This is a genomic window from Flagellimonas aquimarina, assembly GCF_003149745.1.
GTDB lineage: Bacteria > Bacteroidota > Bacteroidia > Flavobacteriales > Flavobacteriaceae > Flagellimonas > Flagellimonas aquimarina.
This window is the reverse complement of record NZ_QGEG01000002.1, coordinates 922,744-1,153,429: the sequence shown is the minus strand read 5'-3', so window position 1 is coordinate 1,153,429 and position 230,686 is coordinate 922,744. Positions and strand designations below refer to the sequence as shown.

211 protein-coding genes (1 of these 211 cut by a window edge) are annotated in these 230,686 nt (G+C 37.4%); 106 read left to right on the top strand and 105 right to left on the bottom strand.

Annotation, left to right across the window (positions count from 1 at the left end; all coding sequences use genetic code 11):
* Positions 1 to 1,172, bottom strand: partial view of a WD40/YVTN/BNR-like repeat-containing protein gene (locus DKG77_RS12065; protein WP_109663295.1) — the beginning only. The gene continues 1,864 nt to the left of window position 1, outside the view; the window shows 1,172 of its 3,036 coding nt (coding positions 1-1,172); it begins with the start codon at positions 1,170 to 1,172; its stop codon lies off the left edge, out of view.
* Between the two features lie 59 nt (positions 1,173 to 1,231).
* Complete coding sequence (locus tag DKG77_RS12060) at positions 1,232 to 1,996, bottom strand: LolA-like protein (RefSeq protein WP_109663293.1); 765 nt, start codon at positions 1,994 to 1,996, stop codon at positions 1,232 to 1,234.
* Positions 1,997 to 2,110: 114 nt separating this feature from the next.
* Between DKG77_RS12060 and DKG77_RS12055 the strand changes: the two genes are divergently transcribed.
* Positions 2,111 to 3,010 carry a DUF72 domain-containing protein gene (locus tag DKG77_RS12055; protein ID WP_109663291.1) on the top strand — a complete coding sequence of 300 codons (900 nt, stop codon included), beginning with the start codon at positions 2,111 to 2,113 and terminating at the stop codon, positions 3,008 to 3,010.
* Here the strand turns inward: DKG77_RS12055 and DKG77_RS12050 are convergent.
* On the bottom strand, positions 3,007 to 3,858 hold the full coding sequence (locus DKG77_RS12050; protein WP_109663289.1) for a phosphatidylserine decarboxylase: 852 nt from the start codon (positions 3,856 to 3,858) through the stop codon (positions 3,007 to 3,009). The genes DKG77_RS12055 and DKG77_RS12050 overlap by 4 nt on opposite strands.
* 197 nt (positions 3,859 to 4,055) lie before the next feature.
* Here DKG77_RS12050 and DKG77_RS12045 point away from each other — a divergent pair, with 197 nt between their 5' ends.
* Complete coding sequence (locus DKG77_RS12045) at positions 4,056 to 4,463, top strand: acyl-CoA thioesterase (RefSeq protein WP_109663287.1); 408 nt, start codon at positions 4,056 to 4,058, stop codon at positions 4,461 to 4,463.
* Here DKG77_RS12045 and DKG77_RS12040 read toward each other — a convergent pair.
* Positions 4,460 to 5,743 carry a dipeptidase gene (locus tag DKG77_RS12040; protein ID WP_109663285.1) on the bottom strand — a complete coding sequence of 428 codons (1,284 nt, stop codon included), beginning with the start codon at positions 5,741 to 5,743 and terminating at the stop codon, positions 4,460 to 4,462. The genes DKG77_RS12045 and DKG77_RS12040 overlap by 4 nt on opposite strands.
* A 128-nt stretch (positions 5,744 to 5,871) precedes the next feature.
* Between DKG77_RS12040 and DKG77_RS12035 the strand changes: the two genes are divergently transcribed.
* Positions 5,872 to 6,675, top strand: coding sequence for a hypothetical protein (locus tag DKG77_RS12035; protein ID WP_109663283.1), 804 nt, complete (start codon positions 5,872 to 5,874; stop codon positions 6,673 to 6,675).
* Positions 6,676 to 6,692: 17 nt separating this feature from the next.
* Positions 6,693 to 7,061, top strand: coding sequence for a hypothetical protein (locus tag DKG77_RS12030; RefSeq protein WP_133248456.1), 369 nt, complete (start codon positions 6,693 to 6,695; stop codon positions 7,059 to 7,061).
* A gap of 466 nt (positions 7,062 to 7,527) precedes the next feature.
* On the opposite strand, the gene DKG77_RS12025 is transcribed toward DKG77_RS12030, so the two are convergent.
* Complete coding sequence (locus DKG77_RS12025; RefSeq protein WP_109663280.1) at positions 7,528 to 8,391, bottom strand: sigma-70 family RNA polymerase sigma factor; 864 nt, start codon at positions 8,389 to 8,391, stop codon at positions 7,528 to 7,530.
* 219 nt (positions 8,392 to 8,610) lie between these two features.
* On the opposite strand from DKG77_RS12025, the gene DKG77_RS12020 reads away from it, so the two are divergent.
* Positions 8,611 to 10,146 carry a DEAD/DEAH box helicase gene (locus tag DKG77_RS12020; protein WP_417935475.1) on the top strand — a complete coding sequence of 512 codons (1,536 nt, stop codon included), beginning with the start codon at positions 8,611 to 8,613 and terminating at the stop codon, positions 10,144 to 10,146.
* A 5-nt stretch (positions 10,147 to 10,151) separates the two neighbouring features.
* Positions 10,152 to 11,387, top strand: coding sequence for a glycosyltransferase (locus DKG77_RS12015; protein WP_109663278.1), 1,236 nt, complete (start codon positions 10,152 to 10,154; stop codon positions 11,385 to 11,387).
* Between the two features lie 50 nt (positions 11,388 to 11,437).
* Here the strand turns inward: DKG77_RS12015 and DKG77_RS12010 are convergent, their stop codons facing one another.
* The 6 genes from DKG77_RS12010 to DKG77_RS17225 form a co-directional block, all read right to left on the bottom strand.
* A complete protein-coding gene (locus DKG77_RS12010; RefSeq protein ID WP_109663276.1) occupies positions 11,438 to 12,232 on the bottom strand; it encodes an MBL fold metallo-hydrolase in 795 nt (264 codons plus the stop codon).
* Between the two features lie 162 nt (positions 12,233 to 12,394).
* Positions 12,395 to 12,631, bottom strand: a complete 237-nt coding sequence (locus DKG77_RS12005; RefSeq protein ID WP_109663275.1) for a hypothetical protein — start codon at positions 12,629 to 12,631, stop codon at positions 12,395 to 12,397.
* A gap of 38 nt (positions 12,632 to 12,669) precedes the next feature.
* The gene (locus tag DKG77_RS12000) at positions 12,670 to 13,041 is read right to left on the bottom strand and encodes a nuclear transport factor 2 family protein (RefSeq protein WP_109663273.1); all 372 of its coding nucleotides are present in this window, start codon (positions 13,039 to 13,041) and stop codon (positions 12,670 to 12,672) included.
* Positions 13,042 to 13,171: 130 nt separating this feature from the next.
* Complete coding sequence (locus tag DKG77_RS11995; RefSeq protein ID WP_243414921.1) at positions 13,172 to 14,077, bottom strand: glycoside hydrolase family 16 protein; 906 nt, start codon at positions 14,075 to 14,077, stop codon at positions 13,172 to 13,174.
* A 92-nt stretch (positions 14,078 to 14,169) separates the two neighbouring features.
* Entirely contained in the window at positions 14,170 to 14,592 is a 423-nt protein-coding gene (locus tag DKG77_RS11990; RefSeq protein WP_109663270.1) for a VOC family protein, read from the bottom strand.
* A gap of 116 nt (positions 14,593 to 14,708) precedes the next feature.
* On the bottom strand, positions 14,709 to 15,647 hold the full coding sequence (locus DKG77_RS17225) for a LuxR C-terminal-related transcriptional regulator (RefSeq protein WP_109663269.1): 939 nt from the start codon (positions 15,645 to 15,647) through the stop codon (positions 14,709 to 14,711).
* Positions 15,648 to 15,917: 270 nt separating this feature from the next.
* Between DKG77_RS17225 and DKG77_RS11980 the strand changes: the two genes are divergently transcribed.
* Positions 15,918 to 18,935, top strand: a complete 3,018-nt coding sequence (locus DKG77_RS11980) for a carboxypeptidase-like regulatory domain-containing protein (protein ID WP_109663267.1) — start codon at positions 15,918 to 15,920, stop codon at positions 18,933 to 18,935.
* 41 nt (positions 18,936 to 18,976) lie between these two features.
* Here DKG77_RS11980 and DKG77_RS11975 read toward each other — a convergent pair whose 3' ends face one another.
* Both DKG77_RS11975 and DKG77_RS11970 read right to left on the bottom strand, forming a co-directional pair.
* On the bottom strand, positions 18,977 to 19,537 hold the full coding sequence (locus tag DKG77_RS11975; RefSeq protein WP_109663266.1) for a RidA family protein: 561 nt from the start codon (positions 19,535 to 19,537) through the stop codon (positions 18,977 to 18,979).
* 91 nt (positions 19,538 to 19,628) lie between these two features.
* Positions 19,629 to 20,309 (bottom strand): aspartate/glutamate racemase family protein, encoded by a 681-nt coding sequence (locus DKG77_RS11970; protein ID WP_109663264.1) that lies wholly within the window; start codon positions 20,307 to 20,309, stop codon positions 19,629 to 19,631.
* A 221-nt stretch (positions 20,310 to 20,530) separates the two neighbouring features.
* Here DKG77_RS11970 and DKG77_RS11965 point away from each other — a divergent pair, with 221 nt between their 5' ends.
* Complete coding sequence (locus tag DKG77_RS11965; RefSeq protein ID WP_109663262.1) at positions 20,531 to 21,673, top strand: acyltransferase family protein; 1,143 nt, start codon at positions 20,531 to 20,533, stop codon at positions 21,671 to 21,673.
* A 69-nt stretch (positions 21,674 to 21,742) separates the two neighbouring features.
* Here the strand turns inward: DKG77_RS11965 and DKG77_RS11960 are convergent, their stop codons facing one another.
* Positions 21,743 to 22,849 carry a hypothetical protein gene (locus DKG77_RS11960; RefSeq protein WP_109663261.1) on the bottom strand — a complete coding sequence of 369 codons (1,107 nt, stop codon included), beginning with the start codon at positions 22,847 to 22,849 and terminating at the stop codon, positions 21,743 to 21,745.
* 151 nt (positions 22,850 to 23,000) lie between these two features.
* On the opposite strand from DKG77_RS11960, the gene DKG77_RS11955 reads away from it, so the two are divergent.
* Positions 23,001 to 23,846, top strand: coding sequence for a 1,4-dihydroxy-2-naphthoyl-CoA synthase (locus DKG77_RS11955; protein ID WP_109663259.1), 846 nt, complete (start codon positions 23,001 to 23,003; stop codon positions 23,844 to 23,846).
* 276 nt (positions 23,847 to 24,122) lie between these two features.
* Here the strand turns inward: DKG77_RS11955 and DKG77_RS11950 are convergent, their stop codons facing one another.
* Entirely contained in the window at positions 24,123 to 25,457 is a 1,335-nt protein-coding gene (locus DKG77_RS11950; protein WP_109663257.1) for a serine hydrolase domain-containing protein, read from the bottom strand.
* Between the two features lie 50 nt (positions 25,458 to 25,507).
* On the opposite strand from DKG77_RS11950, the gene DKG77_RS11945 reads away from it, so the two are divergent.
* The 4 genes from DKG77_RS11945 to DKG77_RS11930 are packed head-to-tail and all read left to right on the top strand — an operon-like array spanning position 25,508 to position 28,989.
* On the top strand, positions 25,508 to 26,380 hold the full coding sequence (locus DKG77_RS11945) for a pirin family protein (RefSeq protein WP_109663256.1): 873 nt from the start codon (positions 25,508 to 25,510) through the stop codon (positions 26,378 to 26,380).
* Positions 26,381 to 26,426: 46 nt separating this feature from the next.
* Complete coding sequence (locus DKG77_RS11940) at positions 26,427 to 26,849, top strand: 3D domain-containing protein (protein ID WP_243414920.1); 423 nt, start codon at positions 26,427 to 26,429, stop codon at positions 26,847 to 26,849.
* Between the two features lie 9 nt (positions 26,850 to 26,858).
* Positions 26,859 to 27,518 (top strand): peptidoglycan recognition protein family protein, encoded by a 660-nt coding sequence (locus DKG77_RS11935; protein ID WP_109663786.1) that lies wholly within the window; start codon positions 26,859 to 26,861, stop codon positions 27,516 to 27,518.
* A 4-nt stretch (positions 27,519 to 27,522) separates the two neighbouring features.
* A complete protein-coding gene (locus tag DKG77_RS11930; protein ID WP_109663253.1) occupies positions 27,523 to 28,989 on the top strand; it encodes a M14 family zinc carboxypeptidase in 1,467 nt (488 codons plus the stop codon).
* Here the strand turns inward: DKG77_RS11930 and DKG77_RS17000 are convergent.
* Positions 28,986 to 29,153: a hypothetical protein gene (locus DKG77_RS17000; RefSeq protein WP_165819389.1), complete on the bottom strand. Its 168-nt coding sequence runs from the start codon at positions 29,151 to 29,153 to the stop codon at positions 28,986 to 28,988. The two genes, DKG77_RS11930 and DKG77_RS17000, sit on opposite strands and share 4 nt — an antisense overlap.
* 148 nt (positions 29,154 to 29,301) lie before the next feature.
* On the opposite strand from DKG77_RS17000, the gene DKG77_RS11925 reads away from it, so the two are divergent.
* Positions 29,302 to 29,904, top strand: coding sequence for a 3-keto-disaccharide hydrolase (locus DKG77_RS11925; protein ID WP_109663784.1), 603 nt, complete (start codon positions 29,302 to 29,304; stop codon positions 29,902 to 29,904).
* 35 nt (positions 29,905 to 29,939) lie between these two features.
* Here DKG77_RS11925 and DKG77_RS11920 read toward each other — a convergent pair whose 3' ends face one another.
* Complete coding sequence (locus DKG77_RS11920; protein ID WP_109663251.1) at positions 29,940 to 31,028, bottom strand: vWA domain-containing protein; 1,089 nt, start codon at positions 31,026 to 31,028, stop codon at positions 29,940 to 29,942.
* A 182-nt stretch (positions 31,029 to 31,210) separates the two neighbouring features.
* Here DKG77_RS11920 and DKG77_RS11915 point away from each other — a divergent pair, with 182 nt between their 5' ends.
* The 12 genes from DKG77_RS11915 (at position 31,211) to DKG77_RS11860 (ending at position 42,182) form a co-directional block, all read left to right on the top strand.
* Positions 31,211 to 31,672, top strand: a complete 462-nt coding sequence (locus tag DKG77_RS11915; RefSeq protein ID WP_109663782.1) for a (2Fe-2S)-binding protein — start codon at positions 31,211 to 31,213, stop codon at positions 31,670 to 31,672.
* A gap of 36 nt (positions 31,673 to 31,708) precedes the next feature.
* A complete protein-coding gene (locus tag DKG77_RS11910; RefSeq protein WP_243414919.1) occupies positions 31,709 to 33,937 on the top strand; it encodes a xanthine dehydrogenase family protein molybdopterin-binding subunit in 2,229 nt (742 codons plus the stop codon).
* A gap of 5 nt (positions 33,938 to 33,942) precedes the next feature.
* Positions 33,943 to 34,197, top strand: coding sequence for a MoaD/ThiS family protein (locus tag DKG77_RS11905; RefSeq protein WP_109663249.1), 255 nt, complete (start codon positions 33,943 to 33,945; stop codon positions 34,195 to 34,197).
* A 44-nt stretch (positions 34,198 to 34,241) separates the two neighbouring features.
* A complete protein-coding gene (gene moaA / locus DKG77_RS11900) occupies positions 34,242 to 35,228 on the top strand; it encodes a GTP 3',8-cyclase MoaA (RefSeq protein WP_109663247.1) in 987 nt (328 codons plus the stop codon).
* Positions 35,229 to 35,251: 23 nt separating this feature from the next.
* Complete coding sequence (locus tag DKG77_RS11895; protein ID WP_109663245.1) at positions 35,252 to 35,872, top strand: NTP transferase domain-containing protein; 621 nt, start codon at positions 35,252 to 35,254, stop codon at positions 35,870 to 35,872.
* The gene (locus DKG77_RS11890; protein WP_243414918.1) at positions 35,829 to 36,929 is read left to right on the top strand and encodes a HesA/MoeB/ThiF family protein; all 1,101 of its coding nucleotides are present in this window, start codon (positions 35,829 to 35,831) and stop codon (positions 36,927 to 36,929) included. Before DKG77_RS11895 ends, DKG77_RS11890 begins: the two co-directional genes overlap by 44 nt.
* Positions 36,920 to 37,702: a sulfite exporter TauE/SafE family protein gene (locus DKG77_RS11885; RefSeq protein WP_109663242.1), complete on the top strand. Its 783-nt coding sequence runs from the start codon at positions 36,920 to 36,922 to the stop codon at positions 37,700 to 37,702. The genes DKG77_RS11890 and DKG77_RS11885 overlap by 10 nt, the downstream gene beginning before the upstream one ends.
* On the top strand, positions 37,699 to 38,898 hold the full coding sequence (locus DKG77_RS11880; RefSeq protein WP_109663240.1) for a molybdopterin molybdotransferase MoeA: 1,200 nt from the start codon (positions 37,699 to 37,701) through the stop codon (positions 38,896 to 38,898). Before DKG77_RS11885 ends, DKG77_RS11880 begins: the two co-directional genes overlap by 4 nt.
* Position 38,899: 1 nt before the next feature.
* Positions 38,900 to 39,910: an XdhC family protein gene (locus DKG77_RS11875; RefSeq protein ID WP_109663238.1), complete on the top strand. Its 1,011-nt coding sequence runs from the start codon at positions 38,900 to 38,902 to the stop codon at positions 39,908 to 39,910.
* 3 nt (positions 39,911 to 39,913) lie between these two features.
* A complete protein-coding gene (locus DKG77_RS11870; protein WP_109663236.1) occupies positions 39,914 to 40,513 on the top strand; it encodes a nucleotidyltransferase family protein in 600 nt (199 codons plus the stop codon).
* 64 nt (positions 40,514 to 40,577) lie between these two features.
* On the top strand, positions 40,578 to 41,594 hold the full coding sequence (locus tag DKG77_RS11865; protein ID WP_243414917.1) for an amidohydrolase family protein: 1,017 nt from the start codon (positions 40,578 to 40,580) through the stop codon (positions 41,592 to 41,594).
* Between the two features lie 75 nt (positions 41,595 to 41,669).
* A complete protein-coding gene (locus DKG77_RS11860) occupies positions 41,670 to 42,182 on the top strand; it encodes a hypothetical protein (RefSeq protein WP_109663233.1) in 513 nt (170 codons plus the stop codon).
* Here the strand turns inward: DKG77_RS11860 and DKG77_RS11855 are convergent.
* The 3 genes from DKG77_RS11855 to DKG77_RS11850 are packed head-to-tail and all read right to left on the bottom strand — an operon-like array spanning position 42,177 to position 44,155.
* Entirely contained in the window at positions 42,177 to 43,277 is a 1,101-nt protein-coding gene (locus DKG77_RS11855; protein ID WP_109663231.1) for a helix-turn-helix domain-containing protein, read from the bottom strand. The two genes, DKG77_RS11860 and DKG77_RS11855, sit on opposite strands and share 6 nt — an antisense overlap.
* Before the next feature lie 50 nt (positions 43,278 to 43,327).
* Positions 43,328 to 43,459, bottom strand: coding sequence for a hypothetical protein (locus DKG77_RS17220; RefSeq protein WP_279305972.1), 132 nt, complete (start codon positions 43,457 to 43,459; stop codon positions 43,328 to 43,330).
* Positions 43,460 to 43,510: 51 nt separating this feature from the next.
* Positions 43,511 to 44,155: a GntR family transcriptional regulator gene (locus tag DKG77_RS11850; protein WP_109663230.1), complete on the bottom strand. Its 645-nt coding sequence runs from the start codon at positions 44,153 to 44,155 to the stop codon at positions 43,511 to 43,513.
* Positions 44,156 to 44,404: 249 nt separating this feature from the next.
* Between DKG77_RS11850 and treF the strand changes: the two genes are divergently transcribed.
* From treF to DKG77_RS11825, 5 genes are all read left to right on the top strand, one after another.
* Complete coding sequence (gene treF / locus DKG77_RS11845; protein WP_109663228.1) at positions 44,405 to 45,991, top strand: alpha,alpha-trehalase TreF; 1,587 nt, start codon at positions 44,405 to 44,407, stop codon at positions 45,989 to 45,991.
* A gap of 72 nt (positions 45,992 to 46,063) precedes the next feature.
* Complete coding sequence (locus DKG77_RS11840) at positions 46,064 to 47,143, top strand: DUF2652 domain-containing protein (RefSeq protein ID WP_109663226.1); 1,080 nt, start codon at positions 46,064 to 46,066, stop codon at positions 47,141 to 47,143.
* 112 nt (positions 47,144 to 47,255) lie between these two features.
* Positions 47,256 to 47,669: a DUF3052 domain-containing protein gene (locus tag DKG77_RS11835; protein ID WP_109663778.1), complete on the top strand. Its 414-nt coding sequence runs from the start codon at positions 47,256 to 47,258 to the stop codon at positions 47,667 to 47,669.
* Positions 47,670 to 47,774: 105 nt separating this feature from the next.
* Complete coding sequence (locus DKG77_RS11830) at positions 47,775 to 51,026, top strand: WD40/YVTN/BNR-like repeat-containing protein (RefSeq protein WP_109663776.1); 3,252 nt, start codon at positions 47,775 to 47,777, stop codon at positions 51,024 to 51,026.
* 14 nt (positions 51,027 to 51,040) lie between these two features.
* Entirely contained in the window at positions 51,041 to 51,694 is a 654-nt protein-coding gene (locus DKG77_RS11825; protein WP_109663225.1) for a class I SAM-dependent methyltransferase, read from the top strand.
* Between the two features lie 9 nt (positions 51,695 to 51,703).
* Here the strand turns inward: DKG77_RS11825 and DKG77_RS11820 are convergent, their stop codons facing one another.
* Together DKG77_RS11820 and DKG77_RS11815 are read right to left on the bottom strand one after the other, a co-directional pair.
* The gene (locus tag DKG77_RS11820) at positions 51,704 to 52,327 is read right to left on the bottom strand and encodes a hypothetical protein (RefSeq protein WP_109663223.1); all 624 of its coding nucleotides are present in this window, start codon (positions 52,325 to 52,327) and stop codon (positions 51,704 to 51,706) included.
* Positions 52,328 to 52,357: 30 nt separating this feature from the next.
* On the bottom strand, positions 52,358 to 52,837 hold the full coding sequence (locus tag DKG77_RS11815; RefSeq protein WP_133248455.1) for a hypothetical protein: 480 nt from the start codon (positions 52,835 to 52,837) through the stop codon (positions 52,358 to 52,360).
* Between the two features lie 155 nt (positions 52,838 to 52,992).
* On the opposite strand from DKG77_RS11815, the gene DKG77_RS11810 reads away from it, so the two are divergent.
* The 5 genes from DKG77_RS11810 (at position 52,993) to DKG77_RS11790 (ending at position 59,014) form a co-directional block, all read left to right on the top strand.
* Positions 52,993 to 54,291 carry an alpha/beta hydrolase family protein gene (locus tag DKG77_RS11810; RefSeq protein WP_109663220.1) on the top strand — a complete coding sequence of 433 codons (1,299 nt, stop codon included), beginning with the start codon at positions 52,993 to 52,995 and terminating at the stop codon, positions 54,289 to 54,291.
* Positions 54,292 to 54,307: 16 nt separating this feature from the next.
* Positions 54,308 to 55,501 (top strand): Gfo/Idh/MocA family protein, encoded by a 1,194-nt coding sequence (locus tag DKG77_RS11805; RefSeq protein WP_109663218.1) that lies wholly within the window; start codon positions 54,308 to 54,310, stop codon positions 55,499 to 55,501.
* A 123-nt stretch (positions 55,502 to 55,624) separates the two neighbouring features.
* On the top strand, positions 55,625 to 56,419 hold the full coding sequence (locus DKG77_RS11800) for a hypothetical protein (protein ID WP_109663217.1): 795 nt from the start codon (positions 55,625 to 55,627) through the stop codon (positions 56,417 to 56,419).
* 192 nt (positions 56,420 to 56,611) lie between these two features.
* Positions 56,612 to 57,982 (top strand): aldehyde dehydrogenase, encoded by a 1,371-nt coding sequence (locus tag DKG77_RS11795; RefSeq protein ID WP_109663215.1) that lies wholly within the window; start codon positions 56,612 to 56,614, stop codon positions 57,980 to 57,982.
* 225 nt (positions 57,983 to 58,207) lie between these two features.
* Positions 58,208 to 59,014 carry a universal stress protein gene (locus DKG77_RS11790; RefSeq protein ID WP_109663213.1) on the top strand — a complete coding sequence of 269 codons (807 nt, stop codon included), beginning with the start codon at positions 58,208 to 58,210 and terminating at the stop codon, positions 59,012 to 59,014.
* 17 nt (positions 59,015 to 59,031) lie between these two features.
* Here DKG77_RS11790 and DKG77_RS11785 read toward each other — a convergent pair whose 3' ends face one another.
* Positions 59,032 to 59,907, bottom strand: a complete 876-nt coding sequence (locus DKG77_RS11785; RefSeq protein WP_109663211.1) for an AraC family transcriptional regulator — start codon at positions 59,905 to 59,907, stop codon at positions 59,032 to 59,034.
* A 153-nt stretch (positions 59,908 to 60,060) separates the two neighbouring features.
* On the opposite strand from DKG77_RS11785, the gene DKG77_RS11780 reads away from it, so the two are divergent.
* Together DKG77_RS11780 and DKG77_RS11775 are read left to right on the top strand one after the other, a co-directional pair.
* Positions 60,061 to 60,453, top strand: a complete 393-nt coding sequence (locus tag DKG77_RS11780; RefSeq protein ID WP_109663209.1) for a DUF983 domain-containing protein — start codon at positions 60,061 to 60,063, stop codon at positions 60,451 to 60,453.
* 1,131 nt (positions 60,454 to 61,584) lie between these two features.
* Positions 61,585 to 62,499 carry a leucine-rich repeat domain-containing protein gene (locus tag DKG77_RS11775; RefSeq protein WP_165819388.1) on the top strand — a complete coding sequence of 305 codons (915 nt, stop codon included), beginning with the start codon at positions 61,585 to 61,587 and terminating at the stop codon, positions 62,497 to 62,499.
* 30 nt (positions 62,500 to 62,529) lie between these two features.
* Here DKG77_RS11775 and DKG77_RS11770 read toward each other — a convergent pair whose 3' ends face one another.
* The 8 genes from DKG77_RS11770 to DKG77_RS11735 all read right to left on the bottom strand — a co-directional run bounded on the left by DKG77_RS11770 (position 62,530) and on the right by DKG77_RS11735 (position 73,674).
* Positions 62,530 to 65,364, bottom strand: coding sequence for a S8 family serine peptidase (locus DKG77_RS11770; protein WP_109663205.1), 2,835 nt, complete (start codon positions 65,362 to 65,364; stop codon positions 62,530 to 62,532).
* A 32-nt stretch (positions 65,365 to 65,396) separates the two neighbouring features.
* Positions 65,397 to 66,182, bottom strand: a complete 786-nt coding sequence (locus DKG77_RS11765; protein WP_109663203.1) for a hypothetical protein — start codon at positions 66,180 to 66,182, stop codon at positions 65,397 to 65,399.
* 7 nt (positions 66,183 to 66,189) lie between these two features.
* A complete protein-coding gene (locus tag DKG77_RS11760; RefSeq protein ID WP_109663201.1) occupies positions 66,190 to 66,792 on the bottom strand; it encodes a hypothetical protein in 603 nt (200 codons plus the stop codon).
* Positions 66,793 to 67,303: 511 nt separating this feature from the next.
* On the bottom strand, positions 67,304 to 68,815 hold the full coding sequence (locus DKG77_RS11755) for a PQQ-dependent sugar dehydrogenase (protein ID WP_109663200.1): 1,512 nt from the start codon (positions 68,813 to 68,815) through the stop codon (positions 67,304 to 67,306).
* Between the two features lie 144 nt (positions 68,816 to 68,959).
* Positions 68,960 to 70,648, bottom strand: a complete 1,689-nt coding sequence (locus tag DKG77_RS11750; RefSeq protein WP_109663198.1) for an alpha/beta hydrolase-fold protein — start codon at positions 70,646 to 70,648, stop codon at positions 68,960 to 68,962.
* The gene (locus tag DKG77_RS11745; RefSeq protein ID WP_207785453.1) at positions 70,645 to 71,502 is read right to left on the bottom strand and encodes a PD40 domain-containing protein; all 858 of its coding nucleotides are present in this window, start codon (positions 71,500 to 71,502) and stop codon (positions 70,645 to 70,647) included. Before DKG77_RS11745 ends, DKG77_RS11750 begins: the two co-directional genes overlap by 4 nt.
* A gap of 23 nt (positions 71,503 to 71,525) precedes the next feature.
* Positions 71,526 to 72,719 (bottom strand): serine hydrolase domain-containing protein, encoded by a 1,194-nt coding sequence (locus tag DKG77_RS11740; RefSeq protein ID WP_109663196.1) that lies wholly within the window; start codon positions 72,717 to 72,719, stop codon positions 71,526 to 71,528.
* A 55-nt stretch (positions 72,720 to 72,774) separates the two neighbouring features.
* The gene (locus DKG77_RS11735) at positions 72,775 to 73,674 is read right to left on the bottom strand and encodes a TolB family protein (RefSeq protein ID WP_165819387.1); all 900 of its coding nucleotides are present in this window, start codon (positions 73,672 to 73,674) and stop codon (positions 72,775 to 72,777) included.
* Positions 73,675 to 73,930: 256 nt separating this feature from the next.
* On the opposite strand from DKG77_RS11735, the gene DKG77_RS11730 reads away from it, so the two are divergent.
* Positions 73,931 to 75,616, top strand: a complete 1,686-nt coding sequence (locus DKG77_RS11730; RefSeq protein WP_133248454.1) for a histidine kinase — start codon at positions 73,931 to 73,933, stop codon at positions 75,614 to 75,616.
* Between the two features lie 4 nt (positions 75,617 to 75,620).
* Positions 75,621 to 76,319 carry a LytR/AlgR family response regulator transcription factor gene (locus DKG77_RS11725; protein ID WP_109663191.1) on the top strand — a complete coding sequence of 233 codons (699 nt, stop codon included), beginning with the start codon at positions 75,621 to 75,623 and terminating at the stop codon, positions 76,317 to 76,319.
* 139 nt (positions 76,320 to 76,458) lie between these two features.
* Here DKG77_RS11725 and DKG77_RS11720 read toward each other — a convergent pair whose 3' ends face one another.
* From DKG77_RS11720 to DKG77_RS11685, 7 genes are all read right to left on the bottom strand, one after another.
* Positions 76,459 to 77,406, bottom strand: coding sequence for a hypothetical protein (locus tag DKG77_RS11720; RefSeq protein ID WP_109663189.1), 948 nt, complete (start codon positions 77,404 to 77,406; stop codon positions 76,459 to 76,461).
* 239 nt (positions 77,407 to 77,645) lie between these two features.
* Positions 77,646 to 79,298, bottom strand: coding sequence for a tetratricopeptide repeat protein (locus tag DKG77_RS11710; RefSeq protein ID WP_109663185.1), 1,653 nt, complete (start codon positions 79,296 to 79,298; stop codon positions 77,646 to 77,648).
* Between the two features lie 134 nt (positions 79,299 to 79,432).
* A complete protein-coding gene (locus DKG77_RS11705) occupies positions 79,433 to 80,191 on the bottom strand; it encodes a LytR/AlgR family response regulator transcription factor (RefSeq protein WP_109663183.1) in 759 nt (252 codons plus the stop codon).
* Positions 80,188 to 81,264 (bottom strand): sensor histidine kinase, encoded by a 1,077-nt coding sequence (locus DKG77_RS11700; RefSeq protein WP_109663181.1) that lies wholly within the window; start codon positions 81,262 to 81,264, stop codon positions 80,188 to 80,190. Before DKG77_RS11700 ends, DKG77_RS11705 begins: the two co-directional genes overlap by 4 nt.
* A gap of 407 nt (positions 81,265 to 81,671) precedes the next feature.
* Positions 81,672 to 82,718: a helix-turn-helix domain-containing protein gene (locus DKG77_RS11695; RefSeq protein ID WP_109663180.1), complete on the bottom strand. Its 1,047-nt coding sequence runs from the start codon at positions 82,716 to 82,718 to the stop codon at positions 81,672 to 81,674.
* 99 nt (positions 82,719 to 82,817) lie between these two features.
* Positions 82,818 to 83,921, bottom strand: coding sequence for a type 1 glutamine amidotransferase domain-containing protein (locus DKG77_RS11690; protein WP_109663178.1), 1,104 nt, complete (start codon positions 83,919 to 83,921; stop codon positions 82,818 to 82,820).
* A gap of 167 nt (positions 83,922 to 84,088) precedes the next feature.
* Entirely contained in the window at positions 84,089 to 84,763 is a 675-nt protein-coding gene (locus DKG77_RS11685; RefSeq protein ID WP_109663176.1) for an NAD(P)H-dependent oxidoreductase, read from the bottom strand.
* 218 nt (positions 84,764 to 84,981) lie between these two features.
* Between DKG77_RS11685 and DKG77_RS11680 the strand changes: the two genes are divergently transcribed.
* Positions 84,982 to 85,350: a winged helix-turn-helix transcriptional regulator gene (locus tag DKG77_RS11680; protein ID WP_109663174.1), complete on the top strand. Its 369-nt coding sequence runs from the start codon at positions 84,982 to 84,984 to the stop codon at positions 85,348 to 85,350.
* Positions 85,351 to 85,446: 96 nt separating this feature from the next.
* On the opposite strand, the gene DKG77_RS11675 is transcribed toward DKG77_RS11680, so the two are convergent.
* The 6 genes from DKG77_RS11675 to DKG77_RS11650 form a co-directional block, all read right to left on the bottom strand.
* Positions 85,447 to 85,824, bottom strand: coding sequence for a DUF302 domain-containing protein (locus DKG77_RS11675; protein ID WP_109663173.1), 378 nt, complete (start codon positions 85,822 to 85,824; stop codon positions 85,447 to 85,449).
* A gap of 40 nt (positions 85,825 to 85,864) precedes the next feature.
* Positions 85,865 to 86,746, bottom strand: a complete 882-nt coding sequence (locus DKG77_RS11670; RefSeq protein WP_109663171.1) for a helix-turn-helix domain-containing protein — start codon at positions 86,744 to 86,746, stop codon at positions 85,865 to 85,867.
* 14 nt (positions 86,747 to 86,760) lie between these two features.
* Positions 86,761 to 87,177 carry a nuclear transport factor 2 family protein gene (locus tag DKG77_RS11665; protein WP_207785452.1) on the bottom strand — a complete coding sequence of 139 codons (417 nt, stop codon included), beginning with the start codon at positions 87,175 to 87,177 and terminating at the stop codon, positions 86,761 to 86,763.
* A 75-nt stretch (positions 87,178 to 87,252) separates the two neighbouring features.
* On the bottom strand, positions 87,253 to 87,720 hold the full coding sequence (locus DKG77_RS11660) for a YHS domain-containing (seleno)protein (RefSeq protein ID WP_109663771.1): 468 nt from the start codon (positions 87,718 to 87,720) through the stop codon (positions 87,253 to 87,255).
* Between the two features lie 18 nt (positions 87,721 to 87,738).
* Positions 87,739 to 88,284 (bottom strand): carboxymuconolactone decarboxylase family protein, encoded by a 546-nt coding sequence (locus DKG77_RS11655; RefSeq protein WP_109663169.1) that lies wholly within the window; start codon positions 88,282 to 88,284, stop codon positions 87,739 to 87,741.
* A 209-nt stretch (positions 88,285 to 88,493) separates the two neighbouring features.
* Positions 88,494 to 89,228 carry an isochorismatase family protein gene (locus tag DKG77_RS11650; RefSeq protein WP_109663168.1) on the bottom strand — a complete coding sequence of 245 codons (735 nt, stop codon included), beginning with the start codon at positions 89,226 to 89,228 and terminating at the stop codon, positions 88,494 to 88,496.
* 313 nt (positions 89,229 to 89,541) lie between these two features.
* Between DKG77_RS11650 and DKG77_RS11645 the strand changes: the two genes are divergently transcribed.
* Positions 89,542 to 90,750: a serine hydrolase domain-containing protein gene (locus tag DKG77_RS11645; RefSeq protein ID WP_109663166.1), complete on the top strand. Its 1,209-nt coding sequence runs from the start codon at positions 89,542 to 89,544 to the stop codon at positions 90,748 to 90,750.
* 90 nt (positions 90,751 to 90,840) lie between these two features.
* On the opposite strand, the gene DKG77_RS11640 is transcribed toward DKG77_RS11645, so the two are convergent.
* The 16 genes from DKG77_RS11640 to DKG77_RS11565 all read right to left on the bottom strand — a co-directional run bounded on the left by DKG77_RS11640 (position 90,841) and on the right by DKG77_RS11565 (position 107,776).
* Entirely contained in the window at positions 90,841 to 91,938 is a 1,098-nt protein-coding gene (locus tag DKG77_RS11640; protein ID WP_109663165.1) for a nickel-binding protein, read from the bottom strand.
* Between the two features lie 76 nt (positions 91,939 to 92,014).
* On the bottom strand, positions 92,015 to 92,374 hold the full coding sequence (locus DKG77_RS11635; protein ID WP_243414916.1) for a DUF4242 domain-containing protein: 360 nt from the start codon (positions 92,372 to 92,374) through the stop codon (positions 92,015 to 92,017).
* A 280-nt stretch (positions 92,375 to 92,654) separates the two neighbouring features.
* Positions 92,655 to 93,056 carry a hypothetical protein gene (locus tag DKG77_RS11630; RefSeq protein WP_109663163.1) on the bottom strand — a complete coding sequence of 134 codons (402 nt, stop codon included), beginning with the start codon at positions 93,054 to 93,056 and terminating at the stop codon, positions 92,655 to 92,657.
* Between the two features lie 214 nt (positions 93,057 to 93,270).
* A complete protein-coding gene (locus DKG77_RS11625) occupies positions 93,271 to 94,137 on the bottom strand; it encodes an NmrA family NAD(P)-binding protein (RefSeq protein ID WP_109663162.1) in 867 nt (288 codons plus the stop codon).
* A gap of 48 nt (positions 94,138 to 94,185) precedes the next feature.
* Positions 94,186 to 94,692 carry an anthrone oxygenase family protein gene (locus DKG77_RS11620; protein ID WP_109663160.1) on the bottom strand — a complete coding sequence of 169 codons (507 nt, stop codon included), beginning with the start codon at positions 94,690 to 94,692 and terminating at the stop codon, positions 94,186 to 94,188.
* Between the two features lie 4 nt (positions 94,693 to 94,696).
* Positions 94,697 to 95,098 (bottom strand): DUF5367 domain-containing protein, encoded by a 402-nt coding sequence (locus DKG77_RS11615; protein ID WP_109663159.1) that lies wholly within the window; start codon positions 95,096 to 95,098, stop codon positions 94,697 to 94,699.
* 91 nt (positions 95,099 to 95,189) lie between these two features.
* The gene (locus tag DKG77_RS11610; protein WP_243414915.1) at positions 95,190 to 96,002 is read right to left on the bottom strand and encodes a helix-turn-helix transcriptional regulator; all 813 of its coding nucleotides are present in this window, start codon (positions 96,000 to 96,002) and stop codon (positions 95,190 to 95,192) included.
* A gap of 105 nt (positions 96,003 to 96,107) precedes the next feature.
* A complete protein-coding gene (locus tag DKG77_RS11605; RefSeq protein WP_313789954.1) occupies positions 96,108 to 97,241 on the bottom strand; it encodes an MBL fold metallo-hydrolase in 1,134 nt (377 codons plus the stop codon).
* Between the two features lie 153 nt (positions 97,242 to 97,394).
* Positions 97,395 to 97,904, bottom strand: a complete 510-nt coding sequence (locus DKG77_RS11600; RefSeq protein WP_109663153.1) for a porin family protein — start codon at positions 97,902 to 97,904, stop codon at positions 97,395 to 97,397.
* A 143-nt stretch (positions 97,905 to 98,047) separates the two neighbouring features.
* Entirely contained in the window at positions 98,048 to 99,271 is a 1,224-nt protein-coding gene (locus DKG77_RS11595; RefSeq protein ID WP_109663152.1) for an amidohydrolase family protein, read from the bottom strand.
* Complete coding sequence (locus tag DKG77_RS11590) at positions 99,268 to 99,759, bottom strand: PH domain-containing protein (protein WP_109663150.1); 492 nt, start codon at positions 99,757 to 99,759, stop codon at positions 99,268 to 99,270. Before DKG77_RS11590 ends, DKG77_RS11595 begins: the two co-directional genes overlap by 4 nt.
* Complete coding sequence (locus DKG77_RS11585; RefSeq protein ID WP_165819386.1) at positions 99,692 to 102,808, bottom strand: WD40/YVTN/BNR-like repeat-containing protein; 3,117 nt, start codon at positions 102,806 to 102,808, stop codon at positions 99,692 to 99,694. The genes DKG77_RS11590 and DKG77_RS11585 overlap by 68 nt, the downstream gene beginning before the upstream one ends.
* A 678-nt stretch (positions 102,809 to 103,486) precedes the next feature.
* On the bottom strand, positions 103,487 to 103,864 hold the full coding sequence (locus DKG77_RS11580) for a hypothetical protein (protein WP_109663146.1): 378 nt from the start codon (positions 103,862 to 103,864) through the stop codon (positions 103,487 to 103,489).
* A 271-nt stretch (positions 103,865 to 104,135) separates the two neighbouring features.
* Positions 104,136 to 105,278, bottom strand: a complete 1,143-nt coding sequence (locus DKG77_RS11575; RefSeq protein WP_109663145.1) for a serine hydrolase domain-containing protein — start codon at positions 105,276 to 105,278, stop codon at positions 104,136 to 104,138.
* Positions 105,279 to 105,368: 90 nt separating this feature from the next.
* A complete protein-coding gene (locus DKG77_RS11570) occupies positions 105,369 to 106,208 on the bottom strand; it encodes a LytTR family DNA-binding domain-containing protein (protein WP_109663143.1) in 840 nt (279 codons plus the stop codon).
* Between the two features lie 53 nt (positions 106,209 to 106,261).
* Positions 106,262 to 107,776, bottom strand: a complete 1,515-nt coding sequence (locus DKG77_RS11565; RefSeq protein ID WP_109663142.1) for a M20/M25/M40 family metallo-hydrolase — start codon at positions 107,774 to 107,776, stop codon at positions 106,262 to 106,264.
* A 174-nt stretch (positions 107,777 to 107,950) separates the two neighbouring features.
* Between DKG77_RS11565 and DKG77_RS11560 the strand changes: the two genes are divergently transcribed.
* The 5 genes from DKG77_RS11560 to DKG77_RS11540 all read left to right on the top strand — a co-directional run bounded on the left by DKG77_RS11560 (position 107,951) and on the right by DKG77_RS11540 (position 111,717).
* Positions 107,951 to 108,517 carry a Crp/Fnr family transcriptional regulator gene (locus DKG77_RS11560; protein ID WP_109663140.1) on the top strand — a complete coding sequence of 189 codons (567 nt, stop codon included), beginning with the start codon at positions 107,951 to 107,953 and terminating at the stop codon, positions 108,515 to 108,517.
* Positions 108,518 to 108,593: 76 nt separating this feature from the next.
* On the top strand, positions 108,594 to 109,373 hold the full coding sequence (locus tag DKG77_RS11555) for a sterol desaturase family protein (protein ID WP_243414914.1): 780 nt from the start codon (positions 108,594 to 108,596) through the stop codon (positions 109,371 to 109,373).
* Between the two features lie 123 nt (positions 109,374 to 109,496).
* Positions 109,497 to 110,471 carry a CE1 family esterase gene (locus tag DKG77_RS11550; RefSeq protein WP_109663138.1) on the top strand — a complete coding sequence of 325 codons (975 nt, stop codon included), beginning with the start codon at positions 109,497 to 109,499 and terminating at the stop codon, positions 110,469 to 110,471.
* Positions 110,472 to 110,514: 43 nt separating this feature from the next.
* On the top strand, positions 110,515 to 111,072 hold the full coding sequence (locus tag DKG77_RS11545; RefSeq protein ID WP_109663137.1) for a hypothetical protein: 558 nt from the start codon (positions 110,515 to 110,517) through the stop codon (positions 111,070 to 111,072).
* 6 nt (positions 111,073 to 111,078) lie between these two features.
* Positions 111,079 to 111,717 (top strand): class I SAM-dependent methyltransferase, encoded by a 639-nt coding sequence (locus tag DKG77_RS11540; protein WP_109663135.1) that lies wholly within the window; start codon positions 111,079 to 111,081, stop codon positions 111,715 to 111,717.
* Between the two features lie 41 nt (positions 111,718 to 111,758).
* On the opposite strand, the gene DKG77_RS11535 is transcribed toward DKG77_RS11540, so the two are convergent.
* On the bottom strand, positions 111,759 to 112,658 hold the full coding sequence (locus tag DKG77_RS11535; protein ID WP_109663133.1) for a helix-turn-helix domain-containing protein: 900 nt from the start codon (positions 112,656 to 112,658) through the stop codon (positions 111,759 to 111,761).
* 129 nt (positions 112,659 to 112,787) lie between these two features.
* Here DKG77_RS11535 and DKG77_RS11530 point away from each other — a divergent pair, with 129 nt between their 5' ends.
* Positions 112,788 to 115,031, top strand: coding sequence for a DUF5916 domain-containing protein (locus DKG77_RS11530; protein ID WP_133248453.1), 2,244 nt, complete (start codon positions 112,788 to 112,790; stop codon positions 115,029 to 115,031).
* A gap of 12 nt (positions 115,032 to 115,043) precedes the next feature.
* Here the strand turns inward: DKG77_RS11530 and DKG77_RS11525 are convergent, their stop codons facing one another.
* Together DKG77_RS11525 and DKG77_RS11520 are read right to left on the bottom strand one after the other, a co-directional pair.
* Positions 115,044 to 115,718: an ion channel gene (locus DKG77_RS11525; protein ID WP_165819385.1), complete on the bottom strand. Its 675-nt coding sequence runs from the start codon at positions 115,716 to 115,718 to the stop codon at positions 115,044 to 115,046.
* 38 nt (positions 115,719 to 115,756) lie between these two features.
* On the bottom strand, positions 115,757 to 116,947 hold the full coding sequence (locus tag DKG77_RS11520; protein ID WP_109663128.1) for a PQQ-dependent sugar dehydrogenase: 1,191 nt from the start codon (positions 116,945 to 116,947) through the stop codon (positions 115,757 to 115,759).
* A 226-nt stretch (positions 116,948 to 117,173) separates the two neighbouring features.
* On the opposite strand from DKG77_RS11520, the gene DKG77_RS11515 reads away from it, so the two are divergent.
* Both DKG77_RS11515 and DKG77_RS11510 read left to right on the top strand, forming a co-directional pair.
* Positions 117,174 to 117,683 carry a hypothetical protein gene (locus tag DKG77_RS11515; protein ID WP_109663127.1) on the top strand — a complete coding sequence of 170 codons (510 nt, stop codon included), beginning with the start codon at positions 117,174 to 117,176 and terminating at the stop codon, positions 117,681 to 117,683.
* Positions 117,684 to 117,767: 84 nt separating this feature from the next.
* The gene (locus DKG77_RS11510; protein WP_109663125.1) at positions 117,768 to 118,502 is read left to right on the top strand and encodes a LytR/AlgR family response regulator transcription factor; all 735 of its coding nucleotides are present in this window, start codon (positions 117,768 to 117,770) and stop codon (positions 118,500 to 118,502) included.
* Between the two features lie 5 nt (positions 118,503 to 118,507).
* Here the strand turns inward: DKG77_RS11510 and DKG77_RS11505 are convergent, their stop codons facing one another.
* Positions 118,508 to 119,065 (bottom strand): DUF4251 domain-containing protein, encoded by a 558-nt coding sequence (locus tag DKG77_RS11505; RefSeq protein WP_109663123.1) that lies wholly within the window; start codon positions 119,063 to 119,065, stop codon positions 118,508 to 118,510.
* A 94-nt stretch (positions 119,066 to 119,159) separates the two neighbouring features.
* On the opposite strand from DKG77_RS11505, the gene DKG77_RS11500 reads away from it, so the two are divergent.
* Entirely contained in the window at positions 119,160 to 121,385 is a 2,226-nt protein-coding gene (locus tag DKG77_RS11500) for a carbohydrate binding family 9 domain-containing protein (RefSeq protein WP_207785451.1), read from the top strand.
* 197 nt (positions 121,386 to 121,582) lie between these two features.
* Here DKG77_RS11500 and DKG77_RS11495 read toward each other — a convergent pair whose 3' ends face one another.
* Both DKG77_RS11495 and DKG77_RS11490 read right to left on the bottom strand, forming a co-directional pair.
* A complete protein-coding gene (locus DKG77_RS11495; RefSeq protein WP_109663122.1) occupies positions 121,583 to 122,041 on the bottom strand; it encodes a cold-shock protein in 459 nt (152 codons plus the stop codon).
* Between the two features lie 87 nt (positions 122,042 to 122,128).
* Entirely contained in the window at positions 122,129 to 123,325 is a 1,197-nt protein-coding gene (locus DKG77_RS11490; RefSeq protein ID WP_243414913.1) for an MFS transporter, read from the bottom strand.
* Between the two features lie 82 nt (positions 123,326 to 123,407).
* Here DKG77_RS11490 and DKG77_RS11485 point away from each other — a divergent pair, with 82 nt between their 5' ends.
* Positions 123,408 to 123,983, top strand: coding sequence for a Crp/Fnr family transcriptional regulator (locus DKG77_RS11485; RefSeq protein WP_109663120.1), 576 nt, complete (start codon positions 123,408 to 123,410; stop codon positions 123,981 to 123,983).
* Here the strand turns inward: DKG77_RS11485 and DKG77_RS11480 are convergent.
* The 6 genes from DKG77_RS11480 to DKG77_RS11455 form a co-directional block, all read right to left on the bottom strand.
* Complete coding sequence (locus DKG77_RS11480) at positions 123,980 to 124,741, bottom strand: LytR/AlgR family response regulator transcription factor (protein WP_109663118.1); 762 nt, start codon at positions 124,739 to 124,741, stop codon at positions 123,980 to 123,982. The two genes, DKG77_RS11485 and DKG77_RS11480, sit on opposite strands and share 4 nt — an antisense overlap.
* Positions 124,738 to 125,757, bottom strand: coding sequence for a histidine kinase (locus DKG77_RS11475; protein WP_109663116.1), 1,020 nt, complete (start codon positions 125,755 to 125,757; stop codon positions 124,738 to 124,740). The genes DKG77_RS11480 and DKG77_RS11475 overlap by 4 nt, the downstream gene beginning before the upstream one ends.
* Complete coding sequence (locus DKG77_RS11470) at positions 125,754 to 126,752, bottom strand: sensor histidine kinase (RefSeq protein ID WP_165819384.1); 999 nt, start codon at positions 126,750 to 126,752, stop codon at positions 125,754 to 125,756. Before DKG77_RS11470 ends, DKG77_RS11475 begins: the two co-directional genes overlap by 4 nt.
* Positions 126,753 to 126,857: 105 nt before the next feature.
* Positions 126,858 to 128,306, bottom strand: a complete 1,449-nt coding sequence (locus tag DKG77_RS11465; RefSeq protein WP_133248452.1) for a hypothetical protein — start codon at positions 128,304 to 128,306, stop codon at positions 126,858 to 126,860.
* Between the two features lie 135 nt (positions 128,307 to 128,441).
* Positions 128,442 to 129,359, bottom strand: a complete 918-nt coding sequence (locus tag DKG77_RS11460; protein WP_109663110.1) for an EamA family transporter — start codon at positions 129,357 to 129,359, stop codon at positions 128,442 to 128,444.
* Between the two features lie 122 nt (positions 129,360 to 129,481).
* Positions 129,482 to 129,811 carry a hypothetical protein gene (locus tag DKG77_RS11455; protein WP_109663108.1) on the bottom strand — a complete coding sequence of 110 codons (330 nt, stop codon included), beginning with the start codon at positions 129,809 to 129,811 and terminating at the stop codon, positions 129,482 to 129,484.
* A 298-nt stretch (positions 129,812 to 130,109) separates the two neighbouring features.
* On the opposite strand from DKG77_RS11455, the gene DKG77_RS11450 reads away from it, so the two are divergent.
* Positions 130,110 to 130,625, top strand: a complete 516-nt coding sequence (locus DKG77_RS11450) for a YceI family protein (protein WP_109663106.1) — start codon at positions 130,110 to 130,112, stop codon at positions 130,623 to 130,625.
* Between the two features lie 39 nt (positions 130,626 to 130,664).
* On the opposite strand, the gene DKG77_RS11445 is transcribed toward DKG77_RS11450, so the two are convergent.
* The 11 genes from DKG77_RS11445 to DKG77_RS11395 form a co-directional block, all read right to left on the bottom strand.
* Positions 130,665 to 131,090, bottom strand: coding sequence for a hypothetical protein (locus DKG77_RS11445; RefSeq protein WP_109663105.1), 426 nt, complete (start codon positions 131,088 to 131,090; stop codon positions 130,665 to 130,667).
* Complete coding sequence (locus tag DKG77_RS11440) at positions 131,087 to 131,338, bottom strand: phosphopantetheine-binding protein (protein WP_109663103.1); 252 nt, start codon at positions 131,336 to 131,338, stop codon at positions 131,087 to 131,089. The genes DKG77_RS11445 and DKG77_RS11440 overlap by 4 nt, the downstream gene beginning before the upstream one ends.
* 8 nt (positions 131,339 to 131,346) lie before the next feature.
* Complete coding sequence (locus DKG77_RS11435; protein ID WP_109663101.1) at positions 131,347 to 132,630, bottom strand: beta-ketoacyl-[acyl-carrier-protein] synthase family protein; 1,284 nt, start codon at positions 132,628 to 132,630, stop codon at positions 131,347 to 131,349.
* The gene (locus DKG77_RS11430; protein WP_313789952.1) at positions 132,620 to 133,081 is read right to left on the bottom strand and encodes a 3-hydroxyacyl-ACP dehydratase FabZ family protein; all 462 of its coding nucleotides are present in this window, start codon (positions 133,079 to 133,081) and stop codon (positions 132,620 to 132,622) included. The genes DKG77_RS11435 and DKG77_RS11430 overlap by 11 nt, the downstream gene beginning before the upstream one ends.
* Positions 133,082 to 133,849, bottom strand: coding sequence for an SDR family oxidoreductase (locus DKG77_RS11425; protein ID WP_313789951.1), 768 nt, complete (start codon positions 133,847 to 133,849; stop codon positions 133,082 to 133,084).
* A gap of 21 nt (positions 133,850 to 133,870) precedes the next feature.
* Complete coding sequence (locus DKG77_RS11420; protein WP_109663098.1) at positions 133,871 to 134,926, bottom strand: type III polyketide synthase; 1,056 nt, start codon at positions 134,924 to 134,926, stop codon at positions 133,871 to 133,873.
* A complete protein-coding gene (locus DKG77_RS11415) occupies positions 134,926 to 135,639 on the bottom strand; it encodes a methyltransferase domain-containing protein (RefSeq protein ID WP_243414912.1) in 714 nt (237 codons plus the stop codon). The genes DKG77_RS11420 and DKG77_RS11415 overlap by 1 nt, the downstream gene beginning before the upstream one ends.
* Positions 135,639 to 136,766, bottom strand: coding sequence for an NAD(P)/FAD-dependent oxidoreductase (locus tag DKG77_RS11410; RefSeq protein WP_109663762.1), 1,128 nt, complete (start codon positions 136,764 to 136,766; stop codon positions 135,639 to 135,641). The genes DKG77_RS11415 and DKG77_RS11410 overlap by 1 nt, the downstream gene beginning before the upstream one ends.
* 78 nt (positions 136,767 to 136,844) lie before the next feature.
* Complete coding sequence (locus tag DKG77_RS11405) at positions 136,845 to 137,537, bottom strand: YiaD family glycine zipper/OmpA-like lipoprotein (RefSeq protein WP_109663095.1); 693 nt, start codon at positions 137,535 to 137,537, stop codon at positions 136,845 to 136,847.
* Positions 137,538 to 137,541: 4 nt separating this feature from the next.
* Positions 137,542 to 138,027: a lipocalin family protein gene (locus DKG77_RS11400; protein ID WP_109663093.1), complete on the bottom strand. Its 486-nt coding sequence runs from the start codon at positions 138,025 to 138,027 to the stop codon at positions 137,542 to 137,544.
* An 86-nt stretch (positions 138,028 to 138,113) separates the two neighbouring features.
* On the bottom strand, positions 138,114 to 140,090 hold the full coding sequence (locus DKG77_RS11395) for an alpha-ketoacid dehydrogenase subunit alpha/beta (RefSeq protein ID WP_109663091.1): 1,977 nt from the start codon (positions 140,088 to 140,090) through the stop codon (positions 138,114 to 138,116).
* A 114-nt stretch (positions 140,091 to 140,204) separates the two neighbouring features.
* Here DKG77_RS11395 and DKG77_RS11390 point away from each other — a divergent pair, with 114 nt between their 5' ends.
* The 6 genes from DKG77_RS11390 to DKG77_RS11365 all read left to right on the top strand — a co-directional run bounded on the left by DKG77_RS11390 (position 140,205) and on the right by DKG77_RS11365 (position 144,802).
* Positions 140,205 to 141,155, top strand: coding sequence for an isopenicillin N synthase family dioxygenase (locus DKG77_RS11390; RefSeq protein ID WP_109663090.1), 951 nt, complete (start codon positions 140,205 to 140,207; stop codon positions 141,153 to 141,155).
* A gap of 9 nt (positions 141,156 to 141,164) precedes the next feature.
* On the top strand, positions 141,165 to 141,608 hold the full coding sequence (locus tag DKG77_RS11385) for a hypothetical protein (protein WP_109663088.1): 444 nt from the start codon (positions 141,165 to 141,167) through the stop codon (positions 141,606 to 141,608).
* Positions 141,609 to 141,619: 11 nt separating this feature from the next.
* The gene (locus tag DKG77_RS11380) at positions 141,620 to 141,949 is read left to right on the top strand and encodes a translation initiation factor (protein WP_109663086.1); all 330 of its coding nucleotides are present in this window, start codon (positions 141,620 to 141,622) and stop codon (positions 141,947 to 141,949) included.
* A 144-nt stretch (positions 141,950 to 142,093) separates the two neighbouring features.
* On the top strand, positions 142,094 to 143,026 hold the full coding sequence (locus DKG77_RS11375) for a DUF1835 domain-containing protein (RefSeq protein ID WP_109663084.1): 933 nt from the start codon (positions 142,094 to 142,096) through the stop codon (positions 143,024 to 143,026).
* 1 nt (position 143,027) lies between these two features.
* Positions 143,028 to 143,897, top strand: a complete 870-nt coding sequence (locus DKG77_RS11370) for a nucleoside phosphorylase (RefSeq protein WP_109663083.1) — start codon at positions 143,028 to 143,030, stop codon at positions 143,895 to 143,897.
* 50 nt (positions 143,898 to 143,947) lie between these two features.
* Entirely contained in the window at positions 143,948 to 144,802 is an 855-nt protein-coding gene (locus DKG77_RS11365; protein WP_109663081.1) for a substrate-binding domain-containing protein, read from the top strand.
* Here the strand turns inward: DKG77_RS11365 and DKG77_RS11360 are convergent.
* Together DKG77_RS11360 and DKG77_RS11355 are read right to left on the bottom strand one after the other, a co-directional pair.
* Positions 144,799 to 145,203, bottom strand: coding sequence for a response regulator (locus DKG77_RS11360; protein WP_165819383.1), 405 nt, complete (start codon positions 145,201 to 145,203; stop codon positions 144,799 to 144,801). The genes DKG77_RS11365 and DKG77_RS11360 overlap by 4 nt on opposite strands.
* Before the next feature lie 86 nt (positions 145,204 to 145,289).
* On the bottom strand, positions 145,290 to 145,955 hold the full coding sequence (locus DKG77_RS11355) for a uracil-DNA glycosylase (protein WP_109663078.1): 666 nt from the start codon (positions 145,953 to 145,955) through the stop codon (positions 145,290 to 145,292).
* Between the two features lie 72 nt (positions 145,956 to 146,027).
* On the opposite strand from DKG77_RS11355, the gene DKG77_RS11350 reads away from it, so the two are divergent.
* Genes DKG77_RS11350 through DKG77_RS11340 form a run of 3 tightly spaced genes read left to right on the top strand, consistent with a single transcriptional unit; the run spans position 146,028 to position 150,381 of the window.
* On the top strand, positions 146,028 to 147,533 hold the full coding sequence (locus DKG77_RS11350; RefSeq protein ID WP_109663077.1) for a YfcC family protein: 1,506 nt from the start codon (positions 146,028 to 146,030) through the stop codon (positions 147,531 to 147,533).
* A 22-nt stretch (positions 147,534 to 147,555) separates the two neighbouring features.
* On the top strand, positions 147,556 to 148,158 hold the full coding sequence (locus DKG77_RS11345) for a short chain dehydrogenase (protein WP_109663075.1): 603 nt from the start codon (positions 147,556 to 147,558) through the stop codon (positions 148,156 to 148,158).
* A gap of 51 nt (positions 148,159 to 148,209) precedes the next feature.
* Positions 148,210 to 150,381, top strand: coding sequence for an endonuclease MutS2 (locus tag DKG77_RS11340; RefSeq protein WP_109663074.1), 2,172 nt, complete (start codon positions 148,210 to 148,212; stop codon positions 150,379 to 150,381).
* Between the two features lie 57 nt (positions 150,382 to 150,438).
* On the opposite strand, the gene DKG77_RS11335 is transcribed toward DKG77_RS11340, so the two are convergent.
* Positions 150,439 to 152,517 (bottom strand): thiol-activated cytolysin family protein, encoded by a 2,079-nt coding sequence (locus tag DKG77_RS11335; RefSeq protein WP_109663072.1) that lies wholly within the window; start codon positions 152,515 to 152,517, stop codon positions 150,439 to 150,441.
* A gap of 308 nt (positions 152,518 to 152,825) precedes the next feature.
* On the opposite strand from DKG77_RS11335, the gene DKG77_RS11330 reads away from it, so the two are divergent.
* The 7 genes from DKG77_RS11330 to DKG77_RS11300 all read left to right on the top strand — a co-directional run bounded on the left by DKG77_RS11330 (position 152,826) and on the right by DKG77_RS11300 (position 160,463).
* Positions 152,826 to 154,709, top strand: coding sequence for a tetratricopeptide repeat protein (locus DKG77_RS11330; protein ID WP_109663071.1), 1,884 nt, complete (start codon positions 152,826 to 152,828; stop codon positions 154,707 to 154,709).
* 68 nt (positions 154,710 to 154,777) lie between these two features.
* A complete protein-coding gene (locus tag DKG77_RS11325) occupies positions 154,778 to 156,280 on the top strand; it encodes a S10 family peptidase (RefSeq protein ID WP_109663069.1) in 1,503 nt (500 codons plus the stop codon).
* A 289-nt stretch (positions 156,281 to 156,569) separates the two neighbouring features.
* Positions 156,570 to 156,866 (top strand): antibiotic biosynthesis monooxygenase family protein, encoded by a 297-nt coding sequence (locus tag DKG77_RS11320; protein WP_109663067.1) that lies wholly within the window; start codon positions 156,570 to 156,572, stop codon positions 156,864 to 156,866.
* Between the two features lie 125 nt (positions 156,867 to 156,991).
* On the top strand, positions 156,992 to 158,242 hold the full coding sequence (locus DKG77_RS11315; protein WP_109663065.1) for an amidohydrolase family protein: 1,251 nt from the start codon (positions 156,992 to 156,994) through the stop codon (positions 158,240 to 158,242).
* A 61-nt stretch (positions 158,243 to 158,303) separates the two neighbouring features.
* Positions 158,304 to 158,714 (top strand): thiol-disulfide oxidoreductase DCC family protein, encoded by a 411-nt coding sequence (locus tag DKG77_RS11310; protein ID WP_109663064.1) that lies wholly within the window; start codon positions 158,304 to 158,306, stop codon positions 158,712 to 158,714.
* Positions 158,715 to 158,719: 5 nt separating this feature from the next.
* Positions 158,720 to 159,967: a mechanosensitive ion channel family protein gene (locus DKG77_RS11305; protein WP_207785450.1), complete on the top strand. Its 1,248-nt coding sequence runs from the start codon at positions 158,720 to 158,722 to the stop codon at positions 159,965 to 159,967.
* 70 nt (positions 159,968 to 160,037) lie between these two features.
* Positions 160,038 to 160,463, top strand: coding sequence for a hypothetical protein (locus DKG77_RS11300; RefSeq protein WP_133248451.1), 426 nt, complete (start codon positions 160,038 to 160,040; stop codon positions 160,461 to 160,463).
* On the opposite strand, the gene DKG77_RS11295 is transcribed toward DKG77_RS11300, so the two are convergent.
* Positions 160,444 to 162,288 carry a type II CAAX endopeptidase family protein gene (locus tag DKG77_RS11295; RefSeq protein WP_109663057.1) on the bottom strand — a complete coding sequence of 615 codons (1,845 nt, stop codon included), beginning with the start codon at positions 162,286 to 162,288 and terminating at the stop codon, positions 160,444 to 160,446. The two genes, DKG77_RS11300 and DKG77_RS11295, sit on opposite strands and share 20 nt — an antisense overlap.
* 148 nt (positions 162,289 to 162,436) lie before the next feature.
* Here DKG77_RS11295 and DKG77_RS11290 point away from each other — a divergent pair, with 148 nt between their 5' ends.
* Positions 162,437 to 164,551, top strand: coding sequence for a DUF4139 domain-containing protein (locus tag DKG77_RS11290; protein WP_109663055.1), 2,115 nt, complete (start codon positions 162,437 to 162,439; stop codon positions 164,549 to 164,551).
* Between the two features lie 46 nt (positions 164,552 to 164,597).
* Here the strand turns inward: DKG77_RS11290 and DKG77_RS11285 are convergent, their stop codons facing one another.
* Genes DKG77_RS11285 through aroC form a run of 5 tightly spaced genes read right to left on the bottom strand, consistent with a single transcriptional unit; the run spans position 164,598 to position 170,078 of the window.
* Positions 164,598 to 165,770 carry a flavohemoglobin expression-modulating QEGLA motif protein gene (locus DKG77_RS11285; RefSeq protein ID WP_109663054.1) on the bottom strand — a complete coding sequence of 391 codons (1,173 nt, stop codon included), beginning with the start codon at positions 165,768 to 165,770 and terminating at the stop codon, positions 164,598 to 164,600.
* On the bottom strand, positions 165,767 to 166,591 hold the full coding sequence (locus tag DKG77_RS11280; RefSeq protein ID WP_109663052.1) for an N-formylglutamate amidohydrolase: 825 nt from the start codon (positions 166,589 to 166,591) through the stop codon (positions 165,767 to 165,769). Before DKG77_RS11280 ends, DKG77_RS11285 begins: the two co-directional genes overlap by 4 nt.
* Positions 166,584 to 167,615 (bottom strand): glutathione synthase, encoded by a 1,032-nt coding sequence (gene gshB / locus DKG77_RS11275; RefSeq protein ID WP_109663760.1) that lies wholly within the window; start codon positions 167,613 to 167,615, stop codon positions 166,584 to 166,586. The genes DKG77_RS11280 and gshB overlap by 8 nt, the downstream gene beginning before the upstream one ends.
* 16 nt (positions 167,616 to 167,631) lie before the next feature.
* On the bottom strand, positions 167,632 to 168,957 hold the full coding sequence (locus DKG77_RS11270; RefSeq protein WP_109663050.1) for a dicarboxylate/amino acid:cation symporter: 1,326 nt from the start codon (positions 168,955 to 168,957) through the stop codon (positions 167,632 to 167,634).
* Positions 168,958 to 169,013: 56 nt separating this feature from the next.
* Entirely contained in the window at positions 169,014 to 170,078 is a 1,065-nt protein-coding gene (aroC, locus tag DKG77_RS11265) for a chorismate synthase (RefSeq protein ID WP_109663048.1), read from the bottom strand.
* 192 nt (positions 170,079 to 170,270) lie between these two features.
* Between aroC and DKG77_RS11260 the strand changes: the two genes are divergently transcribed.
* The gene (locus tag DKG77_RS11260; RefSeq protein WP_109663046.1) at positions 170,271 to 171,149 is read left to right on the top strand and encodes a UDP-2,3-diacylglucosamine diphosphatase; all 879 of its coding nucleotides are present in this window, start codon (positions 170,271 to 170,273) and stop codon (positions 171,147 to 171,149) included.
* Here the strand turns inward: DKG77_RS11260 and DKG77_RS11255 are convergent.
* Complete coding sequence (locus DKG77_RS11255) at positions 171,146 to 174,058, bottom strand: FAD-binding and (Fe-S)-binding domain-containing protein (RefSeq protein WP_109663758.1); 2,913 nt, start codon at positions 174,056 to 174,058, stop codon at positions 171,146 to 171,148. The genes DKG77_RS11260 and DKG77_RS11255 overlap by 4 nt on opposite strands.
* An 88-nt stretch (positions 174,059 to 174,146) precedes the next feature.
* Between DKG77_RS11255 and DKG77_RS11250 the strand changes: the two genes are divergently transcribed.
* Positions 174,147 to 174,641: a hypothetical protein gene (locus tag DKG77_RS11250; RefSeq protein WP_109663044.1), complete on the top strand. Its 495-nt coding sequence runs from the start codon at positions 174,147 to 174,149 to the stop codon at positions 174,639 to 174,641.
* Positions 174,642 to 174,740: 99 nt separating this feature from the next.
* Positions 174,741 to 175,850: a TlpA disulfide reductase family protein gene (locus DKG77_RS11245; protein ID WP_109663042.1), complete on the top strand. Its 1,110-nt coding sequence runs from the start codon at positions 174,741 to 174,743 to the stop codon at positions 175,848 to 175,850.
* Positions 175,851 to 175,917: 67 nt separating this feature from the next.
* Here the strand turns inward: DKG77_RS11245 and DKG77_RS11240 are convergent, their stop codons facing one another.
* Positions 175,918 to 176,568, bottom strand: a complete 651-nt coding sequence (locus tag DKG77_RS11240; protein ID WP_109663041.1) for a rhomboid family intramembrane serine protease — start codon at positions 176,566 to 176,568, stop codon at positions 175,918 to 175,920.
* Between the two features lie 51 nt (positions 176,569 to 176,619).
* Between DKG77_RS11240 and DKG77_RS11235 the strand changes: the two genes are divergently transcribed.
* The 4 genes from DKG77_RS11235 (at position 176,620) to DKG77_RS11220 (ending at position 180,062) form a co-directional block, all read left to right on the top strand.
* Positions 176,620 to 177,546 carry a lysophospholipid acyltransferase family protein gene (locus DKG77_RS11235; protein ID WP_109663039.1) on the top strand — a complete coding sequence of 309 codons (927 nt, stop codon included), beginning with the start codon at positions 176,620 to 176,622 and terminating at the stop codon, positions 177,544 to 177,546.
* Entirely contained in the window at positions 177,524 to 178,390 is an 867-nt protein-coding gene (locus DKG77_RS11230; RefSeq protein WP_165819382.1) for an alpha/beta fold hydrolase, read from the top strand. The genes DKG77_RS11235 and DKG77_RS11230 overlap by 23 nt, the downstream gene beginning before the upstream one ends.
* Positions 178,391 to 178,466: 76 nt before the next feature.
* Complete coding sequence (locus tag DKG77_RS11225; RefSeq protein ID WP_109663036.1) at positions 178,467 to 179,459, top strand: sterol desaturase family protein; 993 nt, start codon at positions 178,467 to 178,469, stop codon at positions 179,457 to 179,459.
* A 69-nt stretch (positions 179,460 to 179,528) separates the two neighbouring features.
* On the top strand, positions 179,529 to 180,062 hold the full coding sequence (locus DKG77_RS11220) for a Cif family virulence factor (protein ID WP_109663034.1): 534 nt from the start codon (positions 179,529 to 179,531) through the stop codon (positions 180,060 to 180,062).
* Here the strand turns inward: DKG77_RS11220 and glmM are convergent.
* Entirely contained in the window at positions 180,059 to 181,450 is a 1,392-nt protein-coding gene (glmM, locus tag DKG77_RS11215) for a phosphoglucosamine mutase (protein WP_109663756.1), read from the bottom strand. The two genes, DKG77_RS11220 and glmM, sit on opposite strands and share 4 nt — an antisense overlap.
* 91 nt (positions 181,451 to 181,541) lie before the next feature.
* Here glmM and DKG77_RS11210 point away from each other — a divergent pair, with 91 nt between their 5' ends.
* From DKG77_RS11210 to DKG77_RS11195, 4 genes are read left to right on the top strand one after another with little or no spacing between them, the layout of a single operon-like run.
* Positions 181,542 to 182,135, top strand: coding sequence for an acyl carrier protein phosphodiesterase (locus DKG77_RS11210; RefSeq protein WP_109663032.1), 594 nt, complete (start codon positions 181,542 to 181,544; stop codon positions 182,133 to 182,135).
* Positions 182,123 to 183,805, top strand: a complete 1,683-nt coding sequence (gene ggt / locus DKG77_RS11205) for a gamma-glutamyltransferase (RefSeq protein WP_109663030.1) — start codon at positions 182,123 to 182,125, stop codon at positions 183,803 to 183,805. The genes DKG77_RS11210 and ggt overlap by 13 nt, the downstream gene beginning before the upstream one ends.
* A 12-nt stretch (positions 183,806 to 183,817) precedes the next feature.
* Complete coding sequence (locus DKG77_RS11200; protein ID WP_109663028.1) at positions 183,818 to 184,732, top strand: ATP-grasp domain-containing protein; 915 nt, start codon at positions 183,818 to 183,820, stop codon at positions 184,730 to 184,732.
* A complete protein-coding gene (locus DKG77_RS11195; protein WP_109663026.1) occupies positions 184,732 to 185,421 on the top strand; it encodes a hypothetical protein in 690 nt (229 codons plus the stop codon). Before DKG77_RS11200 ends, DKG77_RS11195 begins: the two co-directional genes overlap by 1 nt.
* Positions 185,422 to 185,427: 6 nt before the next feature.
* Here DKG77_RS11195 and DKG77_RS11190 read toward each other — a convergent pair whose 3' ends face one another.
* Both DKG77_RS11190 and DKG77_RS11185 read right to left on the bottom strand, forming a co-directional pair.
* Positions 185,428 to 186,501, bottom strand: coding sequence for a transporter substrate-binding domain-containing protein (locus tag DKG77_RS11190; RefSeq protein ID WP_109663024.1), 1,074 nt, complete (start codon positions 186,499 to 186,501; stop codon positions 185,428 to 185,430).
* Positions 186,502 to 186,561: 60 nt separating this feature from the next.
* Positions 186,562 to 187,323 (bottom strand): XRE family transcriptional regulator, encoded by a 762-nt coding sequence (locus tag DKG77_RS11185; protein WP_109663022.1) that lies wholly within the window; start codon positions 187,321 to 187,323, stop codon positions 186,562 to 186,564.
* 99 nt (positions 187,324 to 187,422) lie between these two features.
* Between DKG77_RS11185 and DKG77_RS11180 the strand changes: the two genes are divergently transcribed.
* The 6 genes from DKG77_RS11180 to DKG77_RS11155 all read left to right on the top strand — a co-directional run bounded on the left by DKG77_RS11180 (position 187,423) and on the right by DKG77_RS11155 (position 194,249).
* On the top strand, positions 187,423 to 188,685 hold the full coding sequence (locus tag DKG77_RS11180) for a putative DNA modification/repair radical SAM protein (RefSeq protein ID WP_109663021.1): 1,263 nt from the start codon (positions 187,423 to 187,425) through the stop codon (positions 188,683 to 188,685).
* A 158-nt stretch (positions 188,686 to 188,843) separates the two neighbouring features.
* A complete protein-coding gene (locus DKG77_RS11175; RefSeq protein ID WP_109663019.1) occupies positions 188,844 to 189,620 on the top strand; it encodes a TIGR03915 family putative DNA repair protein in 777 nt (258 codons plus the stop codon).
* Positions 189,621 to 189,623: 3 nt separating this feature from the next.
* Complete coding sequence (locus tag DKG77_RS11170; RefSeq protein WP_109663017.1) at positions 189,624 to 190,394, top strand: DNA alkylation repair protein; 771 nt, start codon at positions 189,624 to 189,626, stop codon at positions 190,392 to 190,394.
* Positions 190,395 to 190,542: 148 nt separating this feature from the next.
* Positions 190,543 to 191,841 carry a metal-dependent hydrolase family protein gene (locus tag DKG77_RS11165; protein ID WP_109663015.1) on the top strand — a complete coding sequence of 433 codons (1,299 nt, stop codon included), beginning with the start codon at positions 190,543 to 190,545 and terminating at the stop codon, positions 191,839 to 191,841.
* A gap of 232 nt (positions 191,842 to 192,073) precedes the next feature.
* Complete coding sequence (locus DKG77_RS11160) at positions 192,074 to 193,636, top strand: amidohydrolase family protein (protein WP_109663013.1); 1,563 nt, start codon at positions 192,074 to 192,076, stop codon at positions 193,634 to 193,636.
* Between the two features lie 160 nt (positions 193,637 to 193,796).
* Positions 193,797 to 194,249 (top strand): nuclear transport factor 2 family protein, encoded by a 453-nt coding sequence (locus DKG77_RS11155; protein ID WP_109663011.1) that lies wholly within the window; start codon positions 193,797 to 193,799, stop codon positions 194,247 to 194,249.
* Positions 194,250 to 194,346: 97 nt separating this feature from the next.
* Here the strand turns inward: DKG77_RS11155 and DKG77_RS11150 are convergent, their stop codons facing one another.
* Positions 194,347 to 194,871 carry a hypothetical protein gene (locus DKG77_RS11150; RefSeq protein WP_109663009.1) on the bottom strand — a complete coding sequence of 175 codons (525 nt, stop codon included), beginning with the start codon at positions 194,869 to 194,871 and terminating at the stop codon, positions 194,347 to 194,349.
* A 140-nt stretch (positions 194,872 to 195,011) separates the two neighbouring features.
* On the opposite strand from DKG77_RS11150, the gene uvrA reads away from it, so the two are divergent.
* The 5 genes from uvrA (at position 195,012) to DKG77_RS11125 (ending at position 204,491) form a co-directional block, all read left to right on the top strand.
* Positions 195,012 to 197,873: an excinuclease ABC subunit UvrA gene (gene uvrA, locus DKG77_RS11145; RefSeq protein WP_109663007.1), complete on the top strand. Its 2,862-nt coding sequence runs from the start codon at positions 195,012 to 195,014 to the stop codon at positions 197,871 to 197,873.
* Positions 197,874 to 197,891: 18 nt separating this feature from the next.
* Positions 197,892 to 198,578, top strand: a complete 687-nt coding sequence (locus DKG77_RS11140; protein WP_109663005.1) for an LOG family protein — start codon at positions 197,892 to 197,894, stop codon at positions 198,576 to 198,578.
* A gap of 10 nt (positions 198,579 to 198,588) precedes the next feature.
* Positions 198,589 to 201,426 carry a gluzincin family metallopeptidase gene (locus DKG77_RS11135; RefSeq protein ID WP_243414911.1) on the top strand — a complete coding sequence of 946 codons (2,838 nt, stop codon included), beginning with the start codon at positions 198,589 to 198,591 and terminating at the stop codon, positions 201,424 to 201,426.
* 154 nt (positions 201,427 to 201,580) lie between these two features.
* Entirely contained in the window at positions 201,581 to 203,992 is a 2,412-nt protein-coding gene (locus tag DKG77_RS11130) for an alpha-ketoacid dehydrogenase subunit alpha/beta (protein WP_109663003.1), read from the top strand.
* 121 nt (positions 203,993 to 204,113) lie between these two features.
* Positions 204,114 to 204,491, top strand: a complete 378-nt coding sequence (locus tag DKG77_RS11125) for a DoxX family protein (RefSeq protein ID WP_109663001.1) — start codon at positions 204,114 to 204,116, stop codon at positions 204,489 to 204,491.
* A gap of 2 nt (positions 204,492 to 204,493) precedes the next feature.
* Here DKG77_RS11125 and holA read toward each other — a convergent pair whose 3' ends face one another.
* Positions 204,494 to 205,495: a DNA polymerase III subunit delta gene (holA, locus tag DKG77_RS11120; protein WP_109662999.1), complete on the bottom strand. Its 1,002-nt coding sequence runs from the start codon at positions 205,493 to 205,495 to the stop codon at positions 204,494 to 204,496.
* Positions 205,496 to 205,521: 26 nt separating this feature from the next.
* On the opposite strand from holA, the gene DKG77_RS11115 reads away from it, so the two are divergent.
* The 3 genes from DKG77_RS11115 to DKG77_RS11105 all read left to right on the top strand — a co-directional run bounded on the left by DKG77_RS11115 (position 205,522) and on the right by DKG77_RS11105 (position 207,949).
* Positions 205,522 to 205,968: a type I restriction enzyme HsdR N-terminal domain-containing protein gene (locus tag DKG77_RS11115; protein ID WP_109662997.1), complete on the top strand. Its 447-nt coding sequence runs from the start codon at positions 205,522 to 205,524 to the stop codon at positions 205,966 to 205,968.
* Between the two features lie 12 nt (positions 205,969 to 205,980).
* Positions 205,981 to 206,982 (top strand): glycosyltransferase family 2 protein, encoded by a 1,002-nt coding sequence (locus DKG77_RS11110; RefSeq protein ID WP_109662995.1) that lies wholly within the window; start codon positions 205,981 to 205,983, stop codon positions 206,980 to 206,982.
* A gap of 94 nt (positions 206,983 to 207,076) precedes the next feature.
* A complete protein-coding gene (locus tag DKG77_RS11105) occupies positions 207,077 to 207,949 on the top strand; it encodes an OmpA family protein (RefSeq protein ID WP_109662993.1) in 873 nt (290 codons plus the stop codon).
* Between the two features lie 60 nt (positions 207,950 to 208,009).
* Here DKG77_RS11105 and DKG77_RS11100 read toward each other — a convergent pair whose 3' ends face one another.
* Entirely contained in the window at positions 208,010 to 208,630 is a 621-nt protein-coding gene (locus DKG77_RS11100) for an L-threonylcarbamoyladenylate synthase (protein ID WP_109662991.1), read from the bottom strand.
* A gap of 269 nt (positions 208,631 to 208,899) precedes the next feature.
* On the opposite strand from DKG77_RS11100, the gene DKG77_RS11095 reads away from it, so the two are divergent.
* Entirely contained in the window at positions 208,900 to 210,078 is a 1,179-nt protein-coding gene (locus DKG77_RS11095) for a hypothetical protein (RefSeq protein WP_109662989.1), read from the top strand.
* A 169-nt stretch (positions 210,079 to 210,247) separates the two neighbouring features.
* On the opposite strand, the gene DKG77_RS11090 is transcribed toward DKG77_RS11095, so the two are convergent.
* Positions 210,248 to 212,578 (bottom strand): ATP-dependent helicase, encoded by a 2,331-nt coding sequence (locus tag DKG77_RS11090; protein WP_109662988.1) that lies wholly within the window; start codon positions 212,576 to 212,578, stop codon positions 210,248 to 210,250.
* A 134-nt stretch (positions 212,579 to 212,712) separates the two neighbouring features.
* Between DKG77_RS11090 and DKG77_RS11085 the strand changes: the two genes are divergently transcribed.
* From DKG77_RS11085 to DKG77_RS11065, 5 genes are all read left to right on the top strand, one after another.
* The gene (locus DKG77_RS11085; protein WP_109662986.1) at positions 212,713 to 213,252 is read left to right on the top strand and encodes a DsrE family protein; all 540 of its coding nucleotides are present in this window, start codon (positions 212,713 to 212,715) and stop codon (positions 213,250 to 213,252) included.
* An 11-nt stretch (positions 213,253 to 213,263) separates the two neighbouring features.
* The gene (locus tag DKG77_RS11080) at positions 213,264 to 214,538 is read left to right on the top strand and encodes an amidohydrolase (RefSeq protein WP_109662984.1); all 1,275 of its coding nucleotides are present in this window, start codon (positions 213,264 to 213,266) and stop codon (positions 214,536 to 214,538) included.
* Position 214,539: 1 nt separating this feature from the next.
* A complete protein-coding gene (locus tag DKG77_RS11075; protein ID WP_109662982.1) occupies positions 214,540 to 216,114 on the top strand; it encodes an FMN-binding glutamate synthase family protein in 1,575 nt (524 codons plus the stop codon).
* A gap of 40 nt (positions 216,115 to 216,154) precedes the next feature.
* On the top strand, positions 216,155 to 216,928 hold the full coding sequence (locus DKG77_RS11070; RefSeq protein ID WP_109662980.1) for a coiled-coil domain-containing protein: 774 nt from the start codon (positions 216,155 to 216,157) through the stop codon (positions 216,926 to 216,928).
* A 108-nt stretch (positions 216,929 to 217,036) separates the two neighbouring features.
* Positions 217,037 to 217,555 (top strand): DUF7935 family protein, encoded by a 519-nt coding sequence (locus DKG77_RS11065; RefSeq protein WP_109662978.1) that lies wholly within the window; start codon positions 217,037 to 217,039, stop codon positions 217,553 to 217,555.
* Positions 217,556 to 217,558: 3 nt separating this feature from the next.
* On the opposite strand, the gene DKG77_RS11060 is transcribed toward DKG77_RS11065, so the two are convergent.
* Both DKG77_RS11060 and DKG77_RS11055 read right to left on the bottom strand, forming a co-directional pair.
* Positions 217,559 to 218,473, bottom strand: coding sequence for a patatin-like phospholipase family protein (locus tag DKG77_RS11060; RefSeq protein WP_109662976.1), 915 nt, complete (start codon positions 218,471 to 218,473; stop codon positions 217,559 to 217,561).
* Entirely contained in the window at positions 218,470 to 220,560 is a 2,091-nt protein-coding gene (locus DKG77_RS11055; RefSeq protein ID WP_243414910.1) for a M1 family metallopeptidase, read from the bottom strand. Before DKG77_RS11055 ends, DKG77_RS11060 begins: the two co-directional genes overlap by 4 nt.
* Before the next feature lie 43 nt (positions 220,561 to 220,603).
* On the opposite strand from DKG77_RS11055, the gene recG reads away from it, so the two are divergent.
* The gene (gene recG, locus DKG77_RS11050; RefSeq protein ID WP_109662972.1) at positions 220,604 to 222,709 is read left to right on the top strand and encodes an ATP-dependent DNA helicase RecG; all 2,106 of its coding nucleotides are present in this window, start codon (positions 220,604 to 220,606) and stop codon (positions 222,707 to 222,709) included.
* Positions 222,710 to 222,759: 50 nt separating this feature from the next.
* Here the strand turns inward: recG and DKG77_RS11045 are convergent, their stop codons facing one another.
* A complete protein-coding gene (locus DKG77_RS11045; RefSeq protein ID WP_109662970.1) occupies positions 222,760 to 223,872 on the bottom strand; it encodes a DUF2911 domain-containing protein in 1,113 nt (370 codons plus the stop codon).
* A 406-nt stretch (positions 223,873 to 224,278) separates the two neighbouring features.
* Here DKG77_RS11045 and leuC point away from each other — a divergent pair, with 406 nt between their 5' ends.
* From leuC to leuB, 4 genes are read left to right on the top strand one after another with little or no spacing between them, the layout of a single operon-like run.
* Entirely contained in the window at positions 224,279 to 225,688 is a 1,410-nt protein-coding gene (leuC, locus tag DKG77_RS11040) for a 3-isopropylmalate dehydratase large subunit (protein WP_109663752.1), read from the top strand.
* A gap of 16 nt (positions 225,689 to 225,704) precedes the next feature.
* Positions 225,705 to 226,301, top strand: coding sequence for a 3-isopropylmalate dehydratase small subunit (leuD, locus tag DKG77_RS11035; protein ID WP_109662968.1), 597 nt, complete (start codon positions 225,705 to 225,707; stop codon positions 226,299 to 226,301).
* A 37-nt stretch (positions 226,302 to 226,338) separates the two neighbouring features.
* On the top strand, positions 226,339 to 227,856 hold the full coding sequence (locus DKG77_RS11030; RefSeq protein WP_109662966.1) for an alpha-isopropylmalate synthase regulatory domain-containing protein: 1,518 nt from the start codon (positions 226,339 to 226,341) through the stop codon (positions 227,854 to 227,856).
* Between the two features lie 24 nt (positions 227,857 to 227,880).
* Positions 227,881 to 228,936, top strand: a complete 1,056-nt coding sequence (gene leuB / locus DKG77_RS11025) for a 3-isopropylmalate dehydrogenase (RefSeq protein WP_109662964.1) — start codon at positions 227,881 to 227,883, stop codon at positions 228,934 to 228,936.
* 78 nt (positions 228,937 to 229,014) lie between these two features.
* Here leuB and DKG77_RS11020 read toward each other — a convergent pair whose 3' ends face one another.
* Positions 229,015 to 230,604, bottom strand: coding sequence for an NADP-dependent glyceraldehyde-3-phosphate dehydrogenase (locus DKG77_RS11020; protein WP_109662962.1), 1,590 nt, complete (start codon positions 230,602 to 230,604; stop codon positions 229,015 to 229,017).
* Positions 230,605 to 230,686 lie beyond the last annotated feature (82 nt).

The following is a 230,686-nucleotide window of genomic DNA, read 5'->3' as shown; positions in this document are numbered from 1 at the left end:
GGAAGGTTTTGGACAATTTCCATGGTTGTGCCACCATCCCAAGTCCTATATACTCCACCATCTGTGCCAACATACATTACATCTGAGTTGTTGATGTTAAACGCTATGTCATGAATGTCTGAATGCATATTGCCCAAATTCTTAAAGGTTTTGCCTCCGTCTCTTGAAATAGACCCTGTTAGCCCACCTTTAACAACTACATCTTCGTTTTTGGGGTCAACAACTATTCTTGAAAAATAGAATGGACGAACCGTTATACCAAAATCATTGTTAAGTTGCTCCCAGCTTTTCCCGGCATCATCACTTCTATATAAACCTTTGCGTGCATCTTCTTCGGCCTCAATAGCAGTATAAAGTACATTAGGGTTAGAAGGGGCAACGGCTATGGCCAACCTTCCCAGATTGCCGGAAGGAAATCCATTATGAATTTTATCCCATGTTTTACCTCCGTCTATAGATTTGTATAGAGCACTATTGTCACCTCCTGATTCAAAGGACCATCCCGTTCTGCGAAATTCCCACATAGAAGCATACAGTATGTTTGGATCGGTGGGATCCATAGTTAAATCTGCGCATCCGGTTTTTGTGTCCAAGTATAAAAGTTTTTCCCAGCTTGAACCACCATCATTGGATTTGTAAACACCTCTTTCATCACTGTCCCCCCAAAGGGCTCCCAATACTCCAACATAAATCTCCTGAGAATTATTTGGGTTTACGATTACACTGGCTATACGTTCTGAATTCTCGAACCCTATCTTATTCCAATTTGAGCCGCCATCTGTTGATTTGAACAAACCGCAACCAATAGACACACTATTACGCGTCCATGTTTCTCCCGTACCAACGTAAATTACATTGTCTGGATTGTTAGGATCAAGTTCTACAGCACCAATTGATTGGCAGTGCTCATCAAAGAGAGAATTAAAAGTAGCTCCTGCATCACTTGATTTCCAAACACCACCTCCGGCTGTTCCTGCATAGATGATTCTGCTATTGGTAGGATGCACCTCCATGTCGTTTATTCTACCGCTCATCAATGCTGGACCTATATGACGGGCCTTCATGTCTCCAAAGAGTTCTTTTCCTTTAATGGATTCTATCGTTTGTTGCCCAAACCCAAAAGTAGGAGCAAAAACTGCTATTAATAATAGATTAAATACTAGTTTTTTCATTTGATTTCAATTCAAAAAGACCCATTATTTGGGTCTTTAAAGATTATGGAATGAAAGGGTTATTTTTTTTCTTCGGTCATCTCCTCAGGAAAAGAAAAAGTATTTTCTTCAACTTCTGGGTTCAACTCAAAACTCTCCATGTTCATTGAAAAAACCACAGCTCCATCAATATATTGCGAGGTTGAATGAGGGAAGTATAATCCGTCAATTTCTTGATAATCACTCATAACGGACCTAGCCGTTTTACCTTTTCCTTGTCCAGATGTAATCTTCGTTTCAACCGCAATAGGTACAAAGTTCTCTGTATCGAAATAGTAGAAAGAAATGTCATCTTCTTGTGTTCCATCTACCATAATAGGTTCTTTTACCAACTTGATCTTGAAAGTTTCTGCTCCATCAACAGTTTCTTTCCCCAACAATTCTACAGTATATCCTTTGGCTTTATAATCTATAAAAGGATCTGGGAAATCATTAGTGTTCAATTTGAAGTTCTCAGTTTGTTCAGCATCACTTTTTTCTGCTTTCATTGTCATGAAATTAGTGCTCCACAACACCTCTCCGTCATATACCTGTTGTTTAAATTCCTTTCCTTGAATATTGGCTGAAAAAAGCTGACGGCCATCCTTGAGCTGAATAGCTCCAATAGGAAACTCAAAACCTTGCTGGATTCCTACTCCAGATGTTTTAACACCCTCTAGGTTTGTCCAATTTTCAAGTCCTCCCGTGTTTTCAAAGTAATTTGCTATAATTTCATCCGCTGTTTGCGCCTGCACAGATAAAGCCATTGCAAAAAATAGTAAGATTGTAGTTTTAAATGTTTTCATTTTAGTGATTTTATGTGAGTTTAGCTATCAGTATTAAAAGTAAGTAATATGTTACATATTTTATATTTAAAATCTATCATTTACTTTTGATGAGAACATGAATTTATTAAGGATATGAAGTTTGGAAAGGTTGAACAACCAGAATTGATTGATTTCACCATCCCTAAGGATCATCCGGAGACATCCGTGCTCCTTTCCAAAAATAAAAAAGACCAACAGACCAACTTTTATGTTGGTTGTGCAAAATGGAACAGACAGGACCTCAAGAATTTTTACCCAAGAGGAACAAAGGATGAATTGGTGTACTATTCTTCACAGTTCAATTGTATTGAGCTAAATGCTACTTTTTATAGAATTTTTCCTGCAGAGCAATACCAGAAATGGTACGATAAGACTCCGGATGGTTTTAAGTTCTTTCCAAAAATGACCAATGAGGTGAGTCATTTAAGAAGACTTAATGACAAAGTTTATGAAATAGCGGACCGCTATTTAGAAGTAACCTCATTGCTAAAAGATAAATTGGGAACTATTTTTTTACAAATGCACAATAATTTTGGCCCTAAAAATTGGGATAGGGTAGTGCAGTTTGTTGAATATTGGCCAAAAGAATTTCCTCTTGCCATTGAGTTTAGGCATACTGATTGGTTTAATGACGAGAAAGTTGCTCAGGAACTTTACTATCTGCTGCAAGAAAACAATATTGCAAATGTGCTCGTGGATACTGCGGGTAGAAGGGACTTAATGCATATGCGATTGACAAATAACGAGGCATTCATTAGATATGTAGGGGCAAATCATGCCTCTGATTACCCAAGACTTGATGATTGGATAACTAGACTATCCAAATGGGAGACTTTAGGATTGAGCAACATTCACTTTTTTGTTCACCAGAACTTGGAATTAGAATCCCCATTGTTATCTGCCTATTTTATTGAAAAGCTCAATAAAAAGTTTGGAAGTAATCTCACAATTCCAAATACATTAGTTCAAAACAAGCCCAATACTTTATTTTAATAAGGTATACCTACCTCTACAAAGGTGTTTTTTGTATGGTTTTTTGGTGAAACTGGCGCTGCCATGCAACAAGTAGACCCCAAATAGAACAATGATAATTCTTGGAGTCTTTTGACTTTATTTCCGACATTAATATTTTCCGAAAGCTCTATGGTTCCAACTGCTGGGCCTCCAATGATGGATATGTACCATGTTCTGCCGTTATCATCTATAACATCAATGTTATAACGCTCATTTCTAAAAGCTGGTAATGAAGGATTCTCTTTATATATCCAAGGTCTGAGTACCACGAGATCACCGGGTACATGTTGTATTCTTGATATGGTCCCGTTTATTGGTGAGTGTATTCGGTGATAATTTTTATTGTGTAAAAAAACATTGGTAAATGTATAGTCTTTTGGTATTTGTCCCTCTTTCAATCCAAAGACTGTGGCAACAGAACGGGTATCTGATTTTATTTGAACCAGATTTAAATCATGCACGGTATCTGCATCGCATAACAAACCCTCGCATGGCCAGACATATGGACTTTCGTTTTTTGGCAATGACTTGAACTCTCGAATAAAAAAATCTTGAAAACTTTCAAAATTCGTTTTTCCATATGGAGGTTTAAACTTTTCTAAATAGTTCTTGTCCGAGTAGTTTAATCTAATGTACGGTCTAATGATTTTTTTTGAAACAGGCTTATCGTAAAAAGAGCTGTACCAAGCCGAAACTTTACGTTGAAAATTGCCTGGAAGATTTCCCCAGATATCAATGGAGAGAAATTTATAAAAATGGGCTCGCCATGTAGGTACTTTTAAAATGGTAAAGCTGGGGTCCGAATAGTAATCCGAAGTAGCATTCATTTGTGTGAGTTAGTTTTGATTGACACATGAATTTATTTTTATTTCAGTTTTCAAGGGGGCTAATTAAGAAAAGTTTATTTAAAGATTAACAAACTTTATAAAAATTGAATCTTTTTGTTAAAATTAAATCGAAGACTTATTGCAGCGGTCAAAAGCCTATTTTTATTATAGATGAACAACTTTAACAATAGGGAAAGATGAGATTTCACACGAGAAAATGGGTTAAGCCCGAAGATTTAAATGCTAACGAAACCTTATTTGGGGGAAAGCTTCTTGCCTGGATTGATGAAGAAGCGGCACTATACAGTATTGTTCAACTAGAAAGCAAAAAAGTAGTCACCAAATATATGTCCGAAATCAATTTCATGAGTACCGCGAAAAAAGGCGACATTGTTGAAATAGGGATAGAGGTGATTAAGTTTGGTGTTACTTCAATATCCCTTAATTGTGAGGTGAGGAACAAAATGACACATGAAAGCATCGTTACTGTAGATAATATTATCATGGTAAACTTAGATGACCACGGTAATCCTACACCCCATGGAAAAACCAAGGTGGAATATGTAAAGGATAGGTTGGCAAAAAAGGAAAATAGGGAGTCCTAGTTTAGAGAAGCAGCTATTGATTGCACTTCATCCAATACTCGGAGCAAGTTACCCCCCCATAGTTTTGCTATTTCTTCTTCAGAGTAACCGCGATTTACCAGCTCCAAGGTAACATTGAATGTCTCAGACGCATCTGACCAACCTTCGATTCCTCCGCCGCCATCAAAATCTGAACTAATTCCAACGTGTTCAATTCCAATAAGCTCGACCATATAATCAATATGATCAACAAAGTCAGATACATTCACTGCTGGCGGAGCGTTGTTGTCCTTTGCAGCAATATCATTGGCGATTTTGAGCACTTTGGGATAGTTTTCAATAAATTCTGCCTGTTGCGAATCTGTCAACGATGAGAATTGTGAACGTTCGTACCAATTTATTTCAAGGGAATCGGCTACGTTCTTATGAATTTCTTTCATGAAAGCTGCTCGCGTTTCGTGCTTTTCGGTATTTAAATATGAGCTGAATGCCACGGTTTGCACAACACCGCCATTTTCTTTTAATAAAAGAAGTTGTTCATCATCCAAATTTCTGCTGTGATCGCATAGTGCTCTTGCAGAAGAATGGGACGCTATAATAGGCGCTTTGGACAAGGCAATCATTTGCTTCATAGATTCTTTGGACGGATGTGATATATCTATCATCATTCCTAATCTATTCATCTCTTTTATAGCACTTTTACCTAAATCACTTAAACCATTATATGACCATATACTGTCTTTTTCACCAGTGTTTGAATCACAAAATTGGCTATGTCCATTGTGGGATAGTGAAATGTAGCGTGCTCCACGTTTTTTGTATTCTTCAAACTTGGTTAAATCCTCCCCAATAGGGTAAGCATTTTCCACGCCGATCATAGCAGCTTTTTTACCGGAAGCACTAATGCGCCTTACATCATCAGAAGTAAGTGCTAATTCTATTCTTTCTGGAGCATAGACCTCACATAGCCTATGAATTGCTTCAAACTTAGAATCGGCATTTTCCGATGCTTTGACATATCCTTCCGTATTTAAAGAATCCTGACCAGTATAGACAATCAACCAAGCTACATCCAAACCGCCAGCTTCCATTTTTGGTAAATTCACCTGAGTATCCAGGTTTTGAGTGTAGTTGATGCTGTCTGTAAAGTTCTTTATATTGATATCGTCATGGGTATCAATAGTAATTACTTTTTCATGAATTTTTTTTGCTTTTTCCTCCAAAGTTTCGGTGTTTTTAGGATTCTTTTCAGCGCACGAAAATAGTATTGCAATTGCGCCCAATAGGTAAGAATATCTCATGTCTGTTTTTTTACACCTACAAATAAAGCAATTTGACAACAAAATGCACAGGGTATAGAACAATAAGTTGTAATCCCACATCAAAATCAACATTTTTAAGTTAGTTAATACCACTAATCAGAGAAATTTTGGGGACACGAGAATTACTTACATATTTAGAAAAATTGGAAATAGGATTAAGCAACTTTTCTTACGAGGAACTTGGAGTAGTAGAGGCGGGGAGGTTGAAAAAATCCTTCAATAGTTTTAAAACGGGCTTGGAAGATAAAGTTTTTGGCGTTTCAGAAATGAACCAACTGGAAGTAATCTATGAGCAAATTGGAATTAAGGGAGCTGAGAAACCACTTCCGGAACCTGCTAACAATAATCCTTCAAATACCGAATTACTTTTTTCTTTGATTGAATTATTGGAGACGACCAATTTAACCAATAAGCAAGAGAGCATTGTAAAAGCACTTAAAACAGTTAGCAAGCATTTGCACAATACAAATAGAGAGAACCCCGGGCACATGGAACATATAGGCAGTACAATCCCAAACACCAAAGTAGTACAAGAAAATTTGGAATCGGTCTTTTCAACTCAAAAAGTCAATCTAAAACCTGTCTTAACAGAGTGTATGGGCCAAATGGAACTATTAGAAGAACTGATCAGACTTTATAAACAAAACATATTGGAGTTTATAGGTGGTTTAAAAGTCCACTTACAGACCAAGAATTTTAGGGGGGTGGATTTTGCATGTCAAAAAATACAACCATGTCTTAGAATGATGAAAACGGTAAGCTTGCTAGAAATTACCAATCAAATGAGCACTGTCTGTAAAACGGATAACGATATAAAGTACCTTAACTTTCTGTACAATCAATTCTTGGTTGAGTACCCAAAGGTTGAAGAGTTGGTTGATTTTGAAATTGATGTGCTGAGAAATATGTAAAAACCAAACCCAACATAATGAAAGATAGTAACCTACCTGAACATTTTCAAAGTATCTTTCATCAGTTGTTTGAACACGCTACTGATTTAGACTGTAAACTTCTTCTCTTGGATCAAATTCTGGAGATAGGGGATATTAAGGAGATTCCTCTACTGGAAGAACTCGAAAACAGTGAAAACCTTGCTCTTAGTAATAAGGCTTTTAAAATCCGAACCTCGCTTTTAAACAAGTTGGGGCGTCCACCATCAAAAAAGAAAACACGATTGCCCATGAACCTGTGTTTTTTGTATGATGAATTTGATATTAAACCAGCAAAACTTAAGGGACTTGATATGGATTTTGAAGTTTCTCTTGAAATTTTTGAAACAGAGCAAGAAAACCAATAAATATGTATGGCCAGAATAGCAAACAGAAGAAAAGTGTTATTTTTCCTATAAAGTATATTTTTTGTTATTTCACAACTCCTACTTAGAATTTCACCACAATTTATTGCACTATCATAATCTTTCCAATAGGTTTACGTTATAACAACAACCCAAAGATTAAATCACCTAATACTATGTTGTACGATACCTACGGAGAAGAATACTTGGCGTTCCTGCAAGAACTTAACGAAATTTTAAGCATAAACGAACTAGCAGAGTTAGATTATTTATAGTAACAGCTCCCAAACTTTATCTTATGAAAAATCAAAACCAAGAAAACACAGCTTACTTGAATTTTATTCAAGATTTAAACGAAATGCTTACTGATTTTAATATTAGTCAGTTGAGCCGTCCTTGATAGTTTAAAGTGTATATCATGAGAAAGGGGATGTTAATTATAACATCCCCTTTTTTATTGTAAAAAATCCTAACCGAGATAGGACTTTAAAATTTTACTTTTAGATGTATGTCTAAGTTTTCTAATCGCTTTTTCACGTATTTGCCTAACACGCTCACGAGTAAGATCAAAAGTGCTTCCAATTTCCTCTAAAGTCATGGACTGTTGGTCTCCAATGCCATAATACAATCTAACTACATCAGCTTCACGTGGAGAAAGTGTCTCCAGCGCTCTGTTAATCTCAGTATTTAGTGATTGATGCATCAAATCTTTATCGGGATTTGGAGATTCACCAGAATTCAAAACATCATATAGACTTGATGTTTCACCCTCTTTTAATGGAGCATCCATTGAAACATGTCTGCCGGAGTTCTTGAGTGACTGCTTTACTTCAGTAACCGTCATATCAAGTTCCTTTGCAATCTCTTCGGGAGATGGAGGTCTTTCATGAGCCTGTTCCAAGTAAGAAAATGTTTTTTTGATTTTGTTGATAGAACCAATTTTGTTCAACGGAAGACGAACAACTCTGGATTGTTCTGCCAAAGCCTGAAGAATGGACTGCCTGATCCACCAAACCGCATAAGAAATGAACTTAAAACCTCTGGTCTCATCAAAACGCTTAGCGGCTTTCACCAATCCCACATTGCCTTCATTAATTAGGTCTGGCAGTTTTAGTCCTTGATTTTGGTATTGTTTGGCCACAGAAACCACAAACCTTAAGTTTGCATTGGTCAATTTTTCCAGAGCTACCTGATCGCCATCTCTAATGCGTTGAGCCAGTTCTACTTCCTCTTGGGCAGTGATCAAATCAATTTTGCTAATATCTTGAAGGTATTTATCTAAAGATTTTGATTCTCGATTGGTAACCTGCTTTATGATTTTTAGCTGCCTCATAGGTGTATATTAGTTTCTAAGTGATATTAGCTTACATGATACATCATAAAAGGCTATTTTCCAAATGACAATTGTTATTGTTATCAAAATGTTATGAGCATCACCAAAAGAACATCAAAAATCACTATCAAAACAATTGTTGATAGTATCTTGATAGAAATGCTGAAGTAAAGCTTAGCCGTGGTCTAAAAAACTCCTAATTTTGTAAGGTTTGATATTTTGGAACATTTAATCCATTTTCCATTGGAGGTAGAAAAAGCAGTAAGCAGAAAAACATTATACGATTATCAGCAAGAAGATCTTAAAAAGATTTTCAAGCACATCAATGATCTGCCGGACGGCACCAATATTTTGTATCAATTACCTACGGGAGGGGGAAAGACGGTAGTTTTTTCTGAAATAACCCGAAAGTACATTCAGGATACTGGCAAGAAGGTGATGGTGCTAACGCATAGAATAGAACTGAGCAGGCAAACATCTAAAATGTTACACGGTTTTGGTGTGGCCAACAAAATCATTAATAGTGAGGTAAAAGAACTTAACGATCAGGATGAGTACATGTGTTTTGTGGCCATGGTCGAAACCTTGAACAACAGGCTTCAAGAAGAGAAGGTCACCATAAATAACATTGGTCTTGTAATTATTGACGAGGCACACTACAATTCATTCAGAAAACTTTTCAAATACTTTGAAGGTTCTACAATATTGGGAGTTACGGCCACTCCGTTAAGCTCCAATATTAAGCTCCCCATGAAGGATCACTACAAACATTTGATCATAGGGGAATCCATTAAATCCTTAATTGAAAAACGATTTTTGGCCAAAGCCAACCTGTACAATTATGATGTTAGTCTAAAAACTTTAAAACTTGGCATAAATGGTGACTATACCGTAAAGTCTTCAGATGAGTTTTATGGTAACCACAGTATGTTGGGCAAATTGGTTTCGGCATATGAAGAAATAGCCAAAGGCACAAAGACGCTTATCTTCAACAATGGTATAAATACGTCGCTATATGTGTATGAAACATTTAAGAAGGCAGGGTACGACATCAAACATTTAGACAATAAGAACACGGCCTCTGAGCGTAAAGAGATATTGGACTGGTTTGCCAATACTCCGGGTGCAATTCTAACATCTGTGAGTATTTTAACCACGGGTTTTGATGAACCTTCCGTACAATCCATTATTCTGAACAGAGCTACACGTTCGCTCACCTTGTATTTTCAAATGATTGGGAGAGGATCAAGAATTCTACCAAACAAAGATGAGTTTTCCGTAATAGATATGGGGAACAATCTTGCCAGGTTTGGTCCATGGGATTCTCCTTTGGATTGGCAGGAAATCTTTCATTTCCCAGATTTCTATTTGGAAAACATTAAAAATGACGAGGAAATAGAGCGGGAGTTTGTTTATGAAATGCCAGACGACCTAAAAGCAAAATTTAGTAAGTCTGAAAATATCACTTTTGATATTAAGGAAGAATACAAAAAAGTATTTGCCAAGGGCGGTAAATCGAAACTGGTACTAGAGATGAGTATTGAACAGCATGCTCAGATTTGTTTAGAAAATAGTGAGGATGTCTTTGACGCCCGTATATTGGCCAAGGAGCTAAAAGAGGAGATTGCCTACAGAGTGCGTCAATATTCCTATTGTATCATGAATAATACCAAGAATTACAAAGAATGGTTAGAAGAGGATTATGAGCGTAAACTGCGATCCAGTATCTCTAAAAAGTTTGCGGCACTAATGTAGCCTTAATGAAAAAAGCACTCTTTATTGGTTATGTATGGCCAGAACCAACCACTACGGCTGCTGGCCATCGTATACAACAATTGCTTCAGGCATTTAATGACTTCGGATATCACATAACCTTTGGCTCCGCGGCAGCAAAATCTGAGTACAGTTTGGATTTAGAAGCACTGGATATAGATACTGTGAGCATACAATTGAATCATGCTAGTTTTGATGATTTTGTTAAGCGGTTGAAGCCAGATATTGTTGTTTTTGACAGGTTTATGACCGAAGAACAGTACGGTTGGCGTGTTGCGGAACATGTACCAGGAGCACTTCGAGTTTTAAATACAGAGGATTTGCATTCGTTACGAAAAACAAGAGAGGAATGCCATAAAAGAAATGAAGCTTTCACCCCAAAAATTTGGAAGGAGCATCAAATGACATTCAGAGAGATCATAAGCATTTACCGCTCAGATGTTTCTCTTATCATTTCTTCTTATGAAATGGAATTACTGCAGAACGAATTGGATATTCCAAAAAGCATTCTCATTCATCTCCCTTTTATGCTCAAAAAACTTTCCAAAGAAGCTATTGGAGAATGGCCTACGTTTGAAGAACGGAAAGATTTTGTTTGTGTAGGTAACGGCAAGCATACACCCAATGTAGATTCCATTATCGTATTGAAAAAGACCGTTTGGCCTTTAATTAGAAAAGCACTGCCAGATGCCAAACTATATGTACATGGAGCATATCTACCACAACATGTATTGGAAATGAATAGCCCAAATACCGGATTTCATGTTATAGGATGGATTGAGAAATTGGAGAGTGTACTCCAAAATGCCAGAGTAAGTTTGGCTCCCTTGCAATTTGGAGCAGGAATAAAGGGGAAGTTGATTTCCGCAATGCAAAATGGAACACCAAGTATTACCACGAACGTTGGTGCAGAAGGCATGCATGGAGATTTACCCTGGAATGGAGCTGTATGTAATGATTGGGCTGCTTTTGCAAAAGCCGCTGTGGAACACCACCAAGACAAAGAAAACTGGAACAAAGCGCAGGCCAATGGAATTGAGCTTATCCACACGTTTTATGGTAAGGACGTGCTGAAAGAAAGGCTGCAAAAACAGCTAAAACTTATACAGCTGCATTTAGAAACACACCGCAGCAATAATTTTATTGGGCAACTAGTGAAACACCAATCACTGGCAAGTTCAAAGTATATGGCCAAATGGATTGAAGAAAAAAATAAGAGGTAAGGAGGTTGCTTTGATTTAGTAGTCAATCCATTAAATAAAAATGGTGTTTTCTATTCCAACTCAACCACTCTCACATTTTTGTTAACCAAGCTTTTAAACCGTTTCAATTCGTTACGATTGTTAATCTCATAGTGCATGGGCACTGCAATGTTGGGGTTGACTTCATTTATTATTTTAGCGGCCTCTTCTTCATTCATTGTTAAATTGTCACCCCCAATGGGAACTAAGGCAACGTTAATGTTTTTCAATGCTTTCATTTCAGGCACATAATCTGTATCTCCCGCATGATAAATTCTTAGATCATTCTTTAATGTTAGAACATACCCTACATTTTTTTTTGATTTAGGATGCGCTTTGATCCATAGGAAAACTGATTTAGTGTTGTATGCCGCAATTGTTTCAATATCTAATTTTCTGAAGTTCAATTTTTGCAAAGGGACAACAACACTCTTATCGTTATTGATATCCTTTAGCTTTTTTGAAACCCCTTTGGGGCAAACAATTTTTGTTTCTTTTTTTAATAGTTTCTTGATATCGGTTACAGAAAAGTGATCAGGATGAGAATGGGTTATTAATATAAAATCTGCTTTATCCGCCTTGTCTACTTCAACGGGATCAATATATATTACATAATCATCACTCTTTACTTGAAAACTTGATGGAAAAAAGTGGGATTTATTAATTTTAATTGTCCCCCAGCTTGTTAACGTAATATTTTTTCCAATAACTACTTTCTGAGGTATTGGATTGCGTTTTTCACTTACACTTACTTTCACCATAGTACAACTTTGAATAGAGAGGATTGTTAATGCATAAAGTATGAAAGCAGAAAATCTTGTTTTCATTTTTAGCCTTTCCTTTGTTTTAATCGACAAATTAATGGCTCAAAACAATGACGACCAATGATATTGATCATCTTCATAAAGCTTGAAAAAGATAATTAATGCCCTGAAAATGGAACCTTAATTTGTATGGTCAATAGGATGTTCCATGTGTGCATCCTTTTATCAAAAACTTTTAAGTTGATCTTGAATATGAAGAAGTTTAATTCTTTTTTTGACGTACTCTTTATCTAAATAATCCAATCTTCTTTGAATTTCTTTTCTAAAACCTTCAGAATCTTTAGAATTATATTTTTCTATGGTCTCAGGTGTAAACAATCGTAATTTGGTCTTACATGTGTCACATATAATATAACCATAAAGGTCAGCACCATTTTTACCGCAATTGAAACATTTTTTCATAAGGTCAATTTTAGTTCTTGTGTTTCTGAATTTATATTTCAGGTGTAGACCGAAGGTATGTCCCAGACCTCTTTGATCTTACCATCAACAATACGCCACACTACCACTACGTTTATTTCCAAAGGTTGATTTTCAATATCCATTGTATTTATACTATGAACAACTACTAGCTCATCTCCGATGGGAGTCGCAGAAACAGGATTTACTTTAAAGGTACTACTTGTGCGCTTTGCAATTTTTTCAAAAAACATCCTAAAACCATTAAACCCTATGTAGTCCCCCTGTATATCAGGTAGTTTAGGATTAAAATAATGAAAGACCGCATCTTCTGCCAAAACTACGCTGATTGAATCGATGTTTGCTGGGTTAAATCTTTTTAAAATGGTAATGTTTGGATGTTCTTTATGCATGACACTAGCTCATTAGTTTAAAACTTCTTGCTAATTTTAATAGAAGTTTGCTAAAAAACTATGATACTGGTCAATTCACACAATATGCTTTATTACAAGTTTTCAGAATGGTCATATTGAAGCTTTTAGGTTAATTCCTGGATTGAAAAACACGTATAAAATCTATTTCCATGGTACTTTCAGAAAATTTTGGGTCAATATCGGGCTCAATGGCAATGTTCATCAAAATGTATTGTTCAGTGTCGTATGGCCATGTTTCCGAATTTTTTATTTGTGGTGCATATGTATAATGTACAACGTCATCTACACTAAAAACTAATTTTTCCCTTGACCAATTTAGTATGTATGTATGGAATTGGTCTGATGCACTCAACAGCTTTTGCCCCCCAAGATTACCAACATTGTAGCCATAGCTAGATGTATTGTGGACAGCGCTTTGCACATAATCTTGATTTTTTCCCCAATGCTCCAAAATGTCGATCTCACCACAATGAGGCCATTTAGTTGTTCCAAAACCTTGGTTGTCCCAATATGCACCATCCTCATCAATATTTTTGCTAAGCATCCAAATGGCTGGCCATGTGCCTGTGCCCTTGGGTAATTTTGCCCTTACCTCAACCCGACCGTAAGTAAATGCAAATTTTGAATTTAATCGTACGGAGGTATATTCTTTGGTCTCACCTTGGTCGGTAAGCCTTTCTTTTTTGGCAACCAAGTTCAAATAGCCATCATTAACATAAGAATTGGTTGTCCTGTCTGTATAATGCTGAATTAATCCGCCGTACCAACTTCCACCTGGAGGAAGCTTCGTTTGATGAAACCATTTTGTTGTATCAATAATGCCAGAGCCATAGAACTCATCTGACCATACCAAAGAATATTGCCCTAAAGAGTCCTTATTCTCAAATCTGTCTAGAGTTTGCTTTTTTACTGTGTTGTTCGCCTCTAAAACATTTATGGTTTTAGCATTCTCTTTATGCTGTTGCTTACAACTTAGTATTAGTATAGCAGGTAATAGAAAAATGTATTTTTTCATAATTATTTGGTTACACATTAATTTATGGCATTAAGATATTGTGGCAATGCCTAGTAAAGGAAAGTCATTTGATTTTAATGATTTGTGTAGCTTCAATTATCGTAAAGGTTTTTTTCCTCCGTTACCTCACTAAGATATTGTACAAACTCGTATTGATTGCCATCCGCATCTGCAAAATAATCTCTAACCCTAAATTGCTCCACTTGTTTTGGATAATCTCGTTTGTATCCTTTTTTCAACAGATTTTCGGCTATCTCATCAACATTCTGCACAACAAAACCCAAGTGATTTATGCCTATGCTGTCATAATCTTTGGTGACCATTAGATCATTTTGTTGGGCTTGATTAATGGCAATGTACGTATGGTCATCACCTAAATGTACCCATTCTCTCATATCATTGCCTCCACCTCTTATTTTGAAATGAGGGAATGCAGTTTGGAAGAACCTTATTGCTTCCTGAAGATCGTTTACTGTAATATTTGCATGTTCCAAGTATATATTCTGTGTTTTCATAATACCTTAGTTTTTAGTTTGGAACAAATATCAGAATAGGAAACTAGGTATAAAACGGACTTAAGTACTGAAAACATACTGTACTATAGTACAGGTTCAAATGGAGATTGAATAGGTTATACACCAAGAAGACCCCGTTTCAAACTAATATCTACGGCTTCGGTGCGATTGTCCGCATTAAGTTTAGATAGTATTGCCGTAACATGAAATTTAACCGTGCGTTCCGCAATGAATAGTTGCTTGCCTATCTGATCGTTAGTAAGTCCTTTCTTTATAAGGGTCAGCACTTCTAATTCTCGCTTTGTTAGGGGTAACTCTGGATAGTGAAATTCTTTTGTCTTTACTTTTGTTTTTTCCTGCTTCTTTACCTCGTTATGCAAAAGAGATAATTGCTTTTCAAGACCTTTGGCTTTATTTAGTGCTTCAATAACTTTGTCTTTATTACCATTTGGGTCCTCAAGACATGAAATTATAGCTTCCATTTCTGGTTGGAAGACCCGCTCTAACACACTACCAATGGTATTATCTGTCTCGGTGTTCTTGTCACTGTATGAATGCTGTAACCTAGTTCGCTGAATTGCAGTTCCCACCAATTCACTTATAGTGTTAAGGATAGTAAGCTCTTTCTCATTTAACTGCCGGGTCTCCTTGCTCAAAAGGTTCATGAGCCCTACTTTTTGTCCGTGCAGTATTATAGGAATTACTGCATGAAACTTGAGGTCTTTTGTGCCAGTGCTAATATCTTTTAATCGCGAACATGTAATCTCACTGATATTCATGGCCTGGTCAATATCATCTGATAAGTATTGTTTTATACAATAGCACCAGCCGGATAATCGTTCGGGATGGTTGCTTAAGGCCGGAGGCAGATTATGGGAAGCAGCCAGGTAAACCGACTTGTTATCCGGTTCTGTAAGCCAGAACCATCCTGTTTCCAAATCTAGGATTTCCACAGTCATCTCCAAAGATTTTCGAAGCGCAGAATGAAGAGAAAATTCCTTGTTAAGGTGACTTGCTATCTCATATAAATGCAAAAAATAATCCTTATCGTTCATTACGGACAACTAATTTATAGAAAAAGGAGGTTGCTGCTTTCACCAATTATTGTGCGGTTCCATATTAACATGCATAAATGTAACATATTAAATGTTTGTCAATGCAGAACACAATAAACAGTTTATTTACTTATTGATAAGTAAAAATGCCTATTCATGTATTTACTTCAGTATCTATTATTTATCTAACTTAGTGAAAACAAATTCTTATGTGCAAATTGGCATATTTACACTGTGGAGTTTAGCGTTGATAATTTGTAATTTCTTGCTATGAAAATTTCAATTACCCCTTTAGTCCTTTTGTTGTTAATGTTTAGTGCCCAGTTGACAGGACAGATTACCGTAAAAGGCACCATAACTGAATATGACACTGGAAAACCTGTAGATTTCGCTAACATTGGAGTAGTAGATAGAGCCAAGGGGACTGTTTCAGATTTTGATGGAACGTTTAAGTTTTATCTAGACAAAAGTGAAATCAATGAAAAAGACACGCTTCAAATTTCTAGGATAGGTTATAAGACCCTAAAATTTTCCACCCAAAATTTTATGGGACTGCTAAAAACTCAACCGACCATTGCTCTTGAACCTGTGCCTTATCAGCTTGAAGGGGTAACCGTTAAAAGCAGTGATGCGGATAAAAGGCGTGTGGGATATCAAAGTGGCTCTAAACGTCTCTTTGGCTTTTGGAATGATAGTCTTGCCCTTGGTGGGGAACATGGTTCCAAAATATTAATGCGGCGTGGACCTTTAAAACTTGAAGATGTTTCCTTTAACATTATTGCCAATATTTCGGACAGTTTGCTTGTACGAGTTAACGTATATGAATTTGAAAATGGCCTTCCTGGCAAAAACATTTCCAACGGTAACATTTTATATACCATAAGACAGCGTCAAGGAACCATTTCCATAGACCTTTCGCCTTACAACATTGTGGTGGATTCCCATTTTGTAATAAGCTTGGAGCTTTTAAAAATTTACGGGGGTAGAGTGGGTATTGGTATTTCTGCGATTAATGATGGGTCTAGATCATATACAAGACTATTGAGCCAAGATCGGTGGAAACGCATGCGGAAAGGGTTTACGATTGCTTTTAACCTAAATACATCTGCAATAGAGAAGGAGGAGGAAATTGTTGAAGCTAAAGCTAAGTTTAGGGATAAACCCAGCAAAGTAATGCTGCTTTGGGACACTTCCTTATCAATGAAGGATAGGAGTTTGGATAAAGAATTCCGTTTTCTGGATAACTACTTTAAAAACTTGGGTGATGTGCAAGTAGTTTTTCAGCCTATTGGTCATCAATTTGGAAAAAGAACGTCTCATAATATTGGCAATGGTAATTGGGAAACATTAAAAAAGACAATTGAATCTGTTGTTTATGATGGAGCCATCGACCACAGGCTTTGGCAAAAATTGGAAACTTCGCAGCAGACCTTGTTTTTTACCGATGGCAAAAACTTTCCTATGGATGCAACCAAAGACTGGTATGGAACACTTTTTACCGTAAATGGCAATAATACAGCCAATCACACCCTACTTAAAGACATTGCAGAAGATCATGGGGGTAATTACATCAATCTGGAAAAACTGGACAATATGGCACTGGCGGTTCAATTTACGGAGCGCTATATGCTGGATAATTTGGATTACACTGCCCGAACTGCACAGAAACTTTCCGAAGTTACAGGCAATGTAGGTGACCTTGATCAGCAACTACAAAATGTACTGGTAAAGGTAAGGGGCACAGAAAGACAGACCAGAACAGATTCCAGAGGTAATTTTACAATAAAAGCGCTTAATGGGGAGGTTTTAGATTTTTCTTATCCAGGAAGAGAGGCTACTTCTACAGTGGTTAATACATCAGCCAGAATGCTCAAGATTATTATGCCTATAGGCATTACGGCCTTGGATGAAGTGGTATTGGAAGAAAATGTAAGGTTAAAGGAGCTTCATAAACCGTTGAATAAGAATATTTCCACTCGCTTTGGTACCTTGGACATGGAGCGAATCGGTTTCGGAGTCAAGCAGCTCTCAGGAGAGCATATTAGTAAAAGCGCCCAAACTATTATGGATGCCTTGCAGGGAAAATTTCCTGGAGTTGAAATAGTAAGAAAGTATCCAGAGAATATTGATTTGGTGGCGCTTAGAGAGGGTAAGTTATATGGTTGGTACGCTGCTTGGGATGTAGATGGTAATATATATGCACCTCAAGACCCGCCATATCACATTAATCTTCATGATATTAAAGATATTACTATTATGCCAGCGGCTTGGTCTGCTGCCAAATATGGAAGATTGGCACCAGGAGGGATCATTATAGTACGCACCATAAGCAACACATTTGATGATATAGAAGTCACCGAAAATTCTAAAAACAAATTACAAAATACATACTCGAACGATGCTATTGAACTTGCCAATGGTTTAGCAAGTAAACCACTCTATGCGCAACGAATAGCAAATTCACCCAATGTGGATAAAGCATACTTACAATATTTAAGTGATAGAAAAAACTATGGACATACGCCCAGTTTTTATTTTGAAACGAGTAAAATCTTTAAGGATCATTGGAATGATTCAAGAAAAGCAAATAGCATAAAATCAAATCTGTTGGAGCAATTTCCCGAACAGGTAGATGCGCTCAAAATTCTTGCTTACGCTCATGAGGAAGCAGAACAAAAGCAAGAAGCTCTTTCAATCTACAAGCAAATTAACAAGGTCAAGAAGACTCCACAGGCAAAACGGGATTTGGCAAAAATGCTGGTTGAAACAGGGGAGTATAAAGAGGCATGGAACATGTACAAAGGATATATTGGCATACAGAACAATCTTGAAAGTAAGGGCTTGGACCAAATAGTCAAAGAAGAGATGTTGGATGTATTACAGGGACATAGCGAGGAAATTGGGATAGATAAATCCAAATTCACGTTTAAAGAACAAAGTAATTTTAGTTTATTGGTTGAATGGAACGACCCCAACACTCAATTTGAACTTCAATTTGTTAGTCCTCAAGGGCATTATTATAACTGGAACAACGCTACGGAAATCACGAATGAAAAACGTATACAGGGAGCACTATCTGAAAGTTTTGACATTGATGACATGCAGCAAGGACAATGGTTGGTAAACATGACCTATTTAGGCAATCAGGTTAATTTGCCAACATACTTAAAGTTTACACTCAGGAACAATAAAACAAATGAGGAAGATGTAAAAATGATTACGTTACGACAACGAAACATAAAATACAAGGTCATGAATCTGTCCAATAGTGGAATGCTTCCATATTGATTGGGGCTAAATTTTCATCAAAAAAAGTTTTAAATTAAGCTTCAATCTTTTATTTCAACAATAGTTTCAACCTCGCATGCAAGGTTCCATGGTAAAGAACCCATTCCAACAGCGGATCTGGCATGTCTGCCTCTTTCACCGAAGACTTCAATCAATACATCGGAATAGCCATTGATTACCTGCGGATGGTTTTCAAACGCAGCATTGCAGTTTACCATGCCCAATACTTTTACAATGCTCACTACTTTGTTCAAATCACCAATCTCTTCTTTCAGTACAGATAAATGGTTAATAGCGGTTAACCTGGCCGCTTGGTATCCTTGTTCAACTGTTAAATCTGTTCCTACTTTTCCCACGGTACGTTCTCCGTCATGCGATATAGGGCCGTTTCCAGATAAATAAACAAGGTTGTCTACTCTTTTGGCCAATTTTATTTTTAATCCTGGTGGTAATTTAGGAGGGTGTAATTCAATTCCCAACTCCGTGATTCTCTGTTCTACATCATAATCATACAGCTGGACAGTGGCTTTTTCTTCTTTATGATGATCTTTACAACTGCTTATTGTCGTTATTAAAAAAATGCAAAAAAATAGTTTCTTCATCTAGGTGGTTGTTTTTAAATGAGGTGGACATTTCAACTTTTACGGTAATACACAATATAAAGATTGTTCGCTGCTGACTTCTTTTTGCAATTTATGATACCGCAAATTCAACAATTGCTTGTGAATGAATTTTGGTTGTATTAAAAACTGGCACCATAAAATCTTCCTGATTAATTAATAAAGGGATTTCTGTACATCCTAAAATTATACCTTCAGCTCCTTTTTTGATCATGGTATTAGCAATAGAAAGAAAGATGTCCTTAGATTCTTTTTTTACTATCCCCTTGCCTAATTCTTCTTTTACAATGTGTTGAATTAAATCTCTTGTTTGCTGTAATTCAGGCACCAAGACTGTTATTCCTTTTTCTTCAAGTTTCTCTCTGTAAAAATTTTGCTCCATTGTAAAAATAGTTCCTAATAATCCAACTTTGGTCAATCCTTGTTGTGATATTGAATTTGCGGTCTCTTTTACGATATGAATAATTGGCGAGTTGATTTCTTTCTGAATTTTATCTGCAAACAGATGAGCCGTATTTGCACAAAGTACAATTGCATCCACACCGATCTTTTCTAATTTCTTACTTGCATTCAGCAATAGTTCATAAGAACCTTCCCAACTTCTTTCTTGAATTTCCCCAAAGTTCAATGAATAGATAATGCATTCGGCAAAGTTCAATCCTCCCAATTTTTCATTTACACCTTTATTTATATATCTATAATAATCTTCAGTTGAAGTCCAACTTATTCCTCCTACTAGTCCAATTTTCTTCATTTGTTATGTTTTGGATACACCCAACGTTTAAGATATGCTATCCATTTAATGGCATATCAACAGATAACGAAATTCGATGAATTTTAATTTAAAATCAAGGGCTTGTGGTCTAATGCATTGATAGTTTTCAACAACATGCAATCAGCTTTTTTCCATTTCAGGCAACTATTTATTTGCAAATGATGTCTTTACAATAGAACCTATTGCCAACACCTCCGATAATGAAGGAAAGACTCCATTATATTGATTGGTTAAGAGTACTGGCCTTTGTGACACTTATTCTGTTTCATTGCGCCGTGCCATTTGTTGAACACTACACCTGGGAAATCAACAATGATGAAACATCCCCATGGATAACCAGATTAATTTGGTGGCTGCATCAATGGCGGTTGCCTTTGTTGTTTTTTATTGCTGGGGTAGGTGTACGTTTTTCACTAAAAAGACGCACAATCCTCGCTTTTTTGGGAGAACGGTTTGTACGTCTTTTCATTCCGTTGGCATTTGCAATTTTCTTTGTTACGCCAATACAGGTTTATTTTGAATGGTTACAGAAGGGAAGAATCAGTGTGGGCTATTCAGAATTCTATCCTTCTGTATATGAAATAGTACCTTATCCAGATGGCTCTTTCACTTGGAGCCATATGTGGTTTGTAGCCTACTTGTTTGTTTTCACCATTCTTTTACTTCCTGTTTTTTCTTTAGCAAAGGTGAAATGGTTGAATCGTTTTAATACTTTCTTCAATGTCCTGTTTTCTAGACCGATCGCCCATTTATTTTTAGCCATTCCATTCGTTTTTTACTTCTATTTGTTATACATAGATTGGCCAGAACAGGGCAGTTTAATCAACGATTGGTATGTGTTTGTTTCATCTATCACCTTTTACTTCTTGGGGTTTGTATTAAGTAGTATTTCTTCTTTTTGGGAAACCTGCAAAAAATATAGAAGGCTATTCTTGTGGATTGCCCTCCTGTTGGCCGTTTCTTTAATTTGGAAATATTATTGGAACTGGGAGCTCTACAAGCCTACGAAACAAGGGTGTAATTTATACGTGTATGGGCTCCTCAATGGTTTTCATATATGGGTCATTATCCTATCAGCCATAGGCTACACCATGAAGTATCTCAACTTCTCAAACACATATTTGAGTTATTTGAATACGGCTGTTTATCCATTTTATATTATACATCAAGCGATCATTGTGGCGTCTGGCTATTTTGTGTTGCAATGGAATATAGGTATTGGGTTAAAATTATTGGTGCTGGTTGTAGTATGCGTTTCTTCCATTTGGTTTCTTTATCATTTTCTTATAAGAAAAACAATTGTCACACATGTTTTGTTTGGCATGAAATGGAAGAGAACATAAAATCAGCTCAGGTCATTTGCGTTAACACACGAAAAGTAGTGAAGAGGTATAAAACATAAGGTTAAACCTCTATTTCAAATGCTTATTTGTTATTTCAAAGTCAAAGGAGGCTTTGCCAAATGTGGCTTTCCAAAAATTAAAGAGTGCTCCCCATGAAGTATCTGGATCTCCTTTGGTTGCAAAGTTTTCAAGATTGGAATTCAAGGCATCTATTTTGCTTTGAGGGATATCATCTCTAGAGATTACCACTACCAGTGAGTTAAACTCAGTCTGCGCATTTTCTGGATTAGGAATACGAGAACCGTTTTCGTTAATAATATCTTCTGGTGTTAAAACTGTTAGGGCATCTGCTGTAAAAACTCCAAATTCTGATGTTGAACCAGGGTTTTCAGCTATTGTTACAGCTTCAAGTTCATCAGTATCTATAAGTCCCATGGCGTAAAGCTCCAAATTTGAGTAAGGCACTGAATTTCCACCATTTGCTACGGTACCAAAACCAACTTCACCATCAACCAAGCCCCGATATGTGTTACTGCCCAAATCTTCAATTTCATCAAAACCGCCCAGTTGTCCACCAACACTAGAGTAACCCCAATGCCCGCCAGCAGTAGTAGGTATAAGACCATGATTGCTCCAATAATGCTGTATCTCATGCAAAAAAGGTCCGTTTCTTATATACTCCGTCCTCGGCATATGGATAACCGTTTTAAGTTTTCCTGCAGAACCAAAAGCGGCAGTATTGTCCCAAACACTTCTTCCAAGGCCTTGTATGTCATTTTTGGCTGGAGTTGATAATCCAAAGTAAAGACCATCTGGTTGGGAGTCTTCTACATTGAGAATGATGATAAAATCAAAGTCATCATCAAAATATTCATATGCTTTGTTGGAAACCATTCGCATATCTCCTTCGCCTGAAAGGAATTTATTGTATTCACTATCAGAAAGTACAAGATTGGTGAACATACGCTCTTTATCTATTGTAAATCCTGTTTCTAGCACCAGTGTTTCTGGAGTATCTGTGTTTCCAGAGTCATCTGGTATCTGCTCATCAAGGTCGGACATATCCATGTCCTGAGCTGAATCATCTATGACATCTTCTTCTTTACTACAAGAAAGAATTAAGATGGAAAGAAATAGAAATATGAATAGATTAATATATTGTTTGAGGCTGTGCATAGTGTTCCCATTTTATAGAGGAACGCACATCAATTGAACATATTTTAAATTAAAAGGGGATCTCGATAAACTGCGTTCCTGGATTTCATGGTACATTAAACCTTTTTTGGAGTTTATCCAATCTATTTATCTTTGACCAAAGACTTTTTGAATGACAGAGACACCCAATTGGCAAACCGCTATAGAATTTGAGGATATTACGTATAAAAAATGTAATGGCGTTGCCCGTATAGCCTTTAATAGACCCAATGTACGTAATGCATTTAGACCGCATACCACAAGTGAATTGATCAAGGCATTTTATGACGCTCAGGAAGATACATCAATTGGCGTAGTTTTACTTTCGGCTGAAGGACCGTCTACCAAAGATGGAATTTGGTCATTTTGCAGTGGGGGCGACCAAAAGGCTAGGGGACATCAGGGCTATGTTGGTCAAGATGGTCAACATAGATTGAATATTTTAGAAGTACAACGCATGATTCGCTTTATGCCCAAAGTGGTCATAGCCGTAGTACCCGGTTGGGCCGTAGGCGGAGGACACAGCCTACATGTGGTTTGCGATATGACCCTTGCTAGTAAAGAACATGCTATTTTTAAACAAACCGATGCTGATGTTACAAGTTTTGATGGCGGATATGGCTCCGCGTATTTGGCAAAAATGGTTGGGCAAAAAAAGGCCAGAGAGATTTTCTTTTTAGGAAGAAACTATTCCGCTCAAGAAGCATATGAAATGGGAATGGTGAATGCTGTAATTCCGCATGAAGAATTAGAAAGAACTGCCTATAAATGGGCTCAGGAAGTATTGGAGAAATCCCCAACCTCTATTAAAATGCTGAAATTTGCCATGAACCTTACTGATGACGGTATGGTAGGGCAGCAGGTATTTGCCGGAGAAGCTACACGTTTGGCCTATATGACGGAGGAAGCCAAAGAAGGTAGAAATGCATTTTTAGAAAAACGGAAACCTGATTTTGGTGATAACAAATGGTTGCCTTAAACCATTTTCTCCTAACCAAACCGAATTTGACATTAAAAGTTTCTTCAAACCATTTCATAAGGGCGTAAAATAAAAAAGACCCTTTGGGTCAAACTAAAAAGAGCCTTGCCGTTATGGTCAAGACTCTTTTACGAGAACACTATATGAAAATGAAAAAATTTATTTTTTGTTATTATTACGTTGTAAATGTAGCACCAGTGTTCCCGTAAATGAAATTATTGTTGTGAAGGGGCGTTTTGTTGTGGTTTACGCTAAATTTTAATATAAAATATCGATTTACTGCACAGATTTAACGACCTCTGACAAGAATGTATTTACATCAAAAAGAGGATCTTGCGCCAATCCTGTGCGTACAATGACCAAATCTTTGGACGGAATTACAAACACATATTGCCCTTCATGTCCATTGCATGAAAACAAATCTTTAGGAGCATCAGGATACCTGCCATTTACATTCAGCCAGAAATGTGCGCCGTATGTGCCATCAGAATGAGGTGTCGGCTCTGTAATGTAATCTACCCAAGCGGTATTAAAAAGTTGTTCTCCATTCCATAAACCCTTATCTAAATATAATTGTCCAAAACGTGCCCAGTCACGAGTATTTGCCCAAGCATAAGCAGACCCAATGTAGTTCCCTGCGATATCAGCTTCCAACGTCATGGAATACATTCCTATCTTATCAATAAAGGCTGAATATGGGAAATCCAGATATTCTTGGTGAGACCTGAATTGTTGCCTTAGGATTCCAGAGAGCAGATTTGAAGTGCCAGAAGAATAATTCCAGATTTCTGTTGGTTTTGCAATGGCTTTTTTCTTCTTCTGTGCCTTGGTCATATCACTATCTAAAAATAGCATTTTAGTAACATCAGAGATTTTGGTGTAATCTTCCTCCCATTCAAGCCCGCTCTGCATGCGCAACAAATGGTTTAGGGTGATGTTTCTTCTTTCATCTTCTTTCCATTCTGCAATTGGGGCAGGCCAATCCATTCCCAATTTTCCTTGGTGCTCCAAAACCCCATAACAGGTGGCCAATACACTTTTGGCCATGGACCAGCCTAAAATTGGTGTGTCTTTAGTAAATCCATCAATATATTTTTCTGTCACTAAATGCCCTTTGTATAAAACCAACAGTGTTCTTGTTTTTTGCACATCAGCATTAGAAAAGGCGGTTGTCACAGCCTTGTTCAATTGTACCATATCTATTTCAGGAAAAATAGTGTCTTTTGGATTGAGTTGGCCATAAGGATAAGGAATGGTGTCCGATAGTCTATTTCGGTTTGGTTTTAGAGTAAACTCGCTAGAATCATAATCGTCATTTATGAGCACGGCGCCCAATCCTTCCCTGTAAACGGATTGACGTTCCATAAACCCATAAACAGACGAAGACGCCGACTTAGTTTTATTGTCCACCTCTGTTTCAGCCAATTTGATGAGTGGAACGTTATTGTCATATTGCGTGATTGATTCCGCAGACCTTTGAGCTACAAAAACACTGGAGGCCATATTTTTAGCTGCGTAACCAGAGATGATATTAAGTTTTGTATAGTTTAAGTATACGAGTACGCCAATAATGATTAGCAGTAGGACTAAAGCGCGTTTAAACAGTTTCATAGATTAAGATTTGTTGTAACTTTCAAGGACTAAATATAAACATTTACATCATGTCCAATCTAGGAATGATCATAGAAGAACGAAGCCGGGATATTGGTGATTTTCTCGTGGGTAGGTTGATTCCATTCAGAAAGAAAAGAATGATAGGTCCCTTTATTTTTATAGACCATATGGGACCAACAACACTTGGTCCCTCAAAATATATGGATGTTGATCAACATCCTCATATTGGACTGTCCACCTTGACTTTTATGCTTGAGGGCGAAATAATGCATGAAGACAGTATTGGGACTAAACAACGGATAAGTCCAGGTTCTGTGAATTGGATGACGGCTGGCAAGGGTGTTTCGCATTCAGAAAGGACACCGGAGGACATGCGTAATGGTAAAGTATTTACTGCCCATGGCTATCAAATTTGGGTTGCACTTCCAAAAGAATTGGAAGATATGGAGCCCGAATTCCACCATATTGAAGGAGAAAATTTACCAAATTGGAAAGACGGAGATACGAAGTTTACCTTAGTCGCGGGAGAAGGTTATGGGAGAAAATCCCCAGTTCCTTCTTATTCTCCATTTTTTATGGTCGAAGTGAAAAATCAATCAACTTATCAACTCAATGTTCAAGGAAATTTAAAAGGAGAAATAGGTATTTGTATAGTAGAAGGGGCAATAGTTGCCTGTGAACAGGAAATAGAAAAAGGGAACATACTCGTATCCAAAGTTGAAGATGTTTGTAAAATCACCCTTAAACCCAACTCTCATTTACTATTGTTTGGAGGAGAGCCCTTTGCAGAGGAACGTCATATCTATTGGAACTTTGTTTCGTCAAGCAAGGAGAAAATTGATGAAGCAAAAAAAAATTGGGAGAACAAGACGTTTCCAATGATGCAACATGATAGTTCTTATGTACCTCTTCCAGGATAACGCTGATAGATTTTATATATTTAATTGTTGCCTTTAATTGAATTTGTTGAAGAAATTGTTCATTTGTTTGTTAATGCTGACCGCATGTAAGGAGAAATCCGAATCCGTTGAGAAAAGTAATTGGGATTGGATAGCTACGGAAGTTACCGCATCGGCTTATAATTCCGTTGCATGGCAAACCAAAAGTGTCAATCCTAATATTGCAGCTTGGGGCGATACCTTAAAACCTGGAATGAAATGTATTGCCGTATCCAGGGATTTGTTGCGCCAAGGGTTAAGATACAACACCATGGTAATGATAGATACCTTTCCAGATACTTTTTATGTAAAAGATAAGATGAACAAGAGATGGAAAAACAGAATCGATATTTACATGGGGAAGGACATTAAAAAAGCAAGGGAATGGGGAAAACGAAAACTTGACATTTGTTATGCAGTACCTATTGACACTATTAACCCATCTAAATAAATGACCTGTATGAGAAAGATTGAATCAATAATACTGATAACAATTGTGCTTTCTTCATGCAGTATACAAAAGACAATTATAGATAAACCTATAGTTTTTGATGAAGAACGAACCTCACTTACAAAAGAATATTTATCACAACGCTATAACATGGAGCAGGAAACTGCGGATATTGTTCCTAAAATGATTGTATTGCATTGGACGGCCATTCCCACCCTTAGAAAGTCGTTTGAGGCATTTGAAAATTCAACATTGCCAAATTGGAGGCCAGATATTGAAAGTGTGAGCGGGTTAAATGTCTCTTCCCATTTTCTGGTTGATCAAGACGGCACTATTTACCGGTTAATGCCAGAAACCACAATGGCCAGACATGTAATTGGGTTAAACCATTGTGCCATTGGTATTGAAAATGTAGGTGGAACAAAAGAAACGCCATTGACCCGAAAACAAGTAAAGGCCAATATTTTTTTGGTAGAATATCTGTCAACAAAATACGATATTGAATATATTATTGGACATCAGGAGTATACCCAGTTTGAAGGACATCCGCTCTGGCTCGAAGTAGATGATGGATATAGAACCGAAAAGACCGACCCAGGAATGGATTTCATGAAAAAAGTGCGAAAGGCAACAAAAAGATTTAATTTTAAACCCGTTCCATCAAAATAAGAACATGCAAAAAATAATAATAGTATTCCTTATCGGGTGTTTCAGCCTAATTACCTATTCCCAAGAAGCGATAACTTCTGAACTCTATGAAACGTATGAAGAGTTTAAGGAACCTTCTTTGGATAAAAGAAGAATAAAGCATCAACAGTTGCAACCCTTGATCAGAAGGTTTGATGCTAATTCCAAATTTGAAGTACAGAAAGTTGGAAAATCAATTGAAGGACGCGATTTAAGCTTGATAAGCATTGGCTCTGGAGCAACCAACATTTTCTTATGGTCGCAGATGCACGGAGATGAACCAACGGCTACCCAAGCGATTTTTGACATTCTCAACTTTTTGGATGCACCCAGTTTTAAATCAGAAAAAGATGAAATTCTTTCAAAATTGAAGCTTCATTTTTTACCTATGTTGAATCCAGATGGAGCTGAAGCATATCAGAGGAGGAATGCCTTGGGAATTGATATCAATAGAGATGCGCTAAGATTACAATCTCCGGAGGGGCGAACGTTAAAAAGACTTCGCGATAGCTTGGATGCCAAATTTGGATTTAACCTTCATGACCAAAGCACCTATTACAATGCGGAATTGACCAGTAAACCGGCCACAATTTCCTATTTGGCAACTGCATTTAACTATGAAAAGGACATAAATGAAGTACGATCAAATGCGATGAAGGTAATTGTCTATATGAACAACATCATTCAAAAATATGCTCCAGGACAGGTTGGGCGCTATAATGATAGTTTTGAACCTCGTGCTTTTGGCGACAATATTGCCAAATGGGGGACAAGCCTTATTTTAATAGAATCCGGAGGGTATGCAAATGATCTGGAAAAGCAAGAAATAAGAAAGCTGAACTATGTTTCCATCCTTTCTGCACTTTATACAATAGCAAAAAACAGTTATCAAGATATTGCTATTGAAGAATACGAGAAAATTCCACACAACGATCGCAAACTGTTCGATCTAAAGATAGAAAATGTCACCTATGAACTTTTGGGAAAGGACTATTTATTGGACTTAGGCATACAACGCCAAGAAGTTGATGATGAAAAACATGAATCTTTCTATTACAAAAGTATCATTGTAGATCAAGGTGATTTATCTACCTATTATGGGTATGAGACATTTGATGCCACCGGATATAAAATAGTTCCAGCAAAACTTTATCCAAGAGCAATAAACACGAATACCAGAGCTATGTGGAACGCTGAAAACAGTCCTTTTAAATCTGGTTATGGATACTTTAAATCAGACTTTTTACCACCCATACCTTATACAGAGTTACCGGGTCATTTTGTTTCAGAATCCTATAAAATGCAGGATTTTAACCTTCAACCCGGTGTAAACCCAACGTTCTTTTTGGAAAAAGAAGGTAAATTGACCCACGGGGTCATTAATGGGTTTCTTATAGATTTATTAAAACCTATAGAAAAACAAAATTTCGGAAACGGTCTTATCTACCGTTAATATCCATATTGAATGCTCATTTGGGGGCCATACTTAAGCAATACCACCAGCATGGTCAGGAGTGCTCCAACAATCGAAGCAAATAATGATAGTACCAAACCTTTAAGTCCGTTTGAAAGAGGACCAAGGGCACTGTTCTGAATAATTTCTTTTACTACATCCATAGCTTATTTTTTTGAGTTAAACTTTTGAATAGTTTATTGGGATGTAATTAGTTGTTGTCTATATGTTTAAAACAACTATTGGTCTAAAAACCCTACCAAAAAATCAAGGAATATGTACCTTAATCGTCTAAACAAGTCCATTCTGAACATGAAAAACACTCTTTCTGCTCTTTTAATCATTTTACTATTTCAAGCAAATAATGCGCAAGAAACGACCATCAATTTATTTAATGGCGAGAACCTTGAAGGTTGGATAAACCATGGTACCGAAAAATGGTATGTTGAAAATGGAGAGCTTGTCTGTGAGAGTGGTCCCGATAAAGCATACGGATACCTAAGCACCAAAGATTTTTATAAAAATTTTGAACTTACAGTTGAATTTAAACAGGAAAACAATGGTAATAGCGGAATTTTTATAAGGTCAACTTTTGAAGGCACAAAGGTATCTGGCTGGCAAGTTGAAGTTGCCCCGCCCGAACATAGTTCTGGAGGTATATATGAGTCTTATGGTCGTGGCTGGTTGATAAAACCCGAACCGGAAAAGGATAAAGCATTAAAAATGGGGGAGTGGAACACTATGAAGATTCTTGCTGATGGAACTCATATTACAACTTGGCTCAACGGTCTTGAAATGGTAAAACTGACCGATGAAAAAATAGGCGATGGAAAAGGAGCTATTGCACTTCAAATTCATGATGGTGGTGGAATTAAAGTGAGATGGCGAAATATTACCCTAAAGCATATCAAGTAATTCAACAGGTGCTTACCTAAAAGGAGGGATGCCTCTTACTCGCACCCTCCTGTAAACCCATTGGCACTGAACCTGGTCTGTACGGCTCCTTGAAGCCCTCCATTGCTTAGTTGGATCACTAGGTTATTGTTCCCGCTGCCATCACGTTTAGGGGTGCAATATTCAAATAAGTAAAAACTATTCGCTTGTTCAGAAACCCGTTGAGAAATCTGGGTAAACGTGGTTTCCAACTCTTCCTTATTCCCAGCAAAAACACTTGCCGTTTTTCCTATTTCCGTCAATACTTGGGTGTCAATTTCAGCACCAAGACCAATTGTAAAGAAAGAAATATTTCTATTTGCTTCATTCACGGATCGTAACGCAGCTTCCTCTGTAAAACGAGAAGCCTGATCTGTACCGTCAGTAAACAAAACTATTGAAGCAGCTCCTATTACAGATGACGCATTGTTTTCTTTGATAAGGTTTTCGGCAATATCCGTAGATTTAATGACAGCACCGTACAAGTCTGTTGAGGGGTCTTTACTTATATCCTGAGTAATTCCGTCAATGGAGGCAATAAGTTCTGCTGAAGAAGATGTCAACGGATTAAGAAGGTGCAATTCATTTTCTCCATCAAACCAATAAATTGCTATTTTAAAAGAATCCGTTTCCGGGGACGGAATCACATTGGTGATAAAACTTGTTGAAGCTGTCTTTAACTCTTCCAAGCTGCCTTCTAAAACACTATTGCTCAAATCTAAAATCAATAAAGTATTGTTACTGAAAACCTGTGAGTTTGAAGAAATTCTGGCTTGTGACTCAGAAGATGAAATTGTATTAAAACAATCATCGTTTCTACCTTGTTCATATATGGTGAACTGATTTGCGGTTAGACCAGAGATAGGATTGCCCAGAAGGTCAGAAACTTTGAAGAGTATAGAAACTTTGCCGGGTAGAGTCGTAAATTGATCCTGAATAGACAACAACAGTTCGTTATCTTCAAAACCAAGACAATTATCTGGGTCTTTACCTTGGCCCAATTCACCTTGATTTAGGTCAAAACTGGCATCATCATCTGCATTTCCGCAGGAAGAAAGAACTAGGGTAAATATTGCGATAAGAAAGTAGTGCAGCTTATTTTTCATTTTATAATAGTTGAGGTTCTGATTGCAAAACGCTCATTTTGTTTGAAAATTACTTTGTAAACCGCCAATAGATTTAAAGAAAAGTTAAAAAAAGTCTTGCATTGTTAAAAAAAAACCAATCAAATCAAATTTTGGTAACTTCAACAAGAAATCAAATTGAAATTCAATCAATTCAAGAAACTATGCCAACGTATCAAATTAAAGTCAATGGAGAATCCAAAACAGTAGATGTTTCTGAGGACACTCCAGTTTTATGGGTGCTAAGAGATCATTTAGATTTGGTCGGCACCAAGTATGGATGTGGAATTGGGCAATGTGGAGCTTGTACCGTTCATGTGGACGGAACAGCTATGAGAAGTTGCTCCATGACCTTGGCCCAACTAGACGGGAAATCCATTACCACAATAGAAGGATTATCTGAAGATGGAACGCACCCAGTGCAGGAAGCTTGGAAAGAGGTTGATGTTCCGCAATGCGGGTATTGCCAGGCGGGGCAAATCATGACAGCCTCAGCATTTTTGGAAAACAACCCAAAACCCACAGAAGAGGATGTTAAAAATGCGATGCATGGCAATATATGCAGGTGTGCTTCCTATTCTAGAATTCGTAAAGCTGTGATGATAGCAGCAGAAAACATGGATTAATCCAACGCCAACTTTTTACATCAAAAAACAACAACAATGTCAACAAATACAACATTAACATTCAGCAGAAGGGCTTTTATGCGAACTTCGTCACTAGCAGGTGGCGGTATGCTGATTGGTTTTAACTTATTCCAGGCGTGCAAGCCAAAAGCCGCACCACCAATAGATCTTTCCCAACTAAACTACAATGATTTCAACGCTTTCATCAAAATTGCGGATAATGGGGCAGTTACCATTTTTTCTCCCAACCCTGAGATTGGTCAGGGTGTAAAAACCTCCATGCCAATGATCATTGCAGAGGAGCTTGATGTAGCATGGAAAGATGTTTATGTTGAACAAGGTATTCTAGATACTGAAAACTATACAAGACAAGTGGCAGGTGGAAGTCAGTCCATTCGTCATGGATGGGATGCCCTTAGACAAACGGGAGCAACGGCAAAACAAATGTTGGTCAATGCTGCAGCGGCTCGTTGGGGAGTGGATGCATCAGAATGTGCTGTTAGTGAAGGTGTCATCACCAGCGCCGCAGGAGAAACTCTAGGTTATGGAGATGTAGTAAAGGACGCTTCAATGTTGGAAGTTCCAGAAGATGTGGCATTAAAAGAACCAAAAGACTATAAAATTATTGGTAAGGACGCCCCCAATGTGGATATTCATAAAATTGCCACTGGAAAACCATTGTTTGGATTGGACTATAAAGTTGATGGAATGGTCTATGCCGCCGTGGTACGCCCACCGGCTTTTGGCCATAAGTTAGTTTCGTATGATGATTCTGCAGCAAAAGCAATGCCTGGAGTTTTGGATGTTATAAAAATTGGTGAAAAAGTGAGAGGGCTTCTTGAAGAAGACCCTAGTTTTTCCAGTAAAATATCTTCAAGTGATAAGGTGGTAGTGGTTGCTGAATCTACGTGGCAGGCAATGAAAGCAAAAGAAGCCATAAAAGCAGAGTGGGAGGAGGACACTTCATTGGAAAGTACCGAGGAGCATGATAAAATACTCACAGATTTATTGGACGGTAGCACCTTTAAAACAGAACGTTCAGATGGTAATATAAAGAGAGCTTTTGCTGAAGCCGATGAAATTTTGGAACGTACATACGAGTCTCCTTTTTTACCTCACAATTGTATGGAACCAATGAATTTCTTTGCTAATGTTACTGAAGAAAAAGTACACTTGGCAGGACCAATTCAGACTCCTGCCTGGAAAGCCGGGCTGGTAGCCAAAATGCTTGGAAGAGAAGAAAGCGATATATATTTAGAAATGACCCGAATGGGTGGTGGTTTTGGTAGAAGGTTATATGGCGATTTTGTGATAGAAGCTGCAGAGATTTCCAGTACCATCAAAAAGCCTGTAAAAGTGGTCTATTCTAGAGAAGACGATATGGAAGATGGCATATATAGAATGGCCATTAAATATAGAATCAAAGCAGGGGTAAAAGATGGAAAAATTACAGCTTACCATTTAAAGGAAGCGGCCATAAACGACAATATGTATGGGTTGATTCCTAATTTCTTTCCAGCTGGTGCCATAGAGAATTACCAAGTGGACACCGCGAATTACAGAAGTAATATCACCACAGGGGCTTGGAGAGCACCTTACACCAATTTCTTGGCCTATGCAGAGCAGAGTTTCTTTGATGAATTGGCGGAGTTAATGGAAGCTGACAAAATTCAATTGCGATTGGACTTACTTGACAAAGTAAAACCAGAAGAAGATGAGAGAATTCAGTATTCTCCAGAGCGTATGAAAGAAGTCATTAAAGTTGCCGTAGAGAAATCTGGATGGGGAGCTAAACCAAAAAACATATATCAAGGATTTGTGAACTATTACTGTCACAATACACATGTAGCAGAAGTCGCAGATGTTGAAATTGAAAATGGGGAGCCCGTTGTAAAGAAAATTACATGTGTTGTAGATTGTGGAATCGTTGTTAACCCATTGGGAGCCCTGAACCAGATTGAAGGCGGAGTAATAGATGGCGTTGGGCATTCCATGTATGGTGAATTGCAATTTGAGAACGGCAGACCCACAGCAAGTAATTTTGATAAGTATCGAATGATCAGAATGAGGGAGGCACCTCTAGTTGAGACACACTTTATAAAGAATGAGTATTCACCTACCGGACTGGGCGAACCAACTCTCCCTCCAGCAGGTGGGGCTGTTGCAAACGCGTTTAAAGCAGCCACTGGAAATAGACTCTATAAACAACCATTTACCAAAACACCAGAACTTTTAAAAGTACCGAGTAAGGAAATTATAGGTTGATTTTTATGACGATATTATTATTTGGGATTACCAAAGATATTGTGGGGAGTTCCACATTATCTGTCCCCACATCGAGTGTTACAGGTAGAAAAATTCCAAAAACAGTAAAAGAATTAAAACAGTTTCTAGGAGAAACATATCCAGAACTAAATAAACTATCCTCGTTGGCTGTTGCAGTGAACAATGCATATGCAGAGGATAGCGAAACGATTAATTCTTATGATGAAATTGCGCTAATTCCTCCTGTAAGTGGAGGTTAATAGGGGCAGAAATGGTATCTTTCGATAGCTATGGAGGATAAATTATGTTGATAGACAATCACAATAGAAAAATCAATTACCTAAGACTTGCAGTAACAGATAGATGTAACTTGCGTTGCAATTATTGTATGCCTTCAGAAGGTATTGATTTTGTGAAAAACGACAAACTACTATCCATAAAAGAACTCATTCAAGTGAGTAGGATTTTAGTAGATCAGGGAATAGATAAAATCAGAATTACGGGGGGAGAGCCTTTTGTAAGGAAAGATTTAATGGTTTTGCTAAGGGAGTTGACCAAGATGAATGGTTTGGATGATATTTCCGTGACCACAAATGCCACATTAATTGGTCCATATATTGATGAATTAAAACAACTTGGCATTAAGAACATCAATGTTAGTTTGGATTCTATAAACAGGGATACATTTGAGCGCATTACCAGAAGAAATCAATTTGATACAGTACACAATAATTTAATCCGATTGATTACTGAAGGTTTTAACGTCCGCATTAACTTTATTGTCTTAGATGGCCAAAACGAGCAAGACATTCTCCCCATTCTTGAAGTGATGAAACATTATAATGTTTCAGTTAGGTTTCTGGAAGAAATGCCTTTTAATGGAGGTTCCAAAAATTTCGCTTCGATCAAATGGAATTACAAGGCAATTCTAGAGCACATAAACAAAGAATATCCAGATTTTGAAAAGTTGGAATCTCCAGATACATCCACTTCTATCAATTACAAAATAAAAGGACACAAAGGAACATTTGGTATTATTCCATCTTTCAGTAGAACTTTTTGTGGTAGTTGTAATAGACTTAGAGTCACGGCTACAGGAGATGTGATTACATGCTTGTATGGAAAGCCAAAGACAAATCTAAGGGATATTGTCCGCTCAAATTCAGCAGAAGAAAATATAAAGAGTGCCATTTTAACAGCAATTGGAAGCAGGGCAAAAACAGGTTTTGACGCACAAAAGGAACATTCCACAACTGTTTTTGACAACTCCATGACATCCATTGGGGGGTAACCATTATAGTACTAATTTTCAGTATGAAAGAAAGTGAGAGAAATGAAGCCACCAAGTTATATGGCTTGGTGTTGGCAGGAGGGAAAAGTACCCGAATGGGTTCTGATAAAGGATTGATAAAATATCATTCAATACCCCAACAAGAGTACCTTTATAATCTCTTGGAGCATACTTGTGACAAAGTTTTCCTTAGCGTACGTGAAGAGCAACAATCTGTTGTGGACGATATCTTCAACAGTATTGTGGATCAAAATGAATATCGAGGCCCATTCAACGGAATATTAAGTGCCCATAAAGCGTATCCAGATGCAACTTGGCTAGTACTTGCTTGTGACCTTCCTTTGATTGATTTGGAAGCATTAAAACATCTATCGGATAATAGGAACCCCAATAAATTGGCAACGTCGTACGCTACAAAAAAAACCAACTTACCAGAACCTCTGATTACAATTTGGGAACCTGAAGGATTAAAAAAGGCAATACTCCATTTACAGACCTCTGAAAGCAGTTGCCCTAGAAAATTTTTGATTAATTCAGATGTTGAACTGGTTAATCCCGAGCATGATGAAGTGTTATACAATGCCAATTCTATTTCGGATTATGAATACATCAAATCTAAGCTGGAAACGACAGATGAATTCTAGGTATATCAGACAAACCAGTCTAAGGGATTTTGGGGAGAATGGCCAAGCAAAGCTTTTTAAAGCCAAAGTTTTAGTGGTTGGTCTTGGAGGCTTGGGATTGCCTGTTCTTCAATACCTTAATGCCATGGGTGTTGGAACATTAGGTTTAATGGACCAAGATGTTGTTGAAATGCATAATCTGCAAAGACAAGTCCTGTACACAGAAAAAGACTTGGGAAAGTTGAAATTGGAAGTAGTTCATAATAAACTTACCGCACAAAATTCTCAGACAACCTTTAAAACACACGATACTTTCCTTACCAAGGAAAATGCATTAAAAGTCATTGAGAAATATGATTTGGTAGTTGACGCTACGGATAACTTCCCAACTCGTTATCTTATCAATGATGCCTGTGTTATATTAAACAAGCCTTTTGTCTATGGCGCACTGCATGGCTTTGAAGGCCATATAAGCGTTTTTAACTATAACAACGGGCCTACATATCGTTGTTTGTATCCAGAAATGCCAAATGCAGAAGAGATTCCCAATTGTAATGAAAATGGTGTTCTTGGGGTTATTCCTGGAATTATGGGAACATTGCAAGCTTTGGAAGCGGTAAAAGTTTTAACAGGAGTAGGGGAAGTGCTCTCAGGCAAATTAATGGTGTACAATGGATTGAATCAGTTTGTTAGTAAAATCAGTTTTAAAACCATTCCTGAAAACAAGAAAATAACACGACTTCAAGATTTTTACGAACCTGTAGAATGCGATGTAATTCCTTCCATCGGAGTAAATGCTTTTCAGACATTGAGGCAATCTAAAGAAAAATATACTTTGATTGACGTTAGGACAACAGAGGAATTTGACCAAAGCCATTTGAATGAAGCCATTAATGTACCATTGGATAATCTTGACAATTTTGAGCGTCAAATTAGCACGGACAAAGAGGTTTACATTATCTGTCAATCCGGAAAAAGAAGCGAACTGGCATTAAAACATCTTCAAACAGCCTACCCAAATTTGACTTTTTATCATATTTTAGGAGGTATGAATAAAATGATGACCGTATGTCCCTAGCCTCTGGCGATTTTATTTTACTCCTTTTTTCTTTTTTCATAGTCGCAACCCTATACTCTGCGGTTGGTTTTGGTGGTGGTTCAAGTTACTTGGCTATTTTAACATTGGTCTTAACCAGCTTTTTTGCCATAAGGAGTACGGCTCTTTTATGCAATCTAACAGTGGTTCTTGGAAGTTGTTTTTTATTTTACAAAAATGGACACTTACATTTTAGAAAATTTCTTCCTTTTATAGTCACAAGCATTCCCCTTGCATTTCTTGGAGCATCATTTAGATTACAAGAACATGTTTTCTTTATTCTTTTGGGGAGTTCCTTGATTATTTCTGCTGTGGCACTTGTCTATCAAACCTTAAGGCTTAAGCCAAAAGTCAGTATTAAAAAGTACCCGGGTTACGTTTCTTATATTCTCGGTGGTGGTATAGGACTGCTATCTGGCCTTGTTGGCATTGGTGGCGGTATTTTCTTGGCCCCTGTACTTAATCATATGAAATGGGACAAACCCATTGAAATAGCTGCCTTGGCAAGCTTCTTCATTCTAGTTAATTCTGTTTCTGGTATTGGAGGGCTGTTTTTGAGCAATTCATTTGAAGTATTTTGGCCTGGAATTCTTGGGCTTTTGTTTGCAGTACTATTAGGAGGCCAGATAGGAGTTAGACTCAGTATAGGAAAACTATCCTCTAAACGCATTAAATTGCTTACCGCATTTCTTGTTTTATTTGTTGGAATACGCGTATTACTTAAAAATGGATTGGAATTAACCATATTTTCATGATTTCATTTAAAACTGCACTACACAAGGTTCTGGACAATATCCAAGATTATGGAAACGAATATGTTGACCTAATGCAATCCAATAACAGGATTCTTGCTGAAACCATTTTGGCTGATAGAGATTTTCCTCCCTTTGACAGAGCTACTAAAGACGGAATAGCTATTTGTTTTAATGGCATTTTATCTCCGGATCAGACTTTTAAAGCTACAGGGATTGCACAAGCGGGAAGCCCACAAGAAGTTTTGGAAAAAAACACCGAATGTATAGAGGTAATGACTGGCGCCATGGTTCCTGAGCATGCAGATACGGTGGTGATGTATGAACATATCAACGCGGAGCATGGTACTTTTTCATTGCTCAAACCAGTTACTAAAGGTCAAAACATTCACTATAAAGGAAGTGATGTTGCCATAAGTGATGTGCTGCTTAAACCGGGTATTCAAATAACAGCTGCAGAAATAGGCGTTTTAGCATCTGTTGGGAAATCTGAAGTTCTGGTAAAAAAACTTCCTAAAATAGCGGTTATCGCTACTGGCAACGAATTGGTTGGAGTAGAAGAAAAACCGCTTCCGTATCAGATTAGGAAATCAAATTCATTTACACTTAAAGGATTGCTGATCAAGGAAAGCATTTCTGCAGACCTGTATCATCTTGCCGATAACCCAGATGTTTTAAAGAAAAAATTGGAAGTCCTTATCACCGACTATGATGTTTTGCTTTTAAGCGGTGGTGTATCCAAAGGTAAATTTGATTTTTTGCCTGAAACCTTTAATACTCTGGGAGTAGAAAAAATATTCCATAAAGTGCTACAACGCCCTGGCAAACCATTCTGGTTCGGAAAACTCAAATCTAAGAGCACCACCATATTTTCGTTTCCTGGGAATCCAGTATCAACGTTTGTCAACTACCATGTTTACTTTAAACCTTGGCTTAACAAAACTTTAGGAATAGCTACTACGGAATTTGCAGTATTTTTAAATGAGCCAATACACAACAAAACAGAATTGACTCTTTTTATTGGGGTTATTATCAGTAAGATAAATGGTGAAATGTTTGCAAAAATGCTTAAAACCACAGGCTCTGGTGACCTTATAGGTCTTTCTAAAGTTGATGGTTTTATTCAACTAAGCCCTAAAGAAGAATTAGATGAAGGCAAGAAATTGGTACCGTTCATACCCACAAGAAGGATAATATAGCATGACACACGAGTTAAAGACGATAATTCAACAATACGAAGAAAGAAAGCAATTAGGCGAAACTGCAGTATTGGCCACCGTTGTTGCTTTGGATGGGTCCTCTTATCGTAGACCGGGAGTTCGCATGCTGATTTTTGAAAATGGGGATATGGTAGGTGCTGTAAGCGGGGGGTGTGTTGAGAAAGAAGTGTTGCGACAGGCACAATCCGTTTTCTCTGGCAAAGTCCCAAAAGTAATGGTGTATGATGGAAGGTATAGATTGGGATGCGAGGGAGTTTTATATATTCTTCTAGAAGTCTTTAAACCAAGTGAACATTTCCTAACGCAGTTTTGGAACACCATCAATGAGAGAAAACCATTTTATATAAATTCATATTTTAAAAAAGAACATAGTGAAAACGAAACGTATCATACTGTGTTCAATTTTGATGACGCTTCCTTTTTCGTGAATTCGATGATGGAAAATGTAACTAGTGAACTTCAAAACTTCAAGCAGGAAATGAATCCGTGCTTCCAACTCATAATCATTGGTGCCGAGCACGATGCTGTTCAATTGTGCAAATACGCTTCTTTAACTGGTTGGGAGGTAACCGTTGTGGCAAATCCCAAAGAAGAAAAGACAGAAAGCGATTTCCCTGGAATAAAAAAACTCATGGCCTCAGAGCCCGAGGCCTTCCAAATGGAGATGGACAAACAGACAGCCGTGGTTATAATGACGCACAGTTTTGTGAAAGATTTACAGTTCTTAATGGCGCTCAAGGATGAAAAAGGGGCATATATGGGACTTCTGGGACCATTGAGAAGACGTGAGAAGCTCTTTAACGACCTCTTGGAAAGATGTCCCGATATTTCGGAAGAGTATCTGGAGCAAATTCATGGGCCAGCTGGAATTGACATCGGAGCAGAAACACCTCAAGAAATTGCCATTTCCGTAATATCAGAAGTCTTGGCAGTTGTTAATGAAAAAGAACCATCTCTTTTAAAAGATAAAGTCGGAAAGATTCATATTTAAGTAATGTCTGACGGGATTTCAACTCTAATATTGGCCGCAGGGGCATCCAAACGGATGGGGAATAAGGTTAAGCAACTATTGCCATGGGGGAATTCCACCCTTATAGAAAACACAGTGGCTACTGCAAAACAGGTCTCCGATTCGGTCTTTATTGTTTTAGGCGCTAATAGAGAAAAGATAAGAGAGTCCACATCTTTAGATGCAGAAATCATCCATAATCCGAATTGGAAAGCTGGCATGGGCAGTTCAATCTCCATAGGGGCTGAATACATTTTGAAACATGCAGAAGGTAAAAATGGACTTTTGATCATGTTAGCCGATCAACCATTAATTGATGCATCCTATTTAAATCAGTTAAAAAAAGAATTTGATCAGGATGATTTTAAAGTCGTAGCAACTTCCTATGAAAACAGACTTGGAGTTCCTGCAATTTTTCATCAATCCATTATCCCAGAATTAACGCATTTGAATGGAGATTATGGAGCAAGGCATATCATTAAAAAGTATCAAGCGACCATTAAGAGCGTACTTCCCAACGGAAAAGAGCTGGATATTGATACTCCGGAAACATACTCACAACTAATTGATAATATGAATTTTTAATATGAAAACCTCTACTATTACTTTAAGCTTATTACTGTGCTTATTTTTTTCAAACGCTCAAGAAATGGGCTTTGAAGAGTATAATCCAAAACCCACCTTGGTCGTTCCAGAAAATCCGGTCAACAAAGCCAAATTTCCATTTATAGATGTCCATAGTCATCAATTTAGAATGGCAACCCAAGATTTATCTGGTTTAATAAAGGACATGGACAAAATGAACATGGGAGTTATGGTGAATCTAAGTGGAGGTTCTGGAGAGGGGCTGCGTGCAATGCTCAAAAATGTTAATGATAACTATCCCAATAGGTTTGTGGTTTTTGCAAATGTTGATTTTAGTGGGGTTGGTAATTCAAATTGGGGAGAACTGGCAGCTGCGCAATTGGAGCTAGACGTGAAAAGTGGCGCCAAAGGATTGAAAATTTATAAAAGCTTGGGATTACGAAATAAGGACATAAATGGAAATAGAATAGCAATAGACGACCCTAGATTAGATGCCATATGGGAAAAGTGTGGAGAACTGGGAATTCCTGTATTAATACATGCTGCGGATCCAAAATCATTCTGGGACCCTATGGATAAGGATAATGAAAGATGGTTAGAATTAAAGACCAGGCCAAGAAGAAAGCGCTCTGCAACCAATCCAGCCCCTTGGCAGCAAATTATTGATGAACAACATCGCATGTTCAAAAAACATCCCAACACAAAATTCATCAACGCCCACATGGGATGGTACGCCAACAATTTAGATAGGCTAGGGGAGTTAATGGATGAGATACCAAATATGTCTGTAGGCATTGGCGCCATTATAGCCGAGTTGGGAAGACAACCAAGAAGGGCAAAAGAATTCTTTATAAAATATCAAGATCGCATTCTTTTTGGTAAAGACAGTTGGAAACCACAGGAGTTCCCTACCTACTTTAGAGTTCTGGAAACTGCTGATGAGTACTTTCCATACTATAAAAAGTACCATGCCTTTTGGGCCATGTATGGATTGGATTTGCCCGACATTGTCTTACAGAAGGTATACTACCAAAATGCCATGAGGTTAATACCAGGCTTAGATGCTGCACTATTTAAATAAGTATCAATATAATGTTTTGATAGTTATTTTTGTGAAGTAGAATTTGATTTATGCATAACATTGATAAAAAATGTCATGGCTAATTCAAAATTTTTCAAAAGTAAATTCACTTTAATAATTTGTGCTTTACTAATAACATCCTGCACCAGTAGTGATGATGGAGGTGATGATGAAAATGAGACCACTGTCGCCACCGTTACAGGTTTTTATACTGGTTCTATTGGAATTACTATTAATGGAGACAACATTACCGTTCCAATGTCTTTGATCGTGAACATGGCCTCTACAAATAAGTTTGAGGGAGATTTTTTTGAGACCGGTAGCTTTACGCCCTGTTGCAGTAGTAACGCTCAAGATGGTACATTCAACTTTGATTACAACCCCCAAACTATGTCGTTGACCAATTTTATAATATGGGTAGATTTTAATATTGACCCGGAAAATCCTTGCACAGGCACTTATACAGGTTCCGGCACTTTGGATACAAGTGGAAATGCGAACAGGATGGTTGTTCAAATGAATGTTGATGATTGCAATGTTTCAAATACACCTGCTGTGTTTACACTTACAAAAGTCAGCGAACTATAAGCCTGTACTGTTCTTTTGTTGAAATTCACTTGGGGTAATTCCTTCTATCTCTTTAAAAACCCTGAAGAAAGTAGTTTCTGATTGAAACCCCACCATTGTAGATAGTCCAGTTAAGTTATAGTTTTCAAACTCTTTGCTCAACAAGAGTGTTTTAAATTCAGAAACTCTAATTGAGTTTAGATATTTTCTAAAACTGGTTTCCTGTTCTTTAAAGTAATGACTTAACCTGCTTTTGTCCACTCGTAATTCTTTTGCAAGGTTCGAAATGGTCAAATTTGGATCAGTATACAGTTTTCCTTCAATCAAATGTTCTCTTAGCTTAATTGTCAATTCATTCATTCCAGCAGGATCAATATCGGTTTTTTGATATAATCTACTTGGCACAAAAAGGGATTTGAACTTGAAGAATTCAGTAATTGAAAACAGCAACAAATAAGTGTTGATCAGCAAGCCTATAGGCATAAAAACATATCTATTTAAAGTAAAAAAGTTTGCGGCAAAAAATGGGGAATTTGTCAAATAGGGTAAGATGTTATACAAATTGATGGCGAAATAATAGCTTAACAGAACATGCATAAAATACCCATACCTTCTCTTAACCCTTGGAGACAAAGGTTTTACCTTATTTTTTTTGAACTCTATTATTCCAAAAACAAGATAAAACAATGAAATTGCCACTAAAACGTAGCCAAGAGAAATAACTGTCCAATAGTAATTCTGGGTATAAAAGGAGCTATATCCGAACTTAATGGTCAAATACGCAATATGGATTATAAAAGGAAAAGTCAAATGTGCCAAAACATGTTTCTTCAACCTCTTTTTTGGAGTTTGCGCAGTAGAAACATAAAGATAAATGAGAGGTCCAAAAAAGAGATTTTTACCCGCACCCAGTAATAAGCTAAGAAAGAAGCTTTCCTTAACTATGTTCCAATAAAGATTGTTGATGAATATAGCCCCAATGAAAAAACAAAGCGCTCCTAAGATAACAAGCCTTAATTGTCTCTTATAAAAGTAAAATACGGAAATTAACAGAAGTTGGATATTGATGCATAGCATCACTCCATTATAAATAAGATCAGGATAAGCTTGGTTCAATGGTTAACAGGGTTTACTCAAAAGTAAACAATGCTATTAAAGGATAAAAGTCAATCCTTTTCCAAATCTTCATTTTGGGAGTCATACTCTTGAGAAATTCCACAAGAAATCTGTTTTTTAACCAACGATTTGGATTTCTTGCGCCTTACCAAAACTTCAATTTCTTTGTTTAAAAACTGCATAGGAGGCATTTAATAGATAACTAACGGAATTCTTCTTACTTTATTTTGAGCCTAACTGGCCGCTATATTAGTGCTCATTTGCCTTTCAATATATTCCAAAACAACCATCCAGTTCATTTTAAGTATTAAAGCTGCCGTAGGAAGGTTATCCTCTTCAATCGCCCGGACAATGGCTTCGTTTTGGTTGTCTACATTTTCATAAAAAGAGGCATCCTGTCCAAAACCCTGTTCATAAAAAAGAAGTCTTGCTTTAAGGTCCTCCAAAATTTGTAAGAGAACGGTATTGGTACATTTATGTACCAAAAGGTGATGGAATTGAAATCTTACTTTTAATCTGGTCATAAAAGTATGTGATTGTTGCAGTTTCAATTGTTGCAACCGCAATGACCTAACATCCTCCTCAGAAAAAATAGAGTTCTCAAGTGCCATTACCTCAAGCTGGGCAATGGTATCATAGAGATTCTTAGCCTCCTTTTTGGTTAGCGTGGACACTACAAATCCTCTATTGGGAACAGCTTTTATTATTCTTGCTTGTTCCAATTGACTTAATGCTTCTCGTATGGGTGTCACACTAACCCCAATTTTACGAGAAAGAGCGGCTAGATTAATGGTTTTGCCAACTTTTAATTCACCCTTCTGTATTTGTTCAAGTAAATGTGCTTTTACCGTATTACGCAAAATCTGGTGCGGTTGCATACCGCTAAGATACAAATCGTATACGATTTAACGCTTTAATGGTCATATTTTGCCTCTAACAACAATTATAATATTTCATTTTCCTCTTGAACTCGCATTGTAGAAATATGTATATACCTCTTAACAAACTAAGTACACCCAAAAAGGGACTGTCATGAGTTTTGAAACAGCACAATAATTACTAAAAGAGATATTTAAAGAGTTGAATTAAATCCTTAATTTTCTGCTTTGAAAATTGTAACTGTTCATATGAAACTTCACTACACCTATTTTTTTGCTATTTTCCTTTTAATTGCTTCTTGTAAAAAAGATGAGAAGATACAAGTTGTAAATTTTTATGAAACTCAATTATTTAAGGATGTACAACTGGCAGCCGTTTTCAAGGATTCAAAGACCTTTGTTGATTTAGTGCCAAAACGAAACATTTCGATTCTTGAAGCTGAATATCTTTCTCAAAAAGAATTGGATGGTTTCGACCTTAAAGAATTTGTAGGCGAAAATTTTGAGGATCGATCAATGAAGGCCTTGGAGTTTGAAACGGATACCACCAAAACAATGTATGAGCATATAACACATATGTGGGATATGTTGACCAGGGGGCCAGACAGTGTTGTCCCATTCTCCTCAAGGATCTCGCTTCCAAAAAAGTATATCGTACCAGGGGGTAGGTTTCAAGAAATATACTATTGGGACAGCTATTTTACGATGGAAGGCCTTTTGGCAGACGACCGGGATGACCTAGCGAAAAACATGGTGGATAACTTTGCCTTTTTGGTAAATTCAGTTGGTTTTATTCCAAATGGCACCAGGGACTATTACAAATCAAGGTCGCAACCTCCTTTCTTTTCCCTTATGGTGGATGCTATTGCCAGAAAAGATGAAAATCTTCTTCTATACTATGTGCCAGAACTGGCCAAAGAATATGAATTTTGGATGCAAGGCAGTGAGACCGTTGTTCCGGCCCGACCACAACAGCATGTGGTGGATATAGGTGAGCCTGCATACCTAAATAGATATTGGGATAAGGAGTTTACCCCAAGACCTGAAGCTTATAAGGAAGATTTGCATTTGGCAAGTGAACTGGAATCTGATTCTTTGCAGCAATTACTCTATAACAATCTAAGATCTGCAGCTGCTTCTGGATGGGATTTTAGTTCTAGATGGTATGGTGAAAAAAATGAATTCAGTACTACTGAGACAACCTCTATTTTACCAATAGACCTAAATTGCCTGTTGTATTTTATGGAGCGAATTCTTTACAAGGCCAGTACGATGAAAGGAGACGAAAATGCAAGGACTCAGTTTTACAGAAGATCTCAATCAAGAAGGTACTCGATCAGACAATATTTTTGGAATAATGAAACTGGATTTTTTCATGATTACAATTTCAAGAAAGAATCCATAACACCAGAACTTACATTGGCCGGTGTTTACCCTTTATATTTCAGTATTGCCACAAAAGACCAGGCGAGGCAAGTCAAAGATGTCATTATGTCCTCATTTTTAAAAGAAGGAGGTTTGGTAACCACATTAGACCATTCAGGACAGCAATGGGATGCCCCCAATGGATGGGCTCCTTTGCAATGGATTGCAGTTAAAGGGCTTTTAAATTATGGGTATGAAGAAGAGGCAGTGGAAATTATGACCCGTTGGTTGGCTTTGAATGAGAAAGTGTACAAGGATACTGGAAAAATGATGGAGAAATACAACGTAGAAGATTTAACGTTACTATCAGGTGGGGGAGAATATGAGACCCAAGATGGGTTTGGGTGGACCAATGGTGTTGCACTTGGTTTTAAAAAGATGCTCGAAGAAATGGAAGCACAAACCCCATAACTTATATTACGTTTTTTCGTAAGTTTTTCAATTGTTTTCGAACCAATTGAACACTAATCATCAATCAAAAAAATGTCAAAATCCTTATTGTTCATCCCGGATATATCTGGGTATACCAAATTTATTCAGACTACAGAGGTAGAGCATAGCCAACATGTAATATCTGAACTTCTTGAGGTGCTTCTTAACGCAAACACACAAGATTTAAAATTGGCAGAGATTGAAGGAGATGCACTCTTCTTTTATAAAGAAAATGACATTCCATCGCAAGAGAATCTCTTAGCACAGATTGAATCAATGTTCACCGCTTTTTACAGTCATCTTAAGATGCTTGAAAAAAATAGGATTTGTCCCTGTAATGCTTGCGCTACAGCACCAAATCTCCAATTAAAGATTGTTGCGCACAGTGGTAATCTTCAACATATTGAGGTTCAAGGAAACAGAAAACCCTTTGGAGAACAAGTAATAGAAGCGCATAGATTGCTAAAGAATTCTGTGGATAGCGATAATTATGCGCTAATAAGCAGGACCTTGGCCCTAGATGTTATGCTATCCCCTTATTATTCAAGCAAAATTTTTAGGTTTAGACAGGGCTCAGATGTTTATGACGATAAAGAAATCGATTATATCTATTCAATAATAGATCCAAGTGAGCTTAAACTAAGGGCTTTTGATAAGCCCAATAATGTCCATTTCGATAGACCACCTCAACTAAAAATAAAGAAAGTATTCCCTGTAGCTGCCGAGGAACTTTTGGAATACGTGACAAACTACGCATACCGACACAATTGGACCGAAGGAATAGACAGATTGGAATATAAAGAAAATGAAGTTACAAGAGCTGGTTCTGAACATATCTGTGTTGTTAATGGAAAGCATTTAAATTTCACGACGGCTACAAAAGAGGTAAAGCCGGGGAGTTTAATTTATGGTGAGTTTACCACAAGTCCGCCACCAGTAGATGAGTTTTATCAGTTCTATATTTTTACTCCTATCTCCGAAAACAGCTGCGAATTGGAAATGGAATTATTTTGGACTGCCAAGTCACCAATTAAAAAACTAATAATGGCTCTTTTTGGCAAAAAAATATTTAGGAAGAATATTGAAAAAGCTTTGGGAGGATTGTTGAATTTTGTTGAAAGCAACGAATAGTCTAAGGTTATTTTATATATTATGGACTATGCTACCAAGTCTAATGTTGAGCTGTTTTTAATACATAGGCTGGATGGCCTATTTATTTTGGAAAGACCAAATTAACAATTGTATGGCAACGGGATATTCGGGAACACCGCTTTCAAAAAAGTTGGGCATTAAAGAGGGCTTTTCAATTCTTCTTGTAAATCAACCATCCCATTACTTTGAGCTATTTACAGACTTTCCTGACGATGTAACTATTCTTAAAGCCGCAAAATTTGAATCTGCAGACTTTGCTCACCTTTTCTGCACTTCTTTGAAAGAATTGACTACCCTTGCTAACAATTGTAAAAACAGTTTAAAAAAGAACGCTTCCTTATGGATTAGTTGGCCCAAAGGTTCATCTAAAATAGAAACAGATTTAAAACGAGAACCCATCCGTGAGTACCTTTTGTCCATAGGTCTTGTAGATGTAAAAGTCGCAGCTATTGATGAGGACTGGAGCGGGTTAAAATTTGTTTATCGATTAAAGGATAGAAAATAGTTCATATCTTTTTTGAACAGCATCAATTATTTTCACATTTCTTTTAGAAATAAGCCTGTTGCTTTTGGTTATCTTTCCGTGCTTATTCAACCAAAAAATCTACACATGAAACTCAGCTCAAAGATTTATTTCAAACTCCTTTTATTCGTTTTTTTTTCATTTCAATTAACAGCACAAACGCCTGATTCTACCACTTTTGATGGATTGGAATTTAGAAGCCTTGGTCCTGCTTTAACATCAGGGCGTATAGCGGATATTGCAATACATCCAAAGAATGAGAGTGTATGGTATGTAGCCGTGGGTTCTGGCGGAGTATGGAAGACTACCAATGCAGGAACTACATGGAAACCAATTTTTGATAGTCAATCCAGCTACTCCATTGGCTGTGTTACCATAGACCCCAATAACCCAAGTACAATTTGGGTAGGTTCCGGAGAAAATGTGGGAGGAAGGCATGTAGGATTTGGAGATGGTATTTATGTGAGCCATGATGAAGGAAAATCTTGGAAAAATATGGGGCTAAAAACCTCAGAGCACTTATCTAAAATCATAGTTCATCCAGAAAATTCAAATGTTATCTGGGTTGCATCGCAAGGTCCTCTTTGGAGCAAAGGAGGGGAACGTGGTTTTTACAAATCTATTGATGGAGGTAAAACATGGAAAAGAACACTTGGAAATAGTGAATGGACAGGGGTTACGGATATTGTGATGGATCATACAAATCCAGATATATTATATGCTGCAACCTGGGATAGACATAGAACCGTTGCTGCTTACATGGGCGGCGGACCCGGTTCAGGAATTCACAAAAGTACTGATGGAGGAGATACTTGGACAGAACTGACCAATGGAATACCAAAATCGAACTTGGGTAAAATAGGATTGGCAATTTCTCCCTTTGATCATGAAACCATATTCGCGGCAATTGAATTAGATCGTAAAAAAGGAGGATTGTTCATAACAAACAATCAAGGAGCTTCATGGACAAAACAATCAGACGCTGTTTCTGGAGGTACAGGACCACATTATTATCAAGAGCTATATGCATCCCCACATCAAAAAGGCAAGCTGTATTTAATGAGTAATTATGTTCAAGTCTCTAACGACAACGGGAAGCATTTTGAACAAATGAACGAGGACAAAAAGCATGTGGATAGTCATGCTATGGCATTTAAAAAATCTAACCCCAATTATGTGCTTTTTGGTACAGATGGTGGATTGTATGAATCTCATGATTTAACAAAAACATGGAGGTTTTTTGGAAACCTTCCCCTTACACAATATTATAAGGTTGCAGTAGATGACTCTGCTCCCTTTTATAACATTTATGGTGGTACACAAGATAATGGGTCTCATGGCGGCCCTTCTAGAACAAGAAGTAAAGCTGGGATTTTAAATTCGGATTGGTGGATTACCTTAGGAGCAGATGGTCATCAATCTGCTACAGAACCAGGAAACCCGGATATAACATATGGCGAATTTCAACAGGGATGGTTATGGAGAATAGATCAGACAACAGGGGAGACCGTTTTTATTCAGCCACAGCCTAAAGCGGGAGAGCCACATGAACGCTTTAATTGGGATGCACCAATTTTGGTGAGCCCACATAATCCACAGCGCTTGTATTTTGCATCTTATCGTGTCTGGAAATCTGAAAATAGGGGGGATGATTGGACTTCAATTTCCCAAGATTTAACTAGAAACGAAGAGCGCCTGACCTTGCCAATTTTAGGAAGACAACAAAGTTGGGACAATCCTTGGGATGTGGGTGCAATGTCCAATTACAACACCATTACATCGTTGGCTGAGTCGCCTTTACAGGAAGGTCTTATATATGCTGGAACCGATGATGGAATTCTTCAGATAACGGAAAATGGCGGAGATACATGGAAAAAGGTGATGTTAGGAAATATAAAAGGAGTCCCTAATAGAGCGTTTGTGAATGATGTGCGTGCGGATTTATATGATGCAAACACGGTTTATTTGGTACTTGACAACCATAAAGCTGGAGATTACAAGCCATATCTTTTAAAAAGTACTGATAGAGGTAATAGCTGGACATTTATTAATGGGAACCTACCTAAAAAGCTGATTACCTGGAGAATTGTTCAGGATCATAAAAAAAGAGGCCTTTTATTTGCTGCCACAGAATATGGCATCTATTTTACAAGCAATGGTGGGAGTAGTTGGTTACAACTTGAAGGAGGTCTACCGACTATATCCTTTAGAGATGTTACTATTCAAAGAAGAGAAGACGACCTAGTTGGTGCTTCTTTTGGTAGAGGTTTTTACGTTTTGGATGATATTTCGGCCTTACGTGATTTTGACTCATCTAAAATGGCGGAGACCACTCTTTTTAAGGTAAAGCCCGCATATTGGTATATTGAGAAAGATGAAGTTTATGGTCAAGGAAATTCCGAATATGCTGCAAAGAACCCTGGCTATGGAGCAACATTCACATATTTCTTGCCTAAGAAAATGAAATCGCTAAAAGATGTAAGAACGGAGAGGGAAAAAGAACTTAATAAGCAAAAAAGTAATGTTTCTTTTCCTGGTTGGGAGGCTTTGGACAAGGAAAAAAACCAAGAAAAGTCTGCAATTTTATTGCTTGTAAAAGACAGTAATGGCAAAGTTGTCAATACTGTAAATGGTACAAACAAGAAAGGATTTAATCGCGTTTCTTGGAACCTTACTTACGCTGATAGAACAGGGATTAAATTAAAGAATCCAAAGAGCGATGATGATGATTTCTTTGGATCTCCATTTTTAGCTACACCGGGAACTTATTCTGTTGAACTATATCAACGCATTGATGGAGAATTAAAGCAGCTTTCCAGTGCGCAATCTTTTGAAGTTAAACCTTTATCCAAAGGAGCGCTGCCTGCCAAGCCAACCACAGAAATAGATGCTTTTAGAGCCATGTACCAAAACTTCCAGCAGGATTTGACAGCAACAAGTTCCGTATTAGAGAAAGCTATTGCAGATGTAAATGCTATGAAGCGTGCCTTTGATGAAGCTACAACCCCAACCACGACTTTAGCGTCTAAAATACATAGTGCTAAATCGCTGTTACAATCACTTAGTAAGCAGATGAATGGTAGTCCTGCAAAAAATGAAGTAGGGGAGAAGAACCCTCCATCTCCAAATGACGGAAGCTTTATTGGTTTGGTAGCATTAAGAAATACCTACGGACCAACTGGGAACCATAAAATCGCTTTGAAAAGAGCTGATGATCAATTGAAATCAATTAAAAAGGAGTTGAGCGTTCTCGTTAAAAACACACTCCCTTCGCTTGAAACAGAATTGAAAGCGGCAGGAGCACCTTGGATTGAAGGTCAGGGGCTCATAGAGGATTAAACTTTAGGTTACAAATGAAAACAAACATTCATTTCGTTTTATTTATATGCCTTTTTTTTACCCTTGGGCTACACTCCCAATATGTAGAACATGACTGGCTAGAACGAGATGAGTGGATGAAAACCGCTACTCTATTAAAAATGGCGGGTGTTAGCGAAGGAGATAAAGTAGCTGACATTGGATGTCATGAAGGGTATTTATCAATTCATTTGGCCAAAAAGGTTTTAGATCGAGGAAAGGTGTATGCCGTTGATGTGCGACAAGATCGGTTAGAAACTTTACAGAGGAATGCCAAGAAAAGGAACCTAACCAATATTACGACGGTTTTAGGAGACTATGATGACCCAAAATTACCTTCGAATCAACTGAATGTAGTTTTTATCATGGATACGTATCATGAAATGGATTCCCATGAGAAAATCCTTCAACATGTAAAGAGTTCTTTAAAGCCTGGTGGAAAGTTGATGCTTTTAGAGAAACTGAAGAAAAGAGTGAGAAACAAATCAAGAGAGGAACAGGTTAGCGCCCATTCATTGGGTGCTAACTATGTTCGTAAAGAATTGCAACAAGCTGGTTTCACAATTATTTCTGAAATAAAAGACCACGGCAAATGGGAAAGGGAGGATGACAAACAAATGTGGGTGCTGTTGGCTCAAAAACCAGAATAGCACTTTTAGCTATTCTCTATTTAGCTCCTCCTGCAAAGTTTCGTAAGATTTAATCCAACTATAAAGTTTACCGCCCAAACTGATTATTGGGCTGGAAATGGTGTCCATCTCCTCAGGAGATTTGGCCAAAAAACTACCAACCTGTTTTTTAACCTCTTGGTTTTCACTGAGCACAACATTCCTAAAAAGATAATTTTCAGCGGTTAGCTTTGTGACTATGCTATCACAACTGCTACAATCGGTAGTGGTATAAATGGTTATCTGTTTCTTTGGTTTTATTTTGGGTGGCGGAACATCCAAAATTTCAAACTCCTTTTTAACCGCTCTTTTAGATAAGCTGTCATTTACAATCAGTTTTTTCGTATAGACCGGTTTTTTGTCCCTAAAAAGAACAATGGTCTTTAAATGCACTTTGGAGGTAGCGGGAACTCTAATAAGTCTTGGTTTTGCGGCACTTTGTCTAAAATTCTTGCCGCTAACTTCAAAAAGGACATCATAATCTTTGAACGTCCTGTTCTCAGCAAAAAAAGTAATCCTATTGTTCGATTCTTTTTCAACAACCTTAACAGGGTTTACTTGCCCATATAGTTGAGGGAAATGAAGGCAAAAGAGAATAAATAAAAGTCTAAACATAAAAATGTATTAGGTTAGGTCGCCAATTAACTAAAATACTCTCAATACATACACAAAGCTTTGAACACCGGGAAGATCTTCACCCACTTCATTAACCAATTGATCTCCTGAAATTCTGAGAACTGTCAAAGCGTCATCTCCATCAAAAGTAACTTGTGTCTCATCTGAAAACCAAGTGCCTGTGGCAGATGTAGTTCCTGTACAATCAGCGTTAAATTGATTGCTTGTAATCGTGGTAATGGCAATATTGGATTGTTCATATGTCCAAACAAGATCACCATCGATCAACAAAGTCCCAGAAAGGCAATCTAGTTCATCCATTAGGTTTGTAGACGCTGTTCCATCCATATTTAAATCCTGTCCTACACTAACATTTACTTCTACTAAATCCCAAAGACCAAGTACATCGAAGTTTGGAGGGACAATCCCTTCAACTCCATCATCAGTATTGCAAGAAACCATTAATAATAGGGATGTAAAAAGGAGTGCGGTTTTTTTAATTCTTTTCATAATATCAATTCTTTTTCGAAACATTTTTTTGTAAAGTAAAAACAATTTAGTGAATATTCTGTGGAATAGGCTTACAATACCTATGCATGAGACGCTTCTAGTCTTGTTTTGCCCATAATTCATTACATTTAAGTGAACATAAAATAACCCTTAAAATGGCCAAACACTTTTATTTTTCTTTTTTCGCACTTCTTTTTTTAACTGCCCTCCACAATTCATACGCACAGCATGAATTTCTTATTGGAGATGCTTTGCCAGATGCACCTGAACTTACGGCACGCGGAACCTATGGAGTAGGAGTCCAAACAATAAATTTGGTGAACAAAAACCAACTTGATGTTTTAAGCATTAAGGATGGAAAAGGAAAAATGTATGACCGACCAATAACAATCGAGGTGTGGTATCCGGCTCTTGTTCCAGATGGTGTTGAAGAAATTGAAACATATACGCAAGTGTTAGGTAGAAATGGGACGGAGGACCGTCCGGTAATTCCTTTTACATTTAATGGAAGGGCCTTAAGGGATGCCGTTGCCATAAAGGATAATGGAAAGTACCCCCTTGTTATTTTGTCTCATGGTTACGTGGGATCACGGTTTTTATTCACCTATTTAGGAGAAAACTTAGCTTCAAAAGGCTATGTGGTCGTTTCCATTGACCATACAGATTCTACCTATAAAGATGCTGCCAATTTCACTAGTACATTGGCAAATAGGTCATTGGACCAACTATTTGTCCTTAATGAACTAGATAGACTTTCAGCTGCTGGAAGTGGCAGTTTTTTAACAGGCCTAGTAGATACTGATAATACCGGGCTTATTGGATACTCAATGGGAGGATACGGCGGCCTCAATACATGCGGGGCGGGATATAGTTCCGGTGCCTTAGGTTTTTTTAAAACAATGACAGGAGGCAGCGATGCATTAAATAAAAGAGGGATGGATAGCGAAGCTTATAAAAACTCCATCGATCCAAGAATCAAGGCGTTTGTTGCTTTGGCACCTTGGGGCATGGCAAATGGTATTTGGGATGCAAATGGATTGGCAGGCTTAAAGACCCCTACGCTTTTTGTAGCAGGTAGTGAAGATGACATATCAGGGTATGAAAAAGGCATTAAAGCTATTTATGAAGGCGCTGTAAACAGCGACCGCTATTTATTGACTTATATAAATGCTAGACACAATGTAGCGCCAAACCCTCCAGCATCTGCAACCATGAAGCCTGGGCTGCATATAGATGAATATTTGAGGTACGCGGATTCCGTTTGGGACATGAGGCGAATCAATAATGTTAACCAGCACTTTATCACGGCATTTTTAGGCATTCATTTAAAAGATGCGGATTATCAGGAATATTTGAATGTTGAGCCCGATGCAAATACGGGAAATTGGAAAGGTTTTAAGCCAAGAACTTCTATTGGTATGGAATTGCTCCATTCAACTCCTGCTATAGACTAATTTCTAATCAAAAAGAATGAAGAGAAGAGACTTTATTATAGGAACTGGCGCAGCTGCGTTAACGGCTGCATCTTACGGAAATATTCTTGGGTCCAATGATAAAATAGGACTTGCAGTAGTAGGAGCGGGGAGACGTGGCAGATGGGTACTCGGAGAAATGTTGAAGACCAATCAGATAAGGCCAATCGTATTCTGTGATGTATGGGATGAGCAAGTAAAAAGAACAGTCGATTATTTGCAGTTAGGTAACATTCCAATGACCTATGATTTGGAAGAGGTGCTCACCAATGATAATGTTGATGCGGTGTTATTGGCCACACCTGACCACTTGCATAAAAATTACGCCATTAGAATTTTGGCCGCAGGAAAACACCTTCTCCTGGAAAAACCTGTAACCTTGCACTATAACGAAGGCCCCATGCTAAAAGAAGCGGTTGCAAATAGTGGGGTGGTGTGTCAAACTGGGACCCAACAGCGCAGTGGACAAATGTATCAAAGAGTAAAAGAAGAATTCTTTGGAGGTTCTAAGAAATTAGGTGATATGGTCTTTGTTAGAGCTGTATGGAGCAATTTTGGCTGGCAAAGGCGACAACTGCAACAACAACCTATGCCAGAGAACTTTAAATGGGATACCTTTCTTGGACCCTCCCCAAAAATGGACTATTACTGGCCAAGATACGATGGTTGGCGCCATTACAAAGAATATGGTACAGGAATCCTCTCCGATCTTTTGACCCACTGGGGTGATGTGGCACAATGGATGATGGACGATACGGACCCCATAAATGCCGTTACAACTGGTGGCATCTATCACCTAAAGGATGATAGGACCAATCCAGATACCGTAAATACGATCATTAAATATAAAGGAGGGTGGAACTTTACTTTTGAATGTAGTGTGATGCCCGTTAAAAACCAGCATGATTCTGTTCTTTTTCATGGTACGGAAGGGCAGTTAGAACTTTTTAGGGCCGGATACATCTATACACCACACAAAGGTGAAGCAGTTGTTTTTAAAAATGATGAAAACCTAACCAATGCCCATGTTAAAAACTTTTTTGATGCCATTAAAACTGGAGCGGGGCTTACCGCACCTATTGATGTTGGCCTAGATGCCGTTAAACCATCTCATTTAGCTGCTGCATCATATTGGTCCGGAAAAAGAATGCAGTTCAATGCAAACCAGACGGGCATTATTGAGGTTATGTAAGGTTATAAACAAGTGCAATCTGGATTATTTGCTTCAGCAGTAGTTCATCGATAAATTAGGTGATGGCACACTAAAAATACTGGTCTTTTCGTTAGTGCAGCATAACCCCATAACTTTAGTATCATGAATGGACTAACTAGAATAATCCATACATTATTACTTGCTTCTTTCGCTTTTCTGTTCTTACAGAGTTGTAGCGAAGATGGCATAACATCAGAAAACGATGTAGAATTAACGCAAACCGAATTACAAAATATTTTGGAAACCGATGAAGCTGCTGGTGCCGTAGATAGCGTTTTGGCAGAACTTTTTGCCAATAGCGCAGTTGCAGGAAAATCTTCAAATAAAGCCAACGATTGTTATTCGGCGGAGTATTCACAAACAGGTTTTGTTGTTACGTTTAACAATTGTGTTCTCAATGGTACAGAAAACATCAATGGCAGTCTAACGGTTACATATCAAGTAGGTAACGAAACTGCTGCATTTACAGCAACCTATGCCGATTTTTACATTGGAGACATCAAAGTCAACGGAACCAGAAATTACGTTTTGACAAGTAGTCTTGAACAGAACACTATTTCATTTACAGTGACCAGTGAAATGTCAATTGAAATGGAAGATGAAAGTATTATTTCTGAAAGTGGAACCAAAACCTTCAGTTTTACTTTTGGTGAAACTTTGGAAACCAGTGTATTCAGTTTGTCCGGAAATTGGCAGGTGCAAGCAAATGGAAACACATATATCGTAGAAACCGTAAACGATTTAACCGGCAATCTTACTTGTGCAAACCTAACAGGTGGGAGCATGCTTGTAGCTAAAAACGGTCTGATCATCACCGTAGACTTTGGTGATGGCACTTGCGATAACCTTGCTACCATAACCATGCCCAACGGAAATACCCAGGAAGTTACATTGTAGTTTAAAACAATGATCATTATACAAAAAGCACCGATGAATCGGTGCTTTTTTTTGTTGCTTAGGGTTTGTTCTTTCATAAAAGAAAAAGGAATTAGTAATATTATTTTATCTACTGTAACTTTAGGTTCCCGAATTTTATCCGAATTCTCTTCCATAATTGAGAAACCGAGATAAGGCTAACAATGATTACATATGATTGAAGATTTAGTACAGAGTCAACAAGCCTTTTTTGAATCACAACGAACAAAGAGTGTTACTTATCGCAGACAATTTCTAAAACAGTTACAAAAGGAATTGGTCCTTAAAGAAGATGCTATTTGCCAAGCCTTGTATACAGATTTCAAAAAACCAAAATTTGAAGCACTTGCAACGGAAACACAACTGGTACTTTCAGAATTAAAGCACATCTTAAACCATATTGAATTTTGGAGCAAACCCGTTAAGGTCAGTTCTACATGGACGAATTTCCCGTCTTCAGATTGGATACATTCAGAGCCGTATGGCAATGTATTGATCATAGCCCCATGGAATTACCCATTCTTATTGACCATCTCACCATTGATAGGTGCTTTAGCTGCGGGCAACACGGTAGTACTAAAGCCCTCAGAGTTAACTCCTGCAACTTCCAAGGTCATTTCAGAAATCATACAGAAAGTGTTTCCAAAAGAATATGTCTGCGTTGTTGAAGGTGGAATACCTGTATCACAAAAGCTTTTGTCCAAAAAATGGGATTATATTTTCTTTACCGGCAGCACGCGAGTGGGGAAGATTGTTTACAAAAGCGCAGCTGAACACCTTACTCCGGTTACTTTGGAATTAAGCGGAAAAAACCCTTGTATTGTGGATGCGACCGCATCTATTAAGTTAGCTGCAAAACGTATTGTTTGGGGCAAGTTTTTAAACGCGGGACAGACGTGTATCGCTCCTGACTACATTTTGGTTGAAAAAAGTGTGAAAAATGAGTTGGTTGAAGCACTGAAGAAAAATATCCGAAAATTTTATGGAGACCAGATTGAAAAATCAAAGGATTTTGCACGAATAACCACTGATAGCCATTACAACAGATTAACAGAATTGCTTAATGGAGCAAATATTCTTTTTGGAGGTACTTGCTCTAATATGGAACGTTTTATTGAACCAACATTGGTGGATGAGCCGGATTTTGATGGCGATTTAATGAAAGATGAAATTTTTGGACCCATACTACCAATCATTTCATATGATTCGGAAGAAGATATAAAGAAGTATATTACTCAACATGAAAATCCATTGGCACTGTATGTGTTTTCAACCAGTAAAAAGTTCCAGAAAAGAATAATAGGCAATTATGGATTTGGTGGTGGGGTAATTAATGATACTGTAATGCAAATAACCAATAAAAGATTACCATTTGGTGGGGTAGGGCAGTCAGGAATTGGAGGGTATCACGGTAAACACTCCTTTGATTTGTTCTCACACAAAAAAGCCATTATAAGAAAGCCAAATTGGATAGATATCCCAATTCGCTATGCACCTTATAACATTCCCATAAAATGGGTAAAGAGAATAAAGCACCTTTTCTAAGCGAATAGATTTCCATAAGATGCTTATTTTTCAATACCTTCCAAATCCAAAGCTTTTGGTAAACTCAATCTATTGATTGGGCCTTTGCCTCTTAACCAAGGTTCACTGAAAAGGCTAAGGTGTTAAATGTTATACTATTCCTAATCAAAAGTTAAACTGTTATATTGTGATAGTAATAGTATTATCTTTAAAATATTCCTACAAATATCATAAAACAACAGAATCATGAGTACTAAAAAAGACAGTGGCAAATACAAACTTTTGGTGTTAATAGATTTATCACAAGCCTCTGAAATTGCCTTGATCAATGCTATACAATTAGCCAAAGTAATTGACGGAAGGGTAGAGGTTCTATACGTAAAAGCTCCAGCAGATGTTGTCAAACATGAAAATGCATTGTCTGCAATGCGGACCATACATCAGGATAGTAGGTCCACTAAAGCGCAGTTACAAGAGTTTATTGAAGGAATAAGCGCTAAAGAAGAGTATCCCATAACTTCGAGAATTGCATACGGTAATATAAAAAGTTCAATTAAAGAGCATCTATCTGATTCACAGCCAGATATAGTAGTTTTAGGAAAGCGAAAGTCTAAGTTGACCAATTTCCTTGGGAAGGGTATTACTGAATTTGTACTGAGTGAGTGCAATGTTAATGTACTAATTGTTGGTGAGGACCATAAATTACATTCTTTTAAAGATCTTTCTTTAGGTATTTATGGCAATAAAGTTGAAGAAAGCAACCTTGGGGTCATTAACGACTTAAACAAACAAACCACAAAACCCTTAAAACTTTTTAGTGTTCGAGGTCCTCAAGATGAAGCTATTGAGGAGGAATCCAGCACAAAGGAAACCGTTTCTTATGTGTTTTCTGAAGGAGCAAATGCCTTGGACGGCCTGGCTTCTTATGTACTTAAAACCAATACACAGTTGTTTTGTATCACCAAAAAGCAAACGAAGGGATTATCGTTTCAGCCAGATTCTGCAAGACAAATTGCCAAAAAGCTGGATATTCCCGTGTTGATCATGCAATAGGATTTTTAGAAAGGAGATCATTGATAGCTCTTTTTAAACTCTAGGGGTGTTTTACCCGTTTTTAACTTAAAAACCCTAGAAAAATAGGCATAATCCTCGTAGCCAAGGGTTTCTGCAACTTGGATCAAAGAATTACCCGAGTGCACAATTAGACGTTTGGACTCTAACAAAACCCTTTCCGTGATTAATTCCGTTGTAGTTTTGTTTAGGGTTGACTTGGTAATCCTATTCAAATGTTTTGGGGTAATATGCAATTTATCTGCGTAAAACTTTGCCGATTTTTCCGTTTTATAAAATTGCTCAATAAGATTTTCCAAAATTTCCAAGGTTTGCAAATAAGTAGATGAAAGAACCTTTTTTATAGGCTCATAATTTGCATAGTGTCGCGTCAGGTCAATATAGGTAAGGTTTACAAGACTACTGAGCTTTTGTTTTTTATATGTAAAACTTTGTTGGTACTCCGTATTGATTTCTTTAAACCGAGCCGCAACATTAGAAATTGCTTCGGGTACTAATGTAAGATCGGGCGGGTTTTTAAGTGAGTAGTAGAACGGAAATTGAGTCAGTTTTCTGTTCAGAAAGTAAAGCTCATAAAAGTCTGGGGTATGAAAGAAAATATAACCCTCTGGAGTACTGTTGAAGTTCCAGGAATGTGTCTGACCCGGTTTTAAAAAAAATACGCTCCCGGGCTGAATAGGATACGCGTTAAAATCAATTTCATGAACGCCGGAACCCTTACAGAATAATACACAGAGAAAAAAATCGTGCTTGTGGGGCTTATGAATGATTTGTGCATTTTTTTTTAAATGTAACTGTAAATCATTGCTGTAAAAGTCTGATAGTGATTCTTCTTTTTCAAACTGCTCAATATGTAGAATTGGAATATGCTGCATAGAATGTAATGTCCTAAAAGTACAAAAAAAAGAGTTAATTGTGTTAGTATAGAATATAGATGTATCATTACATTTGCGTAGCAAATATAGATGGATATAGGGTTGTTTTTCAAAGTATACCACATTCAGCCGTAGTGCAATAAAGAGTGAATTATGAAATTTTTAAAGGGAACTAAATTGTACAGCATTCTCACCGGAACATGTCCGGTTTGTCAAAATGAAATCATGTATACTGAGCAGAACCCGTACAAGCTTTCCAGTACTTTAAAAATGCAAGAGCGCTGTGGTCATTGCAATACAAAGTATAAGATAGAACCTTCTTTTTTTTATGGAGCTATGTATGTAAGCTATCCTGTTGGTTTGGCCTTTGCAAGTTTTGCATTTGTGATGTCTTATCTGGTTTTTAATTTAAGTTTGATTATGACATATGGGCTAATTGTTGTGATCATGTTTATGGCATTGCCATTGATTCTTAGGATTTCTAGAAATATATGGATCAATTTCTTTATGACGTTTGAAAAATTAAAGTCAGAACCAAAAGCATAGCTTTTATTTTGCTGAGGAGGAGAACAGTTGGATAAATGAACTGGGAGTAAAGAATAAAGTGGAATGGGAACTTGTATATATTCTATTTTACATAATATAAATTATAGTACAGATTGGTTTATATGTGTTTCTGATTCAACACCTTAGCTGTAAGCTATAATTCTATTATGTAAAATATCCCTTGTATTTATAGCTTTTAAGCGAATTACCAACAGGGTCATCAGCCTGTTTAATTTACGTAGCTTCAATATTTATACAAAGAAAAAACTTTTTAGATAATTTCAAATTCTTAGAGAATCCCAGCGAGAATCCTTTCGGCTGTATCTATAATTAGTCGTTATGTAAAATTGCCGCACAGCCAATCGCTCGATTGCTTTTTAAAAATAAACGCTTTATGGCGTTCATTTCTAAACACAATTTGCCATCGCTTGGCCAGCGCCAAAAAAAGCAAAACTTTTAGATTCTTTTGAAATATGCGATTTATGAAAAACTGCCTACCAACAAATTTTTCAGGAGATTCTCAGCGGCTTGTCGCAACAGCTAAAAATTACTCTGCGAGATAATTTCTTAGCCCTTGCTAACCTCTCGTCTTGTTTGAAGTTTTTCACATTATGTAAAATAAACTACTACTAAGGAAGTTCTATAAGGTATTAGAATTATGTTCACAAGAATTAAAACCTCAAGTTTACTAATTCCTAATACTGGCTAATCAGCTGAATTGCTCTTTCTTCCCAATGCATTATCAAACTTTTTGATTGTCAAAACCACGTAATATTCTAGTGTTATTTAAAGTGTGAAACTATTAATGGGAAAAACAAGCCCATACCTTTCGATATGGGCTCTTAAGTCCATATTTTGTAATACGAACAGTAGTACGCAAGATTGATATACGACTTCATTGATAGTATGAAATCATCAGTCTTAATGGTTAAATTGCTATTAATGTTATCACTATCATTTTTCATTAATAATTAACCTTCTCTCCTGTCATAATAGATTTTCAAAGCCGCCTGCTAAACTTTTAATTTAGTGCGTAACTTTATGAAAATTCTTATTATTTTAGAGTAAATGTACTCGAGAGGTTCCGAAGATGGTTATTTTACCATTTTTATATCCTTCTCCTCCATAAAGATGTTGAAAGATAATAATAATATGCGTAAAACTACGATAAAGCCTAAAATTGTATTGAACGAAAAGGACTTAAAAAAAATACCAGAAAAGGCATTAAATGAAAAGAACTTACTTAAACTTAAGTTAATAAATAATGAAATAAAAAATATACCTAAGGAAATTGAAAACCTTAAAAGACTTGAAACATTTGATATTTCAAATAATTCAATAATACATACATATACAAAGTTATTTGAACTTCAAAAATTAAAAATTTTAAATCTTAATAATAACCGTATTAAGGGCATACCTAGGCAAATTGGGAAGCTAAAAGAGTTGAAAAAATTACAACTATCGAACAACCTGTTAAAACAATTGCCAAAAGAAATTGAGAAGCTTGAAAACCTAATAGAATTAAATATATCATATAATAAGTTTGAAACCTTTCCTGAAGAAATTTTTAAATTAAAACAGCTAAAAGTTATATGGATGGGAGGTAATTTTTTTGAAATATTACCAATCGAAAAATTACTTACCGAATTACCTCTTTTAAAGAATGTTTACACATACAGTAATATAAAATACCATAACACTAAAGGTTTAATTGACGATAACTATGTTAGATTATCTAAAATAAAAGGGAATAACTATTCTATTTTCAAGAAAAAACCAGAGGAAATAATAATTAATGAGGTTAATAATACTTTAAAAAGGATTACTAGTTATATAATGAAAGGGCAGTTAAAAAAATTCTTTCAGTCTGTTGCAAATTATGAATCACTTTTTCAACACAATGAACTAAAAAGTATCTACAATTTGCAAGCTCAATGGAATATAGTTGAAAATCAAACTTATGCCAATATCATAAATAAGGAGAACGAAACAATTGAAAAGAATAAAATTATCAATGGATTATTGAGTATAGTTTTGAAATAATAATGCTAGTTAATTTTTGGACCAAAAACTCTAATCGCACAAGCTTAACCGATATTCAAGATCTTTAGTTATTTTAAGCAGCTCTCTTTGATAAAACCCTTCTTCCAATATCCCTGACATTTTATCCTTGTAAAGGCTATTATACTTAAATGCAATAAATCTGGCATCTTTTATATAATCCGTGTAGCAAACTTGAGTTAATTCGTGAAATTTCTTGATTGCTTTAAAAGTTTCAGCCTTGAAAATCAAACTTTCGACTTCTGTAACTAGTTCTTTACAATTTTTATCTTTATTTCCTGTAGTACTCTCTGTAATATTTTCTACATTAATAGTGCTATGACTATTTTCTATGTTATATTTTTCAATAAAAGTCTTGATTTGTTCAAACTCCAATTCAGATTTTACCAAAATTTCATTACCGTCATCTATAAATTCAGCAGATTTGCATACAAAGTAATCTGGACTTAAAAATTCAATTTTATTGATTATAGGTCTTTGTTTATGATTAAATCTATCAACTCGTTCAGGTACTTGCTTAAAGACGTGAGATAAAATGTCAATTACATTCACGTATTCATATCCTCGACTCGCTTTCCCTTCTAAAGCTTCTATTATCACTTCAGTGAATAGACTGTTCTTCGATCCAGGTAAAATCACGGATTGTTCGTCATCATCGCAGGAAGTAATAAACACTTTTCCTTCTCCACTATTTAGTTTTTTTAGTAGTTCTATGTTTGAATTAACTAAACCATTATCAGGGCTCTTTAATTTTAATAGTGGTTGTCCAGGTTGAAGCATTCCTGCAGCATGGCAACAATCAAGCATTACCAATAGTTTCTGTGCGGAAATATTATCAACGGCTTCGGAAAACTCAGTACCACTTACCATTGTTTCTGCCCTGTTATTTTTATCAAAACCATTAGTTAACATGTAATAATTTTCTTTTATGGTATTATCTATTTCATCGGCGTAAATTCCTCCATGGCCAGAATAATATATAATTACCGTTGCATCTTGTATCTGTGAGGTCTTCTCTGCTAATTTCTCTAATGCTTCGAGCACTTTAATTCTATTGGCCCCTGATCCTGTTAATAATTGGATATTCTCTTCATTATATGCGGCTTTGGTAGGATTGCTAAGTATTTTTGCCAAAGCTTGGGCATCTTTAATGGTCACAGGCAAATCAGCTCCAACACCTATAAGTAATGCAAACGCGTTATCTAAATTCATTTTGGACGTATTAAATTCACTTTTTGACATCAAATATTGTTTCAAGGCATCGGAAGTGTAATCGGATTTTAAAACAATTTTAACTATTTCTTGTTTGTCAGATTCACTCCAGAATACATTATCATTTTTTTCATCCTCGTCATTAATATCCAAATATTCATGCAATTCTGGAATCGTATGTAGCAATTGTAATATTTCGGTAGAAAACATTTCATTCTTTGTAATTTCTTCATCAGACAGCTCATCATTTTTTAATCGAAGCATAATACCCAATAAATCCAAAATCCCATTTAAAGAGGTCTTAGCCTTTTTTGCTTTTTTGAGCTTATCAAAATCTGGAAAGACTCCTAAAGCTTTGTTAGCTTTTAAAATTCCTTTTCCATAATACCTCGCCCACTCATCATAAGTGGTCTTATCAGCAGATTCAAAAAGTGCATGCTTAACAGCCTCAACCTTTTTCCATTTTTCGTTTGGTGATTTGATGCTTGATTCTATTTCATCTTTGTAATAACTTAACCAAAGTGCAGCCGCAGCAGCCACCTGAGGTGTAGCCGTAGAGGTTCCTCCTCCATCGAAACGATAATAAATTTCCTTTTCGGCTTCATTCATGGTTGGCCATGGAGTGTTTGGTGTGTAGGCCGCTATTGCGCTTTTCATGGCTCTTTTCGGGCCAAAATTTCCTTGCATGGTTTCGCCACCTTCAGATTTCTTTGATAACTGGGCATCGAAAACATATGGCTTGTGGTTAGAGGTTGCACCGGTTGCAGCAATAACCCTTTCCCATCGTGCAGGGTACAAAACCTTTTTAGGTAGAAGCCTTTTTCCCCCTTTATTCCAACTATTACCGGCAGCTGTAACTAAGGTTATACCTGCATTGTAAGCTTTATTTACTGCTTTAGCCCATTCTTTAGTTGGTGCCCCAGCCATTGACATGCTAATTACGTCACATTCTCTCTGTATTGCATATTCAATTGCCTTTACAAAATTTTGAGACCTAATCAACGCTACAGTATCCGAAATTCGAATAGGAATAATTTCTGCGAAAGGAATTCCACCGAAATAACCTTTATATTGATGTCCGTTTGAACTAAAAGTTATTGTTTTACCAGCCAAGATACTCATGGTTGCTGTTCCATGTCCATCCTGTTCTGCGAAAGTGTCATTAGTTGTGTCTATCGCGCTTTTACCGATTTCGCCTTTAACAAAACTAATTCCTTCATCCAAATGTTCTGGAAGTGCATCATGACCAGGTTGATAACCAGTGTCTATATGTGCAATTTTAATGTATTTTTCCTTTTGGATTTTTTGTTTCACCTTTTCATGGGCAATAGCTAATTCTGAATACTGATCATGTAAATGCCAGACAAACTTATCTGTTATTTCAGGTGGTAATGGCCAAGTGTCCAAATATTGAGGTTTATCAGATTTCAAAATTGGTTTTTCTTGGAACTCCGTTTCAAAAAGTTCCTCATCAATCTCTGGCTCGACATAATAATCTAACTTGTTTTGATTCCTATAGTTATGGGCTTCATCCCAGGCATTTAAACCATCTTTCTGTAATTCTTCGCTAGGAGAAAATGGGTCGCTTTTTGTGTGAAGCTTAGGTTTATCAATAATTAGATTAAACTTTTTCATATCTTTTAAAAATTAAAATATATGTTAGTAAATTATGATTTTGGTTCTAAGTCACTTTCCTTTAAAGCCACAATATCCTCAAAGCTAAAATTCTTATTATTCAATAAGTCATCACCAGTTGAAATTTCGATTAAATTCTTATAATTAGGAGTTTTAAAGTATCTTATTTCTTTTATTCTTACCCCTTCTTGAAGTAAAACTAAAGCCACATACTTTATGAATTTAATATCAACAGTTCTATCAGCAGCTATTCTGTTTGTAGCAGATCCATTCCAATCTCTCCGTACTGGATCTTTATCAAGGAATGGTGTCCTATTCAGCGCTATTCTTACTCTATCCGAATCAATTTTTTTACGATAAAAACGAATTCTAATTTTATGATAATCAACATATGTGGTATCCTGCTTTAGTACATTATGAATTCTTGCATTAGCTTTAAAAGCTTCATTAAGTGTCAACGAATCAACATTTTCACCTAAACTTTCTGGTGTCCAATATAAAATTTCGAAATCTTTGACTCGTTTCCTAAAATTTTCTAATTTGATTAAATTTATTTTTTGAATGCTATCAATTTCATATTCAAGGCTTTCTTTTTCCAATTCTTTATTTTTAACTTCGTTTTCAGCAATTTCTTTTTCTTCATTAGCTTTAATTAATGCTTTATCTGCTTCATCAAACTTTTTGTATGCATAAAACAACAACGCAAATGCAATTAACATGGGAATAAAGGTTAATAGATAAGTGACTTTCCTTGCCTTTTTCCTATTCTCACTAACGCTATTAAGTAAATCTTCAAATTGTTCTTTGCTCTCTTCCATTACTTATTTATTGTAAATACTTTTGGAATATGAACCACTCTGGATCATTTCTAAAAAAATGTGTTTTTGGTCCCATGAAAGCTAAAAGTTTATTGCAAATTTTAGCGTCAGTTTTTTCCTTGTTGAAATTATTATAGCTGGGAATTGATACCAAAGCAATTGGTATACCTGCTATCGATAAAAAAATGGCGAATTGGTCAGGACGAGTAAAATAATAAACCCCTAAACCTATAAATATTAAAACAATACTCAGTCCAATTAAACAATCTCCTTTTTTCTTATAAGAACTGGCTTCTTTTTCTGAAGAATTACGTAGACTTTCTATTTGAGTTTTTTCAACTTTATCAATATGCTTTGTATTGTCTTTTTCTGGATTGGCAATTCTTGAGACTAAATTAATTAGATTTCTAGCGTTTGCGTTATAACTTGTTTTATAGTCTCTAGAATCGACCTCGTCTTTAGTCTTTTCTAACTTGTGATAATAAGCAGAAATAAATTGAATATCTATTCTATATTCTTCAATCAAATCCATTACTAGCAATGCGTCAATAGCCTCACGAAATTCTCCTCTATTAATTTTCTTATTAATTTCTTCAAGTTTAGTGTTCATAACCTTTAAAAATCAATTTTTTTAGCTTCTTAGCATTTTGAATTTAAGTGTTTCAAATAAAAAATTTTACGAAAGTTAGTTGTTAGTAATAGTCAATTATATACCCAATAAAGGGTATTTTTTAGGGGCGAAAACAAAAAGGAAGTAAGTCAATAATTTGGAGTATTTAAATATAAAAAATAACTTTAAAAATTCATTATAGGAAAACCTTAGAAATTCTGAGGTTTTTATATCATTTCGCACACTTTTTCTTACAAAACTGCGTGTTTTAAGAAAAAAAGTGTTCCATTACCTTTTTAAAAGAAAGTTTTTAGAAAGAAAAAAATCAAAGAAGAGAGTAACAACTTTCGCTTTTAATCAAAGCTCAAGTTACATAACGCGGTACATTATGGAACAAATTGTTTCATTTCCATAATAAGCCATTATGTAAAATTGCTTTGGAAGTCATTTCTGGGTTAAATAACCTTACTGTACTCTTTAATTTGCCTCTTACACTAGAATAAATGAGGCACTATTGCTCAGGCACAAGGCGTATAAGTCTACCGGGGCCCTCTGCCAAAATATAAAGATAACCGTCAACACCCATTTGTGCATCACGTACCCTGCCTATACCATCTAATAGCGTTTCATGGCCAACGACTTCATTGCCATTCATCTTTAAACGATGGAGGTATTCGAATTTAAGCGAGCTGACGAACAAGTCATTTTTCCAATTTCCATAAAAATCCCCTGACACAAATGTCATTCCACAGGGAGCAATAGAAGGAGTCCAGTAGTACACGGGCTGTTCCATGCCATCCAATGCTGTAAGGTCTGTAAATGTGGTTCCATCATAATTGATACCGTATGAAATCACGGGCCAACCATTGTTGTTGCCTGCTTCCAAAATATTAATTTCATCACCTCCTTGAGGCCCATGCTCGCCTTCCCAAAGCGCTCCAGTTTCTGGATGCAGGGTCATTCCTTGAGGATTGCGTGTTCCATAAGTGAAAATTGAATTGACCGCTCCCGATGTATTATAAAAAGGGTTGTCGGTTGGAATCTGGCCATCGTCATGGATGCGGTGTATTTTTCCGTGAGCATTGTCCAATTCTTGAGGGTAGGCATCTCTATTTCCGCGATCACCAACGGAAACATATAAATAGCCATTGCTATCAAATACCAGTCTTGAGCCATAATGGTAATCACTATTGAGATATGGAAGTGCCGTAAAAATGTTCTCCGCATCAACCAGATTATTTCCTTCAAGCCTAGCTCTTACCACTGCGGTAGTTCGTTCTGAAGAATTATTGGGGTTTACACGGGAATAAGATAGATAAACAAATGCATTGCTTTCAAAATTTGGATGTATCAGCACATCCAACAATCCGCCCTGCCCTTGCGAAGCAACCTCTGGGACGCCAGTAATTGCTATCAATTGCTTATCGTTCCGTACCAAAAATAGCTCTCCTCCACGCTCGGTTACCAAAATTTCACCATTGGGCAGTTGTTCTATCCCCCAAGGAATGCCCGGAATTTCATCTGTTATGGTTTCCAATCGGAAGGTAAGATCATCGGATGAGATCAAGCCTGACAAATCGGGATTCTCCTCCTCCAACATCGCTTTGGTTTTTCCATCAATCTCGGTAAGTATATAGTTGGTCAAATCTTCGATTTGTTGTGCACTTAAAGCCGATTCGTATGCTGGCATACCATTGCCTGCATACCCATCCGTTATGGATTCTATGATATCTTCCAGAGAATTGCCGTAGGTCCATTCGCGTTCAACAAACGAGCCCAGGTCTTGTCCATGGCAACCTCCACATTGATTTCTATATGTGAGGGCAACATCTGGCAAATCAACGATTTCATTGTCTGGATCAATTTCTTCTTCGGGCGACACGGGTTCCAGCGAATTGTTACAGCTCAACAGAATGGACAAAAGAAACAACAATACCAATTTCGGTGTTGTCTCTAACCATTGATAAGCGTTCTTTAATTGTAAAGCTATTTTGAAAAACAGATTTGAGGTGTGTGGGGCCATAATTATCCATTTTAGCACTTAGTGTATCAACGTTACATATATATGTAACGTTGACAATTAAAATAAAGTATTGGGTTGGGAAGTCAAAATGATACTGATTATCAGTAGATTACTACCAAGCACCTATGAAACTTTATCCGAGTTTTATGGTTTGGGTCTAAGATCCTCTATTACCTTCGCATCTACCCAAAAGATATCTACATTTTCGTAATCGGATGAACCCACATTTCTATTGAAGAAAAGATACTTTCCATCGGGGGTTACAAACGCTGTTGACTCCCAAGCTTCTGTATTTATATTACTTCCTAAATTAATGGCCTCGCCCCATGAACCATCTTTCTGTTGAAAACTGATATAGAGGTCAGAATCACCATAACCGCTCTCTCTTTCGCCATCCCATATAATATAGGACTCATCAGGTGCAATGAATGGATGGGCATTATATTTACCAGTGTTAATCTCTTTGCTAAATGGTTTTGGCACTTCACGCTTGCCGTTAATTAAGCGAGAATAACGAATAACACCATCTCCATCTTCAGAACCTACTTCATCAAAAACAAAAGTGCCTTTGGATGAAGACGTAAGACGCATAATGCGAATGTCTTCGAAATAAGAACCAAGGCTTTTCACTTTAGACCAACCTGTCTCGGTACGTACCATATATTTCTTTCCCAAATGCATGGTCCTACCATCTGGTGCAAACACTGGTCTGCCTATTCTGGGCATTACATACGACTCGCTCCACCGATTTTCTATATTTTTAAAAACAACCAATGCGTGCTTTTCATAGCTACCGCCATTCCTATTAAAGTAAAACTCTTTTAAATCTGGCGAAAAAAACCCACTCAGTTCTCGGTGTTCTGTATTAACAATTCCGGGTGCAAAAGGTATAGCGGTGAAACCAGGTGGTTTTTGCCCTAAATAAAGACCTCCCAATACGGGTTTATTCAGTTGTGCCAGCCAGCTAATACTGCGAACTGCGGTCATAGGGAATGCAGTTCCATGATTTCCGTCAATCACTTCTTTTAGTACGGTTAAACCGTCATCTCTTCTATCATTTAATAGTTTAATAAATTCATCGATAGGCTCCATCTCTTCTTCCAATGAACCATATGAAATAAAAACATTAGCATTAAGGCTCGAGTTTCTATTAGACGCTTCATAAGGTCCGAATTTCGTATTGAGTTCGGATAGATATTCAACTTCATTTTTAATGGATGGACTGCCAAGAATGTAATTGTTAAAGGTATCCGGTTGAGACAATAATATGTAAGCACCAAATTCACCACCCATTGAATAACCAAAATAGGTGCGACTGTTTGGGTCAGTGCGATACGTATTGTCAACATAGGTAATAACATCATTTCGAATGAAAGCTAGGTGATTGCTAGCCTGTCCAAATTGATATTTTGCTTGAATTTCAGGTTTATTTGATTTACGAAAACTGTAATCTCGGAACCGACTAACATGTTCTCCTACTTCTTTTTTTAGGTCTCCATTTATGTCTTTCTGCCATGAAATTCCAACTAGAATAACGTCTTCCAACATGTATTCTGTGGAACCAGATAACATCTCAACATGCCACATTGCATCTGTATAGTAGATTACTGGGTATCGGGTGTCCTTATTTTCTGAATATCCTTCCGGCAACTTAATATAAAGCTCGTATTGTTTATTGCCATTAGTATCCATTATTGGGACAACCTGAATCTTTGGCAATTCAAAATTAGAGGTTTTCGCTGCCTTTGCATCATCTTTAATATGATTCTCCTGGGCAAAGAGCGTATGGAACGCAACTGTGGCTAGTACTAGAAATAACTTAAATTTTCTCATTTTTCTGTTTTAGGTCTGAGTGTTTCAATAATCTTTGCATCCACCCACATTCTATCATAGGGTGGGCTGCAACGGGGGCAATACGAAAGATATTTTCCATCTGGCGTTACATATCCTCCGCCGTCCTCACCATCTGTATTTATCTTATCCCCGAAGTTAATGGCTGCTCCCCATGAACCATCTAACTGTCGAAAACTGATATACATATCACTATCGCCATATCCACCTTCGCGCTCACTATCCCAGATAATGTAGGATTCATCCGGAGCAATGAAAGGGTGAGCCGTCCATTTACCAGTATTTATCCTTGCATCAAAAGGTTTTGGTGCTTCACGCTTGCCATTTATGAGTCGTGAATATCTAAGAATACCACTTCCATCTCTAGTGGCTTCATCATAAACCAAAGTTCCTTTGGAAGAAGCTGTCAAACGCATAATGGGAATCGTGTCAAAAGGAGCTCCAAGACTTTTTATGGCCGACCAACCGGAGTCGGTTCGTTCAATATATTTGTCTTTCGAATACAGAACATCTCCGCCAGTATCATAAAACTCGTATTTCTTCCAGGCTCTGTTTTCCTTACGAAAGCTTATTACAATAGGGCGAAGGGGTGTCTCCAAAGTAGAGATTAAGTAAAACTCTTTCATGTTTGGAGCATTCACACCTCCTAGCTCCCACCCTTTTTGTGACATATTATTTAATTCAAGGAGTTCAGCTTCCATACCTGGTGGATTTAACCCAAAATAAGTGTCTTCTGTAGACAATGGATTGCTTTCACTTATATTTTGATTTTTGGAGCCACAGGCACTTAAAAATAGCACCCCTATAAACATCAAAATAAAATACGTTTTTCTCATCTCTTAGATCTTGATAATAATTGTTATTTCTTTATAAATGCAGGTAATATGGACTCTGCAATGATTTGAAGGGTACGGTTATCATTGTTATGAGCAGTAACCACAATCATTAAATCGAGTTCTTCAATCAAGATGATATACTGGCCTCCACCGCCCTGGGCAGATCTGCTGAAATAGGTTTTATCGCCGTATTTCAAATCTGCAGACCACCAGTAATACCCATACCCTTGCTTAGAAACATCTTTGCCACCACCATAGACATCATCATCACCGGTTAAGAGAATCCTGCTGGTTGCTTTGGCGAGAAAAGCTTCCGGAACTAGTTGTTCACCATTCCATTTGCCCTTGTTCATAGCCAAAGTGCCCCATTTGACCATATCCCGTGATGTCATGTTTGTTCGCCAACCTGCTTCTGGTAAGCCACTAGGCTGTGTACGCCAGACGTAATTCGTGATGCCCATTTTATCCAGAAGTTCATTTCTAATAAAATCCTTTGCCGATCCGGGTACGACAGCTTCAAGAACCTGCATTACCAAACCAGGACCAGTGCCGTATAAAAAATGTTGAGACGCTGGGGTTATAGGCGCACTATGCTCCAAAATAGCTTGGACTTGCTGCTGACCTTTTATCTTGCTGGGGTCTTTTCTAAACTCTTCCCATTGTTCCTCTGGTATACGGATACCAGTGCTCATGGTCAACGCCTTATGTAAAGTAATCAGCTCTACCCCTTCGACAAATTTTGAAGGATCCAACTCTTTTAGAAAGCTAACTAATGGTTTGTCTAAATCGTTCATGGTCAGATATCCCATCTGGATTGCACGACCAAGTGCCATAGAGGTATAGGTTTTGGTAGCTGATGCCTGGAAGTGGGGCAAATCGATTCTCCCTCTTAAATAATAGGATTCAAACAAGAGCTTGCCCTTATGCACAATAAGAAAACTGTCGAATTTACCATCATTGTTATCAGTAATCTCTTGAGCCAGCTTGAGAACCACCGCTTTATTACCACCATCGATGCCTAATTCACCTACGGGGATACCGTCTTTTCTATCAGTTGGCGCTGCATCGATAAAAGCTTCTTTGAGATAAGGAATATCTCGGAAAGAGAGTTCGGCCTCGGTAGCTGTAGCCTCCGGTGCGCGATGACCATTTTGTTGTGCAAAGACAGTGTTAAACGACAGAAAGATTATGAGCATTAGAAATTGGGTAGTTCTCATTTTCTATTTTATTTAATGGTTATAACGTTTGAAATTTCCAGGCGTTCAGATAACTTCATTTTGTGAGGTGTCCATTAGCTATTTTTAGCCATGCAGGACTTGTAGCATTAGCTATAATTTTTTTTACTGAAGAACCATCCTTGTCCATAATGTAAATACCTTTTTCTCCATCTCTAAGTGATGAAAAAATTAGTTGAGAACCATCAGGGGACCATGATGGATACCAATCATCAAAATCATTATTTGTTAATCGTTTTTGATTAGAACCATCTATATTCATTACATAAATTTCATGATTTCCATCTCTGTAAGACATAAAAGCGATTTGCTTGCCATCTGGTGAAACTTCAGGATGTTGCTCTTCTGCTTCATTATGTGTCAACCGAATTAGATTATTACCATCAATATCTGCTATGCTTATCCAGCTTTTTTTATTTTCCGAGTGAAAGACTATTCTACCATCTGGTGTAAAATAAGGGCCACCACCTTTTAGTGATTTTATTTGAGACAATTCACTACCATCAGAATTCATAATCCAAAGTTCTTTTTGCCAATTATTATCTGAATCTTTATATGCTCTTGAAAAAACAATTTTTTTACCATCAGGTGACCATGCTGGAGAATTATCCCATTTGTTTTTTGCATGAGTTAATCGTTTTCTATCCGTACCATCACTATTCATTGTATGAATAGACCAAGTCTTCTTTTCATCATATTTGTGATAAAAAGCAAAGTGTTTTCCGTCAGGAGACCAAGCCAAGTAACCACCATTTTCATTTGTACTTTTAATACTTGATTTACCTTCTATATCCCTTAAATAAATTTCTACATGGCCAGTTTCTTTTGAATTATAAGCAATAGCATATGATGCTGATTTGGGTATTTCACTATTCTGGCAATAAGTAATAAAGACAGATAGGAAGGTTAAAATGAGTAAGATTTTTACGTGTTTCATGTACTTAAATTTCATGTTTACTTTCTTATAGCCAATATGATTGCTTTTCTGTTTAAATCATTTCTTGTTACTACTACATAAAGAAATAGCTCATTTGTCTGCACCAATTGTTTTTCATGGCATTTGTTATACAAAAGATGTATTTTTCTCTCATGAATTCAATCTAAATTTTGCCAACTGCTCTATACCCTAATGAACTGCTCTAAGGGGCGGATTGTAATGATTATCTTGCACCTTTAACCGCATCAAGACAAGCTTGAGACATCTACTATACTTTCTTTTCATATGTCCCGTGTTATTGGTAACCTCTTGTTCTCAAAACAAAGAGCCCTTTTTTACTCGATATAGGACGGTATTTCAAATAGGAGATCAACCCGAATGGGCAGCCAAAGACTTGAATGCTAGACACTGGGAAAATCGCATAGCATTAGTACCAGATGGTCAGATTTTCTGGTCAAGAACGAAAATCGATATTCTAAAAGCTCCAGAAACATTAAAACCTTATGGTCTTCGATTGGAAGTCTATGGTGAGTATGAAGTATTTTGGGATGGCGTCTTAATAGGTAAAAATGGGAACCCTGGTCAGGAAGCAGATTTACCCCCGGAGGGTAAATTGTGGACTACCTTTACAATACCTGCCCATTTGACCCATGCTGGCGAGCATGTAATGGCGTTGCGCTTGAGCAATTATTATTATCCTGACCATATTGGCAATTACGGTCTCAAGATTGATTATTACGATGATCTATTAACCGACCGACTCATTCAAAACTCATACATGCACATTTTTGCTGGAGCCTTTCTTATTACCGCTATCTATTTTCTTTTTCTATTCTTAGGGAATAAAAAAGAATACCCTGCGCTTATTTTTAGCATCAGTTGTTTGCTCTTTTTTGGTTTAACAATGACCCACTTTGTGAAAACGACTGTGCCGATTCATTATAGCTTGCACGTTATTCGCTTAGAAGTTATTACGAGCCTAATGTTCGGTATTTCATTTTTAATTCCACTCTATTTTTCCATGCAGTTCCCCTACCCCAAATGGAAACTCTTCTTAGGTGTTTACACGGCTATTCTTTTGTTTATATTCTCTATTGAGCACCACTTATTTGATTACACCATATTAAATATGACGCTAAGCTTATTGCTGTTTTCCCTATGCATAGCAGTTTTTGGGATTTACAAAAAAGCAAAAGGTGCTCTTCTGGTGTTGCTCACCTTACTCCTTTGTATATTCATTCGCCATTATGTTTCATTAAACATTAGTCTTTTCACAGGTTTTAGTCTAATTCTGCTTAACATGTTGTACTTGCTTTCCCTACGAATCAAAGAACAACGATTGGCCTATGAAAATTCTTTGGTCCAATCCACACGACTACGTTTAGAATTGCTTAAAAAAAATATCCAGCCCCATTTTCTAATGAACACGCTTACTTCGTTAATAGATTGGATAGAGGAATCCCCTAAGAAGGGCGTTCTGTTCATAGAAGCCCTAGCCAAAGAATTTGATCTTTTGAATCAGATAGAAAATAAAACATTGATTCCAATAACTCAGGAAATTGAACTTTGCCGTACACATTTGGAGATTATGGAGTACCGCAAAGAAGTGAACTATTCCTGGGAAGAAGAGGGTATCCATACCAACGAAAAAATACCCCCAGGAATTCTTCATACTTTATTGGAAAACGGAATTACGCACAGTTTGCCGCTAAAAGATAACAGTATTACATTTAAGTTGATTTTTGAGTTGAACGATCAGTACAAATCCTATACATTTTTAACGTTTGCCGGTGCAGTGCAATCAGAACCAAGAAATAGGGCGAACGGTACTGGGTTTAAATATATTAAGGCGCGACTAACAGAAAGTTATCAATCAAAATGGGATTTTACCTCAGAACCTACTGGTCACGGTTGGAAAAATACCATAAAATTATATTCTTAAGGAGATGAACATTTTAATTGTTGAAGATGAATTGAGGATTGCCAAAAGAATAGAACGCATGACCCGTGATATTTTTGGAAATTCATTACAATCACTAAAGCATACAAATACACTCCATGAAGCACTACTATTTATTGAAAACAATACGTTGGATCTTGTTCTTTTGGATTTGAATCTTAACGGGGATAATGGATTTGATCTTTTGACAAAAGCAGTGTCTGAATCATTTCATACTGTTGTCGTCTCTGCTTATAAGGATCAGGCTGTTACCGCCTTTGAATATGGCGTTTTAGATTTTGTGCCCAAACCTTTTAACCAAGATAGATTGGCACAAGCCTTTAAGAGGGCAACTGCAAAAGAAAAAGCAGAAAACAGTAAAATCAAATTTTTAGCTGTAAAAAAAAAGGGCAGAATGCAACTTGTACCTATTGAAGATGTCCTTTATATAAAAGGAGCTGGAGCCTATACAGAACTTTTCTTAATGGATGGAAGAAAAGAACTGCATGATAAATCCCTAGAAAAACTGGAACAGCTCTTGTCCTATTCTTTTGAACGTATACATAAATCATATTTGGCAAAGATGTCCGAGGTAAACCAAATTATAGTAGAATCCGGAAGTAAGTACATGGTCGAATTAAAAAATGGAACACGTATCCCAATTGGAAGAACAAAATACAAAGACCTAAAGGTGAGGTGGCTTTAATTCAAGGAATGGAAGAAAATATAGATCAACTTTTCAGGTGCTACAATTTTTTAGAATGAGATTCCTAAAAAATTTAGATGAGTTGGTGTGGTGGAAAGAAGCTTTGCTTTCAAATATATTCTTGCATTTTTACAGATATTTAAAAAGCTTTTGTGGATTTAATCTTTTGTGTTAGATAGCCAAGTTGTGTATGTGTTGGTTCAGAATCAAAGATGATTTCAGCAAATATATTTTCTTGCATGTCTGCAATTTTTACGGTTTTACTTTGTATTCTTTTAATATCTTCTTCAAGAGGTAAAAAGAACTCCGCTTTTTTTAGAATTATTTCAAAGTTTCTAACCTGACCATTCTGCTCTTTTGCCATTCTTATAGCATAATGAAGTTTGGTGGCAACACCAAAAGGAGGATTTGGACGAAAATGATTTTTATATCTCCCATAGATTTTTTGTGCCTGCTCTTCTGACATGGAAATTTTAAAGGTTCCAAGGTCAAGGCCTCCACGCGGATGACCATTAGTACCAAGAGAACGTTCTAAATGAGGTGCATTGATAAGGTTACCATTGGTCCCGTATGCAATCTTTTTAATGTGTGGGTAGAACATCTTAATATATAACTCTTTCATTTCAACATTGTAACCGGTAATTAGGTCATATTGGTAGAATACCATGTTCTCCGTGTCCACGGCGTTAACGGATTGGTTGTAACTATCCAAATATTTTTCTGCGATTTCCTTACGCAATGCGTTAACGGTAAATACGTTAGTCCTATTCTTCTGTATTCTTTTATCATTTAAAAATCGATGTGCGAAATACTCAAAATAACTATGGTGCCGGTTTTTGAGCAGTTCTACACAAACACTACAGCCATAATCGCTTCGTCCCCCTGGCAATGTAAAAGTGGATTTGTTCTGCTGTGCGGTCAGCAAGTCATTTTCTTCATAGTATTTCTTACACAATTTTGCTGTGGCCCAATGCAGATTAAGATCGTTTAAATTATTCCTATTGTCCAAATGAGAGATATCAAAACTTTGACCAAGGACTACAGTGGTGTTAAAAAAAACTATGAAGGCAATAGGAAATAATTTCATACAAAAGATTATAAATGGTTTAAAACTGGAAATAAAACTAAACTATAAAATTTTGGTTAACAGATGTTTACGGGAATCCATAATTTCAATTATTATAGTCAATATTGGCGAAATGGTGCGTTGGCGACTAAAAGGCGAATATCACTGTATTTGAAATAATTGTAGATATAGTCCTTTTAGGTCCATATCTACAATCATGTCACAGCCGTTTTACGACCAGGATACTCAATGTTCGCAAACTATAATTTGTCTATCTCTAATAACATCTCTTTTGCAGCTTTGCTAATTTTTCCATTAGTATCTAAAGAAATAGCCTTTTCGAGTACTTCTTTTGCTTTATGAGTATCTTTTAGTACGGTGTACGCCTCCCCTAGGTTTTTATAAGTACTTGCCGAATTTGGGAATAGTTGTGTAATCATGGAAAATACCTGAATGGAAGCCTGAACTTCTGGCGTACGACCACTTTGCAATAATAAGTTTCCTTTTTTGTTTAATTCTGTTTCAAAATCACAAAAAGCATATCGTGGATCTTGTATCATTTTAGGAAGTTCTTCTCCTAATTTTTGTGTTTGTCCAGTTACATATAACTTTGTTATATAGTCCATGGGCTTTGGTTCAAAACCTTCTGCATTAAAGGCTAATGCCGCTTCCAACACAGGATCTTGATTCCTTTTATATTCATCAAAAGTCATGGTTACAGGAATACTAGGTGCTGTCCAAGCTGCATTTTCCAATGCCGGCATATCCTGCCACCATAAATACGATACGTACGCTGTAACTTTGCTATTGGTCAATATTACAGGTCGTGAATCTCCATAAAAATTGACATTTTCTGAAGTCGGTTCACCCACCAAAATAGCCTCTGTATATCGAGTGATTTCATTGGTTAAATTTTGACAGGCCGAAAATGTATCACGACCAATAATGAAATAGAAGCTACCCTTTTTATTAATTTTTGGCCTTGCCATTATGCCTTTTATTAAGGGAAGATTGTTGTAATTATTACCCCCACCGTTAAGACGGACATCATAGACTAACTTTTCTATATTGTTCGTATCAATAAATTGAAACAGTCGGTCATAAAACTGCTCAAGTGTTTCGTTATCATCGTTAAATACTGAACTTTGTCTAACATAGAGTGTTTTTAGGCCTTCTAAATATTCAAAATAATACAGTTTATCCTCAAGATGTTTTAAATACAAAGGGGTCGTCTCCGTATTTCGTACCGTGAGCCACGTCTCTGTTGGTAATGTAAAATTGAAGGCTTTTGGTTTATCTTCTATATTAATAGTTTTAAAAACATGCTTAAAGACCCTTCCTTCTTTTTCTAAAGTAAGTGTGACGGTTTCTGAAAGTTCTGGGATAACACCTTGTGCATGTAATACTTCTGGCGATAGTAAAAATCGTAGACCATAGGCTTTAAAGTATTGCTCGTTTTCTACAGGAACTACAGGATAGATTAATTCTAACGCTTTGTCAATTGGCTTATCCCCTATCTTCAAGACTTTTGCCCCTAAGACCTCTTTATGGTTTTTTTGAACTCCTTCAATATAGATACCATCTTTAAAATGGTATAGATTGATGGGCAATATTCCACTTTGGGCCGTAGAGCCAAAAGGGATTTGTGTATGGCCGTATTTAAATTGGGATACAATACGTGCTAACCCCACACGGATTTCGTGTTCTTTTAAATTGGGAATGTCATTATAAAGTGCTTCCACCTGGGTGTCAAAATCTTGCTTTGTTGTTTTTACAAAAAGAAACGAATAGTCTTTATGTATGGTGTTTTGAAGAAACCGTAAATCTTCTTGCCATTGAGCCACACTAAGGGTTTTTTGTGCTGATAATTGAAAGGAAAATAATAGAGTGAGAAGGATAAGTGTATTTTTCATGATGTTATTTTTTAATCTGAATTTATTTCAGGGTTTGATTATTTATTACATCACAAATATGGCTTTAATCCCCTCTCAATAGTAGTACTTTGTGTTGAAACGTAGGTATTGTTGTTTGAAACATCACAGACTTCTTATTGGTTCATCCAGTCTTTAAAATCGCTGGTTTTTTGTCTACTTACAACAAATTCTTGGTCACGAGGGCTTGACAGCGATAACTTTACACGATGATTAAAATAGGGTTCAATTTTCTGAATTGCCATTTTAGAAATAATCTGCCCCCTATTAATTCTATAGAATTTAGTGTCGTCTAAGGAATCAAACAATTGGTCCATCGTCTCATCTATAATATAGCGTTTGTTATTATGGGTGATACCAAAAGTGATACTATCCTGCGAATACATATACAAAAGCTCTGATACCCTTATTTGTACAAAGCCGCTCCCCTCTTTTACCAATATTCCAGATCGTTTTTGTGGAGTTTGAATATTGCTTAAAAGTTCTTTTAAAATATTGGGTTCTATGGGGTTTGATGGACTTTTAGATTTTGAGAATTTGTTTAATGCAGCGTCTAAGTCGTTTTGTTTGATAGGCTTTAGTAAATAGTCAATACTATTTACCTTAAATGCTTGAATGGCGTATTGGTCAAAAGCCGTAGTGAAAATAATGGGTGCGGTTACTTCTATTTTCTGAAAAATCTCGAAACTTAAGCCGTCTGCTAGTTGAATATCCATGAACACTAGATCCGGAGCCATATTTTTTCCAAACCATGAAACTGTATCTTCAACGGAATCGACAATAGTTAGTAATTCAAAATCAAAAACACTTTTGTTCAATAAGTTTTGTAACTGACTTGCAGCACGAGGTTCATCTTCAACGATTAGTATTTTCATGACTTTTCTTTTGATGATTTTAATAATGGAAGAGAAACTGTAAAATACTCCCCGTCATTATTGATAATAGGTGTTTTGCTAGATATAAGTTGATACCGTTTTTCAATATTCTTTAATCCGATCTTTGTGGATGGTGTTTGGGTTGATTTTGCTTGAATTTTGTTGCTCACTACTAAAGTATCCGCTTTAATAGCTACACTGATAAGTAAAGGCTTGGCTTTAGAAACGATGTTGTGTTTTATAGCATTTTCCAGTAAAAGCTGTAAACTCATGGGTACTATCATCAATAAGAGTTTATCTTCCGGAATATTCCAATTCAGCTTTAAGTTGTCTCCAAATCTTTCGGATTGAATATGAATATAGGCTTTAGCAAATTTCAACTCTTTTTCTAAGGAAATTAAATTTGAATTACCAGACTCAATAATAAAACGATATACACCAGATAAACTATCTACAAAATCTTTAGCATCTTCCTTAGTGTCTTGGTCAATAATATCTCGCAAGGTATTTAGACTGTTGAACAAAAAATGGGGTTGTGCTTGGTTTCTCAAAGTATCTAGCTGTGCTTGTACCATTACCTGTTTTGTTTGCTCCTCTTCCCGTATCGATTTTTTTAATCGTACGTACGAATAAATGACCTCATAAATTGCCATAACCATAATAGTGATTATAGTAACTGGAATAAGTTCTTTTAGGCGTGTTATGTGACGTGAATTATAATCAGAAAATTGATTAACAAAAGTGCTAGACAACCAACCTGCAAAGAAATCTACGATTAATATGGTACAAATAATAGCTAGAATAAGGATGCTTATGCGCTTTTTGTCATCTTTAAAATCGGGGTATTTCTTTCTAAGGAAAATTAAGATACTACGTATAATGCCCCAATCGCAAATGGTAAAAAATAGAGCCGCACCCCATCCAATTAATTTTAAATCTAAAGTGTTACGTTCACTGGGATTATTAAAAAGAAAGTTCGTAATAAAACTTAAGACCAGAATGCCAATGATGGAATACCATAAATCATCAAAACCTAAATATTTTATACGTTTCTTTTTGTTGAATAGCGGCATAAATGTTAGTTTATTAAAGGTATACCATGTTTAGTTTGGCAGAATGTAAAATACGGTCCATAATGCAAATGGTAATCCAAAAATGTTGACAGCAATAACCTGATTCTTATTTGAGGGCTTCCCTTTCTTGGGTAGCATGAATGTGAATAACGGAATTATTTGGATGGCATGCAAACCAAAAAAATGAGCTGTTGTTAGCAGTTCAAATATCTTAGGATTGATAAAAAAATGAAATCATAATACTTTGAAGTGTCGTAATATGTTTCTGAATTGTTATACCATTCTGTACACATTCCCACTTTGCTCCGGTAAAACCTATTACATTTTTTTTGAAGAAACTTTTAGGAGAAAAATTCAAAGACGACCTAATTTTATAAAGCTAGCTCCATCGTTCCAATCTATGGACATTAAAGCGTTTTCCTATAGGCAGAGGGTGTGGTGCCTTCAAATTTCTTGAAAGCACTATTAAAAGAGGATAAACTGCTAAAACCCATATCAAAAGCAATAGAAGAAATGGTATATTTTTCACTCTCCCCTTTTGAAAGCAATGCTTTTGCATCTTGAATTCGATAATAATTGATATAATCATTAAAGTTACGTCGCCCATACTGATTGATAACCGAAGAAATGGATTGCGTGCTCTTCCCTAAACGCTTATTAAGCTTTGATAATGATACATCCGGTTCCAGATACAATTTCTCACCAACAATAAGCGCATTGATTTCATCAAATAAGACATGGTCGTTATTCGCTTTGAACATGCTACCATCCAATTCCGTTGCTTTTAGCTGAAAAGCTTTATAGCTTAAAAAGTAAATGGTCAAAGAATATACAATGGGCCCAATGACATAGGGTATGGTATCATCTAGAATATTTAAAACATATGTTGCCCATATTACTACAAAACCAGCTATTAGAAGCGGCAGCCAGTCCAAAATTGCTTTTTGGGATTTTGTCTGTGATGTCTTTGGATACCGCTGTTTTACCTTTTTCATGGTCAACCATGATAACGTAATGTAGAAAGCCAAATGCAGGTAAATAAAAATAAGTCCACTTGCAAAAATAATGATGACCACCTTGCTGTTTTCATACCACTCTTTAGTAACAAAAAGACTGCCAATAAAAATCAGCACAAACGGAATTAACTCATAATAATAGGATTTTGGTAGATTAAAATTGGGCCGTGTCATTCCTAAAACATACCATCTTAATAATGGGCCAATCAACAACAAGAGCGCCAAGCCCATAAAAACAAATATGGGCTCTAGACCATCACCAAAATTCAACATCACGGATTTACCAATTCGGAAAGCCATGAAAACCAGGAGCAATCCCAAAAAGAGGTTGGTTATTGTTTTTTTCTTTTTAAAAACACAGAGATAGGCAGCAAACAATACCCCGTGCAGAAGTCCTGCACTACTCACAATAATAAGTAGAATCTCTAAAAAATCCACCTGCTAGTTTTGTTTAAAAATAGAATATTCGACAGACTTATACTTTATAATTTCTTTGTTGAACAATGGCTTTCTTCATTAACAAATGATAATCTGGCATTATGATTGGTGTTCTTTTGCTGCACTTTTTGCTTTGGATGTTAACCCTACAATGGCAAAAAACCTGCCGAGGTCTCCTTGCATTGCCGCCATAATACTATGCTTGGCTATAAGTATCCTATCAATCGGCTTATGCTCTACTCTATACATATGGTCTATTTGATCTTTGGCTTTTTGATAACCATGCTTTTCATAGACATCAAGCACGTTTACTGCGTTTTCTTCAGCTGTTATTTCTCTATATTTTGGTGTATGGCCCATTTGTGCAACCATGGTCTCCGCCATTTTCCATGTTGACCATGGGTTTTGACCAGTGACTAAATTTTTGTCATGACTTATTTGTTCTAAATACATTGCACCCTCATTAAAAAGAGCACCTTGCGCCAGTAGTTTATCTTCTAAGAGAAATGGGAATACCGTTTTAGCTTCGGGTATAAGCAATAACTCTTCCTTATTGGTAAAACCACTTACTTCTTTATTTTCAATCAATGAACGGCCATTGTCCAGCACAACATTCACCAATGCAGCGGGTCCATGACATACAGCTCCGATGACTTTGTCTGTTTGATAAAGGTCTCGGACTATTGACTGAATATATTTGTTTTCGGGAAAATCGAACATGGCACCTTTTCCACCTGCAAAGAAAACTGCCTCATAATCTTCTGCAACTATTTTTTCCATAGGTATGGTGTTCGTTGTCTTCTTCTGGGCAATGGAGTCATTCAAAAAAGCATAGTCATAAATCCCCATGTCTTCATCATCAATAATAACAGCAGGTTCACCTCCAAGTGGGCTTGCAACATCAACTTCAAAACCATTGGCTTGGAATACATAATAAGCACGTGCCAATTCGGTCAACTCATAACCAGTTGCTTTACCACTTGCTCCCATAGTATCGGCACTTGTAACCACTGCCAGGATTTTTCCGCGAATAGGTTGAATATTTTCTGATAAATAAGAAATGTCAGATACTTTTGATGCAGATACATCTGCATTCGTGGAAGGCAATAAATTCATAAACCACCAACCAAAAGACACGACTACAATGATAAGACCGGTAAGAACGAATAGGGTCCATTTAAGGATAGGATATTTTTTAAACATAACTATGATTTTACATTATGAAAGCAAATCACGAGCTTATGCTTGAAAAAGACTGTCGAAATGATAATTTCGTCATAGCGAAAATTATTCCGAAACAAATAAAGCGACGAAGTATATTAAAAGTAACGGCAGCTGCAGCAGTTAGTATATTTTCTTAAGGGGCCTTATTATTTCCAACTAACAATATCTTCAAAATCCCTTCTTGATTTTGCACGTGCAGGATCTTCTTTTCTGTACCCAAATGCAACCATAAAAGACAAACCATATTTGTCTGTGTCCACATTAAACTTTTCTTTTAGGAGTGCTTCCGCCTTTTCTTGGTGGAACCCTTCAATGGGACAACTATCAATACCGGTTAATGCCGCAGCGGTCATCATATTTCCGAGGGCAATATATGTTTGTTTTGAAGCCCAATCGAACAATTTCTTATCAGTATCCAAACTAAAGTCACGTTCTTGAAACTCTCGGTAAAACTTGGAATACATTTCAATAACATCTTCTGGAAATTGTTTGACATTTTTCATCATATCCATTATGTAATCCGAGTCAAATTTGGTCATTGGAGCCTTCATACTCAAGCCTAGTACAAAATGACTTGCAGTGTCTAATTTTAGAGGTGCTCCCCAAGCCACCGGCTTTAAAAGTTCTCGCAACTCTTTATCTTGAACTACAACAAAATGCCAAGGCTCAAAACCAAAAGAACTTGGTGACAAATGAGCAGTTTTAAGTATGAAGTCAATATCCGCATCAGGAATAGTTTTTGAGACATCAAACTCTTTAGTGGCATGCCTGTATTCAAATGCATTTAAAATATCCTCTTTGGAAATATTAGGTGTATTCATAGTCTTAGTTCTTTCAAATTGTCTACTCTATCGATACTATCAAAAGTATAGTGACAAAAGTATATACAGTTTTACTAACATGCAATAACGGTCAAAAAGTATAGTTTTGAAATTTTAATATGAACAACTGAAATACAATACTTTAAATCACTATAAAAAGTATAGTTGTATAATTAAGTATAGTGGTTTAATTTTGATATTAACTATTGCATGGTATTATGGAGATTGAACACAAAAAACGTTTAATAGAATATAATGACAAATTGTTTTCTTGCACAACCAGTATTGCCATGGAGCTTATTGGTGGTAAATGGAAAAGTGTGATTCTAATTTATTTAATAGACGGTAAGAAACGCTATAGTGAGCTTAAAAAACTTATTTCTACAATAACGGAGCGTACATTGAGCTTGCAACTTAAACAACTTGAGAAAGATGGTTTACTAACCAGAAAAGTATACACAAAAAAACCTCCATTGAGGGTAGAATATTCCTTAACGACTTTTGGGGAAACCCTTACTCCTGTTCTCTTATCAATTGCAAAATGGGGGACCATCGTAGCAGAGAAAAAAGGAAAAATCATTGAATAGGGCCTGATAACCATCTGCTGGTTACCTTGTAATACAACTTTTTAGGGTGAAATTTTTTAGAAGATTTCAATTGCCGTTAACTTTTTGTTGTCTGAACTAAAACTTTAAAATAGTATCAATGCATTCCATTAATTCTTCACCAATCTGATTTCCCAGATTATAATCCAATAAATTTTTCGCGGGATTTTGATAGCTAACACTAGTAACATTATCCTCTAAATACTTAACAACAATTTTGAGAGGAATATCATTAATCGCTAAATGATTTTCTAACATAATTTGCGAGATGTACTTAGGTTGAAAAAACAGCAACTGTTTTAGCGGACTAATCTCAATATTATGTTTTGAAACAATTTGTTTGGTATCAATCACATGGAGTAATAAGAATCCATTATTTACAATTCTGCTTTTTATCGTATCAAACGTTTCCGAAAAAGATTTATTAAAAATCTTTTCTTCTACTGTTAATTTCATAATTCAAAAAAAATGTGTGGTTGTAATAGGATTAAAACTCTTAGCTATTTGCTCTGGCAAAACCAACAGTTTCCCTATATAATGTTGGAGATATATCTACTTTGTTCTTAAAGAAACGACTAAAATAATGTTCATCATCATACCCCAAGGTATAAGCAATCTCTTTTACAGATTTGTTTGTTAGATACAATTCTCTCTTTGCTTCTATTATAATTCTTTCGGTGATCATATTGGTCAATGTTTTATTGAAATGACTTTTTATGATCTTAGCCAAAGCCTTTGGGCTTATATTCAATAATTCTGCATATTCACTGGCCGAATGCTTGGTCCTATAATGGGTTTCTATAAGATTTTTTAGTTTTTGAAGCTTAAAAGGCTCATTGCTCTCTGGAACTGTTGCCAACACTTCTGGTTGCTGTTGCACTTTGTTCCTAGATGCATTGATCAAAAATATTTTTAAGTACGAAACCAACAATTCATACTGCGCCAGATCAGATTTTTGAACCTCTGCTTTCATTTGAGAAATCAGCATTTCAAAATTGTTTCTAGAATCATCATTCACGCACAGCATCGGTGGATTATATATATTGTTAAATAGCACACCATTACAGGCAACCTGTTCGTGATGTTTATGAATGCAGAAAAAATCAGGATGGAAATTTAACACTACACCCCCCAATCGTTCTTTTTCAATAAAAACAAAGGGTTGGTACGGGGTTATGGCGAACATGGTATCTTGTGAAAAATCGTATTCCGCAAAATCTATCTTTGCCACACCTTTCCCCCTTTTAATCCAAATTAAAGAATAGTAATTTAAACGGTTAACGGAACAGAACTGTCCATTGCCTTCAAAAGTAAATAGCTTAAATGCCAAGTTCCCTGTTTGTTCGTTTATGAGTGTGTTAGTGTTAAAAATATCCATGCCTTGAAATTAATTTATAATTTTTTATCTGCAATGTTTATTGGAGCATCATTTATGCTGGCATAACGTTTTTTCATAAGACCATTTTCATTGAACTCCCAATTTTCATTCCCGTAGGCCCTGAACCATTGCCCATTTTCGTTTTGAAACTCATACTCAAAGCGAACGGCTATCCTATTATCAGAAAAAGCCCATAAGTCTTTTTTTAATTTATAGTTGTGTTCTTGTTTCCATTTCTTGGTAAGAAAAGCAACTACCTCTTCCCTTCCATTGATAAATTCCGATCTATTCCTCCATTCAGTGTCTATAGTGTAAGCCTTAGATACCTTTTCTGGGTTTTGACTGTTCCAAGCATCCTCTGCCAGTTGAACTTTTTCCTTTGCGGTTTCTTCTGTAAAAGGAGGTAACGGAAATCTTTTCTCTATTGCCATGTTATATGATTTTTAAACTTTTAATGGGCAAGCAACATATCTGATGATAGCGCTTGCCCACAAGCTAAACAACAATTATTTACTGTTCATGACCGATGGCCAATTGTTATGTGCTGCCTTCTGCAACTCAGTGGTACGTGCATTCCAATCCAAAATGGTATTGAACTGCTCTCCATTGAACGGAGCATTAAAAAAGAGGTAAAGCTTACCATCTTTAATATCATACGATTCTGGATCTATGGGGAATTTAGCTGATTTGGCACCGACACCCCAAGCACAAAAGCCACCAAATTGAGGTAAATACCGTTCTGGCGATTTTTTAAAAGATGCTCTATTGGCCTTGGTATGAAAATAATATGTTACCCCGTTATTCTCTGCAGAAAAACTTTCAAAACCTCGTTTGGCTTCACCAGAAAAATAGGAGACTACATCGTACCCTCCGATAGCTACTTTATTTTCATCAACAGGTGCTATTTGTGCGCTTGCTTGTATCGCTATGGCCAAAAATGCCACAAAGCTGAATATTGCCTTTTTTGTTTTCATGTCTATCATTTTTTTAAATTAAACTAGGGCTGCTTTTACAACCGGAAAATCGATTTCTGTAATCGCTGTATTGTTGAAATAATTTGTAAGCACATTCAATGCAACATGCGCCACAATCTCACCTACGGCACCATCTGAATAACCAGCATTTTTTATTGCTTCTACATCATTTTCACTTACTTTTCCGCTTTTATTCACCAATGTTCTTGCGAATGTAAGCGCGGCTTCTATTTTTGGGTCGCCATTTTTTCCATCTCTTGCTTGTTTTAGCGACTCACCATCAATATTGACCAATTTCTCGCCAATGAATGAATGTGCGGATAAACAATAATCGCAAGCATTTGCTTGAGCAACCGCCAAGGCAATTAGTTCTGCTGTCTCTGATCCCAATGAGCCTTTGCCCAATGCATCACTAAAATTTAGATATCCTTCTAAAACTGCAGATGAATTACCCATTGTCTTCATCATGTTGGGAACCATTCCCAGTTTACCTTGAATTGTCTCAAATAATTCTTTGGATTTTCCTGTCGCATCTTTTAACTCTAATGCTTTTAAACGTGTCATATATAAATTTTTATTAATTGTATGTCATTATTGACACTACAAAGATCCCGCCCCAATACTTCTTAAAAAATGGATGAACAACTCATATGAATGGACATTTTTCTCATTATGGAACTAGAGCTTTTCAAGTTTCATGTAAAAGAAAAAGGCAAGAACCATATTTGGCCCTCACCTTTCTCAACAACACACTTAACCTAAACACAATTAGTCTACATCTTTTTAAGCATTTTAAGCTCTTTAACCAATTCTTCAGTTGTATACAATTTGCTTGAAATTAGCTTGTAATTTGTTTGGGCTGCTTGATTGCCATCTAACCCAGGAAGTTTGGCAGAGGCAGTGGCATCACCTACTACTGCAACTTCAAACCCATTTTCTATAAGTTCTCTCATGTGAGATTCCGCACATAGGTTGCCCGACATTCCTGCCAATATCACCTTATCTATTTTTTGCTTTCTAAGCTGCAAGCCCAAATCATTGGATTCCGAACCAAATACTTTGTGCGGACTTGTAACAACCACTCTATCCTTTTCAATGTATTTTTTGTAACGGGGCAACCAATCTGCACCAGAACCCTCAAATCCCTTAACATTCAATTGATCACCACGATCAAACATGCTAATGTTGTGCATTAATTTTTCAAGCGTTCCTTCAAACTGCCATACATGATCATGTTCGTAATAATAATGTGGAGAAATAAAAACAGGAATGTTGTACTCCTCTCCTAGTTTAAAAATTGTTTCCAGGTTTTCAACAGTATTGTTTTCTTTTACGCTTTCACCTACGGCACCCCACGCTACACCTTGAGGGCTTAAAAAATCGATTTGTGGATCTGTAATTACTATTGCGGTATGTTCATCAATAATAAATCCAGGTTCTGGTAATTGAGCAAAAACGCTCGTAATTCCTGTGGCAAATACCACCAATGTTTTAAATAAATGTTTCATTTTATTAATTGTTTGTGTTAAACTTAATTTTATACTACAAAGATGAGGACCTTATAAGAGGTATAAAATGGACGATACACGCCAGTGAATGGACATTTTAACACGCAGCAAATAGAATAAACTATGCATGCATGTGTTGCTGTTTTGCTAACCCATGCTCAAATAGCAAAGTCATCCGTAAACCTTTCGGCCCATACCATATATAACTTCCTAACATTCAACCCTAAACGTTAAATGCGATACGGAATAATGTTAATTGATATACTTCTATTATTTTTGAGAGAATCGACTTTACACTACTATAAACTTCAATATGAGACTAAACCAATATTTTAGTGCTTTAATACTAGTACTTATTTTGTTTTCAGGCTGCTCAGGAAATGAAAATGACTCTTTACCGGAAACCGAAACTCCCACAAACCCAACTTCTGAGGAACCGACCCCACCTACTCCACCCAATACGCTTACTACGGAAGAACGATTGCAAAAAATCATTGATGACAAAGTTGGTGATGACACGGACAAATTGGTGGGCGTATCAGTTTCCATAAGAGTTGGCACTGAAGAGCGGTGGAAGCTTGTTGGCGGTATTTCTAAATTGGGAGAACCAGTCACCAGTGACATGCGATTTGGCCTTGCGAGCATTACTAAAACCGCTGTTGCCGCCACAGTCATGAAACTAGTAGATGAAGGTGTATTGTCCCTTGAAGATACTATTGATGATTGGGTCGCAATAAACTCTCCGAATGTAGATCAATCCATTACAATCTTTCAATTACTATCTCATTTTACCGGTGTAAATGGCTATTTTACAGAAGCTTTATGGACACAGGTTGAAGGGGATTTAAATACCGCACTTGAGCCAATAGAGGTAACAGATTATATTTTGGAACCTACCAATGTTCCTGGAGTTACCCATGAGTACTCCAATTCCAATTATTTAATATTAGGGCTCATTATTGAAGCTGCAACCCAAAAAACAGTGGGAGAAGTAATGCGCGAAAAGTTCTGGATACCCTTAGCATTGAACAGCACTTATTTTGGAGCGAACGAAAGTATTGATGGTCCAATAGCCACACCATGGAGAGACAATGATGGTGATGGTACATTAGAAGATATTGCCGATGAATTTGGCGCAGGTTACCATAGCATATTCTATTGTGCAGCTGATGTTTTCTCAACAGCTTCTGATCTTTCTATGTGGGCACAACACCTTTATAATGGTGATGCCATTTCACTCGATTCCAGACAAAAGATGATGACTTCTTATTTTGATATTCCTGATCCAGTGTTTACAGGATATGGGTTGGGTGTTCGCAGAAATGTGTATGCAGGCAGAATCATGTGGGGACATACGGGTGGTATGAGAGGATATGGTACCGCCATGTTCTTTGAACCTCTTACCCAGGTGAGCATCGCAATGCTAAACAATCAAAGTAGGTCAGCTGATGGTCCATTATTACGTTATGAATTGGTCGAAGAGCTACTGGCAGTCGTTTATGAGGACCTTTTAGGTCAATAACACTGGATTGCCAACCACTGTCCTGACAGTTAGAATAATAGATGAATTATGCCTGAACTTTTTAAAAGAAACTTGAACTATTTCTTACTGTTAATTCCTGGTTTGCTTTATATAATTTGACGGCAGCATACCATAAACCTCCTGAAAGCACTTTGAGAAATAAGCCGGGCTACTAAATCCGGTTTTATACGCAATTTCAGAAATGTTCGATGTCTGTTTGTCCAGTAACTGCAGAGCTTTTCTTAGCCTGTAATTCTTCAAATGTCCATTTGGGGACTTTCCTACTAACGCAATCATTGTCCTGTACAGTTTGGATTTGCTGTAACCCAATTGTTTTCCAAAATCAATTGCAGTGGTATTTGAATTGGTCCATACCTTTTCTGTATACTCCATTAATTGGACAATAAAATCGACATCTGATTTTGTCAAAACATTTATTGATGGATTTTGGCCTGTTTTATTCTGATTTTCACTCTCGTACAAATCATGCACTTCGGATGATATTGATAAATTTCTCTTAGCAACATCACATAAATATTCTGCCATTTGAATGGTATCTTCAAATATGCTTTCTCTTTTTGTAACAGGAATACCAGCACTTATCCCAATCCTAAAATCTATATCAGGTGTTATGACCATATTATACAGTTCTTGAATCTTTACTGAGCACATAACCGCATTTGTTACGGATACAAAGGAAATTAGAAAATAGCCCGTTTTCTGTTTAACCACACGTCCTTCATGAGCAACAGCAAAATTGACAATAGATTTGGTATAGCCGCGAAGTGCTGCATTCAAGGTGTTTATACTTGACTTTCTTAATGTGTTTTTTCTAAGCTTAACAACCATTAATGTGCGAAACGCAGGATCGTTAATGATGTTTAGTTTTGTGTTTTTCGATTTTTCGGGGTCAACAATCCTTCCCAAAAAAGATTCCACTATAGTATCGTTTACCTCAATTATTCGCTGTGGAACATCACCATGGGCTTGCTCATGTAGGTCAATTATTGCCTTTTTGTTTGGCGCCTCAATCAAACAAAATGCTGTTTGCCTTCTTTCATCACACCAATAGGTCAAGCCTCTACAGTTGTATTTATGTTCAATTTTCAGATCAGCTTGATGCATCTCCGCCACATGTTTTGCGGTGATACCCTCTGGCACATCATGAAAATCCATATAAATAGGCATGGTGGTTAATTTACCGGAATATATTAATAATTTATTAGAGAGGTCTCAATTGTTAAGAGCGCTTCTCCAGTAAGATTTACCGATTAGCCGTTGCCGGACTTATTACAGTAGCCACCTCATTTATGGAGTTTGCTGGAAAACCTCCTTTTTGAGCATGCTCTTCCACTAATTCTTTAGCTTCCGCATTATAAACACAATATACCTTATCTCCTGTAACATAACTATGTTGCCACTCTATTTTTGGACCCATTTCTTCCAGAACTGTACAGGAAGTTTGTGATATGCTCTTTAATTGTTCTGCGGTTAGGTTTCCGGCCCCTGGAATGATTCTTTCTATTACATATGTTTTCATGGTTGTCTTGGTTTTAGTTGTTTCCTTATTTTCTTTTTGTTGACCAATGGCGTAGTTTGTTGAAACTACCAGTATAACAAGCATTAATTTGATTGCTTTACGCACTGAATGATTATTGGATTTTTTTGATTCGATACTTTTCTTTAACGAGACCATACTATTAAGTTTTAAATGTTGATTCATCAAAACTATCGCATAAGCCAGTTAAGAAAGTATTCATTTGGTTCAAATAATTCTAATTTTGGTTCAGTGCATTTTTGATGCCATGCAAAACCCCTTTCAATTTATCATTGATGGGATTGGTTCTTGATCCCATTTAATAATATGTTCAAGCCTTTCCAGATTTTTAATAGTGTACTATGTATTAAATGCCATGATGATTTTTTGGCTTAGCAAGTAATGAAAATAGTAGTAAGATAAAGGCCACTCCAAAACCTAAAATACCAATATTGACCCCCAAAAGTGTTTTCTCACTTCCATCTAAATATTTCATTGAACCGCCATAGAAACCTTTTAACAGGAACGCCAATAAAAATCCTCCCGTAATCAGCATGCTTAGTATAGCCGTTAGCTTGGTTTCTTTTTTTACCCATACCAACCAAAGGCAAAGAACTCCTATTCCTGTATTTGTAAATAGTTGCCACACTTCATGAATCCTGACATGAGGTGTCCAATCAGGATTGAAAACATGGGTATTGTTCAACTCTAAAAACGGAACAACGATGGCATAAAGAAAAATACTGAATGTAATTATTGATTTTTTCATTTCTTATACTTTTAGGTTCTTAATTAATTGTAATATTTTCTAAGGCTTAACGGGGCCTTTTATCTAAGTTCATTCTAATAGCCAAAGCTTACACCTTTCCGTTACTTATTTGTTAGGTACTCTTCCATTTATTTATTGGGTAAACCCAATGGTTGATTTCGTTTTTTCTAATCCATTCCCATTGGGTTTACAGCTTTATTAGTGGCTTGTGATTCTATTTGTTTGAGCCAGTCTCTACCATGTTTTCGGTTTTGGCATTCCATATTCCAGTAGATATTGTTTCCTGAACATATTGCTGAAAGTCTTTTGGTTTTCTGCCCAATACTTTTTCAATATCGTTTGTCACCTCTGAATTCTTTGGGTTTCCAAGAACCTCAGAAAACAGATAGTCAATCAGCCAAATAACATCAGCAGGAACACCTTGCTGCTCCATTACTTTTTTATAAGCCGGCAATGCAATTGGAGTAAATGCTATATCTCTTCCGGTAGCATTGGAAATTTCTTGAACAACCTCTTTAAATGTATACAGTGTTGGTCCCGTGAGTTGATAAATCTTTCCATTATGTTCATCATTTAACAAAGCCTCGACCGCAACATCAGCAATATCATCCGTGTCCACATAAGGTACCTTCGCCTCAGCCTGTGGCAAGGCAACAAATCCATTAAGGATAGGTTCCAAGAAAAAGCTTTCGCTAAAATTCTGATTGAACCAACTAGCTCTTACAATAGTATGATCAATACCTGAATGAATAACCACTTGTTCGCAGAGCTCCGCTTCCCTTTCACCTTTTCCAGACAAAAGGACCAATTTTTTAATATCATTGTATTTAGCTTGCTTTACAAGTTCTTCTATTTTTTCTAGGGCTCCTGGAACTGCTAAATCGGGTTGAAAAGTAATATAAACCTTATCCATACCTTGTAAGCTGTCTGACCACGTTTCTGAGTTCTCCCAGTCAAAAGCTGGGTTAGCCGATCTGGAACCAATTCTTACATTATGTCCGGCTTCAATTAATCTGTTTGCTACTTTACGACCGGTTTTTCCTGTTCCACCGATTACCAAAATGTTACTTCTATTTTTCATTTGTATTTATGTTATTAATTATTTGGGGACTGATTGCCCCGTTTTTATTTAGATATTACTTTTTAATGATTGCATTAAGCTAAGAATGAGTAACAGAAATGAAATGAAAGATGTAAGGGTTCTTGCCAAATGCAATCGATTCCATTTCACTTCAAAGAGTTCTCTTAGGCTTTTTAAGTCTTCCGTGCTTGATTTGGTTAAGTCGGTTCCATCTAACAGGTCATTGAGCGGAACATTGCCAAAAATGGTTACCAATACAACGCCCAGAAAATAAACCCCTATTGCTAAGAGCAACAACCAAATCAATGTACTTGATGTATTTCTAAAAAGATATAGATTGATAAGACCCAGAAAGAAAGGGCCAAAAAAAACAATAAAAAATATTGGATTCAATATTGCTCTGTTCATTTGTTGAAAAGATGTTAAAAATCCCGCATCATCCAACCTGGCAATTCCTGGGGTAATGGAGTTTGACCAAGTAAAGCACAGTCCTGCGGATAAGCCCGTTAATAGGATTAAAGCTATAATTGCCGAGTTCTCTAAAGTCACTTGCATGATATTACTTTTTTAGCTTATTTGTAGTTGGGTCTACCTGAGAGTACCAGTACAATATTGCTATGGTAAGAAATTCAAAGGCTACTATCCAAAATCCCAAAGAAGTAAAAAAACCATAGTAACTCCCTCCGTTTGGAATGATGAAAAATGGAACCGTTATTGTGGCATCCAGTGCAACGGCCGTCAACAACATGGTCTGCCCAACTATGTAACCATGTGTCTTATTATCTTTTTTATAATAGAAAGAACTTCCTAACCATACTATTGGCATAACGATTACAAATAGAACCACATTTGCTTGGGCCTCGGCATCTTTCATAATGGGAACGTAGAAAGAAACCGAATAAAAAAGTATGGCAACGGCCCAAATGGCCATACCTGTCAAAATTGCTCGCTTAGTTTTCATGTCTAAATAATTTTAAATTATGAGACAAAACTATTGCGCAGAAGAAAGTCTGATTTGTTGTAAACGGATAAAGATTTGTTCGAAAAGGAGTTTACTTTATTTGGCTAGGACGATATCCAAACTTTTTTTCAAAAGCATTAGAGAAAGAACTTAAGCTATCGTAACCCACATGCCAAGCTGCCTCTTGAACTGTTGATTCTTGATTTCTTATCATTTTATGAGCTAATGTAAGACGCTCGTTTTGAAGATATTTAAATACTGGAACACCAAAAAATGCCTTAAAATCCTTTTTCAATTTGAACATATTCCAACCTATTTGCTTAGAAATTTCATTTAAAGAAGGTGGATTGTCTATGTTTTTAAGCAATATATCTTTTGCTTGATTTAATTTTTCACGCTCATGGGGCTTTATTCCTTCTGTTTTTAAGGAAGCCAATTGACCAAAAAAATGTGAAAGCAAGGCAGTTATTTGACTCCTAAAAAACATCATCTTAGTTTTACCTTGGTACTGTATATTAAACAGGGAATCGACAATAGCTTGCATTTCGGGAGTCATAATGAAGCTTGGACCCTCAACATAATGATCATCAGGATTGACAAGTTGATTGAGCATTTCACCAAATAACTCCCCTTCTTGATTAGGAAGGTTGTCAATGGTATTTGTAGAAGTTGCAATTACCAAACACTGTAATGGCTTTGACGCAGAAACAGAATGTATAAATTCTACATGCTCATCCGCATAAAATGAAAGCGTTAGCCCTTTGGTGTGACTAAACTCTTTATGTTTATCTCCATATTTTACGGTTAAATCCACATCGCCTTCGCCATAAAAAGCAACGGCAATAAGCGGCTCATCAAAAAAGCATGAATCTATAGTGGCTTCCTCTGCAGTAGCTTCTTCCACTAAGATGGTAAAATCATTGATATTTATAATGTCTCTAGTCATTCAATATGATAAACTTAAGAAATATAACTTTTAAATGACCCAGTAAGATTGTGATCTATTTTTTTATTTCCACCAGGCATTATAACCTTGCAACGAATCCTTTGGTCTTATCACCTCCCCTATTCTAGGCGTTGCAATTGAAATCTGAAGTTCCGCTCCTTTTTTGACAACGCGCTCTATAGGGTCTGTCCAACTATGCAAGGCCAATTTAAATCCGCCCCAGTGAATTGGCATAACGGTTTTGGCCTGTACATCGAGCCCTGCCTGTGCAGTTTCTTCAGGAAACATGTGAATATCCGGCCACATTGCATTGTATTGGCCACACTCCATCATGGCAAAATCAAAAGGGCCATATTTTTCACCAATAGCTTTAAAATGACTTCCATAACCACTATCTCCACTAAAAAAAAGTTTGTCATGTTCAGATGCAATCACCCAAGAGCTCCATAGTGTACTCTGCTCATTGCCAAATTTGCGTCCAGAAAAATGCTGCGCAGGTGTACATGCAAATAATAGTCCATCAGCATTGATTTCTTGCCACCAATCCAATTCAACAATACGTTGTTTCTCAACACCCCATTCTTCTAAATGAACACCAACGCCAAGCGGCGTGTAAAACATGTCGACCTTATCCTTTAATTTAGTTATGGATTCATAATCCAAATGGTCATAATGATCATGTGAAATAACCACCATATCTATATTTGGAAGTTTCTCAATGTTCAAGGGCATTTGCTTATTGAACCGATTCCCGCCTAGTAAGGGGTGTGGTGCAGCAACGTTACCAAACATAGGGTCTATTAAAATGTTTTTATTGTCAATCTGTACGAGAAAAGCTGAATGACCATACCAAATCAGACGGGTATCATTTTTAAAGTCCGCAACGTCTGCTGAATCTAGTTTTTCCACTTTTAAATCCTCTTGGGGCGAACCATTGGGAACCTTAGTGGTAAAGAACTTGTAGGCTAGATTCACTGTTTCACCAAAACTCAGGTCTTTGGGAACGTCTTTTTCGTTAACAAACTTTCCGTTTCTGTAATTCGAAGATTTTGCATATTCTTTTTGTTGTTCTTTGGATATCTTTCCACCAAAACTCGGATAGTAGTTTACAAAAAGTAGGTATGCAACAATTAAAACCCCAATTAGGACAAGTATAATGACCAACATTCGTTTTAGGACCTTTTTAATTATTTTCAAAATTAATCTAACCTTGTGGTACAAATAAAGAACAAATACTTGACAGTTAAACCGCTTTCGATAGAAAACAAGCTATACAACAAAATCTGAACTACCCAACAAAAAAGCTATATACAAGGGGTTTTAAACAGAAACTGCTCACCTTTCATTATTCTAAAAACTTGCGCGCAGAGAGAAGGAATTTGGATTCACAGGTCTTGCGAAAGACCCTATCGCTGCTTTAGCGGAATTGGTTCGGGAATGATAACCAAGCTCTAACAATAAACTAGGGTTGACCTCATACCCCACTCCAATATTTAAATTAGTCTGTATAAGTTCATGTTTACCCGTAACTTGGTTGATGTCATATTGGGCTTCTGGACCTGCATACAGGTAGAGTTTCTTCCTCACATACCATTTTAGAAGCAATGAAGACCCCGTTTGTTCATGTGTTCCAAATTTATCATAGAAATGTTGTAACTGGATTTGTAATCTTTCCGAAATTCGATATTCCATTCTCAAATTTTTGTATACTTCTCCATTGACACCTGCGGGGTAACCTATGCCGTCAATAGTAAATCGTGGAAGAATATCTGCATTGTTATCTGGACTCTCAATACCCTTTTGGCTAAATGCGGTTATTGAAAATAAGCAAGCGTAAAGAAAAACAACTAACCGCTTCATAAGGTAAATTTGAAAGACTGTACCTATAAATATATGAAATGCAAAAAGCTAAAGAGTCAGAGCTATGGTAATTATTAAAACTTTAACGGCTTAAAAGAGTATTTTCTGGATGATAAAGGGTGGTAATCTATCTACTTACCATATCAACGATCTTCTTTGCCAAGTGCAAAAGGGATGCGCTTGAGTGCTACTTGTCCGTTACTTATTACCATTAAAACATCTTGAAGTGCTACAATATCTTCCAAAGGATTATTTGGAAGTAGAATCATATCAGCCTCTTTACCAGACTCCAATGTTCCAATTTTATGGTCAAGACCAAGAAGTTCTGCACCAATTTTAGTGGATGCCTGCAATGCCTGAAAGTTTGTCATTCCAAGTCTAACAAAGTGTTCTGCTTCTAATGAAACTCGAGTGGTACTTTCTGCACTGTAATCATTATCGGCTCCAGTTGCCATTTTCACTCCAATTGCCAGTGCATCCCTAATTGTTTTTTCAGCCTCTACTAACATAAACCTCCCGCGTAGTTCCAATGTTGGATTGCTGTATTCACCTCCGGGAACTTTTAAATCTTCAATGGTAATAAAAGTGGGTACTAAAAAAGTACCTTTCTTCTTCATAAGCTCAAGGGTTTCTTTGCTTAGGAAGGTGCCATGTTCTATACTCAGGGCTCCCGCTTCAACCGCCGCACGACCTCCTTCATCACCGTGCGCATGCACCATAACTTTCAAATTATGCTTTGCGGCTTCATCTACCACAATACTTAATTGCTCTCTGGTATAGGTCTGTTGTCTTGGGTCTGTCTCTGGTAATCCTGCCCGTTCTGTACCTCTGGTTTTAATAATTCCAACTCCACGCTCTGCATTTATCCTAACCAACTGACGCAAGGCCTCTTCGGAGCGAACACCTTTGCTAAGGTTGCTCAGTCTAACATCAGCAAGTATGGTCTCCCCCAAATTTGGAGTAACATAAATGCCCGCGCTTACAAAATCAGGTCCGGGTATAACTCCTTGCTTGGAAAGATTGCCCAATGTTACATCTTGATAGAACTTTGTGCTGGCTGAACGGACGGTGGTAACTCCTGACTTCAATGCTCTTTCCGCAGCTTTAAAATTGCTGATATGGGTATGCGCATCAATCATTCCAGGCATTAAATAATACCCTTGCCCATCAATCATTTCATACCCAGATGGGTCGTTATCTAACTGTTTTCCAACCCATTCAATGGTCTTTCCTTTTAGTTTGATTGCCGATGCATTCATGATGTTGTTGTTCACACCATCAAAGATTTTTACATTTTTAATGTAAATATTCTGAGCGCTTAGGCCCATTGTAATAGTCAGAAAAAAAAGGATAGCTGTTAATCTCATTTTGTTTTATATTGTATTACAATTCTAGGATTTGCTTTAGTAATATGTTCTATAAATCCTGATTTATCTTTTGGTGATATGATAATACCGTTGTGCTTATTATAAATAATCTCCAACCTATCCAAAGATGCCGCGGGAGCACTTATGAGACTGCTGGTTTCTGCTATCATTTTGATTGATTGTATATCAATTCTCTTGAATGCAACAAAGCCAAGTTTTATACTCAACACCCCCTCATCTATGATATAATAGAGGTTGAAGAAAACCCAAAGCATAAAGACTACAATGAATATATTAACACCAACAGGAAACCACCTTTGAGAAGAAATCAATGGAAAGACGGTAGCAATTGGTATTATCAATACAAGGAGCAAGAGTCCGTAACTTATTTTAGATGGGTATTTCTTCATCATATATTGCTTATGGCCAATACAATTCTGGTAAACCTGCTTGTTTAAGCAATACGTTGTAATTTTTAACTTGTTCATTTTTAATGTTTTGTAACCTACTATTTAAAGTATTCCATTGTTGCAAATAGTCCTTATTGACTTCTCGTATTCCTGGTGATACAGGTAGGTTTCCCTTACTAGTTTTATTCAAAAAGTCCTTGAACTTTATTAAAAGTCGGGCTTCAAACATATAGTTACTTTGGTATGTGCGCATTTCTTTTTGTAGAATTCTAGATATCCAAGCATCAGCAGCCTGATCTAGGGCCGTTCCTTGCTCTTTTATATTCGGATCCTTTGAAACATCAAGTATAAAATCCAATTGCTGTTTTATTTTACGAAGGTCACGTACGCCTTTGGCCATTTCTGTGGCTCCCTTGTAAATAGACCTTGACATTTGATCACGTTCAACATATGCGGCAGCGACATTATCAATACTATTGGCAATACGAGGGTCTATTTTAATCTCAAAATCTTGGGTTTGGGTATACTCCCCTACTTTAAATCGGGCCTTATAGTTCCCAGGAGCGGCATTGTATGCAGTTAAATCTCGATTGGTGGTATATAATTCCTCTAAACAATCAAACCGACCAATTTTCATGTTCCATTGAAAACGATGGGCTCCTACAGTCCTTTTTAACTGAGGTTTCACTAACGTATCACAACCAACTCTTGGTAAGTCCGTGAATTCCGAATGAATCACCTCTCCACCACTATCCAAAATTTCTAATGACATTGGAATGTTTTCATCAACTTCTTTATTTATAGCGTAGTAGATTTGGACTCCTTGAGGTGGATTTTCTCCATATCCTCCATCAATGCTATATGCTACAGAAAGTTCTGCATACACATCACGGGGCCTATAAAGGAAGTAATCCTTTTTGGCCACTTCATCCGTAATCTGATGTAATGGAGTAAGGTCATCCAAAATCCAAAGCGCTCTTCCTTGGGTAGCCACCACTAAATCTTGACGTTTTACTCGTAAATCCGTAATGGGAACTTCGGGTAAGTTGTTTTGCAAAGGCAACCATAGTTTTCCATCATTAAAAGAAACAAATACACCTGTCTCTGTGCCGGCATAAAGCAATCCTTTTCGATCCGGGTCTTCTCTTACGCTTCTGGCAAAAGTATCCTCAGGTAAACCGTCTACGATTTTCTCCCAAGATTTACCATAGTTGTTTGTTTTGTATATATGGGGTGTAAAATCATTCAATTTATAACCTGCCACTGCAATATATGCAGTAGCGGGATCATGCGGAGATGGTTCCACCACATTGATGATGCTTTCCTTTAATCCCCTTGGGGTTACGTTTGACCAGTTGTCTCCTCCGTCTTGGGTCAAATGCACCAAACCATCATCAGATCCCACCCAAATAACTCCTTCTTTAATTGGTGATTCCTCTATATTGAAAAGGTTGTTGTAACTCTCAGCGGTTATTTGCTCATTACTTATGGGCTTTCCACCTTTACCTTGATGTTCTTTGTCATTGCGGGTAAGGTCTTCACTGATAACGTCCCATGTTACCCCCCTATCTGAAGATTTCATCATATACTGGGATCCATAATAAATCACATTTGGATTATGAGGCGAGACGATAACAGGGCCATTCCAATTTGCTCGATATTTTAAGTTTTTGGGTTGCTCCCCAGTGACTCGCTCTGGGTATGGCCTAACCATACGTGTATTATCAATATCCCGATCCCATTCCACAAAATTACTTGCAAAGTATGTGGAATACACATATCTGGGATTATCTGGGTCCAGGGCAACCGTAGATGACTCGCCAGCGCGCATTACATCCCAATGCATTTCTCCAATACCATCATCTACGACTCTACTATCAATGGCAATGGTGCTATTGTCTTGTTGACCTGAGTATACACGATAAGGATACTGATTGTCTGTAATTGCTCTATAAAATTGCCCAGTGGGCTGGTTCATCAACGTGGACCAAGTTTTTCCTCCGTTATAGGTAACGGAACCACCTCCATCGTTGGCATTAATCATGATATCGCTATTGTTTGGGTTGATCCACAAATCATGATGATCTACGTGACTACCCATGATACCGGTAAAAGTTTTGCCCCCGTCTATAGATTTCATGGCAAAGCTATTCATGACCCAAACTTCATCTTCATCATTTGGGTCCGCTATTATATGCATATAATACCAAGACCTTGCATAAGTGGTTGCATCATTAGTGGTTTGTTTAAAGCTCTCCCCTGCATCATCTGATCGATATACACCTGCCTTGTCTCCAAGGGCGTCTATTGCAATGTAAACTATGTTCGGATTGGCCGGAGAAATCGAAACACCCATTTTGCCCTTTAACTCCGGTAAACCTTTAGTAATTTCTTTCCAAGTTTTGCCGCCATCAATAGTTTTATAGATTCTGCTGCCAGGCCCACCGCTTTGTACCACCCATGGTTTTCTATGAAAATCCCATGAGGCTACTATCATAATATTCGGATTGGAAGCATCCACCGTCATATCTACAATTCCAGAATCTTGGTTCACGTACAAAATCTTTTCCCAACTGACACCACCATCTTCGGAAAGATATACGCCCCGTTCTTCATTAGGCCCCCAAGGATTACCCTGAGCAGCAACATATACTTTATCCGGATTAGTAGGATGTACATAAACATCACTAATGTGCCTTGTGGCCTCAAGACCCATATGTTTCCATGTTTTACCTGCATCCGTAGACTTGTAAAGCCCATCACCATGTGAGGTCTTTACACCACGAACAGGAGATTCGCCCGTGCCTACGTAAATGATGTTGGAGTCTGATGGAGCAATAGTAATATCCCCAATACCTGTGGTGTTAAAAAATCCATCGGAGATATTGTTCCATGTATTCCCTCCATCAGTGGTTTTCCAAACGCCACCGCCAGTGGCACCCATATAATAAGTGAAAATATCATCAGGAAGCCCTGCAACCGTGGTAGACCGCCCTCCTCTGAACGGACCAATATTACGATATTTTAATGCTTGATATAGTTTTTGATTTATCTGATTGCTTTGAGACTTGGTCTGCGCAACAGCTATGAAACAGCTACTAGTGCTAAGTGCAATTAGCAAAAACATGCACCATTTAATTTGGTTAGGTTTTGGAATCATGATGATATTCTATTTATTCAAAATTTTAGTTTTAGAAGAAGGCAATCCAATTGGTTTCAATGGCAAATTATTAATTGCGTATATGAAACCATAGCTATAAAGATATCGTATTATGATTTTTTTGAAGTACACATAGGGCATTTATATTTCAATACCGTGCTATCAACCCTTTCGTGCAAAATTTGGAAGTAAGACCGATTGATATGTAAAGCTGTTCAGGAGTAAAATATGGTTGGATGCAAAAATCCCTCAACCAAAAACATACATACATCAATTTATAATGTCAATTCGCTGGCAATTAAAATATATTGTTCAAAATTTTAAGAAAATGACTACACTAGTGACCGTAATGCAGCTACAATATTTATCGGCTGTTTTGTGCATCATAATCGTTTACTTGGCTGGTTTTGCACATGGACTAATATGGAGAAAAAGAAAAAAAGGATTCTAAAAAACATCTTTCTGTAGTGGACAACATTAAGAGGGAAATGTCTTCAGGTCAATTAAACTCACCTGATTATCTAGAAGCAAGTATTGAAATCTTGGAGCTACGAGGAAATGCCCCATTATAGTTAAGAGTTTATTATAAAGGGGAGCTTTTGCTCCCCTTTATATGTTTTCCTTATAATTGTTGCACATGGTTGCTTATGCATGGTAATAGCGTTCATTGACTATTTTTCCATTCTCCCATGTAGTACGGACCACTTGTTCAAATTTATGCTCTACGCCATCATTTGTTCTAAACTCCATAACAGCTTCGTAAAAAGTAGTGTTATTTTTTACCGCTGGTCCACTTATAACTTTATACCCATGAAAAGCCTCAACGGTGTCCAACAATTTCTTTTCCTCTGCCAAGCAAAATTCCTTGCCTATTTTGGCAGGATTGTTTCCTTCAAACAATTGAACATCGTCATCTAAATATTCTTCCATTGCTTCAATAAACTTTCCTTCTGCCAAAAGTGCGGTTACTTCATTCGCTTTTGTCAATAATTGCTGTTCTAATTCTTTTATTACAGTTTCCATAATTATGTTTTTTTAGGTTTTAATCATTGATACAAAGATGCGGGTAAAACCAAGGGGAGGGAATACCATTTTTTCCCGATTGCATGTATAAATCACCTTTTGGAAGTATTATATCCTCTTAAAAGAGAACATAAAATATTCTGCAGCACCCGAAGTAATTAATTCATCTTCTATCCAGAGTAGATTTAAATAACACAATAATGGGTTAAGGAAAAATCAATTAAAATGGGTAGACCTAAACTGCCATATCAATAAGTACCGAAAGCTATCCTTAAAATAAGAATAGCTTTTTTATTATTCTATTTCGCATTCTATGATATGTTTTTGCATATTCTTTTGAAGCAGAACGTAATCCAGAATTGCAAAATATGGCAATGGTCATATCCTGATGAGGAAAATAATATAGGTCTGTTGTCACTCCAATGCCTCTTCCTGAATGTCCCATTAGAAATCTATACGGGAAAGCTTTGTCCGCCATTAAGCCCAATCCATAATCTGGCTTTTTCTCGTCATTCCATTTCATCATTTCTTTTAATGTATTTTCACTCAGAATTTCACCTTTCATCAATCTTTGAAGAAAATTACTGGCCTCTTCAATAGAAGAATAAACACCATCATCTCCGCTGTACCAATTCGTCGTTTCTATGGTTTCTTCCGATAGGTTTTCCGTAATGTTGTTTAGGTCAATATCCCCATAATGGTCAACTAGTCTTTTTGGTGGTGTTTGTTTGTAATACGTATCCCTGAGGTTATATTTTCGGATAATTTCTTCTCTTATGAACTCTGCGTGATCATATTGAATAACACTGTCCATAACCATGGATAAAAGCAAATAATTTGTACTGCTGTACTTGTATTCGCCTAGTGGCTTTGTATGTCCTGTTATACCATAGGCGTACTTCCGCAATGCTTCAATATGAGACAGGGTGTCCAATTTTAAGTTCCCAGTGAGATATAATTCGTTGAGTTCTGGGTTTCTATTGTAATTATATAATCCAGACGTATGGCCCAACAAGTGTTTAATGGTAACATCATTTGCCGTTGCAAACCCCTCGATTATCTCTTTTGGTAAATAGCCCTGTATTTTATCATCTAAATTCAGCTTACCCTCTTCAACAAGTTTTAATGCAGATACAGCTACATACATTTTACCAATACTGGCCAGTCCAAATATATCATTCCGCTTTAACGGTTCCTTCTCTTCTAAATTTGAATACCCTGAGGTACCGATCCATTTTCCAAGTTTCGGACTTTTAATGTATACGGAAACTCCGACCAGATTGTTGCTGGTCGCCTTATCCATATATTGTTGAATTTTATTGAGCTTGCCACTTTGGCGTTGAGCAATTAATGGAGAAATGGCAATACCACTAATTAGTGTAAATACACATAAGGTAGATTTAAATGATTTCATTGCTTTTCGTTTTTTGATAATACAAAGAAACCGATCCCCTGTCTTACCAAAAAGAAAAGTGAATTTTAAGTGATTGAAGTGCTATTGGAATTAATTTGAAGTGCTATTTCGCCATTTACGAAAAGACGCTGCTTTAAGTCTGCTTATGGTTATCATAGCGTTATCATCAACCCCATCTTTTATTTTTAGGTCTATTTTGCCATAGGTAGAAGGTGTAATGGACATAATTATCTCTTGCCTAATTATTGTATTCCTAGTTGCCTGAAAAAACAAGTGTTGCGGAAGCAGCTGCATTAAACCAACTAGCGTTCCGTTAAACGCTGCCTTTTTATCATCATAATACACCCATATTATCCCTAGATCACTTTTTACAAAGCGTATAGCTTCTGCTTTTATCTGTACAATGCCATTCCCTTTTTGTAATTCAATTAGGTTTGAACTTTTATCGAATTCTGATTTTAATTCGTCCAATTCTTTGGCAGAATTTGTTAGACTGTGTTCAGCACTAATCCAATTTTTATAAAAATGAACCGACCATTTAAAAAAAGTGAGCAGCAAGGCTACAACAAAAACACATAGATTTATGACTAACAATTCATTAAGTGAGTAAAACCCATCCCCTATCAGCCAGGTATAAGTATTGCCAATAACATTAATTACCACTAGTAGAGCAATCGTCAAATACATTAATTGGTACAGAAAACGTTTACTTAAATTATTTGTCCAGCTAAGTTTTTTCTCCAATCTAAAGTCAATAACCCGATTGGTCTCTGTTAAGATCATAGCAAACATGATAGCAATTAGAAACTCCTTTAAAATAAAATCTGGTCTGGTAGGATTGAAAATGAAATTGATTATGATATTAGCGATGGAACCCAATAAAATAGGCTCTATTACCCTCCAGTAGGCTATGTTTTTAGAAGAAGTCATAATTAATGGCAATTTGATGGGGTTATATCAACATTGCCGGACACCACTATGGATTACAATTTTTCAGTTAATATCGCAATCATTGTTTTTATACCATCTCTATAATTGCCCAACCTAAGGTTTTCGTTGGGGCTATGTTGATTGTTGTCCATATTCACCGTTGGTACAATTACTGCAGGTATACCCAATGTATTTACAAATGGTGAAATAGGAATAGAACCGCCACCCATTCTTATTTTAATGATATCATAATCAAACGCTCGATCTAAGGCACGCTCCAACCAAATGCCAACCTCAGAATTCATTTCGGTGCGGAAAGATTGGTAGGACAACTCATGCGTAAAGGTTGCAATTCTTTTGTTGGATAGTCGCTCTTCCTTTTTAGGTTCCCTATCTAAGACCAAGTACCCCTGATTTTCAACATGTGTTCTGATCAATTCTATAAGACGATGTGGGTCAGACTCCAAAACCAATCTAACATCTATCTCTGCCCTAGCCCAACTGGGCACTATGGTCCGAGCCTTTTCATTTATCCAACCAGATTGCATTCCACGAATATTCAAAGAGGGATATTGAATGGCCTCCTGATAATTATTTCCAACTCTATCTATATCAGCAATCTGAAGCTTATTCCTTATAAAATCCTCATCATCCGGAACCTGTCGCAAAATTTCTCTAGTATCCTCATCTATAGAAATACCATCATAATATCCAGGTATGGTTACCCGTCCTTCATCATCTTTCATAGAGGCCAATAGCTTGGAGAGTCCAAATGCGGGATTGGGTGCGTAATTACCATAATGACCACTGTGTTGGGGAACAATTGGGCCGTAAGTGGTCAATGTTATCGTGGCTATCCCTCGTGCCCCAAAAACCAAGGTCGGCCTGTTGGTAATATGTAATGGGCCATCAAAAATAATCATCATATCCGATTTCAAAAGCTCCCTATTGTCAATTACCGCTTGTGGAAGACGTGGCGACCCTAACTCTTCCTCAAAGTCCATAATCACCTTGATATTGTAATTGGGTTGAAAGTTCCTTTCTGCTATGGCATCCAAGGCTCCTAAAAACATGGCGACAGGGCCTTTAGCATCCGAAGTGGATCTTGCGAAAATCCTCAAATCCTCATAGTTGGCATTTAAATCATACTTCTCAATTATCTTCCATTTCCCTGAAGCTTCTTTCTGCTTTATTACGGGAGCATAAGGGCTTTTCTGAAACCATCTGGTCGTATCCACAGGCTGTCCGTCAATTTGAAGATAAATCAGCACGGTTTTATCAGCCTTCTTTCCTTTTCGTTCCGCCAGCAGCAGGGGAGCAACCGCAGTGGCTATACGAGTGGTCTTAAAATCTCTACTCTTAAAAGCTTTTTCACACCACTGTACATTTTTCTCCAGATCATCTGGAAAATTAGCATCATTGGGAACACTCAAAAGATCTATGAGTTCCGGAAAAGACTGTTTTGTGTATTTTTCTGCCAATTCATCCAGCTTCTCTTGATCATAACGCTGTCCTAAGATTGCTACTGGCAGCAGCAGGATTATAAAATGTACTAAAAATGACTTCATGATGGTTACTTATATACGTTAAAGATAAATCTAAATGGGGAATATTTATACAATCATTCTTATAAGAATCCTTTACAAAAAAACAAGAGAGGCATAGATTTTCTTACCAATAAATGAATATGCAAAGCAAATAAAAAGTAGTAATTTAATGGTTGCTTTTAAATGCCATATTAAATGCTATTTCTGGACTTTTACAATTCGGTTTTAAACATCTCTTTAGCTTCATATGATGATTTACCGTACCCAGTTAAAAAAGTGAGTTTTAAAAAGGGGGATGTTGTTACAACCTATGGTCAAATAGAACGTAATGTCTATTTTATGAATCATGGTATTGTAGAAATGACCATCAAAAGTTATATGTCAGAAAAAATTATTGATTTCTTTTTTGAAACAGAAATGTTTTGTGGCCTTACATCTTTCCTTACACAACTTCCTACTGATGTGCAAATAACGGCACTAATGGACTGTGAAATGGAAATTGTCCAATATGACGATTTGATGAATGCGTATAATGTTTCTCTTGATGCAAACAAGTTTGGAAGAATAATTACAGAACATGGTTACATAAGAAAATCCAACAGAGAAAAGGAACTTTTAACAAAAACCGCTGAGGAGAGATATGGGGAAATGTTCCGAACACGCTCTAGGTATATTTCCAATATCCCTGTAAATAAAATTGCCAAGTATCTAGGCATACACCCCGAAAGCCTTAGTAGAATCAGGAACAAAATGAATTCCTAACATAGGTCAAGGCTGATTTTTAGTTTAAGCTTTTAGCCGCATATACATTTGCGGTCAAATTTATAAACTAAAGATCATGGAAGATTTCATTTCTCAATTGCCCACACCCCAAGAAATACTACTAGACCCAATTTCATTAATTGTTTATGCCTTGTTTGGAGGTTTATTTATCTGGGAGACCATTTTTCCTGCCCGGAAACTTCCTAAGGTAAAATATTGGAAAACAAGAGGATTACTTTTTTTTCTGGCCTACATGCTATTCACTACCTATATCCCACTATTATGGGATGGTTTCTTTGCTTCTTACCAACTAATGGATCTAAGCAATATGTCCCTTGCTTTTCAAGTAATCATAGGGATTTTCTTATTTGAATTGGTTCAGTATGGTTGGCATATAAGCATGCACAAATCAGATTTCCTATTTAGGGTGTCGCATCAAATACACCACAGCGCAGAACGTTTAGATGTTCCCAGTGCTTTCATGTTCAGCTTAAACGATATGATCGGACTATCCTTGGTGGGGTCAGTGAGCTTTGCTTTAATTATGGGCTTGTCCCCACAAGCTATTACCATCATTATTCTATCCCTTACATTTTTGGGCATTTTTCAGCATGCCAATATCAACACCCCAAGATGGATTGGTTATATCGTTCAAAGGCCTGAAAGTCATACCATACACCATGCAAAGGGAATCCACAAATACAATTACACGGATTTGCCTGTCATAGACATGCTTTTTGGAACATTTAAAAATCCAAAATCGTATGAGCACGAAACGGGATATTATTTAGGTGCTTCAAACAGAATCTTAGATATGCTCCGCTTCAGGGATGTAACCACAAAGAAAAAATCATGAAAAAAATGAACATGAAATGGGTTGGGTGGAGTAAACCCCTTAATAAAACACAACAAAAATTTAATTGTCTTAAACAGGGATCGTCCACCAAAACAAATTTATCAATCATCAAATAATAACCTAATGAAGATTCTTAAGCATATTGTTTGTCCAGCAATTTTTTCGGTGTTTTTTTCAGTAAATATAGCTGCTCAGTTTGGCCATGAAAAAAACACGATGAAAGACTCTATTGAGATTAATGGTGTCCCGCGCAACTATGAATACCATGTTCCCCAGCACCCCACTAGAAACTCGAGACTTGTAGTTGTTTTACATGGTGATGGAATGACAACAAAATCGATTCAAACCACAACGGGATTTGAGTTTAATGAACTAGCGGATAGCACTGGCGCCACAATTGTTGTTTATCCACAGGGATACAAGAATTACTGGAATGACTGCCGTAAAAATGCACCTTTCAAAACAAAAAGCAAGAGGATAGATGACCTAGCTTTTATCAAATCCATTGTTCAAAGAATGGAAAGAAGGTACCATATTGACCGTAATAATGTCTTTGTAATTGGATATTTCAACGGCGGAAACATGTGTTACAAGCTGGCCAAATCGATTCCTGCTTTTTTTAAAGGATTTGCAGTAATTGGAGCAAATTTGCCGATAAAACCGAATGATGACTGTGCCCCTGTCAATGAAGCTGTTTCCATAATGATCATAAACAATGTATCGGACACAACAAACCCATATATAGGTGGAGAAATTGCCTCTTTAAACGGATTTACAAGAGGAAAAACGCTGTCAACAAATGAGACATTGAATTATTGGCTGAGCCTTCTAGGTAATACCGATAAAAACCCATTGTCTTCTCTTTCGTCAACTATTGTAAAGGCTAATTCCACATTTTTCCGAGATGATTACTGGTCGAATGAAAAGAACAAAAGAGTTTCCATTTTAAAAATAGTGAGAGGTGGGTATCCTTTTCCTAATCCACATATTGACCAATGGTCTCAAATAGCGACCAACATGAATAAGCATATTAACATCCCTGAAACTGTAATGCGTTTTTTTTATCAAGTGCAATACTCCAATGCTCAGTTAAAATAAATAACTCTTTGTGATTCAGATTACATCAAAAAAAAACAATCCTATGAAAAGTATTAAACAAGTTTTCACAATATCAATTTTACTATTTGCTCTTGCTTGCAGCAATGACGATTATGGTGATAATCCTAAAGAGCCCGAACTAAATGAGATTCGAGTTATAGGGCGTGGTGTTGCCATTGCACAACCCAAAACAATAGTGCACCCTAAAACAGGAGAAACTTTAGAACCCAATTGTTTTCTTATGGAGCTTATAGATGCAGATAGCGGAAATGTAATCGGAACTCTACAGGACTGTGTTGTAGATAATGTAACAGACAGTGTTGGCACCATTCTGTCTAGAGTAATAACCTCAATCAGTATTGATGGTCGAGGAACTATTCAAGCAGAAAACCAAGTCATACAAACACTTCAACCTCCTGATGAAGCCTTGAACTTTAAAACCTTATTTACTCCTACGAAAAACAATATCATTAAGGCAACTTTTGAGTTTGAAGGGCGAGAAGGAACTGTTGCTCTGGATGGAGAGGTGAGTTTGGCAAACTTTGACCAAGGTATAGTCTCCTTCAATTGCAATTTCACCATCAATTTTGAATCAAATTAAAGAATTATGTGCACCACATTTGAAAATAATTCGGTTCGTGGCCCTGTCAATTCTTGGATGTTTAAAATGCTTTCAGGATATATGAATCATCTTTTTGGAAAATCCAAAAGAGCGCTTTTTAAAAATCATCCGCAAACTGTTGTGGAAATTGGTCCAGGAGCTGGGGCCAATATGAGGTATCTTAGAAAAGGAACCAGACTAATTGCCATTGAACCCAATATCCATATGCACGTTAATCTTAAAAAAAGTGCTACTAAATATGGAATATGTTTAGAAATAAAAACAATTGTTGGGGAAGATATGGACTTGCCGGACAATTCAATTGAATTTGTTGTCTGCACTTTGGTAATGTGCACTGTATCCAACCCTGCCCAGTGCATTGAGCAGATAAAAAGAATATTGAAACCTTCTGGAGTTTTTGTGTTTATTGAACATGTTAGGGCTAAAGAGAAAACAATTGTATCCTTTGTCCAAAATGTAACGTTCAAACCTTGGCTTTGGTTTTTTGAAGGATGTAACACCAAAAGAGACACAAAGTCTATGTTAGAATCGGCTGGTTTTAGCTCCTTATCCATAGAAGAATACAATTCTTATTCTCCTTTTGTTCCAATCACACCTCAAATTAGAGGCCGTGCAATAAAATAATTAAACCAATCTTTAGATAAATGGTTATCTGCTATAAAGCCCTATATATTGCTATGGGGCTTTTTTCTTAATGAACTGGGCCTTATCTTATATTTTTTATAAAAGGCATTGGAAAAATTACCCAGGCTGGAATAACCAACCTCATACGCAATAAAGGTGATTTTGTTATCTGTGTTTTGAATTTCGTTGTAAGCCCTTTCCAGTTTTAATTCAATACAGAAATCCACAACACTTTTTCCAAAGGCATCTTTGAATTTAGTTTTAAGAAAGTATTGGTTCAACCCAACCGCATTGGCAATTTCCTTGATTGATAGTCTTTTGTGTTGGTTTTTAAGAATATACTCCTTCGCCTCAATGATTTTTTGTTTTGAAGCATCTGTAAACTGAATTGAATTTTTAGTTTTTTCTCGTAACAAGGGAATAGAATGAAATATCAAATCAATAAGCTTCGCTTCTATGAACACCTCTTTTAAATTCCCCATAAAAGGATTGTGTTTAATATCATTTATTATTTTTCTGGTCTTAGAATCCAATAATGCATATTCCTGATCTAGAAAATATTCAGAATTAGTTTCAATCACTGTTTTTAGGGACTGAAGCTCTTCAAAATCCTTTAAAAAAGAGTTTAAAAAATACTCAGGTTGTATAACAAAACCAAAACTTTCATAATTGCAGTTCTTAGGAAAGTGAATGGCGCAATCTCCTAACTTCTCATAAATGATCGTGAAGGTATTTGGTTTAATAATGATCTCTTTTACATCATCTGCAACAATGGTTTTGGTCCTTCCCGCCAGTTGAAAATGAAATTGCAACCATTCCTCCTCAACCTCCTTATAAATAACAACCTTTTCAAAGGTTTGCATTTTTGTAAAGTAGATCAAAAAGCCATTGATGGTCAATTCCTCCTTATGCCCTGTATACCCATCCCCTATTAAATCCAAAACTTTTTTTACTAAGCTAAAAAAAACTGACTTATGCTCTTGTCAATTTTCAAATTCCATAACCACTATTTCCGATTCAATAACAAAAAAATCCATTCCGAAATTAGTTTTACCTCATAACAATATCCTATGCGCACTGTTTTCATCATGATAATTTTAGTCTTTGCCTCTTTTCATTTCACATTAGCACAAAACGGATTGGCTATTAAAAAAGCTAAAGGAAAAATTGAGTTGGACGCCCAGATGAACGAGCTGGATTGGCAGGAAGCTGCAATAGCAGACAATTTTGCCCAATTCTTTCCAAGCGACTCCGTTCCCGCAAAAGCACAAACAGAGATACGGATGACCTATGACGAAGACAACCTTTACATTTTTGCCAAAATGCTGAATTTAGGTCCAAGGGAATATGTAACCCCATCACTTCGCAGGGATTTTAGGGGCGAGGCCAATGATGTAATAAGCATTGTATTGGATACCTATGCCGATAGGAACAACGCATTCCTATTCGGTGTAAACCCGTTTGGAGTGCAAAGGGAAGGACTTATAGCCAATGGCGGAAGTGTGGCAAGTTCAGATACATTTTCTACAAGTTGGGACAATGTTTGGTATTCCAAAGCTGAAATATATGAGGATTTCTGGGCGGTGGAAGTGGCCATTCCTTTTAAAACACTACGCTACAAAAAAGACCTTAACAATTGGTATATTAATTTTTATCGGTTCGATAGCGAATACAGTGAACAATCTACATGGACTCCTATTCCAAGAAATCAATTTATCATTAACTTGGCATTTACCCAATCGTTGGTTTGGGATGAACCTTTGCAAAAAACCAAAACGAACATCTCTCTAATCCCCTATAGTATTTTTAGAAATTCTAAAAACTTTGAAACGGACACACCCACTATAAACGATTTTGATTTTGGTTTTGATGCCAAATTTGGTTTAGGTCCGGCGATGACGCTTGATGTCACCGCGAATCCTGATTTCTCCCAAGTAGAAGTAGACCAACAAGTCACCAATCTTGATAGATTTGAAATCTTTTTCCCGGAACGGCGGCAATTCTTTTTAGAAAATGCAGATTTATTTGCCAGTTTTGGCATTGATGGCACACGGCCTTTTTTTTCCAGAAGAATTGGGGTGACCAGAGATGAATCCACGGGGCAGAACCTACAAAATGAAATCTATGGCGGAATACGATTAAATGGGAAATTGAATAAGAATTTAAGATTAGGGGTGCTTAATGCACAGCTAAAGGAAAATGAAGCCATTGGTTTGGCTTCTACCAATTATTTGGTTGCAGCACTGCAACAAAGAATACTCAGCAGGTCATATTTGAGTGCAACATTTATAAACAAACAGGCTTTTGTTGATTCTATTGGAGGAGATTTCACTTTTTCTCCCAACACCTACAACAGAACGCTGGGGATTGATGCGAATTTGGCCACTAATGACAATACGTGGAATGGGAAATTGTTCTACCATCAATCTTTTGATGAAACCAATTCGGACTCTAATTATGCCTTAGGTGGTTTTCTAAACTATAGCACATATAAACTGGAATCCAATCTTACCGGTCAAAGTATTGGCGCTGGTTATAATCCTGAAGTAGGATTTGTAAGAAGACGAAACATCTTTCAATTAACTCCCCAAGTTTGGTATAATTACTATCCAAAAAATGGAACCATTCAAAAACATGGCCCTGGTATTTCAGGTGAACTCATAAAAAACAATATCACCTTAGATGATTTAGATTGGAACTTGGGGTTCAACTATAGATTTAACTATAAAAGCACAGCTTATTTGGAACTATCTGCCGAAAAACAATATACTTTTTTATTGAATCCTTTTGACCCAAGTGGTCTTAATGGTCTTGCATTAACTGAGGGCACAGATTATGGGTATTCTTTTCTAAGTGCAACATATAGATCGGACGCAAGAAAGGTTTTCTCTTATAATTTATCTACGCAAATGGGTGAATATTTCAATGGATCTTTATACAATTTTGCGGGTACCCTTACCTATAGATATCAGCCATTGGGGTTTACCTCCTTAAATTTTGCCTACAATAACATTAGACTGCCAGATCCGTACAAGGATGCAGATCTATTGTTAATAGGTACTCGTTTTGATTTTACTTTTACCAAAAATATCTTTTGGACAACCTTTGTGCAGTTTAACAGTCAGATACAGAATTTAAATCTTAATTCTAGAATACAATGGCGCTTTAAACCGGTATCGGATATTTTTCTGGTATATACGGACAATTTTTTTGCAGAAAGCCAGACAGGCGGCGGTGGTTTGATTCTTCCATCTATTCGTTTTCCAAGACAACGGGCAATCGTTTTAAAATTGAACTACTGGCTTAATCTCTAAGGTTACAACAATTTAGTCCTTCTTTTTCTCAGAATGCTTAATATACTTTTCCACAACTACAGCGGTGATAATAACCATATAAAACTGACCCATCAGCCCCACTAGCATAGCAGCTTTTTGGGCTATAGGTATTGAAGGTACTATTTCCCCATATCCAATGGTCAACAAAGTGATGTAAGCATAATATAAAATGGCCTCACTTTTAATGTCCAAGGTTCCATTTTTCATTAAGATACCCTGGAAAGCTCCAGGATTGGTCAATTCAATAGACATAAATAAAAAGAAGGCCAAGAACCCAAGGGAAATATAACCGCTCATTAAGCCAAGAATAACATTTCTATTTACAAATTTTGCCCTCCAAACCTGTTGAATGATATTCCAGGTAACCACGGTATGGAATACAAAATAAATGGATAACCGCATTAGAATATCACTCTGTGATTCTTGTCTATAAATCATGGAACTCCCAAAAATTCCAGCAGAAACCACAAATAGCAAAATAAAAAACCACGTGAGTTTTTTTCTTTTGGAAATCATTAAAATCCCTGCAAGAATACTGACCAAGTAAAGCAAAGGAAGCAATGTGAATTCGAAAAACTCACTGGGAAAAAACAATGACCCAAAAAGAATAGCCAATTGAGTGCCAAGAAAAATTACAAAACGGAATTTATACAGCTTTTTAATCATACTTCCATTTTGATTCATGGCACAACCTTGCCATATAATTAAAGCTTGGCAAGTTGCGTGTCACTATATGAGACTCTATAAATAGCATCGCCAAAATCATCGGAAATGAGCATAGAACCATCTGCAAGAAACAAGATATCCACAGGTCTTCCAAATGCTTCCTGGGTATCATCATTAAGCCATCCATCAATAAATGTTTCATAACTCACAGCCTCATTATCTTTTAGTTTAACCAATGAAATCTTATATCCTACCTTGGAAGAACGGTTCCATGATCCATGTTCGGCTATAAAAGCGTAACCTTTATATGTATTGGGAAACATATTTCCGGTATAGAACTTAACTCCCAAGGGAGCTACGTGGGCGCCCATGGCTTGAACTGGTGCAACAAAATCTGAACAGGGAAATTTATCCCCAAACTCAGGATCTTTAACCGTTCCTCCATGACAATAGGGATACCCAAAATGTTGTCCGCTCTCTGTAACCCGATTTAGTTCACAGGGAGGAATGTCATCTCCCATCATATCCCTACCGTTGTCCGTAAACCATAATTCTCCTGTTTCTGGATGCCACGTAAACCCGACCGTATTTCTAACTCCTTTAGCGTAAATTTCCCTGTTGCTGCCATCTGGATTCATTCGTGTGATGGTCGCATAGCGTTCATCTTCATCAGAGCGCTCACAGATATTACAGGGCGCGCCTACCGGTACATATAATTTTCCATCTGGCCCAAAGGCGATGTATTTCCACCCGTGATGAAATTCTGTTGGGTAGTCGTCATAAATCACTTCAGGTTGCGGGGGGCTGGAAAGTTGTTGTTCTATATTTGGATACCTCAAAAGTCTACCAACTTCTGCAACATACAATGCTCCATCTTTAAAAGCTATACCATTGGGAACTTCCAGAGTGGAATCAAGAACCATTATTTTCTCAGCCCTATAATCCCCATTTAAATCCTGAAGTGCATAAACTGTTTTTTCGTTCCGTGTACCTACGAAAAGTGTACCGTCATCACCCATGGCCATAGATCTGGCTCCATCAATACCTTCAGCAAACACCTCTATTTTAAAACCGTCAGGTAGGTTTAAGTCTTGTAGTGGCAAACTGGTTTCAGTTTGCTCAATTTCTTCTAATTCTTCTACCGGAGTTTCTTTTGACTTTTCTTTTTTTCCATTACAGGAAAAGACAAACAGAGATAGCAGGAACAAAAATGAAATTCTTTTAAGCATATTGGTGTTTTTATTATGATTTAAAATCTTTCTGGTCTACATTGAATAGATATCGATGCTAAAGTTAGGGTAATTTCAGAGATTTTTTTTTAGTGCTCCACCAACAAATATTATGAAAGAATGTGATTTCAAGACAGCTCTCAACACTTTTGGGACAAAACCTATCCCAACAGATTGGAACACCATTAATTTCCGAGTCTTTTGTAATTATCAAAAATGATTGAAAATGAACAGAAAAAAATTTCTTCAGCAAAACCTATTTCTTGGAAGCACCATGATACTTGCTCCAAGTGTTCTGTTGGCACAAGATAAAATCGATCAAGAAACTGTTTTCAATAGTGAATTAATCCTTGAATTTGTATTTGCTGCACATAAAAGTCTAGAGGAAACAAAAAAAATCCTGGAGAAATACCCTTTGCTCCTTAACTGTACCAGCCAATTTAAAAAAGGGGATTTTGAAACGGCCGTAGGTGGCGCTTCGCATATGGGTAGAAGAGATATCGCTGACTATTTGATTGGGAAAGGTGCCAGACTGGATATTTTCAACTATGCTTTCTTAGGGTATGACGATTTTATTAAAAAAATGGTTGAAGATTATCCCCATTTCCTCAACTCATATGGTCCACATGGCTTTACATTGCTGCATCACGCCCAAGTTGGAAAAAGAACTGAACTTGCAGAATGGCTTCAATCCAAGGGCTTAACTGAAAAAATGTTCAAAGGGGTTTTTGGATAGTTTCTAAGATTGCCATCCGTTCTTAAATCTATAAAAAGGTCTTATTATTTTTATGTATCTTCTTAGCACTGAAATTTTGGAAGAATGTGGATAATTCAAAGTGAAAAGCGGTTTTATTATGTATCCGTAATTCTACTTGTTGTAATTTTTATCATCACCCTTGTTCAAAATATGATTCGCTACAGCAATCATTCCAGCTATAGCGTATGGGTATCAGTAGTGTACCTGTGTGTTTCAGTTCTTCTTTTTATACCGTTTATAGCACTTACCCTCTGGTTACAAAAAGAAATTAAAAAAAGATATCTAAAATGGTTTTGGCTACTTGCTTGCACATCAACTGTAATAAGTCTTATAGTTTTCTATCTTTTGTCGAACATCATTTTACATGCATTTGGATACTTTGATGGCTTTGTAGATTCTGAATATGCCCGGTATTATTTTGGTCGTGAAGCATTATATCATTTACTGCTTATTGTGGCTTCGGCGGTTTATGTTTACAATGCTAAAACAAGAACAAAAACCATTCAGGTTTATAAAGGGCGGAAACTGATAACCATTGGGCTTGAATTAATAGAATGGATTGAAGCAGAAGGGCATTATTTGAATTTTTATTCGGAGGCAGGTACTTTCATTAAAAGAGATCGTCTGGGCTTGTTGGCAGAGCAATTGCAACCTGATTTTATTAGAATCCATAGAAAATATATTGTCAACAAAAGCCAAATAATAGCACAGGAGAAAGACAAACGCGACGAATATATAGTGCTATCCTCTGGTAAAAGATTGAAAATTGGTCAATCCTTTAAACCAATTTCCTGGTAGAAGTTTTATTCCTTGGCATACGGCCTCACCCTTCCAGTGTACCAAATTGCAGTTCTGTGGGTGCTGTTAATGTTTAAAGTACTAGAGAGCGAAGGTGTTAACTGGGACACGACTTGATACGTTTCCGTGGCAGCACTTATTGTAAAGCGCATCGTGTACCCTTGAGTTTTTTTATTAAGTACAATCTCAAAATCCTTTGGAACACCTTCAAATTGAATACCAGTATTGTTATTGTTATATGTCCCTCCCATTTGCCTTTCACCAAAATAGGGAAGGTTAGCTTCTACCTTATCACCGGTAACCCTTAAAAAACTCGCACTGCCAGACAGATCAATTCGGTTTGCTGTACTTCCAGGGGGCAATAAGCCTGCATTTGCAATACTGTTAATACTCCCCGTGGCCAACGGATTGGCCCAGTTTGCCTGAATTTCAAAAGATTTCTCTGAAACAAGTTTATTTAAAGTTTCGATTTCTTCTGCCGTAGCCGATGATTTTGGATGGGATGCACACCCGATAGCAACAACAATCAACACGGCAATAATACATTTTTCAAGCTTCTTCATAACCAACAGAATTTAGTCCTATTACAAATTACTCAATCTGAATAAAATTTCCCATTTAAACAGTATATTTAACCTTCAAACCAGACCAATTTTTATGAAAGTTTTGCTTTGTAAAACCTTTGTGTTTTTCATTTTTTTCACACTTCACACCTTACATTCACAACAAGTTCAACCACAAGATTCAGTTAAAAACAGACCAGAATATCGTGCTACCGAGTTATCCAAAGATTTTGACATTGATGGTGAAGTAATAAACGACCCTATTTGGCAAACTGTCCCCGCTATAGAAAACCTTATTCAATTACGCCCCAACTATGGACAGACAGTTTCAGAAAAAACCGTAATTAGAATCGCCTACACCAATACCACATTTTATGTTTCTGTAATTTGCTATGATAAAGATGCTAAAAACATTGTAGTTTCTGATTCGCGTAGGGATGCGGATTTAAATGATGAAGATAGTTTTCTCTTTATTATTGATACATACCATGACAGACAAAATGGATTCCTGTTCGGCACCAATGCACAGGGAATGGAATATGATGCCCAAATAGATAATGAAGGTAAGGGGAACTTTAATACCAATAGGCAACAAGGGGGAGTTATAGGAGGCACAAACTTAAACTGGGACGCCACATGGAAAGTTAGGTCACAATTAGGGGATTATGGATGGAGTGCGGAATTTGCCATTCCATTTAGATCATTACGATTTGCATCTGGCAAAAGCAAAACATGGGGACTCAATTTTCGAAGGAATATTAGTAAAAATACCGAAACTGCGTATTGGACCTCTTTACCATTGGGTTTTGATATGAAGAGACTATCATTGGCTGGAAAGCTAACGGGGCTAAACTTAAAAAGTCCGGGCAATTTAAAGCTTATTCCTTATGCTCTTGCCCAAGTAGTGAATAATAGTGCAACATCTCCCAGTGAAACAGATACCAATTTTGAAGTTGGAGCAGATATTAAATATAGCGTTACACCTAGCCTTACTTTAGATTTAACATACAACACGGATTTTGCCCAAGTAGAAGTAGATGACCAGCAAGTGAACTTGGACAGATTTAATCTCTTTTTTCCAGAAAAAAGAGCATTTTTCTTGGAAAACGCAGGGCAATTTAGCGTTGGTAGTCCAGGAGAGGTAGATTTATTTTTTAGTCGCCGTATCGGTATTGGAGATAATGGCGATTTAGTTCCCATTATAGGTGGAGCAAGACTTTCAGGTAAAGTGGGCCAGACCAATGTAGGCTTCTTAAGTATGTTCACAGATGATGTTGATGGGGCCGGTATAGACCAAAACAACTTTTCTGTTGCCCGGGTAAATCATGATTTTCAAGGAACACGTTCTTCTTTAGGCGGCATATTTATTAATAGAGCCGGATTAGGAGGTTTGGATGACGATTATAACAGGGTATATGCAATGGATGGTACTTGGGGAATTGGAAACAAGGCTGAAGTCACAGGTTTTGTTGCAAAAAGCACTACTCCAGGAATTGATGAAAAAGACCATGCATTTAAATTATTGGGAAATTACAACTGGAACGGATGGGATTTGAGAGCTGGCTATACAGAAGTTGGAGCGGGTTTTAATCCGGAAGTGGGTTTTTTACAGCGTACCGCTTTCAAAAAGCCCGAGTTTTTAATCTTCAAGGCACATAGATTTAAGAATGCGGGAAAACTTTTGGAAATTAGGCCACATGTTTCTTATAGGGGTTATTGGAATTTTGATGATCAGCAAATTACTGGGTTTTTACATGTAGACAACCATTGGGAGTTTAAAAGTGGCTTTGAAATACACACTGGTATCAATTTTACAACGGAAAGGGTTTTGGAGCCTTTCGAAATTTCAAATGTTACCGTTCCAGCTGGCGAATACAAGCATGAAGAACTTCAGTTTATTCTGATCACCAATCCCAATAATGCTTTTTCCTTGAGCACCAGAACCATTATTGGGGGTTATTTTAATGGCGACCGCATCACCAATAGTGGTACTGCAAATTACCGTGTAGGTGATCGTTTTAACTCTTCACTCACTTTTAGCCATAGTGATATTCAATTGGATACAGGTAACTTAACTGCCTTGGTAGGGGGCCTACGACTTTCTTATTCTTTTACTCCCAGAATGTTTGTGCAAAGCTTGATACAACGAAACAATGTATCTAACATTACCGCAGTGAACGCTCGTTTTGGTTGGCTGCAGAATGCCAATACAGGTCTTTTTGTGGTATTCAATATTGTTAAAGATGATGATGATCTAGATCTATTGAACAATCAAATATTCACAGTTAAATACACTCATCGCTTTGATATTTTGAATTAACTAACAGCATATTTACCGTTATAATCCCCTTCTCGGTAATTTAGCAGAAATATGATTGCCGCTGATTGGATACGCCCGCAGAATCTAAACACATAGAATTCACCAACTGATTAGAAAAAATGTTGCCGGATTGTAATTATGAATGATTGCAAAGGCACAATCATTAGGCAACTATAACACAGAAAAAAATAAGATACTTAGATTTTCTTTACGCGAACCGCATTCATTCCCTTCATACCTTTTTCCAGTTCAAAAGATACTTTATCATTTTCAGCGATTTCATCAATTAATCCGCTAACATGACAGAAATATTTTTCTTGATTCTCGGTATCTATAATGAATCCAAAACCTTTGGAAGTATCAAAGAACGAGACTTTTCCATTTCTTACTGGATCAAACTCTTCTTCATCTCCCTCTTCTTTTTTAGGAATACCAAGTGTAATGCTTTCGGCCTCTACAGCCATTTTTTGAGAGGGGTCGGGTGGAGTATCCGTCAGATTACCGTTGTGGTCTACATATGCAAACTGAATACCAGTTTTGCCGCTCTCTTTAGCTTCGGCTTTTCTAGCTTCTTTCTTTTTTTGCTTCTCTTCTTTTTTCTTTAAGCGTTTTTTCTCTCTTTCTGATTTGTTATACGTCTGTTGCGATTTAGCCATAAATATTACTCCTGGAATTGAATTTTAAGATGATTTTTATAAAATCGGTTAAAGATAATGAATGACAACGTTGAAAACCCTGATTTTTTAATATTTCGTTGTAATATTTCTTTTTACCATTACAATATACCCAATTCCTGTGAATGCTAAGCCTGCGCAACAATACATGATCAATGGAATTCGCGAAATAGTTTCTTGATAGTACCAACCTGAACATAAAGCACCAAAACCTATGCCTGCTTCGAGGGCAATATACATAGTGGCCATTGCCTTCCCTTTTTGTTCCGGTAAGCTCAAATCTATTGTCCATGCGTTTATTGCAGGAGAAATTACACCCATGGCCAGACCATATATTGAGGCGCCAATTAATAGCCCTGACCGCGTGTTTAAAAAACCAATAAGCACCAAAGCAATGAAAAGTAAAGCTAAGCCAACTGCAATTACCTTAATCCTTCCATAACGATCTGAGAGTCTTCCTGCAATAAATCTAACTAGAAGTGATGATATAGTAAAGACAATAAAGAATACTCCCTTGTTCACAAAACCAACGGATTCGGTCCAATCTGGAATAAGAGTAAGGACCACTCCAAAACCAACATAGGACAAAAAGGTGATTATGGCCGGCGGTAATGCTTCCAGTGCTATAATATCATTCCTCGATATCTTCAATAAACCTAGGTGAAAACGTTGTCTGGCCGGTAATGTTTCTTTTAAATTCACTATCAGCAATAGGGCCAAAAAAGCCATTGCTGAAGAACTGTAAAATAGTATTGAGTATGAGAAATGAAGTTTAATAAAACTTCCTAAAGCAGGTCCGAGAGCCAGGCCTGTACTAAAGGCTATTCCTTGTATGCCCATGGCCTCTCCCAACCTTTCTCTTGGCACAACATCTGAAACAAAAGTGGAAGCCGCTGTTGGTGTAAACCCTGTGGAAAAACCATGACACAATCTTAAGAGCAAAAAACCGTACACCGTTGTCAAAATAGGATAAAACCCTCCACAGACCAAGCAAACCAAAGCTCCAAAAATCATTACAGGTTTTCGTCCGATTGTATCTGTTAGTTTTCCACTAAAAGGCCGGGATATTCCTGCCGTAAGAGTAAAAAGTGCAATAATGAGCCCAATGTACTTAGCCCCACCCAAACTGCTCAAATACGATGGCAATTCAGGAATAAGCATGTTGTAACTTGCAGAAAAGAAAAGAGAACTTAAGCAAATAAGAACAAATTTTGGGGTATACATTCCCTGCTTAAAAAAGGCTATTTTTTTTCTTCCTGTTGTCATCACAATGGGTATTCCGTAACTTTAGGGGCAAAGAAATTACTTCTTCAAACCACTAAAAAGGACATTTGTCCCATCATATAAAATGATCAGAATAAATCTTGAATTGGCCACTTACATGAAAAAACTGTTCAAGGGGGGTATGCATGGTCTATATGAGGAGAAATTTGGTCCCAAGCATAAAATAATAGAGCAAGATAGAAGGTACAACAAAGTTTATTTTATTACGCAGGGAATTACAAAATGTTATATTTCCGATGAAAACGGTAAGGAATTTATCCAAGAGTTTTTGGGTGAGGGAATGGAGTTTGGAGAATTAGAAGTGTTCAGTAAAAAACATACAATATGTTCCGTTGAGACAATAACAGAATTAACGACTCTTTCCATATCGCATACCTGTTTTAACAATCTATTGGAAACGGACAGCCACTTTAATAGATTGATTATGAAAGCTCTGGCAGATAAGATTAGATACAAGGCCCCAAGACATTCTTACCAGCACTCCTACCCTATTGAGGACAACGTTATTAGACTAAAAAAAATATTCCCAAAGTTTACCGAAGTAATTTCTAAAAAGGATATTGCAAATTATATTGGTGTCACTACCAGAAGTCTAAATAGAGCACTAAAAGAACTAAAAGAAAAAAATGGAGAACTTTAAGCAAGGCCTTCAAACCATTTTTTAAAATCGGCCACTTTTTCTCTACTAATAATTACTTCTTTGTCCAATTTAGAATTTAGTATAAGTTTTAATCTTCTATTGGCATAAACAGTGACATCTGCAATGGCGTTGATATTGACAATAAAGGTTCGATTTACTCGAAAAAAAAGCTTTGGATCCAACAACTCTTCCAATGCTTCAAGTTTATATTCAATTATGTACTTTTTTCCTTTCTCAGTAATAAGATAAGCATCCCTCCCTTCAGCAAAAAAAGCATTGATTGAATTACTCTGGACTGAATTTATATGATTGCCTATTCTAACCAAAAACCTGTCTTTATATCTTTTTTCTTGTAATTGTTGAATTACCGGAGCTAATTCAACAGGTGATGAAAACTGTTCTTTAAGTGATTTTAGTTTTAGCAAAGCCCTTGAAAGATCTGTAAACGTAACTGGTTTTAATAAATAGTCAATACTGTTCACCTTAAAGGCGTCTATGGCGAACTCATCAAAGGCAGTAGTGAAAATCACCGGTTTTTGAACTTTTATTTTAGAAAAAATCTCAAAGCTGAGACCATCCGTCAATTGAACATCCATAAAAAACAAATCCACTTCAGGTTGATGCTCGGTAATCCACGGGATAGCAAGCTCCAATGAAGGCAGTATACTTAGAACCTCAACCTTTTCACTATACTTTAAAAGATAGCGTTCTAGTTTTTCTGATGCCAAAGGTTCGTCTTCAATGATTACAATCTTCATTCTAAGTACAATTTAGGAAGGTATATGGTTTTAAAAACATCACCATGAACCACTTTTACCGGTTCTGGTGCATAATAGCGATAATCTCTTTGGATATAATTTAAAGAATTGGTTTTTAATGACTTACCTATTCTTTCTTCATGTTTGTATTGAATTGCTAGTTCATTTTCAGACTCTAAAATATCGATGGCCATCTTTTTTACTTCTGATGGTATTGTGGTACGCATGACCTTTTCGGCAATGCGCAGTAAACTTCCAGGTACCACCATGCTTTCATCTACCGCTATTTTGCCCAATTGGATTTTTCTATGTGGGAGTTCGGAAAATAATTGCAGTAATTCCTTCAAAATTTTTAATTCCTCAGATATGGGAACCAGTTCATCTTTCTTTTTAGATAATAAATATCTATATACCATTGCAAAACTGTCTGTAATCTGTTCAGCTTTGTCCGGGTTTCCTTTCATAACCACCAAAATTGCTTCTAAGCTTTCAAAAAGCAATTCAGGGTTTATGCCTCGTTTAAAATCCGTGAAGTCTTCTTCTACTTCCAGTCTAGCCCATTCCTCTTTTTCCAACTTTTCCGTATTTACCATGTACAGAAACTGATGACTAACGTATAACAAAATGTAAATCAACGCAATAACAGAGAAAATACTGTTAAAAACCAATAGTTCATTACTGTTTGGTGTATAGTAAAGTACATTGGTAAAATAAAGATACATGGCTACAGACACCAAAGCGATGTTAATGAAAATTGTACTAATGATCTGTAATATGGTTTTTACAAAAAAAGAAGATGGCCTTTTAAGGCGTTTAAAAATTACAATTGAAACACGTACGTATTCCTGAATCAAATATGCAAGGCCAATACACACATAGAGTTCTTGACCAAAGAAGTTATCGCCCAGTTCGTCTATTGTATTGTTAATGAGCAAAATAAGAAGATATACCAGAGTCCCACTGAACAAAGGGCTCAAAAGTCTAAAAAGCGGTTTATGAATAAACAGTGTTTTCATGTGAGCAGCGGGAGTTTTACGATAAAGTTTTCATTGTCAACTATTCTCACCTGTTTGTCCGCCAGCAATTCATAACGCGAAATAATGTTTTTGAGACCTATTTTAAGGGATTTTGTTTCTGGTCGTTTTGCCGTTTTGTTATTGGACACTTCCAGACAACCCTTATTTTGTTTAATTTGAATTTTTAGTTGATTTTCATTGTTGATGATATTATGCTTAACGGCGTTCTCCACAAGCATCTGCAAGGTTAATGGCGGAATTTTGCTTTTAAGTTCGTTATCTGTGAGTTGTAGGTCCAAAGAAATGTAATCTCCAAAACGCGTTTGTACCAAAAAACAATAAGAGTTTACAAATTCTAATTCGTCCTCTACGGTAACCAATACTTCTTTATATGCTTTTAGGGTATATTGATAGGATTTTGCCAAGGACCTTATAAAAATATCCGCTCTTCTTACATCCTTTTGGAATAAGGAAGACAATGTATTTAGGCTGTTAAAAAGAAAATGAGGGCTCAACTGCGATTTTAATGCGCTTAGCTGAAGTTCTGTCTGTTTCCTTTTTAACCTCACCTCCAATACTTGCCCGGCAGTATATTGACGGTAAGAGTAAAAAACCAAATAAATGATATTGTAGATAAGGACAGCACAAAAAAGAAGCACGCTTATTTTTAGCAAGATCTTGTTTCCTTCGCCAGAAAAAAAAGAGTAGTCATGATAGAGCAATTCATAACCTTTTAAGCCAAGGAAAACAATGCACAACCCTAGAATCAAATGTATTACGATTCCCAGCAAAAGCCTTAGTCCCGTATATTGTTTCCAATGAATGGTTTTGTTTAAGAACAGATTACAAAAGTGAAAAACATAGCTAATGGCAACACCAAGCATACCATTTAGGACAAGTTCCCAAAAACTTGGTTTTCCGCTAAAATTGTGAAAACTATAGAATAAGCTTCCAACGATAAAGCCAAAGATGATAAGGAACACATTTCTTCCCATGGTTGGTCGGTCTGCGAAAAAATTAAAAATCCTGTCCATAACACCAAAATACTCATAATTATGCTAAAGCATTTGGAGTATTTTGGTGACTGGAATTCTAATTGGTTATTGAATTGCGTTTGAAGCTCTCCTGTAATGTGAGTCTGATGAAATACTTTTGCAAACAGCCCCATAAGCTTCTTTTACGGAAGATCCTTTTTGTGAAACCGTTCTTGAAAATGAAATCAATGATTCGGCCTTATGGTAATCTGAGTTAATATCCTTAATGGTCCATAAGATTTTGGTAAGCTGTGCGTCTGAATACGTATTTCTAGCCATCTGCTTAAAGACACTTGCTTTGTGGTTATCCGAACCCATATGTTCTAAAACATCTAATAAAATTTCTATGCTATCATCTGAAAGTTTCTTACGTACAGCAGACTTTAGTATGTTGGCTTTATGACTATCAGAATTCATATGCCCTACCTGCTTTAATACGTGTGAAAGTGAGGATGAACTAAGGTCTTTCTTAAGTAGCTTAGAAATTACATTTGCCTTATGGTGATCAGAACTCATATCATCCAAGGAGCTTAGCAAAGTATGAAAGCTACTGTCTGAAAGTTCCTCAGAATTCAATGCGCGTTGCAAAACCTCAGATTTATGGTGATCTGAATCTATCCCATCTGCAGTGTTGATGAGCAGTTTCATGTTTGAGGCATTCAGCGATGCGTTTCTTAACACTGTAAGCAGAACACTTGATTTATGGTAATCTGAATCTATGTCTTTAGTAATTATGAAAAGAGAGTTCATCTGATTTTCCTTTATAGCTCCATCCTTGATGGATCTTTTGAGAACCTCTGCTTTGTGGTGGTCAGAATCTATTTCCGATGCAGCTTCAATGTAAGCAGAAGTGCTAGCTTCGGTAGCCAAAAATTTAGAAGTATTGTTTTTTAGTATATCCGCCCTGTGATGATCAGAATCAATATCATCGCCAATAACGTTTAAAATAGATATGAGGTCGGCACTATTAAGATCTTTTTTCAATAGTAACTTTATATACCTTGCTTTTACATGATTGCTGCCTATAAAGTCAACTTCTTTAAGTACGCCACGTGTCCCTCCTTCTTTATAAATGCGATCGACACGTTGTTCTGATCCCAAAGTGGTTGTGCGGACTACTTCCAACAGAATCTCTGCCATCCATTTTCTTCCTTCTGAATCAAAACTTCTTTCGGAGCCTCCTACATAATACTTTTTGATAAGCTGCCCAGAACTGTTAGATTCTATAAAGATTCTCCTGCGACTCCCAAAAGCAGATTTTTTTATTTCCATATACCCCTCGTCTGAAATGGCAATGACGTCTGTATCATCACTGGAAAGGGTAATATCTCCTTTAAACTCAACTTGAAAATTATTACCGAACCCATTTTTTATGGAAATAGAGGTTTTTCCATTATCACTTACACTTATAGAAGTGCTCTTACGCTGAGCATTTACATAACTTCCGCTAAGCAGAAAAAAGAAAAGAATAACCTTTAGCACAAGAACTGCAAAGATTTTTGATAGTTGATTCATGATTGTTCGCTTTTTGATTGATGAATGATTGATACAGCAAAGATGCACATCAACCCCTTCTTTTAAAAATGAAATGTAGCGAACTGGACAATTTATGTATTGAATTGTACAAGGAAAAGAAAACGCCCCGGCAATCTATCTTTTAAACCTTTCAAATATGGCCAAAGTCTTTTTAGCATTGATGAAATAAACACCAGTGAGCAATACAATAGCAGCAACTATGGATTGGACCGTAATTTGCTCATTTAAGAAATACCAACCTAGAATAAGCGCAACTATTGGGTTTACGTAGGTAGAGGTAGCCACTTTTTCTGGAGAAACTGATTTTAATAGGTAATTAAAAGAGGTAAATGCCAAAATACTTCCAAAAATGACAAGCAAAATCATAACAACTTGAACTTTTCCGCTCCAAACCAATGGTGATGTCCAATTTTCACCAAACCCAATGCTCATCAAAGCCAAAATAATACCTCCGGTAAACATTTGGTAACCTGTATTCACAAAATAATTTGTGGGTAAATCTGCTTTAGCCACAAAAAGACTACCATAACCCCAACTCAACATACAGAAAAATATCATGACCATTCCCAAAATGGAACCTTCCTTGGTGATAATCTGTTTCTGGCTTACAAGAAGGTATATGCCAATAACCCCAAAAATAACTCCAACCACAGACATTGGCTGTATTTTCTTCCCTTGTAAAACTCGCATCAACAATAAAATAATAAGTGGCTGTGCAGATATTTCCAGGGCGGCAAAACCAGTATCCACATAGCGTAATGCCCATACTACTACTCCATTGCCAAAACTTAAAAAAAGAAACCCTGCAATTATGGTGTTCCAAAGTTGCTTTCTGGTAATGGAAATTTGAATTCCCATCATCTTTGCAATAATGAAAATTAAAACCCCAGCAGTGGTGAAACGAAATGAAGCAAGCATAAACGCCGGTAACTCCAAAACGGCAATCTTATTTAGCAAATAGGTGGACCCCCATATTACGTATATCGCAAAAAAGGCAAGAACGACAAGAGTAGAGTTTGAGGATTTTCCCATTCTAAAAAGTACGGTTGTTTGCCCTGCAATATTACGGATGTTTACAGGAGTAAAAAATATATTCTAAATGAAGTTATCCAAAGAAATTGAAAGGAATCCGGTCTATAGTTATTTGATAAACTTTAGGAATATTGATTAGTGTCCAAGATGTAAGCCGCCATCTCCTGTTCAAGCTGTTTAAATCGGTCTAAGTGAAGTTGAATGTCCTTTTGCAGGCTTTTTGCAAACCCTTTCTTTTGCTTTAAAAGTTCCATGATTTGTTTTTGCTGACTTGTAAAAACCTTAAAACTATGTTTAAGATCATAAAGTTTTTCAAAACAGGAAGAATTATTGGGTTCACAGGTATACGAGTTAAGCTTTTTGGAAAGTCTTTGAATAATGTTGTTATTTCTATCCATGCGGATCAATAATTCTTGGATATGATCCGTGCTATTTTTAGTTACATCATTCATAATATTTTGTTTAAGTATTGAACGCAATAAAACCCTCCATTAAGTTACTAATTATCTTACATTGTTCTACAAAATTAACTCTGTTTTTAAATATTTAACACTCAGTTAAACCTAAATTACATATTCTAAAAATTTGATAACTAAATATTTATAAATCTTTAAAGCCAATGTGGATTAAAAGCGCATTGACTCTAATTTGGTTAACCCATCAATATTGAAATATTAAACAAAAGTTGATAATTCTGTAAGTAGTCTCTTTCTTTAAGGACCAAATCTTTATTTTAGATTAAAATTGGTTATGAGAATATTTTCGCTTTGTCTGTTTTTGGCCGTTAGTCTGTCTTTCAATACAACAAGTGGCCAAAAAAGTAATATCAAGAGCGCCCAAATATCATTTGAATTTGTTTCGAAGAATGTAGAAGGAACCATTTCAGGTTTTGAATCGGAATCTTCAATAGATGTTGGCAACTTGAAAAATTCAATTTTTAAGGGTTCGGTTTCTTCAGAAACTTTGGATACCAATAGCGGATTAAGAAATTGGTCCTTAAAGAGCAGAAAATATTTTAATGCAGATGATTACCCTAAAATATCCTTTAGCAGCAATGAAGTAAAACTAGAAGGTGAAAAGTTGGTGGTCAATGGTGTTTTAAAAATCAAAGAAACCTCCAAGCCCATTACCATAACCTTTGTCCAAAAAAATAATCAACTTATTGGAACCACTTCTTTATACTCTATTGACTATGGAATTAAAATCAAGAAAAAAAGAGAAGACAATCTGGTAAATATTAAAATGGTTTTTGATGTTGAAGATTAGCCTGCATGTTGTTTCCCAAAACCTGTGCAGTTTATGATTCTATTTTTTAACCAGGACATTGTAAATCTTACCCACGCCCCAATTGCCCAAAGGAAAGTATAAGGCAAAAAACAGCGCCATACCCAAGCTGAAATTTCGAATGTTGAACAATTGGTCCAACATATTGTTAGGGTATGCATATGAGGTTTGCAAAGCATACCCACTAAACTCCAACAATCCCATTGCAATAAGTCCGTATGCGTATTGCATATGAAAAGGCAGTCCTCTTAATACCAAAGAAATTGGAACCATATATAGAATGTAACAAGTTATTACCTGCCACCAAAAGGTAAATTTGGCTATCTCCATTTGCGCCCCAAACCAATTCATTCCAAGGCCCCACAGAAAATAAACGATACAATAGGTAACCAGTAATCGCTTATCAACCTTCACTTTTTCCAAAACAAAACTCCAGACTTCTTTCATTTAGCGGCAATTTTAAGGTCTATTATTTTTAGTGCATCCTTAACCGTTTGCATGCCGTCCATATCTTCATTTTCCAACATGATATCAAAAGCATCCTCAACATCCAGAACAATATCTACTAAATTGGCAGAGTTAATGTTCAATTCTTGTGTAAAATTACTTTCTGGCTGTATTGCTTCTACAGCAACATCATCTGGCAAATAGGTTTGAACTATGTCCTTTAATTTCTGATATCTTTCTTCTTGCATTTTTTATTTTAAGGTTGTTTCTGACTATACGCTTTAAAAATAATACAGGCGTTTACATCTCCAAAGCCAAAACTGGCTTTTGCAATAATTTTTGGCTCAAATTCTATTGTTGCCTGAGGAATCTTTGAAGCATCTATCATGCTGATGATCTCTGGGTGAATATCCTCGCAATTTATACTTCCAAAAATTTGGTTTTCCCTAAACTGAAGCAGGGTTCCAACGCATTCAATACTTCCTGCCGCAGCCAAACAGTGCCCAAAAAGTGCTTTAAAGGAATTTACAAAAGGGAAGTCTATTCCAAAACGCCCAAGCGCTTGGCTCCAATTGCTAATCTCATTGGGGTCTTTAGCTGTAGCGGTAAGGTGTCCATTAACTGCATCAATGTCTTTTGGGTCTATTCCCGAGTCTTGAATGGCATTTGTAATGCAGCGTTGAACTGCTTCACCATTTGGCGCCGTCATACTTCCTCCTCCCATTTGTCCGCCGCTATTTACATCACCACCTATAATTTCGCCATAAATAGTAGCCCCACGTTCCAGTGCGCTTTCCAGTGATTCCAAGACCATAGCTCCAGCTCCACTGCCCGGAACAAATCCAGCTGCAGATGCGCTCATGGGTCTACTTGCCGCTCCTGGCTTATTGTTATAGTTTCTGGGAAGAATACGCATGGCATCAAAACCTCCCCAAACATAAGGTCCACTATCGCTGCAACTGCCCACCAACATTCTTTTTGCTTTTTTATTTTTGATGCGGTCATAGCCCATTAATATTGCCTCTGTTCCAGTAGTGCAGGCAGATGAATTGGTAGTAACTTGATTTCCACAACCTAACATCCCGCCTAAGTATGCACTTATACCACTAGCCATGGTCTGAATTACAGAAGTGCTGCCCAAGCGCCTTACATTACCTGCATCTACTTGATATATGGCTTCCCTGAACTTATCCACTCCTAGAATTCCGGTTCCAAATATTATTCCACTGTCCCAATCAGGGGTTTCATTGCTCGTTGATGCTAAGCCCGCATCTTTCCATGCGTCTTTGCCAGCAATAACACCATAAAACACACCGCTGGCATTCAATCCTTTTAGTTGAATTTTACTAAAGTATTCATTTAAATCTACATCATCAATTTGCGGTTTTCCAGCTATTTGACATCCAAATTTTAGTTTTTCAAGCTCTGGATGGAAACGTATTCCACTTACCCCATTTTTTAAGGATGCAGCAAACTCAGAAAGGCTAATTCCGTTGGGTGCACAAACCCCCATTCCTGTAACTACAACCCTAGTTTTCATCATTTTTCTGTTTGAACATTCCTGCTACAATTCCCTTGCACACCAATTCTCCATCAGAATTGAACAGTTTTACCCTGCATTTTAGCTTACCAAATCTGAAATATACTTTTTCAGAGACTACTCTCACCTTATCATTGGGGAAAACTGGCAGATAAAACTCCATTTCGGAACTGCTCATTGCAATCTGAGGTATTTTATCCTCATTTGCTCTAATTTGCTTTTGCAATAGATAAATACCAAGGCACACCAAGCCTATTTGAGCGCAGCATTCGGTTAAAATAACCCCTGGGGTCACAGGTAAATCCTTAAAATGTCCTTTATAAAAGCTTGAATCCTCTTTAAAAACATATGTTCCTTCTGCAGAGCTCTCATCTAATTGTATCAACTCGTCCACAAAAAGGAAAGGCTCTGAATAGGGTAAGCAGCGGATTATCTGATCTAATGTCATCATCTATTGTAGGCTTTCTCCTCCATCTACTTTAATTACCGTTCCAGTGATCCAATTCGCTTCTTTCAGTGTGAGCAAATAAACTGCATTGGCAACATCTTCCGGTGCGGTAAGTCTATTGTTGGGATTTCGCTTTATCGCCTGTTCTTTTAAAACATTGCTATTTGGTATCATCTGGAAGGACTTTGTGTCCGTCATACCGGCCTGTATGCAATTTGCCTTTATGCCAACTGACGCAAATTCAAGTGCAATATTCCGTGTGATTGCTTCCAGCGCTGCTTTTGCAGCAGACACAGCGCCATAACTGCTCCATGTTTTGGAATTTCCTTCACTGGTAAAAGATACTACCCTAGTATCCTCAGAAAATAACTTTTCGCTAACTAAGGACTTAACCCAATCATAAAGACTAATGGCCATGGCGTCAATTGTCAAATGAAAGTCTTGATTGTTCAGACCATTACGCTCGCTCATAGGTTTTAAATTGCCTTTTGCGATGCTATGGACAAGAACATCTATTTTTTCAACTCCAATGAGCTTCTTTATTTCTTGAATCAACTCACTACGTTTAATAGGGTTCACCGCATCTACATTAAAACTATACAACGTATTGTCAGCTAAAGAAATTTCTGTGAAACTCCGTTTAATATGCCCAAGGTCGGACTTTCTATCTCTATGAACGACAATTACCTTAAATCCATGTTGCAATAGCTTTTTTGCTGTGGCCAAACCAAGACCACTGCTACCTCCCAATATTAAAGCCCATTTGGACATGTCTTTCATTTTCTAAACAAATTACCATTCTAAAAGAATGCGCTGTGCGGAAAAACCGGGGCCAAAACTAAGCAACATTCCCTGTTCTCCTTCTGCAATTTCTTTTTGTAAAAAACGCTCAAGCACATACAGCACAGTAACACTGCTCATATTCCCATAATCCCTTAGCACTTCTCTTGTATCATCTATATTCTTGCCCAATTTACCAAACAATTCCTCAACGGTCTGAACGATTTTCTTTCCGCCTGGATGAAAAATTAAATGATCCACCTTATCAATATTTGAATCAAAGCGTTTTAAAAATGGATGTACGATTTCTGGAAAGCGCTCTGCAATTACTTCTGGAACGGCTGGATCTAATATCATTTTCAAACCTGTATTGGTCAAATCGAAACCCATTAAATGAGTGGCGTCTTTAAAATGATACATTTCTTCTCCAATAATTTTTGGTCCTTGCATCTCTTTTTCCGAAGATAATAGCACACAGGCAGCTCCATCTCCAAATATTGCGGCGCTTACCATATTGGCCATAGAAAAATCGTTAAGCTGAAAAGTGGCTGTGGGACTTTCAACTGCGATAACCGCTGCTCGTTTTCCTGGATTTGACTTAAGAAAATTTGTTGCATAAATCAACCCTGAAATACCTGCAGCACACCCCATTTCTGTTACTGGGAGTCTTACAATGTCTTGCCTTAGTCCTAACGAATTCACCAAATAAGCATCTAAAGATGGTATCATAATGCCGGTACAGCTAACAGTAATGATGTAATCTAACGACTTTGCGCTCCATTCCGCTTGGTCTAACGCTTTCTGGAGTACTTGCTCTCCTAAAAGTTTTATCTCTCTAGTGTAGATGTTGTTTTTTTCTTCAAAAGAAGTTGCGGTAAAAACTTCTTCAATATCCATTATCCCATATCGCCGGTCCACCCCTGCACCTTCAAATATCTTGACCACTTTTCTTCTAAAACGGTCATCATGACCTGAAAGCCATAAATCTATGAAGGGAATAATGTCCGAAGTTTCTCTGCTATACTTTGGCAATTGTTTTGATACTCCAACTACATGCACTAGACCCATTAATTATTCTGTCGTTTAAATTTCATTACCCATACATACCTAAAAGCCCATTTCCACCTAATTATATGCGTAACACTCGGTATTTTTTTTGATAGTTCTATTAGCTCTGCTTTCTTAAAACCTTTGCTTATGGAAACAAGACCATCATATTTTGCAACATTTGTTTTAATGAAAAAAAAACCAAATACCTTAAACAGTGTATATGCGATTTTGCTTCTTTGCAAGTCATTGATCACCACGCCAATTTTCGCCAAACTAACAAACTTGTTCAAAAAAGCATCAATACGGTTCTCATCAAAATGATGCATGGTCAATGTGTTGATCAATATATCGCAAGACAGACTGGAATCTGCTTTTAGTATGTCTTCTTTCTTGAAATTTATGTTGGGGTACTGGCTGGATTTCTCCTTGGCAATACGCAATACGTCATCCCTAAGGTCTACGCCAATCATATCATGCGAAACCTCATGTTTACTTAGGTGTTTGGATAGTTTTCTTAACATAGTCCCATCTCCACATCCCATATCCAAAATCGTATACGATTTTTTACCACTTTCTTTGACCAGCTCCCACACAGCATCTATGGTAATGGACTCTCCTCCGAGCAATCTATTACATTTGTTAATGTCAGCATAAGCTGCATCCAAGAGCTCAAACTCCATATTTGGATCATCCATGAGTTCCAGTTCTTCACTACGAACAGAAAAATCCATCAATTTAAAATTGGATTACCGTGCGTACTACTAATAAGTTCTCTAAGTAGTATTTTGGAGTTCGCAACTGTATACATTCCTAAATTAAACCATTTGGTATGCAACATTAGCTCTTGTAGACAACGACCCATCCAGAGTCTTTTTCTAAAGTTCTTTTCCCAGAGTATTTGGTACTCCTTTTCCATATCTTTTCTTGTGAAGTTAGGTTTTTCCGTAAACATTGCAACTTGTTCCGCAGCTAATTTTGCACTATGAATGGCCATCGCCATTCCATTGCCGCAAAGCGGATGTATTAAACCCGCAGTGTCTCCGCACATTAAAATGTGATTGTCTACCGCTTTTTTCTTTTCAAACGAAATTTGAGCAATGCTCAATGGCTTTTCAAATTTTGTCTTGGCATTGGATAAAAAATCCCTTAAATATGGGTTTTGAGACACAACAGTTTGGTTAAACGCCTCTATATCCCCTTCTTTTTTAAAGCTTTCATATTTGACCAGGCAGCAAAAGTTCACATCCCCCTCTTCTGTAAGTGACAGGCCACCATACCCGCCTGGAAAGTTGTGAAGACCAACTAGGTTGGATGGATGCCCATTGTTTTTATAATGGGATTTTATTCCAAGCCAAGGGGATTTCTCTTTAATAAAGTTTCTGTTCAGTTTAATGTCTAGATTTGAGCGTTTACCAAATGCACCTAAAACTACTGCGCTGGATATTTTTTCTTTTGAGGCAAGCGTTATTGAAAATTCGTCATTTACCAACTGAACATCTATTACAGTATCAAAAAGGAAGTCCACTCCTTTTTTTAGGGCCAATTGATATAGTTTATGATCAAAAGCATATCTGCTAATTCCAAATCCTCCCAATGGCAGGTCAATCTCAATAAGTTTACCATTCTGCGTACTTACCTGAAGTGTGTCAATTTTCGGTAACCCTAAACCATCCAATTCCAGACCAAGCTGCTCCAAATAGGGTTTAACCTCATTGGATACATATTCTCCACATACTTTATGACTTGGGTATTGGTTTTTCTCAATGACCAAGACCGGTATTTCTTTTTGCACCAAATCCAGTGCAGCTGTCAAACCAGCCAATCCACCACCAATGATAACAACTTTGGGATTATTCACTTCATGAAGATAATTCTTTAAAACAAAAATCCCGACCAAGTATGGTCGGGATTAAAAAAACATTTTGTGTTTTGTATTTTAATTTGTTTTCTGATAAGCCTCTTGTTTTAATTCTTCACTAGCCACAATAGCCAGCTCAACACGTCTGTTTTTGGCTTTGCCCTCACTTGTTTCATTGCTTTCGCGTGGTTGGGTTTCACCATACCATTTTGTACTGAACCTGCCACTAGAAATACCTTTGCCTATTAAATAATTAGTTACAGACTCTGCCCTTTGTTGCGATAACTTCCAGTTGTATTCTTCACTTCCGGCGCTATCCGTGTGTCCTTCAACCAGAACATTTGAGTTTGGATATTCTTTGAAGATCCCAGCCAACTTATCTAGGGTTGTAGCTGAAGTTCCCTTAACATCAGATTTATTCGTATCAAAATAAACCCCGGCATCTTCGTTGAACGTAACATTGATTCCTTCTCCTACTCTTTTTACTTCTGCCCCAGGAATCTCTTCTTCAATACGCTCGGCCTGTCGGTCCATTCTATTTCCAATATATCCGCCAGCTGCACCTCCAACTACTGCTCCTATGATTGCACCTAGGGCGGTATTGCCATTTTTACCTACGTTATTTCCGATTATTCCACCTATTACAGCACCACCGGCTGCTCCAATTGTTGCTCCTTTTTGAGTGTTATTGGCATTTTTCACTGCATTACAACTTACTATTAGGCTTAATGCCATAAAGATGGTTGTACTTTTTAAAACTATATTTTTCATCTGATTATTTTTTTGAGAATTGGTATACTATGGTTACAAGTTCTCCGTCTACGGAAACATTGGATTTAAGCGTCATGGATTGTTCTGATATACTGGCAATGTTTAAACGATAGCCTACCCCTCCTGAAACATCTTTTCGTTTTTCATCAATAAACTTGAACTGAAGCTGACTACTGTAATTGGCAGTTGGTTCAACCACGGACCATCTAAAGAAACGGTCCCCTCCTTGGCAAAGACTACCTCCAGTAATGGTGTATCTACCTGTGCTATTGTTATCTCTAAAGAACCAGTCACTTCCTTCAAAACAAATGTCATCTGCATCATTAAAGATCACAGATTTAAAATTACCCGTATTGTTCTCATAAGAGACATCGTTAAGTGTCCAGGATCCACTGAAAAGATTCCGCTGACTTCTTGCGCTTTTGGATACGGAACATGACGTTACCAGCATAGCCACTAGCGTCATATAAAAGAATACATGTTTTACCATAAGAATTGGAATTTAAATTTTAGTATATACGATTGAGACACCAATTTTATTTATTGGTCTTGTTAAATAATTGTTAAAACGAAATTTTAATACTCAAAAAGTGCTGTAAGCGCAGCTTCAAACCTTTCTTTTGGCAGGTAATTCTGCTCTAACCCTTTTGCAAATGGCACCGGCGTTTCCAAACTACCTACTCTTTTAACGGGGGCATCCAGATATTCAAAACAGTGCTCCATTACCATTGCCGAAATATCACTTGCAATTCCGCCAAACAACGTATCTTCTTGTAGTATAATTAATTTTCCTGTTTTCTTCACAGAAGCATAAACAGCTTCTATATCTAGAGGTTGAAGTGTACGCAAATCTATAACATCTGCATCAATTTCTGGATGTTTTTCCAAAATTTCCAGTGCCCAATGTACTCCGGCTCCGTAACTCACTACAGATAAAGAATCACCCGTCTTGATCATACTTGCTTTCCCAAATGGGATTGTGTAATAATCCGTAGGTACATCTCCATAAACACTTCTATAGAGACCTTTATGCTCAAAATACAACACAGGGTTTGGGTCATTTACTGCTGTATTCAGCAATCCTTTTGCATCGTAAGGAAAGGCAGGGTATACCACTTTGAGTCCAGGTGTTTTTGTAAACCATGCCTCGTTGGTCTGCGAATGAAAAGGTCCAGCGCCAACGCCGCCGCCGCAAGGCATACGGATCACCACATCTGCATTTTCACCCCAACGATAATGTACCTTGGCCAAATAATTTACGATTGGATTAAAGCCCGAGGTAGCAAAATCTGCAAACTGCATCTCCATTACGGCCTTCATACCATTTATTGATAAGCCCATTGCCGCAGAAACCACCGCCGATTCGCAGATTGGCGTGTTTCTAACCCTGCTTTTGCCAAATTTCTCAGTAAACCCTTCAGTAATTTTAAAAACCCCTCCATAATCAGCAATGTCTTGACCCATAATGATCATTTCATTGTAACGTTCCATGGATTGTTCCAAGCCTTTAGAAACCGCATCGACAAAGCGAATATTTTTAATGTTATCGCTCGACTCAATATGTTTATAATTAAATCTTTGATATACTTCGTTTAATTCTTTAGTTTCAATAATATCAACAGGAGCTTCATCAAACGCAATTTTTAAGTTTGAATTGATTTCTTCTATAATTTCATTCTTGAGCTGTCCTATTTCTTCTTCGGTGATGATATTTTTTTCCAATAGAAACGCTTCATAATTAGCTATTGGGTCTTTCTTGCCCCATTTCTTCATTAACTTTTCTGGAACATATTTAGTGCCACTTGCTTCTTCATGGCCGCGCATCCTAAAGGTTTTGAACTCTAATAAAACAGGTCTAGGCCTTTTTCTAATGGCCTTGCACAGTTCATTAACTTTTGAATATACCTCCAAGATATTGTTGCCGTCTATAATTCTGGATTCTATTCCATAACCCTTGGCCCTATCTGCAATGTTCTCACAGTTGTATTGCTCATTGGTAGGTGTTGAAAGACCATATCCATTGTTTTCAATACAAAATATTACAGGTAGATTCCAAACAGAAGCAATATTCAAAGCTTCATGGAAATCTCCTTCACTGGTGGCTCCTTCACCTGTAAAAACTGCTGTCACCCTCTTCTTTCTTCTCAACATGTCTGCCAAGGCAATCCCATCAGCAACCCCCAATTGAGGTCCCAAATGGGATATCATGCCAACAATTTTATACTCTTGGGTTCCAAAATGAAAACTCCGATCTCTTCCCTGGGTAAAACCACTTTGTTTTCCCTGCCATTGCCCAAAGAGTCGGTGCAACGGAATATTTCTAGAAGTAAAAACACCCAAATTGCGATGCATTGGCAAAATATACTCCTCAGTATTCATAGCTTGGGTTACCCCCACAGATATTGCCTCTTGACCAATCCCGCTAAACCATTTAGAAATTTTGCCTTGCCTTAATAAAATAAGCATCTTCTCTTCGATCATTCTGGGTTTTAGCATTCCCTTGTATAGCTCAAGTAGTTTTTGTTGGTCCAAACCACCAATATGATATCTCATAAAGTAAAAAATTCAATGGGGTTAAAAGTAATGAAAAAGCTATCTATGATCTTCCAATTTTTAGAAAGGTTTCTTAATATTCACTACTTTTGATAGTAAAATAAATTTGACGTTATGAGTGCAATTCCAAGCGTAGATCTTAAAGATTTTGTTTCTGGTGATGCTGCCAGAAAAGAAAAATTTACTGCTGAAATAGGCGCTGCCTTTGAGGACATAGGTTTTGTTGCTTTAAGCGGCCATTTTTTATCTGAAAACTTGGTGGAGCAGCTTTATGCAGAGATCAAAAAGTTCTTTCAATTGCCGCAGATCACTAAGGACAGTTATGAAATTGAAGGTATTGGCGGACAGCGGGGGTACACTTCTTTTGGGAAAGAACATGCAAAAGGAAAAAAAGAAGGTGATCTTAAAGAGTTTTGGCATTTTGGACAATATGTTGAGAACAACCCAAAGCTTGAAGCTGAATACCCTGACAATGTAAAAGTCAATGAACTTCCAGATTTCAATGACGTTGGAAAAGAAACATACCAAATGCTGGAAAAGACAGCCAAATATGTTCTTAGGGCCCTAGCCCTCCATCTTGAGCTTGATGAAATGTATTTTGATGAATGGATAAAAAATGGAAACTCCATTTTAAGGCCTATTCACTACCCTCCTATTACGTCAGAGCCTAAAAATGCCGTTAGAGCGGCTGCACATGGGGACATTAACCTTATTACATTGCTTATGGGCGCCCATGGCAAAGGGCTTCAAGTAAAAAATCATCAAGGAGAATGGGTAGATGCCATAGCAAGGACCGATCAGCTAATGATTAATGTTGGTGACATGCTTTCCAGACTTACCAATAACAAATTAAAGTCCACTATTCATCAGGTTGTAAACCCACCTAAAGAACTATGGGGCACATCCAGATACTCTATTCCATTTTTTATGCATCCGGTAAGTGAGATGCCTTTAAACTGTTTGGACAATTGTATTGATGAGGATCACCCAAAAGGTTTTGAGGATACTACCGCAGGTGAATATCTTCATGAGCGACTTATAGAATTGGGGCTTGTGAAGAAATAACAGACAACAATGACTATACGTGCAAAGGTAATTCCTGGATATGGGGCGGCATCTGGCAAAAAAGAGGACCCCCGCTATCCTGGCGGCACAATCTTAATGCAAACTCCATACTTTAAAAGACTTGGGCTAGATTTAAGCACATACCATCCAGGAACGCTAAACGTGGATATATCCCCCTTTAGTTACTCCATAAGGAAACCCAAGTTCTTCTTCAATCAAATTAAATGGACGAATCATATTCCTCCTGAAAATTTCTATTTTTTTGATATAATCGTTGAATACAAAAAGGTTAAATATGAGGGGTTAATCTATATGCCCGACCCAAAAACCAAAACGGAACACAAACAAAGCAAAACAACTTTGGAATTGATTTTACCCAAAATAGATGGGATTATGTATGATGATGTTCTTGGCATAAAAATAGATCAACAACAAATAGCAATGTTACCCTAAACCGCTTAACAATGGATTTACAAGATCAACTCAAAAACTTATTCCCAGACCATGTGCCGGATGAAAATGAGGTTTCAAAGACAGACAAACCTAAGTATTGGCTTCAAGATTCCCCTATAATTTGCAAATACGAAAAGCGCAAAGGCAAACCTGTTACTATTTTAGAAGGCTACACAGGCTCAGATGCTGATTTTAAAAAACTCACCAAGGATCTTAAATCTTATCTAAGTGTAGGAGGTAGCTATAAAAATGATTTTATCATCATTCAAGGGGATTACCGAGATAAAATCATGACCTTTTTAAAAGAGAATGGATTTTCAACAAAAAGAGTTGGAGGGTAACGTCTTTATTCCTAAAACTATAGTCATATTTTTCTTTCATTGTTAAATTTAAGCTTTGAAAACCAATGTTTTATGAAAAAATTTTTGTGTTCTTGGTTTAAACCTTACATTTAATGTCTCTAACCGACGAAAACTAAACTGAAAATGAAATCACTGTTGCATATTACCAACGGCGACAATTTCACGTCAAAATTACAATCGTTACACCTAAAAGGAGATATTATTACGTGGAGGGAAATGCTGTGCGAGGGCAAGACCCTTTGTGCAGTTGGCAGCGAATCTTTTTGGAAAACCAGATTTGAATTTTTGAATAAAAACTACAAAGTTTCCAAATCTTGGTTTGTCGAGAAAACTCTCAAAGAATATAGATCACTATGTAACCATAAACAACAAGACCAAATTGTTCTTTGGTTTGAATATGACCTTTTTTGTCAGATAAACATGCTGGCAGTGCTCAGTTGGCTCAAAACGCACAGAAGGCATGCGGAAATATCATTAGTGTGCAGTGGAAAAGAAGATGCAAGTGACAAACTATATGGTTTAAGTGAACTAAGTGATGAGCAATTATTGAATCTTTATGAGAACAGGACAATTTTATCTCAAGATGATATTGAATTTGCGGATTATGTTTGGCAATTGTATTGCAGTGACAATCCAATTCGTTTAGAAAACCTAATTGCCCACAATAATTTTCAGTTTGAGTACCTATCCGAAGCGCTTAGAGCGCATCTAAAACGATTTCCGACAATTAAAAATGGCCTTAATGAATTGGAGAATCGCATTTTAGATACTGCAGCAAATCAAAAACCGGAATCCAGAGCTGCATTATTAAATCAAATCCTATCAAACCAGGGATATTATGGCTTTGGAGATTCGCAATATGACAGAATGATATCTTCGCTAAAACCTCTATTTGGCTCTTTCAATCCAGTTAAGTTAACAAGAAAAGGGAAGGAAATTTTAGCAAACAAGTCTAATTATTATTCTCAAATACGTGATAATCAATTGTATTTAGGAGGCTCCTTAAAGTATAACTTCCTATATAATTCTTCTACTGACCGCATTCTTAAACTCTAAAATGGCCTTAAGTGAATCAGAACTCATTCTGAATCCAGATGGCAGTATTTACCATCTTAACCTTTTACCAGAAGATATAGCGACAACTATAATCACCGTTGGAGACCTTAGCCGTGTTGGCATGGTGACTCAGTACTTCGATACTGTCGAAATCAAGAAAGGAAGTCGGGAATTCTTAGCCCACACTGGTTTTTACAAAGGAAAAAGAATAACAGTAATCTCCACTGGTATTGGTACTGACAATATAGATATTGTTTTTAACGAATTGGATGCGTTGGCAAACATAGATTTTTCAACCAGAGAGCTAAAAAGCAGTAAAAAGCAGTTAGATTTTATACGGATTGGTACATCTGGTTCTATACAAGCGGATATACCCGTAGATTCTTTCTTGCTCAGTACTTCTGCTATTGGCTTGGAAGGTCTACTTCACTTTTATGAAGCTGGACATGTAAGAAATAAACATCTAGAGGAACAGCTTAATGATTTTTTGGGGTGGAACAGTCATAATATTGTGGCCTATGCAGTGGATTGTGACACAAAATTAAAAGAAAAAATCGAATCAAATCGTATACGATTTGGGATAACTGTTACGAATTCAGGTTTTTACGGGCCTCAGGGAAGAAGCCTTAGATTAGCACCTAAGATTCCAGATTTTAACACTAAACTTGCCTCTTTTACATATCAAAACCAGCAAATTACCAACCACGAGATGGAGACTGCGGGCATCTACGGGCTAGCTAGACTCCATGGACACCGTGCAATATCCTTAAATGCCATTCTTGCCAATAGGGCCACTGGGGAGTTTTCCTCTAATCCTCATAAAACTGTGGACACCCTAATAAAATATACCTTAGAAAAGCTTACTTCCTAGCAATTTGGTAAGCATGATTTTTTCAATCTTTTTTTACATTATAAAACCTTATGAAAACAGTTAAAATAGTTGGTGTCCCAGAGCATTTCAATCTTCCATGGCACTTAGCTATAGAAGAAGGTGCTTTTAAAGACCGTGGCATACGTTTGGAATGGACAGATATTCCGGAAGGAACCGGAAAAATGTGTCAGTTACTAGAAGCTGGTGAAACAGATTTGGCCATTATACTCACCGAAGGTTTGGTCAAAAGCATTTCTCAAGGAAATCCATCTAAAATTGTCCAAGAGTATATCTCTTCTCCTCTACTTTGGGGAGTTCATGTTGCGCAAAGCAGTCAACGCACATCCATACCAGAACTAGAAAAAGACAAGATTGCCATAAGTCGCATAGGTAGTGGAAGTCATTTAATGGCGTATGTTCATGCGCAAGACCAAGGTTGGAACACAGACACACTTCAATTTGAAATTATAAACAACTTAGATGGCGCTGTTAAAAGCCTTAGTGAAGGTTCAAATGCATATTTTATGTGGGAACACTTTACTACAAAACCATTGGTGGACAAGGGAATCTTTAAAAGGCTTGGTAACTGCCCTACCCCGTGGCCTTGTTTCGTGATTGCCGCAACCAATACTTTCTTAGAAACTAATGGAGAATTACTAAAGCACATCTTGGAAGTCATTAATACCTATACTATCGAATTCAAAGAAATACCGAGTATCGATAGAACTTTGGCAAATAGATATGGCCAACAATTAGAGGATATTCAAGATTGGCTTTCCAAAACAACCTGGGGAAGGAAACAAATAGCCTTAAAAACACTGAATGAAGTACAAGACAGACTTTTTGCCCTGCAACTTGTTGGTGAAGTCAAAGATTCTAAAGAATTTCTATATTCAGATGTTTAGGAAAAATATTTCTTGATCAACGACTTAAACTTTAGATCGGAAAGTGGTTTTTGGGCAGTACCCCTTACATTAGGGTTTGCCATAGCCAAAGCTGTGGTTTCTTCGGTATCAAGGGCTGTCAACATTACCACCACTACTTTCTCTTTAAAACTCTCATCAAACCTTTCATTAAAAGTATCCAAGAATTCCCAGCCGTTCATTACGGGCATATTAGTATCTAGAATAAGCAAACAGGGCATAAAATCCTCAGCTGAAGCACTCTCCAAAAAATCCATAGCTTCCTTGCCATTGCAAGCGGTATTAACCTTTAACCCATTATCTAATTGTTTTACAAAAAACCTATTCAAGAAGTTAGTGGTATCGTCATCATCAACGAGTAAAACTGATTTCAGTCTGCGCAATTTATTAAGAATTTTCTGATGGTAGTGTTATAGTATAAACGTACGAATTCTTGTGATACTTTAAGAAAATCCTTTCAAAAAGTAATTCACCAACTTATCAACCTTTTTCCCATTTTGCTCAATAAGGCATTGGTTTTACTAAAGTGTTGATTGCCAAACCAAAGGCCTCTATTTGCACTTAATGGAGACGGATGACCAGAGGTAAGTATGTGATGTTTGGTTTTATCGACCAAGACTGATTTCTTTTTTGCAAAACCACCCCAAAGCAAAAAAATAACACCCTCTTGTTGGGAGGATACTGTTTTTATTACAGCATCGGTAAACTCTTCCCAACCCTTTTTTTGATGACTTCCTGCCTGATGTGCTCTTACGGTCAATGTTGCATTTAAGAGCAATACTCCTTGCTGTGCCCACCGTTCTAGATTACCGCTCTTGGGGTAAGGTTGTCCTACGTCAACCTTAATTTCTTTAAAAATGTTTATTAATGAAGGTGGGTGAGGAATATCATCCTTTACAGAGAAACAAAGCCCATTGGCTTGGTTGGGACCATGATATGGATCCTGCCCTATAATAACAACTTTGGTGTCATGAAAAGGGCAATGGTCAAATGCAGCAAAAATGTCCTTTCCTTTAGGAAAACAGGTTTGCTGTTGATATTCTTGTTTTACAAATTGTGCTAGTTGTTTAAAGTACGGTTTCTCGAACTCAGGTTGTAAATGAGATTTCCAACTAGGGTCTATGTTCACATTCATTAATTCTTTTCATTTCTTTGGATAAATCTAAAAATAATATCTTTCCTTGTGGCCAACATTTAAAAATAACCAATGTCATTTCTCCAAAAATTAAAATTTCCCACTGCGCATACCGTCTTGTTCATTATAGCTGCTGTTGTTTCTCTGATGACATGGATTATTCCCGCGGGCGAGTACGATAGGCTTGCGTATGACGGTGAAACGGATGCATTGGTTAGGACTTCCGAGGGAACCAGCGTTAACTTTCCAGCTACTCAAAAAACCCTTGATGAACTGGCAATTCAAATTCCAATAGATAAATTCAAAGAAGGTGCCATTTCAAAAGCTATAAGTATTCCAAACACCTATAAAAAATTAGAAGGACAGCCACAAGGTTTTGTTGGTTTTATCCAAGCCCCTTTAAAAGGCATTATGCAATCTGCTGATATCATCCTGCTGGTATTGATCATAGGGGGTCTAATAAGTATAGTAAATGCCACCAAAGCGTTTGAAGCTGGAATTGCATGGCTGGCACAAAAACTCAAGGGTCGCGAATTTGTGCTTATTATTATGGTGACCACATTAATTGCGCTGGGCGGAACTACCTTTGGCTTGGAAGAAGAGACCATTGCTTTTTACCCTATTTTAATTCCAATTTTCTTAGCAGCAAAGTATGACGCTATTGTTTGTATTGCTTCAATATACATTGGTTCGTCTATAGGCACTTTAGCTTCAACAGTTAATCCATTCAGCACTATCATTGCATCAGATGCTGCTGGAATTAATTGGACAGTAGGCTTGAATGGACGTCTTATTATGTTGCTGCTTGGTCTTATTGTTTGCATAGTTTACATTATTCGATATGCTCAAAAAGTCAAGAAAAACCCCCAACACTCACTCATTTATAAGCAGAAAGAAGAGATTGAAGGTTTATTTTCAGGGGTTTCCAGTGCCGCAACAACAGTGCTTACAGGAAAACTCAGACTTGTCCTATTTGTTTTTGCCAGCTGTTTTCTTATCATGGTTTATGGTGTTTCGCAATTGGGATGGTGGTTTTTGGAAATGACATCAGTTTTTCTTGCTGGCGCATTATTGATCGGATTTATTACTCGACTTAATGAGAAACAATTTGTAAATGAATTCATGTCTGGAGCAAAAGATTTATTGGGTGTTGCCTTTATAATTGGTATTGCAAGAGGAATTACTGTGCTAATGGAAGATGGTCAGGTAAGCGACACATTATTGTTTTACGCAAGTGAACTAACCGGGGGCATGAACAAGGGCCTTTTTATAAATGTAACCTGTCTATTATATAGTGGATTAACTTTTTTTATTCCATCTTCTTCCGGGATGGCGGTTCTAACCATGCCCATAATGTCCCCTTTGGCAGATAATGTTGGTATTGGTAGAGAAATAATGGTGAATGCCTATCAATATGGTGTAGGTCTCTTTAAATTCATTAACCCCACAGGTATTATTTTAGCATCTCTTGCCTTGGTCAATGTAGGGTATGATAAGTGGTTGAAATTTGTTTGGCCGTTGGTTTTACTTTTAAGTATTCTTGCCATGGTCATGCTTACAATTAGTATTTATCTTTGAGCAAGATTAGAAAACAGATAGCATGAAAATATTGATCATAGGAGGAAAAGGAACTATTGGAAACAAAGTGACCAGTTATTTTTCTGAAAAAAATGAAGTACTTATAGCAGGCAGAACTTCTGGTGATGTCACTGTGGACATTGCAGATAGCACTTCCATCGAAAACCTATTTAAGCAAACCGGTAAATTGGATGCCATTGTCTGCATCGCAGGGGAAGCAAAATGGGCAGACTTCAACGACCTGACCGAGGAAGACTATTACATAGGGCTCAAGAGCAAACTAATGGGGCAGGTAAATCTGGTTCGCATTGGCCAACACTTTTTAAATCCAGGAGGCTCGATCACCCTATCCACTGGAGTGTTAGCTGATGACCCAGTTGTTAAGACAGCAAGTGCTGCCATGGTGAATGGCGGAATACACAGTTTTGTACAAGCTGCAGCTTTAGAAATTGAGAATGGGATCAGACTCAACGTGGTTTCTTTAGAGCTGGTCATAGATGCTTATGAAAAGTACAAAGATTACTTTCAAGGACACACCCCTATTTCTATGGAAAAGGCAGTCAACGCTTATGTAAGAAGCATAATGGGAAAAGGAAATGGGGAAGTTATAAGGGTTTATAATTAAATGAGCTTTAAAACGCCCTTTGATCTATCTTTGCGCTGCCAGTAAAAGAAAATGCAAAGCATACATTCCAAAACACTTCAAGATTTAGAATTTCCAACAGTACTGGAGCAAGTTGCTGCACGCTGTAACACTGAATTGGGTAAAGAAGCCGCTGCCGAAATTAAACCCCTAAAGGATAAGAAGGTACTTCTAGATGTTTTAGGACAAACTTCTGAATATTTAGCTTCTTTTTCCAACGACAACAGAATTCCAAACCATGGCTTTGATAGCATCAATGGGGAGTTGAAATTACTAAAGATTGAAAATACCACTTTGGAAATTTCCGGGTTCAGAAGAATAGGTGGTATTTGCAAAACTGTTGGCTTGCATCAGAAATTCTTTAAAAAATTCAAGGAATATTACCCTCTTCTTTTCGCAAGCACTGAAGAGTTGGAAGTCAATACTGAAGTTCCGATATCCATAGATAATGTTATAGACAAATTTGGAGAGATAAGAGATGATGCTTCTGATGAATTGCGTCGTGTACGCATGGAAATCAATGAGGTGCGTGGAAAAATAAACCAAAGTTTTGGCGTGGCATTATCAAGGTGCCAGTCATTGGATTTTCTAGACGACATTCGAGAATCCGTTGTTGAAAACAGAAGAGTGCTAGCGGTGAAAGCAATGCACCGTAAAAAAGTAAAGGGAACCATGATGGGTAGTTCCAAAACGGGCAGCATTGTCTACATTGTTCCGGAAACTACGCTCAATTTTGTTAGGGAACTCAGCAATTTGGAGTTTGAAGAAAAAGAAGAGGTACAACGTATCCTAAATTGGCTTACGGATACCATGAGACCTTATGATTATCTATTAAAACAGTATCAAGATTACCTCATTCATGTAGATATTACAGCTGCAAAGGCAAAATATGCTTCCGATATGAACGCCTTGCTCCCGGAGATCAATGAGGAAAAAGAACTATTTCTGCGAGACGCCTATCATCCCCTACTCTTTTTGACCAACAAACTCAAAAAGGAAAAAACATGGCCGCAGACCATTCAATTGCATAAAGAAAATAGAATAATTGTCATTTCTGGCCCAAATGCAGGTGGAAAAAGTATCACTCTAAAGACCATTGGACTTTTGCAAGTAATGTTACAGAGCGGTTTACTGATTCCCGTACATGAACGAAGTACGGTTTGTCTGTTTGATAAGATTTTAACGGATATAGGGGATAACCAATCTATTGAAAATCATTTAAGTACATACAGTTATCGTTTAAAGAACATGAACCAGTTCTTAAAGCGGTGCAATGACAAGACTTTGTTTTTAATTGATGAATTTGGTACCGGTAGTGACCCTGAATTGGGTGGAGCCTTGGCCGAAGCTTTTTTAGAAGTCTTTTATGAACGTGAAGCCTACGGGGTTATTACCACGCATTATGCAAACCTAAAGGCATTAGCAGATGAATTGCCGCATGCCACCAATGCCAATATGCTGTTCAATTCTAAAACACTTGAACCTACTTTTCAATTGATCCTGGGAGAAGCGGGTAGCTCCTTCACTTTTGAGGTGGCTCAAAAAAATGGAATCCCTTATTCCTTGATCAATAAAGCCAAAAAGAAGATTGAACGCGGCAAAGTGCGCTTTGATGCTACCATTGCCAAACTACAAAAAGAACGTTCCAAAATGGTTCAGACCGGTTCCCGATTGCAAGATGAGGAAACCAAAGCACGTGATGAAGCAGAGCGTTTGGAGAAACTAAATGCCAAAATCAAGTCTAAGCTGGAAAGCTATCAAGAATTGTACGACCACAACCAACGTATGATCCAGCTAGGGGATAAAATCAACACCGCTGCAGAGCACTACTTTGTTGACAACAAAAAGCGTCCTTTAATCTCAGAATTGCTGCGCATTGTGGAAACAGAGAATAGCAAACGTAGAAAAACCACTGCAAAACAGGCCAAGGCGAAACAAGCACAAAAGAAACAAGTTGCACAAGAACTGGAAAAAAAGATTGTAAAGGTCAGGCAAGAAAAGAAAGTTGAAAAGAAAAAAGCCATTCAAAAAGAAAAGAACAAACCCAGACCTGTATTCAAAGTGGGTGACCGTGTCCGTTTACAAGATGGGAAAGCTGTAGGCACCATTGACACCTTGGAGAAAAACAAAGCTGCCGTTAATTATGGTATGTTCATGACCAATGTAAGCGTTGATCAGTTAGAGCTGGTGGAAGCTAAAAAATAACAGCCGGCATCAGGTTGTTGAACCCAACCTGAGCGGCCGACTGCATAGCTAAATTATTTAAAGCGCATATGGACCTTCATCTTCACCTACCAAATTATTTATGGACATTAGTCCATCTGTGGTGAAATATAATATACGCTGTATGGAATTTCCATTAATATTCATTTTGCAAGCTGCTTCCACTGACCCTCTAACTTCGCTTAAATCTTTTTCAGATTCCCAACAATTAAAGTCACCAAAACCTATGGTTCCGCTGGGCAATGATACTGAGTAAGGGTTGTAATAATTCCTTCTGCTATAGGTAGTTCCATTGGTGTCCAACGGGAAAAAATATGCTGAGGTTACCTCACCATTAATTATCCTAGTAGAAAAATCCTCTGTATAAATACCTACTGGCTGTATATATCTGTCACGCCTCGCAGCGGCCTTTATACCTTTACCAAATAAAGGAAAGGACACACAATCCACATCTCGTCCTTCAGGGCCGACAAATGAGCCATCAGCAAAGTTACTGTTTACCTCATTTTCACTAGAAAAATTATCATTCACTACCCATCTCCTATTCACCCCATCACGTTGCCTATATGATCCAATCGGTGATGTGGGCATACTCTGGACGCCATTATAATCATACTCCAGAACTTCATATTCTGTGCCTTGTTCGTTAAAAATGTAGATATCATCCAAGAACTGTCGCAATGCAGCACCAACGCTATCAAAAGTCGTTGCGCCTAAAGGGGCACTAGGGTCTTTAATACTGTAAGGGTCAGAGACAGCTCCACTAGATGCATCAAATATGACATATTCCATTCCAGCGCCATTGAAGATAGCGGTGTATTCATTTTGAATTTGTGTGGCCGCACCAATTCCATCCTCAAAAAGGTCCACCAAGTTTGAATACAGAACTGGGGGTAACACACCTTTTAACTGGCACTCCACAACCTCCATTTCAGTAGAAATGTTGGTTCCAACTTGTTTAGAAGGGTCTTCTAGAGAGTAGATTTCATAAGATAGTGGCAAGCCAGTTCTAATATCAGTGCTCGCAGCTAACATATCGGCCAATTCCGAAATATTGGTTTCTCCCAATCCGGAAAACGTATTTTGAGAATCACCTCCGTAGGCAATTACTTTAATTTTTAGGTCTTCCATTTTCTCCATACTATCTGTTTCCAAGTTTCCTTCAATTTCCTTGTCAAAACTTTTATATGAAGCGTCAATTTGCGTGTTCATTACTTCCAAAGAAGAAGTGGATTCAATGAGCATGTAAAAAATTCTACCATAGGTCACTTTTTTAATATAAGTAGCAGGATTATCTGGCTGTATATATCGGTCCAAATCATCTGGAGTTACACTAGCATCAAAAACATCATCATAACTCGTTGGAAAATCATAACTAACATCATAGTAAGATTGATAGAGTTTTATCAAAACCCGATTATAGGTTTTATCTTGACTAAACGACAATTTACCCTCGGCCTTTACTCCGTATCCTTCAAATGAAAGTCCCATTTGCAAAGCAACTTGTTTTTCGGAGAAAACATTTTCGTAGTCCAAATCAAAATTGGCGGGCACTACTCCAGTGCTTCCCGCAATAATATCGTTCATCGCTTGGCGAACTTGTGACTCGCTCATTTCTGAAAGGTCTTGCGACGCTTCTGGATTCCCATCATTTAAATTATAAGAGATGCTACCTCCTGCTCTTTTAAGGGGAATGCCTTGTGGTTTTACGTTGTTTATCGTTTTTCCCTGTAATAAGGCACCTGGAAATATTTCACTGGCAACACCTCCCAATGTTTGAAACTCACCGGCACCATCCGTAACGCTTACAGTTCTTGATTTACAAATAAACCGTAAGGTCTCAGCATCAGCACCACTACCGGAGGTATAATCATCTGGGTATTCCTCTCCTTCTTCCAAAGTTTCGTCTGTTCGTGACTGGGGTACCTCTTCAAATTCACCTCCTTGTTCAACTACTCCTCTAAAAGTGGTTGGTGTTGGTCCATCATCATCTTGAGAAATAGGGTCATCATCTGTTGGAATCTCCGGGGAATCGCTATCGCTGCTGCAAGAAAAGAGTAACAGTACAAATATTGTTAGCAACGGTAGCAATTTTAAATGAGATTGATTTGTTTTCATAATTATTTGGTTTTTAGGATTCAACACTCCAAACCTAGAGGAGAAAAAACCCCAACCCTAATTTTGAGCATGGACAAAGTATGGACAAGCAGCATGGATTTGATATAAAAACGGTATGGACAACAGTTTTCAATTTGATTGCTCAAATTTTATAAATGGTCAATAAAAACAACATGTCAGAAGAGCTTTTAAAGTAAATTTTTAGCCAACAAACATGGACTTTTTATGGACAAGTGTTTTTTGAACTCTAGAATACCTGTTTCTAGGAAAGGATATTATCGATATCTTGGTAAACCAATCAACCTCTCATGAAAACTCTTAATATTTTTTTTCTTCTTATTTTTTCGATTGTGTGTCAGTTATTGTTTTCACAAGACCAACGCGAAATAGATAGTCTTAAGACTTTGTTACAACAAGAACTTGATTCGGAAAAAAGAATTAAACTTTTGGAAGAATTGCACTCAAGCCTAATTTACAGAGCCCCTAAACAAGCTCTTAATTTTGCTAAAGATGGTCTAAAATTGTCTTTGGAAACAGCAGACAGAAATGCGCAACTAAAAGCTTATTATAATATCGGTGTCGGCTTTATGACCTTGGGCAATATAGATTCGGCAAAATATTTTCACCTAAAAGGAGAAGCTCTTGCAAGAGCACTAGAGCAAAAATTACAACTTGCATATTCAATTTCTGCAATTGCAAATATTAAGGCGTTAGAAGGCGATTTTGATGAATCCATTGTAACATATGAAAAAGCCAACGAAATATTTAAAGAGAAAGACTCCTTATTTGATTTGGGAATAGGAATTGGCAATGTCGCTAGCATATATATGGCGAAAGGCAGCAACAAGATTGCACAAGCAAAATCAATGGAAGCATTAAAAGTTCTTGATAACTTTCAACGTGACCCATATAGAAAGGCAGATATATTGAGAAGAATTGGCCATATACAATATAACATAAAAGACTTTCAGGAATCAATTAAATACTTTAATCAAGCCCTTAAGGTTTACTTAGAAACGGATGACAATGTTTATGCCTCCGAAACATATGTTGATATTGGCACCTCACTCGCTGAAATGGGAGACTACAAAGCCGCCATTTCACAATTCGAAAAGTGTATTGCCCTAACAGAAAAATATGATTTAAAGGGTACGCAAGCTATTGCTTACACCAATTTGGGGAACGCTCTTAGGAAGATTAAGGACTATAATACGTCTTTCATTTATCTAAAGAAAAGTTTAGATTACCAACTTGAACATGGGTTTGTAAATAATAAAATTGAAGTTTTGAAGAGTATGAGCGAATTGTACTTTGATCAAAACCAGACATCTAAAAGCATTGAATACATCAACAAAGCTATCAAGATTGCGGATTCTGTTAAATCTATTGATTATCTCATGAACACTTACCTTTTGAGATCTCAGATTTTCGAAAAACAAGAAAGAAATATGCTTGCACTCTCAGATCGCAAAAAACATGAAGTTTTCAAAGACAGTATTTTTAATATCAAAAAGGTTCAGCAAATTGATGAACTAACTACTATCTATGAAACCGAAAAAAAAGAAGCGGCAATAGCTCTCCAAGAGGAAGAAATCAACACACTAAACGAAAAAGCTAAGGTGGATAAACTCACCAAAGGATTGTATGCCGGAGGTATGGCCTCTGCCCTAGCCTTGTTCGGATTATCTGTCTTTGGATACCGTCAACGAATAAGGAAGAACAAAATAGCTCGCGAAAAGCAGGAGGAGATCTTAAAACAGGAAATAGAACACAAGAAAAAAGAACTGACCAGCCAAACCTTGCACTTAGTGCAGAAAAATACCTTTATCCAAGAACTGAAAGAGAACTTGGAAAACCTCAAAAGCTCCCCTGAAAAGTTCAAAGTGGAGTTTAGACGTATCGTGATGCTCCTCAAAAAGCAAAATGCCTCCGACAAGGACTGGGAAGTCTTTAAATCTTATTTTTCAGAAGTACATAACGACTTTGATCAAAAACTAAAGACTTTATACCCCGATATTTCTGAAAAGGAAATTCGATTGGCAGCCTTTTTACGTATGAATCTGACCACAAAAGAAATTGCGGCCACCTTAAATGTATTGCCAGACAGTATCCTAAAATCCAAATACCGTTTAAAAAAGAAATTGGATTTGCAAAAGGATATAGATTTAACCAGTTTTTTAAATACCCTCTAGAAAAAATCCATAAATCGAATTTTAGCCTTATTTTGAGGGAAATAGTACGAAACAAAATAGCCAACCAAATGAAAAACCAATTGTTAACAACAGTGCTTGCGCTGTTCACCTTTGTTGCATTTACCCAAGAAAAATCAGAAAAAAAAGAAACCCCTGATGGGGAAATTTTCACATCTACCCAATCCGTAAGCATTAATGGCAAAACCATAACACTTGCTACGGAAACCGGTACGGTTCAATTGCGGGACGAAAATGATAAACCAATCGCCTTGTTTGGGTTTACACATTATAAAAAAACGAGTTCGGGTAAAAACAGGCCTATAGTATTTGCTTTTAACGGAGGTCCATTATCAGCTTCCTTTTGGCTTCACTTTGGGGTTTTGGGACCTAAAAGAATCGAGATCAATGATCCAGATTATACCAAACCAGCTCCTTATAAAGTGGTCAATAACCAGTTTTCTATTTTGGACAAAGCAGACTTGGTGATGATCGACCCGGTTGGGGTCGGTTTTAGCAAACCCATCGGTGATGCCAAATGGGAAGATTTTTGGGGTGTAGACCAAGATATTAGAAGCATTGGGCTGTTCATAGAACAGTTTATCATAAAGACGGGTAAAATGAACGCCCCTAAGTATCTTCTAGGCGAAAGTTACGGTACCTTTAGAAATGCAGGCCTGGTCAAGCACTTGCAGGATAAGGGTATTGCCATGAACGGGGTGATCATGGTGTCGGCTGTTTTTGATCTACAGCATTTGTTGTTCGGCCCTGGGGACGACACCGCTTATTTGATTCATTTTCCCACTTATGCAGCAACGGCATGGTATCATAATAAAGTAAAAAACAAGGGCGAAAGCTTGGAGGCTTTTTTAAATGAGGTAAGAACATTTACTGCAAACGAATATGCCCCTGCCCTGCTCAAGGGCGATCAAATAAGTGCTTCGGAACGAAACGCCGTTGCCCAAAAACTGGCAGATTTTTCTGGACTAAGTCAGGACTTTTATTTGAAAGCGGACCTCCGAGTGACCAATGGTGAATATTTTCAGGAACTACTTAGGGATAAGGGACTTACGGTAGGTAGATTAGACTCTAGGTTTACTGGAATAAACGAAGATTTATTGTCGCAATCCTCCTTGACCGACCCGCAGAGTGACGCTATTTCCCCTCCTTATATTTCAGCTTTTAAGGACTATCTGTACAATGACTTAAAGGTGCGAAAAGATTTAAGCTATACCACCACTGCCAGCACCCGAAAGGGCTTTAAATGGGATTGGAACCACAGTGGCAATGTTATATGGAACATGCAAGTGGCAACGACCACCTTACCAGATATGACTTCTGCAATGAAAAGAAATCCCGATTTAAAGATTTTGATCCTAAACGGATACTATGACCTTGCCACGGTCTTTTATGGTGTGGAACATTCCATCAACCATATGGGGTTGGATGCAGAATTGAAAAAGAACATCATCATGAAGTATTATGAGGCCGGCCATATGATGTATACCCATATACCTTCTATGGCGAAGTTTAAAAAAGATGTGGACGAGTTCATTGACCAAACCTCGAACTAAGATTGATTATTACTTTGTTGGCAGATGAAAAAGAGGGGCTGTGTATGGCCCCTCTCGCCTTCTTTACCCAACTATTGCTACAATAAGCTCCCAAACCTGTTCCAGTGAACAATGTATTCTTTTTGTCCTTGTCTATAGGGCTCTTTACTTGTTGACAACAACTAAGTTGAACCTCTTGACATTGAAGGAAAATTCGGCGAACTTCGTTATCGGTCGTTATAGTCCTTTGACACGGGCCATATCTTAGACGACAACGAAACCTTCTGTCATTTCTCCTAAACAATAATATATGATACGAATAATATACAACTGGAACGTGGCACCAGAAAAATTGGCACTTTTTATAGAAACTTGGAAAAGAACAACCAATCAAATCCATAAAGAGGTCAAAGGAGCTAGAGGTAGTTTTATGCTACAAAACGATAGTGACCCAACAGCAATAAAAACTATAGCAAGGTGGGATTCTCTAGATGACTGGAAGAAATTTTGGCATGAGGGCAAGCATAACCAAATGGAATCTATGCATGATTTGGGAGAACGCATCTCTGTAGAAATCTTTAGAGAAATAGATGATTTCACAAGCTAAGATGAAGTAGCCCCTAGCTTCAACAAGAATATATCTTGTGAGCACATACCTTGCCGAGACAGTTGTAACAACCTTTGGTTGTCACATAGCTATAAAATTCTCGTCTTTATATAAACAATATAACCATGAAACATCTTCTTTTAGGGCTTTTTTTGGTCACCCAATTTAGTATCAGCCAACAGAATACCGCAAAGCTAAACCCAAATAGCCTTCGTATAGAACTTACTAACGGCCATTGGTTCAATGGCAACACCTTTGTAGAAAAAAAAGTTTGGGTAAATAATGGCATCTTAAGTTTTTCCAAGGAAAACACCCAAAATGACACTGTTATTGACCTCACTGGCAAATATGTGATACCTCCTTTTGCCGAGGCACATAACCACAACCTGGAAAGCGACTATGAGTTGGAAAAACGCATTAGTGCATACCTGGACAATGGGGTGTTTTATGTAAAGCACCTATCCTCCATAAAAAAGCGGATAGATCCTTTAATGCACCATTACAACAAACCAAACGGCATAGATGTAAGCTTGGCACATGCTCCTTTGACGGGAAGCGGCGGTCATCCCGTTGCACTAAGAAAAAGGTTTCTTGGGTATGGCCATTTCGATGGACTTTTCAATACAATAGAAGAGATAGAATCCCATGGTTATTTTATTATGGACAATGAGGACGATTTGAAACGTAAATGGAATCAGGTACTGTCCTTTAAGCCCAATTTCATCAAGATCAACCTGCTATATTCCGAAGAATACGTAAAACGGAAAAACGATACGGCCTATTTTGGTAAAAAAGGACTTGATCCAGATCTGGTGCCTGCTATCGTTGCAAAAGCACATAAGAACAATTTAAGGGTTAGCGCACATGTTGCCACGGCCCACGATTTTCATGTGGCGGTAGCCGCCGGGGTCCATGAAATTGCGCACCTGCCCGAAATTCATAACGGCCAGTCCATCGCTCTAGAAGATGCCCAATTGGCCGCACAAAGGGGTGTAGTGGTGACCACCACAGCTTCTTTGGTCACCAAAAACAGGAAAAAACCCAATTACGACGAATTATTGGGTAATGTACGTTCCAATTTAAAAATCCTAAAGGAGGCAGGTGTAACTCTTGCCATTGGTTCCGATATGTACAACGATAGTTCGGTTGGAGAGTTCCAGTTGCTTCATTCCCTAAACCTGTTCAGTAATCTAGAATTGCTTAAAATGTGGTGCGAAAATTCGGCTACTACTACCCTACCCCATAGAAAGATTGCCTTTTTAAAGGAGGGGTATGAGGCAAGCTTCTTGGTGCTGGATAAAAACCCTTTGCAACAAATTGATGACGTAAACAAGTCCATCAAGTTAAGAGTTAAGCAGGGTGCCATCCTAGATTGATGAACTAAATCTGACCTCCTACCTACTAGGCATTAACCATAAGGCTCCGTATCTTTGCATTGTGGAAAAAGAAAAAAAGATTATCCTTTTTGATGGTGTTTGCAACCTTTGTAATGGAGCTATCCAGTTTGTGATCAAACGCGATAAGAAAGATACGTTTCGCTATGCCGCCCTACAAAGTGAAATTGGAGAGCAACTTGTCACCGAGCGCGCCATTGATACCGCAAAAGTGGATTCCATTATTTTAATAGAGCCAGGGGTCGCCTATTTCACCAAATCTGATGCCGCTTTGCAAATAAGCAAAAGTTTTGGTGGAAGTTGGAAATTACTGAGCATTTTCACTTGGATACCCAAATCTTTTAGAGATGTTGTTTACGACCTAATAGCACGTAACAGATACAAATTGTTCGGTAGAAAAGATGCCTGTATGATTCCCACTCCAGAGTTGCAGGCCAAGTTTTTAGACTCATGATATTTATGGAAAAGCTATCGCACAAAATCTTTGACTATTTAATTGACTCCGGACTATCGCCCGAGTGGGCCTCCTATATAAATCTTGCTATTCTCTTGATTGGACTTCTTACCATTTTATTCTTGCTTGATTTTATGCTAAGAAAAATATTGGTTGGGCTCTTTACGCGACTGTCCATAAACTCCAAAACACATTTTGATGATTTCTTGGTCAAAAATAGGGCTCCACGCAATATCGCCCATATTATACCTTTAGTCTTACTCTTTAAAGCGGTTCCATTTGTTTTTAGGGATTTTCCTGCTGCAGAACCCTTCCTGTTAAAAACTATTGAGGTTATTGGTATTTTCCTTTTTCTGTGGATCGTTCGTAGCCTTTTGCATACCATTAAAGACTTCCTTAAGACACTACCAAGCCTAAAGGACAAACCAATAGACAGCTATATTCAGGTGTTCATGATTTTTGCATGGGCTTTTGGATTGTTCTTTGCCTTTTCCATTATCACTGGAATTGAATTATGGAAGTTCTTTACGGCCTTGGGAACTGCATCCGCTGTTATCATTCTAGTCTTTAGGGACACTATTATGGGGTTTGTTGCCAGTATTCAAGTATCCATCAATGACATGGTCCGCATTGGTGATTGGATCACTTTTGATAAATACGGAGCAGATGGTGACGTCATAGAAATAAATCTCGCCACGGTGAAAGTCCAGAATTTTGATAAGACCATTACAACGATTCCCACCTATGCCCTTATTTCAGACTCGTTCAAAAACTGGCGCGGTATGACTAACTCTGGTGGTAGACGTATAAAAAGAGCCTTGTTGATCAAGCAAGAAAGCATTCGTTTTCTTGAGAAAAGTGATGTGGAATCCCTTCAAAAAATCGAATTGATATCAGAATACTTAAAAAACCGAAGTGCTGATATTGAAAAGTACAACACGGAACATAATGTGGACAAATCCATACTGCTCAATGGAAGGAATATGACCAATATCGGCATTTTTAGAAAATACATTGATGCATACCTTAACAATCATTCTGCCGTGAACAAGGAAATGACCATTATGGTAAGGCAACTGGACCCCACCTCACAAGGAATTCCCATGGAAGTATATGCCTTTAGCATTGATAAACGATGGGAAAACTATGAGTATATCATGGCAGATATTTTTGATCATCTTTTAGCCGCCATTTCTTACTTTGACTTAGAAGGGTTTGAGTTGCCAAGTAGCAGTAATTTTACATCGAAGTAATGCAATGGACATTTTTAAAGGTGTAAAAGCAACGTTTACCTCTATTAATTATCTAATACAAAACCTAACAATGGAAAGGTTTATCATTACTATACTGTGTTTTATAGCACTTACCGCTTGTTCCAATACAGATAACGAATCAAAAGAAGACATTTTGAGTGGAGTATGGAATGTGCAAAACATTAGTGGTGGTTTTGTGGGCATGGATCAGGATTTTGAAGAGGAAACCATCACCTGGACATTTAATGCCGATAATTCAACGTTAACCGTGGTCAACAATAATGTGCTTGTAGATGTTATTTATGATGGACTGGATACCGGTTCTTACCCCTACACCATAATTGAAGTTGACAATGAACGTTTTTTAGAAATAGATGGACAAGAATTCGGTGGTATTTTGTTTACAAATGGCCAACTGCTGCTAGATCAGAATAAGATATCCACAGGTTCAGGCGCGGATGGGTTTATTCTGTTGTTCAAATTAGAAATAGACTGATTAAAACGATAACAATAAAATTGTTCACCGCATGGAGTATGATGCCAGTGATCAATCCTTCAGTTTTCCTTGCGTAGTATCCCGTTACCAATCCAAAAACAAAATAATATATAAAGAGTTTCAAGCTGAAATGAATTAGTGCAAACATTGATGCTTGGATAACATTAGCACCTATAAAACCCAAATGTTTTTCTACTGAACCCAAAACCACTCCTCTAAATATCACTTCCTCATAAATTGGGGCAACCACTGCCACCGCTAGTACTGCCACAAAAAAACCATATGTCTTTAAAATGGCCACTATTTCCACCGACGCATTAAAAACTAGTTGCGTTGAATCAAAATCGTCAATATCTACAAAACCCTTTAGGATTTTTAAAAAGATAATGTTGAAAATCACAAAACCGATTCCCAATTTTAAAGAAGTCCAAACAGATAGTTTAGAACTATAAAGACTGTACAGCACATCCTTTTTAAGGACGAAGAGGGTACCAATTGCCATAAAAGCTACAAAAGCCAACATGCTATTTGCCAAAACCAATTGATCTTCCACAACTTCTTCATAAGAAATAATAACCTCGAAGAATGCATTGATATTTTCTTCATAGAAAAAAACCAAAGAGAGCAAATATTGCGCAAACAGGTAGACAAAACTTATAATCCAAAAGTGTCTTAAACCCCAATTAAAATTTAATTTTGGAATAATCTGTTTTCCTTTTCTCTTTATAAATAGGCCCAAATTAAAGATGGGCAGCACCCACAAATATGGAATTGCTACAAGGAAAAAAATAGAGAGAACTAAGAATGACAAATGCAACAGTTCAGAAAAACTCCAAGGAAGAAAAGGGTTTTTAAAAAATACGTGAAATCGTTTTATTGCAAAAAAATCATCAAAACTATTCTCCTCTTGAAGATTTCTAAGACTTGATAAAGCTGTTTTACTATCCGAATGTTTCAAATCATGATCAAAAAGGTTTTGAAGGCTGGACACTTTGTTCCACTCAGAAAGGGTGCCTTTGACCAAAAACTCTCTTGCTAGGTCAAAATCACCAAGATTCTCCATGGCCAAAGCCATTTCAGAATAATTGATAAATGTTGAATCTTTACGCTTTACTTCGTCAAACAGTTTTAAAGCCAACTCTGTTTCCCCAACCTCTAAGAGCAGTTTTGCTTTAGTGTTTATCTGCCATAAAACAGTATCATTGTCCAATTGAGGTAATAAAACTTTTTTTGCCAAATGATTTTTACCGTTCTCTACATATATTTCTGCAATCGGTATTGATAAATCTAAATCGCTGTTTAATCCTTGTGCCTTTACATAATACCTAAGCGTCTTTTCACTATTTTCGCCATACCTGTAATAATCCCCTAACATTTTATTAATAGATGCCTTATCAATGTCCGTCCAACTCGCTGGGCTATTCAGGATTTTATTTTGTGCTTCTTCTAAAATTGCCAACTTTTCATCACCATAGAGGTTCTCCGCTTTATAGATGAGAACGTTTGGGTTATTTGGGTAATTGAGGTATAGCTCATCAATACATTTTTCAGTTTCCTCATACTTTAAATTGTATTCTTCATACTCATCGTAATACGAGTTCCCAATGAATTTACAGCGCTCAACCTTGGCAATAAGGTCTAAAGGGTTTTCAATGATATATGCATCATATAATTCAATTATTCTTTGAAAGTCGACATCTTTGGAATCATTTAATTGATTTACATAGAAATCATGACTATCCACATCTCCAAAACCAGGTATTTCTTGGGAAATAGAGGAAAAGGCAATAAAAAATAAAAAAAGGAAACTGATTCGAAAATTCATATGGTCGGATTCGGTTGATTTGTTTAAAATAACACATAAAACTTTAACAAAGTACAACTTTACTCATTGAGATTGCCACTTTGCGAATTTCCAATTTTACAACCTGATTGTTACATCTAAGTTTACTCAAACTTTAAATCCAACAGTCATGAAAAAGCTATTATTCCTTTTATTGTTCTATCCAATTTTATCGGTTGGAAGCGATAGAAAAATTCCATCAAAAATCAAAGATGTAACAGTATATCTCAGCGGAGCGCAGGTATATAGAAAAGCACAGTGCACTTTGGCAGAAGGCACCAATGAATTGGTCTTTTCTGGACTCTCTTCCAAAATTGAGGAGAGTAGTATTCAAATCTCTGGGTTGCAAGCTGTCTCCATCTTATCTATGTCTTATGATTTAAACTATTTGGAAAAATCTGAAAGCAATCCACAGGTAAAGAAATGGGAAGATAAAATTATCCATATCCATCATGAAATTGCCATGCTCAAAAACTTGATTGCTGGTCTGGAAGAAGAAGAGAAGGTAATCACCACCAACAGAATGGTGAGTACCGATAACCAAGCACTGGATTTAAATAAGGTAAAGGAAATAAGCACCTATTACCGCGAACGCATTACCAATATTAAGAATGAGATTTTTAGAACTAACCTTAACATAAATGAATTCAATTTAGAGGTAAATGCCTTGAGAAAGCAGTTGGCGGAAGCAAACAATGCACCAGAAGAAGAACAGGGCGAGCTGACCATAACCTTTGATGCTCCTATTGCCACAAACTTGGATTTATCCATTTCTTATTTGGTAAGGGATGCAGGTTGGATTCCTAATTACGATATTAAATCCAAAAAACTAAATGACCCAATTGACCTTTCGTATAAGGCACATGTCTACCAAAAAACTGGGAAAAATTGGGACAATGTGAACGTAACCTTATCTACAGGAAACCCCAACGTAAATGTGAACAAGCCCAACTTAGGGACCAAATACCTCAATTTTGTAAGTAGATATGCTAAACGACAAAAGACATCCACCAAGAAAAAAGGCTATGTGTACAACCCAACTGTGCGAAAAGTGATAGGCACCATTGTAGATGAATCAGGTAGTCCATTGCCTGGGGCAAATATTGTTGTAAAAGGAACAAACAATGGCACCCAAACGGATTTTGATGGTAATTTTTCACTTGATGTAATTTCCGGCAGGGAATTGGTCATCTCATATATTGGCCAAAAAACACAAGAACTGCCTATCTATTCTTCAGTCATAAATGCACAATTGGAAGAAGATGCGGCAACATTAGATGAAGTGGTTGTGACAGGTTACGGTATAAAAAGAGAGAAATCTACTCTAGGTTATGCCGTTTCAGAAATTGAACCAGAAAATTTGTTGCAGGGTAAGGCAGCGGGTGTGCATATTACAGGCGCTTCCGGTGCTTCAACCAACATTAGGATAAGAGGTAATTCCAGTTTTCAAAGAGCCCAACCACCGCTCTATATTGTGGACGGGGTGCCGCTAGAAGGTTTTGGCGAAGGTGATTTGGACGAAAATGAAATTCAAAGCATGGAAGTACTTAAAGGAGCTGAAGCCAGCGCACTATATGGCAACAGAGGTGCAAATGGGATAGTAGTGATAACCACTAAGAAGAGCTCAATACAAGATGGTCTAACCAATACCAAGTTCGTTATCAAAAAACCATATTCCATAATTTCTGATGGAGATATTACCGCAATAGAGATTAATACCTTCAAAGTATCTGCTGAATATGAATATTTTGCCGCTCCTTTGATCAATGAAAATGTTTTTCTTACAGCAACCCTTAAAGATTGGGAGAAGTACCAATTGCTACCAGGTGAGGCCAATGTTTATTTTGAAGGAGGGTATGCGGGTAAAACCAACCTTGATCCCTTTACCGTAAAAAAGGAAATGACTCTTTCTCTTGGCATTGACCCAGGCATCACTGTGAGCAGAAAGCAACAACGCAATTTTAAAAGTAAATCGTTTACAGGGAGCAATCGTGTGCTCAATAGAACTTACGACCTGGAAGTGAAGAACAACAAAAGTTCAGCTATTGATTTAAAACTGATGGATAGAATTCCTATTTCTCAGAACAAAGAAATCAAAGTGGATGATGTTGAACCGCAAGCTGCAGATTACAACAAGAAAACCGGTTTGTTAAGCTGGAGCTTAAAATTGAACAGTAAAGAAAGTACAAAGGAAAGCTTCTCCTTTCAAGTAAAGTACCCTAGGGGAAGATATATTTCGCTATAATAGTTTGGTGAGCGTGTTGTTTTGCACTTTGTTCAAAGCAACGCGCTTATTTAAGGTTGTTTAGAATAAAATCCAATGTCTTGTTGGTATTCAGTTTTTGTTCAAACGACAGGCTTTTGTGCGTAATAGGTTGCGCCAGTCCCAATTGCTTCAGGTGATTGATTTGATCTTCATAATCCAATGAAACCTTGCCCATAAACAACACATCCATAGGTTCTTCATTTTGATATCGCTTATATATTTTTCGCAGTCCGCTCAAATACAATCTATCCTTTGTAAAACCACCCCCACGATGGGCCCTTAGTGTTATCCCAAATGCCTCATCCTTATTCAACTTATACTGTCCATGAATTAAGTCGAAAGTATCAGCAAAACTGTAGCCTTTTATAAGTCCGTCTGCAGCCATTACCCTATATGCCAATTCTTTCAATCTCCTTAACGTAAGGGCACCTCCCATATATTCGCTAAAAACGGACAATCCTTCTTGCGTCTCCACATTTTTGGGCAATCCGTTGGAGAATATTTTTAGCGGCTGGTCCAATCCATTAAATGTAGTGACCAAATGTACCCCTATCTCGTGGTTGGCCAAGGTCAATAGCTGATTCTTGCTAAACTTCACGTTCTTTTTGATCAATAAAGTTTGTGAACTATTACTGACCATTGCTTCTGCAGCTATATTGGTTGAAAAGCGAATGTTAAGCGGAAAATTGTAGCGGGTAATAAAATCACCAAAATAAGCTTTGGCATCGTTAGGAGAAAATACCTTGTCCATATCAGAAGTAGTGGGCTCATCTTTAAAATGAAGAATAAACCTGGCATTCTGAACATCTTTTTCCGTAGGTGTACCAAACGCTCGGAGCGAATTGTAGTAAAATCTTTTCCCTTGGCCAATGGTCTCAATGCACTGAATCATATTCGCGTAATAGTATATCACATCTTGATATAACTGACGGATAGATTCATCCTCAATACGCTCCAATCGTTGTGAAAAGAACAGGCGTTGCAGCTTATAAGGGTCAAACTTTATTTTCGGATACTTGAATTCTGGTTCTATACTATATTTTGAAGTAAAAAAGCGATGTTTTTCCTTTTCTATGTTTAATGGGTTCACATAACTGAGCAACTCAATCCGTTTTACCAAACGGTTTAAGTTCGAGTCAATATCAAACAACGCAGGGTACTCCTTTTGTAACTCTTGTTGTTGTTTTACTTCAATCATGTGTTCTTTTGGAATTCATCAACTTGCAAAGGTATCAAATCTTTAAGTTGATTCTCAACGGATTTCACTACTTCGGGATAAATAACGCCAGAAAGCTCATCGCAGTATATTTTTGAGATTTCTGTAGCCAAAACCAATGTGTTCCTGAAGTTTTGTGTAATGTATTTTAAAAAATAGCCATTTCCTTGGAAGGTATCATTGATCTTGGAAGTTGATTTTATACCATTAGGCAATTGCATGGCCTCTAGCTTAGATCGCCAACTTTCTATTAAACTGCCAAACCTATCATTATCCACATTGGAGGTGCCTAAGTTCCAAACGGGGACTTCCCTGTCCCATCGTTTCCAATTATAGCTATGCATATCAAAAACAATCACATTATGAAAATTGGATTCCAATTTCGCCATTAATGCGTTGACCACTTTGTAAAAATTTGCATGTTTGTACAGACTATGCTGTTTTTCGGTCTCCGGTAAAACATCTTTCCATAGTTGTTTGCCCCATGCCGTCTCAAAAATTGCCGTTTCTGGAGGTCGATTCAAATCATATTCAAACCTACTGTCGCAGCCCGCAATTACTATTGGAAAGTTATGCACCATTTGTTTGGTGCAAGGGTCTTCCTCATACCAGCGCTCATATTCTGTATGCAAACAATTATCCCACAATGCTTTACGAAACTGATGTCCATCATGTACCGCTCCACAAACATAGGGAACGTACTCTTCAATTTTTAGGGTAAAAGAATAATCCTCGGAAACGGCTTCAAAAACTTTTCCCGATTCAATATTGGAAATAATATCAGAAACAGATAACCTATGCATTTTCCACTTCGCTTCGTAATCTGGATCTTCTATCAAAGGCCTGTAGCTTATCAATGACCTTGCTTTCGACAAAATCAATAACCTTGCATTGTATTTTTGTTTTATAGACCTTGTTCATGTACGTGATTCCGCCGGGAGACATCACATTGACTTCCACTAGTTTTCCCCCTATGACATCGATACCAACAAAGAAAAGCCCATCATTTACCAATTTAGGGCCAATCTGTTTACAAAGCGCTTTCTCTTCTTTTGTTAATGAATGTTTGGCCACAGAACCACCTGCAGAAACATTGGATCTATGGTCATCGGAACCCGGTATTCGTCTCATTGCTCCAATAGGCTCTCCGTTCAAAATTAAAATTCTAACATCGCCCTGGTCCGCACCTTCAATATATTCTTGAAGTATGACATAGTTAGAAGTTCCATCTGAATTAGTTACATAAAAATCCAGCAATGATTTTATATTGGACATTGCAGCTCTTTCAATTAAGATAACCCCAGAACCACCAAACCCATTTAAAGGTTTTAAAATCATTTTATCTGCTTCGGATTCATTGATTTGCCGTACCAAATAGTTCTTGTTTTTTGAAACGTGTGTTACTGGAATAATGTTGCTATGACTATCACCAAATGCAGCTGTATAAAGCTTGTTGTTTGCTTCCCGAAGCCCCTGAAGCGAATTCACAATGAATACATCATCTTTTACAGAGTCCAAAAAGTTAAGCATTAATGGATCTAGAGGTGGGTTGGCGCGCATAAAAATAACATCAAACCCAGCCAATGGAAGCATTTCTTCACGCAAGGATGCCTGTTTGTAAAATGTTTTTAAACTACTAGAGACCTTGTCCATTTTATTTACCACTGTGCAAAAAGCGCTGGTAACACTATTTCTAATGGTTAGATTGGCCGGAGTGCAGAGCGCAACCCCATGTTTCCTTTTTACACATTCATGAATAAGCGCAAGGCTTGTATCGTTCTCTGGTTGAATTTCTTCCCAAGGGTACATTAAAAAACAGATGTTCATGACTCTAGTTGATTTATTATTTAACTTCATCTAAGTGGTCATCCCACTCTTTTATATTCGGTTCGCCCAGTTTGCCGACAGATTTTGCAACAACCATGGAGACCATGGCATCCCCAGTTACATTCACAATGGTTCTGCACATATCCAATGGTCTATCCACAGCAAATATCAATGCCAGGCCTATTGCCAATTTATCCGCTGGAAAACCTATCGACTCCAATACAATGACCAGCATGACCATTCCGGCACCCGGTACTGCTGCAGAGCCAATAGAAGCTAATAACGCCGTCAATACTATTGTCAATTGGTCACCAAAAGTAAGATCAAAACCAAGTGCTTGCGAAATAAAAACTGCCGCCACCCCTTGGTAAAGACTTGTACCGTCCATATTAATGGTAGCGCCAACTGGTAAAACAAAACTGGACACTTCTTTATCTACCCCTATGTGCTCTTCAACTCTCTCCATAGTAACAGGTAAAGTAGCGGCACTGGAACTAGTGGAAAAAGCCAATAATTGAGCAGGGCTCATTTCCTTTAAAAACCAAAATGGATTCTTTTTGGTGTAAACAGAAACAACAACACTGTAAAACACAATCATTACGAACAAACCTCCCACAACAACTCCTGCATATTTTAAAAGAGCAAGCAGCAAGTCTGGGTCACTTGATGACACCACCACTCCGGCCAACAAAGCAAACACAGCATAGGGAGCAGAAAGCATGATTAAATCCACCATCTTTAATACCACATCATTTAAGGAATCAAAGAAATCTTTTAATGGTTTTGCTCTTTCCTCGCCAATAAGCAACATAGAAATTCCTAGAAATATGGTAAAGAAGATTACTTGAAGCATAAGTCCATTATCACTCATCGCTTTTAAGGCATTGTCTGGCACCATATCCTCCAAAAACTGTAAAGGCCCACTATCTTTCTGCCGTGTAGCTTCAGCTATTTTTGAAGTAACCCCAGAATCAGTAGCATATGTTTCTGTTAGTTTGGTTACCGTTTCTTCTGAAATCCCATTTCCTGGCTGCAATGTATTAACCAGAATTAACCCTATGGATATTGCCACAACAGTGGTTAAAATATAAATTCCGATTGTTCGTAACCCAATATTCCTGAACTTAGAAATATCCTTTAAATCAGAAATTCCTTTGACTAAGGAGGCAATAATCAAAGGAATGGCAATAAGTTTAAGTAGTTTTACAAAAATTGTTCCCAGCGGTTGAATCCAGTCCGAAACAAAACCTTTGCCCCAATCAACTTGGGTCATAACAAATCCAAATACAATTCCCAAAAGCATTCCAATTAGGATTTGCCAATGCAGTTCAAGTTTACGCATGTGTATATTTTAGGAAAGTAAGATACTATTTTGATGCGAAAACCCCTAACTGGGTATTATATTTTGTTAGTACGGGCCAAAAGCACGAAGTCTGCCAAAACCATTGCCGCCATTGCCTCAACAATGGGGACTGCTCTTGGAACAACACAAGGGTCGTGTCTTCCTTTGCCTTGTGCAGTAACTTTTTCACCCTCTTTGTTGATGGTCTCATATGATTGAAGGACAGTTGCTACCGGTTTAAACGCCACATTGAAATAAATGTCCATCCCATTACTGATCCCCCCTTGAATACCACCGCTAAGATTTGTAGTGGTAGTGCCGTCACTGTTATAGGAGTCGTTATGCTCACTCCCTTTCATCGTGACACCATTAAATCCACTACCATACTCAAAACCCTTTACAGCATTAATAGAAAGCATGGCCCCACCTAAAACCGCATGTAACTTGTCAAACACCGGTTCACCTAAACCAATTGGTACATTTTGCACCACACAGGTAATTACTCCACCAATGGTGTCCCCTTCTTTTTTAATGGATTTTATGTATTGCTCCATGCGAGCTGCCGTTTCCATATCTGGACAACGAACGGGATTTGCTTCTGTCTTTGAAAAATCTAGTTCTTTGTAATTTTTTTCCAATTTCATTTCCCCAACTTGAGAAACGAAGGCATTGATTTTTACGTTGGATAGGAATTGTTTTGCTATAGCTCCCGCCACTACCCTGCTTGCAGTTTCTCTTGCAGAACTTCTACCTCCTCCTCTATAATCTCTAAAGCCATACTTCCTATCATAGACATAATCCGCGTGTGAAGGTCTGTATGAATCCTTTATATGCGAGTAATCTTTAGACTTTTGGTTAGTGTTATGAATTGCAAAACCAATTGGGGTACCTGTGGTTTTCCCTTCAAAAACACCTGAGTAAATTTCCACAGTATCCGGTTCCTTTCGCTGTGTAACAATGGCCGACTGTCCAGGTTTTCTCCTATTTAATTCCAATTGGATTTTTTCTAGATCCAGTTCTATCCCAGCAGGACAGCCATCAATTACCCCTCCAAGGGCTCTGCCATGTGATTCCCCAAAAGATGTGAGTTTAAAAAGATGTCCAAAAGTATTACCAGCCATTTCCCCAAAATTCAGTAAGCTTCAAAGGTAGAAGTTATAAACCGTTTTCAAAAACCTGCTTCTTAGTTAATGTTTATATAACATATTAAAGTTTTGCTTGATGTTTTTTTAACCATACCCTCATCAATTGTTGATTTGAATTTGATATTAAGTTTATTCCTACACGCTTATTTTGCCTCAAACCTTATATCATTGAAAAAGAGGAAGATTGAGCTAGCTGTAATTTCTGATGTCCATCTTGGAACATATGGCTGTCATGCAGATGAACTTATTGTCTATCTCAACAGCATACAGCCCAAGAAACTTATTTTGAACGGAGATATTATAGACATCTGGCAATTCAGTAAAAGATATTTCCCAGCATCCCACTTAAAGGTGCTCAAAAAGATTATTGGGATGGCCTCAAAGGGTACAGAAGTGCACTATATCACTGGAAATCATGATGAAATGCTTCGTAAGTTTAGTGATACTTCAATGGGTAATTTTAAAATCACCAACAAACTTGTACTCAATTTAGATGGCAAAAAAGCATGGATTTTCCATGGTGATGTCTTTGATGTATCAATCCAGAATGCAAAATGGCTGGCAAAACTTGGGGGCTATGGTTATGATATTCTTATCCTAATAAACAGCTTTGTTAATTGGTGTTTAGCAAAAATGGGGCGTGAGCGTTACTCCCTTTCTAAACGCATAAAGAATAGCGTAAAAGGTGCAATAAAGTATATCAACAATTTTGAAAAGACCGCCGCTGACCTTGCAATTGAAAACGACTATGATTATGTAATATGCGGTCATATTCACCAACCCAAGAAAGAGCGATATGAAAATAAGCATGGAAGTTGTCTTTATCTAAATTCTGGGGATTGGGTAGAAAATTTAACTGCTCTGGAATATTCTTTTAAACGCTGGAGAATATACCATTATAACCAAGATAAGCTATCACCTTTCTTTGTTGACGAAGACCTTAAGGAAATGGATCTGAATGAACTTATTGCCTCTATAACGGATAAAGGATTAGATATTGAAACCATCGCCGAGGTTATAGAAGAAAAAAAGACGAAAAAATCTTAGACAACAAGGGCTTGGCACAAGATTGAAACTGGATGTTGTGAATCCCTTTTTGTTCCATCTTTAATTTGATGTCTACAACTTGTCCCGTTTGCTGAAATTATCGTTTCTGCCGGACTTTTTCTAACAGCTGGGAACAATTTAAGTTCACCTACTCTCATGCTAGTTTCATAATGTTCTTTTTCATAGCCAAAAGAACCCGCCATTCCACAACAACCTGATGCAATTATAGAAACCTTGTAGTTTTTGGGTAAATTAAGCACATCAAACGTGACCTTCTGATTAGAAAGTGCTTTTTGGTGGCAGTGACTATGAATTTTCACTACTTTTTCCTCTTTTGTAAAACTATCGGACGTTATGGTTCCTTCATTAATTTCTGAGGCCAAAAACTCTTCAATCAAAAAAGAACTTGAAGCTAACTTTTCCACTTGCCCTTTGTGCTGATGCAATCTTTTGTATTCGTCCCTAAATGATAGTACTGCTGAAGGTTCCAAGCCAACAATCGGAATATTTTGCAGAAGTACGTTTTCCAATCTGGCCATATTCTTCTCCACCAGTTTTTTAACCTGTTTCAAGAATCCTTTAGATAAATATGTTCGTCCACTTTCAGCATAAAACAACTGCACATCATATCCAAGTTTACAAAGCAATTCTATTGCATCTTTGCCCACTTCTACATCCAAGTACTGAGTAAATTCATCAATATATAGAACCACCTTCTTTAAAGATTGGACGTTTTCAGCCCTATACTTTTTTAAGTAATCTTCAAAATTGAAGTTGTAAACGTTTGGAAGAGATCTTTCCGCAGCTACTCCAGATGTTTTTTTTAGGAGACCGCCCATTGTTTTAGACTTATAAATGGAATTGATCAACCCAGGGAGTTTACTCCCAAGAGCATTGAATCTTGTATTATGGGCAAACAATTTGCTACGCAATGGATACCCATTGGTTTCTTGATATTGATAGAGAAATTCCGCCTTTAAAGTTGCAACATCTACATTACTAGGGCATTCACTTGCGCATGCTTTGCAGCTTAAACACAAATCAAAAACTTCTTTAAGTTCTTTTTGGTCAAACTTATTTGGCTTTTCGGAATTGGTCAAAAATTCACGCAAGGCATTGGCCCTCCCCCGAGTGGTATCCTTCTCGTTTTTGGTGGCATGATAGCTGGGGCACATTCCACCAGCCATATTATGGCTTTTGCGACAATCGCCGCTGCCGTTACATTTTTCAGCAGCTTTTAGAATTCCCTCGCTATCTGAAAAGTCCATTAATGTCTTAACCTGTGGTTCATCGCGATCAATTTCGTAACGCAACGATTCGTCCATTGGAAAGGCATCTACAATTTTTCCCGGATTAAAAATATTATTGGGGTCAAAAACGTATTTTATTCTTTTTAGCAATTCATAATTGGCCTCCCCTATCATCAAGGGAATAAATTCTGCCCTTACAATACCATCCCCATGTTCACCACTGAAACTGCCCTTATATTTTTTAGTAAGCTTTGCGACATCTGTGGTAATTGAGCGAAATAAAACAACGTCTTCAGATTTTTTTAAATTAAGAATGGGTCTTAAGTGCAACTCTCCGGCCCCAGCATGGGCATAGTACACGGCATCTTGCCCATAGTCTTTCATGATCTTGGTAAACTCCCCAATAAAATCTTTCAAATCTTCCAGGGCAACCGCTGTGTCCTCAATACAGGCGACCGCTTTACGGTCACCGACCATATTACCCAATAGTCCCAATCCCGCTTTACGAAGTTCTAGGGCTTTGTTGATATCGGCGCCTTTTAAAACAGGGCTTGCATAACTTAATCCTGATTTTTTAATGGTCTTTAGCAATTCTTTTAATTGGCTCTCCAAGTTCTTTTCTGTATCTGCCTTTACTTCCAACATCAAAATTCCGGCAGGGTCTCCATCTACAAAAAAACGGTTGGCCAATTGTGCTCGGTTGTTTTTTGTGCAATCGAGAATGACTTTGTCCATCATCTCACAGGTGTGCAGGTTATGCTGCATAACCGGTGCCACATCGCTTAAACAATCTTCTAGTGTTTTATAATGGGTAGCCACCATGGCCGAAAAAGGCGGTGGTAAATTGTCCAGTTGTAAGGTGATTTCTGTTGTAAACGCTAAAGTTCCCTCGCTGCCAGACAATAATTTACACAAGTTAAAGTCCTCTTCATTAGCTCCATAAATGTTGTTTTTTAAAAGTTCATCCACTGCATAACCTGTATTTCTTCTATGAATACTGGGCTTTGGGAATTCTGATGCAATATTTTCCTGGTTGTTGGTATCGGAAAGCTCATTGTCAATTGTAGAATAAATCATTCCTTCAAGCGAATTTTGATCCTTCTTTCTTTCAAATTCATCTTTATTCAAATCAGCAAAAAAAGCTTCACTTCCATCTGATAATATGCAATTTAGAGCAACTACTTTATCTCTTGTAACGCCATATTGTATGGATGTGGTCCCTGAAGAATTGTTCCCAACCATACCACCAATCATACATCTATTTGATGTTGATGTATTTGGTCCAAAAAAAAGACCAAAGGGTTTTAAAAATAGATTCAATTCATCTCTAACCACTCCGGGTTGAACTTTAATCTGCTTTTTCTCTTCATCCAAAGTCAATATCTGGGTAAAATGTTTAGAAACATCTACCACAATGCCTTCACCCACGCACTGTCCTGCCAAAGAAGTTCCCGCAGTTCTAGGAATCAATCCTATATCATGTTTATTAGCAAAAGAGATCAGAATCTGGATATCCTTAGTGGTCATGGGATATGCCACCGCGGCAGGTTGTTTTCTATATACAGATGCATCTGTAGCATAGAGTGCCCTGCTTAAGTCATCTATTAATAATTCACCTTGTAATTCTTGAGAGAGGGATTTTAAGAGAGTTTTATCCAATCTGGAACAATTTTTGGTTATCAAAATAAGTTTTATTGTCAGAAAGCTTTACAAAGCTATCTTTAATTTTTAACTAAACGAGAAACTTATGAGGATTACCACATTATTTACTGGTCTTTTTTTGTTTGCAACAATGGTAGCCAGCGCACAGGACATTTCTGAACATACATTAGGACTTCGCCTAGGTGACAGTGACGGTTTTGGTGCTGAAATCTCTTATCAAAAATCCATTGGTCGCTATAACAGAGCTGAATTTAACCTAGGCTGGAGAGATAGCAGGCAATTTGATGCTTTTAAACTATCTGGAGTATACCAATGGGTACACCAATTGGATGGCAACTTTAATTGGTATTATGGTGTTGGTGGCGGATTGGGAAGTGTGGAGTTTGAACCAATCCCCAATGGTGATGACAATGATGGCCTTTTTGTGTTTGCGGCAGGAGATATTGGTGTGGAATATAATTTTGATATTCCCTTGCTCTTATCCCTCGATTTTAGACCAGAAATTGGCATTTTAGGGTATGATGGTTTCGATAATGATTTTGATTTTGATATTGCTCTCGGCATTCGATATCAATTTTAATTGTCAGTTTCCAAATACAAAGCCCTTGCTGTTTAAGAAAAGTTAAGGGCTTTTTTATGCCATAAGTAATGAATACCTTAGCGGATTAAATAGCGTAAAATGAAAAGAATACTTGCAATTACTTTAGGAATACTGTTTTTGGCATCATGTAATTCAAAACCCGAGGGGTTTGTTTTGAATGCAAAAGTTACAGGTGAGTTGGACAATGGCACCAATGTGTACTTGAAAACAACAGATTCTCTTAATCAGCTAATTGACATTGATACAACTATCGTGGAAAACGGAACTTTCAGCTTTGAAGGTATACAGGAAAAACCCCAACTTCATTACATTTTTGTAGAAGCTAATAGAGGAAATATTCCCTTTGTTCTTGAAAATGGGAACATCAACTTAAAGTTCCAGAAAGATAGTATGAACTATGCTCAACTTAAAGGTACTGTCCAAAATGAGCTTTTCATGAACTTTTTAAGTGAATCCAGAAAACTATCAGAACGAGCTAGATCTATGCAAAATGATATGCGCAATGCGGCTCAACAACAAGACACCGCTACTGTGACCGCGTTGAGAGAGGAATATCTTGAGTTTCAGGATGAAGTAAAGACTTTTAATGTTGATTTTGCAAAAGAAAACCCCAATGCGCTTATTTCCGTTTTAATTATTGGGAATTTAATGATGAGCAAAGGTCTTCCCGGTGATGAGGTCAAGGCTCTTTACGAGGCCCTTACACCAGAAATGAAACAATCCACTCCTGGAGAAAAATTGGGAGATCAACTGGAAAAGCAAAAAACAACAGAAATAGGTGGTATAGCCCCTGAGTTTTCCGCCCCAACTCCAAACGGTGATCTATTGGCATTAAGTGATGTAAAAGGGAAACTAACCTTGATCGACTTTTGGGCTGCTTGGTGCAGGCCATGCAGGGCAGAAAACCCAAACATTGTTTCTGTTTACAACAAATATCATGATAAAGGGTTAAACGTAATTGGCGTTTCTTTAGATGCTCGTGCAGAGGATTGGACTAAAGCTATTGAAGCAGATGGTCTAGCATGGAACCATATCTCTAACCTGAAACGTTTTCAGGACCCTGTGGCCCAGTTATATAATATAAATGCAATCCCCGCTGCTTTTCTCATAGACGAAAATGGGGTAATCGTGGCAAAGGATCTTCGAGGTCCGGATTTAGAACAAAAAGTATCAGAGCTACTTAACTAGTTTGAATAAATCACATAATAAAAGCCTAAGGACACCCTTGGGCTTTTTGTTTTTTTGAACAACCCACTTAAATTTTCCCCATCTTTTCCAAAAGAAAAAGAATTATGATCGGAACTGCCAATAGAAGCACGATCAATGTATCTGTCACAAAAAGTTCTGGCCTAAACAAAAGCGTAATGGCATATCCTCCAATGGCTCCACCAAAATGAGCAGTATGCCCAATATTTCCATGTCTGCTCTTCATTCCATAAATTGAATATAATAGATAGGCTATCCCTAATACATAGGCAGGCAATTGTATTGGAATGAACATGATCCCCAATTGCATGTTTGGGTTTAGCAAAATTGCTGCATATAAAATCCCTGTAACCGCGCCACTTGCACCAACCGCACTATAATAAGGTTCATCTTTGTGAAAAAAGAGTGCTAAAAGACTCCCGCCAATAAGACTAATAAAATAGATAATTAAAAATCTGGTAGGCCCAAAACCATTAATCACCACATTGGCAAAAAAATAGAGGGTGAACATATTAAAAAATAAATGGGAAATGTCTACATGTAAAAAACCAGAAGTAACGGTTCTTTCACGCTGTCCAGCTTTTATTCCTCCAATGCTAAATTTGTATCGGTCAAAAAAGACAGTGTCGCCAAACCCTCGTAAAGAGACAACAATATTTACAGCGATAATAGCAATTGTAGCCGCATGCAAATTGTACATATTCTATAATATTAGGGGCAAATATAGCTATATTTGCCCCAAGATCCACTTATGCAATTAGTAGTTTTTATCCTTGCCTATCCGCTGCTCTGGTTGATTTCCAGACTACCATTTAGAATACTTTATTTAATTTCTGATGTCGTATACCAATTACTTTATCATCTTATAGGATATCGTAAAAAAGTGGTCAGGAATAACCTTAAATTGGTTTTTCCAGAAAAATCAGATGAAGAGCGCCAGTTAATAGAAAAGAAATTCTACAAACACCTTTGCGATATCTTTTTAGAAATGGCAAAGACATTGGGGATCAGCACTAAACAAATGAACAAAAGATATGTTTTTACCAATGTGGAAGTGCTGAAAAAATTGGAAAGTGAAGGCAAAAATACAATGATAATGATGCCACATTATGCAAGTTGGGAGTGGGTTTTTTCTTTGAACTCTCAGTTAAATTCCAAAGCCTATGCCATTTATCAGGCTATTCAAAACAAGTATTTTGATAAATTGGTCCGTGACATTAGGAGCAAATATGGTACAACGCTAATACGAACCAACGAAAGCCGAAAAATAATAAAAGATGCCAAAGCAAGTGGTGATTTGATTACGGTTGGTATCATTAGTGACCAGTCTCCCATGCTGAACAGAACAAGACATTGGGCAAAATTCATGAACATTACCGTACCAATCCATGTTGGAGGGGAAGAACTCTGTAAGGTTCATGACATTATTCCGATTTATCTTAAGGTTAAAAAACTGAAACGCGGCCATTATCAAGGTACTTTCAAAGTCCTAGCAGAAAAACCTACAGAAGTTGAGGGATATAAAATTTCTGAAGCTTTTTTAAAAGAGGTTGAAAAATCTGTTTATGAAGCTCCGGAATACTATTTCTGGACCCATAAAAGATGGAAGCATAAGGACAAAGCACCTAAAGAGTTTCAAAACAAGGCTAACCCCAATGTCAATCAAAAAGCAATTTAAAAAACGACATCTTCTCTTCATCGCTGTATTTGGGTATTTACTTTTTGCAAACTCGTGCATGACCATGCGCACCTCGTCTACAAAAACCATTGCATATTTTCAAGAAAAACAGGTTACATATCTAGATGAAACCCTGGAACTCCAAGGGAAAGAATTACATTACATTCAAACGGGCAAACAAGATGCGCCAACATTAGTTTTTGTGCATGGGTCCCCAGGAAGCTGGGATGCTTATAAAACCTATCTAACCGACTCTTCACTCGTAGATAATTTTCGAATTATAGCCCCAGACAGACCTGGTTTTGGGAAAAGCAATTTTCGCAGAAGCATGGGACTTAAACCCCAGGCAATTATGCTTAATGAACTTTTAATGCAATTGGACAATGGAAGACCGTATACCTTAATCGGTCATTCCTATGGAGGGCCATTAATCGTAAAAATGGCTCTGGAAAGACCAGAACAATATAAAAACCTGGTGATATTAGCAGGAGCTTTGGATCCCGCGGCAGAAAAACCAGAAAAATGGAGGAAGCCACTGACTTGGGCTCCACTAAAATATTTAGTGCCGGGAGCACTGAAACCTTCCAATGATGAGCTCTGGATGCTTAAAAAAGACCTAAAGGCTATGCAACCACAGTTAAACCAATTAACACAACGTACTTTGATTGTTCATGGCAAAGAAGACAAATTGGTTCCATACCAAAATGTCCCCTTCATGGAAAAGCATTTTACATCTGTGGACAGCTTAAAAGTGATTTCCATAGAAAAGGAAAACCATTTTATAGTATGGAATCAGGAGAAATTGGTAAAACAAGCCTTGCTGGAATGGGTCTTGCCAAACTAACATTGCTAATATGTTGTAAAGCGTTGTTCGTCTAATTTTTTTAAACTCCATTCTAAATTTTCCCTATACTTCCACCATGGAATTTTTGTGGTCTATTTTTGAAGAAATAATTGGCTTTTTGGGAATCTCCCAAGCTTTGGAAATTCTTAAAACAGGGGATTATTCCACTTTTAAAACCTATGATGGAATAGCATCTTTAATCTATCCCATTATTCCATTACTTCTCCTACTTGAATTCTTTGTGGGCCTTATCTATAAAAAGCCCCAGATAAAAGTGTACAAAGTAAACTTCCTTATTTACATTTTCAATCGATTTGTGGGACGCTTTATTTCCATAGCCATGGTTGCTTATTGCATTGGTCTTTTTAGTCCAATTGCGCATTTTAAAATTGGAAGCAGCTGGTATTGGTATATCTACGCATATGTGGTCTGGGAATTCGGACATTTTATTTATCATTATCTAGGACATAAAGTTCGGATTTTCTGGTGTTTACACTCTACCCATCATGCTCCAGAGGAAATGAACCTTTCGGTAACCCATGCGCATTTCTTTCTGGAAGCGCCTTACGCAGATGTTATTCGCACAACGGTATGTATTCTTTTGGGTGTACAACCTGAGCTTTTATTTACCGTAATGTTCATAGATGGTACTTATGGTGCGTTCATTCATATAGGGGAAAATCTAATTAAGGATGCACGCTTTGGGTTTTTAAACAAAATTATTCTTACCCCTTCTCATCATAGGGTGCATCATGCACGTAATCCATTGTACATGGACACCAATTTCTGTAACCTTCTAAACATTTGGGACAGACTGTTTGGAACTTATCAAGAAGAACAAAAGAATGTAGAAGTTGAGTACGGTATTACCCGAAAAATGGATTCAGGAAACTTTATTGATGTCTATTTTGGTGAAATCATTTCACTGGCAAAAGATGTAATAAATGCTCCAGGCATTATGAACAAACTGCGTTATATTATCATGCCTCCTGGTTGGAGTCATTCCGGAGCCCACAAAACTGCTAAAATGTTGAGGGAGGCCTACTTAGAGAATAATCTTGATGCCTAAAATTATCCCAAATTTTGTAAGTTCCTGAACTTTGTTTTATACATTGTAGTTCAATCAAAAAACTATAACATGAAACAACTGTTCACCTGCGTCGCTTTATGTTTTTTTGCATCATCCATAGGGCAAGAAACCAAAGTGATTTCCGAAGAAACAATCATTTCCATAAAGAAAGATATTTGGATACCATTTATGGAAGCATATGCCAATTTAGATTCAGAAAAGCTAAAATCCATCCATTCAGCTGATATTGTTAGAATCTATATGGATCAGAACACTGTAGAAAATGGACAAAGCTATATGGAAAATTTTGGAGGCTTTCTAGATAGCATGAAACAACGTGATGGACGTTTGGGAATAGCCTTTGCTATTCTATCAACTGCAATTGATGAAAACGAAGAATTAGCCTACCAAACAGGGTATTATCGCTTTAGCTCTAAACGAAAAGATGACGCTGAACTAATAGTTCGAGGTTACGGTCTTTTTAGTGTTGGAATAAAAAAAATAGACGGTGTTTGGAAATTATGGTTAGACTCTGATAAAAGGATCAACATTGATGCTGCCGAGTTCAACAATCAAGATATCATCTACGAATTGAATGACTAATCTAGTCCCGCAACCTCTTTAATCTCATCAATAATATGGTCTGCAAGGTCGTTTGCCGCTTGTTGACTTTTAGCTTCAGTATAGATCCGAATAATGGGTTCGGTATTGGATTTGCGCAGATGTACCCAGTTTTCAGGGAAATCTATTTTAACTCCATCAATGGTGGATACTTGCTCGTTTTTGTATTTGTCATGCATTGCTTCTAACAGCGCATCCACATCTAAATCCGGTGTCAACTGTATCTTCTTTTTGCTCATAAAGTAGCTAGGATAACTTGCCCTAAGTTCCGCAACCGTACCTCCTCTTTCTGCCATGAGCATTAGAAATAGTGCTGTGCCTACTAAAGAATCACGCCCGTAATGGCTTTCTGGATAGATAATTCCTCCGTTGCCTTCTCCTCCAATTATTGCATTGTTTGCCTTCATTTTAGTGACCACGTTCACCTCTCCAACGGCTGCCGCTTCGTATGTTCCCCCATGCTTTTCAGTTATATCACGAAGTGCTCTGGAAGAAGATAGGTTGGAAACAGTGTTTCCTTTTGTTTTTCCCAATACATAATCAGCACAGGCCACCAGGGTATATTCTTCACCAAACATTTCACCATCATTGCTAATAAAGGCCAATCTATCAACATCTGGGTCCACTACAATGCCAAAATCGGCTTGCTCTTCAACAACCAACTTACAGATGTCGCCCAAATGTTCTTTTAAAGGTTCAGGGTTATGGGGAAAGTGCCCTGTAGGGTCACAGTACAATTTTATCACCTCCACCCCTAATTCTTCCAACAATTTTGGAATGGCAATTCCACCAGTGGAGTTAACGCCATCCACAACTACTTTGAAGCCGGCTTTTTTTATAACTTCCTTATCAACCAAAGGAAGTTCCAAAACTTCGTCAATATGAACATCTATATATGAATCATTCTTGATGATTTTTCCTAAATCATCAACTTCTGAAAAGTTAAAATCTTCTTTTTCGGCCAATTCAAGAATAACAGCTCCCTGTTCGGCATCTAAAAATTCACCGCGCTCATTTAACAATTTAAGGGCGTTCCATTGTTTGGGGTTATGGCTGGCAGTGAGGATAATTCCCCCATCAGCTTTTTCTAAAGGAACAGCAATCTCTACAGTGGGAGTCGTGGACAAACCTAAGTCCACCACGTCTATTCCAAGCCCAACAAGAGTCGACACTACCAAATTTTGAATCATTTCTCCAGATAAACGGGCATCTCTTCCAATAACAACGGTCAATTTCTCTTTACCTGCATAATCTTTGAGCCATGTTCCATAGGCAGCAGCAAACTTCACCGCATCTATTGGGGTAAGGTTGTCGTTTGTAGTTCCTCCTATAGTACCACGTATTCCAGAAATTGATTTTATAAGCGTCATAATTGTTAAAAAAGTTTTTGCAAATATAACGGGGTATTTGCTATTCCATGTTTTGAATTTGTAAATTTCATCAGAAAAGAACATTGGATCAATGAATTTCTTGGCACATATTTATCTGTCCTTTGGCGATAAGGAAATAACCCTTGGTAATTTTTTTGCCGATCACATCCGCGGAAACAAATACAAGCACTTTCCTGAGAGGATCCAAAAAGGAATTTTATTACATAGAGAAATAGATACTTTTACTGACGCTCACCCTATTGCCAAACAAAGTAGTAAAAGGCTTCACAAAAATTATAGCCACTATAGCAGAGTCATTGTTGATATTTTTTATGATCATTTTTTGGCAAAAAACTGGAAAAAATATTCCGAAGTGCCCTTAGAGGAATTTGTTGAAAACTTCTATGATCTATTAGAGGATAACTATGGTGTCTTGCCACTGGCAACACAACGTATGATGCCTTATATGATCACGGACAACTGGTTGCTGAGCTATGCCAATTTGGATGGGATTTCAAAAGTTCTTGCAGGAATGAACAGAAGGACCAAAAACAAATCAAAAATGAATTTTGCCATTTTAGATCTAGAAGAGCATTACAGTGCTTTTGAAAATGAGTTTACCCTTTTTTTTGAAGAATTGATTACCTTTTCCCAACAAAAATTTAATTCCTTATGCGAAGAATAATACTTGCTCTCCCATTTCTTTTATTCCTAAACTGTAAACAACAACCTGCACTCCCTACTGGATTAGTGACCGAAAAAGCAATGGTGGTTTCTGCAAGAGAAGAAGCTTCCAAAATAGGTTCAGAAATCATGGAAAATGGCGGAAACGCATTTGATGCCATGGTGGCCACAGAATTGGCTTTGGCAGTAGCTTATCCTTTTGCAGGTAACCTTGGCGGTGGCGGTTTCATGGTCTACCGAAAAAATAATGGAGATATTGGAGGTTTGGATTACAGAGAAAAGGCTCCCCTCTCGGCGCATAGGGACATGTACTTAGATTCCTTGGGTAATGTAATACCCAATATGAGTACCGTTGGAGCTACGGCGGTAGGAGTACCGGGAACAGTGGCTGGTGTTATGGAAGTACATAAAAAGTTTGGTTCATTATCCCTTTCAGATATTTTGACGCCAGTAATTAAATTGGCCAAAAAAGGTGTGTTAGTTACGGAAAAACAAGCAAAAAGATTAGAAAGTTATAAAGAGCGTTTTATCCAGGTAAATGGTGACAGTACCAAGTTTGCAGCCAACTTTGTTGCCGGAGACACTATTAAATATCCTGCGCTAGCTTCAACTTTAGAAAAAATATTGGAAAATGGTAGAGATGGTTTTTACAAAGGTGAAGTAGCGGAAAAGCTAGCAACGTTCATCCAAGAAAAAGGTGGTTTCATTACAACAGAAGATTTGGAAAGGTACGAAGCCAAATGGCGTCAGCCTGTAGTTTTTAAGTACAAAGATTTACGTGTTATTTCAATGAGTCCGCCAAGTAGTGGCGGAGTCACCATAAATCAAATCTTTAAAATGATCGAGTCATATGATATTTCAAAATATGGACATAATTCGGCTAAATCAGTACAATTGTTTACCGAGGCAGCTAGGCGCGCTTACGCTGACCGTAACTATTTCTTAGGAGACCCTGATTTTGCTGATATTCCATTAGACGTGATTTTGAGTGATGCTTATTTACAAGAAAGAATGCAAGATTTTTCTTTTGATAAGGCAACGTTATCTTCTGATGTAAGTCATGGAGAGGTTGAGATTATTGAGAGCATGGAAACCACCCACTACTCCATTGTTGATGACAAAGGGAATGCCATTTCAGCAACAACAACATTGAACGGGGGCTATGGTTCCAAGCTATACTCTGCAGAGCTTGGATTCTTTTTAAACAATGAGATGGATGATTTTAGCTCAAAAGCTGGGGTGCCAAATATGTTTGGTCTTATTGGAGCGGAAGCCAATAGCATTGCTCCTGAAAAACGAATGTTGAGCAGCATGACTCCAACACTGGTTGAAAAAGATGGAAAACTTTATATGGTGGTAGGAACTCCTGGTGGCTCAACCATAATCACAGCGGTAGCGCAAACAATTCTTAATGTTTATGAATACAATCTAAGTATGCAAGAGGCAGTAAATGCTCCGCGTTTTCATCATCAATGGCTGCCAGATGTAGTGTTTTTTGAAGAAGAAGGTTTTTCAGAAGAGTTAAAATCTAGTCTCAAAGAAAAAGGATACCAAATTTTTGAAGGTAGAAGTCGAATTATTGGAAAAGTGGATGCCATACGAGTACTAAAGAATGGCAAGTTGGAAGGTGGTGCTGACAAAAGAGGGGATGATACTGCGGTTGGTTACTAAGGTCGAATGCCTATGACTTATGATGTTGTAATCTTAACAGACCGAAGGTTCATAAATCCAAAGAAATCCGGCAAATCCATTGACAATGTATTGTTAGAAGACAAATTGGTTTCAGATGCCTTACATCATATTGGGCTTAAGGTTACAAAAAGGTCTTGGGACGATTCAAATTTTGATTGGACATCTACAAAATATGCGCTGTTTAGAAGCACATGGGATTGCTTTGAACGCTTTTCAGAATTCTCTCTTTGGCTCAAAGAAGTTTCTAGCAAGACACAGCTCATCAATTCCCAAAAATTAATTTATTGGAATATTGACAAGCATTATATGCTAGACTTGGCCAAAGCCGGAATTACCATTCCTAGAACTTTATTTGTAGAAAAAGGAACCGCAACCAGTTTAAAAAAGGCATATGGCCATGCAAGAGAAAACGATAATTTTAAATCTACCACTTTTGTGCTAAAACCTTGTTTTTCAGGCGGTGCAAGACATACTTATAAAATTGAACCAGAAGAGATCAGTCAATATGAAACTATCTTTCAAGAATTGATCGTAGAAGAAGCCATGATGCTGCAAGAGTTCCAGAAGAATATAGTGGAACAAGGGGAAGTATCCATGATGGTATTCAATGGAAAATTCGTCAATGCAGTTTTAAAGATCGCCAAACCGGGAGATTTTAGAGTACAAGATGATTTTGGGGGAAGTGTTCAAGCATATTTGCCCTCTCAGAAAGAAATCGATTTTGCTGAAAAGGTTGTCCATGCTGCCCCAGAACTCCCTATTTATGCCCGAGTCGATATTTTCCTAGACAATGATGGTAACTGGGCCTTGGCAGAACTGGAAATTTTTGAACCAGAACTTTGGTTCAGGCTTTATCCCAAAGCGGCAGATACCCTTGCAAACGGCATAAAGGAAAGACTTTTTTAATGAAACGTATTTTAAAAATTGTAGGAATTCTAATCCTTGGCGCTCTCCTTTTTGCGTGGTATGCTCATGAACCGCTTCCTGAGGGAAATGTGGGGGCCAAAGCAGACGCCCTTGCGCACAAGATGTTAAAAGCCCTTAATTATCAAGAATACAAGAAAACCCGATTTTTAGAGTGGTCTTACAGAAACGGTGCCAACCAGTATAAATGGGACAAACAAAAAGGCACTGTAAAGATAAAATGGGATGATTATCTTGTATTGTTAGATTTGGTCAAAACCAAAAATAGCAAGGTGACAAAATCTGGAAAAAACCTATCTCATAAAAAAGAAAGCAAAACTATTGCCCAGGCCCTAAAAATGTTCAACAACGACTCCTTTTGGTTGGTAGCACCTTACAAGATATTTGATAAAGGCACTACCAGAAGTATCGTAATTAACGAAGATGGTTCACAGAGTCTATTGGTATCGTATTCTGAAGGAGGCACAACGCCGGGCGATCATTACCTTTGGAAATTCAACCCAGACGGATTTCCGGAAAGTTTTAAAATGTGGGTGAAAATAATTCCTGTTGGAGGAGTTGAAGCTTCTTGGAACGATTGGAAAGTAATGGAAAGTGGAGCGTTTTTACCTCAATCCCACCAATTAGGTCCTTTGACATTGGATATGGGTATCATTAAGGGATATAATTAATTTCAATTATAATTCGCTCAATCCATATTCAGTCAACACTACCCCCCACTCTTGAGTCTCCATAATTTCTAAAATAGCCTGCGAAACCTTTTGCTCAAGCTCTATATTGTTTTTAACTATTCCAAAAGCATAAAACTGGACGTCAAACTTAATTGGCAATATTTCCAGTTCGTTTAGGGTTGAATCTTTCTTAATTCGATATTGCAAAATAGGTTCATCATAGATGAAAGCGTCTATCTTTTCTTCCTTTAAATCTGATAATCCAGGGATAACCCCGTTATAAAGCGAAATATTCTTAAAAAAATGCGCCTTTAAAAAGTCATTTGCACTTGAACTGTTTACCGTTCCCACACTACGCTTTTTAAAAGCATCAAAACTATCAGTATTATCTGCAAGTTGATTTACCGTTAGACTGGAGGCTATGCTTGCCGTAAGTCCAGAAACAAATAACAAGCCACTTAACATTAGCCCCAATGCCGCGATCTTACCCAATCTTGTCTTAGGGGCTTTGTCACCGTAACCAACTGTGGTAACCGTAACAATGGACCACCAAAAACCATCCCAAATACCTCTAAGACCAGAACGGAAATGTTCAGGGTTGTTACGTTTTTCAAAAAACCAAATTAGCGTACCAAAAAACAACAAAATGAAAAAGAGAACCAAAAACCCTCTAAGAATATTGACATGAAGAAAAGCGTCCAAAAAATTCTTCAGCTTTTGAATTGATGAAGATTTGGCCACCGCAATAGTAGAGTGCGAAGCAAAAAAAGAATGGGTGAATTCCATCTGTTTACTCCGTGTTCCTGTAATGGTGAGTGGATTTATACTTACATCTATACTCCCATGTTTCAATGAATCCAGCATAGCGCTAAAATCCATTGGAACCAATTTGTATTCCAAATCCAATTCTTTTGCAACACGACCCCATAACCAAACATTGATACCTTCCAAAAGTTTTCCTTCCTGAATGATGAATGGAGCGGCCGCTGTATATCCAACTATCAAGGTATCTCTTTCAACTTGGGCAAGTGAAAATGAAAAATTGCTCAACAAGAGTATAGTGAATACCAGCTTTTTCACTTAAAATAAAGAGGTTGGTTAAGTGACTAATATAATCAAGAATTACTAAAAACGGGCAAACTAGTTCTTTACGTTCCCCATTTGCTGTTTCAATTCATCCATGGATTGCTGAAGTTGTCGTAATAGTCCCGTTTCCGTAGTGGCATCAACATTAAAGGTCAATTTACTGCTTACTTCCCAAATTTCTTGTATCTGGAAAGGCTTTATGTCATACGGAGGGTAGGTTTCGTTCAAGGAAACCAATGTAATATTATTGGAGTTTGGACGTTTTTCAATCTTCTTGACCAGTACAGCATCTTGCAGCACCACTACGTACATCTTATTTGCGCTTATGTGATCAATATGCTCAACAGATTTGGCCAATACCCAATCGCTAGGCCTAAGATTTGGCAACATACTATCCCCTTCAACTTGAAAACCTCGATAGGTAGCGTTTCTAAACTCAGGAATGGGTAAATCAAAAGCTGGCAATTGATGGTACCAACTGGTATCTGAAATGTTTTGAGGGTATCCTGCGGCAGCTTTGGCATTTACCAAAACCATATTATCATTGTCGGCACTATCTACGGTTACCACCTTGGGAATTACGCTGGTTCTGGAAGTTTCCAAATGCTTTTCCTCACTTTCGCCAAACAACCAAAGTGGATTAATATTGAATTGTTTCAACAACTCGGCCACTACTTTACCTGATAATTTGGTACGTCCCCGTTCAATATCTGCGGTGGTATTGGAAATACCCAACAACTTGGCAAATTCAGCTTGGGTATGCCCCAACTCTCTCCGAATTTCTATAAAACGCTTTAAGGTCAATTCGTTCTCCATATTTCAAATATACTAAATTTGGAATATTTCCAAAATATAATTTGGAATATTTCCATAATTAGGAATATTTCCATAATTTTGGATTAATTACAAATCAACATGGATTTTAATCGAATACAAGAAAAATTGAATGTTCTGGCCGATGCCGCCAAATACGATGTTTCTTGTGCCAGCAGTGGTAGTGATAGGGCCAATAAGGACAACGGTCTTGGGAATGCTTCCAAAATGGGCATATGTCATAGTTATACTGAAGATGGTAGATGTGTATCACTTTTAAAAATACTGTTGACAAACCACTGCATTTTTGATTGCGCCTACTGTGTTACACGTAAAAGCAATGATGTAAAACGAGCCGCCTTTAAGATTCAGGAAGTGGTGGACTTAACCATCAACTTTTATAGAAGAAATTATATTGAAGGTTTGTTTTTGAGTTCTGGCATTTTCAAAAATGCGGATTACACGATGGAACGTCTCATCGCAGTGGCCAAAAAATTGCGTTTGGAAGAAAATTTTAATGGGTACATTCATTTAAAATCCATTCCAGATGCCAGTGATGAATTAATGTACGAGGCTGGCTTGTATGCGGACCGGCTCTCCGTGAATATTGAAATACCAACTATCTCTGGCCTTAAGTTATTGGCCCCAGATAAGAAACATGAGGATTTTACCAAGCCCATGCTTAAGGTTAAAAATGAGTTGTTGCGCTTTAAAAATGAACACAAAGTCATTAAAAGCACACCCAAATATGCCCCCGCAGGGCAAAGTACCCAAATGATTGTAGGAGCTACGGGCGAAACGGATAAGGACATTATGTATTCTGCCACCTATTACTATAAGCAATACAATATGAAACGGGTGTATTATTCTGGTTACGTGCCTGTGGCGGAAGACAATCGTCTTCCCTCAATAGGCACACAGGTACCCATGCTACGAGAAAACAGGTTGTACCAAACAGATTGGTTGTTGCGCTTTTATGGTTTTGCCGTTAATGAAATCTTGAACAATGACCATCCAAACCTGGACATAGATGTAGATCCAAAACTTTCTTGGGCATTAAGGAACATGCATCACTTTCCAGTGGATATAAATAGTGCTGACAAGCGTATGCTTGCCCGTATTCCGGGAATGGGCATGAGGTCTGTGGAAAAAATTTTAAATGCCCGTAAGTTTCGAAAATTGAACTGGGACCACCTAAAGAAGATTGGAGTGGCCCTCAACCGCGCCAAATATTTTATGATTTGCGATTCTAGACATTGGGAGCGCAAGGATTTGGATGCAGAGAAAATTAAAGGAATGATTCTACAACAATCTACAGGAAAGTTCAGGAATCAGTATAGTACGCAGTTATCATTATTTAATTAAAACCTAATGAATATGATACAAACACAAAAAAGAACCAACCACTTGGAGCGCAGCCGAGAAGTTATCTTGAATCTTGGGTATGATTTTATTGTATTTAAAAGTAAAATCAACAAGGGTGTGACTGCAGTTAGAGAAAAAATATCAAAAAAGAACAAATCATGAATCCATCAAAAACCCTCATTTACGATGGAAGCTTTAATGGCTTCCTCACCACTGTCTTTGTAGCCTTTGAAGAGAAAATAGATGTGGTGGACATTCAACGAAACACACAAGGTCAAAACGGACTCTTTTCTGAAACGGAGACAATATTCACCAATGTGGAAAAGGCAAAGCGTGTTTGGAATGGTATACGAAGCACAAGCCATAACGCTATAACCAATGTGTATTTTGCCTTTTTGAGCGAAGTAGACGGTATAGAGCTTACACTCTATTCCTACATTCTAAAGCTGATGACGGCCAAAGGAGCAAAACAAACAGATTATTCAGACGGTATTGTGCTTCGCATTAGTCAATTGGCACGCTCCGTAGGCCGAGAGAAACATCGAATGGAGGCCTTTGTGCGATTTCAATTGACCAAGGATGATATTTATTTTGCCAATATTGAGCCTGACTTTGATGTTTTGCCCCTAATTTCAAAACATTTTAGGAATAGATATGCAGACCAACAGTGGTTAATCTATGATGTAAAGCGTAAATATGGGATTTACTATAATAAGGAACACGTAGAATTAATTTCACTTAACCTTAAGGAGGTTCACTTTAACAAAATACATAAAAGTGACGCCTTATTAAATGAAGAATACGATTACCAAGCCCTATGGAACGATTATTTTAAGAGCACCAACATTAAATCTCGAATCAACAGAAAATTACACAAACAACATGTACCCAAACGGTACTGGAAGTATCTTAGCGAAAAGAAAGAAACAGCATAGTCAATGGCCTTTAAACAATTAAAACTTTGGTTTGATGGTGATTTGGCAAATCTATTGGCAAACAAACTGATGGAACAACAAGTGGAATTTGACAAAAGTTCCTTTGTGCGAACCATAGCCGATGAAGTGGATGATCTAGAACTCAAAGATCGGGTAGAATGCATTGCCGATACTTTAAAGTCCCATCTATCCAAAGATTATCCCGTCGCTATCTCGCAATTAATAAAAATTCTTGGCCCTGAAAATGAAAAAGAGACTGGCATGTTCAAAGAGTACTATTGGGTCATGCCCATAGCCAAGTATGTGGAAAAATACGGCTTGGAACATTTTGACATTTCCATGAATGCAATTCAAGAAATAACCAAACGTAATACCGGGGAATATACCATTCGCCCCTATTTAGAAAGGTATTCAGAGCGTACTTTAAAAGTAATGAAGACCTGGTCCAAGGATAAAAATAAGCATGTACGCCGCCTGAGCAGTGAAGGGGTGCGACCCAGACTGCCCTGGGCAAGTAAACTAGACATCTTTATTAAAGACCCCTCTCCTATCCTACCAATTTTGGAAAGTTTAAAAGATGATGCTAGCAAATATGTGCAAACATCGGTAGCCAATTGCATTAACGATATTTTAAAGGACAACCCAGAAATTGCAAAAAAGCTAATTGCGCGTTGGGCTCGCAATGCCACCAAAGAACGTAAATGGATCATAAAACATGCATTACGGAATTTGATTAAGACAAAAGATTTGTGGGCCTTGAAAATGGTTGAATAACTGCTATTATTGTTAAAAAATAAGCGGTAAACTACCGTATAACTGCTTGATTCTGAAAGAAAAATCAACGAACTTCGTTATCACCCGTTAAAGAGGAATTAAAACTCTTCTTAACCAATATTGTTGTGAGTCATTAAAGCAAACCAAAATGAAAAAGGTAAAAAAAACTGGACTAAACATATTCTTTTGGATTTTGACAAGTGCGAACATTGTGGCGCAAGAATCTGTTCAACACATTTTTGCGGGAGGAATCCTTGATTTTAATACTGAAAAAATTGAAAACAATGTTCTCATTACCATTAAAAAAGGCAAAATCATTGAAGTTGAAAAAAACTTCAACCTGTCAACTTTAGAAAACTATATTGACCTATCAGATTATACCATTCTTCCCGGATTAATAGACTGTCACACTCATTTAATAGGTAATTGGTACATGGAACAGGACGAATTTGATGTTTACGCTTTGCCTGCAGCTTCGTATGGAATAATCGGAACTGTAAATGCAAAGAAAACATTAGAAGCAGGATTTACCACCATTAGAGACTTACATAGCTATTTTTATGGCGATGTTGCCTTAAGGGATGCTATTAATAAAGATTGGATTATTGGACCAAGAATGTACGTGAGCGGCCCAGCACTAACAATTACGGGCGGGCATGGTGCGTTTGGGAATTGGTTAAGTCCTCAAATTGAATTTAAAGATAAGCTTGTCAGTATTGCGGATGGTGAAGATGAAGTGCGAAAAGAAACACGCAAACATCTAAAATATAAAGTAGACTGGGTTAAAATTTTTGCAACAGGAGGATTTGGTTCTTACGGTACAAAACCAGGTGCTGCATCTTATACGATTCAAGAAATTGCAGCAGCAGTAGATGAAGCCGGCAAAAGAGGAATTAAGGTTGCAGCCCATGCGCATGGCACAGAGGGAATCAAAAATGCTCTGCTAGCCGGTGTTACCTCAATAGAACATGCTACTTTTCTTGATAATGAAACCATTGAACTATTACTTCAAAAAGAAGCATTTCTTTCAATGGACTTATTATCGGCTTACTACGAGTTAATAGAGAAAAATAAGGACTTTGGAGACAAGGGTGATGATTCCAACAACAATAAAATGTTTGAGTCTTTATTGGAAACCTTTTCAAAAGCTTATAAGAAAAATGTAAAAATAGTATTCGCGACAGATGCAGGGGTTTACCCCCATGGCAGAAATGCTGAACAATTTTCGCTAATGAAAGAGGCTGGAATGAAAGAAATTGACATCATTAAAAGCGCTACACTTACTGCTGCTGAACTACTTGGAATTGAAGACAAAATCGGAAGTATAGAAAAAGGCAAATTAGCAGATATTGTTGCTATAAGAGGAAATCCGCTGACTAATATTAAATTGCTGGAGAATATTCCTTTTGTAATGAAAGACGGAAAAATTTATAAAAATGAAAAGTAACGCCTTCCAATAATGTGCCTAATTAATAGCAGTTTAAGTGATAAAACCAAAGTATCAACAGAAAAAAGAGTCAGGGCAAACTGAAAGTTTGGGAGCAGAGCACCGCTACTACTCATATACAATACCGATAACAAAACCCAAAATCCCTCACTCCACTTAAATATTCTCTTTTAGTTCAAGTAACATAATCACCAAAACATCGTCATCTCATAAGAACCTGGAAAACTTAAAGATGAAGAAGAAAGTTTTAAAAACCTTAAAATTTATACTGATTTCACTGGCTGTGTTCAGCCTTATCGTTATTGCAGGACTGCTATGGCCCATGCCAGAAATAGCTTTGCCAGAAAAACATGAAAGCATCCTCATAAAATCCATCAATATTATTGATGTAAACACCGGTATCATCCTTGAAAATAGAAACGTTTGGATAGAAAAGAATAGAATTAGCGCTATAGACAGCATAACACCAGATAAAAACTATGGGGACAGTTTTACCATAGATGGTCAAGGCAAGTATCTTATTCCGGGGCTTTGGGATATGCATACGCATTCCACTCAGCATTCCAAATGGCTTCATCACCCCTTGTACATTGCAAATGGTGTTACTTCCATTAGAGATTTATCCGGACAAATGGGTAAGAAAGATAGCTATTGGGCAGGAACAAAAGATAGGCTCGGTTGGAATCAAAAGCTTGAACATAATGAGCAAGTTACTCCTAGGTATATTTTGCAAAGCAGCTATCAAATAAACGGGGATAATTCTGTTCCTTCTGGCTATCCTGAGTTTTTTAGTGTAGAAAATGTAAAAGACGTACCTCTATTATTGGAACATTATCAAAAAGAAGGTGCCAACTTTATTAAGGTATACTCAGATATCCCGGTTGCCTCATACAGACAAATTGCAAAAGAGGCGCCAAAGTATGGTTTGCACATTGCTGGACACAAACCTTTAGGGGTTTCTTTGGAGGAAGCAATAGGTTTAGGACAACGTAGTTTTGAGCATGGAAGGGTATTTATGTTCGATTGTTTTCCGGGCGCAGAAAAACTTTTAGCTGCTGAAGATAAAAGAGCCATCTATTATGAGTCCAAAAAATCCATGGGTGAAGATTTTGATGCTTTAAAAGCGGAACATTTGATGGACTTAATGCGTCAAAAAAACGCACATTGGGTTCCTACCTTGCAAATGTTGAAAATATCTGCCTTTGCAAATGATTTAGATTATGTGGAGAACAAAAATTTAAAATACATCCCAACACTAAGAAAGAAGCTTTGGTGGAATCCAGATGTTGCAAGAGCTGCAGAATACAACCAATCCAAAGAGGGAAAAGGAATCAATATGAAGCTTTATAAATCTGCTAAGAAGCAGGTAGGCATGGCACAAAAAAAAGGTGTTCCTATTATGACAGGAACAGATGTCACGGATTCTTATGCTTTTCCTGGTTTTGCGCTACATACAGAAATGAAAGAACTTACTGCATGTGGCCTCACAAATTTAGAGGCCTTGAGAGCTGCCACAATAATTCCGGCAACCTACAGCCATGTGGGAAAAGACCTGGGAAGTGTTGCCGAAGGCAAAATAGCAGACCTATTGATTCTTGAAAAAAACCCTTTAGAAAAAATTAGCAATACCAACTCCATTTCGAGCGTTGTTTTGAATGGAGTATTGTATGATAAGGAAAGACTGGAAACATATAAAGATAACACTGCTTCTCTAGCTTCTTCATTTCATATGAACGTTAAATTTATTTTTAGTCTTTTGGGCAGCCCCTTGATCAGAAAACAATTTGCGGATTAATTTAGAATACAAACCATAACATATTTTTGAAAAGCAGGTAATAACCTGACGTATAACCTCTTGATTTTAAACGAAAAATCAACGAACTTCGTTATCGCTCGCTAAGAAGCAATTAAGACTGCTCTTAGCTATATTGTTTTTTGCATTTTAATTAATATTTATGAAACTGTCTATTATTCTTACAACATCCCTGTTTTTCTTGTTAGCATCTTATGTCAAGGCTCAAACTAAACAAGATTCTTTAGCAATTAAACAAGCCGCATTGGATTACATTGAATCTCAACATAATGTAAAACCTGAGCAATTTGAACGTTCAGCTCACCCAAGAATGGTCAAAAGGACTTTTTGGACGAATAAAAAAACCAAAAAAGAATATTTAAGAGAAACTTTTACGGACGCTATGGTTTTATTGGCAGAAACGTATAATCAAAATGGAGATAAATTTCCTGAAAACCCAAAAAAGGAAATTATAATCCTTGATATCTTTGATAAAACAGCCTCAGTTAAACTAATAGCGGATGAATGGATTGACTATATGCACATTGCAAAGCTGAACGGAAAGTGGCAAATAATAAATGTCCTTTGGCAGTTTAACGATTCTAGCAAACACTAAAATGATCCTTTTATTTTGAAATAAAGAAAACGCATTACAACCATACTTACATTTAACTGCTCGGCATAGCAATACAGTAAGTGCCTAAAGGTTTAAATCATTTACTCCGTTCTCCTACAAATTGGTCACTTTTATTTTTAAATAGCACATTAAACGTAGTAAGGCTTCCATAAATGCGCGTAATGTATTGTTGTAAATCAACCTTCTCCTGATCGTCCAAATTGTTGCTGCTATTAATCTTTTGTTCCATTACTCTAATTCGGTCTCGAACCATTACGATCTTATGAAAGAAGGTGTCGATGGGCATTTCTTTGTTGGCCAAATCATCGCCGGGTTCCAAGATTAATTTCCCTCCTCGCCATTTATCTGCTATTGCAACCTTTTCAGAGGTATCGCTCCACTTTTGTAAAATAGTGACCAAAGAACGTTCCACATCAAAGAAGCTAACACTGTCCACTTCATCCTCTACCCCATCAATCACCTCAAATTCAGAGTCTATATCAATGGTTTCCAGTCCGTTTTCAAGAAAAGTCACCCAATAATGCCTTGATGATACGTTAGTGACAACACCTTTTCCATACTCCTGATGGTCAATCCGGGAACCTATACCTAATAACTTCATATACTTCTAAGTTTTAACTTCGATTACTGCTTTTATGGACATGCCTTTTATCCGCTCAAAAATAGGAATCAATTAACAAAAACGAAACAAGAAGTCACTTCCTTTTTAAAATCCAAAACCGTATTTTAGCATCTTGTGCTATGATCAACTACGAAGAAAATATTGAAGTTCAAGGAGCTAGGGTCCATAACTTAAAAAATATTGATGTTACCATTCCCAGAGAGAAACTGGTTGTCATAACCGGGCTTTCTGGCAGTGGAAAATCATCGCTGGCCTTCGATACTATTTATGCAGAAGGACAAAGACGTTACATTGAGACTTTTTCTGCCTATGCACGCCAGTTTTTAGGAGGACTTGAACGACCAGATGTGGATAAAATAGATGGTCTTTCCCCTGTAATAGCCATCGAACAAAAAACCACATCAAAATCTCCACGTTCCACGGTTGGCACTATTACAGAAGTCTATGATTTTCTAAGGCTATTGTTTGCCAGGGCCGGTGATGCATACAGCTATAACACTGGTGAAAAAATGGTGAGTTATAGTGATGAGCAAATAAAGACCCTCATAATTGATTCTTATCGCGATAAGAAAATAAATGTTTTAGCTCCTGTGGTTAAATCAAGAAAAGGACACTACAGGGAGCTTTTTGAACAAATTGCAAAGCAAGGTTTTGTAAAAGTAAGGGTTGATGGGGAAATTATGGATATCACCAAGGGTATGAAAGTGGACCGTTACAAAACCCATGATATTGAGATTGTAATTGATCGTTTAAAAGTTGTAGAAAACGAAGAGTTCCATAAAAGACTTAACGAGTCCATAAACACTGCCATGTACAGTGGCAATAATGTGCTCATGGTTTTAGAAGAGGGTGAAAAAGTACCTCGTTATTTTAGTCGTGACCTTATGTGTCCATCTTCCGGCATCTCATACCCTACTCCCGAGCCCAATACGTTTTCATTTAATTCGCCCAAGGGTATGTGTCCAAAATGCAATGGCTTGGGCCATGTGCACGAGGTGAATGAACAGAAGATATTTCCAAATAAAAAACTCTCCATAAAGACAGGAGGTATAGCACCCTTGGGAGAATATAAAAAATCCTGGGCTTTTAAACAGCTGGAAACCATTGCACAACGATATGATTTTGAATTAACAGACCCTTTGGAAAAGATTCCTTCTGAAGCGATGGATGTTATTTTGAATGGTGGCAACGATAGTTTTGAAGTGGATTCTAAAACCTTAGGTGTAAAAAGACAATATAAGATAGATTATGAAGGGATTTCCAGCTTCATTAAAACTCAATTTGAAGAAGCCAACTCCACTTCCATAAAAAGATGGGCCAAAGAATATATGGACAAAGTTTCTTGTCCAAGTTGTAACGGAGCCCGACTAAGAAAAGAATCGCTTTATTTTAAAATAGGCAAAAAAAATATCGCAGAACTGGCTCAATTGGACATTGCGGAGTTAGCCGGTTTTTTTGAAGAACTTGAAAGTTCGCTTGAAGGAAATCAAAAGAAAATAGCGGAAGAAATTATCAAAGAGATCAAAACCCGTATTCAGTTTTTATTGGATGTTGGTTTAGATTACCTATCTCTCAACAGAAGCTCTAAATCCCTTTCTGGAGGAGAGGCACAGCGCATACGTTTAGCAACCCAGATCGGTTCTCAATTGGTTGGTGTGCTATATATTTTAGATGAACCAAGTATAGGTCTTCATCAAAGGGATAATGAACGTCTGATCAATTCTTTGGTATCTCTTCGAGATATTGGAAATTCCGTTATAGTTGTAGAGCATGATCGAGATATGATAGAACATGCAGATCATGTTATAGATATTGGCCCAAAGGCAGGCAGACATGGAGGAGTCATAATTTCTGAAGGGAAGCCAGAAGATTTAAAACTGTATAATACGCTAACAGCAGATTATATCACAGGAAAACGTGAAATAGCCGTTCCTCAAAACCGCAGAAAAGGAACCGGAAAGAAAATTGTACTTTCAGGCTGTACTGGCAATAACCTTAAAAATGTTACTGCCGAGTTTCCCTTGGGCAAACTAATAGGTGTTACTGGGGTCTCTGGAAGCGGAAAATCCACTTTGGTCAATGAGACGCTCTACCCTATTATGAATGCCCATTATTTTAATGGTGTTAAAAAACCTATGCCCCATAAAAAAATTACGGGATTAAACCATATTGATAAGGTCATAGATATAAATCAATCTCCTATTGGGAGGACGCCAAGGTCCAACCCGGCAACATACACGGGAACTTTTAGTGAAATCCGAACTTTATTTTCAAAAACCACTGAAGCAACTATCCGTGGATATAAACCAGGAAGATTCAGCTTTAATGTAACCGGTGGTCGCTGCGAGACATGCCAGGGAGGTGGATTAAAGGTTATTGAAATGAATTTTTTGCCAGATGTGTATGTTGAATGCGAAACATGCAATGGTAAACGTTTTAATAGAGAGACTCTAGAAATTAGGTATAAAGGAAAATCAATAGCCGATGTTTTGGAAATGACGATCAACGAAGCCGTTGATTTTTTCGAAAATATCCCTAAAATTCATAGAAAGTTAAAGACTATAAAAGATGTTGGCCTAGGCTATATATCTTTGGGACAGCAATCCACCACCCTTTCAGGTGGAGAGGCACAACGCGTAAAACTAGCTACAGAGCTCTCCAAGAGGGATACAGGAAACACCTTCTATATTCTTGATGAACCTACAACAGGATTACATTTTGAGGACATCAGGGTACTTATGGAAGTTTTGAATCAATTGGTTGATAAAGGGAATACCATTTTGGTCATTGAGCATAATATGGATGTGGTAAAAATGATGGACCATATTATTGATATAGGCTATGAAGGTGGCCGCGGAGGCGGAATGATCGTAGCAAAAGGCACGCCAGAAGAGGTTGCCAAGGACAATAAAAGCTATACAGCGAAGTTTTTGAAAAAGGAATTGGACAGTGCCAAACGGAAAATTGCTCCAGCAGTTTAAACATATAACACAATGCACATGCGAAAAGAACAACATCACAAAGGTTGGAATGAAATAAAAACCAATGACTCATGGGCCATATTTAAAATTATGGGTGAGTTTGTAAATGGTTTTGAAAAAATGAGTGCCATAGGCCCCTGTGTATCCATATTTGGCTCTGCACGCATTAAACCGGGGGAGCCTTATTATGATTTGGCGGTGAACGTGGCGAAGAGTGTTTCCGATGCAGGTTATGGGATTATAACCGGGGGTGGTCCTGGTATTATGGAAGCCGGAAATAAGGGAGCACATTTAGCTGGTGGCACATCAGTTGGACTTAACATTGAACTACCTTTTGAGCAACATGACAATCCATACATAGATCGTGATAAAAGCTTGGATTTCGACTATTTCTTTGTAAGAAAAGTAATGTTTGTTAAGTACTCTCAAGGCTTTGTGGTAATGCCAGGTGGTTTTGGGACTTTAGATGAATTATTTGAGGCGATTACACTTATTCAAACGAACAAAATCCACAAATTCCCTATTATTTTGGTTGGATCCAAGTTTTGGAGTGGGCTCATAGGCTGGATTAAGGACACTATGTTAGAGGCAGGCAACATTAGCCCAAAAGACCTAGACCTCATAAAAATTGTAGACTCGGAAGACGAGGTAGTCAAAATCATTGATGCATTTTACAAGGGCAGAACTTTAAGCCCTAACTTCTAATAGGTAAACCTTGGCGAAAAAAAGTTTCATTAAGAAAACGGTTCAATTATCCTTCTTATTAATCAGCCTTATCTCTTTAGGCCAACATAAGAACGAAGTGAATGCTACCCTAGATGGAACAACCAAGGAAATTGAGATAAAGCAAAAGTTCACATATGTAAATAGTTCCAATAACGGCCTTACCGCTCTTTACTTTAATGATTGGAACCATGCCTATGCAAATAGAAACACAGCCCTTGCCAAGCGTTTTGGGGAACAATTCAAACGCAGTCTGCATTTAGCCAAGGATAAAGAACGTGGCAGCACCAATATTGTAAGTATTGTGGACCAAGAATATTCTGGACTAGATTGGAACCGAATTGGAAATAGGGATATTATACGCGTACAATTAGAAAAAGCCCTAGAGCCAGGTGAATCAATACAATTGTTTTTTACATATACCGTGAAACTGCCAAATAGAAAATTCACTGCATATGGTTATGGTCCCAACGATCAATACAATTTAAAGGATTGGTATTTAACACCGGTCGTATACCAGGATGAATGGAAGCTTTATGACAATATGAATCTTGACGACATCTACACTGATGTCGCTAACACTTCAATAAATTTTACATATCCTGAAAAACTCATCTTAACCACAAATTTTGATGAAAACAGTGCCACAAGTTTTTCAAATGGACAATATGTACAGCTTCGTGGAACAAATAGAAAAAGTTGTGAGATTATTCTAAGTCGAACAAAAAAGTTTACCAAACATGTAACGCGGTTTTTGACCGTTACCACGGATTTGGAATCCGCTAAATATGATGACATATCTCAAGGAATCTCCATAACCAAGATAGGGAGGTACTTAGAAAAACAACTAGGAAGATATCCCCACAACAACTTACTGGTAAGTGAATTTGATTATAACAGATCACCGCTTTACGGCATCAATCAATTACCATCGTTTATACGGCCATATGAAGAACAGTTCCAGTTTGAAATGAAGTTTTTAAAAACCTCCATTCATAGTTTTTTAAAAGAAACGTTATTTCTAAATCCAAGAGAGGAACGCTGGGTAACCGATGCCATTGCAAACTATTTAATGATAAAATATGTTGAGGAGCATTATCCAAAACAAAAACTTGCAGGTAAACTATCCAGACTTTGGGGGTTTAAAAGTTTTCATTTGGCCCAAATGGACTTTAACGAGCAATACGCATTGTTCAGTATGCTTTCTGCCCGTAAAAATATAGATCAGGCTTTGACCACTCCCAATGATTCACTGATCAGGTTTAATGAAAAAATTGCGAACAGCTATAAAGCCGGACTGGGGATGGCATATCTGTCGGAATATTTAGGTGAGCAGAAAATTGACAGCAGTATTTCCTCATTTTATAAAGAACATAACCTTAACCCCAAAGTAAATGCATCGGATTTTAGAAATGAAATAGAAAAATTTGCTGACAAGGAAATTGATTGGTTTTTTGATGAGTATGTATCCACCAGAAAAAAAATTGATTACAAAATAAAAAGCATTGAAAAAACGGAAGATTCCATAACATTTACCATAAAAAACAAGCGGGGCACAAAAGTTCCCATCTCACTATTTGGACTGCAGAAAGATTCTGTAATTTCCAAATATTGGTTTTCAGAAATAGACACTTCAAGAACCTTTACCATCCCAAGGATAGGTGAAGACCGTTTGGTCCTCAATTATGATCAAAAAATTCCTGAATTCAACCAACGTGATAATTGGAAGACATTAAATGGATTCTTTTCAAGTAACAAAAAACTGAAGTTTCAATTTTTCAAGGATACTGAAGACCCATATTACAACCAAATCTTCTATGTCCCCATTGTAAATTTCAACGTTTACGACGGTGTTACTCCGGGAATGAGGCTTTACAATAAAACATTTCTGGAGAGGCCTTTTCAATACGATATTTCCCCTACCTATTCCTTTTTGGAAAAAACCCTGGTAGGTAAAGCCAGTTTCAGATATCGCAAATACCATGGTGAGACTGGTTTGTACGTATCCAACTATTCCTTTACCGGGTCAACATCGCATTTTCAGGTAAATTCCAGATTTTCAACTTTGACCCCGGCTATAAGTTTTGGCTGGAGGCCAGACGATTTAATTTCAAATAGAAGACAGTCATTGCTTTTTCGTTACAGAAGTGTCTTTAGAAATATTGATGAAAACATTGTAGGTGAAATAGACACCCAACCGGATTACAGTGTTCTAAATGTAAGGTATTGGGATGTTGATAACGACATAATAAATTATACATCTTGGTTCTTGGATGCGCAGCATTCAAATGACTTTACCAAGTTGGCCTTTGAAATGGAGTATAGGAAATTGTTTGAGAACAACAGACAGTTCAACATTCGTTTTTATGCAGGTAAGTTTTTAAGGAACAAAACAAACTCAGATTTTTTCAGTTTTGCGCTAGACAGACCCACAGATTACCTTTTTGATCTTGCATATCTTGGTAGGTCGGAAGACTCGGGTATTTTTAGTCAACAAATAATCATCGCAGAGGGCGGATTTAAATCGCAGCTTGACAATCCATTCGCCAATGATTGGATCGCTACCACAAATGCAAGTACAAATATTTGGAGGTGGATAGAGGCATATGGCGATTTGGGATATATCAAAAACAAAGGAGAAAACGCTCGTTTTGTTTATGATTCTGGAGTCCGGTTAAATCTTGTAACTGATTATTTTGAACTTTACTTTCCCGTATATTCCAACAGAGGGTGGGAAATAGCACAACCATATTACGGAGAAAGAATTCGTTTTATAGTAACACTTAGTCCTCGAACCTTAATAGGATTGTTCACTAGAAAATGGTTTTGACATATTCTCAAAAATAGAGCTTTTTTACTTAGTGATTTTGACACATTCGTTTTATTATTGGTTTTTTGTTGATAGATTATCATCGAATTAACTAAATCTACTATTGCTAGTGTGACTATGTTTTAGTACTTTTGCAGAAACCCAAAAATCATTTATGAAGCCAGATTCCAGTACTAAAACCGACATTTCCTTTGATGATTTTCAGTCTCAAATCCTAAACGATTATGAAATGGCCGTCACTAGTAGGGAGTGTAGTTTGCTAGGCAGACGAGAAGTACTTTCAGGTAAGGCCAAATTTGGAATTTTTGGGGATGGCAAAGAACTACCACAACTTGCAATGGCAAGAGCTTTCCAGGATGGGGATTTTAGGAGCGGTTATTATCGTGATCAAACATTTATGATGGCTCTCGGGCATTTAAGCCCAAAAGAATTTTTTCATGGCCTTTATGCCACTACGGACATTGCAAAAGAACCCATGAGCGCAGGTAGACAAATGGGCGGACACTTTGTGACGCATAGTTTAAATGAAGACGGAACATGGAAAAACCTAACAAAACAAAAAAATAGCAGCGCAGATATTTCATGTACTGCCGGTCAAATGCCACGGCTTTTAGGCTTAGCACAAGCTTCTAAAATCTACCGTAATCTTAAGGACATTGAACAAACCAACTTCTCTGTAAACGGTAACGAAGTGGCTTGGGGAACCATTGGGAATGCAAGCACAAGTGAAGGACATTTTTTTGAAACCATCAATGCAGCAGGAGTTCTTCAAGTACCGCTAGTAATGTGTGTCTGGGATGATGCCTACGGGATCTCCGTTCCGGCTGAATTTCATACCACGAAAGGTGATATATCTGAAATTTTAAAAGGATTGCAACGCGATGATAACAATGATGGGTATGAAATTTTAAAAGTAAGTGGATGGGATTATACCGCACTCATCCACGCGTTTGAAAACGCATCTGAAATAGCCCGCGAAAATCATATCCCCGTATTGATCCATGTAACTGAACTTACGCAGCCGCAAGGTCATTCAACCTCAGGCTCGCATGAACGTTACAAGTCTGAGGATCGTCTGGCATGGGAACGTGAGAATGATTGCAACAAACGCTTTAGGGAATGGATTCTTGAAAACGGTATTTATACCGAGGAAGATCTTAAAAGCTTAGAAAGGGACATAAAACAAAAGGTGCGTGCCGCTAAAAAAGAAGCGTGGGCAGAATTTTTGGAGCCTCATCTTAGTTCAAAAAAGCAATTGGTACAGCTACTGGAAAATGCAGCTGAAAAAAGCCCCAACCGTACTTTTATATCAAAATTAAAGAATGACCTTATAGCTATTGAAGAGCCACTTAAAAAAGACTTGGCAGCAAAATCAAGAAAGGCGTTGAGGTATCTTGTTGGGGAAAACACACCTGCAAAATTGCATCTCCAACAATGGACCGAAAAATTTATGGCTTCCACACAGCCAAAATTTAGTTCACATCTTTACAATGAGCTATCCAACAAGGCCATCAATATCGAGTCTCTTGAGCCATCATATTCCAATGACGCCGAACAAGTGGACGGCAGGGTTATTTTGAGAGATAATTTCGACATCCTTTTTGAAAAATACCCTGAAGCATTGGTCTTTGGTGAAGATACAGGAAACATTGGCGATGTAAACCAAGGGCTTGAAGGATTGCAAAAAAAATATGGGCCGCTTAGAGTTTCGGATACTGGGATCCGTGAAACAACTATTATTGGTCAGGGCATAGGACTTGCCCTTAGGGGGTTAAGACCTATTGCAGAAATTCAATATTTAGATTATATCCTTTACGCACTCCAAACTCTAAGTGATGATTTGGCAACGCTTCTGTACCGTACCGTTGGAAAACAAAAAGCGCCTTTAATTGTAAGGACCCGTGGTCATAGATTAGAAGGTATCTGGCATTCTGGGTCCCAAATGGGCGGATTGATCCATCTTCTTAGGGGAATGTACATTTTAGTGCCCAGAAATATGACCCAAGCCGCTGGGTTTTATAACACTCTAATGAAAAGTGATGAACCTGCACTTGTTATTGAAAGCCTTAACGGCTATCGTTTAAAAGAAAAAAAACCTGCAAACCTTGGTGAATTCTGCACCCCTATCGGAAAAGTGGAAACCATAAAAGAAGGTCAGGACATTACATTGCTTTCTTATGGGTCTACCTTAAGAATTGTTGAAAAAGTTGCACAGGAACTTGTAGAATTAGGTGTTGATGCTGAAGTCATTGATGCTCAATCTTTACTGCCTTTTGACCTTGAACATGACTTGGCCAAGAGTATAAAAAAGACAAATAGACTGCTTGTTATAGATGAAGATGTTCCTGGTGGGTGTTCCGCATATTTGCTTCAAGAAATTATTGAAAAGCAAGGAGCTTATAAATATTTGGACAGTGCACCACAAACACTGACAGCAAAATCCCATCGCCCGGCCTATGCATCAGATGGCGATTATTTTTCAAAACCAAATGCAGAGGACATATTTGAAAAGGTCTATGAAATTATGCATGAAGTTGACCCAAAATCCTATCCTGCTCTGCGGTAAGCCAGAATAGTTTTTACTGTTGAAACCAGCTTGGCATCTAACTTAAAATTTTTTAATATATAATTATTGTTTTCATTAAGACTTAATTTATACTTTCACAAAAATTAAATTCCCCCTTTAAATGAAAAACAATCTTCTAATACATTTGGGACTTGCTCTTCTAAGAATTGTTCCATCTGCTTTTATGTTGACCCATGGTTATCCAAAATTTCAGAACTTAATAAGCGGTAACACAGATTTTCTCAATCCCCTGGGAATCGGTCAGGCTCCTACCCTATTTTTGACCGTAATTGGTGAATTCATATGTCCTATCCTATTAATCGTCGGATATAAAACTCGTTGGGCCACAATCCCCACAATAATTACAATGCTTGTGGCAGGTTTAATTGTTCATGGTGCAGATCCTTTTGGAAAAAAAGAACTAGCCTTGATTTATGCTACGATTTTCATTGTTGTTTTCCTTTTAGGGCCTGGTAAATATAGTGCAGACAGGAAATAGTCCTAAACAATTTTAATAAGCAGCTCCTTTAGCAGATCAGCTTGAGATATATTGTTGGCGCCAACACCTTTACCCTTTAAATCCAGTTGCCTCAAACTTGAGATTATTCGGCTCACACTTTTCATGGGGTAGTTTTTTGCTGCAACAGTAAATTCGTTTACAAAATATGGGTTTATACCAAGTACTTTGGCCACATTGCCAGGAGAATGATCATTAAGTCCATGGTATTTTAAAAGCTGGGTAAAAAAGGTATTCAGCAATGTAACGGTGACCACAAATGGATTATCCTTTGGGTTTTGAGAAAAATAATTAATGATCTGGGTAGCCTTACCTACGTTTTTTTCGCCAATTGCCTTTTTAAGTTCGAAGTTATTGAAGTCCTTACTAAATCCAATATGCTGCTCAATTACCTCCGGGGTTATTTCTGTTGTTTCTGGCACTACCAAGGCTAGTTTATCCAATTCGTTACTGATCTTACTTAAATCAGTACCTAAAAATTCTACTAACAGCATACCTGCTTTTGGAGAAATCTTACGTTTTCTTCCACCTAATGTCCTTCTAATCCAATCAGAAACTTGGTTCTCATAGAGTTTTTTACTTTCAAAAAGTTCTCCGTTTTTTTGAACGGTCTTATATAATTTTTTTCGCTTGTCCAGCTTTTTATACTTATAGCAAATTACAAGTATTGTTGTAGGTTGTGGATTCTCAACATAAGAACTGAAGTTTTCAATGTTGCGGGAAAGGTGCTGTGCTTCTTTTACAATGACAACCTGGTATTGAGCCATCATAGGAAAGCGTTTGGCATTTGAAATAACTTCATCTACACTGGTTTCCTTTCCATAAAGGACCATTTGGTTAAACCCCTTCTCATCTTCGGTCAAAACATTGTCTGCAATGTATTTGGAAATTTTATCAATATAATAAGGTTCATCGCCCATTAAGAAATAAACGGGTTTTGGTGTTCCCTCGTTAATGTTCGCAACTATCTCCTTAATCTTATCCATTCAGAAAAAATCATCAAATTTGTTCAATGCAAGCGTTGAACTTTCCCAAGTATTCATTTAGAATCAAAAGTAGCGAAAATAGGCTCCACATCTTTGATGTGATTCGTAAAAAATTTGTGGTCTTACAGCCCGAAGAGTGGGTACGACAGCATGTAATACATTATTTGATTTTTACAAAAAAATACCCCGCAAGTCTCATCAATATAGAAAAGCAATTGATTGTCAACAATCTAAAAAAACGTTATGACATTGTTGTTTTTAAACCAAATGGAACGATAGAAACCCTGATAGAGTGCAAATCGCCAGAGATAAAAATTAAACAAACAACGTTTGACCAAATTGCCCAGTACAACTATCTTTTAAAATCGAACTATCTCATGGTAACCAATGGTATGGAGCATTATTACTGTGAAATGGATTTTAAAAATGAAAAATATAGGTTTTTGAAGGAAATTCCTGATTTTAGCCGTTAATTTGCTCCCGTTTTGAAAGTTGCCATTGTTATATTAAATTGGAACGGGAAGGCATTGCTCAAAAGATTTCTTCCCTCTGTTATTGCCCATTCAAATGGAGCAAGCATATATGTTGTTGACAATGCCAGCACAGATGATTCGGTTGCATTTGTTAAAAATACTTATCCTGCAATAGAGGTTGTCCAAAATACTACAAACGGTGGATTTGCAAAGGGATACAACGACGGATTAAAAAACATTGAGGCAGATATTTTTTGTCTTTTAAACTCTGATGTTGAAGTCACTCCCAATTGGTTGGAACCAATACTTAACACTTTTAATACCATCCCCGAAGCCGCCATTATTCAACCCAAAATATTAGACTTAAAACGAAAGGAGTATTTTGAGTACGCAGGGGCCGCTGGTGGTTTTATTGATAAACTTGGGTATCCATTTTGTAGAGGTAGAATATTCCAAGCCCTGGAAAAGGATATAGGACAGTACAATGATGTTAAAGAAGTTTTTTGGGCCACTGGTGCATGTATGTTCATTAAAAGTGATGTATTTAGGTCTTTAAAAGGGTTTGATGAGGATTATTTTGCCCATCAAGAGGAAATAGACCTTTGTTGGAGGGCAAAAAACTCAAATTACAAAGTGTACTATGTAGGAAAAAGTCAGGTATATCATTTGGGAGGCTCTACATTAAAGAACATGGATCCGAAGAAGACATTTCTAAATTTTAGAAACTCTTTGTACTCAATTACCAAGAACCTACCTAGAAAGAAGGCATTACCCATAATTTTTTTACGATTAATCCTGGATGGGATAGCAGCTTTACGTTTTATTTTTCAGCTTAAGTTCAATCATTGCATTGCCATTTTACAAGCGCATCTAAGTTTTTATGCTAACTTTAGAAGGTTTTACAAAAAGAGGGAAAAAGCTAATTTTATATTAAAGTACTATTCAACAACATCCATAGTCTGGTCTCATTTCGTACATCAAATAAAGAATTTTAACATTTTAGTAAAAGATTAACGATGCCGAAATATTTAAAATTTGCTTTTTATCTAATTTTGCCTGACAATTTAACTTTGATATCTAACAATCTTTAATTTATATACCCAGAATTATGAAAAAAGTTTTCCTAGGAACATTAACGATGGCAATTTTGTTGTCTTCATGTGTGTCACAAAAAAAATATGCTGAGCTAGAAGCACAGCAAAAAGAAACCCAAGATCTTTTGAACTCAGCAACAGTTAAACTTAATGACTGTTTAGAGGAAAAAGCATCTGCAACCTCAAAGTTGCAAACGCTTGAAGATCAAAATGCATTTTTGAAGGCAAACAACCAAGAGTTGATCAACAACATGGGGAATTTGACCACATTAACCACAAAAGGTGCCGAAAATCTTGAAAAATCCCTAGAAAGTCTTCAAGAAAAAGATTTAACCATAAGAAAATTACAAGATGCTGTTACAAGAAGAGATTCTGTAAACCTTTCTTTGGTTCAAAGTTTAAAGGGAGTTCTTGGCAATTTGGATGATGAAGACATTGAAATCAGTGTTGAAAAAGGTGTGGTGTTTGTTTCCATCTCAGATAAACTATTATTCCGTAGTGGAAGTTATAACATAACTAATGCTGCTAAAGGAGTCTTAGGTAAAGTTGCTAAAGTTGTAAACAACAAACCAGATTTTGAATTCTTGGTAGAAGGCCATACAGATAACGTTCCATATTCTAGTGGTGTATTGGTTGACAACTGGGATTTAAGTGCAAAAAGAGCAACAGCCATTGTAAGAACTTTACAAAAAGAATTCAATGTTGCTCCTGAGCGTATGACGGCGGCTGGAAGAAGTTTCTATGTACCGTTAGCATCAAATGATACCGCTGCAGAAAGGGCAAAAAATAGAAGAACTCGTATTGTTGTTCTTCCAAAAATTGACCAGTTCTACAATATGATAGAAGAAGGAATGAAAGATCCAGCAATTAGTGGATCTGGAAACTAATGTATATTAGAAAAAAATTTAAAAGCGGCCCTAGGGCCGCTTTTTATTTTTACAGCCTTTTTAAAAAATATCCAGACTCCCCTTTCCCTCTCTAATCACTTCAGGTTCTCCAGAAGACAGGTCTATCACAGTAGACGCTATATTTCCACCATACCCCCCATCAATAACAATATCCACTAGATTTTTCCATTTTTCAAATATGAGTTCAGGATCGGTTGTGTATTCCAAAATATCGTCTTCATCATAAATAGAGGTAGAAACAATGGGATTTCCCAATTCTGTGACCAAGGCCTTTACAATTTCATTATCCGGCACTCTTATTCCTACTGTCTTCTTTTTTTTAAAATCTTTTGGAAGATTATTATTGCCGGGAAGAACAAAGGTGTAAGGTCCAGGGAGTGCCCTTTTCAAAATCTTGAATGTCACAGAATCTATTTGTCTTACAAAATCTGAAAGGTTACTCAAGTCTGCACAGATAAACGACCAATTGGCTTTTTCCAATTTTATCCCCTTAATTCGGGCAATTTTGGCCAAAGCTTTGGAATTTGTGATATCGCATCCCAAACCATAAACGGTATCGGTAGGATAAATAATCAACCCTCCTTTTCGCAATACATTTCCAATTCGCTCAACAAGTTTAGGATTTGGATTTTCTTCATAAAGCTTTATAAGCTCTGCCATTTGAATTTAATTTAAGTGAAATCGACCTTGAAATTTAAAACACATCAATCTTTTATAGCCAGATTAACTACAAAGTAACAAAGATTATGGTCAAATCTAATAGTTGAGTCTTACTGGAAGGTGTGAAAACCACATTTTTAAGTATAACCGTATTGCTTTGATCAAACACATTGTTTATCAAACGAGAATGGCCACAGATCCATTTCTATCTCCACCCAACTAAAAAAAGTGTCATTTTTATTTTGATTTTAAACCAATCATTCCAAATCATGATACTTAACCTCTCCATTAGAACCTTTACTTTTTTCCTCTTTTTAGTCTTTTTAAGCTGCTCTAATCAAAAAATAGAAAACAAATTAGATTCTAAAACATTCCATTTTGATAATGGTAGACAGGTAGTTGACACTTTAGACCAGCTGCTTCAAAAATTATCAGATATAGATCTTGATGATTCTTCATCCCATGCATCCATAAGCCGTATTAATAAGGATATAAAACAGGCTATAGAAAATGTCAAAACCCCAGGAATATTGGCCGAGATAAGAACATTGTATCGCTATAAAAAACATGATTTTACTTTTGCATTCTCAGATGATGAGAAAATAGGTGTATTCTCATGGGATACCCGAATGGGAGGATCTATGATAGATTATAAAAACATTGTACTTTTTACTTTGAATAAAAAAGTAGTTCCAAAATTGTTAAGTGGAAATCCAATAAACTATAACGAAATATATATTTTAAGAACAGAAAGGAATCATCCTATTTACATTTTTCATGGCTGGGGAAAGACTTCGACCACTGATTATTACTACCGAATAGATGCATACACCTTCAGGAATGAAAATTTGGAAGAAACTCACGTATTTCCAAACGACCAAAAATCCATGGTTTCATCATATAACTTAGCAGAATTGAGTTTTGAATCTCAAATGGATTTTAATATCGAAAAAGATGGGTCTTTAATTTTGATACCCGAAATTTGGGGTTCTACAGTTGTGTACAGGCCCTTAACATTTGACGGCAAAAAGTACCTTCAACAATACACCAGAGGTGAAACCAACTCAGATTACAACCTACAGGAAAAAGATTTTGATATAAGCAATCCCTTTAATTTTTTAGATGGTTCAGAGTTTCCGTTATTTAAAAATATTGAAGATGGTACGGCTATCTATACGTTCACTGATCAGCTGGAAATACAAGTAGCACGAAATTACGAAAATGAAAGCACACAAATTTCAGTTTATTCCCCAGACCATGAGAATACTGTTAAGATTGAAGGTTATGGTAGTCTAATTGGCAAAAAGGATGAATTTATTTTCTTTTCAGGTAGCGGCGTTCCAGAAGCATGGCCCTTGTTAATTTATGATTTATCCAAAGAAAAACTTGTTCTTTCAAAATACATGGCAAAGGCAATGATCAAAAAAAAAAAATATACTCTTCGCTGAGCGGCTAAAAGACACAAGCACTATAAATACAGAAGAAATCCAATGTAATCCAAATTATGGTGATCAAACGGGCTTCTTTGGCATTTACACTTTTTCTTTTAACAAAGTAAACCCGATAGTCGAATTGACCAATCAAGTCTTCTGCGGTTTTATTCAATGATTATGGCACCTAACCTCCCAAGACCTCAAGTTTTGCAAACCGGAGCAATAGTTTTTTAATATCCCCTCTCTCAAATTGGATTTCGGCTTTTTTATCATTCCCAACCCCCTCAATTTTTAAAACTTTTCCTTTTCCAAAACGGGTATGATTTACCAAAGAGCCTTCTTTCAAGTTAGGATCAACAATGCCAGTATTGGTTGCAGGAGCTGCGAGTTCGGGTTTTAATTTTCTGAGTTTTCTAAGCTGGTTTTCATTGGGCTTATGTACAGCAGGGGGAGCTCCATTCTTAGGCTTTATTTGACGTAATTTGCTTTTATCCACTTCCCCAAAAATATTGGTGTCTATCATCGATTTATATCGATATCCATCATTGACAGGGGTGAGATTTTCAACATATTGTTCATCAATCTCCTCTAGAAACCTGCTTGGCTCTGCATCAATAAGTTTTCCCCATCTATACCTGTTTTGGGTATATGTAAGAAAGGCTTGCTTTTCTGCTCTAGTCAATGCCACATAGAACAGCCTTCGCTCTTCTTCTAATTCACTTCTAGTGTTCATGCTCATTGCAGAAGGGAATAGATCTTCCTCCATTCCAACCACATAGACATAAGGAAACTCCAATCCCTTGGCCAAGTGTATGGTCATTAACGCTACTCGGTCATCATCTCCCGTATCTTTATCCAAATCTGAAGCCAGTGCAACATCTTCTAAAAACTCTGTAAGACTCCCTGTCGCATCCGCAAGCTCCTTTTGTCCCTCTACAAAATCTTGAATACCATTGAGTAACTCCTCAATATTCTCCATTCTGCCAATACCTTCAGGAGTGCCATCTTTTTTAAATTCCAATAACAAACCTGTCTTTTTGGCAACATGCTCTGCAAGGGTAAAAGCATCTGAGCCTTCATTCATAATTTGAAAACTCTTGATCATGGTTGCAAAGTCATCTAGCTTCCGGGCTGTGCCCCCATTGATCTTTAAGTTGAGCTTAGCAAGGTTCTCAATTACTTCAAAAATAGAACGGCCGTAATGGTTAGCGGCAACAACCAACTTATCAACCGTAGTCTGCCCTATTCCTCTTGCCGGAAAATTGATTATGCGTTTTAAAGCTTCTTCATCTTTTGGGTTTATTACCAAACGTAAATAAGCCAGTACATCCTTAATTTCTTTACGTTGATAAAAAGAAAGTCCTCCATAAATACGGTACGGGATATCTTTTTTTCGCAGGGCATCCTCAATAGACCTAGATTGAGAATTGGTGCGATACAACACGGCAAATTCTCCATTTTGCATTTGGTGCTGCATGCGATTCTCAAAAATAGATGCCGCTACATACCGGCCTTCTTCCGCATCCGTAATACTTCTGTGTATTTTTATCTTATTGCCCTCATCGTTGGAAGTCCAAACTTCTTTTTCCAACTGATTCTTGTTCTTCTCAATAATTGAATTGGCAGCATTTACAATATTCTTCGTTGATCTATAGTTTTGCTCCAAGCGGTACATTCCAACGTTATCATAATCTCGTTGAAAATTCAAAATGTTGTTAATGTTTGCACCTCTAAATGAATAGATACTTTGAGCATCATCCCCTACCACACAGATATTCTGGTACCGATCAGACAATGCCTTTACAATTAGGTACTGAGAGTGATTGGTATCTTGGTACTCATCTACCAAGATGTACCTGAATCTATCTTGATATTTCATTAAAACCTCTGGGAAACGGGTCAATAGCTCATTTGTTCGCAATAAAAGGTCATCAAAATCCATTGCGCCTGCCTTAAAACAGCGATCCACATAATTCTGGTAGATTTCTCCAAGTCTGGGTCGCTTGGCCATAGCATCGGCCTCTACCAACTCTGGATTTTGGAAATAAGCCTTTACCGTAACCAGGCTGTTTTTATATGAAGATATTCTATTTTGTATTTGTTTGTACTTATAAATATCCTTGTCGAGCCCCATTTCTTTAATGATAGAAGCAATCAATCGTTGTGAATCTTGCGTATCATAGATTGTGAAGTTACTTGGATAGCCAAGCTTATCACCATCAAAACGTAGCAATTTTGCAAAAACCGAGTGAAACGTACCCATCCATAAGTTCTTTGCCTCCGAGCTGCCAACAATGGTTGCGATTCTCTTTTTCATTTCGCGAGCGGCCTTATTGGTAAAGGTCAATGCCAAAATATTGAAAGAATCTACACCTTGATCCATCAAATATGCAATCCGGTAGGTCAAAACACGGGTCTTTCCAGAACCTGCGCCAGCAATAACCATTAGAGGTCCATCTTTGTGCAGCACAGGGGCTCGCTGCGCATCATTCAATTCATCCAAAAAAGTATTCAAACGCTCAGGTATTTTAAAGTAAACGTGAAATTAGCTAATAATGGTTTCATGCTAAAATCATCCTTTCAATACTTATAAACACGAAACGGGTTTTAATTTGATTTTGAATATATTTAGACACTCAACAGTAAATAATGAAACACAACTATTTTTCCCTTTTATTTTTTGGTTTGATTTGTCTAGCAGGAAATGCCCAAAAGAAACAAACGGGCCCGGTAATTGAAAAATATGGCGCAGTTTGGTCTGTTGAGAATCCAGATTTTAAAACAGATATCAATGCAGAGTTCAAAGTTGTTTTTGATATTATGAACAGCCCTGAATCTCATACTGAAATCAACAGAAGTATTGAAACTGCTGCACGATTCTTGAACATGCACGTTCAAGGCGGTGTTCCTCAAGAACAGCTCAAAGTAGCATTGGTAGTGCATAACAAAGCTTCAAAAGATGTTATTGACAATGAAGCCTACGAGTCCAGGTTTGGGGTTCCCAACCCTAGTTATGATATGGTAAAAACATTGATGGATGCTGGGGTGGAGGTCATTCTTTGTGGTCAATCTTCAAATTCACGGAAATATCCTAAAAACGAACTTATTTCCGGGACCAAAATTTCGCTTTCGGCCATGACAGCGCTAATTCAACTTCAAAATGAAGGTTATCGACTTATAAAATTTTAAATCCAACATATATGAACAAAATTTTCACACTTACTTTCCTTTTAACAAGTTTGTCCTTTTGGGCACAAAGCCCAAACCTAGAAAAAGACTATTCTGCGGTTGAAAATAAAGTAATTGAATGGAGGCGAGATATCCATCAAAACCCTGAATTAAGCAATAGAGAGTTTAAAACTGCCGAGAAAATTGCAAAACATCTAAAATCCCTTGGCATTGAAGTTCAAACAGGGGTGGCAGTAACCGGTGTTGTTGGCTTACTTAAGGGTGACCAACCAGGAAAAGTGGTAGCACTAAGAGCTGATATTGACGCGCTGCCTGTAACCGAACGTAATGACCTTCCGTACAAATCTGAGGTTAAGTCAGAGTTTCTGGGCAAAAGTGTAGGTGTCATGCATGCATGCGGACACGATACCCATACTGCAATTTTAATGGGGGTTGCCGAAGTACTTTCTAAAAACAAGGATAAAATCAATGGGACAGTAAAATTTATCTTTCAACCAGCTGAAGAAGGACCTCCACCAGGTGAAGAAGGAGGAGCATTGCTAATGGTAAAAGAAGGCGTGCTTACCAATCCAAATGTAGATGCCATTTTTGGTCTTCATATTAACTCACAAACCCCAGTAGGAACTGTAAAATACAAGCCAGGAGGCAGTATGGCTTCTGCCCAACGTTTTGTGATCAATGTAAAAGGAAAGCAGACACATGGTTCCCAACCTTGGGGCGGAGTTGACCCAATCTTGATCAGTGCGAAAATTATTGATGGCTTACAGACTATTATAAGTAGGGAAACCGAACTGATTAACGAAGCCGCTGTTATATCCGTGGGCAAAATAACCAGTGGGGTCCGTTCCAATATTATTCCTGAGAGTGCAGAAATGATAGGTACCATAAGAACCCTCGATTATGAAATGCAAAAGTTCATCAATAAACGTATGGAAGAGATGGTGCCGGCAATTGCCAAAGTTTATGGTGGGGAAGCTACCATAGATATTCATACTTCTACGGCCATTACGTACAATGATTTGGATTTGACGGCTCAGATGGCCCCTACCCTAAATAAAGTTGCAGGACCAGAAAATGTTAGCATTCACAAAGCCATTACCGGTGCCGAGGATTTTAGCTATTTTCAAGAAAAAGTGCCAGGATTTTATTTTTTCCTTGGAGGAATGACACCCGGAAATACTGAATCTTTTCCCCATCATACCCCAGATTTTAAAATTGATGACAGTGGCTTATTATTGGGCGTAAAAACAATGACCCAACTCGCATTGGATTATCTGAACATGTAGAATGGAAAACATATTGGATTTTTTGGCTAGTGTTCCTTGGTGGGCATGGATTCTTTTATTTCTGTTATTTATAGCGGTACGTGATATCTTTTTTCAAAAAGCGCATACGATAAGCCATAATTTTCCAATAGTAGGGCATCTAAGATATTGGCTAGAAAGTATTGGCCCAGAAATGCGCCAATACTTTGTGGCCAACAATAGGGAAGAACTGCCCTTCAATCGAATAGAAAGAGGTTGGATTTATGCTTCTGCCAAAAAGGAAAACAATTATGAAGGATTTGGTACTGATCGGGACATCTATTCCCATCAGCATATTTTTATAAAAAATGCGATGATCGGATATCAAATGGGGCATGACCACCCCAACATTGATAATCCCTATTTTCTGCCGTGTGCAAAAGTAATCGGCGTGTACAACAAACGTTCAAAACCTTACAGGCCAGCTTCAGTCCTTAATGTTTCGGCCATGAGTTTTGGGTCATTGTCCGCAGCTGCGGTTGAGGCTATGAACAAAGGTGTTGAAAGATGTGACGCCTATCATAACACAGGCGAAGGGGGCTTGTCCCCCTACCATAAGCAAGGTGGTGATGTCATTTTTCATTTTGGAACAGGTTATTTTGGAGTCAGGTCTAGGGACGGCAATTTTTCTATGGAGAAAATGAAAATTCTAGTGGACGAAAATCCGTGTATCAAAGCCATAGAAATAAAATTGTCACAAGGAGCAAAGCCAGGCAAAGGAGGTGTTTTACCAGGAGCTAAGATTACTCCTGAAATTGCCAATATACGAGGGGTAAAAATTGGTAAGGATGTCCTCTCCCCTGCTACGCACAAAGCCTTCAATTCTATTCCAGAACTAGTAGATCTTATTGAAGCCATAGCCAAGGAAACTGGACTCCCTGTAGGCATCAAAGCTGCCATTGGAAAAATGGACCAATGGGAAGAATTGGCTGACTTAATGAAAAAATCCGGTAAAGGACCAGATTTTATTACCGTTGATGGAGGTGAAGGAGGAACTGGTGCAGCTCCCCCAAGTTTTGCAGATCATGTTTCTTTACCATGGGTCTATGGGTTTGCATCTGTATACAAAACTTTCAAAGATAGAAACCTTACCGATCGTATTGTTTTTATTGGGAGTGGAAAACTTGGTTTTCCTGCTAAAGCGGCCATGGCTTTTGCAATGGGTGTGGATTGCATCAATGTGGCCCGTGAGGCTATGATGAGCATTGGTTGTATACAAGCACAGGTTTGTCATACCAACAGATGTCCTGCTGGAGTGGCAACCCAAAGCAAATGGTTACAAAACGGTATTAACGTCCCTTTAAAGTCCGAAAGATTGGCCCAATATTTTAAAACTTTTAGAAAGGAACTTATAGAAATCACACATGCGGCAGGGTATGAGCATCCTAGCCAGTTTACCATGAACGATATACAAGTTAATGTGGATGATGATTATCTAAGCAGTGATTTAGAAACTGTTTATAACTATAAGAAGAAGGAAGTCCCATTTGGTTCCATGCAACAGCTTCTGGATTGTTCTCATCTAGGTGGGAAAGTCACTTTGGAAAAAACATCATAATTTTACCCAAGAAAATTACAAAACAATAAATACCCAATCTATGAAAAGACATCTACCTATTTTACTTGCCCTATTCTTTACAGCAGCGGGGTTTTCCCAGAAAAAAAGTGAGCTTTTTGCCGAAATAGAAAACTTAAAGACCGAAATAAGGAATGTTGAGGAGCAGCTTGCACAATCAAAGCGAAAAATTTCTTCAAGCGAGGCAAAGGCCGAAACTTTGGAAAATGAAAATGTAGGTTTGCGAGATGCAAATGCAACACTACTAAAAAACTTGAGCAGTTTTTCAGAACTTTCAAAAAAGAGCAGTGAAAATGTAAACGCAACCTTGGCAGCTTTGAACAGAAAAGAAAAGCAACTCAGCGGAATTAACGAAATGATAGCTACCAATGATTCCATAGCCATTGTTTTATTAGGAAGTGTAAAGGCAACCATGGGCAATGAAGCCAAGGCAGATTTTGTTGATGGTGATATCGTTATATCAAACAGTTTGAATGTATTGTTTGGTGCGGACACTTCTTCCGATCTAACGGATGCAGGAAAAGCTTGGCTAGAAAAAGTGGCGAAAGTAATTGTGGCCAACCCAATATTGAGAACAGAAATTGAAGGATTGAATATCACTGGGGAATTTGGGGCAACTTTTGACCAAGTAAACACCATTTCCAAAGAGCTGGTGGATGTTTTGAAAGTTTCCAGCGAAAGTATTGGAGGCTCAGTAAAAGATGGAAATTTTAAAGAAGGAATCAATATAAGGCTACGCCCAAACTACAAGAACTTTTATAACAAGGTAAAGGAAGATATGAAAAAGGGTAACTAATTGTGGTAAAAATGTTGAAAGCAGATAACTGCCATGAATATTGATCCTTATACTATTTAGAACTTTACCACGTTCTAATTTCTATAAAATCCAAAAACCAATTACCTCATGAGTGGAGATGATATCTTTCAGCTTTTTGCTTATTTATTACCTGCAGTAGTAACCGGAGCCATTGCCTTTTACTTTTTTAGATTACATACAAGAAATGAGGAAGGCCGAAGACGCTTTCTACTGCATAAAGATTCCCAAAAAGATACATTACCCGTTCGTTTGCAAGCCTATGAAAGAATGGTTCTTTTTCTGGAAAGAATTTCAATCAATAGTTTGGTTGTGCGTGTAGCTCCTAAAGGAAAAGATAAAAACGACTATGAAAACCTTCTGATAAAACAGGTAGAGACGGAGTTTGAGCATAATCTCTCTCAGCAAATTTATATGTCTGAGGAATGTTGGAACATTATAAAGGCAGCAAAAAACGCAACAATTCAGATTATAAGGTCTGCGGGTATGAGCGCAACGGACTCTCCAGACAAATTAAGAGAGGACATTTTGAATCAAACCATGGAAAAACAATCTCCTTCAACCACTGCACTAAGTTTTGTGAAGAAGGAAGTTGGTGAACTTTGGTAATCCCTACTCTTGATGTTCAGGGTCTATAGGACTAGTTTCTTCGTTTTTATTTTTGGCATATAAATAACCACGTTTCCACCATAAAGTCATCCGTTCTTTATTGAAAATTAGAGAATTTGTGGTCAAAACTGTTGGTGTGTAATAAAAATTGATAATTGCATCCTTTTGGTTGGCAACAAGTTTACCTATTCTAATATTTTGGTTTTCAATTCTATCCAACATAAAACTAAATGTTGTTGTCATTAACTCAAACGGGTTTCTTACGGGCATCCTATTTAAGTAATTCACCTCTGTATGCAGCACCACCACATCAACCTCTGTTGCACCTCTTTTTAAAGCTTCTTCAATAGGCACTAAACTGCCCAGTCCACCATCTGCATATTCACAACCGTCCCGTTTTGCAAGACTCATAAATGGTGTGTAATTGGACGAAATCCAAATCCAATCACAAAACTCATCATAGGTGCAATCGTTAATGGATTTGTACTCCACTTGATTAAGCGATAGGTTAGATACGGTAACCACCACATCCGTAGACCCTTTTTTCAATATTTCAAATTCCTCTGGGGTAACGGAGTCTCTTATTAAGTGCCTTAGGTTCTCGCTCTCTCCAAATGTCTTTTTACCTCTCATAAAATTCTTAACCACATTCCAATGGTTAATAGAAATAACTTCAACACCATGTTTTTTCTTAATTAGAAAAGGGCAGTTGTTGAAAATACTCCTCTGGTTTACTGAAGAGTAAATTTCCTTAATCTTATCCAATTTATTAAGGGCCAGATGTGAAATCAACAAACTTCCAGTTGAAGTACCGACAAACAAATCGTACTTATGATTGGCTTCTTGAATTAAAAACTGGGCAACTCCTCCTGCAAACGCACCTTTACTTCCGCCTCCAGATATTACCAATGCTCTCATTTACTCAATGCTTTGTCTAAATATTGTTGTTGCTCCTGTCCCAAAGATGGGTATATAGATTTAAGTCGTGCAATATTCCCTTCTCCTTTCAAAAAATTCTTTAAAATACCACGGGAAGATTTTTTAAAATGCCAAACATGGTGGCTACATGCCTCAACAAGGTTTCTAAGGGATTCATCGTTAAGCCCTCCAATATTTTTTAAATATTCAAATGCTAAAAGGCGTATTTCAAAATGATGTTCTGAACTCGTATAGCCGCTTAGTTCGTCAAAGTAGTCCGGTTTAAGTTCAGTATTGTATTCTGGGCTTACCAAAGCAAGTGTCAGCCAAAGTAATCTTACATTTTTATTAGGTAAACCCACAATGCTGTCGGTTTTATCCAAATATGATTTTTGATTATTGGGAAAATCCGTCCAAAGCCGATAAAGCGCTGACTCTATTGTTTTATAACTTTTATCCTGTAGCAATCCCTCAAAATCGTTTTGGATTTGATTGGAAACCTTTTCCAAGGAAAATGCAATGGCCTGCCTAACCCTAATACTTTCCCCATCAAGTATTCTCTTTACAAAATCTTCAGAAAGTTCACTTCCATAATCCAAGACCAAATGGTATTTTAAATCATCAGATTGCAGGGCATCCCATCTATCCATCAAAATGGTTTCCGCTAGAGTGTTCTTTTTTTCAATCGCTTTTTTAATATCAAAGTAGGTGCAGACGGAGGTGCTTTTATCAATCAAAAAGTCTTTTACCTTATCAAAAGAGAATTCAGATTCTTGCAACCACATTTCCTTAAAATCTGAAAGTTTCATTCCAGATGCTTTTTCCATTTCCCACATAAAATCAGAAATGGTAACATTTTGATAGGCGTATTTTGTTAAATAATTCTTGATTCCCAACTTAAAATTTAACTCCCCTACTCTTTCCTTCAGCATAACCAGAGCCCATGCTCCTTTCTCATAAAAGGTTAGACTGCCGGCACTTGAGTTGGTGAGCGCCTCTCCATTACCATCCCCCGAAAAATTGGCCAGTGCTTCAGCTGTCTCTAACAACCTCCAGTAAAAATAGTCCTCGCCAAAAATCTCTTTTTCGGCCAGATAAGCATAATATGTGGCAAAACCTTCATGCAACCAATGGTGTTCCCCACTTTGCTCCGTAACCAAATTTCCAAACCATTGGTGCGCCATTTCATGTGCATTTACGTTTACGTAATTTTTATCAGTAAAAGCAACTGAATCCACCACAAAAGTGTTGGAGAAAATTGTAGCGCCAGTATTTTCCATCCCAGCATATAAAAAATCCTGGACTGGAATCTGTTTGTAATTTTGCCAAGGATACGGCACATCTATTTCATCCTCTAAAAAATCAAAGATTTCCTTGGTGTATCGATAGGTTGGCTCAACTTTTAAACTGTCTTTAGGCTCGTAATACAATTCTATTGGAACCTTTGAAGTAGAGGTAGTGGTCTTTTTTTCGAAATCACCGATAGCAAAGGCTACCAAATAGCTGCTCATTGCTTTATCCATATTAAAAGTCCATACCTTTTTGTTTTCTTTAATGGCATTTTTATCCACTAGTTTGCCATTGGAAAAAACTGATAGCCCATTTTTTGCAGCAATACGGATATCAAACTCTACCTTCTCGTTCATATCATCAAAACTAGGCAACCAGTGACTTGTATATTTCCCCTGACCTTGTGTCCAGATTTGATTGTTTGAAGGATTTTTATCTTCCCAACCTAAAAAGTAAACCGTTTGTTTAGGTTTAGAAGTATAGGTAAGCTCCAAAAAATGTGTGCCTCCTTTTCTAAACTTTTTATGCACAGAAATCGTTTTCCCATCATTCGAGAATTTCACCTTCTTCAAATCCAATAAAACAGATGAAAACTCGGTATTAACAGCGTCTAAAAAAATGGAATCCACATCTTTTAAAACCTGAAACTCATACCGTACGGTGCCATTAACTTGTTTTTCCTTAGGAATTGGTTCTATCTGAACCTCTGCTTTTATAAAATCTACTTTGTCCTGTATTTGGCACAGCACTAGCTGTCCAAAAAGAAAAAAAAGAAAGATAGGGCAAAGCTTCATCATTGGTAAATAGCAAAAGTCTTTCCAAATTACATATTTTAGTTTGATGAATCCCAATTTTCTTGAAACTCCCATTCCATATTTAAAAGGTGTTGGTCCAAACAGAGCTGATAGCTTAGGGTCTGAACTGGGTATTCATACCTATCGGGATCTGTTGCATCTTTTTCCAAATAGATATCTTGACAAGACAAGCTATTACAAGATAAATCAACTACAGCCCAGCGGAGCGGATGTTCAAGTAATTGGCAAAATCATACATATTAAAACAGTGGAACAAAAACGGGGCAAACGTTTGGTGGCCAGTTTTGTGGATGAAACGGGAGAAATGGAATTGGTTTGGTTTCGTAGTCATAAGTGGATCAGGGAAAATCTAAAACTAAATGAACCATATGTGGTTTTTGGTAAAACCAAACGTTACGCAAGTACCTTTTCCATGCCTCATCCAGAAATGGAGTTGTTATCTGAACATCAAAAAGGGTTAAAAATTGCCATGCAGCCCATTTACCCTTCAACTGAAAAGCTTAGCAACAAGGGCATTACCAATCGTGTTATTGCCAAAATGATGCAGCAATTGTTTTTGGAGTGCAAAGGACAATTTCCAGAATCCTTATCAAAAGGCATGATGGATGAGTTAAAGTTAATTCCCAAAAGTGAAGCGCTTTTCAACATTCATTTTCCCAAGAACCAGGAATTACTTGCAAAAGCGCAATTCAGACTTAAGTTTGAAGAGCTGTTTTATGTTCAGCTTCAATTAATTTCTAAAAAACTCCTAAGAAAACAAAAAATAAAAGGGTTGCCGTTTGGCAAAGTAGGTGAAAATTTCAACACTTTTTTCAATAGCCATCTGCCATTTGAACTTACTAATGCACAAAAGAAAGTAATTAAAGAAATAAGAAATGATTTGGGCAGTAATGCCCAAATGAACCGACTACTTCAAGGTGATGTGGGCTCTGGAAAGACCATTGTTGGTTTAATGTGCATGCTATTGGCCATTGATAATGGGTTTCAAACATGTTTAATGGCCCCTACAGAAATATTGGCCAATCAGCACTATAATGGACTAAAAGAGCTATTAGGGGAGATGAAAATCAATATCTCATTGTTAACCGGTTCCACTAAAAAATCCAATAGGACCGCTATCCATGCACAGCTTGAGAATGGTGAATTACATATACTTGTGGGCACCCATGCCGTTTTGGAGGATAAAGTTCAATTTAAAAACCTTGGTCTGGCAATTATAGATGAACAGCACCGGTTTGGGGTGGCACAACGCTCAAAATTATGGCATAAAAACGAAGTCCCTCCTCATATTTTAGTCATGACCGCCACGCCAATCCCTAGGACCTTGGCCATGAGTCTGTATGGGGATTTAGATATTTCCGTTATTGATGAATTACCTCCAGGCCGTAAACCCATAAAAACGGTTCATAGATTTGACAGTAACAGATTAAAGGTCTTTCAATTTATTAAAGATGAAATAAAAAAGGGAAGACAAATCTATATGGTATATCCCTTGATTAAAGAATCTGAGGCCTTGGATTATAAAGACCTTATGGACGGCTATGAGAGCATTGCCAGGGATTTTCCCACGCCCGAGTATCAAATATCTATTGTTCATGGTAAAATGAAGCCTAAGGACAAGGATTACGAGATGGAGCGCTTTGTAAAAGGTGAAACTCAAATCATGGTAGCAACCACAGTTATTGAAGTTGGGGTAAATGTGCCCAATGCATCCGTAATGATCATTGAAAGTGCAGAGCGATTTGGGCTTTCTCAGCTGCATCAATTGCGAGGGCGCGTGGGTCGCGGTGCCGAGCAAAGCTTTTGTATTCTGATGACTAGCCATAAATTATCTGAGGATGCTAAAACACGTTTGGAAACCATGACGCGCACCAACGATGGTTTTGAGATTGCCGAAGTTGACCTAAAACTTCGTGGTCCTGGGGATTTAATGGGCACACAACAAAGTGGCATGCTCAATCTTAAAATTGCTGATATTGTAAAAGACAATCAGATATTAAAAACAGCAAGATACCATGCCCTACAATTGTTAAAAGAAGACCCAAGGCTTGAAAAAGAAGAAAACCGTTCTATCCTTTTTGCCTACAATAAAATGATGCAACAAAAAACAATTTGGAATTATATAAGTTAAAATGCCCAGCTTTCACTGGGCATTTTAACTTTAAGTGGCCACAAAAATAATTAGTTGATCGCTTCTCCTTTTTCTGCTTTGTCTATATTAGCTTGTACCCTATCACGGTTAGCTTGTGCAGGAGCATTTTGCAAAGCAATTTTTAAATGCTTCAAAGTGGACTTGTTATCGCCTATTGCAGAATAAGCCCTTGCCAATCCATAATGCACTGGCCATGTTCCCTTATGGGCTTTTGCATTCCACTTGAACACCTCAAGAGCTTCATCCGTTTTTCCTTGGCCAATAAGTTGTCTACCGTAACCATGCACTTGGAAAACAGTTCCTAAGGGCATAGCTTCTTTCATCAAAGCCTTTGCCTCAGCATCTTTTCCTTGTTTTGCCAAAATCTGGGATTTAATGCTCAGGTTGTTGTACGTTTTCTGGCTAAAGAACTGGCCCGCTATTGCTGCATCTACCCAGCCAAGCGCTTCATCCAAATCGCCTCCATTGTTCTGGGCATAGTTTGCTGCCTGTTCCCATGTTTGTCTATTGAACCCTGGAGAAGTTTGTAGTTTTTGCCGTATGTCCGCCAGAACATTGTTTGTGACATCTGTTTCCACTTTAAATGGAATCTGCTTTTTTTCCCAATTTAAAGAAGCCACTGCAGAAGTAGCATCAACTTCATTAAAAGTGTACATAAGCTGTTCTACGTGAGCAATTTCCTTTGTGGAAACATCTACGCGAAGTGCATCATCACTTGGGTCATAAAAATAACTGCCCCAAGCATCATGATTTTTTGAAAAAATAACCGTTGCACTGTTATCTTCGTTTACAATCATATGTAAACCATACTTGCCGGCAGGCAGGGTTTTCCCTCCAATTGTGAGATCATCCGAAGTTTTAAAAATAGTATTTTCATTGGCGCCAGCTCGCCATGGAGATTCGGTAGCAGTACCAAATCCTAAATTGTTCATGCCATAAGGAACCAATGTTCCCCATACTTCTCTATCATTTACACTTGGTCTGGAATAAATAATAGTAACGTTCGTGTTTCCAATGCGTTGAGATACTTTTGCCATTTGACTGCCACGCGGTAGAAAGTCAAGTTGAGCAAAAGTGCTATTGGAAATAAAAAAAACCGCAATAAGAATCATGGCCGAAACGGCCGAGTAACTTTTTTTCATTTGTTCGTTTTTGATTTGTTAATGAATAAACTTTTAGGTCGATCCTCTAAAGTAGAGAGCCCATTGTTTCAATTGCGTTACAGCAATGTTAAATTAAAATGAAACATGTTAAATTTCAACGGATTAAGAATAATATCCTCAAAATCAATATACAAATCATAGAATATTCATAAACCAAAAAGTAAACGCTTATCGGGAATTTCGTTTACGGAACAATGACCCAAGAAAGAATTACCATAAGCTGCCAACAATTGAAATTGTTTTTGTTTTAAACTGACAAAAATCAAGGTTGGTGGTCCAATTGGTTTTAAAACCGAGCTTGAACATCGTAATTTTCGCAACTAAACACCAAGGCTTTTTTTTTCATATTTTAAATTTACAAGCTTATAAATTATTGAATACAACTATGAGTAAGACACTATTTGATAAAGTATGGGATTCACATACGGTGCAGCGTATTGAAAATGGCCCGGATGTGATTTTTATTGATAGACATTTGGTGCATGAAGTAACTAGCCCCGTGGCTTTTTTAGGGCTAAAGAACCGAGGCATTAATGTGCTCTATCCAGAACGCACTTTTGCCACGGCCGATCATAATACTCCTACCATAAATCAACATTTGCCAGTTAAGGACAAACTATCTGCAAATCAATTAAAGGCTTTAGAAGAAAACTCCAAAGCTCATAATATTCCTTATTGGGGGCTTGGGCATGAGAAAAACGGAATTGTTCACGTAATAGGTCCTGAAAATGGAATCACCGTACCCGGAGCAACTATTGTTTGTGGGGATTCTCATACTTCTACTCATGGAGCATTCGGTGCCATTGCCTTTGGCATTGGTACCAGTGAGGTGGAAATGGTTCTTTCAACCCAATGTATTATGCAACCAAAGGCAAAGAGCATGCGCATAAACATAGATGGGAATTTAAACCTTGGGGTAACTCCAAAAGATGTTGCTCTTTTCATTATTTCCAAACTGACCACCTCTGGTGCCACTGGATATTTTGTTGAATATTCAGGGCAGGTTTTCAGAGAAATGTCTATGGAAGGTCGCATGACCGTCTGTAACTTAAGCATAGAAATGGGTGCTCGTGGAGGAATGATCGCTCCAGATGAGAAGACCTTTGAATATATAAAAGGTAGGGAATACACTCCCAAAGGTGCAGCATGGGAAAAGGCCATGGATTATTGGCAAACGCTCTACTCTGATGAAGATGCAGTTTTTGACAAAGAGATTTCTTTTGATGCTTCTGAAATAGAGCCAATGATTACTTATGGCACAAACCCAGGAATGGGTATTGGAATTCAAAATGGAATCCCAAAGGCAAATTCTGTAGAAGGTGGAAACGCAACCTATAAAAAATCATTGGAGTATATGGCTTTTAATGAAGGTGAGGCCATGATTGGAAAACCTATAGATTTTGTATTCTTGGGAAGCTGTACTAATGGTAGAATTGAAGATTTTAGAGCATTTGCTTCCATCATAAAAGGGCGCAAAAAAGCGGACAATGTTACTGCATGGCTAGTTCCTGGTTCGCACCGAGTGGAAGAAGCTATTAAAAACGAAGGCATACTTGATGTTTTACATGAATCAGGTTTTGAACTAAGAGAGCCTGGTTGTTCTGCATGTCTTGCAATGAACGATGATAAGATTCCCGCCGGTAAATATGCAGTGAGCACATCCAATAGAAATTTTGAAGGAAGACAGGGTCCGGGCTCCAGAACATTATTGGCCAGCCCTCTAGTTGCGGCCGCCGCGGCAGTTACCGGAAAAGTAACAGATCCACGAGAATTAATGGAAGAAGTAATCGCTTAAATTAAAAGAACACGAAATGGCTTACGATAAGTTCAATATACTCAAAAGTTCGGCAGTCCCATTGCCTATAGAAAATGTGGATACAGATCAAATTATACCAGCTCGATTTTTAAAAGCTACAGAACGCAAAGGTTTCGGAGACAATCTGTTCAGAGATTGGAGGTACCATCCAGACAATACTCCTAAAGAACAATTTGTATTAAACAACCCTATTTACAAGGGAAAAATATTGGTTGGAGGTAAAAACTTTGGCTCTGGTTCCTCTAGGGAGCATGCTGCATGGGCTGTTTATGATTATGGTTTTCGTTGTGTAGTATCTAGTTTTTTTGCTGATATTTTTAGAAACAACTGCTTAAACATTGGAGTTTTACCGGTGCAGGTTAGTCCAGAATTTTTGGATAAAATCTTCAGGGCTATTGAGGAAAATCCAAATACGGAGTTGGAAATTCATCTTCCCAAACAAACCATCACCATTTTGGAAACCAATGAAAGCGAAGGCTTTGCTATCAACGACTATAAGAAGGAAAACATGCTCAATGGTTTTGATGACATTGATTACCTTCTCAACATCAAAAATGAAATTCAAGAGTTTGCTGGGGACACTCCGCTATAGCAAAACTGTTTTATAGCAGGATCATACAATACCCAAAATGAAAACACGTACCGTTGAAATAATGGATACCACCCTAAGAGATGGCGAGCAAACATCGGGTGTGTCTTTCTCTTCATCAGAAAAGCTTACACTGGCCAAACTTCTGTTGGAAGAACTCAAGGTGGACCGCATAGAGGTTGCTTCAGCAAGAGTCTCAGAAGGAGAGTTTAAAGCTGTTAAGAGTATTACAGATTGGGCAAAAGCTGAGGGTTATTTATCATCTGTTGAAGTATTGACATTTGTGGATAAAGGTGTTTCGCTGGATTGGATGGTTGAAACTGGTGCAAAAGTCCAAAATTTATTGACCAAAGGTTCCCTAAATCACCTTACCCATCAGTTAAAGAAAACTCCAGAACAACACTTTAAAGATATTGAAGCGATCGTAACCAAAGCTGAAATCCTGGGTATTGAAACTAATGTTTACTTGGAGGATTGGAGCAATGGAATGCGAAACTCTCCTGAGTATGTGTTTCAATTTTTGGACTTTCTTACCACCCTGCCTATAAAACGAGTATTGCTTCCAGATACTTTAGGCATACTAACCTATCATGAAACTTCCGATTTTTTAGGGCAAATCATTAAAAGGTATCCCAATTCACATTTTGATTTTCATGGTCATAATGATTATGATTTAAGTGTAGCCAACATCATGGAAGCCTTAAAAGCTGGATGTCATGGATTGCACCTGACCGTTAATGGCATGGGAGAGCGAGCCGGTAACGCTCCACTGGCAAGTGCTGTTGCTGTGATTAATGACTTTATGCCCGAAATTTCCATTGGGGTAAAGGAATCTTCCCTCTATAAGGTAAGCAAGTTGGTCTCGGCATTTACTGGTTTTGGCATTCCGGACAATAAGCCTATTGTAGGTGGAAATGTTTTCACACAAACTGCTGGTATACATGCAGATGGAGATAGCAAAAAGAATCTTTACTTTAATGATTTACTGCCAGAGCGTTTTGGTAGAAAACGCAAATACGCATTAGGAAAAACATCTGGTAAATCAAATATTCAAAAGAATCTTCAAGAGCTAGGATTAACATTAAATGATGATGAACTTAAAAAGGTAACGGAAAGGATTATAGAGCTTGGGGACAAAAAGGAACGTGTTACCAAAGATGATCTACCGTACATTATTTCCGATGTTTTGAACAGTGAATTACATCAACAACGTGTTTTTGTAAAATCATATGTTCTAACACATTCAAAAGGTTTAAAGCCCTCCACTACCCTTTCCATTGAAATTGACGGGAAATCCTATGAGGAAAATGCTCAGGGTGATGGGCAGTTCGATGCTTTTATCAATGCTCTTCATAAAGTATATCAAAAAGAAAAAATGGATTTACCAAAGTTGGTGGATTATGCCGTCCGCATTCCTCCTGGGAGTACATCTGATGCGCTTTGTGAGACAATAATAACTTGGCGGGGCAAAAAAAATGATTTTACCACTAGAGGTTTAGATTCCGATCAAACGGTATCTGCCATAAAAGCTACAGAAAAAATGCTCAATCTGATTTGAGAAACCAACCTATAAAAAATACATATGAAATTAAACATAGCCTTATTGGCAGGAGATGGAATTGGTCCAGAAGTGATCAATCAAGCCGTGAAAGTATCTGAAGCAGTGGCTGCAAAATTCAATCATCAAATTGATTGGATCCCAGCATTGACCGGTGCTGCAGCTATTGATGCGGTTGGTGAACCTTATCCAGATGAAACCCATTCCGTTTGTGAGGCAGCGGATGCCGTATTGTTCGGTGCCATTGGACATCCCCGTTTTGACAATGACCCCTCTGCTAAAGTACGTCCAGAGCAAGGCTTGCTGAAAATGCGTCAAAAATTAGGGCTTTTTGCCAATGTTCGACCTACGTTTACCTTCCCATCATTGATTGATAAGTCCCCATTAAAAAGGGAACGTATTGAAGGGACTGACCTGATTATACTTAGAGAATTGACGGGCGGTGTTTATTTTGGCGAAAGAGGTAGAAAAGATAATGGCAATACCGCTTTTGATACAATGACCTATACTCGGGCAGAGATTCAGCGCTTGGCAAAAAAAGGTTTTGAGATGGCCTTGGGCCGCTCAAAAAGGCTTTGTTGTGTTGATAAGGCCAATGTGCTCGAATCTTCACGTCTTTGGAGAGAAACGGTACAGGCTATGGAGAAAGACTTCCCTGAGGTAGAAGTTTCTTATGAATTTGTAGATGCCGTTGCCATGCGTTTGGTCCAATGGCCAAGCGATTACGATGTAATTATCACTGAAAATCTTTTTGGTGATATCCTTACTGATGAAGCCTCCGTAATTTCTGGTTCCATGGGGTTAATGCCTTCAGCATCAGTGGGTGAAAAATCAAAGCTGTATGAGCCTATTCACGGATCTTACCCACAAGCGGCAGGTAAAGATATTGCCAATCCACTGGCGACCGTTTTATCCGCAGCTATGCTTTTTGAGGACTTTGATTTAAAAGACGAGGCGGAAGCTATCAGGAATGTTGTTAATGCATCTCTTGCTCAAGGCATTGTTACCGAAGACCTGGCAGAAGGTGGAAAAGCTTACAAAACCAGTGAAGTTGGAGATTGGTTGGCGAGTAATCTCTAAACAATTTAAAACTCATTATGTTATTATAACAAAAAGGCCTCTGAATATACCAGAGGTCTTTTTGCTTATTAGCGTTTCTTACAAAATATAATCTGTACTTAGAAAGTTGCTTACTTTAGCTTCCAACAATTGTTCAATGGTTTCATTGTTCAATTCATTGTCCTTAAACGCAACAAAAGTACGTATAGAGAATGACCTTAGGGCATCATGAACACTTAATGTGGATTGGGCAGAATCTTTTCTTCCTGTAAAAGGATAAACATCTGGACCTCGTTGACAGGAGCTGTTTAAATTCACTCTACACACCAAATTAGCCAGCGTATCTATAAGTGGAGATAAGGTATATACATCTTTTCCAAACAAGCTTACTTGTTGCCCGTAGTTAGATTCGGCCATATCATCTAATGGTTCTTCTATATCTTTGAAGGAAACCACAGGGATTATTGGGCCAAATTGTTCTTCTTCGTATACTCTCATGTCTTTGGAGACGGGGTATAAAACTGCTGGCCAAATGTAATTATCAGATTGTTTTCCTCCCTTTTTGTTTTTGATTTTAGCTCCTTTTGCCTTGGCATCATCCAACAATTCTTGAATATAAGCTGGTTTTCCGGGTTCCGGCAAGGGTGTTAGTTTTACACCATCATCCCATGGATTTCCAAATTTTAATGCGTCCACCTTTTCTGAGAATCGTTTCAAAAATTCATCCTTTACATCTTCATGCACATAAACCACTTTTAACGCGGTGCACCGTTGCCCATTAAACGAAAGTGTCCCAGCTAAACATTCATTTATCGTTAAATCTAAATCTGCATCAGGAAGAATGATAGCAGGGTTTTTTGCCTCCAATCCCAGGACCAGTCGCAACCTATTGCTTTTAGGATGTTGGTCTTGTAAGGCATTGGCAGATTTACTGTTTCCTATGAGTGCCAAAACATCAACCTTTCCCGTTTTTATGATAGGAGCCGCCACTGCTCTACCTCTTCCAAACAAAATATTGACCACTCCTTTTGGAAAACTGCTCTGAAATGCCTCTAACAGAGGTGTTATCAATAAAACCCCATGCTTGGCCGGTTTAAAAACTGTTGTGTTCCCCATAATGATTGCGGGAATCAACAAGGCAAAGGTCTCGTTTAAAGGGTAATTGTATGGCCCCAAACATAAAACTACTCCCAATGGTCCTCTACGAATATGAGCATATACCCCATCGTGCTTTTGGAACTTTGCAGAATCACGATCTAGTTTTTTATAGTCTTCAATGGTGTCATAAATATACTCAACGGTACGATCAAACTCTTTTTGCGAATCTGGCAGTGACTTTCCAATCTCCCACATTAAGAGTTTCACAACTTCCTCTCGTTTCTTCTCCATTTTCTTCACAAAAGACTCCATACACTCAATACGGTCTTTCACCTTCATAGTTGGCCAAACACCCTGACCTTGGTTATATGCGCCCACTGCAGCATCCAATGCTTGCAATGCTTCTTCTTCACCCATGTCCGGAATGCTTCCTAAAACGGTATGTGCATATTCCTTTGTAGAGGAGATTGTTGAAATTACTGTTGTGTTATTGCCTTTCCACTCCTTCAATTCACCATTTGCCAAATAGGTTTTTTGATGTATTTCTGATGTAATTTGGAATTCTTCTGGTATCATTGTTTTAACTGGCATAATCCTATGCTTTTAATTATAGTTGGTTCTGTTCATAGCTTAAATCTCATACGAAACTAGTGTAAAAATGATTTAAAACTTC

Excerpts from the sequence above, each read along its gene's own strand:
- DKG77_RS11390 (WP_109663090.1), top strand. The coding sequence starts at position 140,205 with ATGAGTGCAATTCCAAGCGTAGATCTTAAAGATTTTGTTTCTGGTGAT.
- DKG77_RS11870 (WP_109663236.1), top strand. The coding sequence starts at position 39,914 with ATGTCTGACGGGATTTCAACTCTAATATTGGCCGCAGGGGCATCCAAA.
- DKG77_RS11735 (WP_165819387.1), bottom strand. The coding sequence starts at position 73,674 with ATGAAACACGTAAAAATCTTACTCATTTTAACCTTCCTATCTGTCTTT.
- DKG77_RS11095 (WP_109662989.1), top strand. The coding sequence starts at position 208,900 with ATGATACTTAACCTCTCCATTAGAACCTTTACTTTTTTCCTCTTTTTA.
- DKG77_RS11370 (WP_109663083.1), top strand. The coding sequence starts at position 143,028 with ATGGCCTTAAGTGAATCAGAACTCATTCTGAATCCAGATGGCAGTATT.
- recG (WP_109662972.1), top strand. The coding sequence starts at position 220,604 with ATGAATCCCAATTTTCTTGAAACTCCCATTCCATATTTAAAAGGTGTT.
- DKG77_RS11885 (WP_109663242.1), top strand. The coding sequence starts at position 36,920 with ATGTCCCTAGCCTCTGGCGATTTTATTTTACTCCTTTTTTCTTTTTTC.
- DKG77_RS11230 (WP_165819382.1), top strand. The coding sequence starts at position 177,524 with ATGTCAATCAAAAAGCAATTTAAAAAACGACATCTTCTCTTCATCGCT.
- DKG77_RS11295 (WP_109663057.1), bottom strand. The coding sequence starts at position 162,288 with ATGAATTTTCGAATCAGTTTCCTTTTTTTATTTTTTATTGCCTTTTCC.
- DKG77_RS11915 (WP_109663782.1), top strand. The coding sequence starts at position 31,211 with ATGCCAACGTATCAAATTAAAGTCAATGGAGAATCCAAAACAGTAGAT.
- DKG77_RS11285 (WP_109663054.1), bottom strand. The coding sequence starts at position 165,770 with ATGATTGAAGTAAAACAACAACAAGAGTTACAAAAGGAGTACCCTGCG.
- DKG77_RS11965 (WP_109663262.1), top strand. The coding sequence starts at position 20,531 with ATGAAGGAAAGACTCCATTATATTGATTGGTTAAGAGTACTGGCCTTT.
- DKG77_RS11500 (WP_207785451.1), top strand. The coding sequence starts at position 119,160 with ATGAAAGTTTTGCTTTGTAAAACCTTTGTGTTTTTCATTTTTTTCACA.
- DKG77_RS11350 (WP_109663077.1), top strand. The coding sequence starts at position 146,028 with ATGTCATTTCTCCAAAAATTAAAATTTCCCACTGCGCATACCGTCTTG.
- DKG77_RS12000 (WP_109663273.1), bottom strand. The coding sequence starts at position 13,041 with ATGCATAAAGAACATCCAAACATTACCATTTTAAAAAGATTTAACCCA.
- DKG77_RS11440 (WP_109663103.1), bottom strand. The coding sequence starts at position 131,338 with ATGCAAGAAGAAAGATATCAGAAATTAAAGGACATAGTTCAAACCTAT.
- DKG77_RS11945 (WP_109663256.1), top strand. The coding sequence starts at position 25,508 with ATGTCCAATCTAGGAATGATCATAGAAGAACGAAGCCGGGATATTGGT.
- DKG77_RS11615 (WP_109663159.1), bottom strand. The coding sequence starts at position 95,098 with ATGAAAACTAAGCGAGCAATTTTGACAGGTATGGCCATTTGGGCCGTT.
- DKG77_RS11225 (WP_109663036.1), top strand. The coding sequence starts at position 178,467 with ATGGAATTTTTGTGGTCTATTTTTGAAGAAATAATTGGCTTTTTGGGA.
- DKG77_RS11070 (WP_109662980.1), top strand. The coding sequence starts at position 216,155 with ATGAAAAGACATCTACCTATTTTACTTGCCCTATTCTTTACAGCAGCG.
- DKG77_RS11835 (WP_109663778.1), top strand. The coding sequence starts at position 47,256 with ATGGCAACGGGATATTCGGGAACACCGCTTTCAAAAAAGTTGGGCATT.
- DKG77_RS11830 (WP_109663776.1), top strand. The coding sequence starts at position 47,775 with ATGAAACTCAGCTCAAAGATTTATTTCAAACTCCTTTTATTCGTTTTT.
- DKG77_RS11210 (WP_109663032.1), top strand. The coding sequence starts at position 181,542 with ATGAATTTCTTGGCACATATTTATCTGTCCTTTGGCGATAAGGAAATA.
- DKG77_RS11520 (WP_109663128.1), bottom strand. The coding sequence starts at position 116,947 with ATGCTTAAAAGAATTTCATTTTTGTTCCTGCTATCTCTGTTTGTCTTT.
- DKG77_RS11485 (WP_109663120.1), top strand. The coding sequence starts at position 123,408 with ATGATCAGAATAAATCTTGAATTGGCCACTTACATGAAAAAACTGTTC.
- DKG77_RS11185 (WP_109663022.1), bottom strand. The coding sequence starts at position 187,323 with ATGGAGAACGAATTGACCTTAAAGCGTTTTATAGAAATTCGGAGAGAG.
- DKG77_RS11340 (WP_109663074.1), top strand. The coding sequence starts at position 148,210 with ATGCAAAGCATACATTCCAAAACACTTCAAGATTTAGAATTTCCAACA.
- DKG77_RS11970 (WP_109663264.1), bottom strand. The coding sequence starts at position 20,309 with ATGAAGAAAATTGGACTAGTAGGAGGAATAAGTTGGACTTCAACTGAA.
- DKG77_RS11545 (WP_109663137.1), top strand. The coding sequence starts at position 110,515 with ATGAAAAGTATTAAACAAGTTTTCACAATATCAATTTTACTATTTGCT.
- DKG77_RS11490 (WP_243414913.1), bottom strand. The coding sequence starts at position 123,325 with ATGACAACAGGAAGAAAAAAAATAGCCTTTTTTAAGCAGGGAATGTAT.
- DKG77_RS11300 (WP_133248451.1), top strand. The coding sequence starts at position 160,038 with ATGGAAAGGTTTATCATTACTATACTGTGTTTTATAGCACTTACCGCT.
- DKG77_RS11590 (WP_109663150.1), bottom strand. The coding sequence starts at position 99,759 with ATGAACAAGTTAAAAATTACAACGTATTGCTTAAACAAGCAGGTTTAC.
- DKG77_RS11125 (WP_109663001.1), top strand. The coding sequence starts at position 204,114 with ATGAAAAACAATCTTCTAATACATTTGGGACTTGCTCTTCTAAGAATT.
- DKG77_RS11655 (WP_109663169.1), bottom strand. The coding sequence starts at position 88,284 with ATGACACGTTTAAAAGCATTAGAGTTAAAAGATGCGACAGGAAAATCC.
- gshB (WP_109663760.1), bottom strand. The coding sequence starts at position 167,615 with ATGAACATCTGTTTTTTAATGTACCCTTGGGAAGAAATTCAACCAGAG.
- DKG77_RS11175 (WP_109663019.1), top strand. The coding sequence starts at position 188,844 with ATGAATCCATCAAAAACCCTCATTTACGATGGAAGCTTTAATGGCTTC.
- DKG77_RS12055 (WP_109663291.1), top strand. The coding sequence starts at position 2,111 with ATGAAGTTTGGAAAGGTTGAACAACCAGAATTGATTGATTTCACCATC.
- DKG77_RS11700 (WP_109663181.1), bottom strand. The coding sequence starts at position 81,264 with ATGCCGCTATTCAACAAAAAGAAACGTATAAAATATTTAGGTTTTGAT.
- DKG77_RS11775 (WP_165819388.1), top strand. The coding sequence starts at position 61,585 with ATGTTGAAAGATAATAATAATATGCGTAAAACTACGATAAAGCCTAAA.
- DKG77_RS12005 (WP_109663275.1), bottom strand. The coding sequence starts at position 12,631 with ATGAAAAAATGTTTCAATTGCGGTAAAAATGGTGCTGACCTTTATGGT.
- DKG77_RS11130 (WP_109663003.1), top strand. The coding sequence starts at position 201,581 with ATGAAGCCAGATTCCAGTACTAAAACCGACATTTCCTTTGATGATTTT.
- DKG77_RS11770 (WP_109663205.1), bottom strand. The coding sequence starts at position 65,364 with ATGAAAAAGTTTAATCTAATTATTGATAAACCTAAGCTTCACACAAAA.
- DKG77_RS11905 (WP_109663249.1), top strand. The coding sequence starts at position 33,943 with ATGACGATATTATTATTTGGGATTACCAAAGATATTGTGGGGAGTTCC.
- DKG77_RS11805 (WP_109663218.1), top strand. The coding sequence starts at position 54,308 with ATGAAGAGAAGAGACTTTATTATAGGAACTGGCGCAGCTGCGTTAACG.
- DKG77_RS17000 (WP_165819389.1), bottom strand. The coding sequence starts at position 29,153 with ATGGATGTAGTAAAAGAAATTATTCAGAACAGTGCCCTTGGTCCTCTT.
- DKG77_RS11075 (WP_109662982.1), top strand. The coding sequence starts at position 214,540 with ATGGAAAACATATTGGATTTTTTGGCTAGTGTTCCTTGGTGGGCATGG.
- DKG77_RS11685 (WP_109663176.1), bottom strand. The coding sequence starts at position 84,763 with ATGAATACACCTAATATTTCCAAAGAGGATATTTTAAATGCATTTGAA.
- DKG77_RS11725 (WP_109663191.1), top strand. The coding sequence starts at position 75,621 with ATGAACATTTTAATTGTTGAAGATGAATTGAGGATTGCCAAAAGAATA.
- DKG77_RS11240 (WP_109663041.1), bottom strand. The coding sequence starts at position 176,568 with ATGTACAATTTGCATGCGGCTACAATTGCTATTATCGCTGTAAATATT.
- DKG77_RS11620 (WP_109663160.1), bottom strand. The coding sequence starts at position 94,692 with ATGCAAGTGACTTTAGAGAACTCGGCAATTATAGCTTTAATCCTATTA.
- DKG77_RS11995 (WP_243414921.1), bottom strand. The coding sequence starts at position 14,077 with ATGAAAAAATACATTTTTCTATTACCTGCTATACTAATACTAAGTTGT.
- DKG77_RS11990 (WP_109663270.1), bottom strand. The coding sequence starts at position 14,592 with ATGAAAACACAGAATATATACTTGGAACATGCAAATATTACAGTAAAC.
- DKG77_RS11250 (WP_109663044.1), top strand. The coding sequence starts at position 174,147 with ATGAGGATTACCACATTATTTACTGGTCTTTTTTTGTTTGCAACAATG.
- DKG77_RS17225 (WP_109663269.1), bottom strand. The coding sequence starts at position 15,647 with ATGAACGATAAGGATTATTTTTTGCATTTATATGAGATAGCAAGTCAC.
- DKG77_RS11160 (WP_109663013.1), top strand. The coding sequence starts at position 192,074 with ATGAAGAAGAAAGTTTTAAAAACCTTAAAATTTATACTGATTTCACTG.
- DKG77_RS11660 (WP_109663771.1), bottom strand. The coding sequence starts at position 87,720 with ATGAAAACAAAAAAGGCAATATTCAGCTTTGTGGCATTTTTGGCCATA.
- DKG77_RS11750 (WP_109663198.1), bottom strand. The coding sequence starts at position 70,648 with ATGAGAAAATTTAAGTTATTTCTAGTACTAGCCACAGTTGCGTTCCAT.
- DKG77_RS11315 (WP_109663065.1), top strand. The coding sequence starts at position 156,992 with ATGAAACATCTTCTTTTAGGGCTTTTTTTGGTCACCCAATTTAGTATC.
- DKG77_RS11445 (WP_109663105.1), bottom strand. The coding sequence starts at position 131,090 with ATGAAAGAAGTCTGGAGTTTTGTTTTGGAAAAAGTGAAGGTTGATAAG.
- DKG77_RS11890 (WP_243414918.1), top strand. The coding sequence starts at position 35,829 with ATGAATACATCAAATCTAAGCTGGAAACGACAGATGAATTCTAGGTAT.
- DKG77_RS11780 (WP_109663209.1), top strand. The coding sequence starts at position 60,061 with ATGAAATTTTTAAAGGGAACTAAATTGTACAGCATTCTCACCGGAACA.
- DKG77_RS11875 (WP_109663238.1), top strand. The coding sequence starts at position 38,900 with ATGACACACGAGTTAAAGACGATAATTCAACAATACGAAGAAAGAAAG.
- DKG77_RS11030 (WP_109662966.1), top strand. The coding sequence starts at position 226,339 with ATGAAAACACGTACCGTTGAAATAATGGATACCACCCTAAGAGATGGC.
- DKG77_RS11825 (WP_109663225.1), top strand. The coding sequence starts at position 51,041 with ATGAAAACAAACATTCATTTCGTTTTATTTATATGCCTTTTTTTTACC.
- DKG77_RS11815 (WP_133248455.1), bottom strand. The coding sequence starts at position 52,837 with ATGAAAAGAATTAAAAAAACCGCACTCCTTTTTACATCCCTATTATTA.
- DKG77_RS11480 (WP_109663118.1), bottom strand. The coding sequence starts at position 124,741 with ATGAAGATTGTAATCATTGAAGACGAACCTTTGGCATCAGAAAAACTA.
- DKG77_RS11600 (WP_109663153.1), bottom strand. The coding sequence starts at position 97,904 with ATGAAGCGGTTAGTTGTTTTTCTTTACGCTTGCTTATTTTCAATAACC.
- DKG77_RS11595 (WP_109663152.1), bottom strand. The coding sequence starts at position 99,271 with ATGAGATTAACAGCTATCCTTTTTTTTCTGACTATTACAATGGGCCTA.
- DKG77_RS11640 (WP_109663165.1), bottom strand. The coding sequence starts at position 91,938 with ATGCCTATTTATATGGATTTTCATGATGTGCCAGAGGGTATCACCGCA.
- DKG77_RS11400 (WP_109663093.1), bottom strand. The coding sequence starts at position 138,027 with ATGGTAAAACATGTATTCTTTTATATGACGCTAGTGGCTATGCTGGTA.
- DKG77_RS11325 (WP_109663069.1), top strand. The coding sequence starts at position 154,778 with ATGAAAAACCAATTGTTAACAACAGTGCTTGCGCTGTTCACCTTTGTT.
- DKG77_RS11100 (WP_109662991.1), bottom strand. The coding sequence starts at position 208,630 with ATGGCAGAGCTTATAAAGCTTTATGAAGAAAATCCAAATCCTAAACTT.
- DKG77_RS11465 (WP_133248452.1), bottom strand. The coding sequence starts at position 128,306 with ATGAATCAACTATCAAAAATCTTTGCAGTTCTTGTGCTAAAGGTTATT.
- DKG77_RS12045 (WP_109663287.1), top strand. The coding sequence starts at position 4,056 with ATGAGATTTCACACGAGAAAATGGGTTAAGCCCGAAGATTTAAATGCT.
- DKG77_RS11105 (WP_109662993.1), top strand. The coding sequence starts at position 207,077 with ATGAAAAAAGTTTTCCTAGGAACATTAACGATGGCAATTTTGTTGTCT.
- DKG77_RS11115 (WP_109662997.1), top strand. The coding sequence starts at position 205,522 with ATGCAAGCGTTGAACTTTCCCAAGTATTCATTTAGAATCAAAAGTAGC.
- DKG77_RS11165 (WP_109663015.1), top strand. The coding sequence starts at position 190,543 with ATGAAAAAGGTAAAAAAAACTGGACTAAACATATTCTTTTGGATTTTG.
- DKG77_RS12010 (WP_109663276.1), bottom strand. The coding sequence starts at position 12,232 with ATGAAAACAAGATTTTCTGCTTTCATACTTTATGCATTAACAATCCTC.
- DKG77_RS11155 (WP_109663011.1), top strand. The coding sequence starts at position 193,797 with ATGAAACTGTCTATTATTCTTACAACATCCCTGTTTTTCTTGTTAGCA.
- aroC (WP_109663048.1), bottom strand. The coding sequence starts at position 170,078 with ATGGCTGGTAATACTTTTGGACATCTTTTTAAACTCACATCTTTTGGG.
- DKG77_RS11385 (WP_109663088.1), top strand. The coding sequence starts at position 141,165 with ATGACTATACGTGCAAAGGTAATTCCTGGATATGGGGCGGCATCTGGC.
- DKG77_RS12050 (WP_109663289.1), bottom strand. The coding sequence starts at position 3,858 with ATGAATGCTACTTCGGATTACTATTCGGACCCCAGCTTTACCATTTTA.
- DKG77_RS11765 (WP_109663203.1), bottom strand. The coding sequence starts at position 66,182 with ATGGAAGAGAGCAAAGAACAATTTGAAGATTTACTTAATAGCGTTAGT.
- glmM (WP_109663756.1), bottom strand. The coding sequence starts at position 181,450 with ATGACGCTTATAAAATCAATTTCTGGAATACGTGGTACTATAGGAGGA.
- DKG77_RS11560 (WP_109663140.1), top strand. The coding sequence starts at position 107,951 with ATGCTATTTCTGGACTTTTACAATTCGGTTTTAAACATCTCTTTAGCT.
- ggt (WP_109663030.1), top strand. The coding sequence starts at position 182,123 with ATGCGAAGAATAATACTTGCTCTCCCATTTCTTTTATTCCTAAACTGT.
- DKG77_RS11570 (WP_109663143.1), bottom strand. The coding sequence starts at position 106,208 with ATGACTTCTTCTAAAAACATAGCCTACTGGAGGGTAATAGAGCCTATT.
- DKG77_RS11140 (WP_109663005.1), top strand. The coding sequence starts at position 197,892 with ATGCGAAAAGAACAACATCACAAAGGTTGGAATGAAATAAAAACCAAT.
- DKG77_RS11550 (WP_109663138.1), top strand. The coding sequence starts at position 109,497 with ATGAAGATTCTTAAGCATATTGTTTGTCCAGCAATTTTTTCGGTGTTT.
- DKG77_RS11365 (WP_109663081.1), top strand. The coding sequence starts at position 143,948 with ATGAAAACAGTTAAAATAGTTGGTGTCCCAGAGCATTTCAATCTTCCA.
- DKG77_RS11920 (WP_109663251.1), bottom strand. The coding sequence starts at position 31,028 with ATGAAAAATAAGCTGCACTACTTTCTTATCGCAATATTTACCCTAGTT.
- DKG77_RS11305 (WP_207785450.1), top strand. The coding sequence starts at position 158,720 with ATGGAAAAGCTATCGCACAAAATCTTTGACTATTTAATTGACTCCGGA.
- DKG77_RS11355 (WP_109663078.1), bottom strand. The coding sequence starts at position 145,955 with ATGAATGTGAACATAGACCCTAGTTGGAAATCTCATTTACAACCTGAG.
- DKG77_RS11170 (WP_109663017.1), top strand. The coding sequence starts at position 189,624 with ATGGCCTTTAAACAATTAAAACTTTGGTTTGATGGTGATTTGGCAAAT.
- DKG77_RS11290 (WP_109663055.1), top strand. The coding sequence starts at position 162,437 with ATGAAAAAGCTATTATTCCTTTTATTGTTCTATCCAATTTTATCGGTT.
- DKG77_RS11330 (WP_109663071.1), top strand. The coding sequence starts at position 152,826 with ATGAAAACTCTTAATATTTTTTTTCTTCTTATTTTTTCGATTGTGTGT.
- DKG77_RS11790 (WP_109663213.1), top strand. The coding sequence starts at position 58,208 with ATGAGTACTAAAAAAGACAGTGGCAAATACAAACTTTTGGTGTTAATA.
- DKG77_RS11450 (WP_109663106.1), top strand. The coding sequence starts at position 130,110 with ATGAGAATATTTTCGCTTTGTCTGTTTTTGGCCGTTAGTCTGTCTTTC.
- DKG77_RS11795 (WP_109663215.1), top strand. The coding sequence starts at position 56,612 with ATGATTGAAGATTTAGTACAGAGTCAACAAGCCTTTTTTGAATCACAA.
- DKG77_RS11670 (WP_109663171.1), bottom strand. The coding sequence starts at position 86,746 with ATGGATATTTTTAACACTAACACACTCATAAACGAACAAACAGGGAAC.
- DKG77_RS11475 (WP_109663116.1), bottom strand. The coding sequence starts at position 125,757 with ATGAAAACACTGTTTATTCATAAACCGCTTTTTAGACTTTTGAGCCCT.
- DKG77_RS12060 (WP_109663293.1), bottom strand. The coding sequence starts at position 1,996 with ATGAAAACATTTAAAACTACAATCTTACTATTTTTTGCAATGGCTTTA.
- DKG77_RS11530 (WP_133248453.1), top strand. The coding sequence starts at position 112,788 with ATGCGCACTGTTTTCATCATGATAATTTTAGTCTTTGCCTCTTTTCAT.
- DKG77_RS11270 (WP_109663050.1), bottom strand. The coding sequence starts at position 168,957 with ATGCGTAAACTTGAACTGCATTGGCAAATCCTAATTGGAATGCTTTTG.
- DKG77_RS11415 (WP_243414912.1), bottom strand. The coding sequence starts at position 135,639 with ATGGATTTTTCTGTTCGTAGTGAAGAACTGGAACTCATGGATGATCCA.
- DKG77_RS11755 (WP_109663200.1), bottom strand. The coding sequence starts at position 68,815 with ATGGCCCCACACACCTCAAATCTGTTTTTCAAAATAGCTTTACAATTA.
- DKG77_RS11635 (WP_243414916.1), bottom strand. The coding sequence starts at position 92,374 with ATGCTTGTTATACTGGTAGTTTCAACAAACTACGCCATTGGTCAACAA.
- DKG77_RS11430 (WP_313789952.1), bottom strand. The coding sequence starts at position 133,081 with ATGATGACATTAGATCAGATAATCCGCTGCTTACCCTATTCAGAGCCT.
- holA (WP_109662999.1), bottom strand. The coding sequence starts at position 205,495 with ATGGATAAGATTAAGGAGATAGTTGCGAACATTAACGAGGGAACACCA.
- DKG77_RS11650 (WP_109663168.1), bottom strand. The coding sequence starts at position 89,228 with ATGAAACATTTATTTAAAACATTGGTGGTATTTGCCACAGGAATTACG.
- DKG77_RS11060 (WP_109662976.1), bottom strand. The coding sequence starts at position 218,473 with ATGAGAGCATTGGTAATATCTGGAGGCGGAAGTAAAGGTGCGTTTGCA.
- DKG77_RS11395 (WP_109663091.1), bottom strand. The coding sequence starts at position 140,090 with ATGAGATATCATATTGGTGGTTTGGACCAACAAAAACTACTTGAGCTA.
- DKG77_RS11895 (WP_109663245.1), top strand. The coding sequence starts at position 35,252 with ATGAAAGAAAGTGAGAGAAATGAAGCCACCAAGTTATATGGCTTGGTG.
- DKG77_RS11865 (WP_243414917.1), top strand. The coding sequence starts at position 40,578 with ATGGGCTTTGAAGAGTATAATCCAAAACCCACCTTGGTCGTTCCAGAA.
- DKG77_RS11495 (WP_109663122.1), bottom strand. The coding sequence starts at position 122,041 with ATGGCTAAATCGCAACAGACGTATAACAAATCAGAAAGAGAGAAAAAA.
- DKG77_RS12040 (WP_109663285.1), bottom strand. The coding sequence starts at position 5,743 with ATGAGATATTCTTACCTATTGGGCGCAATTGCAATACTATTTTCGTGC.
- DKG77_RS11705 (WP_109663183.1), bottom strand. The coding sequence starts at position 80,191 with ATGAAAATACTAATCGTTGAAGATGAACCTCGTGCTGCAAGTCAGTTA.
- DKG77_RS11680 (WP_109663174.1), top strand. The coding sequence starts at position 84,982 with ATGGAGATTGAACACAAAAAACGTTTAATAGAATATAATGACAAATTG.
- DKG77_RS11425 (WP_313789951.1), bottom strand. The coding sequence starts at position 133,849 with ATGTCCAAATGGGCTTTAATATTGGGAGGTAGCAGTGGTCTTGGTTTG.
- DKG77_RS11510 (WP_109663125.1), top strand. The coding sequence starts at position 117,768 with ATGTGGATAATTCAAAGTGAAAAGCGGTTTTATTATGTATCCGTAATT.
- DKG77_RS11335 (WP_109663072.1), bottom strand. The coding sequence starts at position 152,517 with ATGAAAACAAATCAATCTCATTTAAAATTGCTACCGTTGCTAACAATA.
- DKG77_RS11085 (WP_109662986.1), top strand. The coding sequence starts at position 212,713 with ATGAAACACAACTATTTTTCCCTTTTATTTTTTGGTTTGATTTGTCTA.
- DKG77_RS11405 (WP_109663095.1), bottom strand. The coding sequence starts at position 137,537 with ATGAAAAATATAGTTTTAAAAAGTACAACCATCTTTATGGCATTAAGC.
- DKG77_RS11245 (WP_109663042.1), top strand. The coding sequence starts at position 174,741 with ATGAAAAGAATACTTGCAATTACTTTAGGAATACTGTTTTTGGCATCA.
- DKG77_RS11720 (WP_109663189.1), bottom strand. The coding sequence starts at position 77,406 with ATGAAATTATTTCCTATTGCCTTCATAGTTTTTTTTAACACCACTGTA.
- DKG77_RS11080 (WP_109662984.1), top strand. The coding sequence starts at position 213,264 with ATGAACAAAATTTTCACACTTACTTTCCTTTTAACAAGTTTGTCCTTT.
- DKG77_RS11925 (WP_109663784.1), top strand. The coding sequence starts at position 29,302 with ATGAAAAACACTCTTTCTGCTCTTTTAATCATTTTACTATTTCAAGCA.
- DKG77_RS11645 (WP_109663166.1), top strand. The coding sequence starts at position 89,542 with ATGAGACTAAACCAATATTTTAGTGCTTTAATACTAGTACTTATTTTG.
- treF (WP_109663228.1), top strand. The coding sequence starts at position 44,405 with ATGAAACTTCACTACACCTATTTTTTTGCTATTTTCCTTTTAATTGCT.
- DKG77_RS11565 (WP_109663142.1), bottom strand. The coding sequence starts at position 107,776 with ATGAAGTCATTTTTAGTACATTTTATAATCCTGCTGCTGCCAGTAGCA.
- DKG77_RS11850 (WP_109663230.1), bottom strand. The coding sequence starts at position 44,155 with ATGCAACCGCACCAGATTTTGCGTAATACGGTAAAAGCACATTTACTT.
- DKG77_RS11935 (WP_109663786.1), top strand. The coding sequence starts at position 26,859 with ATGAGAAAGATTGAATCAATAATACTGATAACAATTGTGCTTTCTTCA.
- DKG77_RS11345 (WP_109663075.1), top strand. The coding sequence starts at position 147,556 with ATGAAAATATTGATCATAGGAGGAAAAGGAACTATTGGAAACAAAGTG.
- DKG77_RS11880 (WP_109663240.1), top strand. The coding sequence starts at position 37,699 with ATGATTTCATTTAAAACTGCACTACACAAGGTTCTGGACAATATCCAA.
- DKG77_RS11575 (WP_109663145.1), bottom strand. The coding sequence starts at position 105,278 with ATGAAATCATTTAAATCTACCTTATGTGTATTTACACTAATTAGTGGT.
- DKG77_RS11420 (WP_109663098.1), bottom strand. The coding sequence starts at position 134,926 with ATGGGTCTAGTGCATGTAGTTGGAGTATCAAAACAATTGCCAAAGTAT.
- DKG77_RS11820 (WP_109663223.1), bottom strand. The coding sequence starts at position 52,327 with ATGTTTAGACTTTTATTTATTCTCTTTTGCCTTCATTTCCCTCAACTA.
- DKG77_RS12030 (WP_133248456.1), top strand. The coding sequence starts at position 6,693 with ATGAAAGATAGTAACCTACCTGAACATTTTCAAAGTATCTTTCATCAG.
- DKG77_RS11380 (WP_109663086.1), top strand. The coding sequence starts at position 141,620 with ATGGATTTACAAGATCAACTCAAAAACTTATTCCCAGACCATGTGCCG.
- DKG77_RS11435 (WP_109663101.1), bottom strand. The coding sequence starts at position 132,630 with ATGAAAACTAGGGTTGTAGTTACAGGAATGGGGGTTTGTGCACCCAAC.
- DKG77_RS12025 (WP_109663280.1), bottom strand. The coding sequence starts at position 8,391 with ATGAGGCAGCTAAAAATCATAAAGCAGGTTACCAATCGAGAATCAAAA.
- DKG77_RS11235 (WP_109663039.1), top strand. The coding sequence starts at position 176,620 with ATGCAATTAGTAGTTTTTATCCTTGCCTATCCGCTGCTCTGGTTGATT.
- DKG77_RS11470 (WP_165819384.1), bottom strand. The coding sequence starts at position 126,752 with ATGGGAAGAAATGTGTTCCTTATCATCTTTGGCTTTATCGTTGGAAGC.
- DKG77_RS11810 (WP_109663220.1), top strand. The coding sequence starts at position 52,993 with ATGGCCAAACACTTTTATTTTTCTTTTTTCGCACTTCTTTTTTTAACT.
- leuB (WP_109662964.1), top strand. The coding sequence starts at position 227,881 with ATGAAATTAAACATAGCCTTATTGGCAGGAGATGGAATTGGTCCAGAA.
- DKG77_RS11055 (WP_243414910.1), bottom strand. The coding sequence starts at position 220,560 with ATGATGAAGCTTTGCCCTATCTTTCTTTTTTTTCTTTTTGGACAGCTA.
- DKG77_RS11020 (WP_109662962.1), bottom strand. The coding sequence starts at position 230,604 with ATGCCAGTTAAAACAATGATACCAGAAGAATTCCAAATTACATCAGAA.
- DKG77_RS11280 (WP_109663052.1), bottom strand. The coding sequence starts at position 166,591 with ATGCATAGGTTATCTGTTTCTGATATTATTTCCAATATTGAATCGGGA.
- DKG77_RS12015 (WP_109663278.1), top strand. The coding sequence starts at position 10,152 with ATGAAAAAAGCACTCTTTATTGGTTATGTATGGCCAGAACCAACCACT.
- uvrA (WP_109663007.1), top strand. The coding sequence starts at position 195,012 with ATGATCAACTACGAAGAAAATATTGAAGTTCAAGGAGCTAGGGTCCAT.
- DKG77_RS11320 (WP_109663067.1), top strand. The coding sequence starts at position 156,570 with ATGATACGAATAATATACAACTGGAACGTGGCACCAGAAAAATTGGCA.
- DKG77_RS11710 (WP_109663185.1), bottom strand. The coding sequence starts at position 79,298 with ATGAAAAATACACTTATCCTTCTCACTCTATTATTTTCCTTTCAATTA.
- DKG77_RS11630 (WP_109663163.1), bottom strand. The coding sequence starts at position 93,056 with ATGAAAAAATCAATAATTACATTCAGTATTTTTCTTTATGCCATCGTT.
- DKG77_RS11460 (WP_109663110.1), bottom strand. The coding sequence starts at position 129,359 with ATGGGAAAATCCTCAAACTCTACTCTTGTCGTTCTTGCCTTTTTTGCG.
- DKG77_RS11840 (WP_109663226.1), top strand. The coding sequence starts at position 46,064 with ATGTCAAAATCCTTATTGTTCATCCCGGATATATCTGGGTATACCAAA.
- DKG77_RS11740 (WP_109663196.1), bottom strand. The coding sequence starts at position 72,719 with ATGAGAACTACCCAATTTCTAATGCTCATAATCTTTCTGTCGTTTAAC.
- DKG77_RS11200 (WP_109663028.1), top strand. The coding sequence starts at position 183,818 with ATGACTTATGATGTTGTAATCTTAACAGACCGAAGGTTCATAAATCCA.
- DKG77_RS11515 (WP_109663127.1), top strand. The coding sequence starts at position 117,174 with ATGAACAGAAAAAAATTTCTTCAGCAAAACCTATTTCTTGGAAGCACC.
- DKG77_RS11950 (WP_109663257.1), bottom strand. The coding sequence starts at position 25,457 with ATGAAACTGTTTAAACGCGCTTTAGTCCTACTGCTAATCATTATTGGC.
- DKG77_RS11760 (WP_109663201.1), bottom strand. The coding sequence starts at position 66,792 with ATGAACACTAAACTTGAAGAAATTAATAAGAAAATTAATAGAGGAGAA.
- DKG77_RS17220 (WP_279305972.1), bottom strand. The coding sequence starts at position 43,459 with ATGCAGTTTTTAAACAAAGAAATTGAAGTTTTGGTAAGGCGCAAGAAA.
- DKG77_RS11860 (WP_109663233.1), top strand. The coding sequence starts at position 41,670 with ATGGCTAATTCAAAATTTTTCAAAAGTAAATTCACTTTAATAATTTGT.
- leuC (WP_109663752.1), top strand. The coding sequence starts at position 224,279 with ATGAGTAAGACACTATTTGATAAAGTATGGGATTCACATACGGTGCAG.
- DKG77_RS11960 (WP_109663261.1), bottom strand. The coding sequence starts at position 22,849 with ATGCACAGCCTCAAACAATATATTAATCTATTCATATTTCTATTTCTT.
- DKG77_RS11690 (WP_109663178.1), bottom strand. The coding sequence starts at position 83,921 with ATGTTTAAAAAATATCCTATCCTTAAATGGACCCTATTCGTTCTTACC.
- DKG77_RS11675 (WP_109663173.1), bottom strand. The coding sequence starts at position 85,824 with ATGAAATTAACAGTAGAAGAAAAGATTTTTAATAAATCTTTTTCGGAA.
- DKG77_RS11800 (WP_109663217.1), top strand. The coding sequence starts at position 55,625 with ATGAATGGACTAACTAGAATAATCCATACATTATTACTTGCTTCTTTC.
- DKG77_RS11150 (WP_109663009.1), bottom strand. The coding sequence starts at position 194,871 with ATGAAGTTATTAGGTATAGGTTCCCGGATTGACCATCAGGAGTATGGA.
- DKG77_RS11745 (WP_207785453.1), bottom strand. The coding sequence starts at position 71,502 with ATGAGAAAAACGTATTTTATTTTGATGTTTATAGGGGTGCTATTTTTA.
- DKG77_RS11665 (WP_207785452.1), bottom strand. The coding sequence starts at position 87,177 with ATGGCAATAGAGAAAAGATTTCCGTTACCTCCTTTTACAGAAGAAACC.
- DKG77_RS11975 (WP_109663266.1), bottom strand. The coding sequence starts at position 19,537 with ATGAAGAAACTATTTTTTTGCATTTTTTTAATAACGACAATAAGCAGT.
- DKG77_RS11065 (WP_109662978.1), top strand. The coding sequence starts at position 217,037 with ATGAGTGGAGATGATATCTTTCAGCTTTTTGCTTATTTATTACCTGCA.
- DKG77_RS11585 (WP_165819386.1), bottom strand. The coding sequence starts at position 102,808 with ATGTTTTTGCTAATTGCACTTAGCACTAGTAGCTGTTTCATAGCTGTT.
- DKG77_RS11580 (WP_109663146.1), bottom strand. The coding sequence starts at position 103,864 with ATGGAAACTGTAATAAAAGAATTAGAACAGCAATTATTGACAAAAGCG.
- DKG77_RS11955 (WP_109663259.1), top strand. The coding sequence starts at position 23,001 with ATGACAGAGACACCCAATTGGCAAACCGCTATAGAATTTGAGGATATT.
- DKG77_RS11455 (WP_109663108.1), bottom strand. The coding sequence starts at position 129,811 with ATGAATGATGTAACTAAAAATAGCACGGATCATATCCAAGAATTATTG.
- DKG77_RS11785 (WP_109663211.1), bottom strand. The coding sequence starts at position 59,907 with ATGCAGCATATTCCAATTCTACATATTGAGCAGTTTGAAAAAGAAGAA.
- DKG77_RS11525 (WP_165819385.1), bottom strand. The coding sequence starts at position 115,718 with ATGATTAAAAAGCTGTATAAATTCCGTTTTGTAATTTTTCTTGGCACT.
- DKG77_RS11375 (WP_109663084.1), top strand. The coding sequence starts at position 142,094 with ATGAAATCACTGTTGCATATTACCAACGGCGACAATTTCACGTCAAAA.
- DKG77_RS11540 (WP_109663135.1), top strand. The coding sequence starts at position 111,079 with ATGTGCACCACATTTGAAAATAATTCGGTTCGTGGCCCTGTCAATTCT.
- DKG77_RS11555 (WP_243414914.1), top strand. The coding sequence starts at position 108,594 with ATGGAAGATTTCATTTCTCAATTGCCCACACCCCAAGAAATACTACTA.
- DKG77_RS11980 (WP_109663267.1), top strand. The coding sequence starts at position 15,918 with ATGAAAATTTCAATTACCCCTTTAGTCCTTTTGTTGTTAATGTTTAGT.
- DKG77_RS11930 (WP_109663253.1), top strand. The coding sequence starts at position 27,523 with ATGCAAAAAATAATAATAGTATTCCTTATCGGGTGTTTCAGCCTAATT.
- DKG77_RS11220 (WP_109663034.1), top strand. The coding sequence starts at position 179,529 with ATGAAACAACTGTTCACCTGCGTCGCTTTATGTTTTTTTGCATCATCC.
- DKG77_RS11505 (WP_109663123.1), bottom strand. The coding sequence starts at position 119,065 with ATGAAGAAGCTTGAAAAATGTATTATTGCCGTGTTGATTGTTGTTGCT.
- moaA (WP_109663247.1), top strand. The coding sequence starts at position 34,242 with ATGTTGATAGACAATCACAATAGAAAAATCAATTACCTAAGACTTGCA.
- DKG77_RS11195 (WP_109663026.1), top strand. The coding sequence starts at position 184,732 with ATGAAACGTATTTTAAAAATTGTAGGAATTCTAATCCTTGGCGCTCTC.
- leuD (WP_109662968.1), top strand. The coding sequence starts at position 225,705 with ATGGCTTACGATAAGTTCAATATACTCAAAAGTTCGGCAGTCCCATTG.
- DKG77_RS11045 (WP_109662970.1), bottom strand. The coding sequence starts at position 223,872 with ATGAAAAAAAGTTACTCGGCCGTTTCGGCCATGATTCTTATTGCGGTT.
- DKG77_RS11625 (WP_109663162.1), bottom strand. The coding sequence starts at position 94,137 with ATGAAAAATAGAAGTAACATTTTGGTAATCGGTGGAACAGGAAAAACC.
- DKG77_RS11180 (WP_109663021.1), top strand. The coding sequence starts at position 187,423 with ATGGATTTTAATCGAATACAAGAAAAATTGAATGTTCTGGCCGATGCC.
- DKG77_RS11910 (WP_243414919.1), top strand. The coding sequence starts at position 31,709 with ATGTCAACAAATACAACATTAACATTCAGCAGAAGGGCTTTTATGCGA.